Here is a 230,686-nt window from a genome sequence, read left to right on the forward strand (position 1 = left end):
AAGCTCTTTTTTCTGCTTGTTTCGTCTGCCCGACGTTGTCCGTCGCGGCCACAGGTTCAGAGTAACATCCCCCATACCCCTCCGCAACCGGATTCATCGTTAAGATCACTTAATGATTTGCCGCATGGCACGCAACTTGCTGTGAACTCGCTACTTATCCTTCGCCAGGGTCTCTAACCGCATGCTATTCTGATGGGCGAAAAGTGTTCAGCCGTCAGCACCGGAAAACTCGACCGCTATTCATCGTTGCCGATATCTTGTTGATTTGGCTAGCCTTTGAGGCCGCGTATGCAACGCGCGGCCGGCTCCCACTGGAGCGGGCGTTCTATCTTGAGAACTCGGTTAAGACGCTGCTGATTTTCGCCTGCCAGCTCATATGGGTCCTGAGCGGCCTGTGGCTTGGGGTTTACGACACGATTCTTAGAGACCGGCGGCGGATTGCTTTGTGGAATGCCTTCCGGCAGAGCGTCCTGGGGGCAGCCGGAGTGGTCTTCTTTCAGTACGCACAGCGCATCGACCTGAGCCGGCCGTTTATTGGACTACTCTTCCTTTATGCCCTGGCCTTCCTTTGCATCCTGCGACTGCTGACGCGGCTTTCGGCGCCGGCATTCTTTGGAGCCGATTCTTCGCTGCGGCACCTATATGTTGTAGGGACGGGCCAGACGGCGCTCCGGGTGGGCCGGCTGATTGAGCAGAGTGAACCTTACGGCTTGCGGCTGCTGGGATTTCTGGGCGATTCGGATGGGCAGGTGAAGCTGTCGCGGGACTATTCCATTTCACCGTTGACCCGCCTACCCGAGCTGCTGCGGACCCGCGTAGTGGACGAACTGGTCTTCGCTGTGACGGCGGACAAGTTGCCCCTGATGGAAGAGACCTTCCTGCTGTGTGAGGAGGAGGGCGTGAGGACGCGCGTGCACGTCGACTACTTCCCGCACATTCACAGCCGGGTGGGCCTGGAACGGCTGGAAGGCGAGCCGATGCTGACTTTCGCCGGCGCGCCGCATGATGAAGTCCGGCTACTGATAAAGAGAGTCACCGATCTGGCCGGCGCGTCCATTGCCCTGATCCTGCTTTCCCCTCTCCTGGCCGTGGCCGCCCTGCTGGTGAGGCTCACTTCGCCGGGGCCGATTCTATTCCGGCAGGTGCGGTGCGGATTGAACGGGCGAAAGTTCTCGCTTTATAAGTTCAGGACCATGGTGGAGGATGCGGAGCAACAGAAGGCTGCGCTGGAACACCTGAACGTCAAGAAGACCAACTTCAAGATCCCCAATGATCCGCGGCTGACCCCGCTGGGCAAGTGGTTGAGGAAGTTCTCGATCGATGAGCTACCGCAGCTATGGAATGTTCTGCGCGGCGAGATGGCGATCGTGGGGCCGAGGCCGGCGGTACCGGACGAAGTGGACCGGTATGAACGATGGCAGCGCCGCCGGCTTCGCATGAGACCCGGCCTCACCTGCCTGTGGGCCCTGAACGGCCGCGACGAGTTGGATTTCGACGAAGTGATGCGCCAGGACCTGGCTTATATTGACCAGTGGTCGCTCAGCCTGGACTGGAGCATCATTCTGCAAACGATACCGACGGTCGTCCTGGGCAAAGGCGCCAACTAGCCTACCCGCGGCGTGACGGACGGCGCCCCTACAGCCGTTTACAAAGCGGTACATTGGACGATACCTGAAGCAGTTACGGTCCGGAATGTAGGGAGCTTTACATGCCGTCCAATCCCCATGGCGCGAGTGGCAGCATTCGTCTATCCCTGATACTCGGCGGCTTGATCCTGGGCATTGGCGCGACGGGCTACTACTATTACGCCACCAGCAGGGCAGAGATCCGCCGGGAAGTGGCAGGAGACCTGACGTCCATCGCCAAGGAAAAGGCGACGCTGATATCAACGTGGCGCGGGGAACGGATTGCGGATGCCTCTGCGGCGGCGGCGGCGGCCGTGCTGATGCCGGCGGTGCTCAATCTGCTGGACGGGAGAGCGACCACGGCGGACCGCGCCTCCATCACCACGTGGATGGACGCCTTGCGCGGCACCTATGGCTACACGCACCTGGCCGTGGCGGACCTGACCGGACATCCTCTGTTGCAAGTGGGCCAGACGGAGGCGTCCCGCACGCAATTCGCGGCGGCGGCGAACGAGGCGGCTTCGTCGCAGGCTCCGGTGTTCCGGGATTTCGATGCGTCGGAGAAGCTCCAAGCGCCGCATGTCGGAGTGAGTGCGGCACTGCGCCCGGTACCGGGTGGAGAGGCGCGTGGCATTCTGCTGCTGGAAGTGGACCCCGAGACGAGGCTGATTCCGCTGATCCAAATCTGGCCCACGTCGAGCCCGACGGCCGAGGCGGTGCTGCTGCGGCACGAGGGCACGGAAGTAGTGCTGCTGACAGAACTGCGTCACCAACCAGGCAGCAAGATGCTGAGGACGCAGGTGGAGCGGTTCACCGGCCGGAATGTGAGGGCGGTGGCGGGCGTACCGGGAACGGGCGAGATCTTCGACTATCGGGGCGTACCGGTGGTGGCGGCGTGGCGGGTGGTGCCGGGCACGAACTGGATCGTCGGCAGCAAGGTGGATGCGGCGGAGGTATTTGCGCCGCTGAACAACCAGGCACGGCTGCTGGGCCTGATGCTGGCCGCCCTGGTGCTGGCTGTGGCCACGACGGGCATCGTGATCTGGAGAAACCAGCAGGCAGCCCATTACGAGCAGCAGTTGGAGTCGGCCAAGGCGCTGCGGTCAGCAACGGAGCTGCTGCATGCGATTGTGGATTCGGCGCCGACGGCGATCATGACCCTGGACCCGGAGCGTGTGGTCACGAGTTGGAACCGGGCGGCGGAGCGAGTGTTTGGCTGGAGCGCCGAGGAGATCGTGGGCCGTCAAGTTCCCATCGTGCCGGCGGAGTCGGAGGCGGCGTTTCGAGCCCAGTTTCAGCGAGTGATTGACGGGGAGACGATGGAGCGCCGGGAAGTGCGCCGCAGGAGGAAAGACGGAACCGAGATTCCGCTGGAACTGACGGCGGCGCCACTGAGGAGCGCGGATGGTTCGACGAGGGGGGCCGTGGCGCTGCTGTTGGACCTGAGCGCGCAGAAGCAGGCCGAGGGTTCGCTGCAGGAGATCGAAGACCGCTGGCAGTTTGCCGTTGAAGGAGCGGAGGAGGGTGTCTGGGATTGGAACGTCGCGAGCGGGCAGGTGTACTACTCCCGGCGATGGAAGGAGATTCTCGGCTATCTGGACGATGAGATCTCCGATTCCCTGGAGGAGTGGCTCAGCCGCATCCATCCGGATGATGCGGAGCGGAACCTGGAGGCTGTGCAGCGCCATTTCCGGAAGGAGGCGCCGGCCTACCTCTTCGAATACAGGGCCCGGCGGAAGGATGGCCGGTATGTCTGGCTGGTGGGCCGGGGCAAGGTGATTGCGTGGGGTGAGGATGGGCACCCGCGGCGCTTCGTCGGGACGATGGTGGAGGTGACCCAGCGCAAGGAGTTGGAGGAGCGGCTGCGGCAGGCACAGAAGATGGAAAGCGTAGGCCGCCTGGCCGGAGGGGTGGCGCACGACTTCAACAACCATCTGACGGTAATCGAAGGCTACTCGGAGCTGCTGCTGGCGCAACTGCCGCCGGATAGTCCGTATTTCACCCAGGTGAGCGAGATCCGGAATGCGGGGCAGCGCGCGGGCATGCTGACGAGGCAATTGCTGTCGTTCAGCCGTCAACAGTCGCCCGAGACGCGCCCATTGAATCTCAACGAAGTGATCAAGGACCTGGAGAAGATGCTGCGGCGGCTGATCCGGTCGGACATCGAACTGAGCACGGTGCTGGCACCGGACGTGCAGACCGTGCGGGCCGATCCCACACAGATGCAGCAGGTGCTGATGAACCTGGTCGTCAATGCGCGGGACGCCCTGAAGGATGGCGGGAAGCTGATTATTGAATCCAGCAATGTGCACCTGACGGATGCGTATAGCGCGGGGCAGCAACCGGTAAAGCCGGGACCTTACGTACTGCTGACGGTGAGCGACACGGGCTGCGGCATGGACGAGGCGACGGTCCGCCAGATCTTCGAGCCGTTCTTTACGACGAAAGGGAGCGGCGAGGGCACCGGGCTTGGCCTGTGCACGGTGTACAGCATTGTGCAGCAGTTGGGCGGCTGGATCTGGGTGTATAGCGAACCAGGCAAGGGCAGCACGTTCAAGGTCTATCTGCCGGCGGACGGACGCCCCGAGCAGCCGGATGAGCGGGCGGAGCGCCCGGCGGACGCGTTGGGGACAGAGACGATCCTGATTGCGGAGGATCACGACCAGGTGCGGGCGTTCAGTGAGTCTGTGCTGCGCGGGCTGGGGTATGAAGTATTGACGGCGCGCGATGGGGAAGAGGCCCTGCGGGTGGCGGCGGAGCACACGGGTCCGCTGCATCTGTTGTTGACCGATGTGGCGATGCCGCGAATGAACGGGCGGGACTTGGCGCGGAATCTGGCGGCGAAGAAGCCGGGACTGAAAGTGCTGTACATTTCCGGCTACACGGCCAACGTGATCGCACAGCAGGATGTGGTGGACGAGGGGTTGGAGTTTCTGCCGAAGCCATTTACTCCGGATCAACTGGGGGAAAAGGTACGGTCGATTCTCGGGCCGCCGCCGGAGGCGAAATAGACCGGCCAAGGTGCTACCCGCGGCGAGCCAGCGAGTGACACAATAAGGGCGGCGGCTGCGCTGTGTGCCCCCTAACCAGGGCGGGCAGAGGCGCGGCCGAGGCAGAAGGAGCTTCGAGAAAGCTATGCAACTGATTCCTACTGAAGATGAAGTCGTCGCCGTGTTGCGAGAGACGGGCGCCCTCCGTTCGGGCCATTTCCAGTATCCCAACGGACTGCATTCCGACCGGTACCTGCAGGTGGCGCTGGCCATGCGCCACTATGACGTGTCGAAGATGCTGAGTGTGGCATTGACCCGGAAGCTGAGAGCGCATACGGACATTCGGGCGATGATCGGCGAACTGTCCGTGGTGGCGCCGGCGACCGCCGGGCTGCCGGTGGCCTTCGGCGTGTGCGAAGCGCTGCGGGCGAAGCAGGTGTACTGGGCCGAACGCGGAGAAGATGGCGGGCCGATGCGCTTCCGTCCGTACCTGGAACCGGCGCCGGGCGACAAGGTGCTGCTGGTGGATGACGTGCTGCGTAGCGGGCGAAAGCTGACTGAGCTCAAGGCGCTGATCGAATCGAAGGGTGCGAAGGTGGTGGGCCTGGCGGTGGTGGTCTACCAGCCGAATCCGGAGACGCCGAATTTCGGCAACCTGCCTTTTTACTACCTGGCCAAGCTGGACGCGATGTACTACTGGGACTCGGCCGAGGCGGCGGAGAAGACCACGATTTCCGGCACTGTGGAGACGGTCTGGACTTAGGCCGCAGCCGCGCCGCGATTAAAAACTGAGTTTGAGCCCGAACTGGAACTGCCTCGGATCATAGGCCGAGGTGAACGCCAGAGGTGTGGTCGGTGAGGCGCCCTTTATGCCGGTGATGGGCTGGCGGATGGCGCTGAGCGGGACCGCGCCCACGGTGTTGTTCACGGTTTTGAAGTTGGTGTGATTAGCCAGATTGAAGCCTTCGGCGAGGAACTCGAGGGCGGCGCGCTCAGACGAGCCCAGGCGGAAGCGGCGGGAGAGGCGCATATCCACGGAGACATAGGACGGTCCGCGGCCGATGTCGCGGCCGGCGGGGAAGGGGCGGTCGTTCGTGCTGTAGTTGTCGCCATTGACGTCGACACCCGCCAGCAGGTTGAAGGGCCGTCCGGAGTTGGCCTGAAAGATGGGGGCCAGGTTCCAGCCGCCGAGGATGTAGTTGTGCGCGGGCGACTGATAGACGGCGTTGATAACGACACGGTGGGCGTGGTGGAAGGGCGACAGGGCGCGCTCGCAGCGTTTGCAGAGCTGGTCCATGGGCGAGAAGTCGGAGTTGAAGTCGGTGAAGTCGTCGATGGCCTTGGACCATGTGTAGTGCGCGTTGAGGGTGAGATTGTTGACCATGCGGCGCTGCACCTGCAGGATGCCGGCGTGGTAGTTGGAGTTGCCGTCGTAGGTGAAGATGTTTTTCTGCAGCAGCGTGGGATCGATGCGGCCGTAGACGGGCGTGCCGTTGGGGTTGGTGGCTCCGGTGTAGAAGAGGTTGCGGCCGGAGGTGCGGGCGATCTTGAGGGCGTGGTTGAAGAGGTAACCGACGGAGACAGCCCAATCGCCGAACGCGCGCTCCATTTCGAAGCTGCCCTGCTGCGAGTAGCCCTGGCGCAGACGGTCGCTGCCAAACTCGACGCGGAGCGGGAGGCCGGGCCCGACGCGGATGCCGAGCGGCAGCAGATCGGCCGGGGTGATGGTGCGCGAGCCGAGGATCCCCTGCTTGAGCATGGTCTGGTAGATGTCAGCCGAGGTAGTGGGCCGGCCGGTTTGCGGGTTGACGATCTGGGGGATGCCGGTGATGGGCACGAAGACCTGGTTGATGGAGCGGCCGGAGAGGGCGTCGGCGATGTTGGCGACCTGGAGGTTGGTGGGCGTGTAGTAGATGCCGTAGCCGCCACGGATGACGAAGCCGCGGCTGCCGGCCGGATTCCAGGCAAAACCGAAGCGCGGGGCGAAGTTGTTTTTGTCGGTGCCGAGGACCTTCTCGTTCACTTCGATGTCGTAGCGGAGGCCGGCGCTGAGGGTGAGGTCGGGATGGACGCGCCAGCGGTCCTGGAGGAAGAGGCCGTAGCGTTTGGACCAGCCGATCCAGTTGGGATCGCCAAAACCCTGTTGGTAGAAGGTGGGCAGGCCGAGCGAGAGCGACTGGAGCGCGGAGACCGGCTGGCTGAGGACGGGGAGCAGGGCGCTCTGTCCGGCGGCCTGCAGGAACTGCGAGATCTGCTGGACGACGGCGGTGCTGCCGGCCGCTCCGGCGATGACGCTGGAGAGCGGGATGGCTTCGCCGAAGCTGAAGCGGCCGCTGAAGAAGGTCTCGGTATCGGCGGTGTCGCGGACGGGGTTGAGGTCGACGCCGAACTTGATGTCGTGAGCGTTGGAGTGGCGATTCCAGTTCTGGATGATCTGGTAGTGGCGCTCGTAGGTGCGGGAAGGCAGGAAGATCTCGCGGCCGAAGTAGCCGAAGCCGGTGACGTTCTGCTCGGGTCCGGCGCCGTCGGTGGGCGTCACGAAGACGGTGCTGAAGTTGAACATGGCGCGCGTTTCGACCACCCAGTTGCTGTTGATGACGAAGATGTCGCTGAGCATGGTGGTGCCGTCCCAGAGCTGGAAGTTGCGGCCGCGGTTGTAGGCGACGAGAGCACCGAACTGGTCGTTCTGGTTGCGGAGGGTGGAGAGGTTGCCGCGGCCATAGATGCTGTGACGGTCAGAGAAGCGGTGGTCGAGCCGGACGGAGACGGCGTTGTCGCCTTCGCTGAAGGGGAACGTTCCGCTGTTGGCCTGGAAGAGTTTGGCGACGTACGGATTGAGACCGGGCGTGAGGGCAGCGGTGAGGGCGCGGCTGAGTCCGATGAGGGTGGGGCTGCCCGAGGCATTGAGGGCGGCCAGGAGATTCTGCTGGGGGACGGTGGGGGCATTGAAGGCGGAGCGGTCCTGGAGGATGGGGACGAAAGCGGTCTCCTGGCGGGCGAGGCGTTCGTAGGCGGCGAAGAAGAAGGTGCGGTCCTTGCGGATGGCGCCGCCGAGGGTAGCGCCGGCCTGGACGCGGGTGAAGCCGGACTTTTCGGGATCGAAGAAGTTGCGGGCCTGGATGCCGCGGTTGCGGAGAAAGCCGAAGACGTTGCCGTGGAGGCCGTTGCTGCCACCGCGGGTCACGATGTTGACGGTGCCGCCGGCGGCCCAGCCAAACTCAGCAGAAGCGGAGTTGCGGTTGATCTGGAACTCCTGGACGGCTTCCTGGCTGATGGAGGGGCGGACGCCTCCGGAGTTGATGTAGTTCTCGACGCCGTCGATGAAGAAGCCGTTGCCGCGGCCGTTGCCGCCACCGAAGCTGATGCCGGATTGCGGCGTCTGGGCTACGCGGTAGTCCGTGCCGTCGACCATGGCGGAGGTGTCGGCGGTGGCGGGTGCAAGCAGGGCGAAGTCGAGGTAGTTGCGGCGATTGATGGGCAGGTTCTGAATGCGGCCCAGTTCAATGGTGTTGGCCTGCTGGACGCGTTCGCCTTCGACCACGGGCACATCGGCCTGGACGCTGATCTCCTGTTGTACGCCGCCCACCACCATCTGAATGAGAAGCGAAAGGGTGTCGCCGACACGGACGTCAACGCCTTCCAGGATTTTGGTGGTGAAGCCGTCGGCCTCGACCTTGAGCCGGTAGTGACCGGGCGGAACAAGGGCGAAGTAGTAGGCTCCGTCCGTGTTGGTATCGGCGTTTCTGGAGATGCCCCTGGCCGCATCGCTGATGGTAAGCTTGGCATTCGAAATGGCTCCGCCTGACTGATCGAGGACGGAACCTTTCACGCTGCCGGCATTGCTTTGTGCCTGCGGATAGACAACCAGTGGCAACAGGGCTAAGGTCAACAGGGAACGGCAGAGCATCATGAGCGACTCCCAGACTGCCGACTCACACATGAACAGAGGGATTCTAACATCACATTGATATGAAACCTACGCTCTTTCTGATCGCCTTAATCAGTACTTCACCGTATCTGTACGCGGCTTCCGGCACGAAGGCCGGGGTTGCGAAGGTGGAGATCACACCCAGCGGTCCGATTTGGATGGCGGGGTATGCGGCGCGGACGAAGCCTAGCGAGGGGGCGACCCCGATCTGGGCGAAGGCGTTGGCGTTGCAGGATGCAAAGGGTACGACGGCCGTGATTGTGACGACCGATCTGATCGGCCTGCCGAAGTCGATTACGGACGTAGTGTCGGCCAAGGTGATTGAGCAGTACAAGCTGGAGCGCAGCCAGATTGTGTTCAATTCCTCACACACGCACACGGGGCCAGTGGTGCGGAACAACCTGTCGGTGATGGGGGCACAGGAGCCGGCGCAGAAGCGGGTAGTGGAAGAGTATGCGAACACGCTGCGCGACAAGCTGGTCACGGTGATTGCGGCCGCGCTGGGCGATATTCAGCCGGCGGCGCTGGCGTTCGATTACGGCGAGACGGGCTTTGCGACGAACCGGCGGGTGGTGACGGACAAGGGCGTGCTGCTGGGCGTGAATCCAAACGGTCCGGTGGATCACAAGGTGCCGGTGTTGCGAGTGGTTGCGCCGAACGGGCAGGTGCGCGCGGTGCTGTTTGGGTATGCCTGCCACAATACGACGCTGACGGCGGAGTTTTACGAGATTACGGGCGACTACGCGGGCTTTGCGCAGGCTGCCGTGGAGAGGGCCTATCCGGGAGCGACCGCGCTGTTTATGCAGCTGTGCGCGGGGGACCAGAATCCGAATCCGCGGTCGAAACTGGAGTTTGCCCAGCAGCATGGGGCGTCGCTGGGCGGTGAAGTGGCGCGCGTCGTGAAGACTCCGATGAAGCCGGTATCGGGGCGAATCAAGAGCGTATACCAGATGGCGGAGCTGCCCTTCGCTCCGCATTCCAGTGAGCAGTTTACTAACGAACTGAAGGACCAGAACGTCTTCAAATCAAGGCGAGCCGCCATGATGCTGGCCCTTTACCAGGAGGGCCGGGCACCGAGGACGCTGCAGTATCCGGTGCAGGTGATCCGCTTTGACCAGGGCTTCACACTGGTGGCCCTGGGCGGCGAAGTGGTGATCGACTACTCGCTGTGGGTGCAACGGACGTTCCCCGGAGAGCGTCTGATGGTGGCAGGCTATTCGAACGATGTGGCCTGCTACATTCCCAGTGCGCGCGTGTTGCGGGAAGGCGGATATGAAGCGGTGGACAGCATGATCTATTACGGGCACCCGGGGCCTTTCACGGAAGAGGTAGAGCCAAGGATTCAGGATGCGATCACAAAGGCGATGAGCAGAGTGAAGAAATAGTGATTGCACGGGCCGTCGTGTGGGGAGCAGTGTGCGCCGGGATGTGCGGAGCGGCGAGTCCGCCGGAAGATCTGATGCAGCGGGCGGCGCAGGCTCCGCCGGAGATCGCGGCCTGGCTGTTGATGAAGCAGGCCACGCCGGAGCGGATCCCGTCGAAAGAGCGGCGCATGGCGGTGCTGGAAGAGGCGTTCGAGCTGGCGTCGCGGGCGAGTATGCCCTATCCGCTGGTGCGGGCGAGCGAGGCCGTCACCTTTGACTCGGTGGCCGGGAAGAGGCAGGAGGCCAGCCTGCAGAACCTGGATGGCCTGGGCCTGCAGGTGCGGGCCGTGCTGGCGATGATGAACCTGAGTCCGGCCAAGGCACAGGAGATGGCACTTTCGATGCAGGTGCCGGTGCCGCCGAAGACGACTTGCGCGGACCTGCTGGTGGCGCGTGTGGATGAGTATTACGGGCTGGCGCTGGCGATTGCGCGGCGCGGCTTTACGGCAAAGCAGCGCGAAGAGGGCCGGCCGGCGCAGTATCTGGCGCACATCATCGCCATGTCTTCGACCCCGGGGCAATTGCTGGGCGCGGTGCGGCTGGTGTCGCAGTTTGAGGCCGGCGAGAAGGACAGGGCGGCGTTGATGGCGGCGCTGGGGTCCGCGATGCGGACGGCGGGTGCGGATCCGCGGGCGTATGCGGCGGTGCCAGAACTGGACGACGAAGTGGATGTTCTGGCGCAGGGTTCACCGGAAGGCGGGGCGCTGACCGAGGCGTACAAGGCATTCGTAGGGGTCCAAACGTCGAAGCCGTGTCCAGCGGATGAGGCTGCGGCGACGCTGTTGTCCAAGGGACCGGCGAAGGACCTCACCCGTTCGCTGAACGAATTACGGATGACATCGAACTCGACGGAGGACGACCGGCCGGCGCGGTTCAACGTATTGCTGCACCGGGTGGAGAGCTGGCGGCCCGAGCAGGGGCAGGATGCGATGGAGTTCTTCCAAGCCAAATCTGCCGTGTACCGGAGCCTGCTGGATACGGCTCCGGAGGATGCGTCGCTGAACGGGACGATTGCTTCGTTCGTCGGCTTCCTGCGGGACACACCGGTGAAGAGCGAGCATCCGGCGGAGTGGCTGGCGCAGTTCCGAAGGGTGCTGCAGCCCTGGGCTCCCGCGGGGCAGCGGAGTGTAGCGATGGCGCGGGAAGAGATCCGGCGCAGTGGGGACGCGCTGATGAGCCTGCTGGCGGAGTCGGGCGAGTCGTTCTGAGATCGCCGCCCAAGCGGCTGGGGGTCGCGGCATACTGTAGGGATGAGTTTGTACGGAGCCGTGGAAGCGGGCGGGACCAAGTTTGTCGTGGCCGTCGGTGATGATCCGTTGCAGCCGCGGGATGTGCGGCGTTTTTCGACCTCGAACAATCCGTTGGAGACGGTGTCGGAGGTGGTGGAGTACTTCAGGGAGCGGGGTCCGTTGAAGGGCGTCGGGGTGGCGACCTTCGGGCCGATCGACTTCGCGAGCGGCGCGATCACGAATACGCCGAAGCTGGCGTGGCAGAACTTCCCCTTGCGCGATGCGCTGCGGCGCGGATTGAATGTGCCTGTGGGATTCGATACCGATGTGAACGGAGCGGCTCTGGGCGAAGCGCGCTGCGGCGCGGGCAAGGGCCTGGAGAATCTGGTCTACATCACGGTGGGTACGGGGATCGGCGGCGGAGCCCTGGTGGGCGGGCAACTGGTGCACGGGCTGATGCATCCGGAGATGGGCCACCTGCTGGTGCGGCGGGCTCCGGGCGAGATCGCGGAATTCAAGGGCGTGTGTCCCTTCCATGGCGACTGCCTGGAGGGGCTGGCGAGCGGTCCGGCGATGCAGGCGCGGTGGGGCGTGCCGGCCGATGAACTGGCGCCGGAACACGAGGCATGGCGGATCGAGGCTGACTACCTGGCGCAGGCCTGCGTGAATCTGGCGTGTGTCGTGTCGCCGCAGGTGATTGTGCTGGGCGGCGGCGTGATGGGGCAACGGCACCTGTTTCCGCTGGTGCGGACGCGGGCGGAGGAGCTGAGCCAAGGGTATCTGCCGCTGCCGGCGATTGTGCCTCCGGGGCTGGAGTATCCGGGCCTGAGCGGGGCGTTTGTCCTGGCGATGGAATGCGTATGAGCGAACAGAGAATCAACATCTCGTCGGGCGCGAAGTGGGAGCCGGTGGTGGGCTACTCGCGGGCCGTGCGGATCGGCGCCCACGTATGGGTGGCGGGCACGACGGCGGTGGACGAGCAGAGCGAGATCGTGGGTGAGGGCGATGCCTACGAGCAGGCGAAGTATGTCTTCCACAAGATCGGCCGTGCGCTGAAGCAGGCAGGTGCGAGCCTCGACGATGTAGTGCGGACGCGGATGTTCATCACACACCTGGCGCACCAGGATGCGATTGGCCGGGCGCACTTCGAGGCGGTGGGCCATGTGCGGCCGGCAGCGACGATGGTCCAGATCAGCGGCCTGGTGGATTCGAGGTTGCTGGTGGAGATCGAAGTGGACGCCTATATCGCGGGCGACTGAGCAGTCGCGGGCAGCGCCGGACTTTCCATAGAAACCCAGCGAGTCTCCGGAACCGGCGGTGCGGGCGCCGGCTGTGGAAGTGCGCCTGAACACGGCCGGCCGGATTCTCGGGATTGTACTCCATTAAGGAACATCAATCACCAGATCTTTTGGTTAACAGGGGCGCCGGCGCCGGCCGCGGAAGATTAAAACGGAGCGCGAACAGTGTCGCCGCTAAGAGTACCCCAAGAACTCACCCATCTTTTGTACAGAGGATCGCAACTTCAATTAGTGCTTTCTGTTACGCGAGAGGAAAAGCGCGTTATAAGTATTTCAGAAAACCATAAGTCCGATCTTTTGTACACCCGCCTGATCGCGCCAGGAACAGTCTCCCCGCTCGCCTCTCTCCTCCCATCATGCTGATTATACAGTGCTTACACAGACACCGCACTGAACCACTGAGCTACCAGTCGAATTAGCACGATCGAAACACTAGCCCTTTTGAGTTACATAAATCTCTTTGACTGTAGAGATGTAAACGGCAATATTAATTCAGCGTGCTCCAAGTGGATTAATAGCCGCCTGGGGTCCCGAGGGCTTTGGGCGTGCGAATCATCCGCAGGCTACGCCGGATTTTCGCTGGGAGTTGAAATGAATAGGAAGATCTACGGACAGAACATCGTAACCAACGATGGTCCAGGACCATCAAGAGCGGCCGTATTGAGGGCATTGCTCTCACTTTCACTTTTGTCCACGGGCGCAGTCGCGCAGGAAACCATGGGCGGCCTGCAAGGGACCGTCAAGGACCCCAGCGGTGCGGTCATCGTGAACGCCGCCGTGGAAGTCAGAAGCCCGGCACTGATCGGGATCAAGAAGCAGGAGACGGACCAGGGCGGCTACTTCCGGTTCGCCAACCTGCCGCCGGGCTTGTACTCGGTGTCGGTGACGACCTCGGGATTCCGCGGGTACCGGAAAGAGAACATCGCATTGGAGGTGGGGCGCCTGCCTTCGCTCGACATCGTGCTGGAGGTGGGTTCGACCTCAGAGGTGGTGGAGGTGGCCGCCGATGCGGTGACGATCGACGTCAGCCAGAGCAAAGTGCAGACGAATATCGGCAACAACATACTGGCCAATGTGCCGACACAATCGCGGTCGTTCCAGAGCGTGATTCAGTTCGCGCCGGGCGCGCGCAGCGAGCCGCTGCAGGCCGGCTATCAGATCGACGGCGCGAGCAATTCGGAGAACGCCTATCTGGTGGAAGGCATGGAGACCGCGTCGCTGTTCGACGGGCACTCGGCCGCGAACGTCCCGATGGACTTCATCCAGGAAGTGCAGGTGAAGACGAGCGGTTTTGAGGCGGAGTATGGCGGCGCGTTGGGGGGCGTGGTGAATGTGATCTCGAAGCGCGGATCCAACCAGTTCACGGGCAGCCTGTTCACGTATTACTCGGGCTCCGGCCTGGATGTGGGGCCGAACCCGACGCTGATCAAGAATCCGCTGGTGCCGACAAACGCCAATGGCGCGAAGCGACTGGACCAGCCCGCTGAGACCTACCAGCCGGCGCAGGACCACTACCGCACGGTGACACCTGGTTTCACACTGGGCGGATACCTGGTGAAGGACCGCCTGTGGTTCTTCGCGTCGGGCGCGCCGGAGTATCAGGTACTGGGGCGGACGGTGAACTTCGCGGCCGCATCGGGTACCCCGGGCCTGCGGACCTTCAACCGCAATATCGACACGTATTATTCGACGGCTCGGCTGGACTACCTGGCGACGCAGAAGATCCGGCTGTACGGGTCATGGTCGTACTCGTATGCGAAGGGCACCGGCACTTCCCTGCCCCAGGCCGACGACCTGAGCAGCCAGTTCAATTCGAGTTCAACGACGAATCCGGACAACTGGAACAACGGCATCGGGTATGTGGCGCCGAACGTGATCTATAGCTCGGGCGCGGACATCACGCTGACGCCGAACCTGGTGCTGACTTCGCGGTTCGGCTATTTCTACTACGACTATCAGGACCGCGGGCTGGCTAGCGGGTTGAAGTACATCTATCGCGACACGAACTATCCGTATAGCACGGGCAATGCTCCGGCGCTGGCTACGACGACCGCCCTGGACGGCACGGTTCTGCCATCGCAGTATGTGAACGCCACGGGCTGGACGAATATCGGCGCCAACAGCCAGACGGTGTTCGATAAGTGGAAGAAGTACAACTTCAGCCAGGACCTGGCCTGGTTCAAGCGCGGGTTCGGCACGCACAACCTGAAGTTCGGCTACACGTTCAACCACGGCACGAACGATACGATCAGCGGCTACAACACGGCGGACGTGTATGTCGCCTTTGGCGTGCCGTACGGACCGCAAACCACGAACGGCATCGCCCGGTGCCAGGGCATCAACGCCCAGAACCAAAGCCTGTACGGACAATCCGGCGGAGCGGCCGACGGCAGTTCGTGCCAGGGTCTGTGGGGTACGGTGAACCTGCGCGACCTGGGTACGGCGGGCAAGGTGGGCGGCTGGAATCATGCGCTGTACGCGCAGGATGCGTGGACGATCGGTCCGCGGCTGACGGTGAATGTCGGCGTGCGGCTGGACAAGGAGAGCCTGCCCTCGTACAACTCGCTGCCGGGCTTCCAGGGCATCAATTTTGGCTGGGGCCAGAAGGTGGCTCCCCGGCTGGGCGCTGCGTATGACTTGACGGGCAAGGGCAAGCTGAAGGTGTACGCCAGCTTCGGCTACTTCTTCGACATCATGAAGTACCAGTTGCCGCGCGGCAGTTTCGGCGGCGACTACTGGCACGACTGCGTGTATGCGCTGGATACTCCGAACTTCACGCAGATCCTGCCGCAGCGCGATTCACAGGGTCACTACTGCCCGCTGGGCGGCGGCGCCACTCCGGCGGTGGGCAGCTTCCCGGCCAACGGGATGCGGTTCATCGAGAACTTCGACTATCGCGAGCCGGCGAACGATCCGAACCAGGTGGGCTCGCTGGGACCAACGGGCCTGGTGGATCCGAACCTGGACCCGATGAAGCAGCACGAGATGGTGGTTGGAGCAGCTTGGGAGATCACGCCTTCGCTGGTGTTTGAGCCGCGTTATTCGCGCAAGCGGCTGGACCGGACGATTGAAGATGCCGGGACAATCACGCAGAACGGCGAGGTCTACTACATCGTCAATCCGGGCTATGGCGTGAACCAGAGCGTGCAGGACTGCAATGGATGTCCGGTGAATCCGAAGGCCGTCCGCAACTACGACGGGATCGAGTTCCGGCTGACGAAGCGGATGAGCTCGAACTTCACGGGGTCGGTCTCTTACACGTATAGCCGGCTGTACGGCAACTACAGCGGATTGACGGCTACGGATGTGAGCGATGGCGGCGGCGGGCGCAACGGTGCGAACAGCGACCGGGCGTTCGACGAGCCGTTCATGCAGTTCGATGCGCACGGCCACCGGGCCGACGGGCCGCTGGCGACGGACCGGCCGCACACGTTCAAGGGGTATGGCTACTACAACCTGAAGTGGTGGAAGGTGAACGCGATGATCGGCGGGTTCCAGCAGATCTATTCGGGGACGCCGCTGAGCAGCTATATCAGCGTATGGGGCGCTCCGGTATTTGTGGAGGGGCGTGGGAACTTCGTGGATATGGCGCGGGATCCGACGACGGGCAACTGGTCGGCGACCGGGGTGAGTTCAAAGAGGACCCCGATCTTCAGCCAGTCGGACATGAGCTTCTCGCAGGACTTCAGTGTGAGCAAGTCGAACGAGAAGATGAAGGCGCGGGTTGGGGTGGAGATCTTCAACCTGTTCAACCAGAAGAGCGTGACGCTGGTGAACCAGAACCTGATCAGCACCTCGGGGTTGAATCCGGCGCAGTGTGGAACGGCGGGGACGAACTGCACCCCGACGCAGGTAAACCAGTCGGGCTTTGACTACGGCGCCCTGATGTCGAAGGGGTATGACTATGTCGGAGCGGCGAACTCGCAGTCGAGGACGTTGAACAGCCTGTATGGGATGCCGTACGGGTGGCAGAATCCGCGGAGTATGCGGTTGACGTTCCGGCTGACGTTCTAGATGAGGAGTTCGTAAAAGTCAAAGGCGGCGCCGGTGGGCGCCGCCTTTGCTTGAGTTGGTTGTGATTCCTGATCGGTTAGAAGAGGAAGGAAACCTGCAGACGCAACTGGCGAGGAGACTGGAAGCTGCTGGCCAAGCCGTACATCGGGTTGGTGCGCAGATCCTGAGACTTCATGAGTTGCAGGGCGTTGAAGCCCTTGAACACGTCCGCGTAGTTGTCAAAGCTGATCTGGCCGTCATTCTCGTGAAGGAGAGTCTTATTCTTGTCGGTCACGATCGAGCTGTTGAAGAGGTTGAAGACCGCGAGTTCGAAACGGGCCTTCAGCGCTTCATGACTCTTGAACGGAGTGATCTCGTGCATCAGGTTGACGTCAAAGTTGTAGAACACGGGCGTCCGGCCCAGGTCGCCGCGGCCGTAGGGGAACGCCGGGGTGGTGGACACAACGTTGACTTCGGTGGTGAGCGGGGTGCCGGAGTACACCTGAATGTTGGGAGCAAAAGTGGTGGAGCCAAACTTGCTCTTCGCATTGTAGGTGCCGAAGAACTTAAAGGTGTGGGGGCGATCAGTGGCGAGGCGGCCATAGGCGTACTTGCCGGACTGGTCGATACCAACCCAGGGCTGGTCGTAGTAGCGGTTCACGTTCGGGCTGGTGCGGCCGTTTTCGTCGGAGCTTGCCAGACCGCTATAGTTGCCGTACAACCGGCTCCAGGTATAGCTGGCCGTGAAGTTGTAGCTGCGGGCGAAACGCTTGTCGAGGCGGAACTCAACGGCGTCGTAGTCGCGCTGGGCTTTGGGCGAAGTCGGGATGCCGGGGCCCATCCAGCTGAGCCAGTTGGCGGCGCTGGCGGTAACGCCATAGCCGGGGTTGGCGATGAGGTAGGTTTCACCGTCGGCACCGATGTAGCCGGTGTCTTCGATGGTCCGGATGAGGCGGCGGTTGGTGTAACGGACGGCGCCGACGAGCATCGGGTTGAGGCTGTACTCAACGCCGAAGTCCATCATGCGCTGCTTCATCGGCTTCAGGTCGGGGTCGATCAGGTGGGCGCTGGGGTCGTTGGACGGAATGCGCCAATTCACGACTTCGAAGAGCTTGCCGGGCAGCTTGCGCGGATCGGCCGGGATGGCCGTATTGGTTCTGACAACATTCGGATCGTCGAGGGAGTAGTAGTACTCGAGCCACACGTCACCACCGAAGCTGCCGCGAGGCATTTCGTACTTCATGATGTCGTAGAAGTAGCCGAACGAACCGTAGACGCGCATCTTGCCGTCACCCTTGGGATCCCAGGAGGCGCCGACGCGAGGAGAGAACTTCTTGCCCCAGGAGAATTCGATGGGCGGAGCCGCGGTCGTCTGGCCGGCCACCGAGAAGCTCGGGAGGTATTCGCGCTCGGTGCGGATGCCGAGGTTCAGGGACAGGTGCTTGTTTACGCGCCAGTTGTCCTGGAAGAAGATGGCGTGGTTGGTGCTGGAGGCATCACCGTAGGTACCGATCTGGCGATAGCGATAGAAGCCGTAGGTACCGGTCTGGGAGCCCGAGCACTGGCTGGTGATACAGGGCCAGCTAAGACCCCAATAGTAGCGATAGTAGCCGTTGGCCCAGTCGCTGCGATTCACCGAATTGGAAAGGAGATTGGCCTGCCAGCCACCCTTGAGCGTGTGCTGACCACCCCAGTTAAAGGTGTAGGAAGCATCGGCGTTCAGGTTGGTACGCTTGTAGATGTCAAACAGGGTTTTGGACGTCGGGTTCTGAATGTAGCCATTCGGCGCCCGCAGGTCGGCCGGAGGAATGGTGGTCGACTGGCCCGAGTAATAGATGGACGTGAAGCTCGGCAGTCCGTAGGCAGTGTTGTTGTTGTTGTAGTTGTAGCCACCCCGGAAAGAGAGGATGAGCTTGCTATTAACAATGTAGTCAGCCTGACCGGAGATGACGTTGCCCGGGCTATAGTTGCCGAGACCGGAGTAGGGACTGGTAAAAGAGCTCGTGCCATCGGCGTTCGGAAGATTGCCGCGGCCGTAGCTGGGGTTCCAGATCCAGGTCGAGTTGAGCCGCAACTTGCCGAACGGCACTGCGTCCAACTTACCGATCGTGCTCTGATTGAACTCTTTGCGATGGTAGTTGCCCGTATTGCCATCATTGAAGACAACGTAGCGGTCGGTATTTGTGGTCGAGGGGCTGAAGCCGGCGAAGAAGAACAGGCGGTTCCTCAGGATCGGGCCCGCGAGGTTGAACGTCGGGTTCCAGGTGGTGAACTGGTCGACCTGTTTATCGCTGCGATTGAAGTAGCGGTAGGTGTCGTCGCTGCCACTCGTCGGATCGAGCTGAAGGACCGGACGCGGCCGGGCTTGCATGGCCGAGTTGTTGAAGTAGAAGCCAGCGTAGCCGTGAATGTCATTGGAGCCGCTGCGGAGCACGGCGTTCACGACGCCGCCCATGGCGCCACCGTACTGGGCTTCCATCACACCATTCTTGACCTGCACCTGCTGGATCATTTCCATCGGGATCTGATTCCGCTTGTCGAGGGTGCCATTTTGAACATTTCCAACTTCGAGGCCTTCGAGATAGAAGGTGTTCTCAGAACCGGAGGAACCGTCCACCTGATACCCACCGGTTTTGCCCTCGCTGCGGGCGCCGGGAGCAAGAGCCACGAGGCTGTCAAAGCCGCGGCCCTTGGGCAGGGTGTCAAAGAAGGTTCTGTCTACGACGACCGCCGACGAGCTGGAGTTCGTGTCAACAAGGACGGCGTCCGCGCTAACCACGACGCTTTCCGTCACTTGGCCGACTTCCATTTTGAAGTCGAGACGAGTGGAGCGACCGAGGTTCACGGGAACAGAGTTCTTCCTGACCGAGGAAAACCCTTGGGCCGTGCCGGTAACGACATAAATGCCAGCGGGAACCTGGCTGATCTGGAACTGGCCGGTGGAGTCCGAAGTTACGACGATGGGACGCGGAAGAGAGGGGCCGGTAACTTCGACCTTGGCGTTAGGAACTGCGGAGCCGGAGGCATCGATCACCTGACCGGCGATAGTGCCAGTGGTCTCCTGACCGACCGCGATGCCTGCCAGCAAGGTGACTAGAGCCAGGCACACGGTTAAGAGGCCTTTTGAGCCCCTGAAGCATTTGATTAGATTACTTAACACTGAAACCTCCCAAAATTAGGTTGATTGGCTACTCCCGAACGATTTCACCCCGCCGAGTCCAAATACCAACGTGGGCCTGGAACGAGACGGTGAGACTCTGCTGGAAGCGTCCGATCGGGACGGGGAGATTTGCATTGTAGTTGGGGCAGGGTGGCGGTTCGGCGCTCAGAATGGTCGGATCACAGCTAGTGTGAAGGGCCACCTGCAACCTGGTCGCAGGAGTTGCTCCAACTCGATTTCGAGCTCTTCGGACGGCTGGTAGACCCCCCGGAGAAGCTATCATCCAAAGCACTCCTAAACTCCCCAAACAGAGATCACACGTCAATGTGCTGATTGTAACATCACGAGTGCTTATCATGCCAACGAATTGAGCATACGCAGGTCTGATGTTCTTAACCGAGGGGCGCACTGGCCGGGATCTGCCGGGCCAGGGCCGTAACTTTGCAAGTGTAACGAAACAAAAGTAAACGAACTGCGCGGAGATACACTGCGACTTCGCCTTCACTTCGCTCCGATCGAACGATCTAGGCCTGAAAAACGTAGGCGATCTCACCAAAATTCTGATATTCACCTCTGTTTCCCCTGCTAGCAGAGCGCTCCGGGCCGGGCGGAGGCGCATCTGCATCGCGAGGAAGATTTCGCGACTGGACAAGCGCGCAGAGTTTCAACCAAACAACCTATCTTTTGAGCAATACGTAGCAATCTGTACATAATTGCCTCCGAGGGAAAACTTGTAACTTGAGTTCGGCCGCGAGCGGAGGGGGACAGCCAACGGAGTTTTGACGGTTGGCGCAGAGGGAGTGGCCGTGTCCGGCAGGTAACTCAAACACTTCAGGTTACTTACTCGAGTAGCATGCGTATCAACGGGAATTGCTCTAGTGGCAGCCACGGACTGCAGCGAACGAAATATGGTGGTGAAGATCCACACTGAGCAATGTACCTGATGTCGATAGAATTAATGCAATTGCTGCTATTTGTAAATTCTTCATTGACATACAGGGATCGGGTATTTTACGCTTGCAAAATCCTCCTCACCAAGGAGTGGGCTTTGAGGCATCGCGCAGCACCACTTAACCAGGGTGCTTAGCTTAGGAAAGGGAGATCTGTATGCTTAAGCGTAGTTTTGCGAAAGGGAAGGCGTGTGTCTTCCTGCTCGCAGTGCTGTTGGGGTTAACGGGCACCCTCTTCGCTCAGGAAAACTCGGGCCGGATCGACGGCACGGTGCTTGACGAGACGGGAGCCGCAGTGCCTGCCGCGAAACTGGTGGCTTCTTCGCCAATTTTGCCTAGGGACCTGGAAACGACATCGGACGGAGCCGGGAATTTTGCGTTCCCCAGCCTGCCGCCCGGGGTTTACTCGATCACAATCACAAAAACCGGCTTCACTACATCCAAGCAGGTGAACATCCGAGTCACCCTCGGAGCGAAGATCACGCTGAGCCCGAAACTGGGTGTCGGCACTGTTTCCCAGACCGTGGAAGTCACGGAAACGGCGATCTCGCTGGATGTGACCAGCAGCCGTACCTCAACCAACATCACTTCTGACCAAGTCGTTGAGCTGCCCAAGTCGCGCAACTTCAATAGCCTTCTTGCCATGGCTCCGGGCGTGCGCCTGGAATCCAAGTCTGGTTCCGCCGGTGTCGGCGGCATTTCAGTTGACGGCGCCAGCGGCTCCGAGAACGTCTTCATTTTGGACGGCGTCGAAGTCAGCAACACGCTGAACGGTTCCCTGGGCGGTTCCGCCAACATCCCGTTCGAGTTCCTGCGCGAAGTGCAGGTAAAGAGCGGCGGGTTTGAATCCGAGTATGGTGGTGCGACGGGCGGCGTGGTCAACCTGGCCACCAAGAGCGGTAGCAATGCCTACCATGGAGAACTCGACTATCAGTTCACCAGCAACCAGCTCAACCCGCGGCCGCGCGGTGCGTGGCAGAATTCCCCCCTCAATGCCGACGTGGCCGATTTCTTTGCTCCAACCGAAGACACCTATCGCAAACAGTATCCCGGCTTCACCTTTGGTGGCCCGATCCTGAAGGACCGGATCTATTTCTTCGTGGGCTACATGCCGGAGTTCATCCGGAACATGCGAACGAATCACTATGACGCTGCCTCCAACCCTGTGACCGCGAACAAGGCACTCGGCACGCGTCAATACAACCAGGAGCAGATCCAGCACTACTCGATCGCCCGCGTTGACTACTCGGCGACTTCAAAGCTGAACATCAACACCTCCTGGCTGTGGTCGCCCTACCGCCTGTCGGGGACTTTGCCCTCGACCGACATCCGCCGCGCTCCTCCGTCAAACGACCTCACAGTGACGGGCGGCTGGGCCCCGACGCAGGCTTACACGGCTTCGGCGACCTACACGGTCACCCCGAAGTTCCTGATCACCGCCCGCTACGGGTACAAGTACGAGAACGCCAAGTCGTCTAACTACGGTCTGCCCGGCGTTCCGTATTACACCTACCAGACGGCGTCGGCTTCCTCGCCTGTGCCGGTGCCCGCCAGCGTGGCCGGTTCAAACGGCTTCTCGAGTTCGAGTTCGACGCTGGCCACGGCGCGCGACATTACCACTCGCAACAACGTGTATGTCGACGCCACGAAGATCTTTGAAGCCAAGGGCCAGCACTCCGTCAAATTTGGTTTCGCCCTGAACCGCCAGTCGAACGACGTGGCGACCGACTACACCAATGGCCGTTTCAATATCTACTGGGGTGACAAGTACACCCGCGGCAGCATCAATCAGGCGACCGGCACCTACGGCTACTACACCTGGGAAGACGGCGTCCGCCTGAACTCCAACGTGAATGGCCGCAATATGGGCATCTATGTACAGGATGCATGGCGCATTCATTCCCGCGTGACCATCAACCTGGGCGTGCGCATGGAGAACGAGTTCCTGCCTCCGTACAAGAAGGAACAGGCTGGCGTGAAGATTGCCAACCCGATCTCCTTCGGCTGGGGCGACAAAGTGGCGCCCCGCATCGGCGTCGCATGGGACGTGCGCGGCGACGGCAAGTGGAAGCTGAGCGGCGGTTACGCCTCTGTGTTCGACGTGATGAAGTTCAACCTGGCTCGCGGCTCGTTCGGCGGCGAGTATTGGTTCACTTACGTCTACCAGCTGAACGATCCGAATGTGCAGAACCTATCGAAGGCTAATCCTGGTGTGCTCGGCACCAAGATCATCAGCTATGACAACCGCACCTTGCCGATTAACTCCTCCGGCGTCATCGACGGCAACGACCCGAACATGAAGCCGTACCAGACCAAAGAATACTACCTGAACCTCGATCACCAACTCAGTGACAAGGTAGTGGGTGGGATTCGTTACACCCGCAAGCGCCTGATCAATTCGATCGACGACATCGGTGTGCTGGATGCGGAAGACAACGAAGTTTACCTGATCGGCAACCCGGGTCGCGGCCTGACGCGCGACACCAGTTCCGTCTACGGGCAGAAGACCCCGAACGGCAAGGAATTCCTGGTTCCGCAGGCGACTCGAGACTACGACGGTGTGGAGTTCAGCGTGCGCGGCCGAGTGGCGCGCAGCATCCAACTGAATGCTTCCTACACCTTCAGCCGGCTGTACGGCAACTACGCCGGCCTGGCGAACTCGGATGAAAACGGCCGCTCGAACCCGAACAACGACCGCGCGTTCGATCTGCCGTACTATTACTTTGACGCCAGTGGCAGCCAGCAGAATGTCTTCGGACGCCTGGCCACCGACCGTCCGCACACCTTCAAGTTGTTCACCAGCTATGACCTGAAGACCCGCGCGGGCAGCACGATCATCGGCCTGAGCCAGTACGCCTACAGCGGCACGCCGCTGTCGACGTCGGTCATCTACCAGTCGGCTCCGACCTATCCTAACGGCCGCGGCGATCTGGGACGGACCCCGTTCTTCACGCAGACCGATATTCAGGTGTCGCACGAGATCTCGCTGAACGAGCGGGCTCGCTTGCGCCTGGAAGCGAATGCGATCAACTTGTTCAATCAGGCGGCCGTGACCAATACCCAGCAGCAGATCAACCGTTCCGGCGCGATCAGCGCGGCGGAACTGCCGCTGTCGAAGTTCTTCAGCGGCTACAAGCTGAGCGACTACGCCAACCCGCAGAACATCAACAAGCTGACCGGTGCCTCATCCGGCACCCGGTACAGCCCGATCTTCGGCCTGCCTCTCACCTATCAAAGCCCGAGAGAGCTCCGCCTGGGTCTGCGCTTCATCTTCTAGATAAGCGTTTCCAGTCAGCGCGGCTTAGTCCGCAACAAACCGGCTTCCCTCCCAACGGACGGAAGCCGGTTTTGTTTGAGCGGGGCGCGGAGATTTGAGGGAACTCAGCAAGTCTGAAATGGCAGAATAAGCACATGAGACAGCGGGTACGGTTCGGCGCCGGATTGGTGGTGCTCTCCATCCTGATCTACCTCGTCGTCCTGCAGGGATCGTTCACCGTGGGCGACTACGGTCCGTCGACTCCGGAACAGACCTATGTGTTCTGGGGCCTGTCGACCCTCACGTTCCTGCTGACGGTGCTGCTGGCGTTCATGCTGTTCCGCGACGCGGTGAAACTGTACTTCGCGCGGCGGGCCGGAGTGGAAGGTTCCCGCATCCGGACCAAGATGCTGGTGGGGGCACTCAGCCTGACGTTCCTGCCGACGATCTTCCTGGTCCTGTGGAGCGTCTCCGTCCTCAACCGCAATCTCGACAAATGGTTCAGCCGGCCGGCCGAGATCATGAAGCTGAACATGCAGGAGATCAGCGCGGTGGTCGACCGGGAGGCGAACGGGCGGCTGCAGGCTTCAGCGCGCTGGGTGGCGGACAGTGAAGACCTGCGCTCGTTTCTGAAGACCGGGCACGTGCCGGCGGAGTTTTTCACGTCGGTCTGCGACCTGGCGGGCGCCGATCGGGCGTATGTCCATCGCGCGGACGGCGGCCAGATCTCCATCTGCCAGAGCAACCCCGACCCCAAAGCCGGACAACCGGAGAAGGGCGGGCCGGTGAAGGCCACGGCTCCGATCGATGGGGTGGGAGAGGTGGTGATCGAGGCGCGCCTGCCGCTCGACCTCGTGCAACGCAAGAAGGAGATGGACCAGCAGGTGAGCGACTACGACCGGCTGGCGTCGGGCCGCAAAGAGACCCGCCGGTTCTATCTGCAACTTCTGGTACTGATCACGATCTTTATCCTATTTATAGCGGTGTGGGTGGCACTGTTTCTGGCGCGACAGATTTCGTCTCCGGTGGCGGCCTTGCTGGAGGCGGCGCGCGCCGTGCGCGGCGGGAATCTGTCATATCGCGTAAAGGTAGAAGCAACAGACGAACTGGCTTCGCTGGTGCGCGCCTTCAACGAGATGACTCAGGACCTGCAGGCCAACCAGGACGAACTGGAGCGGCGGCGAAGGTTCATTGAGGCGGTGCTGCAGAGCATCCCGACGGGTGTCTTCTCGCTGACGCATGACGGCACCGTGCAACTGGTGAATGGCGCGTTGTCGCGTATCTTTCCGGACGGCCGGGTACAGCCAGGGCGCAAGCTGGTGGATTTGATGCCGCGGGACCGGCAGGAGGAGTTCTCCCGGCTGTTGAAGCGGGCACGCCGCACGGGGACAGCCGACCGGCAGGTGGAGATCCGTACGGAAGACGGAGTCCGCCATTTCTCAGTGACGGCCGCCGCGCTGGAGGCGAGCGTCACCAGCGGCTTTGTTGTGGTGGTCGAGGATACCAGCGAACTGATGCGGGCGCAGCGGGCGGCGGCCTGGCACGAAGTGGCGCGGCGGATCGCGCACGAGTTGAAGAACCCGCTGACCCCGATCGCATTGAGTTCCGAGCGGATCCTGCGGCAGTTGGACAAGACCGCGGCGCCGCCGGAAGTGCGGCGGATCGTCACGGAATGCTGCGCCACCATCGGCCGCGAGGTGGAGAGCGTCAAGACGCTGGTGGATGAGTTTGCGCGGTTTGCCCGATTCCCCGCGGCGCATCCGGCTCCGGCTGACCTGAACGCGGTGGTGGAGGAAGGATTGGCCGTCTTCCACGGCCGGCTGGAGGATATCTCCATCCATGTGTCGCTGTCATCCCTGCTGCCCATGGTGGCGTTGGACCGCGACCAGTTCAAACGCGTGATCGTGAATCTGGTGGACAATGCGGCGGAGGCCATGGCGGAGTCGCCGCTGCGCCACCTGTTCATTGAGACGCATGCGGTCTCGCCGGAACTGGTCGAACTGATGATCGCCGACACCGGTTGCGGCATCACGACGGACGATAAGGAGAAGCTGTTCCTGCCCTACTTCAGCACCAAACAGCGAGGCACCGGGCTGGGACTGGCAATTGTCAGCCACATTGTGGCCGAGCATCATGCGCGGATTCGCGTGGAGGACAACAATCCGGTGGGAGCACGCTTTATCATCGAAATACCGGCCATCGCGTCCGCTGAGTTTGACGCCCGGCCGGTAGAGGTGCGTGCATGAAGCCCACCCAGGTGCTGATTGTCGACGACGAGCCGGGCATCCGCGAGTCGCTCAAGGGTGTTTTGGAGGACGAGGGATTTGAGGTCCAGGCGGTGCCGACTGGAGAGATGGCCGTCGAAGAGATCCTGAATGGCGCCTACGAGGCGGTGCTGCTGGACGTGTGGCTGCCGGGCATGGACGGCCTGGAAGTTTTGAAGCAGGTGAAGGGCGCGGGCCATGCGGCGCTGCCGGCCATCATCATGATCTCCGGCCACGGGAGCATTGAGTCGGCCGTCCGGGCCACGAAGCTGGGCGCCTTCGATTTCCTGGAAAAGCCCCTCACCATCGAGAAGGTGATGGTGGTGCTGAATAACGCGCTGGAGCAGCGGCGTATGCAACTGCAACTGCGCGAGATCAAGGACACCAGCCGCAGCCGCCTGCGCATCTTCGGCGAGAGCGTTCCGATGAAGGCGCTGCGCCAGCAGATCCTACTGATGGCGGCGACGAACGGGCGGGTCCTTATTTATGGGGAAAGCGGGACGGGCAAGGAACTGGTGGCGCATGCGATCCACGCCGAGAGCGCGCGGGCCGATCAGCCGTTTGTCGAGCTGAACTGCGCGGCGATCCCGGAGGAACTGATCGAGAGCGAGCTCTTCGGCCACCGCAAGGGCAGCATCGCCGGGATGGATGGCGACAAGATCGGCAAGCTGGAGAAGGCCGACGGCGGCACGCTGTTCCTGGACGAAGTGGGCGACATGAGCCTGAAGACCCAGGCGAAGGTGATGCGGGTGCTGGACGAGCAGCGCTTTGAGCCGGTTGGTTCGGCCGAGCAGATCCAGGTGGATGTCCGCCTGATCGCCGCCACTAACAAGAACCTGGAAGAAGAGATCGAGCGGGGCAATTTCCGCGAGGATCTGTTTTACCGCCTCAACGTCATTCCGTTTGAGGTCCCGCCGCTGCGGGAGCGGGTGGAGGATATTCCGCTGTTGGCCGAGCATTTTCTGAATGAGTTCACTTCGGCTTATGGCCGCAAGGGGAAAGAACTGACGGTGGAGGCGTACAAGGCGCTGTCGGAGTACTCCTGGCCTGGAAATGTGCGGGAATTGAAGAACCTGATGGAGCGCATCGTGATCATGTATCCGCAGGTACGGATCGATGCACGACACATTCCCCTGCCCGTCGCGCGCCGTGTGGCGCCCAAGCCTTCCGATCGGACCGCGAGCCTGCTGGAAGTCAGGCAGGCGGCCGAGCGGGACTACATCCTCAAGAAGCTGGACGATTCGAGCGGGAACGTCAGCCGGACCGCCGAACTGCTGGGGCTGGAGCGCAGCAACCTATATAAGAAGATGCGGGCCCTGGGTATTGCTCCGCGCGAGTAAGCATCCGATCCGGGTGGAATCGACACCAAACTATCAGTTTTCACTTGAAAGCACCGGCCATTCTGCTTAGCCTTGGATGGGGATCGGAGGAGAGCAACCTCCGAAAGGGAATATCTGTGAGCGGCGGGTCTGCCTTGGGGGGCTTGGCCCGGTGGAGGAACAATTGGTCAAATCCATTCTTATCTGCGCGGCAAGTGTCTTCATTCTTGCGAACCTGGCCGGAGCCCATCCGCTGGTGGCCAGTCCGAATGGTGTGCTGAGCCTGGCGACGACGGATCACCGCGGCGTCCTGGCGCGCGGTTCGGTATTCGTGGTGACGGGCGTCGAATTGGCGAACGGCGCTGCCGTCAGCGCTGAAGTACCTTATCCACAGGAACTTAACGGTGTGTCGGTGGCGATTGTGTCGGCCGATGGAGCCGTGGCTGCCCTGGCCTACATGGTGTCCACAGCGGAGACGCGACTGGTGGCCATTGTGCCGTCTTTCCTGCCCGCGGGCGACTACGTAGTGACGGTGACGAACAACGGAGAGTCCAGCGAGGGCACGGCGGTGAAGGTGGCGGACGCGAGTTTCGGGCTGGTGACGAACACCGGCTCCGCCGGCGGCGGAGTGTCGGGGCGGATTCTGAAGGAGGGCGTGGAACCCTCGGCGCTGACGTTCGTCAACAGCGCGCTGCCGGGCTCCACCCTGGAACTGGATGCGACCGGACTGGGTCCGCTCGAAACGCCGGACAACGAATTTCCCGTGGAGGCGAATTGGCGGGAAGGGGTGGTCGTGGTGTTGGGCGGAGTGGAGATTCCCGTCTCCTACATCGGCCGCAACCCCTTGAAACCAGGCTACGACAAGGTGGTGTTCAGCCTGCCCTCGGATGTCACCCTGGCGGGGTGCCTGACCATGTTCCAGTTGAAACTGGGCGACACGGTGAGTATTCAGTACTCCCTGCCGCTGGCGGCGATACCGGCCGAGGCCGCTCCGGCAGAGTCGGGTGCGGTGTCAGGCGAGGTGGAAGCGCCTCCGGTGGCGCCTTCGGGAGCAGTGTGCCGCGGCCTGGCCGGGGTTTCGCTGAACGGCCTGCAGACCCTGTCACAAGGCGGGACGCTGATCGGCGGCGGCATGACGCTGAACCGGGTGACGTCCACTGTGCGCTCGGGTGCGATCACCTATACGCAGACCAGCGATTTCTTTAGCGGCGGTTTCGTGCAGTGGACGGCGGAGCAGTTTCTGGACAATCTGGCGCGGGGCCAATTCCAACTGGCCGGCCGGGACGCCAACGGCTGCGTGGTTTGGGATGTCCCGGTGACCTCGGGCGGAGTTTATGTTGACGCGGGCGATGGCCTGGCACTCAACGGACCGGCCTGGAATGTGGCTGTGCCCAGGAATGTCGCGGATCCGAACATCTATAACGTGACGCTGAACTCGGTGCTCACCGGGCTGCCCACGCCGGTGATCACGCCGTCGCTGGGTTTGAACCTGGTGGGCGGGCACTACGAGTTGTCGGGACAAGGGGGCTCGGTGGTCGGTCCATTTTCGGTCGGGCTCGACGTCAGCGATGCGTTCACCTGGACCAATCAGGGTGCGTTCACGGACAAGTTGGATCGCACAAAAGACCTTGTATTCACCTGGACCGGCGGGCAACCGGGCGACATGATCGTCGCTAGCGGGTACGCGCATGGGCCAGCGCCGGAGGACTCGGCGAAGCTGGTTACGCGCGCCTTCTCCTGCTACACGACGGCGGATCAAGGCAAGGTGACGCTGGCGGCGAGCCAGTTGCAGAAGCTGCCGGTCATTGCCGCGATCAAGTACACCGATCCCAGCGGCGCGTGGATGGCCAACATCTCGCTGGCGCACTCCAATCCTGACAATACGGGGTTCTTTTCAGCTCCGTTGGTGAACGGCGGAACCACGGAGTCGGCCGGATTCCGCTTTGGGTACTCGTATGCGGTGGGGCCGTTGACGATCCCCTAAATCTGTGGCGTGATGTACACATCCGTTTCACATCAAGTCACTATCTTTCAATTACATACATTCCTCCTTGCGCAACGGGGTTGTTTTCTCTAATCTTGATTGAAGACTTTCGGAGACAGGCCCGGATGGCGTCCCGTTCCGGGTCTGAGTTTGCCCTTCCGTTGTTCGTTTAGGAGGAATATGAACAGAGCAGTATTTTTCGTACTGGCTACCAGTGTGTGCGCCGGTTTGGCCCTGGCCAAGCCGCAAATCAACGCAAAGAATGGGGTTCGCACACTCGCTGCGACTGCCGCCCCGGGTGTGCTGGCGCGTGGATCGGTCTTTGCCATCGTTGGTCAGGCGTTGGCTCCGGTGGATCCCATCACCTTTGACGTGCCCTATCCGCAGGATGCCGGCGGGTTGACCGTCGCCCTGACGACGGCCGATGATGCCGCCACGGTCCAGGCCTACATCCTCTCCGTCGCGCAGGGGAAAATTGTCGCGCTGGTGCCGTCCGCCACGCCTGCCGGCGATTACAAAGTCACGGTCACCTACAACGGGGAGACGAGTGATCCCTATCCGGTCAAGGTGGCCGACCAGAATTTCGGATTGATCACGGCCGCCGGACTGGTCAAGGGCCAGGCTTCCGGCCGAGTGCTGGTGCCCGATACGGGTGCGGTCGCGGTGAGCTACACCAAGCCCATCACGCCGGGCGCGGCGGTTGAGTTCGACGCCACCGGGTGGGGCCCCATCGACACCGCAGACAACGATTATCCGGCTGGCGGCTCCGTCATCGGCGATGCAGTCATCGTCATGGCGGGCCAGGAGATCCCCATCACCTACCTGGGCCGGAATCGGGCGCATCCGGGCTATGATCTCGTGCAGTTCACGCTGCCCACCGAGAACGTACCCACCGGCTGCGATGTCGAGTTCCAGATCAAGTACTGGGGCACAACTTCGTCCAGTTTCACGATGCCCCTGGTCGCCTCGGCTGACGCGGCGTGCACCAACCCGATGGGCGTGTCGCCGGCCTCCCTGGATCAACTGGTGAACGGCGGCTCGATCGTATTCGGAGGCTTCACCCTCACCCGGCAGTCGATTTCCGCAACAGTCCAGGGCATCTCGGTGGATACGACTACTGAGGCGGTGGCCGGCGGGTTTGAGAGTTACAACGCCGAAGCGTTCGCTCTTTACGCCTCGCAGAACTTCATGCAGCAGTATCTGGTGAATCCGGACAACGGCTGCTACCTGTTCACCACCACCGACGCTGACCCCTCGGTTAGTGGTCCGTCCGCAGTCGCGGTGGACGCCGGCGATAAGCTGACCCTGACGGGTCCCGGCCTCACCAAGGATGTACCGCGCGTCGAAGGCAATACCTACATGCTGTCGCTGAGCACCTCGACCAGCTTCGGCGGCGGCGGCATCCCTGGAATCCCCAGCATCCCGGGCCTGCCCAGCATTCCCGGCCTGCCGGGTACGGGCGCGAGTGCGAATATTCTCGTGGCCGGCCAGTATAAGCTCACGGGGACAGGCGGCACGGTGGTGGGGCCGTTCGAAGCCACGACGAGCATGACTTCGCCGATCACCTGGACCAACAAGGACGCGATCACGGCGGTGACTCGCGCGAACAGCCTGAGCATCCTGTGGTCGGGTGGAACCGACACGGATCTTGTTGAAGTGACGGGGCTTTCCCGCGGTCCAGCGCCTGAGGACAGCAGCAAGGTGGTCAACCGGGTGTTCACCTGCTGGGCCAAGGGCTCCGTGCATCAGATCGTGGTGCCCGCCTCGATCCTGCAACAGATGCCGGTGGCAAACGGTGTCGGTATCAGCGGCGATCCTTCGCAGGTGACGCTGGGCTCGCTGTCGGTGCAGCAGGTGAATCAGCCCGTCAACGGACTGTTCACGGCTCCGCTGGTGGCGGGCGGCAACACCGAGCCGGGTGCCTTTGCCTGGCTGGTGGGCTGGACGAAGACGCTCAACTATCAATAACCGTACATCCAGGTCTGAATTCACAACGGGCGGGACTCACCAGGTCCCGCCCTTTCCTTTCAGTGAATTCAGATACAATTCTCCATTTCTGTCCCATCTGGGATAGAATGGCTGCTTGGCCGGACGGTCGCTATGGATCACCTGCTCTCGCTAGTTCTGTGCATCCCCCTGTTGGGACTGATTCCTCTCTTTTTCCTGCCTTCTTCGAACCCGAAGTTGATCAAGCTGTGGGCCAACTTCGTCTTCCTTGTCGGATTTCTCGCCACGTTACCACTCTGGTTCCAGTTCGATTGGCGGGCAGATTACCAGTTTGTCGAGAAGGTTCCGTGGATCAAGTCCATCGGGGCGTATTGGAACCTGGGCGTCGACGGGTACGCGATGCTGCTGGTGATTCTGACAGCGCTTATCGGGTTCCTTTCGGTGCTGTGCTCTTGGAGCGCGATCAACGACCGGCTGAAGGAGTACTACGGCTGGTTTATGATGCTCCAGTTCGGCATGCTGGGCGTCTTTGCGGCGCGCGACTTCCTTTTGTTCTTCGTCTTCTGGGAACTCACCCTGATCCCGATGTACTTCATCATCGCGATCTGGGGCGGGCAGCGGCGCGGCTACGCCAGCATCAAGTTCGTGATTTACACGCTGGCCGGCTCGGTGCTGATGCTGCTGGGCATTCTGGCCTTCTACTGGCAGCAGTATGTTCAGTTCCACCGCCTGACTTTCGACATGTCGGCGCTGCTGGAAACGAAGATGCCGCCGGAGATGGCCTGGTGGGTCTTCTGGGCATTCTTCCTTGGTTTCGCGGTCAAAGTTCCAATGTGGCCGCTGCATACCTGGTTGCCTGACGCGCATACGGAGGCACCGACGGCCGGATCCGTCATCCTGGCGGGCATCCTGCTGAAGATGGGCACGTACGGCTTCATCCGATTCTCCCTCCCGATGCTGCCCGAGACCGCGCGCGATCCGAAGGTGCTGGGCATTGTGGTAGCGCTCTCGATCATCGCCATCATCTACGGCGCGCTGGTAAGCCTGATGCAGAAGGACTGGAAGAAACTGGTGGCGTACTCATCGGTGAGCCACATGGGCTTCTGCACACTGGGTATCTTCGCCCTGAATCCGGCGGGCATCGCCGGTTCGATCATCCAGCAGATCAATCACGGCGTGTCCACCGGCATGCTCTTCCTGATTGTCGGCGTGGTATACGAGCGGCGGCATACGCGCGAGATCGCGGAGTATGGCGGACTGTTCCGGGTGATGCCGATATTCACCTTTATCTTCCTGATTGCGGCGCTGAGCTCCATGGGCCTGCCGCCCATGAACGGCTTTATCGGCGAAATCACGATCATCAAGGGCGCGTTCGAGATGTCGTTCTGGTGGGCCCTGGCTTGCGGCATCGGTATCGCCCTGGGTGCGGCCTACCTGCTGTGGTTGTTCCAGCGGACGATGCTGGGTGAGTTGAAGAACGAGAAGAACAAGCACCTCAAGGATCTGAATTGGCGCGAAATCGCCTACTTCACTCCGCTGCTGATCCTGGTGTTCTGGATCGGCCTGGGACCGCGGCCTTTCTTCCGCGTGATCAGCCGGTCAGTGGCGAACGTGGTGGAGCGGGTCCGGCCGGGCTACTACTTCGACCACAACATGTACAATCCGTTGCTGCCGCAGGAAGTCCAGATCGACAAGCATCCGGACTTCTAAAACATTTTCGAGATTTTTGTCCTCGACGGGCAACTAGCTGAGTATGCACCGTCAAGCCGAAGTCCGGCCCCTGCCTTGCCCGCAGCTCGTCACGCAGGCCGCGTTGGAGCATCGCACTCTTTTCCGTGGCGACCGCGACCGGTTCGTTTACCTGGCGCTGGTCCGGCGGGCGGTTCAGCGGTTCTCGTGGAGCGTGCTGGGCTACTGCCTGCTGCCGGAACGAACCCACCTGGTATTGAGCGCGCCTGATGCCCAGGATCTTCACAGCGGCATCCGATGGCTGCGCCGCAGTTTCTCCAGCTATCTGCGCGAGGACCGCGGCGACCGCCGCAGGCTGTGGCACGGCGGCTATGGAGTGCAGGCACTGGCGGGGCAACTGGTGTGGCCGGCGCTGGCATGTATCGAACTGGAACCACAGAGGACGGGGCTCGCCGAGGATGCGTGTGAGTATGCCTGGTCGAGCGGGCCGGCGCATCTGGCCTCACAGCGGCCGTATGTCGCGCTGGACGACAGCGAGTGGCGTCCCAACTTTGGGCCGCAGCGCTGGCGCGAATACCTGGAGGGGGCCCCGGGCGATTTCGAGTATTGGCGCATGCTGCGTTGGACGGTGACGACGGACTTCATTCCGGCCGGGCGGAGTCAGAAGACTTGCGAGGTTGAGGCGGGCCAATCTGAACCAGCGGTGTGGCAGACGAGTCTGAGCTTTGGCGATTGACCGGCACTGGCTTGGGCGGATTCAACCAGCGGGCCGGTAATTTAGCGAGGTAGACCAGGCGTTCCACCAGCGGCAGCAGCGTGCGGACCGTTCGGCCGTGGAACAGCAGGCTACCGGCCACCAGGAACGGATGCGGGATGGTGGTGCAGCAGCGGGCGCAGATGCCGATCTCGCCGGCGCGGCCGTCCAGATGGAGCCGCCGCATGCGCTGCATCTCGGCTCCGTCGAAGATCTCCTCCAGGGAGGACTGCGTCACGTTGCCGACGGGTGCGCCGTCCAGCATGTAGCTTTGGCAGCACGGGTAGGCATCGCCGTTGTGCTTGATGTACATGGGTCCGCGCCAGAGGTAGTGGCAGGGATGAGTCCATTCGGCTGCGCCGTGGCCGGCATCGGGGCGCATCAGGTTGGTTTCGTCTTCCTTGACGCGAATGAGGTCGACGCCCGGCACGCCGCGCCAGAACTTCGTGAAGTCCTCCACCTCGTGGCGGTTGCCGTCCATGCGGACCATTTGCACCACCACCTGGAGCTTCGACTTGCGCTCGTGCTTCATGCGGCAGAAGTTCAGGAAGTTGTCGCGCACGCGCTCAAACTTGGCGCCCTTGCGGTAGAACTCAAAGGTCCCTTTGCTGTAGCCGTCGAAGCTGAGCGTAATGTGTTCGAGAGGGGTGTCGAGCAGGCGAGCAGCGGCCTTTTCGTCGAGCAGGGTGCCGTTGGTGGAGATGAGCGACGAGACGCCGTGCTGATCGCAGAACTGAATGCGGTCGAAGATCTTGCGGTCGAGGAATGGTTCACCCAGGCCGATGAGCATCATGTGCTCGCCGGTCTTCGACGTCTGGCGGACCAGGGTTTCGAAGACCGCATCGGTCATATCTTCCTTGGGCTGGGGGTGGGTCTCGCGGGGGCACATCGGGCAGTAGATGTTGCACTTCGCCGTGGTTTCGACGATGTACTCCACGGGCAAAGCGCGCAGCCGGGTCCGGCCGCGCGCATAGCCCCACAACAATTTGGCTCGGTTCCAGGCTCTCACCTAGTCCCATTCTAGCGGTTTACTGGAAATTGACGCTCTTCTGGCCGCCATAGGTGTAGCCGATCTGGCCGTACTCGGTCTCGCCTCCGCCCACCAGCGGCGCCTTGAAGCGGCCGTTCGGCGGGGTGTTGCTCTGCAGGACCGAAAGGAGGCCCATGCTGTCCTCAGTCCCGCCGGTGACGGGCATGAGTTGCAGGATATCGGCACCGACGGTGAGCCCGCCGGCATTGGCCGGGGCCTGGCAGGTGAAGAGACGGCCAAGCGCCTTCGGAGCGCCGGGCACGGGTCCAATCGCCAGGCCGGTGACGGTGACGACATCGGCCGCGGGGCCGGGCGTCCAGGAAACCTGCAGCGGATTGCCGCGATCGATGTCGTTGATGGACGCCTTATTGGTCCAGGTGATGGGCGCGCCCAGGTCGATGGTCGCAGTGAAGGCATCGATGGCAACGCCGCCGGTGCCACTCAGGGTGTAGGTGCCCGGGGTGAGTTCCGGCGCGACGACGGGGAAGTTGCCACGGCGCTGGCCGGCCTGCTTGACAGCCGCGGACTTCGCCTGCCGGATCATGTTCTGCGCCTTGGCTTCCAGGCTGAACATGCCGGGGAGCACGGGGATGCTGCTGCCGAGGTCGCCGGTGTAGATGATGGTGGGCTGGCGTTCCAGTTGGAACTGCGCCCCGCCCTGGCCGTCAAACTTGAGGATCTCACCGGCATCGAGGCCGGAGGCTTCGGCGGTTTCGTAGTCGTCCGAGGTGCCTTCGAGGGTCACGACTGAGCAGCCATTCAGGTTCTGGACGGTGCCGTTGAGAAACGCCAGGCCCGACTCGAGTTCGTAGCTGCTGTAGGCGTAGAATGCACCGCTGGCGGCGCGGGTGTGGAATTCGATGGACTCGCCGCCGAAGTCGAACTCCGTGGCGCTGTCGGTGATCTCGAAGCCGGGTACGACCACCTGCCGGCCTTCGTCGATGGCCTGGATCGCTTCCGGGGTCAGGGCACCGCCGGCGTCGCAGATGGACTGGTCGGCGGCGGCGATGGAGAGGAACGCGGCGTTGCTCAGCTGGTCGCCGGCGCGCAGCGAGACGGGCACATAGCAGCCGAGTTTGAGGCCCTCCTCGGGCAGATCGACCAGGATCTGGTCGTAACCGGTCTTGCCGGGATAGCGGCCCGCGTAGCGGACAGGAAGGGCCACTCCGCCGACGATGAGTTCAGCGCCTTCGAGCAAGGGCTGTTCCACGGCCGGATCGCCGTCGGAGGTATTGATGGGACCGAAGCCGGAGGCCAGGATGCTGAGGGTGGCGCCCGGGTGCGCGGGTGCGGTCATCCGGAGGCGCTGCGGGGCGGTATCGGGCCGCAGGATGTCGGTGGCCGCCAGCGCGCCATTCAGACTGGTGGTGGTGACGATTCCGAGGACCTGATCGGCGACATTGACCTCGATCTCAGCGCTGGTTCCGGCGCTGGTTTGCACGCGTACGGTGGAGGCTCCGGCTTCCGTCGCGGAGGGGACGATGCCGTGAATCTCGAAGGCGCCGACCTGCGAGAGGAAGGCCTGGACCTCGGTCCCGCTGGCTTTGTTCTTGAGGATCACCTTGACGCCGTCGATCTCCGCCGGGTAGGGCAGTTCTGCTTTCACTGCGTCGAGGGGACCGAGGTTGTCGCCCACGATGCGGAAAGCGGAACCACGAGCCAGGCCCGCCGCCGAGGCGGTCGGCGCGGCCGGACGGATGCTCTTTTTCCCGATCACCGGTTGACCGAACAAGGTGGATACCCCGATGAGGGCACACCACGCCCATGCTGTTCTACTCATGCTGAATCTCCTTAAGATGGCGCGGGTCTTGTTCTTTCGTCAGTGGCCCGCTGTGAAAAGACGCGCAAGCCCGGCGTGAAAAGGATCTAGCATGGATGTAACAAACACGTTTTTATTCCTGCGCGTGCTTTTTTGTCATCCAGAGAGTGAGTGGCAGTCACGACGAAACTTGAACAGCGGGTGCGGACGCTCAATGCCGCGCCGGTCCGGCCCAGCGCGGAGCATGTCCTCTACTGGTCCCAGATGAACCGGCGCGTGGACTCGAATCACGCCCTGGCCTGGGCCATCCAGCGCGCGAATGAGCTAAAGCTGCCAGTCCTTTGCTATGAGGGACTGACCTGCACCTACAAAATGGCGAACGACCGCCTGCACACCTTCCTGCTCGAAGGGGTGCCGGAGATGGCGCGGCGCCTGGGCCGGCTCGGCATCGGCTATTGCTTCTATCCGCGGCGGCGGCGCGAAGATCCAAACGACGTGCTGTACCGGCTGGCCCGGAAGGCCGCGTGCGTGGTGACGGACGACTACCCGACGTTCATCGCGGCCGGGCACAATGCCACGGTGCCGGCGAAGCTGGACGTTTCGTTCAGCGCGGTGGATTCGAGCTGCGTGGTGCCGATGAATGTGCTGGAGAAGCGCGAGTATGCCGCGTATACCATCCGGCCCAAGATCACCCGGCTGCTGCCGGAGTATCTGGAACCGTGTACGGTCACAAAGCCGCAGCGCGCCTGGACTGGAACTGCTCCGGAATGGCACGTGCCGTTGACCGCGGAAGAGATTCCAGCCCTGGTAGCGTCGTGCGAGATCGATCACTCGGTGGCGCCATCCATTTCCTATATGGGCGGCCGGCTGGCCGCTGAGAAGCTGCTGCAGCACTTCCTTAAGAACAATCTGCGGCGCTATGCGCGGGAGCGGAATGAACCCGCCGCGCATGCCACATCCGACATGAGCCCGTATCTGCACTTTGGGCAGATCTCGTCACTGGAGATTGCGCTGGCGGCGGCGGAGTATGCGCAGGAGCACGATCTCATTGCCTCGGAGTTTCTAGAGGAACTGATCGTGCGGCGCGAACTGGCGTTCAACTACGCCCGGCATGTGGAGAATCCAGGCTCACTCGACAATCTGCCCGACTGGGTGAAGACCACGCTGGGGAAGCATGCGGCGGATCCGCGGTCGCCCTCCTACACGCTGGAAGAGTTTGAGCGCGCCGAGACGCATGACGCGCTGTGGAACGCCTGCCAGACCGAGATGCTGCTGCGGGGGAAGATCCACGGCTACTACCGCATGTACTGGGGCAAGAAGATCATTGAGTGGTCGCCCACCTGCCAGGACGCGCTGGAGACGATGATCCACATCCACGACCGCTATGCGCTGGACGGGCGGGACCCCAATACGTATACGAACATCCTGTGGTGTTTCGGGCTGCACGACCGGCCCTGGCAGGAGCGGCCGATTTTCGGCATGATCCGGTATATGAACCTGGAAGGGATGAAGCGCAAGACGGGTGTCGACGCCTATCTGCGCGAGATCGGCCATTTGCAGCAGACAGGGAAGGACCCGTTCCGGGTTCGATGAGACCGCTATGAAGATGACACTGACTGGGGCAACCGGATTTCTCGGCAGCGCGTTGACGGCGCAGTTGCGGACGGACGGGCACGAACTGCGAATCCTGAGCCGGAATCCACGGGGCCGCCCGGGCTATTTCGCCTGGGATCCGGTGGCCGGCCAGCCTCCGGAAGCGAGCCTGGCGGGCGCCGACGCCGTCATCCACCTGGCGGGTGAACCGGTGGCGCAGCGCTGGAGCCCGGCGGTGAAGGCAGCGATCCGCAGCAGCCGTGTAGACGGAACCCGGCATCTGGTGGAGGCCCTGACAACCCTTTCGCCGCGTCCCCAGGTGCTGGTGTGCGCATCGGCAACGGGGTATTACGGCGATCGTGGAGCGGAGGTGCTGACCGAGCAGTCGAAGCCGGGCCGGGGCTTCCTGCCGGATACGTGCAAAGAGTGGGAGGCGACGGCGGATCTGGCCCGGGCGCTGGGGATTCGGGTGGTCAAACTACGGACGGGCGTGGTGTTGGGCCGCGGCGGAGGAGCGCTGGCAAAAATGCTGCCGCCGTTCCGGATGGGCGTCGGCGGGCCGTTGGCTGGGGGCGGGCAGTGGATGTCGTGGATTCACGTCCAGGACATGGTGCGCCTGATCGGCTGGGCGGTGTCGAACCAGGGCGTGGCCGGTCCGGTGAACTGTGTTACCCCCAATCCTATTACGAATAAAGACTTTACGCGGATCCTGGCGGCGGGACTACACCGGCCGGCGTTCTTCCCGGTGCCCGGATTCGCCCTGAAGCTGCTGTATGGGGAGATGGCGTCGGTGCTGACGGAGAGCCAGAGGGTGATTCCCCAGGCCGCCCTGGACCTCGGATTCCAGTTTCAGAGGCCGGAACTAGGCGAAGCGTTGTCTGATTTGCTATAGTGAAGTGGTCATGTCGATCCCGAATGTCCGCCGTTTTCGCATCACCGGCCCCACGGGCCAGGAAGCAACCCTGATGGCTGTCCTGCCGAAGGGTGCGGACGTAGACCAGTACCTTGCCGATGCCTCCAAGCGCTTCGATTGGAAAGCCTGGGAAGATATGCAGCAGAAGCAGTTCAAGGTCCGCGTCGGTCAGCAGAAACAGAAGAAGGCGAAGTAACTTCCCTCTTCTACAACCGAATTCGCGAGAAGGGCAGGTCCGGCGACCTGCCCTTTTTGTGTTGCCCGCCCGCCTGTCCCGCCTTTCCTTCGCTCCTGTAACAATTCACGGCCTCTTCCACTTTCATTCTTGACCTGCGAGTGGTCTGCCCGCATTCTACAGATAGAATGTCTACAGTAGACGATCCACGGGAACCGCTCGAGTTCCTCCAGGGCACCCTGGAAGTCCTGATCCTGCGCAGCCTCCAGGCAGGCCCCAACCACGCTTACGGCATCTCGCAATTCCTGGAACAGCAGTCGGGCCGTGAGTTTGTCGTCGATAACGGCTCACTCTACCCGGCCTTGCAGCGCCTGCTGCAGCGCGGCTGGCTGGCCGCCGAGTGGAAGGTATCGCCCAACGCGCGGCGGGCACGTTACTACACGCTCACGCCTGGCGGGCGCGAGCAACTGATCCGCGAGAGCTCGAAGTGGCAGCGCTTCGTCGAAGCAATGACCCGCGTATTGAATCCGGAGGCCTGAACTTATGCGCGAATGGTGGTCCCGCCTGAAAGGCTGGCTGACGGGCCGTGGAGCGATCTCCGGTGACCTGGCCGAGGAGATCCAGGCTCACCTGGAGATGGATGCGGCCGACCGCGAGGAACGCGGCTTGAGCCCGGAAGAGGCGCGCCGGGCGGCGCAGCGCCACTTCGGGAATCCGGTCCGGGTAGCCGAGAAGGCGCGCGACACCTGGGGCTTCCCTGCCCTGGAGAGCCTGCTGCAGGACATCCGCTATGCGTTGCGGGCCATGCGGAAGACGCCGGCGCTGACCCTGGTGATCGTTCTGACGCTGGCCCTGGGGATCGGAGCGAATACGGCGATCTTCAGCGTTCTCAATACGGTAGTCCTGAAGCCGCTGCCTTATCCGGCGGGCGAGCGGCTGGTCTGGCTGGGCGAGTCCACCGGCAAGGCAAACGGGATCAGCGTCACCTGGGTGAACTACCAGAACTGGCTGCGCGGGAATCACACGCTGGAGCACATGGCCGCCTTCCGGGGCGACCACATGACCCTCACCGGCGGGCGCGAGGCATTGACGCTGCGCGGCATGGCGGTGACCAGCCACTACTTCACGATGCTGGGGCTGCGGCCGGTGCTGGGGCGGTTCTGGACGGAATCGGACGACCGGCCCGGGGCGAATCCGGTGATCGTCCTGAACCACCGCTTCTGGGCGGAGAAGCTGGGCGGGGATCCGGGCATCGCGGGCAAGGCGCTGACGTTGGACGGGCAGATGTACGAGGTTTCGGGCGTTGCCGCGCCATTCTGGGCTCCAAACACAGCGGACTATTACGTCGCCCTGGGCGCGCGGGAGGGCTCGACCACCGACCGTTCCAAACACGGCTCCATCCGCGCCTTGGCGCGCCTGAAACCGGGAGTCACACTGGCCGAGTCGCGGGCGGACCTGGACGCGATCATGACCCACCTGGCCGAGGCCGAACCAGGTCCTGAGAACGAACACCGCAGTTTTGGCAGGTTCTACGCGGAACAGACCACTGGCGAGATGCGGGGCACGCTGATGATCCTGATGGCCGCGGCGGTGTTGGTGCTGTTGATCGCCTGCGCCAACGTGGCGAGCCTGCTGCTGGCGCGGAATACCGCGCGGAGCGGTGAACTGGCGATCCGGACCGCGATCGGCGCGGGCCGCGGCCGGCTCATCCGGCAGTTGCTGACCGAGAATCTGGTGCTGGCCGTGTGCGGAGGAATGGGTGGAGTGCTGCTGGCGGGCTGGGCGCTACGGCTGTTGATTCTGACTGCGCCGCCCGGCATCCCGCGCATTGCGGAGGTCACGCTGGACCTGCCGGTGCTGCTGTTTGCGTCGGCCATCACACTGGGGACGGGGCTGCTGGCCGGGCTGGCGCCCGTGTTTACGGCCGGTCGCGTGGATCTGACCACTGCGTTAAAGGACTCGGTGCGATCCTCCGGCGGCAAGCGCAGGCAGGCGTTGCGGAGCGCGCTGGTGGTTGCGGAGATTGCGTTGACCCTTGTGCTAGCCTTCGGCTCCGGCCTGCTGCTGAGAAGCCTTTCCGCGGCCCAGGACGCCAATCCCGGCTTCGACGCAGGGCAAATCACGTCCCTGGAGCTACTGCTGCCGCCGGCGACGTACGCGGACAGCCAAGCTCGCGAGAACTTTTACGCGGCGCTGATGGAACGGTTGCGGACGATCCCGGGCGTGACCGGGGTGAGCGCGGTTCATTGTCCGCCCGGCGCGGGCGATTGCGGCGACTGGTTTTACTCGATCCCGGGGCGGCCGGCGCCGGCGCGCAACGAGGTTCCGATTGCACTGTTCAATACGGCGATGCCAGGGTACTTCGAGACGATGCGTGTGCCGCTCCGGCAGGGCCGGGCGTTTACCGCCAACGACACCCGCACGGGTCCGAAGGTGGCCATCGTGAACGAGACATTCGCCCGGACGTGGTGGCCCGGCGAATCCGCCGTCGGGCGCCAGATCAAGGTAGGGGGGCCGTACATGGAGGGCCCGCTGTTCGAGATCGTAGGGGTGGTGGGCGACATCCGCCAGAGCGGCCTGGACAGCCAGCCGCAGCCGGAGATCTTCCAGCCCTTTGCGCAGCAGACAGATGGCGCCATGGCGGTGATGGTGCGCGCCGGCGGGGATCCGGCTCTCGTTGCACCGGCGATCCGCGCGCGAGTGGCCGAATTGGACCGCAATTTGCCGGTGCAGCGCCTGGCGCCCCTGACGGAGACTTTGCGGGACGGGCTCGTCCGCCGCCGGTTCATCACGGTACTGCTGGGTCTTTTCGCGGCCCTGGCGCTCACGCTGGCGGCGGTGGGGATCTATGGACTGCTGAACTACTGGGTGAATGTGCGGGAGCCGGAGATCGCCATCCGCCTGGCGCTGGGCGCGACACCGTCACGGATCCTGGGCTGGACCGGCGCCCACGCGCTCCGCCTGGCACTGGCGGGCATCGGCTTGGGCTGTGCGGCGAGTTGGATGGCTGCGCGAGGCCTGGAGGATCTGGTCTTCGGGATCACGGCACAGAATCCGGTCACCCTGCTGGCAGCGGGGGTGGCCGTCACCGGGACAGCCATTGCCGCGACGGCGCTGCCGGCCTGGAGGGCATCGAGAGTGGACGCCGCCAAGCGCCTGCACTCGGTATGACGCAGCCCACTTCAATCGCGCGGGGAGAGCATGTTAGAGTCCAGATAGTTGGCCGCTCTCATCCATGCTCAACCGGAGAACATTCTTAGCCGGGGCCCTGGCGGGCGCACCGGTAGTTGCAGACAAGTTGCAGGCACAGAACGGCGTGCAGCCCAAGGACGACGGGTACCGCGGGATCTGGTACTTCAACCAGCCGTCTGACGACGAATACGTCTACAAGTACAGCGGGGGCTTCGCGACTTACCCCCAGCAGCACGAGCCGATCGCGATCTACTCGAAGGCGGCCCAGAAGACCTTCTTCTGCTACGGGGGTACGGTCAAGGGCAAGACGGAACTGCTGCACATGGTCTCGTACTTCGACCACAAGACCGGCATGGTGCCCAGGCCGACCATCCTGCTGAACAAACAGACCGACGACGCGCACGACAACCCCACGATCTCCATCGACGACGTTGGCTATATCTGGATCTTTTCCGGTTCCCATGGGACGACGCGCCCCTCATACATCCACCGCAGCCGCCGGCCCTATTCAGTGGACAGCTTCCAGCGGGTGCTGGAAACGAACTTCTCTTACACGCAGCCCTGGTATCTGCCGGGACACGGATTCCTGCTGCTGCATACGCGCTATCGCCCGGTGGGCGACGAGAAGCAGACCACGGGGCGAGCGCTCTACTCCATGAGCAGCCTGGATGGCTTCGCTTGGAGCAAGCCCCGGGAGATTGCGTTTGCGGGGCAGGGCCACTATCAGTTGAGCTGGCCCAACCAGACCGGCAGCCGCCTGGGTACCGCCTTCGATTTCCACCCCAACCCGGGCGGTTTGAACCAGCGCACGAATCTCTACTTCATGCAGACCGCCAATGCGGGTCTTTCGTGGGAGAGCGCCGACGGCCAGGGGATCCTGCTGCCGATCGCCGCCGAGAACGGCCCGGCCCTGGTCCGCAACTATCACAAGGAGGGACTGCTGGTCTACCTGAAAGACCTGCAGTACGACGCGCAGAACCGTCCGGTGCTGCTGTATCTGACGAGCAAGGGCTACGAACCGGGTCCGCGGAATGGACCGCGGCAGTTGTGCCTGGCGCGCTGGACGGGGTCGGAGTGGAGGTTCTCCACGATTGCGGAGACAGACCACAACTACGACCACGGGTCGTTGTACCTGGAAGAGGGCGCCTGGCGGTTCATCGGGCCCACGGGCGCCGGCCCGCAGGCCTGGAGCACGGGCGGCGAGATCGAGAATTGGGAGAGCCGGGACGATGGCCTGACCTGGAAGAAGACCCAGGCCCTCACGAAAAACAGCCCGCGCAACCACACCTACGTGCGGCGGCCGCTGAACGCGCATCCCGACTTCTATGCCCTGTGGGCCGACGGGAACGCGTTGAAACCCTCGGAATCGTACCTCTATTTCGCCAACCAGCAGGGCCAGGTGTTCCGCCTGCCGGCCGTCATGAAAGGCCGCGCCGAGAAGCCGGAACCGGTAAGTTCCTAGACTGCCGCCGGCGCGGGCTTCCGGAACGGCAGCGACATCAGCGCGAATAGCACCAGTGCGGCAGCCTCGCCGCCAAGCACGTACCAGGGCCACGGGCCCATGGCATCCAGCGCGGATGCGCTGACTGGCTTGCGGCACAGAAACATGTAGTTGGTGTGGAAGATGGCGTTGAAGGTCCCGACAAATGCCGCCCAGGCATTCAAGACCAGGAAGCCGCGCCACATGGCGTGAGGCCTGGGCCGTGCCTGGCCGGACCAAACCAGGAACAGCATGGCCGCGATAATGCCGCCGTGGGCCACGAAGAAATACGCTGTTGGATACGACCAGGCGGGCGCCCAGAGCTCCGGTGTCACCACGGCCATGCTGGCGCCGGCGATGCCCACGAAGAAACCGGGCTCGAACGTCCAGGGGTGCAGGGCCAGCAGCGTGATCACCGTGAGCCAGAGCGACAGGTCGCAAAGCTGAAACGGCAGACCCTCGGGAAACCGGCTCCCTTCCTGGGTCAGTTTGTAGCCGTACCACACCAACTCGTTCACCAACAGGAACAGGCCGAAGCCGAGGCGGGTGCGCCGGGCGGCCTCCGGCTTGCCGCGGACGGCCCACGCCAGCAGGGCTCCGAAGCAGGGGATGGCCGCCATGATGGCGAAATGAGCCGGCCCGAAGAGGACGAAATCCGTTCTCATATGGGATTGATTGGGTTAGCGGAGCTTCGTTGGAGTGCCGCCCGAGTCCTTGCTGCGCTGCGCGGCATCCATGAACGCGAACATCTCCAGGGTCTCCTGCTCGTCGATGGGCGACTTGCCGGTCTGGAAGAACTGGATGATCTCCTTCACCAGGTTCTGATAGCCGGTGTAAAGATCCTTCTCATTGGTCTTGATGGCCTTGGAGGAGAAGGCCGTGACGCCGAAGGCGGAGTAGGGCCGGATCACGCGGATTGTACCGATGCGCCCGTCGCGCCACTTGCCGGTCACCACATCGGCGTCATCCGACGACGTGAACGTCACCTCTTCGCAGCCCCGGCCCAGCATCGTATACAGGGTCTCCACGGTATGCACGCCATACCAGGAGAGGCCCAACTGGTGGTGTTCTTCGAGAGGCCCGGGCCCCCAGGCGTAGACGCCGTTCAGGCCGTCCAGTTTCAGGGTGGGCAGCACGTCGCTGAAGCGCAGCACGGAGGCCGAGAACCACTTCACGTTGTTCTCCTGCGCCAACTTGGCGATTTCGCGCGCATCGAACAAAGTGGACGCCAGCGGCTTGTCGATGAAGACCGGCTTGCCTGCCTTGACGATCTGGCGGAACTGCTCCAGGTGCTTGCGGCCGTCGACGCTTTCCAGCAGGACAGCATCCACCTTGGTGAGCAGCGTGGGGATATCGGGCGTCAGCTCGACGCCGTACTTCGTGCTCAGCTCCTCAGCATACTTCTCGAGCCGGCCTGAGCTTTCCTTGATGTCGGGGCTGCCGCCCTTGTAGGCGGCAACGACCCGCGCGCCGGCCAGGTGATTCTTGTTCGCCGGATCGTTCAGGAGCGCGGTGAAGGCGACGGAGTGGGAAGTGTCGGTACCGACTATGCCGAGCCGCAGGTCAGCCGCGGGCAATGCCGTCGCGGCCAATAGAAAAAGGAAAACCCTCATAGGGGACATTGTACGTTTCTAGCGGCGCGCAAAACAGAGTCCCGACCAGGTGGCGTCGATGGCGCAGATTTTGTAGTCGACAAAACCCTGTGCCAGGCCGTACTCGCGGACGAACGGCTCGGTCAGGTCGGACTGTATGCCGGATGACTTCTTGGGCCACGCCAGCCAGAGACGGCCCTTCTTCACGAGAGCATTGGCAGCACTGTGAAATTGGGATTCCAGGTCGTGGCGCGAGAGACAGAAGAGCAGGATTACACCGGCCTGGACGCTGAGGCGTGTCATGAAGCGTACATTCGCCGGCAGCGGCGCGAGCTTCTCCTCGATGTCGTCCGGAGCGTCGATGAGGGCCACCACATCGTTCTCACGAATGATGAGCTTCCTGGCCAGCGGAGTGCCCGAGTAGCCGGCCATGGCGTCCGGGACGGCGGGCTTGGCGGGCACGGGCTTCAAGGCCAGTTTCACCGCGGCGCGCAGGTGGGCCCAGTCACCGTAGGACGCGTCCGGCAGCACGCTGCGCACGCGCTCCACTTTGTCCTGCACGCCGTCGAGGAACAAGAGCGGGATGTGGCGGGTGGCCTTGCCGCGCCGCAGGGCCGAGCCGACATCGCGGCCGCGGGAAGGCACTCGGGTGAGATCGATGACAACCAGGTCAGTGGGGTCGAGAGCCTTGAGGTCGTTGCCGGAGGTAGGCGCCCAGTGGACGGGCGCGTGGCCGGCCGCGCGCAGTTGCGCCAACCGCCGGGCCGCCTCTTCCGCATTCCAATGAACCAGCGTGACACGCGCCATGCGTCTTCGATTTTAGCCGGAATGAAAACACGAAGGGCGGAGGCCCCGCTCCCTTGAGGAGCATGGTCTCCGCCCTGATTTCGCGACCCGGCAGGGAACGGACTAACCGCTCATCGAAGCCAGGAACTCCGAGTTGGAGCGCGTCTTGGCCAGCTTGTCCAGCAGCAGCTCGATGCTCTCCACCGGCGACAGCGGAGCCAGCACCTTGCGCAGCACCCAAATGCGGTTGAGTTCTTCGCGCGGGATCAGCAGTTCGTCCTTGCGCGTACCGCTCTTGTTGATGTCGATGGCGGGGAAGATGCGCTTGTCCACCAGCTTGCGGTCGAGGTGGATTTCCATGTTGCCCGTGCCCTTGAACTCTTCAAAGATCACGTCGTCCATACGGCTGCCGGTATCGATGAGCGCCGTCGCCATGATGGTGAGCGAGCCGCCCTCTTCGATGTTGCGAGCCGCGCCGAAGAAGCGCTTGGGGCGCTGCAGCGCATTGGAATCGACACCGCCCGAGAGCACTTTGCCGCTGGGCGGCACAACCGTGTTGTAGGCGCGCGCCAGGCGGGTGATGGAGTCCAGCAGGATGACGACATCGCGCTTGTGCTCAACCAGGCGCTTGGCCTTTTCGATGACCATTTCCGCCACCTGGACGTGGCGCTGGGCGGGTTCGTCGAAGGTCGAGCTGATGACTTCGCCCTTCACCGAACGCTGCATGTCGGTGACTTCTTCCGGACGTTCGTCGATGAGCAGGACGATGAGGACGACCTCCGGATGGTTGGCCGTGATGGAGTGCGCGATCGACTGCAGCAGCATCGTCTTGCCGGTGCGCGGCGGAGCGACGATGAGGCCGCGCTGGCCCTTGCCGATGGGCGTGAGCATATCCATGACGCGCCCGGTGAAGCTGTCCTTCACGGTCTCGAGCTTGATCCGCTCCTGCGGATACAGCGGCGTCAGGTTGTCGAAGAAGATCTTGTTGCGCGACTGCTCCGGCGGTTCGAAGTTGATCGCGTCCACTTTGATGAGCGCGAAATAACGTTCGCCTTCCTTCGGCGGCCGGATCTGGCCGCTCACCGTGTCGCCGGTGCGCAGGTCGAAACGGCGGATTTGCGAAGGCGAAACGTAGACGTCGTCCGGGCCGGGCAGGTAGTTGTATTCCGGAGCGCGCAGGAAGCCGAAGCCGTCCGGCAGGCATTCGATGACGCCTTCGGAGAAGATGAGGCCGGCCTTCTCGGCCTGCGCCTGGAGGATCTTGAAGATCAACTCCTGCTTGCGCATGCCGGCCACGCCGCTGATATCGAGATCGCGAGCGATCTGATTCAGCCGCGAGATGGACATTTCCTTCAGCTCACCCAAGTCGAGATTGCCTCGCTTGTTGAGCGCACCCTGGCGGCGTTCTTCCGCTGTCAGGGGTGGCAGCGCGCCTTCAGCCGGCGCGGGAGTGGTGGCAGCTGCCGGAGGGGCAGCCGCCGGTGGGGCGGTCGGCGCCACGACCGGCGTGGCGGCTTTGGGTTCTTCCTGTTTCACGGGCGGCTCCACTTTGGGCTTATCTGCACCGTTCTCGGACTTGATCTTCGCTTCTCCGTTATCACCCTTGGCGCGCGACTCCGTCCTTCTGCGGGACGGTTGGGTTTCTTTGGAGGGGGCTTCGGACGGCCTGGTTTCCGGCGTCGCTTCAGTAGGCACGGACTCGGGGTTTACCGAACCGTTCTTTTCCAGATCGTTTGCCAAATCTCTTTTACTCCTTGGCCGGAAAGGCCCGAGAACCAGATGATTTCTCCGGAAGGGTAATGTTCCCGGATCGCCTTCTGGCTCGCATTCTTTTCTTTCTGGTTGAGCTTATCCACCTTCGTCGCCACTACCACGTAGGGCCGCTGATGGAACTCCAGCCATTCCTTCAGCTGGAGATCCGTTTCCATCCAGCCGCGGCGTGAGTCCAACAGCACACAGCACAAAGCCAATTTCTCCCGCTGCAGAAGGTAAGCGTCCACTACCTCCTGCCAGGCCCTCGAGACAGACTTCGGGGCTTTCGCGTATCCATACCCGGGTAGATCGACAAAGATCATTCGATCCTCCACCCGGAAGAAATTCACCGACTGCGTCCGGCCGGGGGTACTCGACGTAAACGCCAGTTTCTGGCCCAGCAACCGGTTCAGCAGCGTGGACTTGCCCACGTTGCTTCGCCCTAGAAACGCCACTTCCGGCATTCCCTCTGGGGGGAAGTGCCCGGCATTCGACGCGCTTAGTAGAAACTCCGCGGATGTTACCACGGCCGGCTTATTTCAATTCTCTTCCTGTCGGACGATCAACTAGTGGGCCCGGTTCTCTTCCGCCGGCAGTTCAGGCACAACCTCGAGAGGATGCACCGGCGTCTGTGAGGCGAGAGAGTCCAGATCCCCGGCCAGAGCGATTCTCAACACTTCGTCCATCCATTCGACGAGGTGGATCTTCATCTCTTTCCGGATGTTCTCGGGAACGTCCGCAAGGTCTTTTTCATTATCGCGCGGAAGCAGTGCCTCGAAAATGCCGTGACGGTGTGCCGCCATCAGCTTCTCCTTGACTCCGCCGATGGGTAGAACCCGCCCGCGCAGCGTGATCTCTCCGGTCATCGCCACATCGCCGCGCACCGGGAACTTCGTCAGTGCGGAGGCGACCGTGGTCGCGATCGTAATGCCCGCGGAAGGTCCATCCTTCGGGATGGCGCCCTCGGGGACATGGATGTGAATGTCCAGGTGACGGTAGAAGTCCCTGGGCAGACCCAGCATACTGGCGCGCGACCGCACGAAACTCATAGCGGCCTGCGCCGACTCCTGCATCACATCGCCCAACTTGCCGGTAATCATCAACCGGCCCCGGCCTTCCATGATGCTTGCTTCCGTCGTCAGCACCTGGCCGCCCACTTCCGTCCAAGCCAAACCTGTTGCAATCCCGACTTCGGGTTTCTTCTCCGTCGTCAGATCCCGGTAACGGGCCGGTCCCAGCAGTTCGCCCACCTTGGCCGCATCCACCTCGACCTTGGGATAGACGCTGGTCGGCGCCATCACCGCTTCGCTCGAAGCCTTCGGGCCGCCTTCCGCCTCAGCCTTCGCTTCCGCGGCCGACTGCGCCACAACAATCTGACGTGCGATCTTGCGGCATACGTTCCCGATTTCGCGTTCCAGATTGCGAACACCGGCTTCCCGCGTGTAACCCTGCACCAGCGCCAGCAGGCCCGAATCGTCGAAAGCAACGTTGTCGGCTTCCATGCCGGTCGCCTTCATCTGCTTGGGCACCAGGAACCGGCGGGCGATCTCCATCTTCTCGATCTCGGTATAGCCGGAGAGACGGATGACTTCCATGCGGTCCTGCAAGGCCGGCGGGATCGTGTGCATCACGTTCGCCGTTGCAATGAAGAACACTTCACTCAAATCGTATTCGACGTCCAGGTAGTGATCCTGGAACATGAAGTTCTGCTCGGGGTCGAGCACTTCCAGCAGCGCCGCCGATGGGTCGCCGCGGAAATCGGTCGACATCTTGTCGATCTCGTCGAGCATGAACACCGGATTGCGCGTCCCGGCCTTCTTCATCATCTGAAGAATCTGGCCCGGCAGGGCGCCAATGTAGGTGCGGCGGTGGCCGCGCACTTCGGCTTCATCCCGCACGCCGCCCAGGGACAGGCGCACGAAATTGCGGCCGGTCGCCTTGGCCACGGACATGCCGAGCGAGGTCTTGCCCACGCCGGGCGGTCCGACGAAACAGAGGATGGAGCCCTTCGGATTCTTCACCAGCCGGCGAACGGCCAGGAACTCCAGAATGCGTTCCTTGATCTTCTCCAGGCCGTAGTGGTCGGAGTTCAACACGTCCTCGGCAAAGCGCAGGTCGCGGATCTCCTTCGACTTCTTCTTCCACGGCACGGCCAGCATCCAGTCGAGGTAGTTGCGGGAAACCGTAGACTCGGCCGACATCGGCGGCATCTGCTCCAGGCGGCGCAGTTCGGCCATGGCCTTTTCCTTCGCGTCGCCGGTCATGCCTGCTGATTCGATCTTCTTGCGGAGCTCGTCGAACTCAGACTTTTCGCCGCGGCCCAGTTCCTTCTGGATCGCTTTGATCTTCTCGTTGAGGTAGTACTCTTTTTGCGCCTTTTCCATCTGGCGTTTCACACGGCCCTGGATGGTGCGGTCGACGTTCAGCTTCTCGATCTCGATGTCGAGCATGTCGGCCACGCGCGTCAACCGGTCCAGCGGGTCAAAGATCTCAAGCAGTTCCTGCTTCTCTTCAATCGTCAACTGGAGATTGGCGCCGACCGTATCGGCCAGTTTGCCGGGATCGTCGACGCGGATCGCCGCGATCATCGTCTCGTAGTTGACGTTCTGGCTCAGCTTTACGTACTGCTCGAACAGGGAAGTGACCCGGGCAGTGAGCGCCTCCAGCACGGGGCCGGGCTCAACTTTGGCGGGGAAACTGCGTACCGTGGCGCGGAAGAAGCCTTCTTCCTCGATCACGGCGAGGATCTTCGCCCGCTCCACGCCTTCCACTAGAACTTTGATGTTGCCGTCCGGCATGCGCACGGACTGTACGATGTTGGCGACCGTCCCGACCTGGTAGATATCCTCGGCGCGGGGTTCGTCCACGCTCGCATCATGCTGCGTGGCCAGGAAAATCTTCTTCTCACCGGCAAGCGCGTCTTCAAGCGCGCGAACACTCGACTCACGGCCCACCACGAACGGCGTCATCATATGCGGGAAGATGACGACGTCCCGAATAGGCATCATCGGGTAGCGCCGGTTGTCGGACTTCTCTTTAGCTGTGCTCATCGTTATGTCGGGGGGAATGTCTGGTTAGATAATAGCGAGTCCCGGCGCGCCGCGCCGGACTACCCCGCCTACATTGAGGGGGTACTCACGTACCCCATGTCCCTTAGGATCAACCCGCTTTTTCGAGCAGCGCCCAGTTGATCTTCTGCGAAAGTACCATCTCCTTGGTCACCATGAACTCGCGAACTTTCTTATATGAGGGGAGATAGTACATCAGGTCGAGCATCAATTCCTCCAGGATCATCCGGAGGCCCCGGGCCCCGACCTTACGCTGGAGGGCGAGTTCTGCAATCGCCTCCATCGCGTCGTCGCTGAACTTCAGTCTAACATTTTCGAATTCAAACAATTTCTGGTACTGCTTGATGATCGCGTTCTTCGGCCGCGTCAGGATCTGCACCAGGGCACTGCGGTCCAGATCTTCCAGCACCCCGGCCACCGGCATGCGCCCGATGAACTCCGGGATAAAGCCATAACGGATCAGGTCTTCCGGCTGCAGCTGCTCCAGCAGGGTCATGTCCCGCTGCATGGCGGCCCGCCGCGGATCCACCTTCTCTTCTTCACCCTTGAAGCCGAGAGTCTTCTTACCAGTGCGCCGGGAGATGATCTTTTCCAGACCCACAAAAGCGCCACCGCAGATGAACAGGATGTTCGTGGTGTCCACGGGCGTGAACTCCTGATGCGGGTGCTTCCGGCCGCCCTGCGGCGGAACATTCGCTACTGTCCCTTCAAGAATCTTCAGCAATGCCTGCTGAACACCCTCGCCGGAGACATCTCGAGTGATTGAGGGGTTTTCATCTTTGCGGGAAATCTTATCGATTTCATCGATATAAATAATCCCGGTTTGGCACCGCTGTACATCCCAATCAGAGTTCTGCAACAGCCGCAGAATGATGTTCTCGACATCTTCGCCCACATAGCCGGCTTCCGTCAGGGTCGTCGCGTCCACGATGGCGAACGGAACGTCCAGGATGCGGGCTAAGGTCTGGGCCAGCAAGGTCTTACCCGTGCCAGTGGGCCCAATCAGCAGAATGTTCGACTTCGCGAGCTCAACTTCACCGACACGCTGGCGGTTCATCTGAATCCGCTTGTAGTGGTTGTAAACCGCTACCGCCAACTTCTTCTTCACCGCCTCTTGCCCAATCACGTAGGCGTCGAGGTACTCCTTCAGTTCCAATGGCTTAGGAAGCTTGTGCGGCGCCCCGTAGGGCTTCTCGGGACGGTCGTCTTCCAGGATGGAGTTGCAAACAGCGATGCACTCGTCGCAGATGTAGGCCCGGGGATAGTCACTGGGAGAGGAAATCAGCTTCCCAACAACATCCTGGCTTTTGTGGCAAAAAGAACACCGGAGAGTTTCGTCGTTCGCGGAACGCTTCACAGATAATGACTCCTCGCGGCAGGGGTGGAAAGGCAGAGCGCCCCTTCGCCACGCGACCCGTACTCTCATTATCCACCGAAACGCACGAGTGTGGCAATCGAGTAATGCTGGAGGAAGGGGCTGTTTATCCGATGCTTGTACTGGACGGAAGGTTTCCTCCCATCCGGCCGCTCAAGTCTGGCGCCTGCCGGGTCCCCTCAACCCCTGCCGGAACTCGCCCGTTCAGGAACTGGGTCTCCTACGACAGGCTGGGCCAATCTCCGGTAACGAACTGCGGAATCCCGACGCCGTTGTTTTGTGATGGGTGTCTCGCCCTTCCGCTCGCGTCCGGAACCACATCTTATGAAAAAGCTACTCCGTCTCGTTGTGTGCGCCTCTGCCCTGGCGGCACTCGCCTTCGCACAGGACAAGGTCGACCTCGATACTATCTACAAGATCAAGCAGGAGGCCTTCCAGAACTCCAAGGTCATGGATCACCTCTGGTATCTCACCGAAGTCCACGGACCGCGCCTGGCCGGCTCCCCCCACTACAAAGCCGCCGCCGATTGGGCCGTCAAAACCCTGAAGGACTGGGGCCTCGACAACGCCCGCCTGGAAGAATGGGGAAAGTTCGGCCGCGGCTGGGAGAACAAGAAGTTCACCGCAGCCATGACCGAACCCTCTTACATGCCGCTCATCGGCGCGCCGCAGGCATGGACCGCTTCGACGGAAGGAGTCATCTCCGGGGAACCCATCATCGCCCTGTTGCGCACGGACGAGGACCTCGCCAAGTGGAAGGGCAAGCTGACCGGCAAGATCGTCCTCACCGAATCGCCGCGCGAGATCGCCCTGCACGACAAGGCCGACGATTCGCGCTACACCGATGCCGAACTCGCTGAGCTCGCCACGGGCCAGATCTCTTCCGGCATGCTCCGCCGCCCCCCGGCCGGCGGCCCGCCGCAGAACTTCATGCAGATGATGGCGTTCCGCCGCAAGATGAACGACTTCCTGCGCGATGAGAAGGTCGGCGTGGTCCTCAGCGGCACGCGCGGCGACTTCGGAACCTACTTCACCTCCAACGGCGGCTCCCGCGACCCCAAGGATCCGCAGGCTCCTCCGATGGTGGTGCTCACGCCCGAGCACTACAACCGCATCTACCGCCTCGCCGAAAAGAGCATCGCCACCAAGCTCGAAATCGAAGTCCAGAACCAGTGGTACGAGCCCGACCAGAACAACTTCAACGTCATCGCCGAACTGCCCGGCACCGGCAAGCACAAGGATGAGATCGTCATGATCGGCGGCCACCTCGACAGCTGGCACTCCGCCACCGGCGCCACCGACAACGGCACCGGCAGCGCCGTCATGCTCGAAGTGATGCGCATCCTGAAGAAGCTCGACCTCAAGCTCGACCGCACCGTCCGCATCGGACTTTGGGATGCCGAGGAAGAGGGCCTGCTCGGCTCGCGCGGCTACGTCACCAAGACCTTCGCCGACCGCTCGAATATGAAGACCCTGCCCGCCTGGGATAAGCTCTCCGCCTACTACAACGTCGACAACGGCGCCGGCAAAATCCGTGGCGTCTACCTGCAGGGCAACGAAGCCGCCCGCCCTGTCCTGGAAGCCTTCCTGGCTCCCTTTAAGGATCTCGGCGTCACCACCGTGACCAGCCGCAACACCGGCGGCACCGACCATCAGAGCTTTGATGCCGTCGGCCTGCCCGGCTTCCAGTTCATTCAGGATCCGCTCGAGTACAGCACCCGCACGCATCACTCGAACATGGACTCCTACGATCGCGTCCCCCGCGAGGACATGATGCAGATGGCCGCCATCGTCGCATCGCTCGTGGTCGACACCGCCAACCGCGATCACATGATGCCTCGCAAGCCGAAGCCGGAGCCCCGCGCCGAAGGCCGTGGCCCGATGGGCTTCTAACCCTCCATTCCACTAGCGGCGCGGGCCCCTCGCTCGCGCCGCCCTCTCTCCGTCCAGCAACGCCCGCTTTCTGTCCAAACCCCACCGGTACCCGCCCAACTCCCCCGTCCCCCGAATCACCCGATGGCAGGGAATGACGATCGCCACGCGATTCGTCGCACAAGCCCGCGCCACCGCCCGCGCCGCCTTCGGCTGCCCAATGCCCTCCGCCACTTCGGAATACGATTGAACCTCCGCATACGGAATGCCCTGCAGATACCGCCAGACCTTCCATTGGAAAGCGGTCGCCCGCAGGTCCAGAGGCAGGCTCAGGCTCGGCTGCCCGCCTGCCAGATGCGCGCCCAACGCCTGCATCCAGGCCTGGAACTGCTCCGGATAGGGCTCCGCCATCGCAGTCAACAGCGCCTTCGGATACTCTGAGCGCAGCATCGCCAACAACTCCGCTTCTCTCTCTCCGAACTGGACGAAACACAGGCCGCGATCCGTCGCGCCCATCATCATCAGGCCCACCGCGGTCTGTTCCGTCACGTAGGAGATCGACACCCGCTCACCACCCGTGCGGTACTCCTTCGGCGTCATACCCAGCCGCGTATCCACCTTCTCGTACACCCGGCTGCTCGACCCGAACCCGGCTTCGTAAATCGCATCCGTCACCGATCCGCCGCCGCGCAGATGCCCCTTCAGCGCGTCCAGCCGGCAGCCATCCAGGAATTGCTTGGGCGTCAAACCGGTGAACGCCTTGAACCGGCGCAGGAAGTGGAACGGGCTCAGGCCGGCCTGCCGGCTCATGTCCTCCAGCGACAGCGGCTCCTCGCTGTGGGACCGGATATAGTCGCAGGCGGCCTGCATCCGTGCATCTTCGTGCGTCATAGTCACCAGCCTACGCGCCGCCGGCGTTAGGGAATATCCGCTTCTTGCGGCGTCATCCACAAAAGCATCGCCGCATACGCCCGGAACGGCCGCCAGCGCTCGGCCGCCCGCAGCAACTCCTTCGGATCCCGGGTGCCAAACGCGTGCAGCAGCCCCAGGTCCGACTGCGGAAACGAATCCGGATCCCGCCCCACCCGCATCCCCAGATAACTCACCGTCCACGGGCCAATGCCGCGAATCGACAGCAACTGCCCCGCCACCTCCGCCCATTCGCCCGTGAAGTCGATGCCGCTCTCCGCCAGCGCGCGGATCGTCGCCGTCCGGCTGTTCGTCAACCCGATGGACCGCAGGTCGCACTCCGCCACCTGCGCCGGTGTGAATTCCGGACACCGCTCATTCAGGCGCCGCATCAGGGTATGCGCCCCGCGGACGCTCACCTGCTGCCCCAGAATCGCCCGCACTGCCAGTTCAAACGGATCCCAGCAGCCCGGCACACGCACGCCCGGCAGCCGCTTCAGCCTCGCCTTCAACAGCGGATCCCGCCCCAGAACGCGCTTCACCTCGTTCACCGGACACGCGCAGTCAAACAAGCGCGCCACGGGGGCATGCTCCCCCTCCACCGCCAACCCTTCTTCCGCCAGCCGCACCACCGCCCGCCCGTGCCGCTGATACTCACCGCCTTCCACCCCCTCCAGGCAGGGCGTGCACCGCACCGCCAGATAGTCGAGCATCGTTGCCCACGGGAAGGGCTGCGTCACCGGGATCACGCGCATATCCCTCCAGCTTCCCTGCCCCGGCCGAATCTGTCCATCCGATTCCTGCTTTTGGACCCGGCCACGGGCGTAAACTGACGGCATGAACCCAGTTGTTCGCGCACCCCGCGGCACGCAGATGACCGCCCGGGGCTGGCGCCAGGAAGCGGCCCTCCGCATGTTGATGAACAACCTCGACCCCGAGGTGGCGGAGCGGCCCCAGGACCTCGTCGTCTACGGCGGCAGCGGCAAGGCCGCCCGCAACTGGAACTGTTTCCACGCCATCGTGCGCGAGCTCGAACGCCTGGGCGACGACGAGACGCTGCTCGTCCAGTCCGGCAAACCGGTGGCCGTCTTCCGCACCCACGACGAAGCGCCACGTGTCCTCATCGCCAACTCCAACCTCGTGGGCCATTGGTCCAACTGGCAGCACTTCCGCGAACTCGAGCGCGCCGGCCTCATCATGTACGGCCAGATGACCGCCGGCAGTTGGATCTACATCGGCAGCCAGGGCATCCTGCAAGGCACCTATGAGACCTTTGCCGCCGCCGGCCGCCGCCACTTCTCGGGCGACCTCAGCGGCAAGTTCGTGCTCACCGGCGGCATGGGCGGCATGGGCGGGGCCCAACCCCTCGCCGCCACCATGAACGGCGCGGCGATCCTGTGCGTCGAAGCCGATCCCGCCCGCATTCAGAAGCGCCTCGACACCGGCTACTGCGACCGCATGACCACCTCGCTCGACCAGGCGCTTGGCTGGATCGAAGAGGCCCGCGCCCATCGCGAGCCACTGTCCGTGGGCCTCGCCGGCAACTGCGCCGAGGTGCTGCCTGAGCTCGTGCGCCGCGGCATCACCCCCGACATCGTCACGGATCAGACCAGCGCGCACGACCCCCTGAACGGCTACATCCCGGCGGGTCTCACCATCCAGCAGGCGGCCGAGTTGCGCGTCTCAGACCCGCAGGCCTACATCGCCCGCGCCATGGACTCCATCGCCGTTCACGTCGAGGCCATGCTCGCCCTGCAGCGCGCCGGAGCCATCACCTTCGACTACGGCAACAACATCCGCCGCATGGCCGCCGACCACGGCGTGAAGGACGCCTTCCGGATCCCCGGCTTCGTGCCCGAATACATCCGACCGCTCTTCTGTGAAGGCAAGGGCCCCTTCCGCTGGGTCGCCCTCTCCGGCGATCCCGCCGACATCGCAGCCACAGACCAGCTCGCCTGCGAGATGTTCCCGCAAAACGAGAGCCTGCTGCGCTGGATCCGCCTGGCCCGCCAGCACGTTCATTTCCAGGGCCTGCCGGCGCGCATCTGCTGGCTCGGTTACGGCGAACGCGCTGAATTCGCGGTCGGACTCAACCGTCTCGTCCAACAGGGCAAGGTCCAAGCCCCCATCGTCATCGGCCGCGACCACCTGGACTGCGGCTCCGTCGCCTCGCCCTATCGCGAGACTGAAGGCATGCTCGACGGCAGCGACGCCATCGCGGACTGGCCCATCCTCAACGCCCTGCTGAACACCGCCGCCGGCGCCAGTTGGGTCTCCGTCCATAACGGCGGCGGAGTCGGCATCGGCTATTCCCAGCACGCCGGCCAAGTCACCGTCGTCGAAGGGACCCTGGCCAGCGAACGCCGCGCTGAACGCGTCATGACCTGCGACCCGGGCCTCGGTGTCATACGCCACGTCGACGCCGGCTACTCCGAGGCCCGTGCCTTCGCCCTCTCCGCCGGCATTCGCGTGCCCTGAGCCGGCATGACATCATGGTTGTTTTGAATGAATAAACGCCTCCTGGTCCGCGGCGCCCGGCAGATGTTGACTCTGCGCGGCGCCTCTGCCCCCCGGCGTGGGGCGCAGTTGTCAGACGTTTCCCTGCTCGAGTCCGGCGCCATGCTCATCGAGGACGGCGTCATCACTCACATCGGACCGTCCCGCCGGATCGAGAACCTGGCCGCTGCTCGCGACGCACAGGAGCTCGACGCCACAGGCCGCGTCGTCATGCCTGGCTTTGTCGACAGCCATACCCACCTCATCCACGGGCCGGCCCGCCTCAACGATTACGAAGCGCGCATCCTCGGCCGTACCTACGCGCAGATCGCCGCCGCCGGAGGGGGGATCCGGCAGACCATGCGCGCTGTCCGCGCGTCCTCCGCCAAACGCCTCGCATCGGACGCCAAGGCCCGCATCGCCACCATCGCCTGCTACGGCACGACGACAATCGAGGCCAAATCCGGCTATGGTCTGGACGAAGCCACTGAACTGCGCCTGCTTCGCATCGCCCGGGCGCTGGACGAGGACCCGCTCACCGTCGTCCCCACTTTCCTGGGCGCGCACGCCACTCCGCCCGAATTCGAAGGCAACCCCGACGGCTTCATCCAGCACCTCATCGACGTCATCCTGCCCCGCGTGGCCCTGGCTAGAGTTGCCCGCTTCGCCGATGCCTACTGCGATTCCGGCGCCTTCAGCGTGGCGCAGGCCCATCGCTACCTCTCCGCCGCTGCCGCGCTCGGCCTCGAAGTCAAAATGCACGCCAGCCAGTTCGCGGAGATCGGAGCCGTCGCCCTCGCCCTCGAACTGCAGGCCATCAGCGCCGATCATCTCGAAGCCATCGGCGCGCACGAGGTCGAAAGCCTGGCCCGCTCCAACACGATCGCTACGCTGCTCCCCGGCTCGGTCTTCCACCTGGGCCTCTCCCGCTACGCGCCGGCCCGCGCCCTCATCGACGCCGGCGCGGCCGTCGCCCTCGCCACCGACTACAATCCAGGCACCAGCCCCTCCTGCAGCATGCAGATGACCCTCAGCCTCGCCTGCACTCAAATGCGAATGACCCCCGCCGAGGCCATCGCCGCGGCCACCATCAACGGCGCGCACGCCCTGGGCCTCGCCGCCCAATGCGGCTCCCTCGAAGCCGCCAAATACGGAGACTTCCTCGTGCTCAACGTCTCCGACTACCGCGAACTGCCCTACTCCTTCGGCATCAACCACGTCGCAATGACCGTCAAACGCGGCGAAGTGATCTACTGCGATAAGGACTATCCGACCAAATGACCCGCAAACTCGTCGAATGCATCCCCAACTTCAGTGAAGGCCGCGACCGCGCCAAAGTGGACGCCATCGCCTCCGCCATCGCCGCGCTGCCTGGCGCCCTGGTCCTCGACCTCGAACTCGACGCCGACCACAACCGCAGCGTCATCACCTTCGTGGCCCCGCCGGAAACCGTGATGGAAGCCGCGCTCGCCGGAGCCGCCAAGGCCGTCGAAACCATCGATCTCACGGTCCACTCCGGAGTTCATCCCCGCATCGGCGCCGTCGACGTCATGCCCTTCGTCCCGCTGGAAGGCATGACCCTGGCCGAGTGTGTCCAGATCGCGGAACGCGCCGCCGCCGAGATGTGGAAACGCTTCCGCGTGCCTGCTTATCTCTATGAGGCGGCCGCCCGCCGGCCCGACCGGACGAATCTCGAGAACATCCGCCGCGGCCAGTTTGAAGGCCTGCGGGCTGAGGTCCTCACCAACCCCGACCGTGCGCCCGACTTCGGAGATCCTCAACTCCACCCCACAGCCGGAGCCACCGTCGTCGGCGCCCGCAAATTCCTGATCGCCTACAACATCAACCTCGGCACTCCGGATATCGAGATTGCGAAGCGCATCGCCAAGGGCATCCGCCATTCCAGCGGCGGCTTCCGCTACGTCAAGTCGATGGGCGTCCCCCTCGCCTCGCGCAACCTCGCCCAGGTCTCGATGAACCTCACCGACTTCGAGCAGACCCCCATCCACCGCGTCTTCGAGTGCGTCCGCAGCGAGGCCGCGCGCTATGGCGTCCCGGTGCTGGGCAGCGAGATCGTGGGCCTCATCCCCAAGAAGGCGCTGGAAGCCACGGCCGACTTCTATCTCCGTTTCGAGAACTTCCAACCCGGGCTGGTGCTGGAAAACCGCGTAGCCGAAGCCACGGCCCAGCGTGCTCCGATGGCCGATTTCCTCGACGCCCTGGCCGCCGCAACGCCCACCCCGGGGGGAGGCAGCGCCGCCGCCGCGTCGGGCGCCATGTCCGCGGCCCTGGGCGCCATGGTGGCCCGCCTGTCGAAACAGGATCCGGCGCCGTTTGAAGCGGACCGCGCGTTCCTCACAGAGGCCGTGCAGCGCGATGCCGACGCCTACAGCGCGGTGGTGGCGGCCTACAAACGGCCGAAGGATGAGCGCGCCCCGTTCGTCAATGCGGCGATGGAAGGCGCGACGACGGTCCCGCTCGAAGTCCTGGAGCATACCGCCGCGCTCAGCGCGCGCCTGGCCGCCCTGGCCGAATCGTCTCCATCGAAGTTCGCCAGCGATGTGATCACGGCCCGGGCTCTGGCGCAGGCGGCCATGACGGGCGCCCGCGCCAATGTGGATATCAACCTGGCCTACTTGCCGGAGGGAGAGTTCCGCGTCAGCGTGGAAGCCCGCCTCGCCAGCCTTTAGCAGATGCTCAAACGCGCAGCGGGGCACAATTTGCAAATCCACCCCGCCCCGCCCGTTATCTTGGAAGGGATGCGCTACCTGACCCTCACATTCCTTCTTGCCGCCGTGACCGGCATCCTCCAGGCCCAGACCGAGTTCCCCAAAGCCGCCGGAGTCGCACCCGCCGCCGGCTACAGCCACGTCGTCGTCACCAGCCCCGGCAAACTCGTCTTCCTGGCCGGGCAGATCGCTAACAACGCATCCGGGCAACTGGTGGGCAAAGACGACATCAAGGCGCAGACGGAACAGGTCTTCGAGAACATCAAAGCCAACCTCGCGGCCGCCGGTGCCACCTTCCAGGATGTCGTCAAACTGAACTGGTACATCCGCGACCTCAAGCCCGAGTATCTGCCCGTCGTTCGAGAAGTCCGCGACCGCTACGTCAACAAAGAGCACCCGCCGGCCAGCACTCTGGTCGGAGTGTCCGCCTTGTTCCGTGAGGGCTACATGCTGGAAGTGGAAGCCGTGGCATCGATTCCGGCCGGCAAGGGCGCGAAGTAATCGGAACCAGACCGCGCGTCTACTCTTTCAGCACGCTGTCGTCGTACCACGGGCTGTGCAGATCCCGGTCGCCCTCTTCCAACTGGAAACCGGCATGTTCTTTGAGATCCAGGTAGAACATCACGCGCCGCTTCGCGCTGTCGGAATAGATCCGTCCTTCCAGCTCTTTCCCAATCAGGCCCACCAGGTTCGCAAAGAACACCACGGGGAAGACAAAGGTCGGCCTCCGCTGCTGCTCGGCGTCGGCGGCGGTCACCACATCGTGGGACCGGCAATAGCATTTGACCACTTGGGCCATCCGGTCTTCCTCACCCACCGTCCGCGCCTCCGAGCGCCGGATCTTATGCAGCCGGCCGGTGCGCAGTTCCACGGTGTCGTAATCGGAAGCGGGTAGACTTGGCGAATTCATGGCAATCGCCCAGCAGTATATCCGAAGCAACCCCCGCCCGGAATGGCCTGAGAAGCAGCCTCACCGCGGCTGCTGGCGCGTCCCCATCGTTCGGCTACTGCCGCTCGGATTGGGGGAACACCGGCGCCCACGTCCTCGTAACATATGCTGTGAGGGAGTGACAGAGAAATGGTCAAATTCCTACTGTTTTGTATTCTTGCCGTCCTCTGCTGGCCGCTGGCCCTGATCGCGCTGGTCGTCTATCCGATCATCTGGGTCCTCATGCTGCCCTTCCGCGTGGTCGGCATCGTATTGACAGGCGTCTTCGCCTTCGTCGGAGCCATCTTCATGCTCCCCGCCAAGATCATCAAGTCAATCGTCTGACCTGTCTGGACAAGCCTGAAAAGCAGAAGGACCCACGCCGCCGCGCCTGCGGCTCAGTGGGTCCAATCCAGCTCTAACTGAATTCTCGAATTACGCGTAGCTCGAGATCGCGCCCATGTTGCGCGGTCCGCGTTCCTTCTCGGCGCGCTCCATGTAGCCGCTCGCCCGGAACGCCTCCATCGGATTCTCGGCGATCCCCTTCGACTTCCGCCATTCGCGCAGCAACGGCCGTACATCGGTGAAGAACGCCTCGCGCAGGCACTCTTCCGAATCGATCAGGTCGGCCTTCTGCTGATGCGCGGCCAGCTTGCCGAAGTCGATCAGCGCGGCCTTCAGGAACAGTTCCTGCGCCGTGCACGCCGTCTGGATCGTCTCTTCGATCTTGTTCTTCAGGTTGTGGCTCTGGTCGACCATGTAAGCCAAGTCAGGAGCCGCGCCGCGCTCCCATGTGAAGTAGCAGATCTCGTAGAAGATCCGGAACACCTGGTAGGGATCGATGGAGCCCAGCGTCAGGTCGTCGTCCGCATAGCGGCGGTCATTGAAGTGGAAGCCGCCCAGCATGTCTTCGCTCAGCAGCCACGCCACAATCTGTTCGATGTTCACCGCCTGGTAGTGATGCCCCGTGTCTACCAGCACCTTGGCGCGCGGCCCGCAATGCTTCGACAGGATATAGGACATGCCCCAGTCGGCGATATCGGTGTGATAGAAAGCCGGCTCAAACGGCTTGTACTCCACCAGCATGCGCTGGTTACCACTTAACGCGGAGTGCACTGTTTTCAGGCCTTCGGTGAACCAGTCCTTGCGCGCGCGAATCGAGCCCGTACCGGGGAAATTCGTGCCGTCCGCGAACCACAGCGAGAGGTCGCGTGACCCGCTCGCGCTCTGGATCTCGACCGAATCCAGGATGTGCGAAAGTGCGGTCTTGCGGACTTCCGCATCCGGGTTGCCCAGCGACCCATTCTTATAGCACTGGTCCTGGAATACGTTCGGATTGATGGCGCCGATTCGGACGCCATGTTCCGCGGCCACCTTCATGACGGCAGGCACGTCGGCCTTGCCATTCGGGAAATCCCACAGGACATGGACCGCCACACTCGGACAGCACCCGGTCACCTGGTGCACGATGCCCGCATCGGAGATCTTCTCGGCAGTGCTCGTGGCTGCTCCTGCCTGGATGAACTTGCCGAAGCGAGTGCCGGTGTTGGCAAAGCCCCACGACGGCAGTTCGATCGCAAAGGACTCTAGCGCCTTGAAAGCAAGGTCGGTTTGCACGGAAGAGAGCGGCATATGATGGTACCCGCGCGTATTATATCAACGAGAACTTTGGCTCTGAAGGTCCACTACTAGGTTGCGAGGCCGGTACAACCGTGAACCCAAGATCCAATCCAGACTCCAGGCCAGTTGACCTGCGGCAGTTTGACTCCGCTTTCGGACGTCCCGAGAAACAGGAACCCGCCGCCCGGACCAGTTACGAGGAAGTGCCCGACGGCTTCTATGAGGCACGGGTGGAAGATGCCACCCTCAGCCGCACACACACAACAGGCAATCCCATGATGGTGTGGCGCCTGCGCATCCTGGGCCCAACCTGCCAGGGGCGCTGCGTCACCAAGATGCGAGTGATCACGCAGAAGACGCTGCCGTTCCTGAAGGGGGACCTGGAGCGGTTGGGCCTGCACCTGACCCGGCTCTCTGAGGTGCAGGAACGCATGGACGAGATGATCGATCGCGAGATCCGGATCCAGAAGAAGACAGACCCGGCCCGAAAGTGGGCCGACATCAACTTCGTCCGCGAACGCAAGAACCCCGGCAGTGAACCGGCCGACTCGGAGTCAGCCTGGCATGCCGGGATCGACGACGACATTCCGTTCTAACTGGCCAGTTCGGTCCGGAATCGGCGGTGCTCAATCAGGAGACATCGATCCTGTACGACCAGGAGCCCGGCGTCCCTCGCTTTTTGGGCCGCTTCCTCGTGGATCACGTCGAGTTGCATCCAGACGGCCTTCGCGCCGATACGGATGGCGGCATCGACGGCTTCCGGCACGGCTTCTGGACGCCGAAAAAGGTTGACTAAGTCAACTACTTCCTGGATTTCGTCAAGTATCGGGTAGGCCTTCTCGCCGAGGACTTCCGTCTCGTTCGGATTGATAGGAATAATCCGATACCCGGCCTTCTGCATGTAGGCCGCGACTTCGTAGCTCGGACGGAATTTGTTCGACGATAATCCGACTACGGCGATCGTCTTACAGGTCTTGAGGATTTCGAGTTCGGGTGGCAAGTTCAGTCGTTGAGATGCAGGACCTTGCGGAAACGCTCCACCTCATCGTGATCGAGGTGCCGGAACTCGCCCACCTTGACTGAGCCCAGCTTCAGGAAGCCGATCTGGACACGCTTCAGTTTCTCGACCAGGCGCCCTAAGCTCTTGAACATGATACGGATCTGGTTCTGCCGGCCCTCGGTGAGCCGCACCTCGTACCAGGGGTTCACGTTGTGCTTGATCATCTTGAGCTTGGCCGGGGCTGTACGGCGCCCATGAATCGGGATGCCGTTGCGGAACTGCTCTTCCTGCTCTGCTGAGAGGATCCCGTTTGTTTTCACCAGATAGATCTTCTCGACGTGGCTCGCGGGCGAGGTCAGCTTGTTGGCGAACTCGCCGTCCGTGGTCAGCAGCAGCAGGCCTTCGCTCAGGTAGTCGAGCCGCCCAACCGGGAAAACCCTTTCCTTGACACCCTTTAGCAGGTGCTTGACGGTGCGTCGGCCTTCCGGATCGCTCAGCGTAGTCACCACTTCGCGCGGCTTATTCAGGGCGATGTAGACGTCGTGCTTCGGCTTGCGCAGCAGCGTTCCATCGACCTTGACATGGTCCTTTTCGAGGTCGGCTTTGGAGCCTAACTCCGTGATTGTCTTGCCGTTAACCGTGACCCGGCCTTCGACGATAATCTGCTCGGCTTTGCGGCGGCTGGCAATCCCTGCCTGCGCCAGAATCTTTTGAAGACGTTCTTCAGCCATTGTCTGTCTGAGGCGCCTCTTCGTCGCCTGCGGGCTTTTCGCCCTCGGGAGGCCCTGGTTCGACCGGAGACGCCTCCAGTTCTTCCGGCTGTTCGGGCAGCCGCGGCTGGTCCGGGCTGCCAATCTCTTCGTCCGCCAACGACTGGCGGCGGATGTCTTCGAATTCCTTCAAGCTCGGTAACTCATTCAAATCCTTGAGTCCGAACTGGGTGAGGAACTCTTTCGTGGTCTTGTACAGGATCGGTTTGCCGATGACGTTCTTGCGGCCGGCCGTGGTGATGATCTTGCGATCGAGCAGCGTTTTGATGACACCGCCGCCCTGCACGCCGCGGATCTCGAGGATCTCGGGCATCGTGATGGGCTGTTTGTAGGCGATGACGGCCAGGGTTTCCAGGGCGGCCTGGGAGAGCTTCAGGGGCTGCTTCAGGTTCTTGACGAAGCTACGAAGAACTTCGTGGTGCTCCGGCTTGGTGGCCATCTGGTAGCCGCCGGCCACTTCGCGGATAAAGATGCCGCGTTCGGCGCGGCTCGTCTCTTCGGCCAGAAGTCTAAGCACCGGCTCGACTTCCTCGAGCGGACGGTCGAGCGCGGCGGCAATCTGGACGGCCGGCATGGGCTCATTCAGGACGTAAACGATCGCTTCGAGCACGGCCTTGAGCTCGGCCGCCTGGCTGTCGGAGACGGGCTGGGGCTGCTGCTGGTCGCCCAGAAGTTGTTCAGCCGAAAAGCTCTCCGGCACCGGCTGGTCGTCGTCCGACTGCGCGACGGGCTCAAACTCGTCGCCCGGCTGGATCTCGGCCGCAACCTCTTCCGGTTCAGCAGGTTCGGGCTGAACCTCGGGTTCCGGTTCGGGTTGTTGTGCAGGCTCCTGCTGCTGTTCCGCCAACTCGGCGGAGGGGAGGTCTTTCTCTTCCATGGGGCTTAACTCTTGTACTCTTCCTCGATGCGCAGGATCGACTCTTCCGTCACCTGCATCTCATCGAAGCCCGTGTCGCGCTTGACGTGAATCTCGCCAAAGCTCTCAGATTGCGTGAGCTTGATGGCCTGCTGCTTCACCATCTCCAGCACGGCCAGGAACAGACAGATCATAGCGCGGCGCGAGCGTTGCTGCTCAAATAGCGGCACCAGCGCCATGGTCTTGCCGGAAGGCAGGGCGCGCAAGCTGTTCTTGAGGAAGAGGATCATGTCGGGCACCGACACTTCCTCTTTGTTTACTTCATAAAGCGGCCGGTGCTTGGCCCGCTCCAGCACCTGCTCGAAGGTCTTCACCAGGTCGAACAGGGTGACCGCCAGGCCCGGGCCTTCGTCCTCGTTGACGAAGTTCTGAATCTGCGGATTCGACCAGATGGCCTCCTCGATCATGCGCTTTTCCTGCAACATAGCGGCGGCGGAGCGGAAGCGCTCGTACTCCAGCAGGCGGTCGACCAGTTCCTTGCGGGGGTCTTCCTGCGGGTCGATCTTGTCCAGTTCCGGATCCCGCGGCAGGAGCATCTTCGACTTGATGTGGATGAGCGTGGCGGCCATGTAGACGAAGTCGGCGCTGAGCTCGATGTCGAGGGCCACGGCCTTCTGGACGTAGTCGAGATACTGCTGTGTAATCTGCGCGATGGGGATGTCGTAGATGTTGATCTGCTGCCTGCGGATGAGGTCCAGCAGCAGGTCCAGGGGCCCGTCGTAGTGCTCCAGATGTATGTTGAGCGGGGAAGACACCTCCTTTCAGGATAGCAGGATCGCGGCTGGCGGCTAGCCCATAGTGCACAAGCGCCTGATTCTAAACAGATTCTCGCCAGAACCAGGAGTTTACCCGGCGCGCGTTGAATTATCAGTATTCCTGTTGTTCCGAGGCCTCGTAATTTAAGAAAATAGAAAGAGATCTGGTAACGTGGAGAACTGCTCGAATGGAATCCGCCTGGTTTGAAAGTGTAAGCCGGCGCGCTGGCCGCAAGTCTCTTGCCACCATCGCAGCGCACCGGCCGGCGCTGGCTGAGGCGTGCACCGCGACGCTGCTGCGCGCCCAAGGTGCGTTGTTGGACCTGCAGAAGCCGGAGGGGTATTGGTGCGGCGACCTGCTGGCCGACACAACGCTGGAATCTGACTATATTCTGCTGCAATTGTGGCTGCATCCCCCTGACGAGAATGGCTGGAAGCCGCCAAACCGGGAGACCATCTCGAAGGCTGCGCAATCCATTCTGGAGCGGCAGCTTCCCAACGGCGGGTTCAACATCTACCCCAGCGGCCCGGCAGACGTCAGCGCGAGCGTCAAGGCGTACACAGCGTTGAAGTTGGCGGGCACCCCGGCCGAGAGCGAAGCAATGGTGAACGCCCGCAACTGCATCCTGCGATTGGGCGGTATCCAGAGCGCGAACAGCTACGTCAAGATCAACCTGAGCCTGTTCGGGCTGTTCCCGCGCCAGCATGTCCCCTCGATCCCGCCCGAGCTGGTGCTGCTCCCCGGTGGGGTGCTGTACGAAATGTCGTCCTGGACGCGGGCCATCGTGGTGCCGTTGTCGATCGTGCAGGCGCGGGGTGGTACGCGGCCGGTGCCTCCTGGCTTTGACCTGGTGGAACTGGAAGCGCCGGGCAAGAGCTACAAGCTGCCTCGCAAAGACAAGCTGTCACTGCTGTTTTCCGGCATCGACCGGGGCCTGAAGATCTGGCAGGACCGGGGCAACACCAAGGTCAAGAACGCGGCAATCCGCGCGGCGGAGAAGTGGATGCTCGACCATACGCGGTATTGCGATGGCCTGGGCGCAATCTACCCGTCGATGATGTACCTGATCATGGCTCTGGATGCGCTGGGCTATCCCACCGACCATCCGGATTTGAAGGACGCGCTGGCGCAGTTTGACGCGCTGATGACGCAGCGGGGGAGCCAGTTCTATTTCCAGCCGTGCTTCTCTCCGGTGTGGGACACGGCCATTGCTACGTTTGCGCTGGGCGAGATGGGCGAGACGCCTCCGGACCGCATGAGCAAGGCGGCCGACTGGCTGATTGCGCGCGAAGTGCGGCGGAAGGGCGACTGGTCGGTCAAGCGGCCAGACCTGGAGCCTTCCGGCTGGGCGTTTGAGTTTGCGAACGAACAGTATCCGGACATCGACGATACGGCGATGGTGCTGCTGGCCTTGATGCACGCGCGGGGCACGAACCCGGAGGCGCAGGAAAGGTGCGCGCGGCGGGCGGTGAACTGGCTGTTCGGCATGCAGTCAAGGGATGGCGGCTGGGCTGCCTTCGATGTCGACAACGACTGGCAGTTGCTGAACCGGGTGCCCTTTGCGGACCACAACGCGATGCTGGATCCGACCTGCCCCGACATTACGGGGCGCGTGCTGGAAGCGTTGACCCGGCGAGGCTACAGCAGCGACAATCCGGCGATCCACCGCGGAGTGGAGTACCTGCTGAAGACGCAGGAGCGGAATGGCAGCTGGTATGGGCGTTGGGGTGTCGACTACATCTACGGGGCCTTCCTGGCCATCCGCGGGTTACGGAACGCTCATGCGGAAGGCACCGCGGACGCCATCAAGAAAGCAGCCCGCTGGCTGGCCGCCGTGCAGAATCCGGACGGCGGCTGGGGTGAAAGCTGTGCCAGCTATGTGGAAGATCACTTTGTGGCCGCGCCTAGTACGCCATCACAGACCGCCTGGGCGGTGATTGGCCTGCTGGCCGCAGGTGAAGGGCATTTCGAGCAGGTCCGCAAGGGCCTGGAATACCTGATCCAAACGCAGAAGGCGGACGGCACTTGGGATGAGCAATTGGCCACGGGCACCGGCTTCCCCAACGTGTTCTACCTGCAGTACACGCTGTACCGGAATTACTTTCCGGTGCTGGCGCTGAGCCTGGCGCGCAAGGCCCTGGCCGGCCAGGCGGCGGCTGAAAAGCGATTGCTGACGATGTAGTGACCGCGCCGGGCTGTCTCCGTTGGAGATGTGGGGGCAATGGGGCGCGATTCGGCTTGAATGCAGGCTTTCGGTGACTATCCGCTCCCTTACGGTCGCGGCTCAATTTGCGGCTTCCTGCGCTTTGGCGGCCTGCGGGGCCAAGGGGACTCGCTAGCGGTACCTGGCGATGCGGCCTTTGGGGCCTACCGCCCAGCCTGTGACGCCGTTTCTGGTGAAACTGATGGCGTTGTAGGAGCCATTGTCGATGTGTGTCCAGTTGCGGCCGTCGTCCCGGGAAACGTCCGAGCCAGAGGTGCCGGTGGCGATCCAGAGGCCCGGTTTGGGCAGGTATTTCACGGCAGAGCGAAACCCGGCCGGTGGTGTGAGCGGGGTCTTCCAGGTTTTGCCACCGTCGGAGGAGTAGGCGGCTGTCTGACGGCCTTCCTTGTCCTTGGAGTAATCCCCGCCCACTACGACGCCATGATCGTCGTCGCGGAAGGCTACGGAGAAGATGCCCGCGGCCTGGCCATCATTGCGGACGGGAGTGGTGGCGGGTTTCCAGGTCCGTCCAGCGTCGCGGGAGCGGATGACGCGCGCGGCTCCGGGCCCTCCGGTGACGTACCAGGCATCGCGGCTGCCGTGAACAAAAACGCAGGTATTGCTGGCCGCGAAGGCGCCTTCTCCAGGCAGGGCCGGGGGCGTTTTGAGGCGCGACCAGTGGGCGCCGCCATCGGCTGTAAACAGCAGTTCAGCGCTGCCATCGAGCGGGTCGCCTAAGACAAGGCCCGTGTGTCCATCCCAGAACGCGATGCTGTCGAAGAAGCCCTTAGCGTTGGGTTGCGTGTATTGGAGGGTCCAATGGGCTCCGGCGTCCTCCGTTTTGTAGATGCGCGAGAGGTCGCCGGGTCCTGCGCTCATGAGGTAGGCGATGCGATCGTCGACGGGCCAGATGCCGCGGAAATCGAGGTGCTCGGCGCCGGGGACCTGGGCCGCGATCCAGTGCTCGCCTCCGTCGACGGTGCGCAGGAAGGTGCCATGGGAGCCGCTGGCCCAGACGACGCGATCGCTGACGGCGCGCACTCCGCGTAGGGAGGCTGTGGTGGGGCTGTTCTGTGGGGTCCAGGATTGGGCGTGTACAGCGGCACAACAGAGCATCCAACCGGCCACAAGCGTTGCTAATCTCATTGGTTCTTCCTCGTAGTGTAACGGGCCGCATTCCTTCCGCGCCGTGCAATGAGAGAGAATGGCTGAAATCGCAATGAATACCCTGTTGTCCCGCCTCCTGCTGCCGACCCTGTTGTTCGCCGGCACCGCCCTGGCCGAGAAACCGTTTGTTGAGAAGGACGATGTCTTCCCGCTGGACGTGAAACACAACCACGCGTCGAGCATCCTGTATCTGCCGAACGGGGATCTGTTTGTCTGCTGGTATCGCGGCTCGGGCGAGCGGCAGGCGGATGACGTGCAGGTGATGGGCGCCCGGAAGAAGAAGGGCGCAAAGAGCTGGTCGGCTCCGTTCGTGCTGGCCGATGTAGCCGGCTTCCCGGACACGAATCCGACGCTGTTCCTGGACCGCGATAAGCGGCTGTGGCTGTTCTGGCAGACGATTGTGGCGAACACCTGGGAATCGGCGATCACGAGCTACCGGGTGTCGTCGAACTACAACGGGGACGGGGTGCCCAAGTGGGACCGGGCCGACATCATGCTGCTGAAGCCGAACCACCTGGTGGAGCGCGTGCAGGAGTTTGGTTCGCGGTACACCTCGGGCCGGGAGGGCGACTATTGGAAGCGCGAACTGGAGAAGGCCAAGGACAAGTACTTCTCGCGGATGGGCTGGATGAACCGGCCGCACCCCGTACAACTGGCGTCGGGCCGGATTGTGGTGGGGCTGTATTCCGACGGCTACAGCATCAGCCTGGCGGCGATCAGCGACGACAACGGGCTGACCTGGCACGCGTCCGACCCGATTGTGGGCAACGGCAACATCCAACCGTCGTTCGCGATCAAGAAGGACGGCGGGTTGGTGGCCTACATGCGGGACAACGGTCCGCCGCCGAAGCGGCTCATGAAGAGCGAATCGAAGGACAACGGCGAGACGTGGACGTTCGCGGAGGATACCGATATTCCGAACTCCGGCACAGGCGTGGAAGTGTTGACGCTGAAGGACGGCCGCTGGCTGATGATCAACAACGACACGGAGCGCGGGCGGAATTCTCTGTGCCTGTCGATCTCGAACGATGAGGGCAAGACCTGGAAGTGGAACCGGCATATTGAACTGGACAAGCGGGCGGAGAAGCCGGGGTCGTTTCATTATCCGGCGATTGTGCAGGCTGCGGACGGGACGATCCACGCGAGCTACAGCGTGTTCCTGAATCACCTGCCGCAGACGGAGCCGCACAAGACGATCCGGCATGCGCACTTCAACCTGGAGTGGGTGATGGAGGGGGATCCGGCGGAGGCAGCCCATTGACACCACGGATGCCGGCGCTATATTGAAGGCGCAGTGAAGCCGCGACCGGCAGGAAGCGGGCGATCCGGTTCCTCCGGGACGGCTGGGAGGTAACCGTGAACAATTCCGTGGTCGTGATTTCCTACCTGATCTCGATGGCTGTTGCCCTATTCCTGTTGTGGAGGTTCAGCCACATTCGCTGGTATTGGCATGCATTGGCCGTGGCGGTCGCACTGGGCTTGGGCTTGATGCCACCGCTGGCGCAGGAGGCCGGGCGCAACTATGACGTCGCGCTGGGCAGCGCGTTCCTGTTCCTGTTGGTGTGGGGCGCGGGTGAGCCCCTGTTCAAGGTGCTGCATTTGCCGCGGCATTTTTAGCGACGGGGAGAGTCTTCCCGTCTGAAGCCTGGGGGCTTGCGGTGGCTCCTCCGCTCCCTTACGGTCGCGGCTCAATGTGACTCAATGCGGCGCAGTTCGCGCGGTTGCGGTTGCGGGCCGGTCAGGCGTAGCAGCGGATCTCGAAGAGACGCGCCAGTTCGCTGCCGTTCGTGGCCGAAATCTGCACTCTTATGCGGTCTGTCGTCACCGCCTCGAATTGGTGGCGGCGCAGCCTCTGGTGATTCCCTGTCACCGTGGCGAGTTCTTTGCCTCCGGCCAGGATGCGGTAGTCCCTCACCGTCTCCGGTTGCGGGGCCCGGACGATTCCCTTCGTCACGCCATCTGACGAAGAGAGCGTCAACTCGCGCTGGAAGCCGGTGTCGAACGTCAACTGGATGCTCGAGAGCTTCACCGGGCGCGGCCATTGGAGTTCAATCCAGGCGCCATCCGAGGAGAGCCTTCCGGCCCACTGATGGACCTCTTTGCCCGGGATGTCGCGGACCCAGCCGTCGAGGATGTTCTGGGCGGGATAGTGCTCCTCGCTGCCGGACGCCTGCACTTTCGCCTGTTTGGCAAGGTCGAGCAGATCTTCGTTCTTCACTCCGCGTAACGACTGATCCTGGCGCAGCAGTGTCTGCTGGAGCGACTGGACGCGCGGGCGGTCCTGCGCCAGTTGGCGCGGGAGGATTCCGGCGGAGACACATTGAGCCGCAGCGGTACCGGCCGCCTGCCCGACGCAGGCGCAGGTGGCCATGACGCGGCTAGAGGTGAAGGCCGCGTGGGTGGCGCTGATGTTGCGGCCCGCCATCATCAGGTTCGGGACGTTTTTACTGTAGAGCGAACGGAGAGGAATGTTGTAGACCTCGGGCGTCTTCAGCACGGTGTTGGGCGGCAGTTCGGAGCGGTCGAAGCCTCCCGGCGGGTGGTCGTCCATGGGCCAGCCGCCAATGGCGACCGCGTCGTCGAACTCGCCTTTGAGCAGATCGTGCTGCGTGAGGAGATGATCGCCCACCATGCGGCGGCTGCCGCGCTTGCCGGGCATCATGCCAAGCCAGTCGAGAGCCCAGTTGGCGGAATCGGGGTGGTTGTCGCTGTTCTTGATGTAGTCCCAGACGCCGAGGGCGATGGCGAGCAGCTCGTAGCGGATGCGCTCGTTGTCCCAGATGGTGTTCAGGTTGCCGCCCCACTCGATCCACCAGTAGCCGTATTCCCAGGTCTTGGTGGGGCGGAAGCGGAGCTGCTCCCTGGTCACCTTGCGAGCCCAACTGGGCGGGGTGAACGGCATGGGGCGGCCGTAGTCTCGGGACGTAAAGAGGATGCTGGAGCCGAGGGTCTCCTCGTCCGGCTTCTCGGGCGCGAGCGATTCATTGAACTCGGAGCGGGCTTCGCGGCCGGTGCGCATGAGGGCTCCGGATTCCAGTCCGAGGCGGGAGTCGCCGGTGCAGTCGAGATAGAGCGGCGCGTGGACGCGGTAGAGGTGCTCGCTCTTGTCGCAGCGGGCCATGACGTGGTCGATGGCTTCGCCCTTTTTGACCACGCTGTACAGGGTGGTCTCCAGCAGGACTGTGATGTTCTTTTCGCGGACCACCTTGTCGTAGAGCAGGAGGTCCCACATCTCCCAACTGCGCTGCGGGTTGCCGGCGGCGTCGTCGAGGCGGAGTTCCTCGATGAGGCCGCCTTCGCGCCAGCCGGGCCGGCCGCGGTGGGAATTGGCTCCGACGACGTGCATCTTTACTTCGCTGGAGGAGTTGCCGCCGAGGCGGGAGCGGTCCTGGACGAGGACGACCTTGGCTCCATTGCGGGCGGCACTGAGGGCGGCGCAGACTCCGGCGAGGCCGCCACCGGCGATGAAGACGTCGGTCTTGAGCTCGACCAGCGTCATGTTGGGTTCGTGCTGGATGGTCTTGGGGCGATTTTTGGGCGGCGCGACGATGTCGAAGTCGGGCTTGGCCGGCGGCAGGGATTGGGCGTGGAGGTCCTGCGCGAGCACGGCCAGGGAGTAACCCGAGAAGGGAAAGGCGGTAAGGAGGTCGCGGCGCTTCATACAGTTAACTATATAAAATTTCAGATGTCAGACAGATGGCAGGTGCCGAAGGGGCTAGGGGACGAGGATGCAGAGGTCTTTGAGATTGCGGTAGCGCTGGTCGAAGTCGAGGCCGTAGCCGATGACGAACTTATCTTCAATGGTGAAGCCGATATAGTCGCCTTCGACGGCGATGCGGCGGCGGGAGGGTTTGTCGAGGAACGAGGCGATCTTGAGGGAGCGCGGGGCACGCTGGGACATGACGTGCTGGAGGTAGTTGAGGGTGAGACCTGTGTCGATGATGTCCTCGACCAGGAGCACGTCCTCCTCCTGAATTGGCTTATCGAGGTCCTTGGTGAGCTGCACCTGGCCGGAGGTGGTGGTGCCTTCATAGCTCTTGGTGCCGATGAATTCGATGCGGACGGGGAGATCGATATGGCGCACCAGGTCTGCCAGAAAAATGAAGGAGCCCTTCAGAACGCCCACGAGAACGATGGAGCGGCCCTGGTAGTCGGCGGTGATCTGGGCGCCGAGGGCGGCGATGCGGGCTTGGATTTCGTCGTGTGGGATGAGGACTTCGATTTTAGGAGACGCCATGCGATCAGTCTGGCATAACGGGGTGTTCGAAGGAGAGGGCTTGTGCGCCGGAGATCCGGGCCAGGCTTAGTCGGCGGCGCGCAGGCGATTGCTGGGCGGGCCGATGTGGATGTGGGCGGCCGTGGCGCGGCCGGGGATGGCGGTGCGGAAGGCGTAGTAGGGAATCTTCTTCGATTCGAGGTATTGGCGGAGCCAGACGCCTTCGGGCGTATCGGGGCTGAGGCCGACGTCGATGCGGCCGCGGTGGTCGTAACCCATTGCCTTGTGGATGGCTGTTTCGCCGTTGGCGCTGATGGGCAGGGCCTTGGCGAACTGCTTCTCGTAGGAGAGCACGACGTCGCGCATCAGGCTGGGGGTGAAGAGGCCGTTGCCGTCGTAGCGTTCCTGCAGGGGCTTGGGACCCAGGTCTTCGTCGTGGTTGGACTCCATCGCCTGTTCTGCCTTGGCCATGTCGGCGATCTCGCGCAGGAAGCGGGCACGGGACTCGGCGAGGGTGAGCGTTCGGCGGCGGTAGTCGAGCTCCTCAAGGATGGGCGTGAGTTCGTTGCGGGCGTAGATCCCCTGTTCAATGAGGGGTTTGACCTGCTCGACGAGGTCCTTGATGCGGTCGAAGCGGCGTTGGGAGGCGGCGACCATCTCGTCGGCCTGTTCGATGTTGATCTCGTCGGGACGGAGGGTGCCGTAGAGCGTGCGCTTGAGGATCATATCGTCACCGATATCGGCTGCGCTGCTGAGAGCGCGGTCGAGTAGCTGATGACGCGAGTACATGGTCTGCGCCTGCAAGCTTCCTATGAGAAGGAACGCCAAACTAACAAAACACTTGCGCACTGTTCTTATTGTAGTACGATACGGCATAAGGAGAAGTTCCACTCAGAACGCTTGCGGAAACCTAAAGAAAACGGGGCAGTAGCTACTGCAGTCGTCACGGAAAGCCCCACGTGGCAGCTTGCATTGCGGGCAGCCGAAGCCAAAAAGGCAGATGGCATCCGCATTTTGGACCTCCGCGAAATCACCTCCTTCGCCGACTATTTCCTCATCTGCACGGGCACGAACCAGCGCCAGAACCAGGCGATCTGGGACGAAATTGCCGTGCGCATGAAGAAAGAGGCCGGCGAGATGCCCATCAACGTGGAAGGCTTCGAGAATGGCGAATGGATTCTCGGGGACTTCGGCGACCTGATTGTGCACATCTTCTCGGAAGAGAAGCGGGAGTACTACCAACTCGAGCGTCTCTGGCGCGATGCCAAAGACGTGCCGATTCCTCCGGAAGCCGCCGCCTAAGCAGGCGGATCAACGGCAGACGGCGCCGACGGTTGTCGCCACGCCGCCCTGAGCGGCGAGGTCGCGAAGCATTTGCGCCGCGGCATCCTCATTCAGGCTCTTCACCGCATCGGTGACGAGTTCCACGTACCTGCCTGTCCTCAACAGGCCGAAGACTGCGTGTTTGACGCAGATTTCGGTGACAACGCCGTAGACGACGCAGCGCTCCGCGCCCAGTTCGTCGAGCAGCGCGGGCAGGCCAGGTATCGTAAAACAATCCACAGACTGCTTGGTTAAAACGATCTGGCCGACCAGTGTGGTCTCCGGCTTGCGCTGGCCCAGGGTGCCGGCGACGCAGTGGTGCGGCCAATTGGCGAATTCGGGGTCGGTTTCGGTGTGCGCGTCGGCGGTGGAGATCAGCGGGATGCCGTTGGCGGCGGCGTACTGGTTGAGGCGCGCGACGTTGGGGAGGATGAGCTCGGCGCCGGGGACGTAGAGGGCTCCGGCGGGATTGACGAAGTCGAACTGCGTATCGATGTCGAAGAAGACGGTCTTCATCGTTCGCTCCGGCGGAACTCCTCAGTGAGTTGGATGAGTTCGGCGCTGTGTTCGATGCGGTAGGGCGGGTCGCATTCAAAGAGGCTGCGATACTTCTTCGGCAGGCGGTCGAGGCTTTCGCGGGCGTACTGGCGGGCCTCGGAGGCGGTGGGCCGGTGTCCGACGATTTCGCCGCCCAGCATGACGGGGCGCAGCATGGCTTCGCAGCCCTGCAGGAAGCACTCCGACGCGCGTCCGACGATGTCGTGGCCGGGGTAGCGGAAGATCTGCTTGGCTCCGGGTACGGTGGATTTGTCGGGACTGATCTTGGCGGTGAAGCGGCGCGAGCCGTTGGCGTCGAGTTCCACCAGTTTGTAGACGGCGCCATGACTGGGGGCGTCTGAGGACGTCGCGAGTTCGGTGCCGACGCCGTAGGAGTCGATGGGGGCTCCGGTGGCCACGAGCTCGAGGATCTTGTACTCGTTCAGGTCGCCCGTGGCCATGATTTTGGCATCCGTGAGGCCTGCTTCGTCGAGGATGGTGCGAACAGCGCGGGCGAGCTCGACTAGGTTGCCGCTGTCGAGGCGGACGCCCCACATGGGCCGGCCCAGCGAAGCGGCGCGGCGCGCGCCTTCCAGGGTGTCGTAGGTATCGATGAGATAGGTGGTGGCGGGGCCCAGCAGGTCCTGGAGCCGTTGGTAGGCTTCCAGTTCGGTGGGGAAGCTCTGGACCCAGGAGTGCGCGGCGGTGCCGAAGACGGGAATGCCGTAGCGCATGCCGGTGAGGGTGTTCGATGTGCCGGTGCAGCCTCCGATGTAGGCGGCGCGGCCGGCGTAGACTCCGGCGTCGGGCGAGTGGGCGCGGCGGGTGCCGAATTCGACGACGGAGCGGCCTCCGGCAGCCTCGACGATGCGCGCGGCCTTGGTCGCGATGAGGGTCTGGAAGCCGATGGTGGCGAGCAGGAAGGTCTCGGGAATCTGGGCTTCGAGCAGTGGTGCGCGCAGGGTGAGAATGGGCTCACCGGGGAATAACGGCGTGCCTTCGCGAGCGGCGAAGACATCGCCGGTGAAGCGGAAGGCGCGGAGGGCATCGAAGAAGCCCTCCGGTACACGGTGGAACTGTGGGAGTCCCTTCAGGTAGAGGATCTCTTCCTCAGTGAAGCGGACGTTGAGGAGGTATTCGAGCGCCTGGTCGAGGCCGGCGGCCAGGATGAAGTTGCGGTTCGGCGGCAGGCGCCGCACAAAGAGTTCGAAGGTGGCCACCTCACCGGTCTTGCCGGCGCACCAGTAGCCGGCGGCCATGGTGAGCTGGTAAAGGTCGGTGAGTAGCGCGCTCACTTTCCGGCGCCCTTCGCCGGTGGCTGCTCCTTCACGTCGCTGGCTGCTTTTTGTAGATCGGACACGGCTTTGGCCTCCAACTCATAGAGTGACGGTTCTCCCTCGCGGCGCGCAATGTAACGATCGCCGGCCTTGGAGATAGACACCTTCTCGGTGACCTTGCCGTCCTGCGAAGTGACGCCGATTTCGATCTCCGGCGTGGTGAAACCGGAGTCCGGGAATTTGGTGGCGGAGAGGTCGCGCAGGCGGTCGATGAGCGACTGGATGCCGACGGAGTCCATGGTCTTGTTGTTGGCCACCCAGCGGTCGCCGGCCTTGCTGGCGTTGAGCTGTTTGGCTGAGTCCTTGTAGTCGACGCGGGTGGGGTCGTTGAAGCCGAAGGAGAAGAGCTTCTTGTTTCGAAAGTCCTCAGGCGACTTGTCGAGATCCTTGCCGATCTCGTCGGTGATGAGATGGAAGCCGTCCACCACGCTGGACTTCGCGTAGAACTTGTTCTCCTTGTTCTTGCGCACTTCCAGTTTCTGGGTGGTGGCCGCGTCGGTGATGGCTACGGTGGCGAGCGGGGCGGAAGCGGCGAACTGCTTGGCGAGGTCGGCCTGCTGATCGGAGGTGAGGAGCGGATCGAGCTTGGCGTCAGTGAGTTTGCGCGCGAGTTCCTCCACCTGCCAGCCGTCGGCCCGCATAGGCTTGGGGCTGACGATGGTCCACTCGTTCTGGCCGTTCTTGGAGAATTCGAGGTTCACGCCTTTGACGGTGAGCTGCAGGCGGGCCAGCTTGGTGACGTCGAACTTGAGCAGGCGTTTGTCGCGGAAGTCGACGCCGAGCTTGTCGAGCGTGGCGCGGGTGCTGGAGGCGATGGTGAAGACGCGGGCGTCCCCATCCACTTGCGCGAAGGTCGCGCCGCCGACGGGCGCTTCGTCGCCGAGGCTGACGGTGCGGGTCTTGCCGTTCTTCAGAGAAATGACGAACTGAACTGGAGGCGTCTTGAGGCCGAAGCCGGCGAGGTCAGTGGGCTTCTCCTCGATCACCTTCTCCGAGCTGAGGGAGGTGAGCGCGGTGAGGAGGTTGTTGATGGCTTCTCGGTCGGTGTCGTAGGCCTGCGGTGCCGTGACGGCCCAGACGTTGGAGGCGCTGCGTTTGAGGGAGGTGTTCTCGCCCTCGCGGCGTTTGATGTCAACGGCCGTGATGTCGGCTTCGTTGAGGGTCAGGATCTTGGGAGGAGTGCCGGCCGGCGGCTTGGCGGCATCTTCCTTCTGCTGCTTATTGGACCAGTAGACAGCTCCGCCGAGGGCCGCCAGCAGGACGACGGCGACGAGTAATCCTCTCGCTTTCATGTGCCGGTTACCTCCTGCGCCACCAGACCATGATCCCGAAGATGATGACGAAGATCGGGATGAGGAACTGGCTGACCATGCGGACCATCAGCATCTGCGAGCCGGTGAGCTGGATGCGGCGGTCTTCCGGATCCTTGGGACGGATGGAGATGAGGTCCTCGTCGTTGGTGAGCCAGTTGAGCATGTTCATGACGAGATCGCGATTGCCGCCGAAGCCGAGGGCGTAGTTCGAGATCCAGTCGGAAGAGCCGACCACGATGAAGCGGCCTTCCACGTTGTTGTTGTTGTTCTGCTTGCCGGTGCGATAGGTGCCGGCGGCGGCGACGGTGTAGGACTGGGTGTCGCCCTTGGGCATGGTGATCGCTCCACCGGCCGCGTTGAGGTTGGTGGCGGCGATGGAGTTCTTGGAAGTGGAGGCCAGCTTCTCAGCCGTGGTCTTGTCGGTTGGCTTCACGTCGAGCGACCGTACGAGGGGGAAGGCCGTGGCGGTGCGCTTCATTTCGCGCACGATGGGATGCGTCTCGTAGCGCGTGGCCAGGGCGACTTCGGGTCCCATGCCATAGAGGCCGCCGAGTCCGGAGGTGTCGAGGATCAGGTTGGCCTGCAGAGTGACGCCCCAGCCGTTGAGAACATCGAGCAGGGCTTTGTTTTCGGCCACGGTTTCCTTGCCGGTCTTGAGCGGGGGATCAGAGAGGAACAGGCCGCGGCCGCCATCCTCGATGTACTTCTTGAGCGCATCGACGACGGGCTGAGGATAGTCGACCTTGGGGCCGGCAACCACGACCAGGGAGCACCCGGCGGGCACTTCGGGTTTCTCGATCAGGTTGATGACCTGGGTCTTGTAGTTGTTCTTCTCGACGAGTTCCTTCACGCCGGCATAGGAGCTATTGGTGGTGTCCTCGAGCGAGTGCTCGCCGGCGCCGGTAGTGAAGCAGGCTGTGCGATCGCCGGTCTTCTGCAGGCGGATGATGGCGGAGGTGAGTTCCTCCTCGCTGACAGAGCGCGCTTCCTGGCGCTTGTCACCGGACTGCAGGACGATGGTGCCGGTCTGGGTGATGCCGAACTGCTTGGCGAGCTGCGGCTTCTTGAAGGGATCGATGTAGACGACGCTGAGCTTGGTGGAGAGGTTGTCGTAGCGGTCGAGAAGGTCCTTGGCTTTGGCGAAACCGGTGGTCTCGTCAAAGTAGGAGATGGTGACATCCTGCTTCAGTCCGGAGACGAGCTTGATGGTCTGGTCGGACAGGGAGTAGCGCTTGTTGGAGGTCGCGTCGAAGGACTTGTTGTAGCGGTTGGCCAGGAAGTTGACGGTGGCAAGGACCGCGATGATGACGACGATATAGACGCCGGCGTAGGCGGTGTACTTGGTCTGGCGGCTTTTCATCCAGGTGTTGCTCATTGTGGTGTCTCCTCGCGTTTACGCTCTCCAGCGGAGCGATTCCAGGCTCCGCGCCGTGAGGAACAGTCCCAGGAAGATCATGGACGCGAAGTAGACCGCGTCGCGTGTATCCAATACGCCCTTGGAGAAGGGCTCGAAGTGGCGGACCACCGACATGTAGCCCATGACGGCAGCCCAGGTGGAGGTCTCGTAGCCGGCCACCCATTCAAAGACCCACAGCAGCAGGCAGACCGAGAAGGTGACGGCGCCGGCGATGATCTGATTGCGGGTGAGGGTGGAGACGAAGGCCCCGATGGCGAGCAGCGCGCCGGCCTGCAGGATGAGGCCGAGGTAGCCGATGACCAGCGGCTTCCAGTCGGGCTTGCCGTAGGCGAACAGGAAGAAGAAGTTGAGGCCGCTGATGAGCAGGATGCAGCCGTAGAGCGCGACGGCGGCCAGCCACTTGCCGATGATGATCTCGGCGTCGTGGATGGGCGAGGTGAGCAGCAGTTCGATGGTGCCGGAGCGTTTCTCTTCCGAGAACAGGCGCATGGAGATGAGCGGGATCAGGAACAGGCCGATCACCGAAACGTTCATCAGCAGCGGGCGGATGATCATCTCATTCACATCCATGGGGAAGCTGCGGCCCATGGCCTGCGACTGGAAGCTGACGTTGACGAAGTAGCCGACGGCATTCCAGAAGAAGAAGCCGAAGACGATGGCAAACATCGCCATGAGCAGGTAAGCGATGGGCGAGGAGAAGTAGCTCTTGAGTTCCTTCTGGCAGATGGTGATGACGTTGGTCATTGCTTGTCTCCTTCACCGGGCTTCTCGGTGGCGGTGAGTTCCAGGAAGACGTCTTCCAGGCTCAGGGCCACGGCGCGCAGTTCGCTCAGGTTCCAGCCGGATTCGACCACGGCGCGGGCGACTTCGGCGCGCACGTTCTTGCCGGGCAGGGATTCGACCTCGAAGGAGTAGACGCCGTTGTGGGTGTCGCGGGCGACGACGCGGCTGACGCCGGCCACCTGCTCCAGTCGCTGGCGGATGACGGGTTCCTCGCCGCCCGAGACCTGAACGGCTACCGCTTCCTGGCCGCGCAGGCGGGAGGTCAGGTTTTGCACGGAGTCGGTGGCGACGATGCGGCCCTTGGTGATGATCACCACGTGGTCGCAGGTCTGTTCGACTTCGGGCAGGATGTGGGTGGACAGAATGATGGTGTGCTCTCCGGCGAGGGAGCGAATGAGGTCGCGCGTCTCGTGGATCTGCTTGGGATCGAGACCGGCGGTGGGTTCGTCGAGAATCAGCACGTCGGGGTTGTGAATAATGGCCTGGGCCAGGCCGACGCGCTGCCGGTAACCTTTGGAAAGCTTGGCGATGAGTTTCTTGCGGACATCGGCGACGGCGCAGCGCTCGGCCACTTCGTCCACGCGCTTGGCCAGTTCGGCGCTGGGGATCCCCTTCAACCGTCCGACGAAGGCGAGATACTCCTCGACTTCCATTTCGGGGTAAACGGGTGGATTTTCAGGCAGATAGCCGATCCGCTTCTTGACTTGCATGGGCTCTTCGAGCACGTCGAAGCCCGCTACATGAGCTGTGCCTTGGGTGGGCGGCATGAAGCAGGTAAGGATCCGCATTGTCGTGGTTTTGCCGGCGCCGTTCGGCCCCAGGAAGCCAACAATCTGACCCTTTTCCACTTCGAAGCTGATGCCCTGCACGGCGACATTGCGGCCGTAACGCTTGGTCAGTCCTTCGACCTTGATCATTTAATCATCCTTAACGGGGATGTGGGACGAGTTCCGTCCCAGGAGAAATAGACGGTCTTCGTCCTCATCTCGTGAGCTTGACGAATATGAGGATAGAAAAGAGATTAAGGTACTGTCAATGCTGCGGGTAGGGGATTGACGCCCCTCGAAAAGCGTGATTCTCACGCCAGTTGGGTGCGCAGATTGTGCACCAGCGAGCGGGCCGCGTTGTTCAAAAGCACGGCGTCCGAGCCGGAAGCGATGAAGCGGAAACCCAGCGAGCGGTAGTGCTCCATGTCGTCGGGCTTGGGTAGCAGGATGCCCAGGGCCTTGCCGTGGCGGCGCGCGGCCTCAACGGTTTTGGCAATGGCGGCGGAGAATTCGGGGTGGTCGAACTGGCCCAGGACCCCGTAGGAGTGCGAGAGATCCGAGGGTCCGATGAAGAGGACATCGACGCCGTCGACAGAGGCGATCGCATCGACATTGTCGACGGCGGTGCGGGTTTCAATCTGGACGATGGTGAGCAGGGCGGTGGCGGAGGCTTCCAGGTAAGGCCGGAAGTTCGCTCCATACTCGCAGACACGGTTGGAGAAGGCCACGCCGCGGACTCCCAGTGGGGGGTAACGCATGGCAGCAGCGGCCGCGCGGGCGTCCTCTTCCGTATCGATGCGCGGGAACATGACGCCGTGGGCGCCGCAATCCAGCACGCGGTGGGCGCGCTGGCGGGCGTTCGATTCGACACGGACGATGGCTGCGGATGATGTAGCCGAAAGCGCCTGCATCTGGGCCAGCGCCTCCACTTCCCCGCCCGCCCCGTGCTCCAGGTCGATGAGCGACCAGTCGTAGCCGGCGAGTCCCATCAATTCAGCGGTCAAAGGCGAGCCGAGGCTCAGAAAACAGCCCAACACGGTCTCACCGGCCAGCAGGCGTTCCTTGAGCTGAGCGGCCTTGGTTTGCGTGTTCATGCGGACCTTGATTGTATCAAGCGGCCAATGGGGAACCTGGAGCGGGTGCGCGAACCAGCCGGCATCTTCACCCGCGCCGCCTCGGAACTAGCGGGGCGAAGGAATGGGCCGGAAGGCGAGCAGATGTGTGCGAGGCTCGGTATCGCCCTCCGTTTCGGCTTCGACCAGGGCTTCAAAGTCCGGCGGGCGGCCGGCCTGCTGCCAGGCTTGTTCGAGTTCGTCCAGATTGACGGTTGTGGTGAGGAACCCCACCAGGACGTCGGTGTCCACCCCCGCCAGGGCAAGTTGACGGGTGACGGGAGAGGTTGTGCGCTGCAGAATGGTGCCGTAGCGGACAGAGTGCCGCGGGCTGATGCGGCGTGTGCGGTATTCGGCCTTCTCGCCCGGCCTGGGCGACAGATTCCGGATGACGTCGCTATCTTCAACAGAAACCTGGAAGTTGGCGCCCGCGGTAGCGGCACTGACGCCGGAGCTATTCCAGGCGGCCCCCGGGAGCACGACGTTCCGGTCTGCCGGAGCAACGGTTGACATGGAGGCCGTGCCCGCAAGCTGCACCTGCACGCCGCGCTTCTCCAGGAACTGCATGAGTTTCACCGCGGCGAAGGTGTCCTGCCCGACCGCGTAACTTTGAGTCAACTGAGGCGGGCCCAGGCGTTTCGCCAGCGCCGCAATCTCACTGGATTCGAGCATGCGCCGCGGGTCGTTGATACGCACGTCGCGCATTCTCACCGGGCTATCGGCCCACGAGACGAAAACCGGAGTGGGCACATAGACAGAGATCGGTTTGCCGCCCTTCAGGAAGGCAGTCCAGAAGGGAGCCAGGGTGGGACGCGCCTCGCCCGAACGCGGAATCAGCAAGCCGATCAGCAGCCCTCCGACAGCCGCCGACAGGCCCAAAGCCAGGGGCATCCAGGGGTAAGGACGGCGATGCGGGACAGGCGCGGGTTCCAGCTCGACCGGCTCCGGAGGGGGTTCCGGCGCTTTGAACTGAACGGAAAGCTGGTGTCCGCCCAGGGGGATGCTGAGCCGCAGGAAGCAGTTCGAGCCCTCGCCTTCGTAGTACTCTTTCAGCCTTTGGCGGAGCCGCGCGACGACGACGCGCACGGTGGCGTCGAGGCGAGGGTCGAAGGCGGAGGAGCGGCCCAGAGCCTTCGTGGCGAGGGCATATTCGCTGATGGGGCAGTTCCGATGTTCCCAAAGGAAGGTGAGCAACTGGCGGAGGGAAGGCGCCTTGGCGAACGAGGGGCTCCGCAGGATGCCTGCAAATGCTTCATCAGCGGTCGCTTCGTGCGTGGAAGCGACATTTGGCTCCGGAGCCACCACTGGGGGGATTGTATTACAGGCCTCAAGCATCCGGCAACGTGGCGTCGCGGAGGGTAGCGCGGCTCTAGCGCTATAGTGCTAGGGAGAGACCCATCCGATATGCCTGATCGCCGCTCCTTCCTCCTATCGCTTCCCGCCGCCGCGGGACTCACTTCCATCCTGCGGGCAGCCCCTGCCGCCCCCGCTCCCTTTGGCGTGCTGCCGTCCTCCCGGCAACTGCTGTGGCACGAGATGGAGGTTTACAGCTTCCTGCACTTCACGACGAACACGTTCACCGACAAGGAGTGGGGCTTCGGCGATGAGAGTCCGTCGATCTTCAACCCAACCGCCTTCGACGCCGACGCCATCGTCGCGGCGCTCAAGACCGGCGGCATGAAGGGCGTGATTCTCACCTGCAAACACCACGATGGATTTTGCCTGTGGCCGACCAGGACGACCGAGCATTCAGTGAAGGCCAGTCCCTGGCGTGGCGGCAATGGCGATGTCGTGAAGGAGATCTCACAGGCGGCCGCGAAGCACGGCCTGAAGTTCGGAGTCTATCTGTCGCCCTGGGACCGGAATACGCCGAAGTACGCGTCGCCGGAGTACGTCACGATGTACCGGGCTCAATTGACCGAACTGCTGACGCAGTATGGACCCATCTACGAGGTCTGGCACGACGGCGCCAACGGCGGCGACGGATTCTATGGCGGTGCGAAGGAAAAGCGACGCATCGACAAAAAGACCTACTACGACTGGCCCACGACCTGGGCGCTGGTCAGGAAGCTGCAGCCGAACGCGGTGATCTTCAGCGATGTGGGCCCCGATATCCGCTGGGTGGGCAACGAGAAGGGCTACGCTGCCGAGACAAGTTGGGCGACGTTTGAGCCCGTGGGCGAGGACGGCGGACCGGCGTCACCCGGCGACGTGAAGACGAAGGACTCGATGGGCGGCACGCGCGGCGGCTCAAAGTGGCTGCCGGCGGAGTGCGATGTATCCATCCGGCCGGGCTGGTTCTGGCATGAAAAGGAAAACGCGAAGGTGAAGTCCTCGCGCGAGCTGATGGATCTCTACTACAAGTCAGTGGGTCGCGGCGGGAGCTTTCTGCTGAACATCCCGCCGGATCGGCGCGGGCTGCTGCACGAAACCGACGTAGCCTCGATCAAAGGCTTCGGCGACATGGTGCGGGGCACCTTCGCCACGAACCTGGCGGCCAAGGCCAAGGTCACGGCGTCGAACGTGCGCGGGAAGAGCAAGACGTTTGGGCCTGAGCGCCTGTTGGATGGCGACCGCTACAGCTTCTGGAGTACGGATGATGCGGTGACCACGGCGGAGGTGGTGCTCGATCTGGGCCGGGAGACCGCATTCAACGTGATCCGCATCCGCGAGAACCTCAAACTGGGCCAGCGGGTGGAAGGTATTGCGGTGGATCAGTGGAAAGACGGCAACTGGGTGACCGTGGGTGAGGCCGGCAGCGTCGGGTCGTGCCGCCTGTTCAGGACAGCGGAAAAGGTGACTACGGCGAAGGTGCGCCTGCGGGTGACGAAATCGCCGGTCTGCCCGGCTTTGTCGGAGTTCGGGCTGTTCCTGGAAGCGGGCGCTTAGGGAAATACATCGGCACGGAGCAGGTCGCTGTTGGAGGGGTCCAGCCGGACCGTCAAGAGCGACTTGCCGTCCCTGGAGAGCGAGAACGGGCCGATGCCGATGGGCAGAATCGGCTCCGGGTAATCGGCAACCAACCGTGCCGTATGGGTTTTGAAGTCCAGGAAGTAGATGGACTGCAGGCTCGAGTTGTTGGTCCGCACGCCCAGGTAATAGACTCCGTTCGTGTCCACCGCCCAGCAACTGGTGCAGTAAGGGACCAGCCCCTCCAGCACCCGGCTCACCTTGCCCGACTGAAGATCGCCGGTCCACAACTGGGTGTCGGCAGGCTCCCTCACAAAATAGAGCGCTTTTCCGTCGGGCGCGATGTCGAGCGACAGCCCGCGGGTCTGCAGAACGGTCTGGCCTTTGCCGCCGGCCGCGGGGAACTTGACCATCGAATCGTCCAGGCCGGCGTAAATCCACTGGCCATCGGGCGAATAGACGGGATGCACCCCGATCTCCCCGAAGGGTTTCACCTGCCAGGAGCCGTTCTCCTCGCGGGCAACGAACAGCTCCTTCGTCTTGGAGTTATTGAAAATTAACGACTTCCCATCAGGAGCCCAACGTGCCACGGAGGGACGCAGTTTGCCCTGGGTGACCTGGACGGGTCCGCTGCCATCGGCCAGGGAAACCCAGATCTGCTCTTCGCCCGTCCGGTCTGTGCGGAAAGCAACGCGGGCACCGTCAGGGGAATACTGTGGCGATGCATCCTGCCCGGTGGATGCGATCAACCGGGTCCAGGTATGCGGCGCATTGACGCTCAAGCGCCAGATATTCGGGTCGGACTGAACTACGGTGTAAATGAGTGAATGCGTCTTCAGCGAGAAGGAGAACTGGATGGGGAACTCGGCATAGACGCCGGTGGGCACAGGGGCATGGCCCGGCTCCAGGCGCCAGATGCGGAATTCTCCCCCGCGATTGGAGGCGAAGAAGATCGTCCGGTTGTCGGAAGACCAGCCCTGCGCCGAGATCTCGCGGATATCGGAGGTGAGTTTGCGGGGCTCGCCGCCAGTGGTTGGCACGGAGAAGAGTTCCTGATAGGCGCGATGGTAGGCGCGGACGAAGGAAACATTGGAGCCATCCGGCGAGAAGCGCGGATCGATGTCCCCGATGATCAGGTCCTCTGGCTGAGTCAGGCGTGATTTCTGCCCGGTGCCGACGCTGACCAGGAAGATGCCCAAAGGCTGGCTTTGGTTGACAGCGTCATCCATGGCGATGGTGTCACCGCGCGGTGACCAGGCGAGATGAGGATTCGATAGGCCGTAGCGAGTCGCCAGGACAGGCGTAATCACCCGCTCCGCGCCGCCGTTCACCGGCAGCACCACCAGCTCACCAGCCGACTCGCGGAATCGAAGGCACGCGATGGAGCGACCGTCCGGCGCCCAGGTTGGACTGGAATACGAACCCGGAGCAGCGCTGAGGAGCCTGGGTGCTCCGCCGGCAGGCTGGATCCAGATCTGGGCCGGTTTTCCGACCCCCTGCTCCCACAGGTAAGCCACTGTGGTGCCATCGGGAGAAATGGAGGGCTGGTATTCCTTACCGCCCAGCCGCGTCACGGGGGTGATGTGCGGAGGGACAGGAGCCGGCTGCGGCCAGAGCAGGAAAACGGCCAATATCAGAACTCCAGCCAGTGCCGGCCCCAGGGTCCACCAGAAGACACGGCGATCTTTCGATGGGCGCTGACCCGGTGTCGTGGGCACGGCCAACTCCGGCTCGGTGAGGACTGGCGGGTGAAGCTCGGAGGAGCGGGCCGGCTCTTCGTGGCAGGTAACCGGACCCAGAATGCGGTAACCTCGGCCCGCAAAGGTCTCGATATACCCGGCGGCGCCCTTCTCCACATTCAGGGCTTTTCTGACAACCGCTATGTTTTGGGCTAGATTCGCCTCATCAACAACCCGATCGGGCCAGATTGCAGCAATTAACTCCTCCTTGGTAACAACCTGAGGAGACTGCTCTACCAAAATCAGTAGGGTTTCGGCGGCTTTTCTGGTGAGATGGAGCGGCTCGCCTTCGCGGAGAAGAATCTTCGCCGAGGCGTCCAGACCGAATGCGCCGAACTTGTAAATCCGCCGTCTCTCCAACACGTTACCGTTCAAATTCAAGATCTTCTTAGAATCTTCTTAGCCTCGAACCGTTGTACCCGCACTGTCAATAGCTGAACCTAATCACGAACAGTAGTGTAGCGCAACCGTTTTGGGCGTGGAATCGACTGATATATCTGTAGGCCACTCTAAAACCACGTCAGCTTCCACCGTCCGTTCAGGGGACATTGAATGCACCATCGCCGCCTGGGCCAAGCAGCCCGTCTCATCGCCCTGGCCGTGTCGGCCGGTGTCGCGTCGTCCGCCTCGTCCATTGATGCAATTCGAGCTTCATTCGCCGCGCCGCCGCCTGATAGCAGGATCATGATGCGGTGGTGGTGGTTCGGTCCGGCGGTCACGCAGCACGAGTTGCAGCGCGAGTTGGAGGTCATGAAAGCGGGCGGCATCGGGGGCGTCGAGATACAGCCGGTCTACCCCTTGGCCCTGGACAACCCGGAACAGAAGATCCGCAATCTGCCATTCCTGTCGGCAGAGTTCCTGGATTCCGTGAAGTTCGCGGCGGAAACCGGGCGAAGGTTGGGTCTGCGGGTCGACATGACCTTGGGCAGTGGTTGGCCTTATGGTGGTCCGCACATCCCCCTGCCCCTAGCGGCTGGCAGGCTACGGGTGGAGCGAGGAGCGACGGCTCCCGTGCTCAAGGAAGGCGAATCACTGGTCGCAGCGTTCGCCGACCAGAACCTTTTCTTTATAGCTGGCCACACGGGCATGAAGGTGAAGCGGGCCTCAGCAGGTGCGGAGGGGTTGGTTCTCGACCACTACAACCGGGCGGCCCTCGACAAACACTTGCAGGCGGTGGGGGAACCACTGCTGAAAGCCTTTGGCGGAAACCCGCCGTACGCCGTCTTCAATGACAGCCTCGAAGTTTTTGGCTCGGATTGGACCACTGACCTGCTGGCGGAGTTCCAGAAGAGACGCGGCTACGATCTCAAGCCGAACCTGCCGGCCCTGGTCGGTGAGCTCACGGTGGAGAAGGGCGCCATTCGAAACGACTGGGCCCTGACGCTTACTGAACTGGTGGAAGAGCGATTCCTTGCGCCGGCCCGGGAGTGGGCCCATGCGCACGGAACGCTCTTCCGGTCGCAGACTTACGGCACTCCGCCCGTTACTCTTTCCAGCCAGCGGTTTGTCGACCTGGCCGACGGCGAGCAACCGCACTGGCGGCAGTTCAGCGCCACCAGATGGGCCTCGTCGGCCAACCACATTCTGGGAAAGCCTGTCACGGCGACCGAGACGTGGACGTGGCTGCATTCGCCTACTTTCGCGGCCACGCCGCTGGACATCAAGGCGGAAGCCGACCGGCATTTCCTGCAGGGCGTGAACCAACTTATCGGTCATGGCTGGCCCTATTCGCCTGAGAGCGCAGGCAAGCCCGGCTGGGGCTTCTACGCCGCCGCATCGTTTAACGACAACAACCCGTGGTGGATCGTGATGCCCGATGTATCCGCCTATCTGCAGCGCCTCAGTTGGCTGCTGCGGCAGGGCAAACCGGCCAACGACGTGGCGTTGTATGTGCCCGTCGGCGATACGCGCGCGCGGTTTACGGCTGGTTCGGGCCGGGTCTCCATCGACCGCCAGATGGGCGAAGTGACCGGGCCCGAGGTGATTCCGCAGATCCTGGACGCCGGCTTTGGCTTCGACGGCGTCGACGACGGCCTGTTGGAGCAGGCCCTGGCTAGCGGCGGCTACCGCATCGTGGTGCTGCCGAATGTGGAACGGATCCCCCTGTCAAGCTACCGCTGGTTGGAACGGTTTGCGGCTGGTGGCGGACTTCTAGTGGCAGTGAGGCGTAAGCCTTCGCTGGGCCCGGGGTTGCTGGATGCGGAGAATGAGGCCAGGCAGATTCGGGAGATCTCAGCCAGGCTGTTCGACGCCGCCGGCGCCCCGGGCCGTTTTGTCGCCGATGACAAGAACCTCGGGGCGGCACTCACCGCATCGAGGACTCCGGATTTGACGTGGGCTCCGGCCAATCCCCAACTGGGATTCGCACACCGGAAACTGGCGGACAGCGAAATCTATTTCGTCGCCAATACGAGCAATCAGGCTTATACGGGCAAAGTACGATTCCGGGTGGAGGGTCTCAAGCCTGAGTGGTTGGATCCGCTTTCGGGCAGGACCCTCGCGCTCGGAGATGAGATCACACTGCCTCCCTACTCGTCATTAGTGGCGATTCTCTCCACCGGCGCAAAGCCAGCCGTACCCGCGAAGTCCGCCACGAGCGGGGGCATGGATCTCAGCACTGACTGGAAGGTCAGCTTTGAAGGGCTGGACAAGTCTGTTTCGATGGACCGGTTGAGGTCGTGGACGGAGGACGCGGCGACGCGCCATTTCTCCGGCACGGCGGTGTACGAGAAGGCGGTTACGGTTTCGAAGCAGCTGAGCGGCGACCGCGTGGTGCTGGACTTCGGTGAAGCCACGCCGATTCCGGAATCGCGCAGCGCGAACGGCATGCGGGCCTGGCTGCAGGCGCCGGTGCGGGATGCCGCTGTGGTTTATGTGAATGGACAACGGGCCGGGTCGGTGTGGGCGCCACCCTATCGGGTGGAGCTCACGGGCCTGTTGAAGGAAGGCCGGAATGAGTTGCGGGTGGTCGTGGCCAATACGTCGATCAACCGCCTGGCCAGCCAGGGTGAGCCGGACTACAAAGCAGTCGCGGCCAAGTACGGCGAACGGTTCCAAATGCAGGATATGCGCAACCTGAAGCCGGAGCTTTCCGGGCTTTTGGGCCGTATCAGGCTGGTGGCGGAATGAGGAGTCTCCCCTCAGTTGTGTCGGCCGCCTCCGCAGAGTTGGGTATTCAGGCATCGCGCGCCTGTCAACGCGCGATGAGTTGGGTTAGTTTCAGCGGGTCCGGATCACACGGCTGGGAACCGTGTCTGACCGGGCCGGCGCAGCGAATTAGAAAGGAATGGAAATGAAGAGTCGCATTTTCTCGCTTATTGCGATATTCGTCCTGCTGACGGGCCTACCGGCCTGGGCGCAGGATGCCAGAGGCACCATACTCGGAAAGATCACTGATCCGAGCGGAGCCGTATTGCCTGGCGCCACGGTCGTGGTAGCCAACTCGGCCATGGGCTATAAATTGACGTTGACGACGAATTCAGACGGCCTGTACACAGCGCCGCTGCTTTCGCCTGGTGTGTATCAGGTGGAGGTCACCGCGGCTGGCTTTAAAAAGGCCACTCGCAGCGGAATCGAAGTCCGCATCGCGGACCGCCTCGACATCAGCATTGCGCTCGAGATCGGTACGCAGGACCAGTCGGTCACCATCACGTCGGACCTGCCGCTGTTGAACGCGGAATCCGCCTCCACCGGCACTGTCATCGACTCCAAGCGGGTCGCCAACCTGCCGCTGTCTTACGGCAACCCGTTCCTGCTCATCGGCCTGACCGCCGGCGTCACCTTCAACGGCAGCGTCCGCCTGGACCGTCCGTTCGAGCCCACGCACATCGTCAACTACTCGATGGGCGGCACGCGCGGCAACCTGAACGACCTAACCATCGACGGCGCGCCTTCCACGGCCACGGCCAACGCCAACGAAGTGACGGCTTCCTACGTTCCTCCGACGGACATCGTGCAGGAATTCAAGGTGCAGACGGCCACGTTCGATGCCCAGTTCGGCCAGACCCAGGGCGGCGTAACCAACATCAGCATCAAGTCCGGCACAAACGACCTCCACGGCAGCGCCGGGTATTCGTTCTACCGGCCCAACATGCTGGCCAACGATTTCTTCAACAACAAGTCGGGCCTGCCCACGCCGAACTTCGAGTTCAATCGCTGGGGCGGCTCGATCAGCGGCCCGGTCGTGCTCCCGAAGATCTACAACGGCCACAACAAGACATTCTTCCTGTGGGGCTATGAAGGCATCAGGGACTCTCGGCCCCGCCATGACGACACATCGAATACGGTGCCCACGGCGGCCATGCACGACGGCGATTTCTCCGCCCTTCTGGCCAGCGGCTCCACCTATGCCATCTACGATCCAGCCACCCGCGTGAAGCTCGCCAACGGCCGCTATCAGCAGACCCCGTTCGCCGGCAACATCGTTCCGAAAGCGCGTTTCGACGCCGTCGGAAAGGCGATCCTCGACTGGTATCCCACCACGCCGAAGTCAGCCGGTGATGCGGTCGGAATCGGGAACTTCCGCGACGCCAGCCTGGCGGAAACGGCCGACTACTACAACAACACGGTGCGCGTCGACCAGAACCTCGGCGACCGCCAGCGCTTGTTCGTCCGCATCAGCCAGTACCGCCGCGATTCGCTCTACAACGACTACTTCGGTAACGCATTCACCGGCACGCAGTTCCTGTTTGACTCCAAGGCAGGCATGATCGACCACGTCATCACGCTGTCGCCGACCATGGTGCTGAACACCCGCTACAGCTACAACCGGTTCATCCGCGGCTCCGACGGCCCGGCGTCGGGCGAAGGTTTTGATGTCACCAAGCTCGGCTTCTCCCAGCAGTTTGCCAAGCAGGTGCCCACCGACATCGCGCGCTTCCCGCGCGTCAACCTGACTGGCTACATCAGCAACGGCTTCACCGGCGAACTACGCCCCGTGAACAACCACACGGCGTCGGCCACACTGACCAAGTCCGCCGGCAAGCACAACATCCGCACGGGCTTTGAGTTCCGCGTCTACCAGGAAGCGGACAAGTTCTTCAGCAATGCCCAGAGCGGCCAGTTCACGTTCGACTCCACGTGGACCAAGGGCCCGCTGGACAACGCGTCGGCGTCGCCCAGCAGCATCGGGCAGTCAGTCGCCGCACTGCTCCTCGGCCTGCCTGGCTCGGGCAGCATCGCCCGGTCGGCGGACTATATTGAAGCCTCCAAGAGCTGGGGCTTCTTCATCCAGGACGACTTCAAGCTGAGCCGCAAGCTTACCTTGAACATCGGCGTCCGCTATGAGTTCGAAACGCCGCTGAAGGAGCGCTACAACCGCAGCGCCCTGGGCTTCGACCCGAACTACACCCAGAGCATCTCGGCCGCCGCGCAGGCCAACTATGCGAGCATCTACCCGAATATCTCGGGCGGGTTCGCGCAGCTTCCGCCCAGCGCCTTCGCGCTTAGGGGCGGCATGACCTTTGCGGGCGTGAACGGCAACGACGGCGGTCTTTACAACACGCCGAAGAACGTCTTTCTGCCGCGCATCGGTTTCGCCTACCAACTGGACAGCAAGACCGTTATCCGTTCGGGCTTCGGTATGTTCGCCGGCTTCCTCGGCGAGCGCCGCGGCGACGTCATTCAGAACGGCTTCAGCCAGAACACCAACATGGTGCTGACGCGGGATAGCGGCCTCACCTGGGCCACCACCCTTGCCAATCCCTTCCCGGACGGAGTCTCCGAGCCGAGAGGCGCCGCCGACGGCTACGCCACCTACCTGGGCCAGAGCTTCTCGTTCTTCAACCAGAATCCGAAGCTCCCCATGACCAACCGCTGGGAGTTCAGCGTCCAGCGCGAGCTCAAGGGCTACAGCCTGGAGGCCAGCTATATCGGCAGCAAGACCAATCACATCGAGGTCTCCACGGCCAGCGGAACTTCCTCGAGTCTGGGACGCAACATCAATGCGCTGCCGCTGCAGTATTGGAGCACCTCGCGCGTGCGCGACGACGTAAACAACAATTACCTCAGCGCCAATATCTCCAACCCGCTGGTGGGCTTGGTCCCCGGCAATACGCAAGGCACCTACACCAGCGCGCAAATCTCGCGGCAGACCCTGCTGTCGCCCTATCCCGCGTTTGGCTCCAACAGCATCACGACCAGCGACAACTCCGGCTACTCCTGGTACCACAGCATGCAGATCTCGCTCCAGAAGCGATTCAGCAAGGGCTACACGGTCATGGGGAGCTACACCCTGTCCAAGTGGATGCAGGCAACAAACCTGCTGAACGCGGCCGACCCGCTGCCCATTCGGGAAATCTCCGACGCCGACGCCCCGCACCGCATCAACATCAGCGGAATCTGGGAACTCCCGTTCGGCAAGGGCAAGCCCATGCTGTCGAACTCCAACGGCTTCGTCTCCCGCCTGGTCGGCGGATGGCAGGCCTCCGGCATCTGGTCGCTGCAGAGCGGCTTCCCGCTGGCCTGGGCCAACAGCATCTATTACGGCAACCCGGCCGATATCCTGCTGCCGCAGGATCAGCGCACACCTGACCATTGGTTCAATGTGAGCGGCTTTGAAACCGTCAGCACCAAGCAGTTGCTCAGCAACCAGCTCCGCTGGTGGCCGCTGCGCTTCGCGCAACTCCGCCGTCAGCGCCAGAACAATGTTGATCTGGCCCTGATCAAGGACACGCGCATTCGGGAAGGCATGAACTTCCAGTTCCGCGCGGAAGCGCTCAACGCCTTCAACCACCCGTATTTCCCCGCTCCGAACATGACGGTGACCACGGCCCAGAGCGCGGGCGCCACCGGCTTCGGCCAGATCAACGCCTCCACCCAGGACAATTACGCACGGCGCCTGCAGCTCACTGCACGCTTCACGTTCTAGTTCCGGGTCCAACCCAAAGGGCGGCCTCGCTATCGCAGCGGGGCCGCCCTTTTCCTGTTTGTGAAACTGAATCGTGCTTTTGGGCTCGGGCTAAATGCCCATTATCTGATAGCCGGAGTCGACGTACATGATGTTGCCCGTCACGCCGCGGCCCAATTCGGACGCCAGGAAGACAGCCGCGTCGGCCACTTCCGCCGGATCGGTCGTGCGCCGGAGGGGAGCGGTCTCCGTCACATGATCCAGAATCTTCGAAAAATCCTTAATGCCGCGAGCCGAAGCGGTCTTGATAGGACCGGCTGAAATTGCGTTCACACGAATGTTCCGCGGACCCAGTTCACTCGCCAGGTACCGCACGCTGGCTTCCAGAGCGGCTTTGGCCACGCCCATCACGTTGTAGTTGGTCATGACACGCTGGCTGCCCAGGTAGGACAGTGTCATGATCGACCCGCCTTCCGTCATGACGGGCGCAACGGCCCGGGAGATCGCCACCAGAGAGTAACAGGAGACTTCCTGTGCCAGCAGGAACCCGTCCCGCGAGGTCTCGTAGAACGGCCGCGCCAGGTCTTCCTTGTTGGCAAAGGCAATGGAATGAACAACGGCATCGAGCCGGATGCCTTCCGACTTCAACATCTCCGTCAAATGCTGGATGTCATCCTCGCGGGTCACATCGCAGCAGACCAGTTTCTGAGCATCAAGGTCGCGGGCCAGCTCTTCCACTACGTCCTTTTGCCTTTCCCCCTGGTAAGTGAGGATCAGTCCGGCGCCTTCCCGGCGGTAGGCGCGGGCGATCGCGTAGGCGATGGACCAGCGGTTTGCCAGCCCCAGGACGAGCGTTGTCTTGTCTTTCAGCAACTGAGACATGAATTTCTTATTGTAGCCTGCGGTTTCGGCTTTCCGCGCAGCACTCCAAGCTGGCCGGACGAATCCTGTATCCACTCACCGGGCCTGAAACGTCAGCACTTATGGTTGTAGTCTAAGAACGAGAGGATTTTGTTATGCGGCCTCGGTCATTGTGTCTATTGGTCTTCTTGTGTCTACTCATGCTCCCGGTCCAGGCCGCCACGCAGTGCGCGCTGACCGCGACGCCCTTGCTTGTGGCGTCAGAAGGTTTAACTGAACCGATTGGGGACATTCTGCTCAGCTGTTATGGCGGCGCTCCGATGGGCCTCATCAAGGGCTCGCTCCAGATTTCCGTGAGCCGGCGCATCTCGAATGCGATTGACGATTCGGGTTTCGTCCAGGGCGTTACGTTCGCCCTGCAGACGCCCGTCGGGTATACGAATCTGCCGGTTACGGTGCGCCCGCTGGATACTTCGATCCTGATCGAGAACTTCCAGTTCAATATGACGTCACAGGGTACGTTCCTCGTCAAAGTGAGCGGCATCCGGACGGAAGCCGGTGGAACCACGCAGGCCTATGTGCAGTGGCTCACCAATGAGCAGTTGCCCATCCCTTCGCCCATCACCACGGTGGGCACGTCGCAGACATCGCTCTATGCGACCACCCTGGCGGCCTCAGTATACGGCACCGGACCGCCGCTGCCGCAGTACCTGGACTTCGACAACATGATCGCCAGCGGCGCCGGCATGGCGACCACGCGTGTCACTGAAGGGTTTGGTTCGGCCTTTGTACGCCGGGTCACGGCGGACACGACAAACGGCATGCGCGTCATGATCCGCCTGGCGGGTGTACCCACCGGAGCGAAGATCGTCGCCCCCGACGCCATCGCCGGCAGCGACGCGGCCATCCCCACCTCCAGCGGCCAATTCGGCACCAATCCTACGGGCGGCCTGTACAATCCGCTCGCCGGCAACACGCTGCTGCTGGTGAGGGTGCGCGGGGCCCAACCCGACGGCAGCGGCGGGTTCGTCGTGTGGACGCCCAGCACCGGCCCGCAGGCCCTGTTTGGCGTGGGAGAGATCGACTACCAGGGTTCGTCTCCCTATGTCGTGTATGAAGTGCTGGACGCCAGTTCCACCACGCTGGAATCGGCGCAGATCCCGCTCTGGCTGTTCCTGCCCACCGATCAGTTCGTCACCGAAGGCGTGGTCACCCAGACGGTGAGCCTGGGACCGCTCTCCACCCTCACGGGCTCGGTCGCGGGGGCGCCCATTCCGCGCTACAAAGCCGCCACCGTCACCAACGACTGCCAGTTGCTGGGCGACTGCAACGCGAACTACTTCCCCAAGATGGAGATCACGCCCACCCGCTCGCCCGAGGACTTCAGCGCGCCCTCCGGCTCTGCCGCGCAATCGGGTTACGTTTTGGTCCACAACATCGGCGGCGGCCTGTTGCAATGGCGGGTCCTGACCCGATACGTCAACGGTGCGGGCTGGTTGACCGTCGCCAACCCCAGCGGCGCCAACAACGCCACGGTGCGCTTCGACGTCCTGCCGAAGTCTCTGCCCGAGGGGCTGTATGAAGCTGACCTGGTCTTCCAGAACGTCAATCCCTACTCCGGCAGCGTGGAAGAGCAGTTCGTTCACGTCAAGCTGACCGTCACGGCTCCGCTGCCCGAACAGCCTCCGCCCGCTCCGGCCCCCACCATCACCAACGTCGTGACGCCGGGCTCCCGCTGGGGCATGCCGTTCGCCCCAGGCGCGCTCGTTGTCCTGCTCGGCACCAACTTCACAGACCAGACCACGGTGACGATGCGGGGCCGTCCGGCCTCCATTGTCCTGGTCTCCGCAACGGAACTCACAGTGCAGGTCCCGGTGGACCTGACACCGGGCCCGGCTCCGGTGGTCGCCACCAACTCCGGCAGCGCCAGCGTGGCCTATGGCGTCGACATCGTGGCCATCTCGCCCGACCTGCTGTTCATTCTCAACAGCGATGACGAGACGAACAGCGCCGACCGGCCCGCCGAAACAGGCAAGACGCTGCAACTCTTCATCACTGGTTTGGCCAGTGCTATTCATCCGGTGAAAGTGCGAATTCACGACCGCTGGATGGACGCAACACCGGAACCCACGCTGCAATTGGGGGTTGATCTCCTGAAAGTGACCATCCCGGCGGATCTGCCCACCATGCAATCCGACACCATGGTCTGCGCCCAAGTCTCGGAAACCTTGGACGGGGTTTGTAGTGTGGCGAGGAACATCTGGTTGAAGGAGACCGCCCAATAGTCCTTGTCACCGGCGGTACCGGCTATCTCGGGCGTGCGCTCTGCGAAGTATTGCTTGCTCGGGGCGCGTCAGTCCGAGTGCTGGTACGGCCGGGTGGCGAGCCGCGCGCTCCGCGAGGGGCGGTTCTCCATTTGGGCGACGCCCTGAACCCTGACAGCGTGACTGTAGCGGCCCAAGGCTGTGACACGCTGGTCCATCTGGTAGGCACGCCGCATCCGGCATCGTGGAAACAGGCGGAGTTTGAGAGGGTGGACCGCACTTCTCTCTTTGCCAGCGTGGACGCCGCCCGGCGGGCTGGCATCCGCCACTTCGTTTATGTGAGCGTGGCTCATCCCGCGCCCGCCATGCAGGGCTATATCGCCATCCGCACGCAGTGTGAACAGCGCATCCTGGAAGCCGGGCTGAACGCCACCATCCTGCGTCCCTGGTACGTCCTGGGGGCTGGCCATCGCTGGCCCTTGATCCTGGTGCCCTTCTACTGGCTGGCTGAGCGTCTGGGGCCCACGCGGGCCGCCGCGCTTCGGTTGGGTTTGGTCACTCACGCGCAAATGCTGTTGGCGCTGCGATGGGCAGTGGAAACGCCTCACGCAGAGGCAGGCCCGAGGATTGTGGACGTGGCTGGAATCCGGGCTATTGCTGCGGCGGGTGCTGAGGCATAGGCTGGCGGCCGCCGCCCGGGCCGTTCTGACGAGGCCCATTCTGGTTCCGCTTCTGCAGTTCCCGCATTAGATTGCCCGGCTGCATGTTCGGCCGGCGGCGCATCAGCTCGTGGTATTGGTCAGGCGTGAGGATGGCACGCAACCGCAGGCTCATCTGGGAGAAGCTGCGAGTGATGTCGCCGCGGGCGGCGATCAGGCGCTCAATCGCCTCGTTGCCGCGCCGCTGGTCAAAGTTGTCTTCGTTGAAGATATCCTGCAGTTCGACTTCGGCCTTCTCGACGGAGGCCCGTTGATCGATCATCTTCGTACGGTACTCTTTCACGATGTCGCGGATCTGCCGGTTCTGGTCGTCAGTCAGATTGAGATCCTTGGCCACCGGCGAATCCCACCACGGATAGAAACCGCGGGGCATCTGCGCCAGCAGGGGTAGCCCCAGGCAAAACACCAGTAAAATCAACCGCAGCATAATCTACTGCGCCTCAACCGCGGCCGGCGCCGCATTGCTGTCAAACAGACCTTGCAGGGGATCGGCCGCGCGCGGCGTCTCCTGATTCACCACACTCGCGATCTCGTTGAAAAACTGGGCGTCAGACACCGCTGAAGCGGTCTGGACCGGGATCACGGGCGGCTTCGCCTGATGCATCGCCACACCGGCGAAAATCATCAGCGCCGTCGCGGTGGCCGGGATCATCCGCCAGAGCAAGGGGCGCCGCGGGCGCTCGATCCGTGCCCAGACGGCCTGGCGTTGTGCGCGCAGCCGCTCCTCCAGACCCTCGCTGGATGCCGGCGCGTCCTCCACAACGGAACGGCGGCGAGCCTGTACGGCCTGCCAATGGTCACTGCAGTCCCTGCATTCGGTCAGATGGGCCGGAGAGCGTCCCTCCGCCGGATCCAAGCCGTACAACCGGCTGATGAGATCGCTTTCCGTCCAGTGGGGCGAGTTGTATTTGTCCGAGTTCATAATCCTCACTCCCATTCCCTACTTCCTGCGGCCCTCATAGAGATCCTGAAGCTCCAGCCTGAGTTTCGCCAGCGCCCGGGCCATGTGCGCCTTCACTGTCCCTACGTCCAGGTCAAGAATCTCCGCTATCTCGTCGAGGCCTCTATCTTCATAGTGCCGCAAGGTGAAGACGGCCCGCTGCCGGTCAGACAGGTTACCGAGAGCGGTCTGCAATCGAACCCCTATTTCCCCGGCAAACATCTGAGCCTCGGCATCGGGCGACGCCGAGGAGGCCATATTAAGAATCAGCTCTTCGTCTTCCTGCTTCGGGCGTTTCCGCCAGAACTGCCAGCGCCTGGACCTCAACTTATCCAGGCAGGTGTTCACCGCAATCCGTGTCAGCCACTTGGCCGAATCGTCGATGGGAACTTCCTGTTTCTGCAGCGCTTTATATGCCTTGAAGAAGACATCCTGAGTGGCCGAATCCGCCTCATCCGCCTCGCCCAGCATGCGCTGGCACAGCAGGAATACCCGGCGTTGCTCGGACAGCATCCATCCGGCAAAGTCGGAGCCTGCTTCCGCGGCACCAGCCGAGGCGACGAGTTGGTCTGCCATCGTGCCCATCCTAACCCGAATGACGCGGGTTTCCGCCGGAAGGTTTACATCTTCAACGAATTCCGCCAGTTTCGTCCACATCGCCCCGGGAATGGTCCAGGGCAGCCTGGTTTTGCTAGACTCCTGATCGATGAACTACTTGCTGCTTTTGGCCATTGGGCTGGTAGCCGGGGTCCTGGGCGGGATGTTCGGCATTGGCGGGGGCCTGGTGATCATCCCAGGCCTGATCTTTCTGTTGAAAATGGAGCAGTTCGACGCGCTTGGCACGTGCCTGGCAGCGCTCATTCCGCCAGTAGGCTTCCTGGGCGCCTACGAGTATCACCGCATGGGCCACATGAACATGAAGTATGCCGCGCTGATCGCGCTCGGGCTCTTCATCGGGTTCTACTTCGGAGCGCGCATTACGCTGGGCCTGCCACCGGTGGTTGCCCGCCGCGGTTATGCCGTCTTCCTCGTCCTGGTTGCTGCCCAGATGTTATTGACGGATAAGTAGTTCTACGCGGTTCGCGCTTCTTTTGACTTCAACAGCCGCGAATTCTGCGAACGTTCGTCACCGGAGATCGACCGCGTACTGAAGATCGAGCACTGTTTGGCCAGGCTCTTCATGTCGCTGCCCTCCTCGACCACCATCTCGTGCTCCACCCAGTTTGAGAGCGGGATATTGCGGAAGAACAGCCGCTCCTGCAGCACCAGCGCCTTGCGGTTGACGAACATCGACTTGTTCTCACGCATGTAGTGGCGCTCTTCCACCCGGAAGTCGGCCAGGAACTGGTCGAAGGCTTTGCGCATGGTGGACTCTTCCGCCGTTTTCACCTTTTCTTCAATCAGCTTTTCCTGATTCTTAATCACCGCGCGGGCCTCGGCAAGGCTCTCCCGTTCCTTCGAGACGGCTACCTCGAGCTTGGCCTGCATGATGTAGAAGCTCAACAGCGCGCTTCCAGCGGCAATGAAGAGCGGAAGTAGGATCCAAAGCATGGCGGTCATAGTGACTCTCTTGCAATGTATCGGACGGGCCGCGCCAAGGCTTTATAGCCGCAATCTAAGTTATTTGCCTTACTGTGTCGGGTCGAGCTTGGCGCCGGAGAGAATGGAGAAGGCCAGGCCCACCTTCAATGACCCCAGTGCCGAGAAGAAGCACTTCAGTTTGAATGAGATGCCCGCGCCAAAACCCAGATGCTTGGAGATAAAGGCGGCGGCTCCGGAGACCCGGTCGGCGGTGTAGAGATCAGCATCCATCGCAATCTCAGTGAACGGATTCAGCACGACGAAGGTCTGTTCGGAAACCAGAATCTGCTTCCCGGCATTCCTGATCTGCCAGCAGACTTCCAACAGGCTCCAGTGCTCCGAAAACCGTTTCTCGTCCAGGTAGTTCATTCCAGCCAGGAATGACTTGCGGACCATCATCGCCTCTTCGTCAACCGCTTCGGCCAGGCCGCTCTGGGGCGCCACTCGCGGCAGGGGCACTCCGCGCAGGCTGGCCTCCGCCAAGGCTTCCGGAGACGGCAACCGGAACGAGTTCGGCACGACCGCGCCGGAAGCGTCCTGGATCTGTGGCGCACTGGCGGTCACAGCGTCGCTGGCTTCGAGGACGGCGGCCAGCGTACTGACCGTATCCGGCTGCACTTCGACGTGCGGATCCAGAAAGAAAATCAGGTCCGATTGTGCGGTCCGCATCCCAATGTTGCGTGCCCGCGACCGCCCGAAATTGCGAGGCAAACGCAGCATCTGAATGCCGGGAAAGTCCGCATCCACCCGTGGACAGCCATCCCGGCTGCCGGCATCGACGACGAGAACTTCAATCGCTGCACGATCTTGCGATGCATCCAGCGCGGTCAGGCAACGGCGCAGGGCTGCCTCGCATTCGTAAGCAACGATCACGACGGAGACTCTCGGCCGGGCGGGCGCTTCTTGCTGTGGAACTTCCTGGGACACCAGTGGAGATCATAGCGCAAGCGGGGGTCTCAACGGACCACCGCGGGCGTCAAACTAGTCGATCAGCCCCTTGCGAACAGCGAACCGCACCAGTTCGCCCGTGGAATGAAGGTTCAACTTCTCCATGATGCGGCCGCGGTGCGCGTCCACGGTGTAGACACTCAACTTGAGATCCGAAGCGATTTCCTTGTTCGTCTTTCCTTCGGCAATCAACTGGAGCACTTCCCGCTCCCGCGAGGTGAGCAGGTCAATCGGATCCGTGACATGTTGCCGGTAGTCGGTGAGCACCGCGTCGGCAATGGCCGGAGACAGGTAGCCTTCCCCGCGAGCGATCGCCCGCACAGCCGCCAGCAGATCGGCATCGATCGCGTCTTTGAGGAGATAGCCACGCGCGCCGGCCCGCAGGATCTCCCTGACATAAACAGCATCCTTGTGCATGGATAAAGCCAAGACCCGAGTCCTGGGGGAGCTTTCCATCAGACGCCGGGTCGCTTCGATCCCGTTCAGTTCCGGCATGGCTACATCCATGACGACGACGTCCGGCGAAAGGGTGGTCGCGCGCTCAATAGCCTCCCGGCCGTTGGAAGCCTCGCCGACGATCTCCATGTCCGCCTGGGACTCCAGGATGCGGCGAAAGCCTTGCCTGACAACGCTGTGGTCGTCGGCCAGCAGAATACTGATTTTTTTCGAACTCATAGGTGCACGCTGAAGCGCCGCCCGCTATTCCAGCCGCTCAGCGAACGGGAAGCTGGCCAGAATGGCGACGCCCTGGTTGGGCGCGGTGTCCACCTTCAATTCTCCCCCAGCGCTGCGTGCCCGCGCTCGCATTCCGACCAAGCCCAATCCGCGGCGATTCTGTTCCTCTTCCGGAACCACGCCGCGGCCGTTGTCCGCAATCCGCAGTTCAATCTGACCGCCGGGATTTGCGAGCGAGACCTCCACCTTGGTCGCCTTGGAGTGCCGGGCCACGTTGGTCAGGGCCTCCTGGGCGATTCGGAAGATGTGAGTCTCCGTCTCATCCGCGACACGTCCGTCGAACGTCGACGTATACTCCACGTTGATGCCGGTGCGCTGCTGGAACCGGTCGCACAGCCAGCGCAGGCCCGCATCCAGCCCGAAATCGTCCAGGATCGTCGGTCGCAGCAACTGCGAGAGCTCGCGGACGTTGACGATTGCGGCATCGACAAGATGCAGACAGTCGTCGACCTGCGCCCGGCCTCCGTTCGCATGATCCAGAATTGTGACAAGGTTCGCTTTCACCGCCGTAAGCGACTGCCCCAATTCGTCGTGAAGCTCATGCGAGAAGCGCCTGGCGGTGGTCTCCTGTTTCTCCAGCAGGTTCCACGACACGCGGCTCAACTCACCGGTCTGCCACTCCAACTGCCGGATCAGACTGACCGTCAGCTTGACGGTGTACACAGCGCAACCCAAGGCAAGCAAAAGGCCGGCCCCCAGGAGGATAGACGACTCCCGCAGCAACCTCTCAGAGATCCCTTCCAGCTGCTGCTTCAGCTCAACCGAACGTCTCGACTGAACCTCGACCAACTTATCCACCAGCGCCAGCACATTCTGATGGGCCGACATCATCTGGCGCAGCGGCCGCGCTTTGCCCGATTCGTCACTGAGAATGCCACGCGCTTCGGTGGAGTAGTGCGTGACCGCTTTGTAAAGGTCCTGCCACAGTGCCTGGGCGGGCTCGTCGGCCGCATCGGCGGCAATGCTCTCGATATCGCGGTCAGAGGCTTCTAACTGGCTCAGCAGCTGTTGGCGGTCCAGGTTTTCCGGTTGCTTGGCAAAGCCCGCGAAGATGGCATTGATCGCCCGCTGCTCCCGCAGCACGGCATCCAGAAGATCCTGGATGCGAACCTGCTCTTCCAGAAGCTCCGCCGTTGTCGACCGTATGTTGCTGATACTGCGGACACCCAACAGGCCCGCCGCCAGCAGCAGGAGGATCACCAGGGCAAATCCGGCGAGCACGACCCGGCTGATGGCCTTCTGGGTGACTGGCCGCACGAGGGCAGACGAAATGTTGCCCGGCTCCGCTGCGCGCACCACGGTTGTAGTTGCCCCCTCACTGTTTAGGATGCGCGATTCCGCGCTGGGGATATATCCCCCTTGTGGGCTATATCTCACCACGGATCGACGGGGCACGTCGAATCACGCTTAGATGCAGTTCGGGCCGGCGTGTTACCTATATCTTCCGATCACGCTTGGATTTGGAGCAAAATATCCCGAGACTTCGGGATAGGAGTCGGTATGGCTGTCACGGGATACTGGAGAAAAGTGAAAGCAACCATAGGCATTGTGTGCTGCAGCGCCTTTCTGGGTTTGACCGCGCTGGCACAGGGACAGGCTCTTCCTGCGCCCGGCCAGCCGGCGCCAGCGGCGCTAACCATTGATCAGGCAGTCGACGAGGCCCTGCGTAACAACCTGGACCTCATGGCCGAGAAGCAGAACGTACCCGTCGCCAAGGCCCGCGAGATCACCGCGGCCCTTCGCCCGAATCCAACGCTGATCTTCAATTGGGACTATCTCGACTGGCTGCGGCGCGGACTGACTCCGCAGAACAGCGCCGGGCCATCGGAGTTCTCCCCGCAATTCAACTACACGTGGGAGCGAGGCGGCAAGCGCGAGCGCCGGATCGACCTCGCCACGGCAGTCACGTCTGTGGCCGAACTTCGCCTGCTCGACACCATGCGGCAGTTGGGCCTGGCCGTCCGACTGGCCTGCGTCGATTTCCTTCTGGCGCGTGAGAACGTCGACCTGGCGCAACAGAATCTCAAAGTTTTCAATGACATAGTGCGCGTGAACGAAGCCAAGGTCAACGCTGGAGACCTGGCCGGCGTGGAACTCATCCGGACGCGCGTCGCCCAGCAGCAACTGCAAAACGCCGTCGCCCAGGCGAACCTCAAGCTACAGACCGCTCGCAACACCATCCAACAGCTGCTGGGCCGCAACTCCAAGATGGCCGACTTTGAAGTCACCGGCTCTCTCCGCAGCGACGACATGGTCATGGTGCTGGAAGAGATGAAGAAGCAGGCGCTGGCTCAACGGCCCGACCTTATGGCGACACGCAAGGACACCGACAGGGCCAAAGCGGACGCCAACCTGCAGCAGGCCATAGGCAAGCCCGATGTCACCACCGGACTGCTGTACCACAACCAATATGGCTACTCGAACGGCCGCACGTTCGGAGTCATGGTGAGCATGCCCCTGCCGGTGTACGACCGCAACCAGGGCGAAATCGCCAGGGCCCAACGGGAAATGACGCAGACGCAGTACCGCGCGAAGGCCTTGGAGAACGCCATCTCCACGGAAGTGGAAAACTCCTGGCAGCAGTACAGCACCGCCAAGGGACTGCTCGATCGCATCCGCGGCGAGTTGCTGAACCAGGCCAGACAGGTTCGCGACATCACGGAGTTTAGCTATCGCCGGGGCGAAGCCTCGCTGCTGGAGTTCCTCGATGCGGAGCGAACCTATAACGACACAATGCAGAGCTACAACGACGCAAGGGCGGACTACACACGCAGTCTATTCCTCATCGACGCTGTGACCGGGAAGTCGGTAAATCCATGAGAATCATCGCAGTCATATTGATGGCCGGCGCATTGGCCGCCTGCTCCAGGAAGCAGGAAGAAGCCCAGGCCGCGGCGCCGCCGCCCCAGACCAGACCAGGTGAAGTGACCCTGCCCGCGGACTCCCCCAAGCTGAGGCAGATCAAAGTCGAAGCTGTCCAGACGGCCCAGATCCCGATCGACGAGGTGGATGCACCCGGCAAGCTGGAGGTCAACCCGAATCGTGTCTCGAGGGTCGTCACCCCGGTAGCAGGCCGCATTACCCAGGTCTTCGTGAAGTTGGGGGATGCCGTGAAGGAAGGCCAACCCGTCGCCACCATCGAAAGCCCCGACGCCGACGTCGCCATCTCCGCCTACCTCCAGGCGGACTCAAGCCTCGGCCAGATGAAAGCGAACCTCCTGAAGGCGCAGTCCGACTTTGAGCGCAACCGGGACCTACTGGAACACCAGGCGGTCGCCCGCAAGGAACTCATGAATGCCGAGAATGCCCTGGCGCAAGCCAAGGCGCAGGTGGAGCAGGCTGTGGCTGCCCGCGAGCAGGCCCTGCGCCGCCTGGGACTCCTGGGCCTGAAGGCCGGCGAATTCGGGCAGAAGATCACGCTGCGCGCCCCCGTCTCCGGCAAGGTGCTGGAAATGAATGTCGTGCAAGGCGAATTCCGCAACGATACGAATCAGGCCCTGCTGACCGTGGCCGACCTCAGTACCGTCTGGGTGGCCTCGGATGTCCCGGAAACGGCGATTCGTTTCATCAAGCTCGGCGAGATGCTGGATATCGAGCTGAGTGCGTATCCCAACGAGCACTTCCGGGCCGGAGTGCGCCGCATCGCCGATAGCGTGGACCCGACTACGCGCACAGTGAAGGTCCGCGCGGAACTGCAGAATCCGTCCGGCCGCCTGCTGCCTGAGATGTTTGGCCGAGTCCGCCATGTGGAGACCATGTCCTCCATGGCGGCGATTCCCGCGCCCGCCATTCTGCAGGGCCAGAGCGGAAGTTATGTCTATCGGGAAACGGCACCGGGACGCTTCATGCAGACTCCAATCCAGACCGGCAACCGGGCCGGTGACCTCGTCGGCGTATCCACGGGCCTCAAGGTTGGCGACCGCATTGTCACTGACGGTGTGATGCTGCTCAAGGGCAACTAGAGGAGACGTCACATTGATTGCAAAACTTCTCCGTTTCGCCTTGAAGCAACGCTTCATCACCCTCATTTTGGGTCTTATCCTGGTGGCCGCCGGCATCTGGGCCTACCAACAGCTCAAGATCGAAGCTTACCCGGATATCTCCGACACCCAGGTGGTAGTCATCTCCCTCTATCCCGGCCGCGCGGCCGAGGAAGTGGAACAACAGGTCACGGTTCCCCTGGAGCGCGCGCTCAACAGCGTGCCCAATGTCATTGCCCGGCGGTCCCGCACCATCTTCGGCCTGTCTGTGGTCGAACTTACCTTCGCCTATGGCGTGAACGACTACTTCGCACGCCAGGTCGTGCTCGAAAAGCTGCGCGACGCCAATCTTCCGCCCAACGTGTCGCCCTCGCTCGGCCCCCTCTCCACACCCATCGGTGAACTCTACCGCTACACGCTGGAAGGTACCGGCTACAACGCGATGCAACTGCGCGAACTTCAGGATTGGGTGATTACACCCCGCTTCCTGCAGGTTCAGGGTGTGGCCGACGTCACTCCTTTCGGCGGGCTGATTCGGCAGTATCAGGTCGAAATCGATCCCTTGGCCCTCGCCAAGTACGGCCTCACCGTCGCCCAGGTGGCGCAGGCCATCGACGCCAACAACCAGAACGCCGGTGGTGCGCTTCTCGACAACCACCAGCAGGCCATGGTGATTCGCGGAGTGGGCCAGGTGAAGGCGCTGTCCGACGTCGAGAGTATCGTGGTCAGCGCGTCGAAAGGCGTGCCGATCTTCATCCGCGACGTGGGCCATGTGAAGTTTGGCGCTCCTTTGCCCACCGGCATCTTCGGCGTCAATGAAAAGACCAACGGCGTGGAAGGCATCGTCCTCATGCGCCGCGGTGAGAATCCCAGCGACGTGCTGAAGGGGATCGGTGATGCCGTGGAAGAGCTGAACTCCACACGCCTGCCGCAGGGCGTCACCGTCAAGCCCATTTACGACCGCACGGATCTCGTCAACAACACCCTGGGCACCGTCACCCATACGCTGCTCGAAGGGTTGGTCATCGTCGTCGCCGTACTGTTCCTATTCCTGGGCAGTGTCCGTGCGGCTCTTCTGACCGCCATCACCATCCCGCTGTCGCTGCTCTTCGCGTTTCTCTGCATGCAGTTCTCCGGCATCCCCGCCAACCTGCTGTCCCTCGGTGCACTCGACTTCGGCATCATCGTCGACGGCACGCTGGTCATGGTGGAGCACGTTGTCCACATGCTGGGCGAACGCAAGCGGGCCGGACTACTGGGAGAGCGGGATGGCGTTGTCGGCGCCATTCGCGACGCGGCCCTGGAGATGGAGCGGCCCATCTTCTTCTCGCTGCTCATCATCATCGCCGCCTACATTCCGCTATTCACGCTGGAGCGCGTCGAGCGCCGCCTGTTCACGCCCATGGCGTTCACCATCTGCTACGCCCTGTTCGGCTCCATGCTGATTGCACTGACGCTCATCCCGGTGCTGGCTACCTACCTGTTCAAAAACGGAGCGAAGGACTGGGAGAACCCGGTGCTCCACTGGCTGGGCAAGCTCTACCGCCGGGCCCTGGAAACCACGATGGCCCGCCCCAAGGCCACTGTCGGCCTTTCGGTCCTTGTGGTGGTGGCTGCCTTTGTCCTTTCCCTGGCCCTGGGCTCGGAATTCCTGCCACAACTGGACGAAGGCGTCATCTGGGTCCGCGCGACGCTGGCGCCCGGCATCTCCATCGACAAATCGGCCCAAGTGGCCAGCCAACTGCGCGGAATCCTCCGCAGCTTCCCCGAGGTCAAGATGGCCAGCTCGCAAAGCGGGCGCAACGACTCGGGCACTGACCCCTACGGCGCAAACCGCAACGAAATCTTCGTCGCCCTGCAGCCCTACGAATCCTGGACCACCGGACGCAACAAGGCCACGCTCATCGACGCCATGTCGCAGCGCCTGCGCAACGAGGTACCGGGTGCATCCTTCAGCTTCACGCAGCCCATCATCGACAACGTGACCGAGGCCGTCACCGGCTCAGCCGCCGACCTCGCGGTCATCTTCACCGGTACCGACCTGGCCGAACTTCGCATGCTCGCCGGCGAGACCCTTGAGGTGATCCGGAAAGTGCCAGGTGCGGCCGATTCCGCAATTGAGCAGGAAGAAGACCAGCCGCAGTTGCGGATTCAGATCGACCGCCAGGCCGTGGCCCGCTACGGCATCAATGTCCGCGACATCCAGGACATGATCGAGATGGCCATCGGAGGCCGCGCCGTCAGCACCGTGTTTGAAGGTGAACGCGTCTTTGACGTGACCGTCCGTTTCATTCCGGAGGCGCGCAAGGACGCGCATGTCATCGGCGAGATCCTCATACCGACCCGCGATGGCGGGCGCGTACCGCTCGCCCAGTTGGCGCGCATCGACGTGGTCAACGGCGCCAGTATTATCGCCCGCCGCGAGAACCGCCGCCAGATTACGGTCCGCACCAACATTCGCGGCCGCGACCAGGGCAGCTTCGTGGCCGACGCGCAGACTCGCTTCAGTAAGGCGATTCATCTGCCCCCGGGCTACGACGTCGACTGGGGCGGCCAGTTCGAAAATCTCACCCGCGCCAAGCGCAGGCTGACGTTCATCATGCCGGTCACGGTGGCCGTGATCTTCGCCCTGCTGTTCTGGACCTTCGGATCTCCGGTCTATGCCGGACTGGTCCTGATGAATGTACCCTTCTCGCTGGTGGGCGGCATCATCTTTCTGTATATGCGCGGCATCAACCTCAGCGTCTCCAGCGCCGTCGGCTTCATCAGCCTATTCGGCGTGGCGGTGATGAGCGGCGTGCTCGTGGTTGCTGAGATCAACCGCCGGCGCCGGTCCGATCCTGAGCTTGGTGTGCGCGATGCTGTCGTCCAGGGCGCCCTCGCACAGATGCGCCCCGTACTCATGATGATCGTGGTAGCCTTGCTGGGCATGGTCCCAGCCGCCCGCGCCACAGGCATCGGTAGTGATATACAAAGGCCGTTGGCCACGGTTGTTGTGGGCGGTTTGCTGTCTACCCTGTTGCTCACGTTGCTGGCCCTGCCCAGCCTGTATCTACTCGTGTCGGGATCCGACAAACCCAAGGAAGTCGTGGAGGCTGAATGAAGCTAATGGTTATCTTCCTCGCGGAGACCGAGACGCACGGCGACATCCCGCTGTACGAGGCGCTGGTGCGCAAGCTCAACCAGAAAGGCGTCCAGGGCGCCAGTGTGATGCGCGGCGTGATGGGCTTCGGCAAAGACCATCACGTTCACCGCGGCCGTCTCTTCGGTGTCTCCGACGACCGGCCGGTCATGATCGTCGCCGCCGATTCGGAAGAAAACCTGCGCAACGTCGTGCCCAGCCTCCGCAAACTGGCACCCTCGGCGCCCATCCTCCTGATGGACGCCGAGCAACTCTAGCGGGTCCGGCGTCACTGCGCCAGGATATTAATCTCGCCAATCCCGCCTTTCACGCTGAGGCGGATGGTCGCCTTCGACTGCCCGTTTGACTCGCTTACCCAACGATCGCCGTCTTTCTTGAGGCCTCGCACGTTGATGGAGCCGATGCCCCCGTTCGCCTCGGCCACCACACCTACATCCGGCGGCAGATGCACTGTCGCCTCGCCGACACCGCCTTCGATCCGGACTTCATAGTCCCGCTGCGGTTTGCCGCGCAGGTCCATATCGACGGAACCGGCGCCCATCTGGACCTCCACGCTGCGCAGCGTGAGGTCTCCCAGGTTGAGCTTGTTCTCTCCAGCTCCGCAGTGGATCCGCAGGTCCAGGGGAACGTCGTTGGCCAGCTTCAGATCCCAGATGTTCTTGATGTTGCCGAAATTGCCTTTGCCGCCGCCCTGCCGGACCGTCAGCCGGCCGCGAAAGCCTGAGTCGTCATAGCGGACTTCCGGCTTCCAGTCGGGCACGTTGTAGGTAAACTCACCATCAAACAACTCTTTCGAGCCGCCGCTCACGTTGAGCTCTCCCGCGCCAATGTTGAGATCGGCCACCACAATCTCGGCCTTCGCCGCGCGGGACCGTTCGATGATCTTCGTATCCCTTACCGTCTCACCGGTGGGCTTACTGTTAATGTCTATGGAACAGCCTGCCGACGCCAGGATAGCGGCGAACAGGCCTACCCGGTATGCGGGCAATGTCATGGATTCCCTCCACTGCCATTCGGATACGAAAATCAACTTATGGGAGTTCCGTTTTTCACTGCGCCGGATGCAGCACCAGCCGCTCCAGGTTAATCGTGCCGCCGGATTTCGTATCCAGCCGCACACGAACTTCCGTGGCGCCCTGTTTCAGTTCCAGCTCACCCAGGGGCTGCGACTTGAACACCCAATCGCCGCCTGAGTTGATCGACGAGCCTGTCAACTTGGCCGGCCCGGCTTCCACGGTGAACGGCGTTCCGGCCTTTCTCGACGAATAGAAGGCCTCCACGCGGTAGCGGCCGGCCTTGGGCGCTTCCACCTTCCAATAAGGCACGTCCTTGTCGCGTGTCCAGCGTGTCAGAAACACATGGCCCAGCGCGTTCTCTTTCTTCGCCCGCTGCTCGAACTCGGTCTCGATTTCGCACGACTCCACACCCAGGCTGATCAGCCCCTTCGCATCCGGCCGGTTGGCGAACGGCACCGTCACGGGAGCCCCGTCCAGCGTCAGCTCCAACACGCTCGCAATCTCATCCGGAGCAGCGCCGGGCAGCGTCAGCAGAATGTCGTCGCCATCGCGCTTGGAGACAATTCTGCGAGACGGATCGGCTAGCAGCTGCGCCGAGTGCACCAGATTCCGCAAGCCCGCGACGCGCAGCACGCCGTCCTTGGGCCAGTCGAAGATGTGCAGGTACAGCTTATTGCCCTTGGTGGTCGCGCGTCCGAAGAAGGACATGCGCTCGAACGGGCTCGCCGTGGTGTCGTAGATCGACTCCTGGTTCACTTTCATCCAGCGGCCCATGGCGTTCAACCGCGTCACAAACTCGTCCTGAATCGTGCCGTCCGGCTTTGGCCCTACATTCAGCAGCAGATTGCCGCCCTTGCTCACCACCTCCACCAGCATCCGGATCAGGTCCCGGTCCGTCTTGAACTCGGTTTCATACTTGTTGTAGCCCCACGAGTCGTTGTTGATCGTGACGCACGCCTCCCACAGGATCGGCTTGCCGCTGGGATCCTTGAAGCCAGTGGCCGGGACGTACTGTTCCGGCGTGCCGAAGTCGGCCTTATTGCCCGGCTTGCGCTCATACAAACGGTCGTTGATCAAGGTGTTCGGCTGCAGGCCGCGGATGAAGTCGTAGACCTCGTCGTCGCGTTTCGCCTCCGCCAGGGTGTGCTCCCACTCGCCGTCGAACCAGATCATCGCCACGTCGCCATAACCCGTCAGGAGCTCCTTCAACTGGGCCTTCATGAAGTCGATATACCGGTTGTTGTTGCCGCCTTCCTTGTAGTTCTTCGGATACTCCCACGAACGGCGCGGCCGGTAGTCAGGATGGTGCCAGTCCATGATCGAGTGGTAGAAGCCCAGGCGCATGTCCTTCTTCTTCGCCGCGGCCGCCAGTTGCTTCAGCGGGTCGCCCTGGTAGGGCGTCGTCTCCACGTCGTAGTCGCTCACCTGGCTGCGGTAGATGCTGAAGCCGTCGTGGTGCTTCGACGTGATCACCATGTACTTTGCCCCGGCGTTCTTGGCCAGATCCACCCAGGCATCGGCGTTGAACTTCACTGGATTGAACTGTTTGGCGTACACGTCGTAGTCGGCCTGCGGGATCTGGGCCATGGTCCGGATCCACTCGTGGCGCCCGATCACCGAGTAGGCACCCCAGTGAATGAACATCCCGAACTTGGCTTCGCGGAACCAGCGGGTGCGTTCTTCCGCGGAAAGCGGCGGCTGGGAAGGTTGGGCGAACGACACTGACGTAGCGGCCAGCAGGGCCAGGGCGGCGAAGGAGGCGATCTTCATGCTGCAAGGTATTCTATCGCCCACTGCGATAGCATGGGATTTCCAGGTACATTGCATGCGGAACGTTATCATCATCGGCTCAGGCTGCGCGGGGAATACCGCGGCTATCTATACCGCCCGGGCGGGCCTGGCCCCCCTCGTGATTGCCGGCCACGAGCCCGGCGGCCAGCTTTCCATCACCACCGAAGTTGAGAACTTCCCGGGGTTTCCGGAAGGCATCATGGGGCCGCAACTTGTTGAAAACATGAAGCAGCAGGCCATCCGCTTCGGTGCCGAATACGTCTCCGGCAAGGTCGAGGAGGCCGACCTCTCAAAGCGTCCCTTCAGCCTGAAGATCGACGACGAATGGCACGAGTGCCGCACCCTCATCGTCGCCTCCGGCGCCTCCGCCCGCTGGCTGGGCCTGCCCAACGAGCAGAAACTCATCGGCCACGGTGTCAGCTCCTGCGCCACGTGCGACGGCTTCTTCTATAGAGGCAAGAAAATCATCGTGATCGGCGGCGGCGACTCCGCCATGGAGGAAGCCAACTTCCTCACTCGTTTCGGCGACGAGGTCACCCTGGTCCACCGCCGCGAGGAGTTCCGTGCCTCCAAAATAATGCTCGACCGCTGCAAGGCGAACCCGAAGATCAAGTGGCTCACCAACACCGTGGTCGAGGACGTGCTCGACATCGAGAAGGGCTACGTCGAAGCCGTTAAGCTGAAGAACACCAAGACCGGCGAAGCCTGGACCCAGGCGGTCGACGGCTTTTTCCTTGCAATCGGGCACATTCCGAACACACAACCCTTCGTCGGCCAGCTCGACCTTGACGAAGACGGCTACATCATCAGCCATGGGGGCGCCCGCACTAATATCACCGGCGTCTTCCATGCCGGAGACGTGGAAGACCGCATCTACCGCCAGGCCATCACCGCCTCGGGCGCCGGCTGCAAGGCGGCCATCGAAGCCGAAAGATTCCTGGAAGCCGAAGGCCACTAGTCGCCTGAGCAGTACGAAAGCGGTTCGTTCATGACGCGGTTGTCACACCTGCGCTGGTTGGAAGCCGAGAGTATACACATCCTGAGGGAGACGGCCGCTGAGTTCCAGCGGCCCGTCCTGCTTTACTCCATCGGCAAGGACTCTTCCGTACTCGTCCGCCTGGCCCAGAAGGCCTTTCATCCCGCGGCTGTCCCGTTCCCCCTGCTCCACGTCGATACCGGCTACAAATTCGGTGAGATGATCGAATTCCGCGACCGGTTCTGCCGCGAACAGGGCCTGGACCTCCGCGTCCATAGTTCCCAGGAGTACATCGACGCTCCTGTTGATCCGTTCCGCCTCGGCACGTCCCGCTGCTGTGCCCAGCTCAAGACCCGGGCTTTGCTCGAAGCCCTGCGAGCGCTCGACGCCGATGCCGCCATCGGCGGTGCCCGCCGCGAAGAGGAGAAATCCCGCGCCAAGGAGCGCATCTTCTCCCACCGCGACGCGGCCGGCCAGTGGGATCCTCGCAACCAGCGCCCCGAACTCTGGAATCTCTTCAACAGCCGCCTCGACAAGGGCCAGAGCATGCGCGTCTTCCCGCTCTCCAACTGGACCGAAATCGATGTCTGGGAGTACATCGAGGCCGAGCGGATTCCCGTCGTCCCGCTCTACTTCGCCAAACCCCGGCCCGTCGTCGTGCGCGGCGGCGCGCTCATCCCCCTGGAGCACGACCTCGAACTGCTCGCGGGCGAGCACGTGGAAGAGCGCGTGTGCCGCATGCGCTCCCTCGGTTGCACCTACTGCACCGGCGCCGTCGAATCCACGGCCACAACCGTGCCCGAAATCATCGCCGAGTTGCAGGCCACGCGCCACTCCGAACGCCAGAACCGCGCCATCGACCACGACCAGGAAGGCTCTATGGAGTTAAAGAAGCGCGAGGGCTACTTCTAGCCATGGAATCCACCCTCCTCCGTTTCACCGCCATCGGCAGCGTCGACGACGGCAAATCCACGCTCATCGGCCGCCTGCTCCACGACCAGAGCGCCGTCTACGACGACCAACTCGATTCCATCCGGCGCGTCTCCCGCGAAGGGCTGGACCTCGCCCTGATCACCGACGGCCTGCGCGCCGAACGCGAGCAGGGCATCACGATCGACGTCGCCTACCGCTACTTCTCCACGCCGCGGCGCCGCTTCATCATCGCCGACACTCCGGGCCATGAGCAGTACACCCGGAACATGGTGACGGGTTCCAGCACGGCCGATGTCGCGGTTGTCCTGATCGACGCCCGCCTCGGTGTCCTGCCTCAGACCCTGCGCCACACCTATCTCTCCTGGCTGCTCGGCATCCGCCGCATCTGCGTGGCAGTCAACAAAATGGACGCAGTCGGGTTCAACCAGTCCATCTTTGAATCCATTCGAGCCGCGCTGCTCCAGAAGACCTCCGGCCTGCCTGCCCTCGAACTCGCCTTCCTGCCGGTCTCCGCGCTTCAGGGCGACAACGTCGTCCACCGCGGCGCCAGCATGCCCTGGTTCGATGGCCCCACCCTGCTCGAATACCTCGAGACCGTTCAGCCCCCTCCGGCCCATCATTCCGGACTCCGCCTGCCGGTGCAGGCCGTCCTGCGCGGCGCAAATAGCGACCGCTTCTATGCCGGTCAGCTCTCCGGCGGCTCAGTCCAGCCCGGCGACCAGGTGTTGTTGCTGCCATCCGGCAAGTTCCAGCGCGTCGCTTCGGTCCGGCTGCGCGACGAGGCCCTCTCCTCCGCCGCCACGCCCATGTCAATCTCCGTCTCGCTCGACGGACATGTCGACCTCTCGCGCGGCGACATGATCGTCGACCCGCTCCATCCTCCGGCGTCCACGCGCCATCTCAAGGCAATCCTCTTCTGGATGAGTTCGGACCCGCTCAGCAGCAGCAAGGCCTACCTGCTCAAACACACCACCCAGACCGTCTGCGCCGAGATCACATCCGTCGACGCCGCCCTTGATGTCGCCACCCTCCGCTTCGAGCCCAGTTCAGCGCTCGGCCTCAACGACATCGCACGGGTCACCCTCGAAACCCAGCGGCCCATCTACTGCGATCCCTACACCGCCAACCGCGCTACCGGCAGCTTCATTCTGGTGGACCCGGTATCCAACGGCACTATTGCCGCCGGCATCATCGAATCAGCGGAACAGCCGGCCGGCCCTTCGACACTCAGCCGTCCTGGCGACCATGCGGGCGGGGTCCTCTGGCTCACGGGCCTTAGCTCCTCCGGGAAGAGCACCCTCGCCGTCGTCATTCACCAGCGCCTCAAGGACCTGGGTTACCGCGTCGAGATGCTCGACGGCGACATCGTCCGAAAACACCTCTCCAAGGGCCTCGGCTTCAGCAAGGAAGATCGTGACGAGAACATCCGCCGCATTGGCTTTGTCGCCGAACTGCTGGCCCGCAACGGAGTGGTTGCCATCGTCTCCGCCATCTCGCCTTATCGCGCCATCCGCGGCGAAGTGCGCGCGCGCATCGCCAACTTCATAGAGATCTATGTAAATGCGCCGCTTGCTATCTGTGAGCAGCGAGATGTCAAAGGGCTCTACCGCAGGGCCCGCACCGGGGAACTCAAAGGCATGACCGGCATCGACGATCCCTATGAGCCGCCTGTCGAACCCGAAGTGGAATGCCGCACGGACCTCAACGCCGTCGAAGCCTGCGTGGGCCAGGTGCTGCGCTACGCAGTCGACCGCCTGGACGGCCGCTCCGCCTGATCTCGCCTTACTGCACGTAGCCCAGCGACTTCAGCCGGTCCACCGCTTCCTGGCCCATCCCTAGCTCCTGGTCGCCCGGTTTGATGTAGTTCTGCTGCCACGTCCTCAGCAGCCGTTCCAATTGCGCCGCCTGCTCCGGCTTGCTGCCCTGCACGTCCCGCGTCTCATTGGGATCCGCCGCCAGGTCGTACAACTCCCGCCGGCCCTTCGTCGTCAGCACCATTTTCAGCCCGCCCAGGTAGACGGCCCGCTCCACATCGATGAACCGCTCCTCCACGCCCCACTTCTGCCACAGCGCATACGACTCCGCATACACCGGCCGCGCCGCAAGCTTGTCGGCTTTGCGCAATGTGATCCCCGCCAGCCGCCGCGGCACCGGCGCGCCCAGCACGTCCAGCACGGTTGGAAACAGGTCCACCAGGCTCACCGTCACCGCTACGTCCTGCCTCGCCTTCTGCCCCGGATACTTCACAATCAGTGGCACATGCACCTGATCCTGGTACACCGATACCCCATGCTCCATCAGCGACCGCTCGCCAAAGACCTCGCCGTGGTCCGCCGAGACGATAATCAGCGAGTTGTCGAACAGCCCATTCGCCCGCAACATCTGGAACAGCCGGCCCAACTCGTGATCCACATACGCGATCCCGGAGTCGTAGGCAGCCACCAGTTCTTCCCGCTCCTGGGGCGTCACCACCCGCTTCTCCTGGTCCACAAGCTTCACGATTTCGTAGAACTCCGCGCTGGTCCGGTCCTTGGTGGGTGTCATGAACCGGTTCTTGAAGGGCGGTGGCGGGTTGTAGGGCCAATGCGCGTCCATCAGGTTCAGGAAGAGGAATTCCGGCCGGCCACGCTTCCACTTGGGCAGCAACTTACCCACCTCGTCGGCGATCTTAGCGCCCGGCACATAGGGCGTGTCCGCACCACTGATCCCCATCAGGTGGAGCCGCGTCGAACGCAACACGGAAGGCATCCGGCTGGTCTCCAGCGATACCGGAGTCGTTGGAACCCGGTACAGGTCGAACCCGCGCCCGAACCCGATCTCGGGAGCCAGGTAGGCTTTGTTCGCCACTATGGCGGCCGTCCGGTAGCCATAGTGCTGCAGGGTCTCGGCCAGCGTCGGCGCCGATTGAGGAATGTGCCCCAGCCGCACGTCCGGATAGTCATACCGCACACCGTGCCGCAGTGCGTAGAGGCCCGTCATCATCGTCGCGTGGCTGGGCGCGGTCCAATCCGCCGCCGAAATCGCGCCGCTGTATACCGTCGCCTGCCGTGCAAATTCCTCCAATTGCGGGGTCGTCTGCCTTGGATACCCGTACAGGTGCAGATGGTCCGCCCGCACCGTATCCAGGGTGATGAGAATGACATTCGGACGCCCGGCCTGTGCGCCTTCCGCCGGCGGTCCCGGCAGCGACACCCGGGCCCTCAGCCCAAACCCCAGCACCACCGCAGCCGCCACAATCCACACCGATGCAGTCACCGCGAATCGCGAACCCCAGCCCGCCGGCTTGCCCCGGAATAGCAGCCACGACAGGGCCAGCACGGCCAGAAACGCGAGCGACGAAAACGAAATCTGGACCAGCGCATTGCCCTTCGGCAGGACGTAGAAGTACATCCAGGGCCGCAGCAATACAGCGACCGTCAGCGTCACCGGATTCATCAGGAACCAGGTCCAGCGCGACCACCGTGCGCTCCACCCGGCCACCAACCCCGCGGCAATCAGCCCCGCCGGCACCGCCAGCGCCAGCACTGTCGGCACCAGCCCTTGCGACCGCCGCGCCAGCACATACCCGAACACCAGCAGCACCGTGAGGCCGGCGCTGCGCGTCATGCGTGCTTCCGCCTCTTCCGCGTTCCTGGGCTGCCCGGCCAGAAACCAGATCCCTGCGCCCGCCGCCGACAACAGCGGACCGCAGACCAACCAGACCAACAGAGCCTCGACGCCCGCCAGCCAGTACTCCGGGTAGGGCACCGTGCCCTCCGGCCGCAGCCACTCCGAAACCGCATCCGCCAGCGCATACTCCACCGCACCGTAGAAGGCCCAATACACCAGGCCCCACCACAATGCCCTGCGCCAGTAGAAAACCGCCGGATTCATCGCCTGTCCCACCTCAGAACACCACACCGAAGCGCCGTTTCAACAACAGCGCCACCGGCATCGAAATCAGCATCAGCGCCCAGAGCCAGTGCATCGACAGACCGAACAGCGGCACTTCAGCGGACGGGTACTCAATCTCGGCCCATTCCACCCGGCCATCCGGCAGCCGGCTCTCGCCCGGATGCAACCAGAGACTCATCGCGGCAGCCACCCGCCGCGCATCCACCGGACGCCGCCGCCCGCCAGTCTCAATCCGTTTCTCCACCTGGCCCCAGGAAAACTCCGCCCGCAGGATTCCGGCGCTCTCGCCAGTGGCCCGGATCCGCCACACTACGCTCTGCTCAGCTTCCACCCGGACCGCCGGCGTCTCTACTTCGATCCCCGCGGGCGCAACCAACCGGGGCGTACTGCCGCCCGTATCCACGGGCCGGTCCAGATGGACCGTAAACAGCGCCGTCTCCCCGATCTTCAGCGGACTCTGCCCGTAATACCGTTCCATCTGCGCCAGCAGCGGCCACAGCGCGACGCTCGCGCAAGCAATCGGGACAGCCATCCAGAACAGATACCCGGCATTGGCCAGTAAAAGCCTTCCCTGCGCTCCAAACACCAACGCGGGCTCGTCCGAGAACAGCCGCATCTCCATCAGGTACGCGCGCAGCAGACTCTTTGAACGCTCAATCCGCTTCGGGCTCGACGTATGCCGGAATACGAACAGCATCACCAGCGCGGCCGACACGGCCAGCGGAGTCATACTCACCCAAGGCGGCAGCCCGCCCGTCAACGCCGCATAGGCGTCGAACAGGCGGCTCAAGCCGAGATTGATCCACTCCACCAGCATGAATCCGCGCTAATCCAGGTAACCCAGGCCCTTCAACTTCTTCGCGATCTCCTCGTCGGAATCAGAGGTCTCGATGCGGGCCAGTTCGCGCTCCAGCACGTGCTCCACAAACTCCTGCACCGACGAATACCCGCCCGCCTCCGCGCATCGCTTGACCCGCTCCGCGAGCTCTTTCTTCAGCTTGATCGAGGTTGAAAACATAACAATTTCCCCAGTCTCTCAGAACATCGGATGGCCCGTCATCGCCGCGGGCACCGCCACTCCGAACTGTTTCAGGATCGTCACCGGCACGTCGCGCAGATGTGGTTTCTCCAGCGCCGGCTTCCGGTTTGTGAACAGTACGCCCGGCACAAACTCCGGATCGATGCAGTGATCCGCCAGCCACGCCTCTTCATTTGGAACGATGATCCGTTCCGGCACCGCGCCCAACGCGGTCTGCCAGCTCGCCCGGTAGCCCGGCTCGTACCCCACCACCAGATCCGGCGCGTAGCCCGGCAGCTTGCCCGTCGCCACCTGCGCCGCCGTGTAGACCGCCTTCACGACAGCCTTCCCTGTCTGCGGATCCCTCAGCGCCAGCAGGCGCTCGCTGATCTTCCGCAACACCGCCTGGCTATCCTCACCCGGAGCGACCGCCCCATTCGGCTCCCGGCCCGCCAGGTTCAGGTAGATCTCGTTGAGCCCCAGGGCGTAAGCCTGTGTCCGCGACCAGTCGACATTCGCGAACAACTCCTCATCCCCGCGCTTGCTGCCGTCGATCAGCTTCAGCAGTCCTTCCTGTTCCAGCCAGGAATTCAGGTGCACCGCCCGGTCGAACGTCGAGAAGCCGTGATCCGACATCACCACCAGCGTCCCATCCGAACCCAGTTTCGCCATCGCCAGCCCCACCGCTTCGTCGACCCGCTGATAGATCCGGGCCAACTCCTCGTCATAGCGGCCCCACAGCACGTGCGCGTGCTGGTCGATGCTCGAAAAGTAGTAGAACATCAGCCCATCTTCATACCGGTCCAACTCATGACGAAACAAAGCCATGTTGTCGTCCAGCACCTGCCCGGCCTGCTGCAGGAACTCCGCATGGCTCAGCGAGTGCGCGCGCAGCGCCGACGTATCCTCGGCGATCCCCTGCGTGTAGAAAGGACCCACCGCACCAGCCAGCGTCCCGCTGAACTCCTTGGGCGTGGAGATGGGCAGGGCCGGTTCCCGTGGATCCATATTCACGGGGCTCAGGTAAACTTCCAGCGAAGGCGTCACCCGGCGCAGCAGAACCCTCGCGATGCCGCGCGCCTTGGCCGCCGGACCCAGCAGCGAAAACTCCAGCCGGAACCAGGGTGACCACTCCCCGGCGCGGAGCGCAAACCGTTGCCCGCCGGCGGAAATCAAGGCCGTACCTGTACCCTCGTCCACATCCACGGTCAGTTCGGCCGTCGAGAGTGGATGGCTGCGCCGGAATCCGTTCACCGGCCCCTCCACCGTCAACACCGCGCGCCGCCCCTGCATCTTCACCGGAACAATCCGGCCGCCTGGTACCGTCCGCTCTACCGCCCCTAGCTCAGACGTGAACGTCGTGAATGTCCCGTAGCCGCCCTGCAGGTCCGGCGTACCCATGCCCGCCAGGCTCTCCCCCGGAAACTCGACCGGAGGGAAGTTCACCGGCATGCGCAGGATCCGCGCCGGCACCCCGTGCGCGCCCAGCAGAGTCCAGAACGCCGCCCCCTGCCGCAGGTTGCGCACCTGGCCGGATTCCAGCGGCAGGATCCACGGCCCCAGCGCGAACGTGCGCCGGGCCTCCAGCACTTCCGCCATCGAAGAGTAAGGCGTAATCGTCGCCGCGTCCCTGTGTACGAAGTCGAAGATCCCGTGCCCGCCCGGATCCAGGCCCGTAATCACGGCCGACCAGGCCACCGGGCTCTGCGGGGGATTTGTCGTCGCCAGGCGCTGGAATCCACCCTGCCGCCGCAACCGGTCCAGGTTCGGCAGCAGCGCCCAATGCTTCTCGACAAAGACCGGATCCATGCCGTCCACGCCCAGCACAATCATCCGCGGATGCTTCGCTCTTTCTTTGGGCGCACTGCAACCCCAACAGCCCAGGACCACCGCCAACAACAGCCAGCCCGGTCTCATCCCTGCGCCTCGGGCACCACACCGAATACAGCCGTCCCTTCCATCCACGCCGGCTTCGCCACGCCAAACAGGTGCAGCGCCGTCGGAGCCATGTCCTCAATCCCCGGATCCATCGCGTCCACCGCACGGTTCGAGAACAGCACACCCGGCACCAGCACCGGATCGATACAGTGATCGCCGCTCCACGCCTTCGTGTTATCCGAGAAGATCTCTTCGCTGGTCTTGCCCAGCGCCGCGTCCCACGAACTGCGGTAGCCGTCGCTGAAGCCCACAATCAGATCCGGAGCCGCATTCAAATAGGGCCCTTTGTAGATCTTCCCCGCCGTGTACACCTGCTGGATCGCCACCGCGCCATCCGCCGGATCGCACAGCCCGCGCAGCTTCTCAGTCAGCTCCCGGCACAACTCCGCCGTCTCCGCGCCGCGCTCGACAACGCCGTTCGATTCCCGGCCCTTCTGGTTCACATACACGCCGGCCAGCCCGAAGGTGTAAGCCCGCGTCCTGCTCCAGTCGATCCCTCGCAGATACGCGCCGTCGCCTTCATAGCCCGGCTGCATCGCCAGGTAGCCGTTGTCGCGCAGCCAGGCGTTCAGGTTCACCCCGCGCCGGAATGCCCGGAACCCGTGATCCGACAACACGAAAATGGCGGTTTTGTCATCCACATAGCGCATCGCCCGGCCCACCAGGGCATCCATCCGCTGGTACAACTGTTCGATCACCGCCGTATGCCGGCCCGCCGGCAGGCGCCCGTCGAGGTGACGAAAGAACATGTGTTGCACCCGGTCGCTGGTATCAAATACACACGCCACCACGCCGCGCTTGGTGCGGTCCAGCGCATTGAAGAACATCGCCTCCCGTTCTTCCTGGATCGAATACGCCTGCGACAGGAACGCGTCCTCGTCAATCACGCCTTCGTTCAACGCCCAGGTATCTTCGGCCATGCCGACTGTCGCATAGCTGCCCAGCAGCTTCGCCAGATACGTCGCGTAGTACGACGGGTGCGAGATGGGCAACGCCGGATTCTCGGGATCAATATTGATCGGCGTCACATACAGGCTGAACTCGGGCGTCGTTTCCGTGATCATCACCCGGGCAATGCCGCGCACCTTCACGCCCAGCGCCGCTGGAAACGCCAATTGCAGCCAGGGCGAATACTCATCCGGCTTCAGCGCGTGCTTCTGCCCGTCGATCTCCAACTCATACGCGCCACCGCGGGGCCGCAGTTCAAAGGGCAACTGCATCGCCGCCCCGCCCTCCACCAGTGAGTTCGCGGGCCCCCGCAGCACGCCGCGCAATCCCTCACCCGAGCGCTCCAGCGGATACCTGCTTCCGCTCTCATACGTAGCCTCGGCCACGCGCGTCGTGAACTGCGTAAAGCTCCCCTGTGTGCCCAGCAGGTCCGGCGTGCACATCGCCGACAGCAACCGGCCATTGAACTCTTCCGGCGGAAACGTGATCGGCACCCGCAGGATCGTCGACCCGATGCCGTGTTCGCCCAGAATCTTCCAGAACGTCTGGCTCTTGCGCCGCATCTCCACCATCGGGTTCGACAGCGGAATCCGGAAGCGGCCCAGCTTCAGGACCTTCGCCGGACCGGATACGCGCGAACTCGACAGCTCCGGCAGATACGACTTCAAATTGCGGTTCAGGAAATCGAAGATGTTGTGGCGCGCCGGATTCACACCCGTCGCAAACGTCGACCACGCGACGGGCGAAAGCGAGGGGAAAGTTGTTCGCAGGCGGCGGTAGCTGCCCTTGTCGCGCAACGCCGCCAGGTTCGGCAACTTGCCCTCGGCCATGAACCGTTCGGTCAGCACCGGGTCCAACCCATCCAGGCCCAGGAAGATCAGCTTGCGGACCCGCGCTTTGCGATATCCTTGCCGCCGGCGAACCAGGCTCCAGACCAGCCGCACCGGCCAGGCCACCAGGGACAGCAAGGTGAGGAAAAACGCCGAGATCATCGCCAGCAGCGAGCCCATGAACGCGAAGCCCGCGCCCGGCCCGACATAGGCGAACCCCCACCCGGCGCCCGGCATGGGCGGCGGCGCACACACCGCGGCCACAGCCAGGGCCAACAGGATCCAGGTTGCGGTCGAACTGCTGAGCCTGCGGGCCGGCGCCGGGATCAACCCGCGCCGCCTCATCATCTCAGCTTGCCCTCGACAAACGGCACTTCGAACACCTTCTCATGGAATATCGGACCGTGGCCGAAATAGCCATCTTCCCCGAACAACTCGCCATGATCCGCCGTGATCGTGACATAGGTGTTCTTCGGCAGCAGGTCGAACATCTCTTCCACGACATTGTCGATATACTTCACAGCCTTGATCTGCCGCGCCTGCAATTCCGCCAGCTTCTTGTCATCGAAGAACTTGTCCTTCTTCTTCAGCAACTTGCCGCCCACCACCTCGTCATCCAGGTGTTTGAACACACCGTGCACACCGGAGATGCGCGGCCATTGGTCTGGCGGCTCCTGCGGCAGCGCGTACGGGTAATGGGTCTCCCCGACGTTCAGGATGTAGAAAGTGGGCTGCTCTTCGTGGAACCGCAACTCATGCACCATGGCCCGCATGTCATTGTGCTTGTCCATCAGGCGGTAGCTGTCGAAGCCTGTATTCAGCGGAGTCTTCGGATTCAACACCGGCAGCGACACCATCGCGTGCGTCTTGTAGCCCAGGGAGTCCTTCAGAAACGTTGGCAGGTTCAGCCGGGGCACCAGCGACCGGAACGAGATGTCTTCCGCGCCCAACCGCTCGTTATAGCGGAGAATGTCGTGTTTGTAGTACTCCGAAGCGTACACATGCTTCGGGCTCGTGTGGGGCAGCAACCCCATCAGCAGGTTGTAGTGCGAGGGCGAGGTCCACGAGGCATACGACCATCGCTTCTCCACCTTGCCCAGACTGCGCATCACTTTCGGACGCGCTCTCACGAACGAGTCATACCGGCAGCTGTCCAGGATGATCAGCAGGTAGTTGTTCTGGGCTTTCCGGGCCGTGGGGGACTGCGCCATCTCAGGCAATCATAGCATCCGCACCCTTTGGCCCCGCCTCGCCGCCGCCCCCTCAAAACCAACCACACAGCCGCGAATCGGACTTCCCTGTCTGATTGTGATATACCCAATCCAGTTCAGTTTTGTGTCTCATGTCGTCCGGAGGTACTCCGACATGTCAGGAACGATCAAAGCGCTCGCCCCCCTCCTCCTCTGCCTCGTCGCCGGAAGTTCAGCACAGGGTCCCGCAACCAACACCGCCGATCCGCTTGAACGCGGCTTCCAAACCCCGCCCGATTCGGCCAAACCGCGCGTCTGGTGGCATTGGATGAACGGAAACATCACCAAGCCCGGCATTCAGGCCGACCTGGAATGGATGAAGCGCATCGGCATCGGGGGCTTCCAGAACTTCGATGCCGCCCTGGCCACGCCCCAAATCGTGGACAAGCGACTGGTCTATATGACCCCGGAATGGAAGGATGCCTTTCGCTTCACCGTCACCCAGGCTGACCGGCTGGGCCTCGAAATGGCCATCGCCGGCTCGCCCGGATGGAGCGAAAGCGGAGGCCCCTGGGTTCCACCGGCCCAGGCCATGAAGAAGTTCGTCTGGAGCGAGACGATCCTCGAAGGCGGCCGGCCCTTCGTCGGCAAACTGCCCGCACCCCCCTCCGTCTCCGGACCCTACCAGAACATTCCGCGCGCGACGGGTGGCGGCATGATGGGCTCCGCCGCGCCCCAGCGCCCGCCCGACTTCTATGCCGACAGCAGCGTCGTCGCCTACCGCCTGGCCACCTCGGACGTCTCGCTCGCCGAACTCCAGCCTGCCGTGACGTCCAGCGGCGGCGACTTCACCCTGCTCGGCCTCACCGACGGGGATCTCGCCAAGGGAACCGAACTCCCCATGGCCCCGGTAGGGGAACAGGCGTGGATCCAGTTCGAATTCGCCCAGCCGCAAACCGTTCGCGCTCTCACCCTGGTCCTGCTCTCCGCCGCCCGCAACCCCTTCGGCGAGATGGCTTCGGATACGGGCCTCAACCTGGAATCCAGCAACGACGGCAAACAGTTCACCCGCGCCGCGTCCATTCCCGTCAGCCGTTCTGTCGCCAACACCATCTCGTTCGCGCCCGTGACCGCTAAGTACTTCCGCGTCACCTTCCGCACCCCGCAGCCGTCGTCGCGCGGCAGCGCCAGCATGAACTTCGGTGGTGGACGGCCCCCGGCCGCGCCCACCGCCCATCGCATCGCGGAACTGGTCCTCCACCCGGGAGCGCGCGTAAACCGTTTCCAGGAAAAGGCCGCCTTCTCCACCGTACCCACGCTCTACCAGTTCGCCACTCCAGCTGTCGCCCCGGCAGACGCTGTCGCCAAGGCCAACGTCGTCGACCTCACCTCCAAGATGCGTCCCGACGGCACACTCGAGTGGACCCCGCCCGCCGGTCGCTGGACGATCCTCCGCATCGGTTACTCCCTGTTGGGCATTACCAACCACCCCGCCTCGCCGGAAGCCACCGGGCTCGAAGTCGACAAACTCAATCGCAGCTTCGTCAAAGCTTACGCCGACAACTACCTCGATCAGTACAAGGACGCCGCCGGCGGGCTCATGGGCAAGCGGGGCCTGCAGTATGTCGTCATCGACAGCTACGAAGCAGGCGCCCAGAACTGGACCGGCGAGATCCTGTCCGAATTCGCGAAACGGCGCGGCTATGATCCGCATCCCTGGCTGCCTGTCCTCACCGGGCGAGTCGTAGAGAGCGCCGAGGCTTCCGACAGCTTCCTCTGGGACTTCCGCAAAACCATCGGCGACCTCATGGCCGAATACCACTACGACCAGTTCGGCGCCTCGCTCAAGGCCCGCGGCATGGGCCGCTACACCGAGGCCCATGAGTCCGGCCGCGCTTTCATCGGCGACGGCATGGACATGAAACGCCACGCCGACGTGCCCATGAGCGCCATGTGGACCCCGCGGCCCGGCCAGACCGGCGAATCGTTCGGCTACAACGCCGACATCCGCGAGTCCGCCTCAGTCGCCCACATCTATGGCCAGAACATCGCAGCCGCCGAGTCCCTTACCGCCATCGGCTCCGCCTGGGCCTGGTCGCCCGAAAAGCTCAAGCCCACCGCCGATAAGGAACTCGCCAACGGCCTCAACCGTTTCGTCATCCATACGTCGGTTCACCAGCCGGTCGACGACAAAATCCCCGGTCTCGGCCTCGGGCCTTTCGGCCAGTGGTTCACCCGCCACGAAACCTGGGCGGAGATGGCCAAACCCTGGACCACCTACCTCGCCCGCAGCTCCTACATGCTGCAGCAAGGCAAGTTCGCCGCCGACGTGGCCTATTTTTACGGAGAGGACTCCAACATCACCGCCCTCTTCAGCAACAAGGCCCCCGACATCCCCGCGGGCTACAACTTCGACTACTTCAGCGTCGATGCGCTACTCACCCAGCTTCACTGCACGGCCGGCCACCTCACCACGCCCAGCGGCATGAACTACCGCGTCCTCGCGCTCGACCCCAACAGCACGCACATGTCGCTGCCGGTCCTGCGCAAGATTCGCGACCTTGTCCACGCCGGCGCCAGCGTCGTGGGCCCCAAGCCCGTCTCCACCCCCAGCCTCAGCGGCAACGCCGCCGAGTTCCAGAACATCGTCGACCAACTCTGGGGCTCCGGCACGGGCGAACGCGCGGCAGGCAAAGGCAAAGTGTACGCAGGCCAATCCGTCGCCGCCGCGCTCGAAGCCCTGAAAGTCACGCCTGACTTCGAATCCGCCAAGCCCCAGTCAGATACCAACCTGCTTTTCGTCCACCGCAAACTGGCCGACGGCGAAGTCTACTGGGTGAACAACCGCAACAACCGCGTCGAAACCCTGGACGCCACTTTCCGTGTGGAAGGCAAGGCCGCCGAAATCTGGCACCCGGTCACCGGAGCAATCACTCCGGCTTCGTACAGCATCGCCGCCGGACACACCACCGTTCCGCTCCGCCTCGAACCCAACGACGCCGTCTTCGTTGTCTTCCGCAAAGCCGCCTCCACGCCCGCCCGCACCATCCCCAAACTGGTGGAGACCAACCTGACCGCCATCGACGGCCCCTGGTCCATCGCCTTCCAGCCCGGCCGCGGCGCGCCGGAGAAGGCCACCCTCGACCGTCTGGCCTCCTGGACCGAGAACTCCGATCCCGGAGTGAAGTACTTCTCAGGAACCGGAACATATACCCAGTCCATCCAGGCCCAAGCCGCCTGGTTCCAGAAGGGCGCGAGGCTCTGGCTCGACCTCGGCAACGTGCAGAACCTGGCCGAGGTTCTCGTCAACGGCAAATCACTGGGCATCGTGTGGAAGACCCCGTTCCGGGTCGATGTCACCACCGCCCTCAAGCCCGGCGCCAACACCCTCGAAGTGAGGGTCGCCAACCTGTGGGTCAACCGCCTGATCGGCGACCAGCAGGCCGGCGCGAAGAAGATCACTTATACGACACAGGTCTTCTATCCAGCCGACTCGCCCTTGTTGCCGTCCGGCCTGCTCGGCCCCGTCACCATCGTGCGGCAGTCGCCGGAATAGCCGGCCCCGGGCCGGCGACTGTGACACAGCCCGCCCCTCATGCCCGATAATACGTAGAATGGAGTACCGCACAGACCGGCGTCTTACACCCGACGAGTACATCGAACTGCTCAACGCCTCTACTCTTGGGGAACGGCGGCCCGTCGCCCATCGAGAGACAATCCAGCAGATGTTGGACCACGCCAACCTCCTCGTCACCGCGTGGGAAGGCGACACCCTCGCCGGCGCCGCCCGCTGCTTCACTGACTTCGCCTACGTCACCTACTGCAGCGACCTTTGCGTCCGCGAGTCCATCCAGCGCCAGGGCATCGGCAAGGAACTCCTTCTCAAGGTCCACGAAGCGGCCCCCTGCCGCATCGTCCTCCTCGCCGCTCCCAAGGCGGTCGACTACTACCCCCACATCGGCTTCACGCAGCACAATTCCGCCTGGCTGCTCGATCCCGGAGGCCTCCGCTAACATGGGTTTCGCGCTCTGGATTGAGGAAAATCAGGCCGTTGCCCAGGGCACACACGAGTACCGGCCGATGGGTGCCGCGGTCATTGCGGCAGGCTGTGTCTTCACTGCCCGCGATTTCAACCGCCGCCGCCGTGCCCCCAATCGCTACGACCCGCGCTTTGCCGGCCTCTTCGCATCTCTTGGCGAAATGAACGACTGGATGAAGAAACGGGCCCGCCGCCAGGGCCGGTCCCAACACTTCAAAGTCAACGTAAAGCCGTCCGCCGCCCTTTCGATCCCGCCGTTCTAGCGAACCCCGGCGCGACGGCCCGGCGCTGGTCACTCCAGCTCAAAATCGATGGCCTGCGAGACGACGCTCCGGTCTCCCTTCGCCAGCTTGTCCCACACCACCAACTGCAGGGCGTAGTCTCCAGACTGGAACTGCGGGCCCAACTGCAGCACCCCGCCCACCATTAATCTCGACTTGTCCTTCGCACCGGCCACCCCTAGTGGACGCGGATCGCTGTGAAATACCTCCTGGCCGTCCCGGTAGAGGCGGACCGACGTTACCAATTGGGGCTCGCCCGTCTTCGAATCCAGCGCTGCATTCAGCACCTTGTAGCCATACGTGACCTTTTGGCCCCTGCGAAAATGCCGGATGGCCGCTGTTCCCTGCGAAGACTGGGCTGGATCCTCGTCGCCGCTTTCCTTCCCCGTCAGCTTCTGCACCGCTTCGCTGGAGGCAGCCATCAGCATGATGCCGGAGAGCGCCAGGTGGCCGTCCTTCAAGTTCGGAATCTCAATAAACTGCGTGGCCGACCCCAGTTTCTCTCCGGCAGGGTCGCTCACCACCGCCCGCAACTGGAAAGGTCCTGTCTCCTTCAAAGGCTGCATGATGGTGAAGATGACGCCATTCTCCATCAGCCGCTGATACCGCGCCTCATTCGCCCTCAGCGTGAACGAGCCCGTCCGGCTCTCGGCCAACTTTCCATCCTCGCCAAAGGTCGCAGTCACCACGTCGATCGCCGCCTTGTGCCGGCCATCCGGTTCGACCTCAAAGCGCAGGTTCCGCGCGTCAATGTGCAGCATGGAAAAGACCGACGGTCCGTTCGCCGGATCCATATCGAAAAGGGAAGTTAACCGGACACCGATCTCGTTCGAGGCAAATGGCGAGACCAGGGCGTTCACCACCCGTTCGCCATGTGTCTTCGGACCAGCCGCCGCTGCGCTCTCCGGCATACTGTAGAAACCGTTTCTCGACCGCGCCTGCAGCCCGGGCCGCTTTACCCGTACTTTGATGTCGTGATACTTGACCTTCTCGTTGCCAGTGCGAAAGGTACCTGCCTCGGGGTGGTAGCCAATCAGATAATAGCCGGCCTGGTCATCGGTGGCCCGCCGCAGAAGCCCCGGAAGGTCATTCGATCCATCAAGATACAATCCGCCCGTTTCCACCGCCAGGAAACTCAAACCAACTCGCGAATCCTGGTAGGCCTGCTGCCTTGCCTCAAGTGGAGATTGCCGTCCGCGCGGGTTCGGAACGTCAAAAGCCGCCCCTGTTTGATCTTCTGCGCGGAGTCCCAAGGGCATTTGTCCGCGTGGATCCAGGGAATAAAACACCACACCAGCCCGGTTCGCCAAATCGGTTAGGGATCGAATCCGATCTTGGACGCCGCTGTTGTTGAGGTCATTCTGCCGCAACGCAAGATTCTCGGAAAAAATGAGCACGGATTTCCGCCCCGGCATCTGCCGCATCCCCTGCACCAGATAACGCAACACCCCGAGCGTCCCTGAGGCGATGTGGTCGCGCTCGCGGTTGTCGGCCTGCTCCTGCATATCCTTGGTGTGATCATCGTTCCTTCCAGGCGGAGGTTGCCTGGTTGCGGCCGCGCCGCGGCCGCCGCTGCCGCCGCCCAACTCTCGGCCCGACCTCTCGTCGTAAATGCGAGCCAAGGAATCCATGCCCACCCGAGTCTGGAAGTTGAATTTGATCTGCTGGATCGCTGCCTTCAGCACTCGCTTATCGGTCGTAAACCGCTGCAGTGTGCCCGCACTCTGGCCGGTTCGTAGCACCGCCACCAGGTCGCCGGGCTGCATCTGCTCGTCCACGAACTTGAGCATTGCCTCCTTCGCCCGCAGTACGCTCTCGAAGGCCAGCCCAAGATCGTCGACGACCAGCGCCATCGTCCGATGTACCTCACCGGCACTGAGTTCCTTCGATTTCACGGAAGGCGGCGCCACAGTCCCCTTCTCCCGCTTCACCGTGGGCGCCGGTAGCACCTGGCCCGGTTCCGCCACGTAGGAGAAGTTCGTAATCTTCTGGACCTTCCCGTCCTGCTTTACCTCGAAATCTTCCGCCGTCAGATTGGTCACAGGCTGTCCCTTGCCATCGTGGACGACTGCGTCCACTTGAACCAATTCGACGTTCATCCGGATGATCGGCGTATCCGGGGCCTGCTGCGGAACAGCCAGGGTCACCGCCAGCGCGGCGGTCAATCCCAATTTTGAGAAAACCAAAGCGTGAACCCTCCCAATGATCCTAATAGTAAATGGTTCTTATCGCAGTCTGGTTACAAAAATCAATCTGCCTTTATCCGGCGGCATTGCCGGGGCATTCGCGCCTATGCCCCGATTTGAACGTTCGAACCCAATTCCCGAGGAACCAGTTTCCTGCCGCTGAGCAGGCCGGCCCTCGACCTCTGAATCTGCGTGCTCGCCGGCCGAACGCACACGCATTCTGAACGTTCGAACCCAATTTGTGCCGGCGGCGCTATCCTGAACTCATGGGGCAAAGCGCCGCGGCGCCTGGGATCCAGCCGGATCAGCCCACCGGCAGCCAACTGGGCAGTGCGAGCGGAGTCTGGAGCAATGCCGCTCACAACTCCCTGTTCGTCGCACTACTGCTGGCGGCATCGGGCGGATTCCTCGACGCATTCACCTATTTTGGTCATGGCCATGTTTTTGCGAATGCCATGACCGGGAACGTCGTCCTTCTCGGCATCAATGCCGCGGCGGGCGAAACCCGGCAAGCGCTCAGCCACCTGTGGCCGATTCTGGCATTTTTGCTCGGGGTGGCTGTTGCCAAGGCGTTGCGGGTCCCACGCGTCAGCCGCTTCGTGCAGGATCCTTCCCTGCCCGCCCTCAGCCTGGAAATTCTGTTTCTCTGCGCAGCCGGGTGGCTTCCGGGCAGTTTCCCCAGCCAACCGCTGGTGCTGGCCATCTCTTTCCTGGCCGCGCTGCAAAGCTCGACGTTTCCACGCGTGGAGAAATGGGCCTACAACTCGACCATGACCACGGGGAACCTGCGCCAGTTCGGCGAGGCGGCTTTCGCGGCCCTCGTCAACCGGCCCGATCCGGAAAACGGCCGAAAGGCGAAACTACTGGCCGCGGTATGCCTCGCCTTTAGCGCGGGAGCCGTGGCGGGTGCAAGCGCGACCTCCGCGCTGCACAACCGCGCCCTGGTCGTTTGTGCCTTGCTGTTGTTCTGCGCCTGGCTTCCGCTGGTCATCGCCGACCGTCGCCAGCGCGGCCCGGGCGCCGCCGGAAACTAGTTCGTGTCTTTCCGCGTGTAGGGATTCTGGCGGTACTTGGCCGCCTCTTCCTGCGCGCCCTGCGTATTGTCCTTGGTGCGGATGGCCAACGTGTACTCGTTGACCGCGCGTTCCCGCTGCTGGGTCACGTCGAAGATCTTACCCATATTGATGTGGCTCCAGACCTCGGTCCATTTGGGTTCGTTGTCGCCGTTCAGCGCCTCGCGGAACTCGTTCACGGCCGATTGGTAGTTGCCCTGCAAGAAGAACACCTCACCCACCCGGTAGTGAGCCAATGAACTGGTCTTCATCACCTCCAGCGCCTTCTGGTACTCGCGGAGCGCCTCGTTGTACTCCGAGATCTCGACGAACTGCTCGCCGCGCCGGATCGCCACCGCCACCCGCATCGCCGGGCTCAGCCGCAGCATGCGGCCATTCGGGTCGATCGTTACCTTGCGCGGTTTGCCGAAAGTGTCCACCGAGAAATCGGTCGTCGGCCCCACCACGTCCACACGCTTGTCTTCCGGGTTCCCTTCCGTCTCAATGCGGAGTTCCACCGGCATTCGGAATGTGTCGAGATCCTGCGTGATCTTCCCCATCACCCGGAAGCCCTTCTGGGTCCGATAGATGGTGTAGTCCATCTTAAATTCGGGTGCGCCGGTCGACTCGAGCCATTGGATGAAGAAACCCTGCAGGTTCTGACCGCCGGCCGCCTCGGCCACCTTCCGGAAATCGTCGGTCGAGATCGGCTTGTTGGTGTACTGGTCCATCACCGACTTCAGCGTCTTCTGGAAGGCCGCGTCGCCGATGATCCAGCGCAGCATATTGTATGTGGCCGCGCCTTTGCTGCCCGTCACCGCGAAGAACTCCGGCGAATAGTCGTCGTAGCGCGCCGCCTGGCGCACCGGAGCGTCGGTCACGGTCAACGCATCCACATACAGATCGTGGATCTCCGACTCCAACGCCGAAGGACCATTCAGGTGCTCCTGGTACATGATCTCCGCATACCGGGCCATCCCGTTCACGATCCAGATGTGGTTCCGGTTCACCGGCGAGATCAGGTTACCGAACCATTGCCGCGTGATCTGGTTGCTCAGCAGCCGCTGGGAGGGCTGCTTGCCGATGCCGGCCGGCGACAGGAAGAGGATGCCGGGCGCCGAGTAACCATTCGGAGCGCCCTCCCCGCTCTCCACCAGCGTCAGGTTCTTCTGCGGCGGGACGCCATAGATGCCGGTGAAAAAGTTCATCTGCTTGGCGGTCTCTTCGCCAATCGCCTGGGCCACGCCCTGCTTGTCGGCCTCGAACCAGATATCGGTTGTCACACCTTCCGCACTGATTCGTTTGGCCGTGCCTTTTACGAGAGCCAGGCTGCCGTAGAAGCCGGGCTGCGTCGATTTGAACAGCGTTCCGCCCTGCCCTGGCAATTCCAGGCCGCTGCTCAACACCTTAAAGCCGGCCGGGGCTGAAACCGTCAGCTCCATCTGGTACCGGTCCGTCGTGTAGCCGCTGATGGGGAACCAGCGTGCGGGGTACATCAGGTAGGCATGGTCGGCCTTGATCGCCGCGAAGTTGATGCCGTAGACCGGCGATTCCTCGGTCCCGCTGAGCCGTCCGCTGTAGTCGAAGGCCAGCGTCGCCGGAGTTCCCTTCGCCAGGGGTTGAGGAAAGTTCACACGCACGGAATAGTCCTGGTTGCCCCTGGTGGTCTGTAGCGTCTGGCCTGTCCCGTCGGTCACGCTATTCAGGTTCAGTGCGTTATTCAGCTCAAAGGTGACCGTGCTGACGCGGTCCTCCTGCGGGGTAAACGTCACCAGCGCCTTCGCGGACACCGTCTGCTGCACGGGATCCAAGGTGGCCTGAATCTTGTAGGAGTCCACGTCAATCGCGGCCCGGCGATCCGGCTGCGCGGACGCAGTCGCGGCCAGGACCACCAGCACGGCGGTCAGTTTATTCACTAGTAGTGCGGGGGACTTCATCGTACTTCCTCTTTGATGGACGCCAGGACCCGCCGGGCGGATTCTTCCATCGGGTCATGGCCGGTCTGGAGCGCCGAACGCACCGCCGCCAGTTCCTCTTTCATCTTCGCCACGGACTCCGGCGAGTCCAGCAACCGAAGCGTCTCCGTGGCCAGACCTTGGCCCGTCATATCCTGTTGAATCAATTCGGCCACCACCTTGCGGCCCGCCACCAGGTTCACCATGGAAAAGTAAGGCACTTTCACCAGCAGCTTGCCGAGCACCCAGGAGACCGGGGTCACTTTGTAGAAGGTTACCATCGGCGCCCCCAGCAGCGCGGCTTCCATGGTCACCGTCCCGCTGGCCGCCAGGGTTACGGTTGAGTGGGCCATGGCATCCCAGGTTTCCCCTTCCGTCATCTTCACGGTTCCATCGCCGGTAAGCGCGTCGAAGAACCCGGAGCCGAAGCGCTCCGCCGTGCCGGCTGGTGCGGCCAGTAGGAAAGTGCACGCGCGCCGGGCCGCGATCCGGCCCACCGCGTCGCGCAATGTGGGCAAATGCCGCGCGATCTCTCCTCGCCGGCTGCCGGGACAAAGTGTGATCAATGGACGATCCCCAGGAATCCGATGCTTGCGGAAGAAATCCTCCCGGCTGAACCGCGGCCCGATAATCCGGGCCAGCGGATGACCAATGTAATACGCGTCCACGCCGCACTGCCGGAAGAAATTCTCCTCGAAGGGAAAGATGCAGTGCAGTTCTCTCACGTTTCGTTGGAGTTGCCTGACCCGTCCTTCCCGCCACGCCCAAGCCTGGGGCGCCACCAGGTAGTAGACAGGAATCCCGCGCCGGTGGAGTTGCCGGGCCAGGCGAAGGTGAAAGTCAGGGCTATCGGTGAGAATCGCCAGGTCAGGACGCTCGCGTTCCGCGGCCGCGATCAACTTGCGGTATTCCCCGTAAATCCTTGGTATGTGGTGCAATACCTCGACCAACCCCACGACGGACAGGCTGGCGGCGTCCACCACGGTGCGCACTCCGGCGGCGCGCATCTCCAGCCCGGTGCAGCCGAAAAAGTCGGCATCCGGCCGCTGCCGGCGCAAGGCGGCGACCACGCCGGCCGCGTAGCGGTCGCCCGATGCCTCCCCCGCCGACACCAGAATCTTTAAGGACACAAGACATAGTCTAACGTCAGGTCTTCTTGAATCTCTCTGGTAGACTGGAGTTGCCAGTGAAAATGCCAGCGCAGAATCCCCTGCAAAGCCTTAATTTGGGGCAGTTCGCCGATCGCTTCCGGAACGAGATGATCCCGCTCGGAAGCCGGTTCTGCTATTTCTGCGCCTCCGTAGCCCTCAGCGAAGAGGACTTGCGGGAGTACCTTGACGAGCCGGTGGCCGCCCTGCCGCCCGTCATTGCCGCGCGTCTGCCTGAGATCCGGATCCTGCTTGTTCCCTATCTGGAAAGGGGCGAAACCGCCAGGACCACGCAGGCTGACGGCCCCATGGTCTCGACCGAGAAACCCCAGGATTCACGCGCCGTCGCCTTCGGATCGCTGCTCACCGGGGCCGGCGCCGTCTTCGCCTTCGCGGTGAAAGACACTGAAGTGGCCGACTACCACTACCGCTTCTACCGCGGAATCGCCGAGCTACTCGCCGGTAAGACAGGCAAGGACATCCCGCCCGGGTACGCTCAACTGCTCGCAGAGGAGTTGGCCAAGGGCGCCCACGGCGAAGTCGACGAAGACTCCTGGCAGCGCAAGTTGGAACTCGAGGACAAGGACAAGAAAGCACTCCGTCCGACGAAAGCGATGAAGGCCTACATTCGCCAGAGCTTCGTCGATACGCTCACCTTGTATATGCACGGCGTCTGCTGTGATATCGATGTCGAGACCGGTCCGCGCCAGTTGCCGTCCAATCTGCTGCGCCGCCGCCTGAAGCTGTTCAAGGATCTTTACCCGCCACCGGTGGGGTACGCCGTGTTCCCAGAGGACCTGTAGTTAGCAGACCAGATTCTTTGCGTCACAAAGTACTTGACGATCCTGACGCCCTGTGATCCAATGGATCCGTGGGACAAGTAGAACCAATCCCCATTCACGATCACGCGCTGGAAAACCTGCGCTACATCCGTTCCGCCATGGAACGCGCCGGCTCGTTTACCGCGGTGCCTGGACTGGGCGGAATGGTCATGGGTGCATCCGCGCTGCCCGCCGCCTGGTACGCGCACCGCCAGACTGGCCCTGAAGGCTGGATCACCGTCTGGCTCACTGAGATGGTACTGGCCGTGGCGATCGGGTCGCTGGCGATGGTGCACAAGGCGCGCCGCTCGGGCGCCCCGCTGTGGTGCGACGCCGGACGCAAGTTTGCGCTCGGATTTGCCCCGCCCATCCTGGCCGGCGCGCTGCTGACCTGGCCGCTTTACCAGGCCGGCCTGCTGCACATTGTCGCGGCTGCCTGGCTGATGCTTTATGGCGCAGCCGTGGTGGCCGGCGGAGCATTCTCCGTCCGCATCATCCCGGCCATGGGCGCCGCTTACTTTGCGCTGGGGCTCATTGCCATGCTTGCCCCGCCCGACTTGAAAGACTTACCCTTGGCCGCCGGCTTCGGCGGTCTCCACCTGGTGTTCGGATTCTGGATTTATAGGAGGTACGGTGGCTAAAGCGGCACGCAAGCTCGACCCCTCCGGTGACGACGTTCGCCTGGCGTCGGTACAGCAGGATATCCCGCAGCTCGACCGGCTCATCCACGAGAAGCTGCGCCTCGGCATCGTCAGCGCCCTCGCGGCGGCGCCCACGCTCACATTCTCAAACTTAAAGAAATTGCTCGATACCACCGATGGCAACCTCAGCGTCCACGCCCGGAAGCTGGAAGAGGCCGGCTATATCGTGTGTGAAAAGTCGTTTGAAGGTCGGGTACCCAAGTCGGAATACAAGCTAACCGCCGACGGCAAGAAAGCGCTGGAACGCTACCTCGACCACATGGAAGCCCTGGTACGGGCCATGCGGGGCCCGCGTGTCTGATTTTCCCGGCAATGCGATGAACGATAACTCTTCGCGGCTGCACGTCGCACTCATCATGGATGGCAATGGACGCTGGGCCCAGGCCCGCGGCTGGCCGCGAACGGCCGGCCATCGCGCGGGTGCGGAAACCGTCCGCCGGGTGGTAGAAGCCGCCCCGGATCTCGGCATCGGCACCATCACGCTCTACGCCTTCTCCGCGGACAACTGGAAGCGCCCACAGTCCGAGGTGTCCACTCTCTTCCGCCTGTTCGCACGCTATATGCGGCAGGAAGCGGAGAAGCTCCGCAAGGAGGGTGTCCGCTTCGAGGTCATCGGCCGCCGCGACCGGCTGGCCGGGCCACTGGTCTCGCTGATTGAAGAGACCGAAGCCCATACCAGCGCCTGCACGCGCCTACATCTACGGGTGGCTATTGATTACTCCTCCCGGGATGCCATCCTGCGCGCGGTCGAAGCCGGGGCGCGGGACAAACAAAGCCTGTCGGCGGCCCTGGGCCCCGACGTGGACCTGCTGATCCGCACCAGCGGTGAGCAGCGCCTGAGCGACTTCCTGCTGTGGGAGTGCGCCTATGCCGAGTTCCATTTCACCGAAGTCGCCTGGCCGGAACTGACCGCCGCGGACCTGCGCCTCGCGCTGGACGACTTCCGTTCCCGCCAACGCCGCTTTGGCGCCGTCACTCCACTACAAGCCGTGCGATAGAATCGCGTCATCATGCAACGCCGCAGTTTCGTGGCCGGCGCCGCCGGCGCATCTTTTATGACATCCGCACAGGCTCAATCGAAATCACCCTCCATACTCGAGTTGCGCTATTTCCGCCTGCGCAACACGATGGACAACCAGAAGGGCAGGGTCTCCGACTTCCTCAGCAACGCCGTCGTGGCCGCCCTGCAGCGCGCCGGATCCGGCCCGGTGGGCCTGTTCAGCAGTTCCATCGGCCCGGACACGCCCTACATTCTCTTGATGGTCCAGCACCCGAATATCGCCGCATTTGAAACCTGCTGGGACAAGATGAACGCCGATGAGGCGATACTTGCAGCCGCCCGGCCCCTGAACCTGAATCCCGCGCTGCCGTTCGAGCGCATGGACGTCCAGCTTCTGCGCGGCTTCAAGGGATTCCCTGCCGTGGAACTGCCGCCCGGCGATGCCAAGCGCCCCGGCCGGATCTTTGAACTGCGCACCTACGAATCGAATACGCCTGCCTCGCTCGCCAAGAAGATCGGCATGTTCGAGAACGGTGAGATCGAAATCTTCCGCAAGTATGGCCTGCTGCCGGTGTTCTTCGGCGAGACGCTGGTTGGACCCAAGATGCCGAACCTCACCTACATGGTGGCGTTCGACAACCTCGCTGCCCGCGAAGCCAACTGGAAGGCTTTTGCCACGAGCCCCGAGTGGGGCAAGCTGCGCGTCACTCCGGGCCTCAGCGACGGTGAGACCGTCTCGAATATCTCGAACGTCCTGCTGACGCCCATGCCCGGTTCGCAGATCCGCTAGCCGTTCTCCGCGGCGGCGCCGTCCAGGGTGCCGCCGCACTCCCTCAGCTTTCTCTTCAGGAATCGCCGTTCGGGCTCGCAGCAGCGGCGCTCCAAGGCCGCCTGGAAACACCGCGCGGCAGCAGCATTCTCTCCCAGTTCCAGCAACAGGTGTCCGCGGACCGCGAGATACAGGTAGTAGCTCTGCATCTTGACGTCCTGCGACAACGGCTCCAGCGCAGCGAATCCTTCCGCCGCGCCATGCACTTTGGCAGTCGCCACAGCCCGGTTCAGCGCCACCACAGGAGACGAGTTCAATTTGAAAAGCTGGCCGTAGAGCTCCAGGATCAGCGGCCAGTCGATGGCATGCATTCCGGTGGCCCGGGCGTGCGTGGCCGCGATCGCCGCCTGCACGTGGAACTCGGTGACTTCGTCGCCCGCCATCGACAGGTCGAACTCGCGGAAGCCCATGGCGATCAGGTGCTGATCCCAACGGCCGCGGTCCTGCTCTTCCAGCAGGATCAGGTCGCCGGCTTCGTCCGTGCGGGCAGACAGGCGCGCCGCCTGGAGAGCCATCATCGCCACCAGCGCATGCACGCGCGGATTCGCGATGGACGACCGCGCCATCAACCAGCCCAGCCGCAGTGCTTCCGTGCAGAGATCCTGGCGGATCAGGTCTTCCCCTTCGTGCGCGGCGTAGCCCTCATTGAACAGGAAGTAGACGACGTCCGTGGCGGCGACAAGACGCTCAGCCAGCTCCCTGCCGCTGGGGATCTCGAGGGTCAGACCCTTATCACGGATCTGCTTCTTGGCGCGGACCAGGCGTTGGGCGATGGCCGCTTCGTCGGCCAGGAACGCCCGGGCGATCTCGCGGACACTGAAGCCACCGGCGATCTTGAGACTCAGCGCGATGCTTGCATCACGGCCGATCTCGGGATGGCAGCACATGAAGATCAAGCGCAGCTCGTCGTCGCGGAGCTGCTCCTCGAAATCCGGATCGGTCTCGTTGAGCTGCACGGGACGATCGAGCTCGGCCGTAAGAATTTCAGCTTTGCCTCCGGCCATGCGGCGGTGGCGGACGGCGTCCAGGGCGGCGTTGCGCGCTACGCGAAACAGCCAGGCTTCGGGGTTCTCGGGCAGGCCTTTGTAAGGCCACGACTGAAGTGCCTTCAGCATGGCCTCCTGCACCATCTCCTCGGCGAGGTCCAGGTGGGCCGGACCGAGCAGGCGCACAAGATGCGCCACGATCCGGCCTGCCTGGTGCCGGAACAGGTGTTCCAGCAGGACTCTGGTCTCCGGGGCGCCGCTCACATCTCGAAGATCTGGCGCACTTCAATGGTGCCGTGCTCGAGATGGGGGTGATCCATGCTCAACTGCACCGCCTCTTCGTAGCTGGCGGCCTCGATGGTGTAGAAGCCGCCCATCATTTCCTTGGTCTCGCTGTAGGGGCCATCGGTCACACGCGGACCTTCGGGCGTGTGGCGGATGACCTTGCCCGGCTCCTCCGTCAGGCGTTTGCCGCCGCGATTGATGGGCTTCTTGGCCCAGGCCATGTATTTCTCGATGGCCGTCTGCATCTCTTCCGGGCTGAGCTTGGCCCAGCCGGTGGGATCTTCGTGAAGCAACAGCATGTACTGAGGCATATGGTTCTCTCCTGCTTGTACTCGTGAATCTGAAACCGCGGCGGCCGTTCAGCCGGTGGCGGGATGCCCGCCGCGTCCGCAGTAATAACGAGCCAGCTTTCCGGGAATCGACATACCGGCGGAAGAAATCTTCAGCCCAGTTTCTTCCGCGCCAGGGGCACGGCATAAGCGGCGGGCGGATTGTGCGCCCGCGTACCGGCGGCCTTCCTGTAGTACTCCATGGCCTTGTCCTTATCTCCCAGCTTTTCGTAGGCCTGGGCGATGAGGCACTGAATAAACGCGTCGTTCTGGTTCGCCTTCTGGAGGTCGGCCAGCGCCTTCTGGTAGTCGCCCTGGTAAAGGGCCACATAGCCGGTGAGATAAGGTAAGAAGGCTTCCTGCTGGCGCTTCAGGTCGGTCATGCGGTCCAGTGCCGCGCGGGCGGCGGCGATCGCTTTTTCCGCATCGGCTTTCTTATTGCGGCGAGCAGCGACGCGCCCTTCCGCGTGGGCGAGGCGGAAGTCCCAGAGGGCCTTGCGGTCGGCGGAGATTTCGGGCTCCTTCAGGCCCAACTCCGTGCCGAGCTTGTAGAGCCTGGCCGCGGCATCGATGTCGCCGGAGTCGATGCAAACGCGGGCTGCTTCATTGGCCATTTCGCCCTGTTGGTAGAACGCGTTCTTCGGCTCTTCGGATTCGCGCGTCTTCCAGTAGGCCATGACCATCTGCTCGTACTCAGTGGTCTTTTTGCAGTTGCCTTCAAAGGCGTACGACATAGCCATGGCGCGCTGGGCGTTGGCTTTCGCGCGTGGATCGGCGGCAGAGTCGATCTCTTTCTGGATGAACTGGCGCGCCTCGGTGTAGTTGCCGTCGAGATCGAGGGCCGTCGCCTTTCTCAGGCCTTCGGACATGGAGCCGGGGCCGGGTCCGCGAGCTCCTGCTGGGGGCTGGGCGGAGACGGTAAAGCATAGCAGCAACGCTGCGGCAGTCAGGGGCGGGGCGATGCGCATGCCCGCGATTATCGCATGGCCCCCTGGATTCTAGCCCCGCAAATGCTGATTGAAGAAGTCGAGCGTACGCTGCCACGCCAGCTTCGCCGAAGCTTCGTCATAGCGGGGCGTGGTGTCGTTGTGAAAACCGTGGTTCACACCCTCGTAGATGTAAGCCTTATAGTCCGCTTTGTTCGCCTTGAGCGCCTCCTCGTAAGCAGGCCATCCGGCGTTGACACGCGTGTCGAGGCCCGCGTACTGCAGCAGCAGCGGAGCCTTGATCTTCGACACCTCGGCAGCGGGTGGCTGGCCGCCGTAAAACGGAACCGCCGCCGAAAGATCCGAGCCCAGGCGCACGGCCAACTGGTTGGAAATGCCTCCACCGAAGCAGAAGCCGACGACGCCGATCTTGCCTGTGCAGTCTGGCCGCGCCTTCAGCCATTTGGCGGCGGCAACGAAGTCGTCCGCCATCTTCGCCCGGTCGACCTGTGCAAACGCTTTGCCGCCCGCTTCGTCGTTACCGGGATAGCCGCCGACACTGGTCAAGCCGTCAGGGGCGAAAGCGATGAAGTTGGAGGTGCCCAACCGGCGCGCCACATCTTCGATATAGGGATTCAGGCCGCGGTTCTCGTGCACCACCAGCACACCGGGCAGCTTGCCTTTGGCGCCGGCGGGTTTGACGAGGTAGCCCTTGATGCTGCCGTTGCCCTGCGGGGACTCCACTGTCGCGTATTCGGTGGCGATGCGCTTGTCGTCCTTGGGCACCTGCTGCGCCCAGGCGTAGTTCGGCTTCAGGCTCTCCCAAAGCGCTGTAGCCGTGATGCCCCCCACGGCGTACTTCTTGGCCCCTTCCAGGAATTCCCGGCGCTCGATGTCGCCGTGGACGTAGCGGTCGAACAGGTTCAACAGCTCCTGCGGATAGTCGGAGGCTTTCTTACGTTCCATCCCGGTAGTCCCTTTCGTGGAGAAAGAATAACATACGGGTCATGAAGAGCCTGGACGGTGGATGCCCCGGGCTTCCATGCGTGAAGCAGCAACCCCGCTGCGAGAGGCGAACCGCTGACGTAGTGCACGGACCGCCTCCCTGCGCCGGTTCGAACCGGCTAGGGCTGCATCCGCTTTAGGAGTTGGATCTGCCCGGCGTGGTACAGGTAGTGGGCAGCAACTCCGCGAATGAGGTGGATTCGCTTCTTGTCGAGCATCGTGAGCCTGGCCACCGCGGCACGCCAGTCCTGGTGCTGGGCGGCAAGGAGCCCAACGGCTTGCTTCCACGCCGCCTCAGTGGCCTCCTCCGGCACAGGAAAGAAATTCGAGCCCTTCAGGGGGAAGGGTGTCTGTCGATCCCCGGTGAGGCGGCGGCGGCCCACATAAGTCCAATAGGCGCAGTGCAGGGTGAGTTCCCAGATGCTGTGGCGGCCCGGCGCGGGACGCCAAACTGCCTGTGCGGCGGTGACACCGCGCAGTGCGCCTTTGAGATTTGGCCCATGCCAGGACTTGCGGTCGAATGCCTCGTCAACGACGTCCAAAAGGAGGGTGAGCTCAGGGGTCAAGTAGTGGGTTCCTTGAGGGGGGAGTGGGTCAGATGCTGCGATTATGCCTCAGATCTTTCCGGAATGGGGACGGACGGGGAAGCATACACTGGGTGTGGAGGAAAATCCATGGGACGCGGTTTGATCCTGGCCCTCATCCTGGTTGTGCTGTTGGGCGGCCGGTGGGCGGCGGGGTTTGCGATCGAGTATGAATGGTGGCACGAAATGGGCCAGGTGGAGACCTGGATCCAGATGCTGAGCTACGGGTCTGTGCCCGTGATTGGCGCGGGCCTGCTGGCGTTTCTGACGTTCTGGGTGGCCCACGCGCGCGGAATGAAACACGCCGGCACCGGAATGCGGGAACACCCCGTGTACGCCAAGCTAGCGACGTTGGCCGCATTGCTGCTGGGCACGCTGGTAGCCGTCTCGACCGTGGATTCGTGGACCGTGGTGCGCTGGTTTGGCGGGCATGGGCTGAATTCCGGCGCATGGCGCGATCCGGTCTTCGGTCATCCGCTCTCATTCTATTTCTTCGACCTGCCGTTCCTCGGCGTGATTCTCCACTATTTGCTGACCGTGACCGTCGTGGCGGCGCTGGCGCACTGGCTGACGGCACGCGGCTGGAGCTTGAAGGACCAACTGCCGGAATGGAATCCGCAGGAGGGTATCAAAGTGGACCTGGCCGGGTTCAGCCTGAGGGGCGCGCTGGATTCGGGGTTCCTGCGAGGCCTGGGGGTCTTCTTTCTGCTGGCGTGGGCGGGCAAGTTCTACCTGGATCGCTACGACCTGCTGTTGGATGACCACGGGTCCCTGGTTGGTGTGGACTGGGTGGCGGAGAACCTGACGTTGCCCCTCTTGTGGCTCAACATCGGCGGGGCGCTGATCGCCGCGGCAGGCATTCTGATGCGGAAGCCGAAGACGCTGTTCCTGCTGGTGGCGACATACATCGTACTGGCAGTGGCGCCCATGGCGGTGACAGCCGTATATGTCCGGCCCAGTGAGATCACGATCCAGAAGCCCTATATCAAGCGGCATATCGAAGCGACGAGGTCCGCCTACGGGCTGGGCGCGCATGTCAAAGAGATCGACTTTGCTGCGAAGCTGGAGGCGCCGATCGACATCTCCAAGCACCGGCAACTGCTGGATAACGTGCGGCTTTGGGACTGGCGGGCATTTCATGACACCGTGACCCAGATTCAGGCGCTGCGGCCGTACTATGTCTTCCACGACAGCGATGTGGACCGGTACCAGATCGACGGCCAGCTCCGGCAGGTACTGGTGACTCCGCGCGAAATTGACGTGACCCAACTGCCGGGCGATGCGCGAGCGCGGTGGATCAATCCACACTTCATTTACACGCATGGCTACGGCATGGTGGTCGCGGAGGCCGCGAGGATCACAAAAGAAGGATTGCCGCTATTGCTGGTGCAGGATGCGCCGGCGGTGGTGAAGACACCGTCCCTGAAGTTGACGCGGCCCGAGTTGTACTACGGCGAGGTGTCGCACGAACCGGTGTTCGTCCACACGAAACAACCAGAGTTCAACTACCCATCCGGCGCGGGCAACGTGGAGACACGCTATGAGGGCAAAGGCGGGTTCCCGATCTCGTCGATCCCCATGCGTCTGGCCGCGGCCCTGTCGACTGGCGACTGGAATATCCTGCTGACGTCGTACCTGGCACCGGAAAGCCGCATGATGATTCGGCGGAAGGTGCGCGAACGGCTGGAGGCGATGGCCGGCTTCGTGGTGTGGGATGCCGATCCTTACCTGGTGATCACAAAGGAAGGGCGTCTGACCTGGATGGTGGACGGGTACACGACCAGCGACGCGCACCCTTATTCCAAGATCTTCGACCTGGGTGATGTCGGCCGGATCAACTACATCAGAAACTCCGTCAAGGCGACCGTGGACGCGTATGACGGCAGCGTCAACCTGTATGCGTTTGGAGACAGCGATCCGCTGCTACAGGCGTACGAGCATTTGTTCCCCAAGCTCTTCAAACCCTGGTCGGCGATGCCGGAGGAGTTAAAGGCCCATGCACGGTATCCGGAGCTGATCTTCCGCTTGCAGGCGGAGGTGTACCGGACCTACCACATGACGAATCCGGAGGCCTTCTTCAATAAGGAAGACCAATGGGATATCGCCCGCAATCTGAATGGACCGTCGGGCAAGCCCGAGCCGGTTTCTCCTACCTACGTCGTGGCGACATTGCCAGGCAGTGACGAACCCGAGTTCATGCTGATGACGACGTTCACACCGCGGAATAAAGACAATCTGATTGGCGTGATGGTGGCGCGGTGCGATGGCGGAGCTTTAGGCGAGCTTCAGTTCCTACAGCTGTCAAAGCAAGAACTGATCTTTGGCCCCATGCAGATTGAAGCGCGGATCAGCCAGGACCAGAACATTTCAAAGGACCTTACGCTTTGGAACCAGCAGGGCTCCCAGGTGTTGAGAGGACAGATGTTAGTGCTGCCGGTGGAAAACACGCTGCTCTACATCGAGCCGATCTACATTCAGGCGTCAGAGGCTCGCATGCCGCAGCTGAAGAAAGTGGTTGTGGCGATGGGCAACCGGCTAATCTACACGGACACTTATGAACAGGCGCTGAGCGAGCTGACAGGCTCAGCGGTCCAGCCCGCCCAGGGCAAGGGTCAGGCGACTACTACAGAAAGCGGGAAGCCTCCAGCCCAGGGCGCGGCCACACAGGATGCTGCGAGCCGCCTGAAGGACGAAATCCAGGCGCACCTAAAGCGGTATAAAGAATTGATGGCACAGGGTCAGTTTGCGGAGGCAGGCAAGGAAATTGAAGCGCTGGACAGGTTGGCGAGGCAGCGCTAGCTATTGATAATCATTCATATTGGGACAATGGCATCTCGAATTGTGCGCTCATAAGATGTACACTTGAAAGCGATGGAAACCGCGATCCCGGGTCCGGCAAAAATCCTCGTCGTCGACGATGACGCGGCTGTCCGCGAAGTCGTGGCCACCATGCTGCGCACCGCCGGCTACGCAGTGTCGTTGGCTGCGAACGGGCGGGAAGCGTTGCTGTCGCTGCAACGGGAACAGTTCCGGGTGATTATCACGGATCTTGTAATGCCCGAGCAGGAGGGCATTGAAACCATCAAAGTAATCAGGCGGGATTATCCTGAGGTGCGCGTGATTGCGATGTCGGGCGCTTTTGGGGGCGACTATCTGCGGATAGCAGGCTATTTAGGAGCGCACGGGACATTGGCAAAACCCCTGCAATTGAGCACGGTGTTGAAAGCCGTGTCGGATGCGCTAGCCGCGACCAACTGAACATCAGATCTAAATGAATCAGGCCCGCTACCCAGTAACAGGGCAGCGGGCCTGAGTTGTGTTGAGAGCAGCTTTAGCTATTGGCGGCCTGGCGGCCAAAGCGGCGCGAGACACCAGTCAGGTTGCGCCGGTTGCGGCGGGTTTCCAGCATCTGTTCGCGAGCGTTCTCGACCGCGTGGACGATGGGCTGGAGCTGCGATTCGGAAGCACCCCAGCTGAAGATGATCGAAACCGAGCCGAGCGAGCGCAACTGGTAGTCCCAGAGGCGTTCTGACACCAACTGGATGCGGCGTTTGGCGGAAGCACCGGATTCGCGTCCGAAGATCAGGATGAACTCGTCTTCAGCGATGCGGCATGCGAAGTCCTGCTCACGGGTGAGCGACATCACTAGCCTGGTGACGGAAGCCATGATCTGCTCGATGGCGGGCTTGCCCTGATCGGCCATGAGGCGGACATAGTCGACCACGCTCACGGCGATGACCAGGCCCGAGAAGGGAGCCTCGTCTTCCAGGAGGCGGGCCAGAGCAGTGGGCTCGTGGAATCCGCCCGGCAGCACGAGGGTAGGCACGGCCGGAGGTTCCTGCTCGGCGCGGACTTGAGCCGCGGAGCGCATCTCCACGACCTTGGGACGGATCTCGGTCTGGGGAACTGCGGGTGCAGGCGCCTGCGCCATCGGATCTGGGATGGCCGGCTTGTAAGAGAACGGATCGTCGGAGGCGTCCTCGCTGAATGCAGCCGCTTCGGCGAACATCGGCTCAGGTGCAGTGAAGCTGGCTTCCGTGAAAACCGGCTCCGGCTTGGCAGAGTCCAGGTTCCAGGTGGACGGCTCGGCACCGGTCAGCCAGATGGAGGGCTCGTAGGGCGCTTCGACGGTCTCTGTGCTTTCGGCCATCAAGCCGGTGGAGACAGGCTCCGGTTCAGCTAGTGGCTCGAACCAACTCGCAGCCGTCATCTCGGCAGCAACAGGCTCGGGTTCGGCGACCGGCTCAGGCCAGGTCGCAGCTGCCAGCTCGGCAACAACAGGCTCGGGTTCGGCGACCGGCTCAGGCCAGGTCGCAGCTGCCAGCTCGGCAACAACAGGCTCGGGTTCGGCGACCGGCTCAGGCCAGGTAGCAGCTGCCAGTTCGGCAACAACAGGCTCGGGTTCGGCGACCGGCTCAGGCCAGGTGGCAGCCGTCAGCTCGGCAAGAACAGGTTCGCGGTCGGCGACAGGTTCAGACCAAACGGCGGCGGTCAATTCGGCGGTGGGTTCAGATACGGCCGGCGGTTCAGGCAGTGATTCGGCGACCATCGGAGCAACGAGCGGCTCAGGCTCGGCCGCGAATTGCGTGTAGGCGGAACTATTGAGATCGTCCAGGGAGATCAGGGTGTCCGAGAACTCCGACACCGGCATGACATCGTCGTCACTAAGAACACGGATCCGCACAACCTGGATTTCTTCATCGGCGCCCGATTCGAACATGGTGGGTTCGAAGATCGCGGCCGGTTCGGACTCGGCTACGGCTTGGACGGCAGGCGCCGTCTCGGGTTCGACGCGGGGCAGGGTGGGGATCTCAGCGTAGACTGGCGTATCCTCGATCAGGGAATAGTCAGCCGTGAAGGCAGGCGCTTCAACGTGAGCAGCGAACGCGGCCTGCGGCACAAGGGCTTCGACCGACTCCAGAACCGGCGACTCCACCACTTCGGTGGCTTCGACCGTCTCCGGAACTTCTTCGATCGCGGCAGCGGCGACGGTTTCCGGCACCAGGGCCTCGACCGACTCCAGAACCGGCGACTCCACCACTTCGGCGGCTTCGACCGTCGATTCGACGAGGGGCGATTCTAAGGTAACGGCTTCCAGCGGCATTTCTTCCGCGGCGGCAACCAAGAGAGGCTGAGACTCGGCGCTGGGCACCTCTGAGGTGGCCAAGGGCTCGACCGTCTGAGCAAGCTGCTCAATGGAGGGCGGAACGATCTCAAACTCCGGCACTTCTGTGTGTAGTTGGAGGGCTGGGAGGACAGACTCAGCCTCGGCTGCAAGCGTATCCGGGGTAAGGCCGACCATACTGCCCGCAAGGGCGGCTGGGCCGGACGTTGCCAGGGAAAGTTCCGAGGCCGAAGACAATTGGAAGACCGCAGCGGGCTGCTGAACGGACGGCAGCACGGACTCGGAGGCCACCTCGGCAGGCTGGAGCAAACCAGCCATGGTTGCGGCCGGGAGAGCGACAGGTGCCGCGGTGAGCGACTGTTGCGCGTCGACCAAGGCCGGCGCGGGAAGTGCATCCTGCTTCGATTGCGCCTGAGCCGCGAACATCTCACGGACATCCGGCGATTCGAGATTGGAAATGGCGGGCACCGCCTGAGCGGCCGGCGCCGCAACAGGAGTTTGCTCGAGTGGCTGGGCCAGGGCCATGGGCACCCGGGCTTCGGCTTGTGTCAGAACCGGGGCGACGGACGGGATGCCCGCCACATCAGGCTGGGCGGCAAATTCGTGTGTCTTCGAGTGCGCGGCGGGCACCGCGATGGGCATCGGCGCCGGAGCTACGGAAACCTGGGCTGCGGCAGCGGGGGCAATTTCGGCGGCCGGCGCGGCTTCGACCGGGCGAACCGGCTCGACGGCGGCCTGTTTGGCGGGTTCGACTTCCTGGTGCTTACGGATGACGATATCCTGCGCCCAGCTTGCGACGGATTCTTCGCGGGGCGGAGGGGCGGATCTTTCTTCGGAGCGGCGGCCACCGCGGCGGCCGCGGGCGGAGCGTTCCGACTGGGCCCGCTCGAAGAGCTCCCGTGCGTCGGTGACCGGTGTAGCGAGGGGGGCAGGCGCGGCGGCAGGAGGTTGCTGCGCCCGGGCCGTGGTTTGGGCCACAGGCACCGGAGCGGCGGCCGGGCGGCCGACCAGAGCCCCTTGCACCTTGGCAACGACCTCAATCGTCTGCTGTTGAACCTTCTCGACAAGGTCGTCACGCTTGTCGCGCTCATCCTCGCGAACACGCATGACGATGTTGGCTTCCCGAAGTTGCTCATTACTGCCCTTCAGGAAATCACAGATCAGCGCGACGAAGGCGGCCCCGAGAATTACTACCAGGCTAACGAAAACCTGGATTTCAATTGCGCCCATGGAAATACCCTAAGCATGATTGTAGGGGTTGGCAGTAGGCGGGCAAATAGGACTAGGGACTCAAAAGGAGCTGGTACCTTAGCTCGGCTTAGGGGGAGCTTTCGTACTAGCTAGGTGGGTCGAAACACCTACATGCTCTAGGGCTTATCACCTAGAACCTCAAGCTTTCCCGATCTATTCACCAGCGAATTCCCTGCCCCGCAGGAGCAAGTCAATTCGCAGGATACGGGCGCCGGGACAAGCCGCCCGTGGAGGAAGAAGAGGGCCGTGCGGGCGGCGGAGTGACCTGAGGTCCACCTACCCGAGGCGGGGCGATACCCGCCAGTTCTTCATCCGAGAACTTGAGGCTGCGGTCGATGACCATCTCGATGGTTGAGCCGCGTTCGATGATCGCGTCCGGACCGCGCGTCATAAGGATACCGGCCAATCCGGCCGCTGCTCCGGCGGCCGCGCCGATGCCGGCGCCGGTACCCGTGCGGGTGGCGACTCCACCGATCATGGTGCCCCAACCGGCGGCTTCACCCACCTTGGTCGCGTCGGCGGCCTTTGAGCCATCGCCTTCCACTTTGCCTTCCGTACGGTCTACCTTACCCGGGTTCGAGCCATCCACGGTTCCGAGGGAGGCCCGGAAGTCTCGCGTGACTCCGTTCGGCAGGGTGAGCGAATCGAACCGTACATAAAGTTCGGCCCGGCCTTTCACCTTACCTGCCCGTTTCACCTGAGTGACAGTACCAGTGACATAGGAGCCGGGAGGGATGACGATACGCCCATCCGAGAGGATGGGGAAATTGGTCTGCAGGTAGACACGGTCGCCGACAGCGGCGGATTTAGTACTGATGCTATTGATCAACTGGAGCGGAATCTTGCTGCCGGCCGCGACGGTATAGACCTTCTGATCGCCCGCTGGCTGAGCGGTTTGCGCAGCCGGCCAGCCGGATTGCGCCGCCTGTTGGGCGAATAGGGCCAAGGCACAAAGGGGTAATGCAGACAGCTCGGATGTGCACGATGTGCTCCCTACTCATAGACTAACCCCAAGGCTGAGGTTTGGAATGTGTTTTTCCACACTGAAACCGCCTGAATCGATACGATCGACCAGCGCGCTCCAGCAAAGCGCCCGTGGACGCCGGGCTCACTTGATTGAACGTAAAGGTGGGACATCCGGTTGCGGCGGTGTGGGTTGCAGGCGCAAGCGGATTCCGGGCTCCGTGCCGGCTCCCGGAAGCTCAATTGATACCTCCGGATCGGGTCCAGATATAGCCGGCAGCACGACATTGACTTCATAAACACCTGGAAATCCAGGAGTTAATCCGACATACCCTAACCGCTCGACCGGCATCTCCAAGCCTCCGATCAGAAGGCGAAACCGGTCGAGACGTGCCAACGGAACCTCTTCGCGGGGCACCTGGCGGTAAGGCAGCACGGGCTCGGAATCGCCCAGGCCGGCAGCATAGAGAACCACGCGCTCGCCGGGGCGGGCCGGATGGGCGTCGTCAATCCACTGCATGGAATCCAGATGGCGCCCGAGCACGTAACCCGTCTCCATCAGGAACCAGGCGGGCGCGGCTGGCAGCAACTGGACCCGGATGGTGGGGCCGCTTAGGAAGTTGTAGGTGAGAACGATGCTGGCGGGTCCGGCCCGTAGTTCCGAAGGGACCAGGAATGTCACGACTTCGGGGGAGATGTATTCCACTGGGGCAAGCAAGCTGCCAACTCTCACCGTCACTCCCGTGCCCGAAAGCTGGTAGGGGAGGACGTTGCCCTGCAGGTCGCCGGCATCGCGAGCCCGGCTGTAGGGGGCCAGGTTTTTGCCGTAAATGGCAGCCAGCGTGTTGGGCGCGAGGCGGCCGCGTTCGCCGCTAGCCAGGTTAACGATGCTGTCCGCTGAGTAGGACGGCGCCTGCCTCTGCGTCTGATTCCAGGCTGTGGTGGCACACGCCAGGAAGGCCAGCGCCAGCCGTGTAAGGCGCATGGGCAATCGCCCCGGATTTTACGCCCATACTGATCACGCTGTCTATACCACCAGATTCCGGGCGGGGTATATATCTCAGACCAACGCCAAGGCCTTGCGGGTCATCGTAGCCACGGGCACGTTCTCAAGCTCCTCCATCTGGAACCAGCGGAAGCCCTTGGGCGCTTTGGCGGCGGAGGCACGATACACCTCGATGGTGTAGTCGTGGTGGGTTATGGAGTGCTTGAAGGAGCCAAGGCATTCGCCGCGCTCGGCCGCAGGCATATCGCGGGCGACCGGTAACTCCCAGAAACCGGCCAGTTTAGACTCAGTCGTCCCGCGCTGGCGCAGCAGGATGCTGCCGTTCTTCTCCACCAGGAAGAGCTCCATGGCGAGCTTGACCGGATCGCGCTTCTTCAGCTTGATGGGCAACTCGCCCTGGACGCCGGCGGCCCGCGCCTGGCACATTTCACGCCACGGGCAGAGCAGGCATTGCGGGCTGCGGGGCAGGCAGACGGTGGCGCCAAGCTCCATGATGGCCTGGTTGAAGTCGGCGGGCCGCTTGGGATCCAGCAGCCGCTGGGCGTGCTCCTTGAGCCGGACGCGAACCGACGAGTTCGAGATATCGCCCTTCTCCAGCGTCATGCGGGAGATCACTCGCATCACATTGCCGTCGAGAACCGCGTATGGCAGGGAAAAGCAGATGGAAGCGATGGCGGCCGCGGTGTAGTCTCCAACTCCGGGCAAGGTTCGGATCTCTTCGTAGGTCTCGGGAAAGCCGCCGGCCTCAGTGATCTGAATGGCGGCGCGCTGGAGATTGCGGGCGCGGGAGTAGTAACCCAACCCAGACCAGATGGCGAGGAATTCCTGCTCGGGCGCCTGCGCCAGGTCCTTCGGCTCCGGGTAACGCTCGAGGAAGCGCTGGTAGTAGGGGATGACTGCCGCGACGCGCGTCTGCTGCAGCATGATCTCGGAGACCATGATCTTCCACGGGTCGCGGGTGCGCCGCCACGGTAAATCGCGGCCGGCGGCGGTATACCAGTCGAGCAGAAGCTGATTGGCTTTGCGGGGCGGGGGAATGAGCATCCGATTGATACAATGGTAAGTCAGTGGACGAATTCCTGAGGATCCGCGGCGCGCGGGTTCACAATCTCAAAAACCTGAGCGTCGACCTGCCGCACAACAAGTTGACCGTGGTGACAGGTGTGTCCGGCTCCGGCAAGTCGTCGCTGGTGTTCGACACGATCTATGCGGAAGGCCAACGGCGCTACGTCGAAAGCCTGTCGGCATACGCCCGGCAGTTCCTCGACCGCATGGAGAAGCCGGATGTCGACGAGATCCAAGGCATCGCCCCACCCATTGCGATCCGCCAGAAGAACACGACGAGGAATCCGCGCTCGACGGTAGCGACCTCGACGGAAATCTACGACTTTGTGCGCCTGCTGTATGCGCGGACGGGCCTCACCTACTGCCCGACGTGCGGCCAACTGGTGGAGCGGGACACCGTGGATCCGGTGGCGCGTAAAATGCTCGCCCAGCCGGACGGCTCGCGCTGGTATGCCCTGTTCCCCGTCGTCATGTTTAAGCCGGGCGACGCGGCAGCGTTGCGCGACCACCTGTTCGACTTGAGGAAGCGCGGCTTCAACCGGCTGTTCCAGAACTCGACGGTTTATGAATTCTCGACGCCTGAATCCCTGCTGGACGTCGATTTCTCGAAGCCGGTGTGGGTCCTGGCCGACCGGTTGGTGGTGCGTCCGGACCAGAAGCAGCGCATCGTGGATACGGTGGAGATCTGCTACCGCGAGGCCGGTGAAGTCGTGTTCGAACAGGCCGGAGAGCCGGAACCGAAGCAGATTCGATTCAGCGAACGCTTCTCCTGCAAGACCTGCAACGTCGAGTTCCTCACGCCTGAGCCCTCGCTGTTCAGCTTCAACAACCCCTATGGCGCGTGTCCCAAGTGCCAGGGTTTCGGCAATACGATCGACTACGACCTGGACCTGGTGATTCCCGATCCTTCCCTGTCGATCGCCGACGGCGCCATCGATCCGTGGAACAAACCCCAGTATCAGTGGATGCGCGAGGAGTTCATCGGCAAGTCGCGCAACAAGGTGCGGGCCACGGTGCCCTATGTGGACCTGAAGCCGGCGGAGAAGAGCGTGGTGCTGGACGCAATCCGGCGCTTCTTCCTCGAGGTCGAGACCAAGAAGTACAAGGTCCATGTGCGCGTGTTTCTGAGCCGGTACCGGGGATACACACAATGTCCGGCGTGTGGTGGTTCGCGGCTGCGGCCCGAAGCGCTGAACGTGCGCGTGGGCGGCAAGACGATCGCGGAGATCGTGCGGTTGAATATCGCCGAGGCGAAGGACTTCTTCGACAATCTGGAGCAGGCTCCGGAACAGGCTGCGATTGCAGAGAAGGTGATGGTGGAGATCCGCCAGCGCCTGAAGTTCCTGAACGATGTCGGCCTGCAGTACCTGACGCTCGACCGGCTCTCGGCCACACTGTCCGGCGGCGAGGCACAGCGGATTCAATTGGCCACCTGCCTGGGTTCCCGGCTGGTGGGCGCGACCTATGTACTGGATGAGCCGTCGATCGGCCTGCACTCGCGGGATACGGAACGGCTGATCAGGATCCTGGAAGAGCTGCGGGACCTGGGCAATACCATCCTGGTGGTGGAGCACGACGCCGACGTGATGCGGGCAGCGGACCACGTTGTCGATATGGGTCCGGGCGCCGGAGAACTGGGCGGGCTGGTGACCTTCGAGGGCACCCTGGCCAAGATGCTCTCAGGCAGTAGCAAGAAAAGCGCGTCGCTGACGGCGAAGTACCTGAAGGGCGACCTGAGCACTTCGCTCAAGACCGAGCGCCGCCCCGTGGATCCCAAGCGGGTGCTGAAGTTCTACGGCTGCCGCGCAAACAATCTGCAGAACATCGACGTGGAAGTGCCCCTGGGCATGATGGCCGTGGTCACGGGCGTCTCGGGCTCCGGCAAATCGTCGCTGGTCCACGACGTGATCCACCGCACGCTGGAAACACGCTACCGGCGCGACCTGTCCAAAGAGGGCGCCAAGCAAGAAGACGAAGTACTGGCGCAGAAGGCGGAGAAGCAGACCTGCCGCAAGGTGGAGAATGCCGAACTGATCCGCGAGATGGTGCTGGTCGACCAGTCCCCCATCGGACGGACTCCGCGCTCAAATCCGGTGACCTACTGCAAGGCATTTGATGTGATCCGCGAGTTATTCGCGTCGACGCCCGAGGCGGACAGGCGCGGGTACACGGCTGGGCATTTCTCGTTCAACATTGCAGGCGGACGCTGCGAGACCTGCCAGGGCGACGGCACGGTCACCGTGGAGATGCAGTTCCTGGCGGACGTCGAGCTGATCTGCGAGGACTGCAAGGGCACACGCTACAAGTCGTCGGTATTGGATGTCCGGTACCGCGGCATGAACATCCACGAAGTATTGGGCATGACGATCCGCGAGGCGCTCGCGTTCTTTGCGGATCAGCCGAAGCTGGTGTCGCGCCTGAAGCCGCTGTCCGACGTGGGCTTGGGTTATCTGCGGCTGGGCCAGTCAGCAACCACTCTTTCGGGCGGCGAGGCGCAGCGCGTGAAACTGGCCTCCCACCTCACGCAGGCCGATTCGAAGGGCATGTTGTACCTCTTCGACGAACCGACCACCGGACTGCATTTCGACGACATCGCGAAGCTGTTGGATGCGTTCGAACGGCTGATCCACAACGGTGCGAGCCTGCTGATCATTGAACACAACCTGGAAGTGATCCGCCACGCGGACTGGGTGATCGATCTCGGACCCGAGGGCGGCTCCGGCGGCGGACGTATAGTGACGGCCGGGACGCCGGAGCAGGTGGCGCAGTGCGCGGAGTCCTACACGGGGCAGTTCCTGAAGACGCTGAAGTAGCAGGGGCCGGCCCGGCTGCGATTACTCGTTGCGCAGCGCGGTGGAGGGATCTGCACGAGCCGCTCCCAAAGCGGGCGTAAAGCTGGCCACCAAAGCCGCACAGATCACGAAGGCCAGGGCCCAGAACAAGGACAAGGGGTCGCCGAAGCTGACTCCATACAGCAGGCTGGCCATCGAACGGGCGGCAACCGGCGCACACAGCGCTCCAATCACGCCTCCGGCGAGAGCCTGCGCGAGCCCACCTTTCAGCACCAGCCAGAGAATGTCGCGGCGGGTGGCGCCCATGGCGACACGGATCCCAAACTCCCGGTGGCGCTGTTCGACGACGTAGGCGAGCAGCCCGTAGATACCGAAGACGGCGAGCATCACAGCAAGCAGGGCGAAGGCCTGCAGGAGCCAGTTGGCGAGATTGCGCTCAGCCAGGGCAGCGCGGGTGATGGTGGTCATCGCGCGCGGCTCGGCAACGGGCAGTTCGCGGTCGGACTCGTGCAGCGCCGCAACGGCCGGAGCCAGCAGCGACATGGGATCACCGGCGGTGCGGAGGACGCCATTCACTTCACCCATGGGCACCTGAGATAGCGGCAGCCAGAAACCGGGCTCGGCTTTCAGATCGGCCGGGTGGTCGAAATTGTCGGCCACGACGCCGACGAGAAGGCGGGGCTTGCCCCAGATCTCCAGGGTGCGGCCGACCGGATCCAAGCCGGGCATGTAGCGCCGCACCAGCGCCTCGTTCACGATGGTGACCAGCGGCCCGGCCGCGCTGTCCCGCTGATCGAAATAGCGTCCCGCGCGAAGCGGGATACGCAAAGCCTCGAAGTAGCCCGGAGAAGCCATCTGGTAGCGGCCCTGCGTGGAATCGCCAGGATGCTCCGCCACGCCCTGGATGGAGAAGCCGCTATTCTCGTCGTACCCGGACCAGGGAATGTTGGTCGCGAGCGCGGCAGCCTGGACACCGGGCAGCGTCCGCCAGCGGGCAAGGACTTCCTCGTAGAGCCGGGCTGCCTGCTCAGGCTTCTCGTATCCTGCGCGCGGCAGTTCCAACTGGAACGTGAGGACGCCATTGGGGTCGAAGCCGTTTTCACGAGCACTCAAGCGGAGGGAGCTCTGGACGAGCAGCGCCGCCGAGACACAGAGCACCGTGGCGAAGGCCACTTCGCCGGCGACGAGCACGGCTCGCAGGCGATGCGCGTCGCGGCCGGCGGAAGCTCCGCGGGACTCCTGCGTGAGACTGGCGGCGGGATCCACGCGCGACTGCCGCAGGGCCGGAGCCAGGCCTGCGAGCAGGCTGGTGAGCAAGGCACAACCGAGTGCGAAAAACCCGGCGGTCCAGGTGAGCTGGACTTCGTGGGCACGGGGAAAATCGGCTGGAATCAGGGCACGCCAACCGGGCGCAAGCGCCGCCGCAAGAGCGAGTCCCAAGGCTCCGCCCGCGAGCCCGAGGACCAGATTCTCGCAGAGGACTGAACGCACGATCCGCCAGGTTCCGGCACCGAGTGCGCGGCAGACCGCAATCTCCTTGCGTCGCGCCAGGCTGCGCGCGATGCAGAGCCCGGCTACATTCGCGCCGGCGATGAGCAGCACCAGGCCGCCGGCCGCGGCGATCAGCCAGACAGTCTGGCGAGACTGGCCGACGAGTTCGGTGGTGAGTGGCTCGACACGCAGGACGAGGTCCCGGTTGGGCCCGGGAAAATTGCGCGTCAGTTCACGCGCCATACCCAGAGCATCCTGGCGTGCCTGTTCGATGCTGACCCCAGCCTTCATGCGCCCGATGAGATTCGTGTAGTGGGAGCCCCGGTTACCGGGCCCGACGGGCAGCGGCCACCAGAGATCCACGGTCTCGCCCTGCAGCGGCGAGCGGTAGCTTCCGCCGACATGCTGGAAGCCCGGCGGCAGCACCCCAACCACAGTCCACGCCTCGCGGTTCAGTCGGATGGTTTTGCCGACGATGGCCGGATCCGACTGGAACCGCGTCTTCCAGAGCCGGTTGCCGAGAATGACAACGCGAGCCTTGTCCGCCCTGGAGTCGGCCGGTTCGAAGTTGCGGCCCATGGCCGGCAGGATGCCCGCGGTGGTGAAGAAGTCATGCGAAACACGCATGGACTTGAGGCGTTCGGGTACGTCCCCATGCATCAACTGCAGGTCGTCCTCGGTGTACAACGCAACCGAATCGAACGACTGATTGAGGCGGCGGATGTCGTAGAAGTTGCCGATGGACACGGGCCACTTGGGATTGCGCGGGGTCGACTCAAAGACGCGAACCAGCCGGTCAGGCTGCGGGTAAGGCAGCGGCCGCAAAAGTACGCCATCCAGCATCGTGAAGATGAGGGTATTGAGTCCAACCGACAACGCCAGCGCGGCCAAGGCTATGGCGGTGAAGCCGCGGTGCCGGCGCAAAGCCACGACCGCCTGGCGCAGGTCAGCGAACGTGCCGTCGAGCCAGCCCAGCAGGCGCTGGTCACGGATCTCCTCCGAGGCCACGCTCTCGTAGCCGCATTTGAGCCGGGCCTGGCGGCGGGCTTCGTTGAGTTCCAGGCCGCGCCGGAGTCCGGCCTCGGTCTCCATCTGGAGGTGGAACTCGATCTCGTCCTCAAGGTGTTGATCCAGCTTTTCCTTGCCGAAGACCGACCGTAGCTTCGAAAAGAACTGCAGCACTGCGCGCATGGGTGCCTCCTTGCGTGGGTTCGATCAGATGGTGTCGTCCAGCAGGCGCTGCATGATACCGGTCATGCGCGACCACTCCTGGCGTTCCACTTCCAAACGGCGACGGCCAGCAGGGGTAAGGCTATAGAAGCGGGCACGGCGATTCGACTCGGTCTGATCCCATGCGGCCCGCAGCAGGCCACGCTGTTCCAGGCGCACGAGACCGGGGTACAGGGTGCCCATGTTCAACTGCAGCGCACCCTCGGAGACCTGCGCCAGGCGTTCCGCGATGGCGTAGCCGTGCACGGGTCCGAGACTGGCGACCACCTTGAGGATCATGAGGTCGAGGGTGCCTTGCAGCACTCCGGCCTTGGGAGGAGCGGGTTCTCTATTTGGCAATCTAATACAACCTACCGTCGTTCCATTTGGCTGTCAAATGGAGTACAGCGGCTTCCGGAGGAAGTTACAAGCAAATCGAAGTTGCCGGGAAAAATCTGCCTCAAACGCGCCAGAAGGAGATCACGCACCCGCCGGCGACGATGAGTACCCCGCCCAGGCAGACCGGCAGCGAGGGCCGCTGGTCGAACCGGAGCCACGCAAGAAGTTGGGCACAGAGAAAGAAGAAGACCACGTAAATGCCAAGCAGGCGGCCGAAGTCCCATCGGGGCAGGTTCACTGTGAATCCATACGCAGCCAGCGCCAGGACCCCGAACCCGGCCGCAAGGAATCGGGCCGGCCCGGTGGAGCGGTAGAGGGCGGACTGGAAACACGAATCGCCGAAGGCTTCGAGGAAAGCGGCGGCCGCCAACACCAGATAAGTCAGGACCGGCCCAGGTTCACGCGAGAGCAGCGGGAAGGACATGCCTCCACTATCCCGCGAGTTGGATGGCTGTCATTGGAGGGGCAATTTTTCCTTAGGCGGCGCGGGGAGGGTAGGGTAAGCTCCTTGCAAGGAGGACTCATGGGTACAGGATCAATAAGGCTGGATTTCGCGACCGTCGGAGGAACAAAGCTCCAGGACCAGATCCATCTGGATGTGGTGGCACGCGACGGCACGACGCACTACGAGAGCTCAGTGCAGGTGAACGGCACGATACAGATCGGGGGTATCGACGCCTCACCGGTGAAAGACTATCAGGTGACGGTGTGGCCCATGCGGTACCGTCCGTCTTCGTTCTTCGTGAGGGTGCAGGACGGCAAAGTGGCTCGCCAGCCGGTGACGCTGCCGGTGAATCCAGACAAGGTATCGGCCATCGACGCGCCGGTCTACGCCAAACTGCCCGCCCAGTTGAAAGCGATCCTGGAGACCTCGTCAATCGACACGCAGCCCACTCAGCAAGGGGAGGCGCTGTATACCGCACTGGACGCACAGCGCCAGGCATGCCTGCTCAACATTGCCATCAAGGCCTCGGCCACAATCCTGGGGGATGGCACAAGCTGCTTCAGCCACATGGGCGGTCTGCTCAAGCTGCGCAGGGACCGGTTCTTTGTCAGGACCACGGCCGCCCTGTTTGAGGAGACCCAGAACGCTTCACGGCTGTTCCACGAGGTCTCGGAAGCGCTGCACCATCCGCCGGACGGCTACCAGCCGGCCAAAAGCTTCAAGACGTTCGACAAGTACGGCAACCTGCAGCTCTCGTTCTTCCGGCAGGGGGAGACGGGCGACCACTACCTGGTGGATGTCGACATCGACGAGGCGCAGTATTTGGAGCACGCGTTCGAGGTGATTCGCAACGCCGTACTGGACCACACCACCAACCCCTATGACGTTCACGAAGTGCTGGTAGGAGAACAGAAGCTGAATCCCGGCTACGACTTCGTGTTCCCGCAGGCGGCGCAGATCACGGTCAGCGCAAAGGCCTAGGCCGGCTCACACCGCCTCGATCGCGGCCAGCACCTTGGACCAGAGGGTCTTTGGCGCATGCATGGCGATCACAAACTCGGGCTGCAGTTTCTCGCGCGCGGCGGCATCGCGCACTTCGCTGAGGTACTGCGGCATGAAGAAGCCGCCGTCCGGCATCGGGCCCTGCACCAGGTCGCTGGCGTACAGCAGCCGGTGTTCGGGGAACCAAACCATCAGCATCCGCTCGCCGGTCTCGGTGCGGATGGGGATGAGTTCCACACGATTGGCGCCGCCGCCCAGCGACGTCCGCTGAGAGACCGGACGCAGTTCCGCCTCCCGGCGGCGGGTCGCAAGGGCATCGGGACGCAGAGTCCGGGGTGAGGCCAGCAACCGGCGGACAATGGGCTCGTTGCGGTCGAGCAGGTAGACCGGAATGCCCCGCGCGACATACTCCCGCACACCCGAGAAGTGCGGCCAGGCATCGGACGTCGTGATTACCGCCTTGATTGGCGTGCCTGGAAACCGCCGGGCGGCCTCCTCCAGAACCCGTTGGGAGTATCCGGCCGAGATCGGCGCCTCCAGGATCAGCAACCCGTCGTCCTGGCGGATGAAGGCAATGTCCCAATTGCCGGGCACTTTGACGAGCCCCGGAGCAAGCTCGACAGCCGGTCGGTCCGGCCGCCCCAACGGCCAGGCTTCGACCTCTGGCTGCGGCCTCTGGGCGAGCTTCTGCGCATCTGCGGGCAGTTCCAGCCGCTCGGCCGGAATCGCGGCATTGATCGTCATCTCGTCGATGCTGAACGAGCGATAGGGGTAGCCGGCTTTCTCGATGTCGACCTGCCGCGGATAGTGCAGCCCGCCATGCTCCAGATACCAGTAAGAGTAGATCCAGCGCGTGGTGACATCGCCCCAGACGTTCCAGAACGTATCGCGCGGATAGGTCCGGACAAGCTCCACAACGGTGGGCAGCGCGGTATCCGCATTGAACAGGATCCGCACCGGAAAGCCCTTCCAGGTGAACGTCACCGCATGGTGCATTACGTCCTGGTAGAGAGTCGAGCCGTCGGAACGCAGATCAGAGGCGGCTAGGGCAGTGAAAAGAACCCTCTCCGGACTGAAGTCGAGCCACTCGGGATCGGCTGGCGTCACACGCGGCGGGAATTCCCTGCCCTGCACCGTCATCCTTGTGGCTTCGAACTCCCCCGACGAGATGGTGGTCTGCCGGTCGACTTGGCCAGGCCGCTCGATCTTTTCCATGCGCCGGCGGCCGGTGGCCAGATCGCGCCACTCCTCGGTCTGCTCGTAGCGCACGATCCAGGGTCCGGCCGGCCGTTCGGATTGTTCAATCAGGTAATAGTGGCCGTAGCCTTTCAGATGCAGGGACTGGATGGACTCCAGTTGGGAGCGTCCGCCCATGGCAGCCAGGGCTTGTTCGACGAGGGAAGGCATAGAGAAAAGTAGATGAGTGGCGATGCTGTCAGGTGCGCAGATTATGTTGACGCATGTTACGGGTACAGCGGTAGACACTTGTTACAATTCGCGGCAGGCGGCATCTCTCCTTGACAGCTTAGGAGTCGGCGGTTATCCTTCTCCTAGATCAATTAGGAGAGCGAGATGTGGCGTAAGTGGGGCGAAGCCCTCGGCATAATGCGGCGGCGGCAATCCTGGGAGACCAGCCTGTCGGAGGAACTGGAGTCCCACATCGAACATCGCGCCGACCACCTGATGGCCGGCGGAACGCCCGCTGAGGAGGCCCGCCGGCAGGCTCGCCTTGAGCTCGGCCAGCACGAGACCTACAAGGAGCAGTGCCGTGAGGCTAAGGGACTGCGTTGGCCCGACGAACTGGCCCAGGACCTGCGCTTCGCCTTCCGCAGCGCGCGGCACCATCGTGGATTCACCACCGTGGCAATTGTCTCCCTTGCGTTGGGCATCGGCGCGAACACCGCCGTCTTCAGCGTCCTGAATTCACTGGTGCTGCAGCCACTGCCGATGGCCGAGCCGGAACGCGTCTTCTTCGTCCAGCACGACAAGGAACCTACCCATTCCTTCCCGCTCTATCGGGATCTGCGTGATCGCAACGCCACGTTTTCGGCTTTGGCCGCTTACCGGATTGCGCCCATGGGGCGGGAGACGGCGCAAGGCGCGGAACGCGTTTGGGGCTACCTGGCGACCGGCAACTATTTCGATCTACTGGGGACAAAGCCCATCCTGGGCCGGTTCTTCCACCCCGGGGACGAGAAGGGACCGGGTGCCAGTCCCTACGCCGTATTGAGCTACGCCTGTTGGAGGCAGCGCTTCGCAGGCGATCCCGGGATGGCCGGACGCACGGTGCGCATCAACGGCCGGCCGTACACGGTTCTGGGTGTGGCACCCCGTGAGTTTCACGGCACGGAGCATTTCTACTGGCCCGAGATCTGGGTCCCCATGATGATGGAACCTCAGATTGAAATGCGCGACTGGCTGGAGGATCGCAACACCTGGAACGCCTTCGTCATCGGCCGCCTGAGGCCGGGCATCACCCAGCAGCAGGCAGAGGCCAACCTGGATTCAGTCGGGCTGGCCGTCAATCAGGAACACCCGTCCGGCGGGTACGTGCCGCGCACCCGCCTGGCCAGGCCCGGCATGATCGGCGACACCGGCGGCGCGCCCGTTCGCGGATTCCTGATCGGCGTGATGGCGCTGGCGGGACTCGTCTTACTGGCGGCCTGCGCGAACCTGGCCGGACTGCTCTCGGCCCGGTCGGCCGACCGGCGCCGCGAGTTTGCGATTCGGATCTCGATCGGCGCGGGCCGGGCGCGGCTGATGCGGCAGCTCCTGACGGAATCCATGCTGCTGGCCCTGGCCGGAGGCGCTGCGGGTTGCGGGCTGGCCTACGGCCTGCTGAGCCTGCTCAGCGAATACCGGCCTCCGTTTGATTTTCCGGCTCAATTCGCGGTGAAGCCGGATCCGCGGGTGATGGCCTTTGCCGTTCTGATCACGGCAGTCACCGGGCTGCTGTTCGGCCTCGCGCCAGTGCGCCAGGCTTGGGCAACCGAGACGAATCGAGCCCTGCGCGGCGCCGGTTCGGGCCGCCGTTGGGCCTTTCGCGACCTGCTGCTGGCCGGTCAGGTGTGCCTCTGCTGCCTGCTGGTCACCGCGTGTTTCGTGTCTCTCCGCGGCCTGTCCAATGCTCTGCGGATGCCGGCCGGTTTCCGGTCCGAAGGGGTCACGGTGGCCGGCTTTGACCTAGGGATCGCCCGCTATTCAGCGGACCGAGGCCGGCAGTTCCAGCAGGAGGTTCTCGAGAAAGCAAAGGCGGTACCCGGGGTAGTTTCGGCTGCCTTCGCCAGCGCGGTGCCATTGACCGTCGATCAGTCCTCCACCACCCTGTATGCACCCGGCGCGATGGACGACAAGCGGAGGGACGGTGTTGGCGCAAGTTACTTCGTCGTCTCGCCGGACTATTTTTCCGTAATGTCGACCCGTCTGCTCGCCGGGCGGGACTTCCGCTGGGATGATCCGCCAGGAATGGCCATCGTCAACGAGACCCTGGCCCGCAAGGTGCTGGGACGGACAGACGCGGTGGGCCGCCGGATCGTGCACGGGTTTCGGGGTGAGCAGGTGCTGATCATCGGGGTTGTCGAAGACGGCAAGTACGAATCGTTGACCGAGCAACCTCGCGCCGCGATCTTCTGGCCGGCCGCGCGCCGCTACGAATCCAGCGGCCTGCTGTTGGTTCGTTCCAACCGTCCGGAGAGCGAGATGGCCGGGCTCCTGCGTCAATGCATCGCGGAGCTCGACGCCCGCTTGCCCGCCCAGAACGTCGGCGGACTGCGCCAGCAACTGAGCTACGCCTTCTTCCCCGCCCGCGCGGCCAGCTTTGCTCTGAGCGCGTTCGGACTGCTGGCGATGATGTTGGCCGTGACAGGCATTCACGGCCTGGCCGCCTACTCCGTGAGCCGGCGGGTGCGCGAAATTGGAATCCGCACGGCCGTTGGGGCGAGACCCGGCCAAGTCCTGAGCTTCGTCCTGGGGCGTACCGGTGCCCTGATTGCGGCCGGCTGCCTGGGCGGCCTGGCACTCGGCTTCGTGGCCAGCCAGGGCATGAGCCGAATCGTCTATCAGGCCTCTGCGCGCGATCCTGTTGTGTTGGCTGGAGTGGTTGTCACGATGGCCGTGATCTCCTTGGCCTCGGTCTATGTCCCGGCACGGCGCGCCCTCTCCATCGATCCGTTGCAAGCATTGCGACAGGAGTAGAGGCGACAATAGAAGCCGCAATGGCTTTATCGCAGGAGCAACTCGACGCGGTCCGGCGTAGTGGCCAGGACGCCTGCTGTGTGGCCGGTCCTGGTTCGGGCAAGACCACCGTCCTGGTCGAACGCTTTGCATGGCTGGTGGAACAGGGCATGGATCCAGGACGGATTCTCGCCATCACGTTCACCGAAAAGGCCGCCACCCAAATCAAGGCGCGGCTGGTGAAGCGCTTCAGCGGCGACATGGAGCGGCGGCGCGGAGTCGAGCGCGCGCAGGTTTCCACGATCCACGCTTTCTGCATGGGGCTGCTGCAGGAGCACGCGATTCGAGCTGGTCTCGATCCTGAGTTCGCAGTGCTCGACGAGCGGGAGGCCGACACCGAGCAGGCAGCCGCCATGGAAGCGGTGCTCGACCGCCTGGCCGAGGAGCGCCGGGAGGAGTTCGTCGCGGTCGCAGACGCCTGGCCCGCAAACGACATGGCGTCGTCACTACGCGGCGTTTATGAGGACCTGCGCATGGGCGGCGGAGCCCGGACCGCCCTCCAGCGCCTGCCGGAGTTCCATCCGGAGGTCGAAATCGAGGAACTTCGGCGCTCAGTCCGCCAGATGCTGGACGATTCGCCGGCTCCCACCACCGATCCGCAGCGGCGGCGCATGGAAGAAGGCCGCGCCTGGCTGAGCCAGGAGCCGTCCCTGCCCTGGCTGGCCGAGTTCAAGATGGACAAGCGCGGCCTGAAACCCGGCCATCCCATCTACGACAGCCTCGATCGCGTCAAGATGCTGCGCGACCAGGCGCGGCGCTGTGTCCTGGGCGCGGCTCATGTGAAGGAACGGGCCGTCCTGCGCGATGCCCTGGTCGAGTTTGAGCAGGAGTTCCAGCGGCGCAAGCGGGCACGGGCGGCCCTCGATTTCGAGGACCTGCAGGAGCAGACGCTGCGCCTGCTGCAGGGCGATTCCGAGATCCGCAGCGAGACGCAGGATCGTTTCGATGCGATTCTCATGGATGAACTGCAGGACACGAATCCGGTCCAGTGGCAGATCCTGGATCTGGTACGCCGTCCGGGCCGGTTCTTCGCGGTAGGCGACATCAACCAGTCCATCTATGGCTTCCGCCACGCGGTGCCCGAGCAGTTCGCGGCCTACCAGGAGACCGTGCGCGCGGCCGGCGGCGTGGTCGACCGTCTCGAGAGCAATTTCCGCAGCCGCCCCGAAATCCTGGCTGCCGTCACGGCCTCGCTGGTGACGACGCCCAGCGTCGGAGTGACGAGACACGAACTGATCGGACGCCGGGAGTACCCGTCCTACCGCGCCCCCTTCGTCGAAGTCCAGCGCATGGAGGAGGGCGAGGCGGAGGGGGAAGCCCTGTGGATCGCCCGGCGCTTGCGGGAACTGCACGGTGAATTGATGGTGGGGGATCCGCCGCATCCGGCCCGCTTCCGCGACATGGCCGTGCTGGCCCGCACCAAGGCTCCGTTCGATGCCCTGGAATCCGCCTTCGAGCAGTTCGGCATCCCCTGCCAGATCGACCGTGGCAAGAACTTCTTCGAGGAGCAGGAGATCCTGGATCTCACGAACTGGCTGCGCGTCCTGGAGAATCCGGCCAACGAGATCCCGCTCTTCGCCCTGCTGCGTTCGCCCTTCTTCGGATCGAGTGATGAGTCGATCCTGCTGGCGCGCGCTGGCGGGGGCCTGGCGCCCCAGGAAGCACTGGAGAGGATTGGATGGGCCCGGGCGTTTCGGGAGGAAATCCCGGCGGACCGGCTGCTGTCGCGGCTGATGGACGAGACCGGCTACCGCGACGGGCTCTCGCGCCGGGGCCGGGCCAATGCCGACAAATTCCTGCGGCTGCTGCGCGATCTGGACTCAGCCGCGCCCGGAGATCTCGCCGGACGCCTGGAGCACATCGACGACCTGCGCAAACGCGGCAAGGAGCCGAACGCACCCGAGGTCGAGTTCTCCGACGCCGTCCAGGTGATGTCGATCCACTCAGCCAAGGGACTGGAGTTTCCGGTGGTCGTCCTGGCCTCAATGCAGAAGGGAACCCAGAACTTCAGCGAACCGCTGGCGTGGACGCCCCAGGCCGGCCTGGGCCTGCGCTGGCGTATGCCGGACGGCAAGACGTCTGAGCCGGATCCCGCCCTCGCGGCGTGCGTCAGCCTGACTTCCGAACGCGAACGGGCCGAGGCCGACCGTCTGCTGTACGTAGCCATGACCCGGGCAGAAGAGCGGCTCATCCTTTCCTGGACGCAGCCCGCACGCAGCACTCCACCGTGGGTCCTGCAGGTGGAAACAGGACTCCAGATCGAGTGGCCAGCGGAGATCAACGTTGTCCGCGAAACAGAGTCGCTGCGGCTGACCAGGCGCAGCGGGCAACCGGAGGCCATGCCGGCGCCAGTGCTGGAGGGGGGGACGGCCGAACCCGTCGAAGCCACCCCGCTGCCTGAGTCGCACCAGTCCAGCGCCCAACTGCCGGTGACAGCCTTGGCGGTGTTTGCGGACTGCCCCCGGCGCTACTTCCTGCAAGCCCTGGTGGGCTGGCCCCAACCCGTTCGGCAGGGTGGATCGGGCGGCGGCGCAGCGCTGGGCACGGAGGTTCACGAGTTTCTGGGCGGAGTCTCCGAAGAGGTTTCGCCGGAGGCGGAGGCGCTGGCGGGCGTATTCCTGCAGAGCGACCTGGCAGGCCGCGTACAGCAGGCCAGCCGTGTGGAACGGGAATTCGACTTTTTAGTGGAGATTGAAGGCGTCCTGCTGCGCGGCCAGATCGACCTTTGGTTCGAGCACGACGGCCGTTTGGTCGTCGTCGACTACAAGACCGACCGCAATCTGGACGAATCCAGAATGGAAGCCTATTCGGTCCAGCTTCGCCTCTATGCCGAGGCCCTGGAGCGGATGCTGGGTCAGCCTGTCGACGAGGCATGGCTGTTTTCGCTGAGACTGGGCACGCCTCACCCTGTCGAGATAGGAAGTCAGGAAGAACGCCTCGCAGGATTGCGGGCGCTGGTGGAAGCGGAGAAGGCAGGAGACTTCCCGTTGCGGGAAGCACCCCGTTGCCGGTGGTGCCCCTACTCCGCGGGCGCCTGCCCTTCGGTCGGCGGCTCCTGGGCGGAGTGACTCTCTGAACCGCAGCCACAGCGCTTCTGGATCAGGCCCAGGATCTTCTGATGGATGGCCGGCGGTATGGGCTGGGGTTCCATCCCCTTGTAAACACTGATGGTTTTGCGGGTAGTGTCACAGATCACCCAGCAGTTGGGACACTCCGTGATGTGCTTCTCCAGCTCGGCCCGAAGCGCGGGATCGGTGGTCTCGTCGAGGAAGTCGTTAAGTTCCTTCAAAAAGTCGTGACAGGTGACCATCTCTTTTCGAAGCGCTTGCGTGTGCGCTGCCTCATTTTGCGTAGCCAAGGATCTGATCCCCTTTGCGTTTGAAAATCCGGGTGAGTTTCTCGCGCAACTGCAGGCGCGCGCGCAGCAAGCGGCTTTTCACAGCTGCTATTGATAGACCGAGTACTTCAGCGGTCTCCTCCGTGCTGAGTTCTTCGACGTCGCGAAGAATAAAAACCGTCCGGAAGATCGGTTTGAGGCTGTCGATTGCTTTGTCCAGGATTTCGCGCATCTCTTCCTGGCTGTATTTCTGCTCGGGAGTGTCATCCCAAACCGCGATCTCGCGCACGATCGGTTCCTCTTCCGTTTCGATGTTTTCATCGAGCGAAACGGTTCGATCACTTTTGCGCTTTCTGAGCTTCATCAAGCTCTCGTTCACCGCGATTCTGGTCAACCAGGTATAGAATTTGGACTGACCCTGGAAGGAATCGAGATGCTCGAAGGCCTTGAGAAACGTCTCCTGGAGGACATCTTCTGCGTCCTCATCGTTCTGGGTAATCTGCCGCGCCATGCGGTAGACGCGCCGTTCGTATTTCGAAATCAGCTCGCCGAATGCCGCGGCATCGCCGCGTCGAGCCCGATCCACCAAGGGCTGTTCGGCGGATATGGCATCACTTACTACAGCGGACTGGGTAGGTTCGCCTTCCATAGTGTGGGCTCCGAATCTTAAAGGATAGCAGTGAACCGGACCTGATGCTGTGTCATGATAGGCTGGAATTTACCCCTTTAGGACAATGAGCAGCACCATTACGATCACGTTGCCGGATGGCAGCCAAAAGGCGGTGCCCCAGGGCACGACGCCGTTGGATGTGGCGCGTTCGATCGGCCAGCGTTTGGCCGACGACGCGGTGGTGGCTCGCGTGGACGGGACCCTCTGGGACCTGACGCGGCCACTCGAAGGAGACACTACCCTCGAGATTCTCACTTCGAAGAACGAAGAAGCCCTCGAGGTCTACCGCCACTCCACTGCCCACCTGCTGGCCGCGGCGGTTCTGGAACTGTACCCCGAGACCAAGCTTGGCATCGGACCGCCCATCAAGGACGGCTTCTACTACGACTTCGACCGGCCTTCGCCCTTCACTCCAGACGATCTGGAAAAGATCGAGGCGAAGATGCGGGAGATCCGCGATCGCGGCCTGCCGTACGAACGCCAGCTTGTCCCTAAGGCCGAAGGCCTGGCCAAGTACAAGGAACTCGGCGAGCCGATGAAGTGTGAGCTGATCGAGGAACGCGCCGGGGACATCTTCAGCGAGTACACCCTGGGTCCGCAGTTCATCGACTTCTGCCGCGGCCCGCACGTCCCCACCACCAAGCGCATTAAGGCCTTTAAACTTTTGTCGATCGCCGGTGCCTATTGGAAGGGCGACGAGAAGCGGCAGCAGCTCCAGCGCATCTACGGCACGGCCTGGTTCTCCCAGAAGGATCTGGACGACCACCTGCACAAGCTGGAAGAGGCGAAGAAGCGCGACCACCGCCTGCTGGGCAAGCAGCTCGACCTCATCTCCATCCAGGAACTGGCCGGCCCCGGCCTGATCTTCTTCCACCCCAAGGGCGCACTCGTGCGCAAGCTGCTGGAAGACTGGATGCGCGACCAATACTTGAAGCGCGGCTACTCCATCGTCAACACGCCGCACGTCATGCGCGAACAGCTCTGGGCCACGTCGGGCCACCTCGGGCACTACGTGGACAACATGTACGCGGCCATGGAGCTGGACGACGCCCGTTACCGGCTGAAGCCGATGAACTGCCCGGGCCACATCCTCATCTACCGCGACCGGCAGCGCAGCTACCGCGACCTGCCTATCCGGCTGGGTGAACTGGGCACGGTGTACCGCTACGAACGCTCGGGCACGCTGCACGGCCTGTTCCGTGTACGCGGCTTCACGCAGGACGATGCCCACATCTTCTGCCGGCCCGACCAGATCGAAGACGAGATCGTGAACTGCCTGGAATTCGCCTTCGACGTGCTGAAGACCTACGGGTTCGACCGCTACCAGGCGGAGATCTCCACCTGGGATGGAGGCGCCAGCGGAAAGTACGTCGGCACCCCGGACCAGTGGGCATTGGCGGAGAACGCCCTGAAGGTCGCCGTGGAACGCGTGGGCCTGAAGGCCAGCGTGATTCCCGACGAAGCGGCATTCTATGGCCCGAAGATCGACGTGAAGCTTCTGGACGCGCTCGACCGGCCCTGGCAGCTTTCCACCGTACAGTTCGACTTCACGCTGCCAGAGCGGTTTGAGCTCGAATATGTCGGCGAAGACGGCGGCAAGCACCAGCCGCTGATGGTGCATCGCGCCCTCTATGGCAGCGTCGAGCGGTTCTTCGGCATCCTGCTGGAGCACTATGCCGGCGCCTTCCCCATCTGGCTGTCGCCGGTGCAGGTGGTTGTCCTGCCCATCGCCGACCGCCACGCCGAATATGCGAAACAGGTGGAAGCCAAACTCCAGGCCGCCGGCCTGCGAGTGGAAGTGGACGCGCGCAGCGAGAAGGTGAACTACAAGATCCGCGAAGCCCAACTTCAGAAGATCCCGTTCATGCTCGTCGTGGGCGATCGCGAAGCCGCCGACGGCAAGGTGGCTGTGCGCACCCGCAAGGGTGGCGACCTCGGCGCCAAGCTGGTGGATGAAGTGGTGGCCGAGATCGCTCAGCTTGTAGAGTCGAAGGCCGTGACAGAGTAGGCGGCCGCCCGCCGGTGTCTTGATGTCCTGGATACCCACGATCCTCCTCGGCTGTTTGCTGGCGGGGTCGTGGGTTTTCTGCGTACTGACCGTCATTGCCGCCGTCCGGTACCGCCGGGTGCGCCCACCCGCACTCCTCAGCTGCGAACCGATCTCCATCCTCAAACCGCTGCACGGCCTCGACGAGGGGCTGGAGGAGAACCTGCGCACCTTCTTCTCGCAGGATTATCCCGACTACGAAATACTCTTTGCGGCACGCGAGGCGTCCGATCCGGCCCTGGCCCTGGTGGAGCGGCTACGGTTGGATTACCCGGATATCCCGGTGCGCGTGTTCGTCACCGGCGAACCACCTTACCCCAATGCGAAGGTCTTCAGCCTCCAGTTGATGATGGCCGAGGCCGCGCATGACCTGCTGGTGATGAGCGACAGTGACATCCGCGTCTCGCCGTTGATGCTGCGCACGCTGGCCGCGGAGTTCCAGGATCCGAACCTCGGTGTCGCAACCTGCCCCTACCGGGCCGTACCCGGCGGAAGCTTGTGGTCGGTGCTGGAAGCGATCGGCATGAACACCGAGTTTTGGGGTGGGGCCATCACCGCGCGCATGGTGGAAGGCGGCGTGAAGTTCGCTGTCGGCCCGACGATCGCAGCGCGCCGCTCGGTAATTCAAGCTGTCGGCGGGTGGGAGCGCCTGAGCCAATATCTGGCGGAAGACTTCGTCCTTGGGCAGTTCGCAGCCGCGGCCGGGTATGGCGTAATTCTCTCTTCCTTCGTGATCGAGCACCGCATCGGCACCCAGGAACTGCGCGCCAACTTCGCGCACAGGTTGCGCTGGAACCGGTCGACGCGGAGGTCGCGGCCGGCCGGCTATGTGGGCCAGGTCTTCACCAACCCGCTGCCGATCGCCCTGCTCCTCCTGCTGCTATACCCGGAAAGCTGGCCCGCGGCGGTGCTCACCTGCCTATTGCGCGCTGCAGCCGCGTTCATCGTGTCTGAAGGTGTTTTGAGGGATCCGCTATGCCGAACCTGGTGGCCCCTTATCTTCTGGCAGGACCTGCTGAGCAGCGTGTTCTGGGTCGCCGGCTTCTTCGGCAACACCATCCTCTGGCGCAACCGGCGGTATCGTTTGCTGCCCGACGGGCGGTTCGAACTAATCGGCTATCCTGCGACGGACCCCTCTCGACGCTAAGCGTGCACGGACATCCCTTATCACGGGTATTGTCAATGAGATATAAATGAGACAAGATCGGCAAGGGTGTAACTCGTAATGAGCAGGGAAACCCGGATTCAGACTGAAGATCCGCTGCAGGAGGAGGTAGGAAACTCCTCATTCAGCCTCGCGCGCGTCTTTGAAGCGCCGAGGCGGACGATTGTCGTCTGGACTCTGGCCATTTCGCTGTTCATCATCCTGCTGGACGGCTGGATCGACACCAACGTTTCCATCGGCATCCTGTACCTGATTCCGATGCTGCTGGTGTCGTTTATCCTCAGCCGGTTTCAGATTCTGTGCCTGGCCTTGGTCTACTCCCTGCTGAAGGAGCACTTGTCTCCATTCGGCTGGGAATTGGAATCCATCGCGCGCATCGGGTACGCCTTCATCGGCTTCGCCGGGGCCGGGTTGTTCGCCAATGAAGTGGTGCGGAGCAGGCGCATGGCCCTGCAGTACTCCCGCGAACTGCAGGAGCAGATCCAGCGCCGCAAGGAAGCCGAAAACCAGATGCTGACGCTGATCGAGTCGAGTCCGGCTGCGATCATCACGCTGGATGCGGAAGGCCGCGTCGACCTGGCCAACCAGGCGGCCCATGAGCTGCTGGTGGTCCCGATGGGCTCGCTCTACGGCGAACGTATCCGCAAGTACCTGCCAGTGATGGCGGACCTGCTGCAGGCGACGGACGGCGACCTGCCTTACCGGACGGCCACCAATGCGCGGGGACGGCGCGCGAACGGCGAATCGTTCCTGGCCTGCGTGTGGTTCGCCACTTACCCGACACGGGCCGGCAAGCGGCTGGCCGCGATTATTACGGACGCCTCGGACGATCTCCGCGACTGGCAGGAGACCAGCCTTCAGAACCTGCTGCGCAGCACCCGTGTCCTGGTAGGCTCCGTCTCGCACGAAATCCGCAACGTTTGCGCCGCGATTTCCGTCGTGCACGCCAATCTGGGACGCATTCCCGGCGTCGACAAAAGCGAGGATTACACGGCCCTGGGCACGCTGGCCCAGGGTCTGGCCCGCCTGGCGACTGTGGAATTGCACTCCGCCGGCGACCAGGAGTTGAGCACCTCCAGCCTGGAGACCCTGCTCGAGGAGTTTCGCATCGTCGTCGAACCCACCCTGGACGCTGAGGAGATTGAACTGGAACTGGAAATCCCGGAGAACCTCCCTCCGGTGGTGGGCGACCATCATGGACTGCTGCAGGTCTTTCTCAACCTCTCGCGCAACAGCGTGCGGGCGATGGAACACTCAGACCAGCGCCGGATGAGGATCGACGTCCAGGTGAGCGGGCACACGGTGGAAGTCCGATTCAGGGATTCCGGACCGGGCGTCAAAAATCCAGACAGATTATTTCAGGCCTTCCAGCAAGGTGCGGACGCAGTGGGCCTGGGACTCTTCGTTTCGCGGGCCATTGTCCGGGCCAACGAGGGAGAGTTGTACCATGAACCATCCGAGTCGGGTTGCACCATGTGTGTGCGTTTGAAACCGCACCTCACACCTGACCAGGCTGGTGACTTGCAGAACACGGAGATCACGGCATGACCAATATTTTGTTAGTCGACGACCATGCGCTGTTTCGCGAGAGTCTCGCGAGGCTGCTGTCCGCTGAATCGGAAGTCCGTGTGGCGGCCCAATGCGCCACCGTCGAGGAGGCGCTGCAGATTCTGGAGTCGAATTCATACGACCTGATTCTGCTCGACTACGAATTGGGGGACCGGCGGGGCAACGAAGTCGTCGCCGCCATCCGGCAGAAGAACTACTCCGGAAAGGTCCTGGTGGTCACCGTCGGTGTTACCCGGGCGGAACTGCGCCAATTGATGAATCATGGCGTCAGCGGCGTGTTCCTGAAGAACAACTCTCCAGATCTGCTGATGCAGGCCATCCAGACCGTGATGCGCGGGGAAACCTGGATGGACCCCAAGTACACCAGCAATGTCGGAGAGACCGCAACCGGCGAAGCCGCCCGCCGGGCACGCTTCACCGAACGCGACCGCATGGTGCTGCGCGGCGTGTTCGAAGGCCTCGCGAACAAAGAGATAGCGGACCGTCTCCACGTGAGTGAGAGCGCCATCAAGGCTTCACTGCAACAACTGTTCAGCAAGACCGGCGTCCGCACCCGCAGCCAATTGGTCCGGGTAGCGCTGGAGCACTACCGGCGCGAACTGCTCTAACGCCCAAACGTCCTCCTGACTCCGCGACGCCGCACGAATCCCACGATTCGCGCGGCGTCTGTCATTGGATGTAAGGCTTCGGGGCAACCAGCGAGTTTCGAATCTGCACCGCCCGCCGGTTCGCTTTGGCCGCTTCCTGCTTGAAGCGCAGGCGCCGCAGGACGGAGGAATAGGACGTCAGTGTTTCCGCCAGCTTGGGGTGGCTGGGGCCCAGGTATTTCTCCTGCATGGCGATTGCTTGGCGGAACAGCTCCAGTGACTGATCATTGTGCCCGCCGGCGAACTCCGACGTCGCCAGATTGGCCATGACGGACGCTTCCAGTTCGGGCTGGGTCGAGGGCAGCTTCCGCGCGGCGTCCAGGGCTCGTTGGAACCAGCGGGTGGCGCCCTCCACATCCTGCAGCCGTATGTGCAGCGCTCCGTAAGTGTTGCAGGCGGTGGCGTACACCTGGTAGTCCGGCGGGACAATCTGCTCACTCAAGGTAATGGCTTCGCGTACCAAAGGGTCGGCGTCGTATGGCTTATCCATTGCCCGATAGGTATTGGCCAATTCGATGAGGGTGTTGGCGCTGGCGCGTATTGCGTTCTGCTTCCTGCTGATGGCTAAGCTTTGGTTGAGCAGATCCAGCGATTGGACGAAGTCACCTCGCTTACGCGCAATCACTCCCAGGTTGTGCAGTTCGGCCATGATGTAGCTCTGGTTGCCCTCCGCCAGCAAGCGATGCGCGGCCAAGGCGCGCTGGAAGACCGGTTCCGCTTCCAGGAATCGTCCCGCGTCGCACAGGCTGGTGGCATCCCTATAAGCCTCGGAGGCCTGCTGGAGAAGTGTTTTGGGAGCCGGCTCCTGAGCGAAGACGGCCGCGGAGAGGAGGATGAGACAAGTTGCCCAGTGCATGTCAGCCAATACGCTTCTATTGCGTTTGAGATTTGCGTCACAAAACGCCGTCGTGTCATGACATGGTATGTCGCCATCCGTCTAGCTGATCAGTAACGGAGGTCAGGTGACGCAACAACGCATGGAGGGATGGAAAGAGATGGCCGCCCATCTGGGCCGCTCGGTGCGGACCATCCAGAGATGGGAGCGCGAGGCGGGACTACCCGTCCGGCGTCTGGTCGTCGGGGGCAAAGCCCAGGTCTTTGCCTACAGGCAGGAACTGGACGGCTGGCGCGTGTCCAAAGAGGCTGAGCCGGAACGCCCGCCAGCCGGCATCATCCAACGGATCCGGGCCGGCTGGAATCAACTGTTCATCCGGAAGTAGCATCATCCTTCGAAACAGGCGGCTCCACCGGCCCCAGGAATCGCCGCCGGTCGCGCATCGCCTTGCGCAGCAGGAATTCGATCTGCCCGTTGAGCGAGCGCAAGTCATCGTCTGCCCACTTGCGCAAGGCCTCGAGAACCTCGCCATCAATCCGGAGAAGAAACGACTTGCGCTCCGCCATGGCTCTATCAGTGGCTCAGCGTGCCTGTGTTCAACACAGGCTGAGCCGCCGCCTCGGAACAGAGGACCACCAGCAGGTTCTGCACCATGGCCGCCCGCTGCTCCCCGTCCAGTTGCACCACGTTCTTGGTCGCCAGCGCGTCCAGCGCCATTTCGACCATGCCCACCGCGCCTTCCACGATTTTCTGCCGGGCAGCAATGACCGCGGAGGCCTGCTGGCGCCTCAGCATCGCGGCGGCGATCTCCTGGGCGTAGGAGAGATAGGACAACCGGGCCTCGATCACCTCCACTCCGGCTACGGCTAGCCGGTCGTGGATCTCCGTCTTCAGGCGGCCCGCCACTTCCGCCGTGTGCCCTCGCAGGGACACCGTGTGTTCTTCGTGCGAATCGTAGGGGAAGGCCGTGGCCAGGTTGCGCACAGCTGCTTCGCTCTGCACGTGGACGTAGTTCTCATAGTTGTCGACCTGGAAGCTCGCCTCGGCGGTGTCCACCACTTTCCAGACCACCACGGCCGCAATCTCGATCGGATTGCCATCCTGATCGTTCACTTTCAGCTTGGACGTCTCGAAGTTCCTCACACGGCAGGAGATGGGCTTCTTCGAGTAGAAGGGGTTGGCGAACTTCAGGCCCGCGTCCGACACCGTACCCACATAGTTGCCGAACAATGTGAGGACTACACGCTGGTTGGGCTGCACACTGAAGAACCCCGCCAGGCAGATGAGGTCTACCACCCAGATCACCACCCACGCGAGGATTGCGCCAACCGGCTTCTCCATCCCATGCGACCCTCGAACGGAGAGTACGATTCCGGCAATCGGAATGACCAGGAACGCCAAGGCAAGCAACAGCGCCGGAACGCCGGATCTGGCTGAAACTACTTTCTCTTTAAACATGGTTTCCTCCACGAGGAACTAACGTACTGAAATCTATCAGCTACCAAAGTGATATCACATCGCTAGCTTGGCTTCAAGAGAAATCGATTCCTGACTCCTTTTGTGACTTTGGTCATATCAAGTAGCTGCCCCTTAAACCATACTTGCAGCGTAAGTATCGGATTCACCAAGGAGTTGGGTCAATGAAGAGGCTGTGGATAGCATTCGGCGCGGTGCTGGTGCTCTCGTTTTCGGTATTGGGGTGGATTGGGACAAGGATCTACCAGGAAGCTCCGCCGATTCCGGCGCGAGTTGTAACGACGGAGGGGCAGGCCGTGTTTGGCCAGGGAGATATCCCGGCCGGCCAGAATGTCTGGCAGTCGATGGGCGGCATGGAGGTCGGTTCGGTCTGGGGGCACGGCAGCTACGTCGCGCCTGACTGGACGGCGGACTGGCTGCATCGCGAACTGATGTTCGTCCTCAACGAATGGGCGCAAACCCAGTGCAGCAAGAGCTACGGCGAACTCAGCGCCGAGCAGCAGGCCGGGCTCCGCGGCCGCCTGGAAGAGATGTACCGGAAGAACACGTTCGATCCGGCGACAGAGACGATCGTCGTTGACCCGATACGGGCACGCGCCATTCAGGCCAACGTAGCCTACTACACCGCCCTCTTCGCCAGTGGGCAGACCGCCTATGCGATCCCGAAGGGCGCTGTCTCCGACCCGGAACGCGCTCGCAAGATGGCAGCCTTCTTCTGGTGGTCGTCCTGGTCGGCGTCGACGAATCGCAAGAACGACAACATCACCTACACGCACAACTGGCCGCACGAGCCGCTGGTGGGCAACCGCCCCACAGGCGAGAGCGTCATGTGGACCGGCGTCAGCATCCTCATGCTGCTGGCCGGCATCTGCGCCATGGTCTGGTGGTACGCCTCGCAAAAGGAAGAGCCGATGGGGGAGACGCCCAGGACGGATCCGCTGGCGGGCTGGCGCTCCACCCTCTCCCAGGTGGCCACGCTCAAGTACTTCTGGGTAGTGGCGGCGCTGATCCTGGTGCAGATGATCATGGGTATGATCACGGCCCACTACGGCGTGGAAGGCGACGGCTTCTACGGCATCCCCTTGTCGAAATGGCTGCCCTATAGCGTGTCGCGGACCTGGCACGTCCAGGTGGGGATCTTCTGGATCGCCACCGCCTGGCTGGCCGCCGGCCTCTACATCGGACCGTTGGTGAGCGGCGTCGAGCCGAAGTACCAGCGCCTGGGTGTCAACGTCCTCTTCGGAGCCTTGCTGGTCATCGTGGCCGGTTCGCTGGCCGGCGAATGGATGAGCGTGCAGAACCGGCTGACCGACGCGCAATCGTTCCTGTGGGGCCACCAGGGCTACGAGTATGTGGACCTCGGGCGAGGCTGGCAGATTCTGCTCTTCGCGGGCCTGCTGATCTGGCTCACCCTGGTGGTACGGAGCGTCTGGCCGGCCCTCAAAGTCGCCGGCGACCAGCGGCATCTGCTGTCGCTGTTCCTGGTCTCGAGCGCAGCCATCGGTCTCTTTTACGGCGCCGGCCTGACCTGGGGCCAGCACACGAATCTGTCCATCGTCGAGTATTGGCGCTGGTGGGTGGTCCACCTGTGGGTGGAAGGTTTCTTCGAAGTCTTCGCCACCACAATCATTGCGTTCTTCTTCACAAGATTGGGGCTGGTCCGCCCGGGCCTGGCCGCCAGGAGCGCACTGCTCTCGGCCACCATCTACCTGGCCGGCGGCATCATCGGCACCTGCCACCACCTCTACTTCTCGGGCACACCAACCGTGGCGATTGCCTGGGGCTCAGTCTTCAGCGCCCTGGAAGTGGTTCCGCTGGTGCTGGTCGCTTACGCGGCCCTGGACGATCTGCGGCGCGGCCGCGCCACGGAATGGGCTCTGCGCTACAAGTGGCCGGTCTACTACTTCGTCGCCGTGGCCTTCTGGAACATGGTCGGCGCGGGCCTGTTCGGCTTCATGATCAATCCGCCCATCGCCCTCTATTACATGCAGGGGCTGAACACCACCCCGCTGCACGGTCATGCGGCGCTGTTCGGAGTCTACGGCATGCTCGGCATCGGCCTGATGCTGGTGTGCCTGCGCGCCATGGGCCAGGAAGGCGAATGGAACGAACGCTGGATGAAGTTCGCGTTCTGGTCGATGAACTGCGGCTTATTCGCCATGTGTGTCGGCAGCCTGCTGCCGGTAGGCCTGATGCAGACCTGGGCCTCAGTGGATCATGGCTACTGGTACGCCAGGAGCCAGGAATTCCTGCAGACGCCGACCATGCAAACCCTGCGCTGGCTGCGGGCGCCGGGCGATACGCTGTTCGCGCTCGGCGCGGCGGCACTGGTCGTTTTTGTCCTGAAGACACGGGCGAAGAGCCCGGCCGCGTAGGGCAAGACCATCCTCACGAAAGGCAGCGGCCCGGGGCTATTCCCGGGCCGTTCCTTTTGGAAAACGCTCAGTGAGCGGCAGCCTCCATGCCTTCCCGCAGGAGGCGCTCCAGTGTGAACCGCGGGCAGACGTGGTTCTCGACGTAGTTCAGCAGGTTCGTCGCGGACCGGCGCATCAGGGCCTCCGCCGCGGGATCGACCACGTGGCCGTCGGCGTCGAAGAGGGTTTGAACGTTAGCGATCGAGATGGGCATCGGCAGAGGCAGCGCCCCGACGTGAGAGACGATCCCTCGCAGCGACTCGAGAGACTTGATCGCACCGATCGCACCCGCTGCCACGCCCAGCAAACCTACGGGCTTTCCGGCTAGAGCGGACGGGAACCCCATGTTCTCGATCGCCAGCTTGATCACGCTGGAAAACGACCCGTGGTACTCCGGGGTCGCCAGGATCACCGCCGCCGCGTCGTGGATGCGCCGCTGCAATTCCTTCGTTCCTGGCGCGTTCGGATCCAAGCCCGGTAAGGGTAGATTCAGGTCCACCGGGTGGATGATATCGACGTCCACCTTAGGGTGCTTCCGCAGCTCATCCGCGACAATCGCGACCGTCTTCGAAGTGAAATTGCCGGGCCGCACACTACCGACGACAATGGCAATCTTAATCGGGCGCTCAGTATTGCTCATACAGCCCGATTGGATGCCCCAGCCGTCATTTCAGAGTCAACTAGTTACGGTCTCCACCTGTAGAGCAGACTGCACACGGCAGGCATCCAGGAAGTTGCAGTACCGGCAGGCTGCTTCGTCGGCCGGTTGCACAGAAATCCGGCCCGCCGCGATCTGCAGGATACTCTGGCCGGCAGCCTGCACCGCCTGGCCCATCAACGCTTCCACCTGCTCACGCTGGGTGAACTCCTCGTAGATCGTATCTCCCCGCAAACCGACGTACACGAAAGCCAGCGGCTCCAGACCCTCCACCTTCAACGCAGCCAGATAGAGCCCGCCCTGTACGGTCAACCCGGCTTCCAACTGGTCCAGGCGCCGCTTGATGCCGGATTGCCCCGAATACTTAAAGTCGTAGACGATCGACTCGCCGGCCTCGGAGGTATCCACTCGATCTGCACGGCCCGTTACCGGCACGCCCTCAATCTGCAGCCGCAGCGGACGCTCCGTCTCCACCTTCCAGCCGGGCAGGACCCGCGCGTTCTGCTCATAGAATCGCAGGCTGCGCTCGATCAGCAGCCGGGCCAATTCCACGCGATGCGACGCGGGGATGCGGCGCTGCGCCAGCATGGCCGCCCAGTGCCGCTCAAACAGCCCTTCCAGGGAACCCAGGCCGCGGTGCCAGTCCGAAATCACAGCATGGATGACGATCCCCTGCGCGACGAAGTCCAACCGCTCGTGCGGCAATTGAGGCAGGGGCTGAAGCTCCAGCGTCTTGCCGGCGAAAAACTGAAACGGACACTGCAGATAGCTTTCAATCGCCGTGGGACGATGCTGCCTGTGCTTCGCCCGCACAAAAGCCAGGGCCGGGTCGGACTGCAGGGCGGGCCGCGGCGGCAGCGGCACAACTCGTTGGGGTGTCACCCGCAGTCCACGCGCGGCGTCCGGCTCCTGATTGATGAAATCCAAGGCGAACGATCGCAGCGTGGGACGGCCGTCGGGATCCTTCGTCGGCCAGGAGAGCACCAGCGACTGGGAGGCTCGGGTGAGCGCGAACTGGAACAGAAATGCTTCTTCCGCCTGCTTGTCTGCCCGGTTCGACACAGGGACCCCATTGGTCCGCAGCTTGAAGCGCGTCTCTTCCGAGAGCACCGGATCCGGAGCCACCTTGCGGGGAAAATCGCCTTCCAGCAAACCGCAGAGGAACACCACCGGCAACTCCCACTGCCGCGCCTCGTGCACATCCAGCAGGTGGACGGCCTCCCGGCGCGGATCGGCCACACGCAGGGACGTCTCCTTGAGAACTTCCTGCGCCTGTCGCCAGAATCCTTCCAGCAGCATGGGTTCGGGCCCCAGCAAGCCGGCCAACTGGGTCAAGGCGGCCTGCATCGACCGCAGCGCCGCGGCCCGGGTACGCCAGACCTGCAGCGTCGACGGATCTCCTCCCGGCTCGGGCGGTGCGACCAGCGAAGCCAGGCCCGCGATACGCTGGGCCCACTCAGCCGCGGGGGCGGGCACGCTGCTCCAGGAGGTCATGCCCCCCCAAGCGGCCAGCCAATGCGCGGGTAGCGAAACCCGGGCCGCCAACTCCGCCAGCCCGGAGCCAGGCAAGGCCTCCCGGACTTCGAGCTCCAGCAAATCCGCGGAAGGCTCCTGCCCCGCCAGCGTCACAGCCGAGCGTAGCGCCTGGGCCGTCCGCCGCCACTCCCACCCGCTCTGCAGCGCGTCAATCAGGAGAGTGATGAACCGGCACACCGGATGCCCTGCGAGGGGGCTGACGAAGTAGGAGCGGGCCGGCACGCCCAACCGCGCAAAAGTCGTCTCGAACAGCGGCAGATACGGGTGGGCGGACCGCAGCACCACACCCATCTCGCGCCAGGGACGCCCATCGGCATGCAACGCCAGCATGCGCAGCGCAATCTCCTCCACCTCCCGCTCCCGGCTGGACGCCGAAACCAGCGTGGTCTGCGGGGTCGTCCTGACCGGCGAGAGCCGCTGCTCGCGCAAACCCATCTGCCGCAGCGCATCCCGGGAGGCCGCCACGCCCGTCCATTCCGGCAGTGCGACGGTCAGATCCGCATGCAGCTTCAAAGACCGCATCAGCTCGATTTCAGAGCGGGTAAATGAAAAGAACCCGTCGAAGTACAGTGACTGCAGGCCGCCCAAGCCCCGTTCACGGACATCTCGCGCGACGGAGGCCAACTGCTGGGCGCGGAACACCATCGACTGCCCGGCCAGCCGCGCTTCCAACTGTTCGTAAACCTGCTGCAAGCCGGCGGCAAACGGGCCGGAGTGCACCCCCAGCCCGCGCAACGCAGCCCACTGCAGGGAATCGCAGCCAGCATTGGCCAGATCCTCCAGCGCACGGGCCAGGGCAGCGGCAAACCCCGGACTTCCGGCCAGCGCGGCGAACGCGCGCGATTGCCCATCGGCCAGAATCTGCCGCAGGAACAGCGTCAGCGCGGTGGACGGCGCCAGGCTCTGGGACGGCTTCAGGCTCTCGACGAATCCGGCGATCGTAGTGATCGTCGAACTGCGCACCACCAACCCTTCGCGCGCCAGGGAATTCCGCAGATGCTCAGCCATCGTGGCCGTCGGCACGATCAGCCGGAAGGCCGCGCTGGAGGCGCGCAGGTGTCGCCGCACCTCGCGAAGGATGGCCGTTGTTTTTCCCGAGCCCGGTTCGCCGAGCAGAAGCCGCATGGTCACAGCGTAGCGCGCCGCCGGCCCCGGACGGGTTCAGGTCTTCCTGAGCTCCATGCGGAACGTCCGGAACTGCCCGGCCGTCTCCTCCGCTGAAACGATTTGGAACCCCGCCCCTTCAGCCAGTGAACGGTAGTAGGGCAGATCCATCCGAACCTGCGGCCACAGCGTGCCGTACCCAGTCTTCACCACTTCCCCAGGCAAGTGGAACTCGAAGTAGAACAGCGGCCCCTTGGTGCCCTGCTCCATCCCAGGATCCGTCAGCATCGGGATCACGGCATCCCAGATGAGCCACCGTCCGCCGGATTTCAGCACACGCGCCGCCTCCACGAAAACCTTCCGCTGCACCTCCGGCTGCATGTACATCAGCGAAAAGAATGCAGTCGCCGTGGAAAACTGTCCGTCCAGGAACTTCATCTCCGTCGCGTCCATGACGATCTTCAACGGTCCGGCGGGCGATTCCATCAGCTCATTCTTATAGAGATCGATGGCGACCACCTGGCTGGGCTTCATCCGGCCGATGATGCCTTCCCCACCGCCGCCGATGTCGAGCACGTAGCCCTCCGCGTCGAAGTTCGCAACCGTCAATGGCTGGCGTTCGAACCGGTGCATCTTTGGCCGTGCCGGTGGCTGCGCGGCGGCCTCATTCAACCCTGCGAGGCTCATCAGGAATCCTGTGCGTGTCAGTTGCATGATTCGAGATACGTAGATCCGAAATCATGAGTTCCGCGAGAATCGGTACCCAGGCTAAGTCTTCATGCGGGTCATCAGGTAGATACCGGCCAGCGCGAAGCCCGCATCGGGCGACCAGGCCGCAATCTCCGGCGGCAACTGCCCAACATTGCCCAGTTGCTCAAAGAAGTACGACATCGCGAAATAGGCAATGGCAACACCAATGGAGATGCCGACCCCGGTCATCGCCCCGCGATTGCCGGTCAGGAACGCGAACGGTACACTCAACAGCGCCATCACCAGCGCGAACAGCGGTACGCTGAACTTCTTGTGATACTGCACCTGCAAGGGCGTCGTGTTGAACCCCGACTGCTGAAGCTCCTTGATATAGCCGGACAGCTGCCGGTAGTTCATCTGCTTGTAGGTCTTGACTTCTTTCAGGAACCACGACGGCGACTCGTCCAGCTCAGTAAACGTTGCCGTGCTGCCCTGAAAGTCGCGATAGCTGTCTTCCCTCGGCCGCACATCGCGCACCCACCCGTTCTGGAAGATCCACGTATTCAGCGAAGGCTCCCACAACGCCCGCTCCGCGTAAATGTGGCGCCGCAGGCGGAAAGAAACCGGGTCCAACTCGTAGACGCTCACGCCGCCCAGCACATGCTCGTTCTCGTTCAAATACTTGTAGTAGTAGATCCGTGAAGCGTGCCCAAAGATCCACTTCCGGTTCGGGCTCAGGTACGTCTGTACCGGCTTGCCCTTGATGTGATTGCGCAGCATGTCCTGGATCAGGTTCGCGTTCGTCACGACGTAATGATCGAAGGCGAACAGCACACCGGACAGCGACAGGCAGGCCACCAGCACCGGAGCCGCCAGGCGGTATAGGCTGACGCCGCACGCCTTCAAGGCAATAATCTCGTTCGCCTTCGCCATGACGCCAAAGGTCACCAGCACGGCGAACAACACGCTCACCGGAGCCGCGTCGTACAGCAACTTAGGCGCCAGGAAGAACAGGTAGCGGAACAGCTCGGAAATCGCGATGTTGTTCTTGAAGACATCGCCCAGCAGCTCAAAGAAGTTGAAGATCTCCGTGAGCATCACGAAGCAGAACAGCAGCATCGAGAAATAGAACAGGAAGTTGCTGACGACGTAGGTGTCGATCACCTGGGGCAGCAGGAACAACCGCGTCGTCGAGCGCGGGCGCGTCCGCGCGGTCCCCTTCGCAGAACCTTCCCGCAGGGAGGCCAGTGCCTGGAAACGATCGACGATGTAACCTCGGATCGACTCGAAGATGTCCTTGTCGCCCGGCCGCTCCAGCCGCATCAGCAGTACGAACGCCGTCACGGCAAATAGAGCATTCGGAGTCCACACGGCGATCTCGGCCGGCATCTTCCCTTCACGCGCCAGGCTAATCAGCGACACCAGCATCGTGAAGTAGAAGAACGCGAACACTACCGTGATCACGAAGGCCGCCGACTTGCCGCCTTTGCGCGACGACACGCCCAACGGGATGCCCGTCAGCGCCAGTAGCAGGCAGGCCAGGGGCAAAGCCAGCCGCTGGTGGAACTCGATGCGCGCCTCCAGCGACTTCTTCGTCTCGCCCATTAGTTCGAGCGTGGGCGTGGCCGTGTAGTTCTTCGCCTTCACCTCGCCGCGTTCTCGCGCCTCCAAGGCCTGTTCGCCCGTGGGGAACCCGACCTTGTAGTAATCCTGTGGATCCTTGGCAGCTTCATACGTAGACCCGTTCCGCAGCGAAAGCTGCAGCCGGTTGCCCACGGTATCCGGCACCACCAGCGCCTCGGACGCGATCGTAAGCACCGGGCCCTCGCCGCGCTCCTGCCCGCTGTTGTTCTTCCGCTCGGAAGGCGGCGTGAGATCCGCCATGAACAGGTTGCGCCAATGCACCGGTTGCCCGGTCAGCACATCGCCGACATACAGAATTTTGTTCGGGAACGACTCATCGAAAACGCGAGGCTGGATCTCGGCCGTCAACTGGGCCGCGCCCATCTGGTTGATCACCCGGATCATCTCCCCCTGGCACCACGGGGTCAGTTGCAGCGAGCAGTACCCGGTGAAGCTCATCGCCAGCAGGGCAAACGCGGTAACCGGCAGCGTCACCCGCCGGGCCGGGACACCCGCCGCGCGCAGCGCCGTGATCTCGCCATCGCTCGACATCCGCGAAAGCCCAATCAGCGTGCCCACCAGCACGCCCAGCGGGATGGTCAACGGCATGGTGGCCGGCAGCAGCAGCAGGAAAAGATAGCCAACCGTCTCCGGCGACGTGGTCGACGAGACCAGGATCGTGAAGAGCTGCCCGGCTTTCTGCAGGAACAGCACGAATATAAACATCAAGGCACCCAAAAGGGCGCTGGACGCTATTTCGCGGAAGATCGTACGTGAGAGAATGCCCATGCCAGACGAAGGCGCTTACCCTTTGAGCTTAGCTGGAACCGCGGCCGGACTGGAAGCGCCGCAACCGCCGCCCCCTTGCGGAACGCATACTAAAGTCAGGACAGGACTCAAACATGCAATACAACAGACTCGGCAAAACCGGACTCAAAGTCTCCCGCATCTGCCTCGGCTGCATGAGCTTTGGCGACGCCAGCAAAGGCTGGCACCCCTGGGTTGTCAATGAGGAGGAGGGACGCGCGCTCATCCGGCAGTCGCTCGACGCCGGTATCAATTTCTTCGACACCGCCAACATCTACGCCGGCGGCAGCAGTGAAGAGTTCCTCGGCCGCGCGGTGAAGGACTTCGCCCGCCGCGACGAACTCGTCATCGCCACCAAGGTCCACGGGAAAGTGCGGAACGACGCGAATGGCCAGGGCCTCTCCCGCAAAGCCATCCTCGGCGAGATCGACGCCAGCCTGAGGCGCCTCGGCATGGATTACGTCGACCTCTACCAGATCCACCGCTGGGACGACACGACACCCATCGAAGAGACCATGGAAGCCCTCCATGACGTCGTCAAGTCCGGCAAGGCCCGTTACATCGGAGCCTCCACCATGCGCACCTGGCAGTTCGCCAAGGCGCTCCACGCCGCCGACCTGCATGGTTGGACCCGCTTCGTCAGCATGCAGCCGCAGGTCAACCTCGTCTACCGTGAGGAAGAACGGGAACTCCTCCCGCTCTGCGCCGCCGACGGCATTGGCGTGATCCCCTGGAGCCCGCTCGCTCGCGGCCGCCTGGCCCGCCCCTGGACGCAACGCGGCGAGACCAAACGCGGCCAGTCGGATCCCATCTCGCAGCGTCTCTACAGCCGAACCGAGGCCGCCGATCAGGCCGTAGTCGAGCGCCTCACCGAACTCTCCACCACCAAGGGTCTCCCCCAGGCCCAAGTCGCACTCGCCTGGCTGCTGCAAAAGCCCGTAGTCTCCTCCGTCATCGTGGGCGCCACCAAACCGCACCATCTCACCGACGCCATCGCCGCCCTCGACGTAGCTTTGACCCCGGAAGACATCACCGCACTGGAAGAACCCTACCAGCCCCACGACTGGGTTTTGTAGAGCCACACAATCCAGGGCCACCTACAGCCCGCGCCCGCGCAACTGGTAAAACAGCACCGGCGTCACCAGCAACGACAGCACCATCGATACGGTGACGCCGCCGATCACTGCAATCGCCAGCGGCTGCAGCATCTGTGCACCCAACCCAACTCCCAGAGCCAGCGGCAGCATGCCGAAGATCGTCGCCAGGGCTGTCATCAGAATCGGCCGCAACCGCCGCCGGCCCGCATGGAAGATGGCGTCCTTCAACGCGAAGCCGCGCGCCGTGAACTCCTGCTCCGCATCGAGCATCAGGATGCCGTTCTTGTGCACGATGCCCACCACCATGATGGCCCCCATGAACGAGCTGATGTTCAGGGTCGTCTTCGTCATAAACAAAGCCAGCATGGCGCCAAAGCCGCACAGAATCGTCGCGGCCAGAATTGCGATGGGATGCGAGAACGACCGGAACTCGAACACCAGGATGATGAAGATCAGCAGGATCGACGCCATCAGCACCTGCGTCAGCCCCAGGAACGATTCCTGCTGGATCTTGTACAACCCGCCATACTCGATGTCCGTTCCGGCCGGCAAGGCGATCTCTTTCGGCAGCCGCCGCTGGATCTCGTCCATGGCCGACCCCAGATCCCGACCTTCCAATCGCGCCGTCACCGCCGACAGGTTGCGCAGGTTCTCGCGCAGAATCTCATACGTCGCCTCTTCGGTCTCGATATGTGCAATGGAAGACAGCGGCACCGTCTGGCCCGTCGGCGACGTCAACAGCAGCGCCTCCAGTTTCTCCGTCGACGAGCGGTCCTTTAGCGGATACCGCACGCGAATCCCGATCAGCCGGTCGCCGCGGATCATGTTCGACGCCAGCGCTCCGTCGAGAATCGCTTCCTCCAGGTCCGCCACATCCTGTACCTTGAAACCTGCCCGCTGCGCCTTCTCCAGGTCGACGCGGAAGTTCACCGCCGGCCCGATCGGCACCGTACGGTTCACAATATCGACAACACCCTTCACCTTCGGCAGCCACTCCTCCACACGCTTGGCGATGTCCTTGTAGACCTTATCGTCGTCGTGATGGATCTTGATCTCGATAGGCTGCGGCGACCACGCCAGATCGCCCACCAGGTCCTCCAGGATGTGCGGGAACTCGACCTCGATCACAGGCTCCGCCTTCGTGATCTTGCGCCGCAGTTCACTGGTGACCTCCTCCAGAGACCGCTTCCGGTCCTTCTTCAACCGGATCAGGAAGTCGCCGGTATTCGGCTCCGCAATCGCCAGCGCCAACCGCGCGCCGGTGCGCCGCGAGTAACTCTCCACCTCCGGCGTCTCCCGCAGAAACTTCTCGATGTGGAGCAGCATCCGGTCGCTTTCCTGCAGTGACGTGCCGGGCGGCGTGATGTAGTCCAGCACGAACGCGCCCTCGTCCATCTCCGGCAGGAAGCCCGAACCCAGTTGGTAGTACAGCCCCACGGTCCCCGCAAAGATGACCACCGCGCCCAGCATCACCATGACGCCGTGCTCCAGCGCCCAGTGCAGCGAGGCTTCATACCGCACCGTCAGCCAGCGCAGCCATCGACCCTCACCCGCCTGCTCGGCCTGCTCCTGATCCGCAACCGCCTCGCCTTCCCGCTTCTTCAACAACCATGTCGCCAGCACGGGCGTGAAGAAGATCGCAATGAACAGGGAAGCCAGCAGGGCCGTCACCATGGTCATCGCCAGCGCCCGGAAGAACACCGCCGTAATCCCACCCAGAAACACGAGCGGCAGGAACACCATGATCGGCGTCAGCGTCGAACCGATCAGCGCCGGGGTCAGCTCCTCAATCGCGCTGCGCGCCGCCGCCGCGGGCGTCAGGCCCATGGACAGGTGCACGATGATGTTCTCCACCATCACGATCGCATCGTCGATCACGACACCGATGCACGCCGCCAGCCCGCCCAGCGTCATCAGGTTGAAGCTCATGTGGAACAGGCGCATGCAGACGATAGCGATTAGCACCGCGATGGGAATCACAATCGACGCCACCAGCGTCGTCCGCCAGCTCTTCAGGAACCCCACCAGCACCGCGACCGACAGGGCGAGGCCGATCAGAATGCTCTCCACCACGCCGCTGATCGAATCGCGCACCAGCAGCGACTGGTCGTAGAACGTATTCACCTGGATATCCGGCGGCAGCGTCTTGCGGATGCTCGCAAACTCGCGCTTCACAGCATCCGCGATCTCCACCGCGTTCCCGTCCGGCTGCTGCAGCACGTTGATCAGCACGGCAGGCCGCCCATCCGCGGTCACAATGTTATAGACCGGACGCTCGCTCAGCACGACCTCCGCGATGTTCTTCACAGTCACAGGAGTGCCGCGCACCATGTCCACCACCGTGTCCTCGATCTGCTCCTTTGACCGCAGCAGGCCCGTGACCGTCGTCAGATAAAGGTGGTAGTTCTCCTGCAGCATGCCGGCCGCTGTGATGATGTTCGACGAGCGGATCGCCTCGGTCACCTTCGTCAGCGGCATGTTGTAGCTGTTCAGCTTCTGCGGATCCACCAGGATGTGGTACTCCGGCGGCCGTCCGCCGACGATGCGCGTCTCCGCCACGCCCGGCAGGTTGTAAAGCCTCGGCGCCAGATTGTAATACGCGAGATCCCACAGCTCCGACTGCGACCGCGAAGGCGAAGTGATGCTGTAGCCCAGCATCGGGAACACCGAGAACGTCAGCCTATTGATATAAAACCGGCACCCGGGCGGCAGCGACGGCGTGATCTGCGCGATGCGCCCCTGCACCAGGTGCAGCGCGTTCAGGATGTCCACATCCCAGCGGAAGAACACACTAATCTCAGTGGACCCGCGGGCCGTCGTGGATCGGATCGTCGAAATGCCCGGTACAATCCGCACGGCCTCCTCAATGGGCCGGGTCACCGTTAGCATCTGCACGTCCACCGGAGAGATCCCGTTGTCGACCAGAATCACGATGCGCGGGAAATCGGTCTGCGGAAAGATCGCGATGGGCAGCTGAAACGCAAAAAACACACCGGCCACGGCGAAGCTCAGCACGATCAGAAGCATCGCCCGGCCGTGTGCTTCCACAAAGCTGGCCAGCGCTTTGGTCATGGTTTTTCGGCCTTCGGCGCCGCGATCTCCACGGCCGTATCGTCGGCGAGCCCGTAGCCGCCGTCCACGATCACCGTCTCTCCGCCCTTCAGCCCGGAGAGGATGGGAACCTTGCCATCAATGGTCGGCCCGGCTTCTACCTCACGCCGCTTGGCCTTCTTCTGCTCCACCACGAGGACAGTCCCCTTCCGGGTCCCTTCCTCGAATTGCAGCGCCTTCAACGGCACCCAAACCGCCTGCTTGAGCTGGCCTGTCACGATTATCAGCTCACCGAACTCTCCGGCCTTCAGCGCGCGTTTTCCGTTGGCAATCTCGCACCACGACTCCACTGTGCGCCGGGCCGGATCCACCGCCTGGTTCACCACCGTGATCCGCCCTTCCAACTGCTCGTCATGCCGGTCTGAAGCCGTAAACACACACCGCTGCCCCACCTTCAAACCGGCGGCGCCGCTGGCCGGAACCTGCGCGCGAGCCACCGCCGTCGACAGATCGGCCACCGTGAACATCGGCGTGTCCGGCTTGGCCATGTCGCCGGGAAACACGAACTGCTCCACCACTGTTCCGGCGAACGGCGACCGGATCTCGGCAAACTGCAGCTGCGTCTCCAACAAATTTAGATGCGACTTCGCCTGCGCCAGGCGGCTCTGGGCGATGGTGATGTCGCGCTGCTTGGACTGCCCCTCCAACAGGGCCTGCGACCTTTGGGCGACTTCATACGCCGTCTTCGCCTGCGCCAAGTCCGTCTCCGCCATCACCAGGTCCCGTTGGGGAATGGCTCCCTGATCGTACAACTGCTTCCGCCGGTCGTAGAACTTCTGCGCCTGGTTCAGCGCTGTCTGCGCCGTCGCCACCTGCCCGCGTCCGCGCTCGATGTCCGTCGGCAGCGTCGACGCGGTGGTCTTCTCCAGCGTCGCCTGGGCGTCCGTCACCGCCGCCGCCGCTTCATCCCGCTGCGCCCGCAGGTCGCGGTCGTCCAACCGCGCCAGCACCTGCCCGGCCGCCACCGTATCGCCCTTATGCACCTTCAGCTCTCGAATAGGAGCCGTCAGGCGCGCGGCCAGGTTCGCCTGTTCCCGCGCGAATACCGAGGCGGGCGCTTGCACGCTCACCTCGAGATCGCCTCGCTCCGCTCGCACCACGCCCACCTGCACCAGCGGTTTGGCCGCCTCTTCCTCTTCGTGCCTGGCACACGCCGCCGAGCTGACCACCAGCGCAATGACGAGCATCGCGGCCCGGCCTCGTCGATTATTCACGCGTCTCATCGCCCGGCTGCGACCTCCAGTTCCAAGCGCGCCGTCAAATACGCCGCAATCGCCGAATAGTAGTTCGTCCGACCCTGCGCCAGCTGGTTCTGTGCCGTCACCACATCCAGCGCCGCGCCTTCGCCGCCCTCATACCGAACCCGGCTCAGCTTCAAATCCTCTTCCGAAAGCGTCACCTGGTTGCGGGTCATCTCCACCTGCCCGTACATCTGTTTCACCCGCAGCAGCGCGGCTTCGTATTCGGCCGAGAACGCCCGCTGCGCCTGGCTGCGGCTGTCCTTGACCTGCGCGGCCCTCACCTGAAACTGTCGCGCCAGGCTCAACGACCGGAACCAGTCGAACACCGGAATCGTCAACGTCCCGCCAGCCAGATAGCCGCGGTCCTGCCACGCCGGACTGACCGAATCCACGCCAAACTGAAACAGCCCGCTCAACTTGGGATACAGGTTCGACTTTGCGATCCGCGACTCCGCCTGGAAGCCGTGCACCTGCGCGTCGTACAGCTGGAACTCCGGCCGCCGCATGTAAGCCGCATCCGGCGGCCCGCCGTTCTCCGGCACCGGCAGCGGATCGTCCAGCACATCCGCCAGCGGCAGCGGCGTCGCCACATCCTCGGTCCAGAACGATGCCAGTTCCTGGTTCGCCAGCCGCGCCGCGAGTTGCGCCGTATCCGCCGCCTGCCGCAGGAACGCCGCCTGCGCGGACGCCTTCACCACATCCGCCCGCGCGGCTTCCCCGCCCTTCCACAGCAGGTTCACCCTCTGTTCGAAGGCTTCGCTCTCTGCCAGTGATGTCTTCAGCGCCGCTTCGATATGCCGCGCCAGCAGGGTCCGGTAGTAGGCGTCCGAGACCGCTTTCCGCAGATCCCGCTCCGCCACGGCCGCCGAGGCGGAAGCTGCATCCTGCGTCGCTCTCGCACGGGCCAGGTCGGCCCTCAGCCGGCCAGACGTGTCGATCTCCTGGATTACGTTGACCAGGGCCGTGAACTCCCGCACCCCGTTCATCGCAACGAAACTCATCGTCGAGCGGTCCAGCCGGCTGGGGCTGTTATACATGTAGCTCGACGTGATCTCGGATTGAGGCAGGAAACCCGCGCGAGCCTGGCGCACTTCCAGCGAAGCGATGTCGCGCTCTTTTCGAGCCACGCTCGCCGCCGACGGCACCGCCAGTGCCTTATGGATGCAGTCTGCCAGCGTGAGGGGCGTCGAGGGGGCGGCCGGAGACTGCGCGAATGACATCAGGCAGCCGGCTGTGAACAGTGCAAGCCTCGCCGGGAAATAGGGTAGGTCGCTCACCTTGATCCAATAGCAACTACACCATATCGTGCCCGGTCGCACCGGGGCAAAGTGAGCCGGAGGATCAAGCCGAAAGACGGGTCAATTGCTGGTCAGAGGCGGCGGCGGAACGATTGGCGGTTTCGGCAGGTCGTCCGTGTTGGGCTCCAGCTCCAGCTCTTCAAACAGTACCGGCGGCGCGACGACGGAAGCCCCGACGACGAAATTCCCCGCTCCCATCAATGCCATGGGAGCCCCATTCTCGAGCCAGTCGAACTGATACTCCTCACTGCCGGCGGCCACGATGTCGCGGAACGCCCTTGTACCCAGCGAACGGAAGCGCATGCCACGCACCAGTTCCTCACGCCCATCCGGGAAGACCTTAAAGACCATCACCGGAGAGGACACCGGACGCCCGCCGGCGCCCGAACGGCTGGCCCGCATGATCGTCCGTCTCAATTCATCAGTCGAACCAGCGGAGGGAAAGTCCATTTTCTTGACCAGCATGCCGTAGGGCTTGCTCTGGGTCTTGATCATCTCAATCAGACGCGCCTTCAGCGCACTTTCACTCTCACTCTTCGACACCCGCACGAACAGATTCGAGGTCCGCGCCATCTTGGCCCCAAATCCGCCGGGAAGCCGGGCGTGGCCAGTGGTTTTCGTCAGGCCGCGAACCGGCGTCCGGGTGGTCAGCAGGGTCTTCAAAACACCCTTCTCCACGACGGTTACGGGCTCAGGAGCGACCCCTTCCAGATCGGCAGCGTAATGCCCCACCAACGGCCTCTTCTTATATTCCTGCAGGGTGGCGTCGTCCACCATGTCCATCCATTCGGGCAGGACCCGCGAACCCAAACGGCTCTCCAGCTCGGTCGCAGCCATCGGATAGGACCGGCCCGGCTCCGTCACCGGCCGCCGTTGTGGACACAACTGATAACTGAAGACTTCCGCGAACACTTGAGCCGCTGCCTGGCCGGAAAACAACACCGGCCCCGTATAGGATTCGCCTACCGGAGCAGCCGCAACCGTACTCAGGTTCTTTGCAACCTCTTCCACCGTCGCGCGCAGTTCCGGCTCCGTGGGGAGCTTGCTTGGATCCAGGGACGTTACGCACGCCCCGTCATAGACCGCCATTCCATCCGGACACTGTTGGGAGCCTCTCGCCCGCACGTACGCAATCCGGTCATTCACCCGCACGGCCGTGGCTTCGGTATTGACGAGGTAGGTATTCCCCTGCGACGTCTCGAAATCGACACTGGAAGAGGTGATCCCGGGGTACTTGAGGAAAACGGCCGACAAGGCCTTCACCCGGCTGCTCCAGGCGTCATCATCCACTTTGATTCGCCTGGGTTCCTCGAACAGGGCCCGCCGCGGCGCCGGCCAGAAATCGTTCAACGGTTCCGCCACGGTCACGCCGCGCAGGGCAGCCTGCTTCCGGCCGATCGCCTCGGCCGCGGTCTTGTACATGCGGTCCAGCGCCAGCCAGATCTGCGTCCTCAATGCGACCAGATCGTTATCCAACGGCAGCGAGCCATCGTCATACCGTGTACCGGAGTAGTAATCCGTGAAGATGGAGTTTGAGTTATCCATCTGCGGAGAACCCACGCGCACCTGGACCCGCATCGGCCGCATCTTCGTCCGATTCGGCTCGAACAGCGCACCCAGCATCGCCGACACACTAAACGACTCAGCATCATCCAACGCCACATCCGCGTAGTACACGGCCTCGCCCATGGTCCGGAGCGTCTTCACCCGGGATAGTTCCTGCAGCATAGCCCGCAGAATCGGGTCCGCCGCCATGGCCGCATTCAATTTCGCCTGATGGGCGGCCCAGGCCGGGTCGGGCTCCGCGCCCGCCGGTTTGTCCTGCGCCCACGCCTTCGATACCAGCAGCCGGGAGGATGCCGCTAACCCAGTCCACAGCCAACCTCTACGTGAAATCACTGAATCACCTCCGGCCCGGCCTGGTTCAAGTCGGGACGGGGCCGCGGCAACAAGGGGGGTAGATCCTTGCCCCCGGCTTTGCGTTGAATCTCAATCTCGGAAACCAGCAAGGCCGGCGAAACGGCCGCCACCGGAACACTGCCCGACTCGGCGCCGCAGTAGCCGTTGAACACTTCGCTGCGGTTGGAAGTCGCCATGATCTTCGCAAAACTGGCCAGCGGCGTACCTACAATGTCCGCGCCGCGGACCATCTCGTCCGGCCGCCCATCGGCATAAACCCGATAGACCACCAGCGGAATCACCGTGAAGGCTTGCAGCCCCTGGCGCCTCGTCGTTGTGTAGCCGCCCGTCACCTGCTCGAAGTACAGGCCATACGGTTTCTTCTGCTTCACCAACTCGGCAATCAGCATCTTCTTGAGCTCGGCATCGGAGACTTGGTTCGTCGAATCAACGAACAGGTTCGACTGCCGCGATACCACTTCGAGCCCCGGTTGCCTGCGCCCGTGACCGTTCGACTTCGCAAACCCGGGAATCGGCGTCCGCGACATGAGAAAGGTCTTGAGAATCCCCTTCTCCACCAACTGGACCGGCTGCGCCGCCACACCTTCATCATCGAAGGCATACCAGCCGTTCAGGTCGGTCCTGTCCAGGGAACTCTTGGTCGCGTCAAAACGCACCGACAGGAACTCAGGCAGCACCGGCTTCCCCACCGAACTGGAGAAAGTCTGCCCTTCAGTCTCATCGCGCTGCCGGTGACCTTCCACACGGTGGCCGAAGATCTCGTGGAAGAAGACGCCGGCCGCACGCCCGGACAGGATCGCCGGGCCGACGTAAGGATCCGCGGGCGCCGCTCTCAGCAGCTTCGCCAGGTCGTCGGCCATCTTGCGCACGGAAGCCAGCAATACGTCGTCCTTGGGCAGATGCGTTGGGTCATCCGCTTCAAAACTGTCGGTCGTGACCAGGTCATTGCCGTCATAGGACTTGGCTCGCGCCGTGATGAAAATCCGATAGAAGTTGCGTCCATGCTGAATCCGGCTGCCCTCTGACGACACAAACGTGCGGACCTCGCGCCGGAAGGCCAGGCTGACTTCCGACCGGAGCACTCCGCTGAACTGCCCGAACTCGTTCGAAATCCTCTTGATACGAGGCGTCCACTCCTCCACCGAGAACTTGTAGCGCGGCACCGCCTGTACCGCCGTCACTGCCTGCTCCGTCGAGAAGTCGGGCGCTGCTTTTTCCTGGCCGGATTTCACCTGGGAAGAGCTGCGCACCCGCAGATACCGCTCCGCCGCCGCCCGCCACGCCCGGTCCGTCTCCCGCCAGGCCGTGCGGGCAATCGCATCGGGTTTGTCTTCCACTGGAATGCTGGCGGCTGCCGCGAAACGCGGGCGGTCACCTTCCAGCAAATGGTAGTTGTCCAGCTCCGCTGAACCTACCCTGACGGAACAGTCCAGGAATCGCCGGCGATAGACGCCCTTTGTCTGGATGGCTCCCAGTGACGCGGTCAAGCCGCTGCTCTCTTCGTCCGTCACACTGTACGAAATGAAGTACGGAGCAGGATCGGCCTTTGACTTCAGGGCCTGAAAATTCCGGTCCAACTCCTTGGCCAGGATGTCTAGCAGCGCGGATTCAGCCGCCGGCTTGCCCGCGTTCGGCTTCGCCGCCGGTGGCGCCGCGCCCACCAGAGCCAAGCTGAATGCAACGGCCGCCAGTTGGAAAATAAGCCCCTTGAAACGCACGTCTGTCAGGATATCACGCGCCTTTCCAGCACTATCCGCCGAAGCCTAGGCCAGCGGCGAGTACCCCACGGCCGGCTGGACCGGAATCACGCCACGGATCCGCATCCCATTCAGCGCCAGCCCGTAACGGCCATGGACCCCCGTCTTTTCAAAGATGTGCTTCAGGTGGATCTTCACCGTACCCGGCCGGATGCCCAACTCCAGCGCGATCTCCTTGTTCTTCATGCCCTGCTCCACCAGCCCGAGCACCTGCTGCTCCCGCATCGTCAGGTCGTTCCGGCTCGGCCGTTCGTGCCGCGTCGTATCCCGGAATACGCAGTCTTCCATCCAGGTGGCCCCATCGGAAACGGCCCGGATGCACGTCAGGATCGTGGCCAAGTCCGCCGTCTTCCGCAGCAGCCCGCGAGCACCCGCCTGCAGAAGCCGCAGCGCTTCCGCTTCGTTCATCGAATTGCCCCAGACGATGGTGCCGACATCCGGCATCGACTCCCGCAGTTCCGTTAGCGCGGAAATCACCGCCTGCTGCCCGAAGCCCTTGTCCAGCACGAGGGTTTGCACGGGTTGCTGCCGTGCCAGTTGCAGGCCAACCAGTAGATTCGGCACCGCCCACCGGCAGGTCAGATCCTCACTGCCGCCCAATAGTGCCCTGATCCCCTCGGCCGTGGCAGGCTGGGTCTCGCACAATCCAACACTACTTTTGTAGTTACCTTGAGTCATAGGAACAACTTGCGAATCGAACTCCGCTCCTCAACCAGTCAGCCGGCCTACATCCGCTGCGCCAGCTTTGTTTGCTGGACCGGTCTTCTGGGAACTTAGTCCCATGAGGGGGGCAACCCTCTCAAGTTTTCCGTTTCAATTACCGATAGGTCCTATGTAAGGTCTAGCCTCAGAAGGGATCTTGATGTCCGCCTCCTCGACCAGTCACAATTTCGGCCAATGGAAAATCCTGGTCATCTGCCCCAACCCGAAACTGAGTGGGGAACTCACTCCTTTGTTGGCGGAGCACGTCCCGTTCTCGCCCGCGATTGAACTCAAGGAATATCCCACCCGGGCCCTGCTGGGCGACGCTTTACAGGAACAGGGGATCAACCTCTGCTTTGTCGATGTCGAGACCAATCGGGAGTGGGCGCTCGCGCTGCTCAGCGACCTCTCCATGCTCGATTCCAAATTGCCCATCGTGGCCTTGCATGCCGGCAACGACTCCGAGTTTATCCTGCGCACACTTCGCCAGGGCGCCACGGAATTCCTGTTCCAGCCCCTCACCGCCGAGCATTTCATCTCCGCAATGGAGCGGCTCTCCGCCCAGCATCGCGGCAAGGGCCTGGCAAACGCCAAGGTCTACTGCGTCATGCCGGCCAAAGGCGCTTGCGGCGCCTCCACCATTGCCTGCAATCTCGCTCATTACTACCGCAAGCTCGGCACTAAAAAGGTCCTGCTCGCCGACCTCGACCCACTCACCGGCACCATCTCCTTCCAACTGAAGCTGAAGCAGACGTACAGTTTCATGGAGGCCCTCACTCGAGGCGGCCAACTGGACGAAGACATCTGGAAAGGCATGGTCCAGTCCGCCGGAGGCGTGGATGTCGCGCTCGCCCCAGATCAGCCCGTCCATGGCATCGACGAGAACTACAATGCCGCCGCCATCATCGACTTCGCCCGCTCCATGTACGAAGTCGTCATTCTTGACTGCAATGGCGCGTATGGGCAGTGGAGCCTCACCCTGGCCCGGCTCTGCGACGAACTGCTCCTCGTCACCACCAACGAACTCCCGGCTTTGCAGGCCACCCAACGCTCTCTCGCTTACCTCGACCGCAATCGCGTCGACCGTTCCAAGATCCGCATCCTCGTGAATCGCTACCACAAGGACATCGGCCTCAGCCGCGACGTCATCGAGGCCGCACTCCATTGCGATGTCTACCACCTCATCCCCAGCGACTATGAGGATGTGCAAAAGGCTCTCGTGGAAGGCAAGCCCATCCCGCCCGGAGCCGCTGTCGGACGCAGCCTCATGGCCCTGGCCGAAAAGCTCTCCGGCAAGGAAGCCACCAGCGTGGCGCCCAAGACGTCCTCGCTGTCCAGCCTGTTCAGCTTCCTGCGGAAGTAACTCGCGCCAGCGGGTTCCGGTACAATCGTCGAAGCTTGCTGGAACTCGATTCACCCCTGGCCAAGAGCTGGATCGCCGCCAGACTGTCGCTCGATCCCGACCACCTCCACGTGGAATCACTGGGCGGTGGTGTCTCCAATCACGTGCTGCTCGTGCGCGCACCCGGCCTCCACTGCGTCTTCAAACAATCCCTCGAGCGGCTGCGGGTCGAACAGGAATGGCTCTGCCGCCGCGACCGCATCTTCCGCGAATCTCAAATCATGCGCGATTTGGCAGGATTGCTCCCGCCCGGCAGCGTCCCCGCCATCCTGTTGGAGGATCGGGAGAACTTCCTCTTCGCCATGGAAGCCGCTCCGGAAGAAGCCCAGCCCTGGAAGACGCCGCTGCTCCAAGGCGAAGTCAACCTTGACCTCGCCGCCCGAGCCGGCAACTTACTCGGGACCTGGATCCGCGAAAGTGGACGGCATCCGCAGTGGCGCTCCGATTATGGCGACCAGACGGTCTTTCACGAGCTGCGAGTGGACCCGTATTACCGCAGCACCGCCGCCAGGCATCCCCACCTCGCCGATCATTTCGCCGCGCTAATCCAGGAATCCGCCCAGCGCAACGTTTCTCTCGTGCACGGCGACTTCAGCCCAAAGAACCTGCTGGTGACCGGTCAATCGATGATGACGATCGACTGGGAGGTGGTCCATTGGGGCGATCCCTCTTTCGACGCCGCCTTCCTCACCAACCATCTCCTCCTGAAAGCCTTCCACCGACGCGAAAGCCGGAGCGCCTACGCCGCCGCCGCGTCCGCTTTCTGGAGCGCACTGCTCGAAACCACCGGCCCGGAACACCCCTGGCTCGAATCCGCCGCCATGCGCCATCTCGGCTGTCTCCTCCTGGCCCGGGTCGACGGCAAATCCCCGGCCGAATACCTGACCACCGAGTCCGTCCGCGACCAGGTCCGCGACGCCGCCCGGCAGTTGATCCTCACCCCTCCGGCCTCCGCCGCCGGCGCCTTCGAAAGAGTGTTTTCATGAGCTTAACCATCGCCAGGCTGCGCGCCCTGCAGATCCTCGACTCCCGCGGCGTCCCCACCCTCGAGGTCGAGGCCACCTTGAGCAACGGCGTCGCCGCCACCGCCCAGGTCCCTTCCGGCGCCTCCACCGGCCGCCACGAGGCCGTTGAACTCCGCGACGGCGACCCGCAACGCTATGCAGGCAAAGGGGTAACCCGAGCCTGCCGGAACGTCGAAACGGAGTTAGCCGCGGCCGTCACCGGCATGGATGCCACCAACCAGGCCGCCCTCGACCGCCGCATGATCGAACTCGACGGCACCGCCTCCAAAGCCCGGCTGGGCGCCAACGCCATCCTAGGCATCAGCTGCGCCGTAGCCCGCGCCGTCAGCCTGACCAATCACGAGCCGCTCTGGCAAACCCTTTCACGTCAACACGGTACAAAGCCGTCGATGCCGCTGCCGATGGTCAACATCCTCTCCGGAGGCCTGCATGCCGGCCGGCAGGTGGAATTCCAGGATTTCCTGGCCGTCGCCCACGGCCTGCCCACCTACTCCGAGTCTCTTCACGCCATCGTCTCCATCCACCGGGAAACACGCAAGATCCTCGACGATCGCGGCTATCTCGTCACCGGCGTCGCCGACGAGGGCGGCTGGGGCCCGCAGCTTCCGTCCAACGAGGCAGCCCTCATCATCCTTACCCAGGCGATTGAAAATGCAGGCTTTAAACCGGGCGACGAAGTCTCCATCGCCATCGACGCCGCCTCATCACATTTCTACGAGGACGGCCGCTATGTCCTGCGCTCAGAGGGTCGCACGCTGGAAGTCGATGAGTTGATTGACCTTTATGAAAACTGGGCGGGCCAATATCCCATCCGGTCCCTGGAAGACGGCCTCGATCAGGACGACTGGGCCGGCTGGGCCCGGCTCACGCAGCGGCTGGCTGGCCGTATGCAATTGATTGGAGACGACTTCTTCACAACAAACCCCATCCGTCTCCGACAGGGCATCGCCAACCATTCGGCCAACGCCGTCCTGGTGAAGATGAACCAGATCGGCACCATCACCGAGACCTTCGAGGTACTCCAACTCGCCGCCCAGGCCGGGTGGCGCGCCGTTGTCTCCGCCCGCAGCGGCGAGACTGAGGACAACTTCCTGGCGGACCTCGCCTGTGCCTCCGGCGCAGGCCAGATCAAGGTGGGATCGATTACCCGTTCATCCAGGTTGTCGAAGTACAACCGGCTGCTTGCGCTGGAACGGGACGGCCAGCTTACCTGGACCGCTTCTTCGCCGTGGTTTTGACGCTCTTCGCCGTCTTCTTCACGGTCTTCTTCTTCGCCGTCCGCGCCGCCTTCTTGCGGACCTTCGGTTCCTTCTTCAGGTTGATCGTGCCGCGGCAGCCTGGTGCTCCGCAGGCGCAGGGCACAGCCGCGACGTCGTGGTCGAACCGGTAGTCGATGGTGAGCTCTTCGCCGGTCTGGATATCCCGGGCCGACATATAGAGGATGTGGCCTTTGTGGATCCAGGCGTAGCAGTTGGGCGTGCAACAGTGGTTGATGTACTGTGCTCCGCTGCCGCCGACGCTGCCGTCGATCGTCCAGTAACTGGTCAGCGTGAACAGGTAGTTCAGCGGACCATCGGCACGGCGGTTCGTCTCTTTCCGGTTGATCTTCTCACCCGTGTATTCGATGATCTTGCGGCCTTTCGGGATCGGCTCCTTGGCGTAGATTCCCCAACGGTGAATGGGGGACGGACGCACTTCGAGCGCGAAGCAGGCCTTCTTCTGATCGATCTGGGGAGCGGGTTCCTTCTTGGAAGGGGCTGGAGGCATGGAGAGTCTGGTCGGCTGTCTGGTTTCTCGCAAGGGCAGCGCTACGCCGGCTGCCAGGCGGCTAACGGCTCAAACTGTTCTTAGAAGTCGTCTTTCTGGTCGCGTTGTTGTTTCGCTCGGCGGCGCAGAATGATGATTACGACGCAAGCAACGGCGAGAACACCGCTGACAATGCGCAACATATGTTCATCCAAGGCGGAACCTCCGAACAACTGTCCGTATGGACAATGTATTCTATACGATCGGCTTGCCGGAGGGGAACCCTTAGCTCCGCATCTGCCGGCAGGCCCGCCCACACCTGCTCTCCGGCAGGATTGCGGACGGGCCTGTCATCCAGCAACTTACATGCCGGCTTTCTGCTTCAGGACCTCGATGAGCTCCTTCACAGCGGCCGCGCTCTTGTCGAGCTGGGCCTTCTCGGCCTCTTCCAGCTTTACTTCGTAGACCTTCTCGATACCATTCGAACCCAGCTTGCAGGGCACGCCGACATAGAGACCGTCGTAGCCATACTCGCCCTCGAGCAGCGCCGCGCAGGGCAGCACCTTCTTCTTGTCCTTCAGGATCGACTCGGCCATCTCAACCGCCGCGGCCGACGGAGCGTAGTACGCGCTGCCCGTCTTCAGGTACTTTACGATCTCGGCGCCGCCGTCGCGCGTCCGCTGCACCAGCGCGTCGATCCGCTCCTGCGGCAGCAGTTCGGTGATCGGGATGCCGCCCACCGTGGTCAGCCTGACGATCGGAACCATCGTGTCGCCATGGCCGCCCAGCACCAGCGCGGTGATGTTCTCCACCGACACACCCAGCTCCATCGCGATGAACGTGCGGTAGCGGGCCGTATCCAGGACACCGGCCATGCCGATGACACGGTTCCGGCTGAACTTCGAAACCTGCTGGGCCACCCAGCACATAGCATCCAGCGGATTCGTCACCAGAATCAGGATGGCGTTCGGCGAATACTTGACCACCTGCTCCGTGGCGCTCTTCACGATCTCGTAGTTGGCCAGCAGAAGGTCGTCGCGGCTCATGCCGGGCTTGCGCGGGAAGCCGGCCGTGATGATCACGATGTCGGAATCGGCCGTCGGCTCATAGCTGTTGGCGCCGGTGACCATGACGTCATAGCCTTCCACCGGTCCGGATTCCAGGATGTCCAGGCCTTTGCCTTGGGGGACGCCTTCGACCACATCGACGAGGACGACATCGGCGAGCTCCTTGCCCGCAATGCGCAACGCGCAATTTGCGCCAACGTTGCCAGCGCCTACGACCGTAACTTTCTTACGCATGGAAATTCCCTTCTCGAATGATTAGAAGTACGCGGCGATCCGAAGTGGAAAGCGGACGGCCTCATCTGATTGTACCGGCTTCGCACCCATGCGAGCACCACGGCCCGGCAAGGATAGAATAGATGGTTCATGCAGGTTCCGGATTCCGCACAAGAGTACTTCGGCCGGCAGACCGAGAAGCTCCGCCGCCAGCTCAAGAAGAAACGCATCGTCTTTCCTGAGGGCGAGGACCCGCGCGTCATCGAGGCCGCCTCCCGCCTCTGCCGGGAAGAGCTGGTCATTCCCATCCTCATGGGCCGGCCCAAGGGCAACATCGCGTCGTGCGTTGTGGTCGAGCAGCCGGAGAACAATCCGAAGCTGAAAGAGTACGCCGCCATCCTGCACGACCGCCGCAAGTCGCGCGGCATCACCATGGCCGAGTGCGAGAAGATTGCGCTCAACCCGCTGGTCTTCGCAGGGCTCATGGTCCATTCCGGTGACGGCGACGGCTTCGTCGGCGGAGCCGCCACCACCACCGCCGACACCTTCCGCGCCGCCCACATGACCATCGGCATGCGCCACGACATCAAAACCGCCTCCGGCGTCATGATCGTCTGCACCCATGCCAAGGAGTGCGGCGAAAACGGCGTCCTCGCCATGGCCGACCCGGCCCTCATGATCGACCCGACGCCTACCCAGCTCGCAGACATCGCCATCGCCACGGCCGAAACCACCCGCAACGTCATCGGCGTCGAACCCATCGTCGCCCTGCTCTCCTTCTCCACCAAGGGCAGCGCCAAACACCCCCTGGCCGAGAAGGTCAAGGAAGCCCGCCGCATCGTCGAAGCGCGCCGGCCCGATCTCCACATCGACGGCGAACTCCAGGCGGACGCCGCCCTCATCCTGAGCATTGGCCAGTCCAAGGCTCCTGGCTCCACCGTAGCCGGCAAGGCGAATACGCTCATTTTCCCCGACGTCGGCTCCGCCAACATCAGCGTCAAACTCGTGGAACGCCTGGGCGGCGCCATCTGTACCGGCCCCCTCTTCCAGGGCTTCCTCAAACCCGCCAACGACCTCTCGCGCGGCTGCACCGGCGAGGATATTTATCGATTGGGGATTCTCACCGCGCTGCAAGCCGGCGCCTGACCATGCTGCCGTTCCCCCTGGTTTATCACGACGGCTACGATCTCAAGTTCGGCGCACACGTCTTCCCTTCCCAGAAGTACCGCCTGATCCGCGCCTGCCTCATTGATGAGTACATCGCCGGACCGGAAGACTTCCTCACGCCCGAACAGGCCACGGTCGAGCAGCTCCAACTCGTCCACACGCCCGACTGGGTGGCCAAACTCCAAAGCGGCAAACTCACTTACCACGAGATCCTCAAGCTGGAGGTGCCTTACTCCCGCAAGATGGTCGAGGCCTTCTTCCTCGCCGCCGGAGGCACGCTGCTCGCCGCGCGCCAGGCCCTGATCCACGGCATCGGTTTCAACATCGGCGGCGGCTTCCACCACGCCTTCGCGGGACACGGGGAAGGCTTCTGCGCGATCAACGACATGGCCGTGGCGGTCCGCGTCCTGCAGCAGGAACACCTCATCAAGACAGCCCTGGTGATCGACTGCGACGTCCACCACGGCAACGGCACCGCCTCCGTCTTTGCGCACGACCCCTCGGTCTTCACCATCTCCATCCACCACTTCAACAACTACCCCACTGAGAAGCCGCCCTCCACGGTGGATATCCATCTCGGCGACGGGGTCGGCGATCAGGAGTACCTGGAGAAACTACGATCTGCCTACGACACCGCCGTCTGCGGCTTCCGGCCCGACCTGGTGGTCTACGTGGCGGGGTCGGACCCGTACTATGATGACAAGCTGGGTGGGCTCTCCCTCACCAGGGAAGGCCTCTACCTGCGCGATCGCGTGGTGTTCGACGCCGCGCTCCGCCAGCATGTGCCGGTGGCCGTCACCCTGGCCGGCGGCTACGCCCGCAAACTGGAAGATACGGTGACGCTCCATATGCGCACGGTGAAAGCCGCGCTGGCGTCTTACCAGGAATTCGGCTGGAAGTCTGACGCGGACTAAGACCGTCCGCCAAGCGAGGTGGGTATGCGGAATCTGACGAGACGCGGCTTCATCGCCGCCGGCAGCGCGCTGTCCTATGCGCGGATCCTGGGCGCCAACGATCGCCTGCGCGTGGGCCTGGTCGGCGCCGGAGGCCGCGGCACCTACGTGGCCCGCTATGCCAAGGAGTTCGGCAACGCCGACATCGCCGCGTTCGCCGACATCTATCAGCCGCGCATCGACAAGGCGAAACAGGAACTCAACGCCAACGGCGACGCCCACCGCGACTTTCGCGAACTGCTCAACCGCAAGGATATCGACGCCGTCATCATCGGCTCGCCCGACCACTGGCACGTCCCCATGACGGTCGCGGCCGTGGCCGCCGGCAAGGACGTCTATGTCGAGAAGCCGCTCACCCACTCCGTGGAAGAGGGCCGCACCGTCATCGACGCCGTCCGCAAATCCGGCCGCATCGTCCAGGTCGGCTACCAGCAGCGCAGCTATCCGCACATGGCGCAGGCCCGCGACCTGATCCAGGACGGCCGCATCGGCACCATCACCCAGGTGCTCACCTGGTGGAACCAGAACTACATGAATCGCGAGGAGCCGCGCATCGACGTCTCCAAGCTGGAGTGGCAGCAGTTCCTCGGCAACGCCTGCCCGCGCGAGTTCGATCCCTGGCGCTACAGCCAGTGGCGCTGGTTCTGGGACTACGGCAACGGCACCCTGACAGACCTCTTCTCCCACTGGATCGACACGGTCCACTGGATCATGGGTGACAGCGTACCCACGGAGGCCCGCGGCCAGGGCTCCCGCTTCCTCATCCCTTGGTACGAATGCCCCGACACCGTCAGCGTCGAACTGATCTACCCCAAGAACTTCCAGGTCTCCTACGTCAGCACCATGGTCACTGGCATGGAAGATGGCGGCATCCTCTTCCGAGGTACGGAGGGCACCCTCCGCCTCACCCGCCCCTTCATCGAGGTCTATCCGGAGAAGGGTGTCGACGACAAACGAACCCACGTCCGCCAGCCCACCCTCACCGTCGACGCGAAACGAGAGGGCACGATCGATCACGTCCTGAACTGGATGGACTGCATCAAGACGCGCAAGCAGCCCAATGCGCCAGTGGAGTCCTCGGTCGACGCGGCCAACGCCGCCCACTGGGGCAACGAGGCAATTCGCAGTGGACACGCCATCACCACTCCGCCGGCCGACGGCGCCTGGCTTCCGCTGTTCAACGGCCGCGACCTCGACGGCTGGATCCAGGACACGCCCGGCCTGTGGAGCGTCCGCGACGGCATGATCGTGGGCAAACACACGGGTCTCAAGTGGAACGACTTCCTGCGAACCAAGGACACCTACGAGGATTTCGAACTAGCGCTCGAGTTCCGTCTATTAAACGGCGAAGGCAACAGCGGAGTGCAGTTCCGGAGTGTGAACGACCTGCAGCCGCACGAGCTCTTCGGCTACCAGGCCGACATCGGCCAGCAGTATTGGGGCTGTCTCTACGACGAATCGCGCCGCCGCAAAATCCTGGCGCAAGCCCCCGCCCCGGCCATCGAGAGGCTCGACAAGAACGGCTGGCACACCTACGTGGTCAAGGCCCTGGGCAACCACATCACCATCACCCTGGACGGCATGCGAACAGTGGACTATACCGAAACCGAGCGAGGCATCCTCAATCGAGGCCTGATCGCGTTACAGGTGCACGCCGGCCCCGGCATCGAAGTCTGGTTCCGCAATATCCGAATCAAGGAACTGGTCTGAGGGGACGTTCTCGTCTGTCCTAGACGATTACGTCTCCAACCCAAACGAAGCTACCCGAGTGGACAGACCAGAACGTCCCCACCCCCGCGTGCACCCACGTTCCAGCAGCGGCCACCAGGGGTCCGAAACCCGACGTGTCACTCGTACCGCAGCGCCGTCATCGGATCCACCTTAGCCGCCCTTCGCGCCGGAATCCAGCTCGCCAGCAGTGCGACGCTCGCGAGGAATACCGGCACGGCGACGAACGTCGTCAAATCGTGCGGCTCCACACCATACAGAATCCCGGCCGCCAGCTTCGCGCTCGCCAGCGCCGCGGCCAACCCCACCACCGTCGCGATCGCCGTCATCACCAGACCCTGCTTCACGATCATGCCCTGCACGTTGCCCGCCTGCGCGCCCAGCGCCATGCGGATCCCGATCTCCCGCCGCCGCCGGCTCACTGAGTAGCTCATCACCCCATACAACCCCACCGCCGCCAGCAGCAGCCCCACCCCACCGAACACCCCAAACAGCGTCCCGGCCAGCCTGGGCAGGAACAGCGCATTGCGCAGATGCTCCTCCATGCTCTCGGCATTGAAAATCGCCATATTCGGATCCAGCGTCTGGATCTCCCGCCGCAGCGCGGGCGCCAGCGCCGCCGCATTGCCATTCGTCCGCACCATCACCGAGTACCCCATGAACGACACATCCGTCCCGGCCTCCTGCGACACCGCGCGGTACATCATCGCCCTCGGATCTTCACCCAGCGTCCGCGACTTCGAGTTCTTCACCACGCCGATGATCTCGTAAGGTCCGCCGCCGCCACCCACGATCCGTTGCCCCACCGGATTCTCACCAGCGAACAATTTCTTCACCAGCGTCTCGTTCACGATAGCCACCTTGGGCGCGGTGGGCGACTCGTTCGCGAAGTCGCGGCCCGCCACCCGGGCGATGCCCATCGTCTCGAAATATCCGGCTGAGGCCATATACACATCGACGCTGGTGTTGGATTCGCCTTCCTTCTCCGGACGCCCCTCCGGGCGCATGCCATTCGTCGTACCGCCAATCGACAACGGCACAATATCCGTCACTGCCGCCGAGGTCACCCCAGGCAGCCCCAGGGCTCGCTGTCGGATCTGCTCCAGAAACTGGCTGGTTCGTTCCGGCGAATAACCGTGCAGGCGCGGATCCACCGCCATCATGAGGATCCCCTTCGACCGGAATCCGATCTCGATATTCGACGCGCTCTGCAGGCTGCGCAGGAACAGCCCCGTCGCGCACAGCAGCGTCAGCGACATCGCCACCTGCCCCACCACCAGCACATTCCGCATCGTCCACCGCCGGCCCGGCCGGGCGAGCACGTCTTCTCCCTTCAACGCGCTCGCCAGAATCGGCCGCGACGCAGCCAGCGCCGGAGCCAGGCCGAACAGCAAACCCGTCCCCACGCTCAGCAGGAACGTATACAACAGAACCTGGGCATCCACCCCCACCCGCAAATCCACCGGCAACGGAATCGGCAGTTTAAAAGACGACAGCGCCTGCGTCGACCACAACGACAGCGCCACCCCGAACAGCCCGCCGCCCAGCGCCAGCATCGTACTTTCCGCCAGCATCTGCCGGATCAACTGTCCGCGCGTCGCGCCCAGCGCCAGCCGCACCGCCATCTCCTTCTGCCGCGCCGACGCCTGGGCCAGCAGCAGGTTCGCCACGTTCGCGCACGCAATGCACAGCACCAGCAGCACCACCACGCTCAGCGCCCCCAGGAACAGCGTCACGCCCTTCTTGAGATTCGGCATCATCGTGCCGGCCTGCTCGACATGGAACCCCAGCCCCTCATCGTTCTTCGGATACAACTGGGCAATGCGAGCGCCCAAGCCTGTCAACTCGGCCTGCGCGGACTCGCGGCTCACCCCAGCTTTGACCCGCGCCATCACCATCAGCCAGGAAGAATGCCGGCTGTTCCGCTCCGGCAGCTTCGGCATCAACTGATCCACCGTCCCCAGCGGAACCCACAGTTCCGTATTCAACCCCAGGTCCAACCCTCGAAAACCGGCCGGTGTGATGCCCACCACCGTGAACGGCTTGCCCGACAGGTTCACCCCCGCGCCGAGAATGGAGGGATCCCCTCCGAACCGCCGTTGCCACAATCCGTAGCTCAACACCACGACCTGGGCCTTCTCTTCGCCTTTCAGGAACCCTCGCCCCATCGGCATCCGCAGCCGCGCCAGCTCGAAATAGTTCGCCGACGCAGCCTGTCCCCACACCCGGGTCGGCTCGCCCTTCCCGCCAATCGACGCCGGCATCAGCGGGAAATACGCCGCCACGCCCTCAAACGACTTCGTCTGGTCGCGCACGTCCTCAAACAGCGGATGCGAGAACTCACTGCAGCAATCGCCCTTGTGCTGCGTATACAGACTCAGCAGCGTCGCTGGATCCCCCACCGGAGCCGGCTTCAGCACAAACGCGCTCACCATCGAGAAGATGGTCGAGTTCGCCGCGATGCCCAGTCCAATCGACAGCACCGCCGCCGCCGCGAATCCCGGTGACTTCCGCAATCTCCGAAACGCATAAGTGATGTCCTGCCGCCAGGTAGCCATAATGGGTGAGTCCTCCTTTCCCTCAACGAAGCAAACACCCCGTTTGTTATCGCGCTTGTCGTAAATTCCCTCGACACCCCCACGCAATCCCGGATAAAATCCGCTGACGGCTCAATCCATTCGCGTCGTTCCCGTCAATTGCTGCATCTGACAAGTGCGAAAAAATTCTTGCCGGGGTAGAATGGTCCCCAAGGGATCCTGTCTCCAGGACCCCACTGGGTTTCCACAGTAAACATATGTCCGGTTCGTGGTTGCACCGAATTCTCGTCCTGCTGTCGGCGTGCGCGCTGGCTGCCATTGTCTATGGCGTACCGCCGGTAGGCTCCCTGGCTGCGCCTGAAGTCGAAGCGGTCACCGCGTGGCTGGCTCATATGTTGTTCGCCGGCTTGGCTTTAGCCGCCTGGCGAACCTCACCCGCGGCCTCCTCGACAGCCGTTGTACCCGATTCCGGCTGGCCCTCGCTGCGCTCCATGGCAGTCGCCGCTCCGGCGGTCGTCGTTCTGCAAGTGGCCCTCGGTGCCGCCTATCGGCACAAAGTCATGGGCGCCGTCCCGCACGTGGTCTGGGCCTTCATCGCCGCCATCGTTGTCATGATGGTCGCCGTTTCGGTAATGACTCACGCACAGGCCTTGGCGGGCATGAAACGCACCTGCGTCTGGCTGCTGAGCCTCATCGGGATCCAGGTCGTGCTGGGAGTCGCCGCGCTGGTCGCCCGCATGATGGGCGCCGAAGCAGGTTTGGCGATCCGCGCCGCCCTAATGACCCACGCCGGCACCGGCGCGCTGGTCCTCGCCTTGACTGTAGTTCTGTCGGCGCAAATCCTGCGCCATGTGGAGCAAGCTCCGGAGACGGGCTCATCGCGCCACGAGTTGGCTTCCCCGGGGCATCATTCATGAGAAGTTATCTCGATCTCACCAAGCCCAGAATCACCTGGCTCATCCTGATGAGTACAGGCATCGGCTATTTCTTCGGCCATCAGGGTTCGGTGGATTTCCTCCTGCTGTTCAACTGCCTGCTGGGCACGGCGCTCATCGCCTCCGGCACGGCCACCCTGAACCAGTGGTACGAACACGACGCCGACGCCAAGATGAATCGCACCAGCCAGCGGCCTATTCCCGCCGGCAAGGTCACCCCCCGCAACGCGCTGCTGTTCGGCATCGCCCTGCTGGTCGCCGGAGAACTCCAGCTCGGCTGGGGCGTCAACCCCCTCACCGCCTGGCTCGGCCTCTTCACCGTCGCCAGCTACCTCTGCCTCTACACCCCGATGAAGCAGCGCACCTGGTGGTCCACCACCGTCGGCGCCTTCCCCGGAGCCATGCCTCCGCTGCTGGGCTTCGCCGCCGCGCGCGGCGTCCTCACCATCGACGCCTGGATCCTCTTCGCCATCATCTTCCTCTGGCAGTTCCCCCACTTCTACGCCATCGCCTGGATGTATCGTGACGATTACGCCAAGGCCGGCATCCAGATGCTGCCCGTGGTCGAGCCCGACGGCGCTTCCACCTCCCGCCAGATCCTCGGCTTTGCCCTAGCCCTGATCCCCATCAGCCTGCTGCCTAGTTTCTTCAACATGACCGGCAATCTGTACCTCGCCGCAGCCCTGGTCCTGGGTGGATTCTTCCTGAATTCGGCCGCCCGCCTCAGCCGCGACCGCACGTCCCTCAACGCCCGCGGCGTCCTCAAGGCGAGCGTAATGTACCTGCCGCTCCTCTACCTGGCCCTGATTATCGACAGCTACAAGCTATTCTAATAGTTGGCAATGAAGATCCTTTCCTCCGCCGCACTGGGTGCGGCCTGTCTCTGTCTGGCCGCTTGCCTGAATTCCGGCCTCCCCACCCTAGGGGAAGTGCCCCACTTCACCCTGACCAACCAGGACGGGCAGAAGTATGAAAGCACCGCCGCCCTCGCCAACAAAGTCTGGGTGGCCGACTTCATCTTTACCACCTGCCACGGCCCCTGCCCGCGCATGAGCGCCCAGATGCACAAACTGCAGGAGGACACGAAGGACCTCTCTGACGTCGAACTCGTCTCCTTCACCGTCGACCCCAAAACCGACACCCCCGAAGTCCTCACCGCCTACGCCAAGCAGTTCAAAGCCGACCCCGAGCGTTGGACCTTCCTCACCGGCCCGGCGGAGGCCCTCAATAAACTCAGCTTCGACACCTTCCGCCTCGGCAATGTCGGCGACGGCAAGCTGGAGCATTCCACCCGTTTCGTCCTGATCGACCGCAAGGGCCGCATCCGCGGCTACTACGACACCACCGACGCCACCGCCCTGCCCCAACTGGTGGAAGACATCGGCAAGGTCCGGAAAGAGGTCTTGTGACATGGAAGTGCGTGATCTACCCACGCTGAACGCCTGCCTGAACAGCCTGTCCGCCATACTCCTGGTCATCGGCTACGTTCTCATCCGCCGCCGCAATTTCGACGCCCATAAGAAGGTGATGCTGGCCGCCTTCACCACCTCCACCCTATTCCTGACCAGCTATCTCATCTACCACTACCAGGTGGGCTCCGTTCGCTTTCAGCACCCCGGCGCCATCCGGATCGTCTACCTCACCATCCTGTTGACCCATACGATCCTCGCTGTGGCAGTTGCCCCCTTGGCGATTACAACCCTCTACCGCGCCTGGACCGGCCAACTCGCCCGCCACCGCAAACTGGCCCGCATCACCCTGCCCATCTGGCTCTATGTCAGCGTCACGGGCGTGGTCGTTTACCTGATGCTGTACCATCTTTGATGGGAATCTCTGACACCGTGGAATGGAACGCCGCCCTCTATGATCAGCGCCACTCGTTTGTCTGGAAGAGTGCTGAAGACCTGATCGCCCTGCTCGCCCCCGCCGCCGGAGAGCACATCCTCGACGTCGGCTGCGGCACCGGCCAACTCACCGCCAAACTCGGCGCTACGGGCGCCATCGTCACCGGGCTCGACAGCTCCGAAACCATGCTCGAACAGGCCCGCGCCGCCTACCCCGCCGGCTCCTGGATCCACGCCAGCCTGCCCGACTACGTCGCACACGAGCAGTTCGACGCCATCTTCTCCAACGCCGCCCTCCACTGGATCCGTCCGCCCCAGCAGGCCGCTGACCGCATGTTCGCCGCCCTCAAACCCGGCGGCCGGCTTGTCGCCGAGTTCGGCGGCGCCGGAAACGTCGCCTCACTCCTCAATGCGGCCAGGGAGATCTTCGGCGAGCGCGGCGAAACCGTCGATTTGCCCTGGTACTTCCCCGGCATCGGCGAATACGCCACAGTCCTCGAAAACGCGGGCTTCGAAGTAGTGTATGCCCTCCTGTTCGACCGCCTGACCCCGCTGGACGGCGGCGACGCCGGTCTCGCCAACTGGATGGAAATGTTCGCCCCGCAGTGGCGCGCCTCTGTCCTGAATCGCTACGAAGAAATGGCCCGTCCAACTTTGTATGATGCGGAGTCCGGCCAGTGGCGCATGGACTACCGCCGCCTACGCATCGCGGCGCGCAAACGCGCCTGAACCATGTTTCCCAAACTCATCTCCATTGGATCGTTCTTCCTGCCCACCTACGGGCTGCTGGTCGCGCTCGGCTTCCTGGCCGGCATCTGGCTCACCACCAGGCTCGCCCGCCGCGCCGGAATCGATCCCGAGAAGGTGAACAATCTCGCCATCTACTGCGCTCTCACCGGCTTAGCCGGAGCGAAGCTCCTCATGTTCGTGATGGACTTCGACTACTACGCCAAGAATCCAGGCCGCATCTTCTCCTTCGACACCCTGCTCTCGGCCGGTGTCTACTACGGCGGCTTCCTGGGCGCCTTCGTCTTCGCCTGGGCTTACATCAAGCGCCAGAAGTTGCCCTGGTTGAAGACCGCCGACGTCTTCGCCCCCGGAGTCGCGCTCGGCCATGCCATCGGCCGCCTTGGCTGCTTCGCCGCCGGCTGCTGCTGGGGCTCTCTCTGCGACCGTCCCTGGGCCGTCACCTTTGAAAACCCCGCCGCCCACGACCTCACCGGCGTCCCGCTGGGCATCCCCCTCCACCCGGCCCAACTCTATGAGGCAGCAGTGGTTGCCCTGCTGGCCGCATTCCTCTACCGGCAAAGCGGCAAGCTCCATCGCGACGGCCAGATCCTCGGACTCTATCTCCTTCTTTATGCCGTCGCCCGCGTGACCGTGGAGTTCTTTCGCTTCCACGAGCAGGCCCTCCCCTGGGGTGGCCCCTTCACCTGGACCCAGTGGATTGCCCTTGGCCTCGGAGCCGGAGGCGCCGCCCTGCTGCTGCGGCCCAACCGCTCCACCCCTGTGGCTGTGCCCGCCCGCTAGTACCCATCCCATTGAAATACCAGCGGCTTTCGGGCCGGAGCCTTACCTGAAACCGCCCCACGCCGCCCCGCCTTCTTTTTGGTAATCGTTCCTGCCTCGAAAACTGTAGGGCGTCCGCCCAATCAAGTCCTTTCGCACTTCCGCCGATAGACTCAGTGACGGCATAGACAGGGAACTGGTCCGGAAGCCCCGGCCAGTCCTCAGCCTCGAGGCACTGGAGTGAAATTGGGGATTAAATCAAGGACGCCGGTTCCAAACGCGGAGACGTGGCCGCTGCCTGTGCACCGGCCCCATCCAGCCGTTCCGGGCCGGGCCGTCAGTAGTTTATGCCCCTTGTTCTCCAGTAGAACCCTGATACGTACGTCGCAACTCAGCGTTTCCCTACCCGGAAAGTACCGGCCGTCTAGTACCGGCCCACCCATGGTAAGGTATCCACCCAATCGTTATTTGACCGGCACCACTCGATACTTATTTCAGGTCGAACTTTCTCATGGCTACTGAGGCGAACCATATGTCTTCGCGACCATCCAGGCGTCGCCAGCGCGGTAACGCGATGGTTGAGGCTACGCTCGTCATTCTGCCGTTCTTCGCCATCGTCCTGAGCATTATCGACTTCGGCCGGGCATTCTATGCCCGCACCGCGATTCAGTACGCTGTCCAGGCCGGCACCCGTTACGCAGTCACCTTTCAGACGATGACCGGCATGTGCCAGGACGCCTCCATTAAGGAAGTCGTCCGCCGCAGTTCGGTCGGGTTTCTCACCGCCACCGACATCTCAACCAAGACTTTTATTCGCTACTACAAGCCGGACACGCTGGCCGCAACTGCCTCCAACATGCCGGGCAACATCGTGGAAGTCTCGGTCGAGGGTTACCAGTTTAGATGGATCGCGCCATTGTGGCGCACGGCAACACCCATGACCATCCTCGCCCGATCGAGCGATCGCATGGAAGGACTGCCCGGCGGCTCGTCAGGACCGCCCTGCCGTTGAGAAAGCTGAGATGCGCATGAGACTCGCACGCCAATCCAAGAAGAAAACCCAGGGAGGTCACTCCCTGGTCGACTTTGCTCTGGTCAGCATGTTCCTGATCCCCATCATGATGGCGACCATCTCAGTCGGCTTCAACACCAGCCGGGCTATCCAGGTCACCACGGTCACCCGCGACGCCGCCAACATGTACGCCCGTTGGGTCGACTTCAGTCTCGCCTCCAACCAAAACCTTCTCGTCCGCCTGGCCGCCGGCCTGGATATGACAGCCACCTCGGGCAACGGGGTCATCATCCTTTCCAAGGTCACCTACATCGCCTCCTCAGACTGCACGGGCGCCGGACTAACGACTGGCCAGTGCACGAACATGAACCAGTACGTAATCATCAACCGGATTGTCGTCGGCAACGCCAGCTTCAAAACCAGTGCGTTCGGCACACCGGGCAGCCTCGCAGCCAACGGCGACGTGCAAGGCTATCTGACCGATGCCTCGGCACGCGCCACCAACTTCGGAAATGTTCTCACTCTGACATCCGGTCAGTTTGCGTTCATGGCCGAAGGCTTCTTCAAAGGATTGAGCTGGAGCGTTCCCGGCTCGAACGTCGGCAATCTGATCTCGCGCCGGTACATTTTCTGACAGGTTCAGCCTGGCGCATTGTTGTTTGTCTCCCCAGAGGTGAGTGATGCCATCCACGAATTCAGCCATTGTCCAAGGTAAACGCTCCCGGCGTTGGACAGCACGGCAAAAGGGTATTTTCCTTCCGCTCACGGCCGTCCTCATCGCCGTGCTGATCCCCATCGTGGGCTTGGCTGTCGATGCGGGCGTGCTGTTCGTGCTGAAAACCATGATCTCGGCCTCGGCGGACGCCGCGGCCATCGCCGCCGCGCGCAACCTCAGCGTCGGCCTGACCATCGCGGACCAGACAGCCGCGGCGCAGGCTCGCGCCGTCGACTTCTTCAACGCAAACCTGAAGGCTGGCAGCTTCGGCACGAAGAATCAGGCCATCACGGTTAACGTCGCGGAGTCCGCCTACCGCACCCGCACGGTCACCGTCACGGCTTCGGTGGATGCGCCGCAGTACTTCATGCGCTATCTGGGCTTCACCACCACTCACGTGGTCGCCACCGGTAAGGCCTCGCGCCGCGACGTCAACCTGCTGCTCGTGCTCGACCGCTCCGGCTCCATGGCGGACACCGGCACCAACGGCAAGCCTTGCACCACCATGCGCAATGCCGCCACCACCTTTGTAAACATGTTCGCCGAGCAGCGCGATCGCCTCGGCCTCGTCACCTTCGGCGGCGCCTGGTACCTGAACTTCGCGCCCTCCATGACCTTCAAGACCGGCTCCCCGTCCATGCTCACCAGGATTGCGGCCATCACATGCAGCGGCGGCACCGGCACCGGTTCAGCCCTGGACGCGGCCTACGATCAACTCGTCGCCATTAACGAGCCGGGCACCTTGAATATGATCGTCCTCTTCACCGACGGTTACGCCAACCTCTTCCATGCCAGCTTCCCTGTGAAGACAAGGTCCGACACACGCTACGGTTATTCCGGCGGCCCCACCGGATGCACAAGTGAGTCGTCTACGTGCACCATGCTCCCCAGCACCTGCACCGACGCCAACGGCGACAAGTACGACCGCAATTCGGGCCAGAGTTCCGCCAATTACAGCGCGCCCAACTGGAATCCCAACTGGACCCCAACCAATCTGGTGGGAGGCTTGACCCAGGCCGCCGGTGACACCTACAGCCTGTCCACTGGCGCGACTTACGGACTGATCAAGGAGGCTGCGTCTTCGGCCACGGATGTCAGTGACCCGCTCATCGCAGGCTCCGGGTGCGCCTTCACCAGCAGCGCAACCAATGTCCGGCGAGACGTTGCCTATATCCCCGACACCGAAATCCACGGCTACAGCACAACCGGGTACAAGGCGATCGCCACCTTCACCTCCGGCACCTACAATGGCCAAAAGCGTCCTGATGTGCCAATGGCCGTCACCGGTGCCGGCATGAACGTCGCCGACAACATCGCCACCACCGCGCGCAGCAACTCCACTCTGAAGCCGGCACTCTACACCATCGGCTTGGGCAGCAACGGCGGTGTCGACCACGAACTGCTACGCCGCATCGCCAACGATCCGGCCAGCCCCATCTACACCGACACCCAGAACACGGGCATGTACGCCTACGCGCCGACACCCACTGACCTGAACTACGCGTTCGTCCGCATCGCCAGTGAAATCCTCCGCATCGCCCAGTAAGCCCTCCGGCTACCGGGCCCTCGCGGCTTCCAGTCAAACACAGAAAAGGGGCGCTCCCGGGCGCCCCTTTTCTTTTCCAGCCATGCTCGTCCGGCTACTTGAGCTTCACTGCCCGGCCCGTCCTGATCGACTCCTTCGCCGCCTCGATCAGCTCCACCACCTGCGCGTTCAGGTCGATGCCGGTCATCCCGGACGGAGCCGTCTTCGACTCAATCGCATGCACCATGGCCGCAATCGGCTCGGCCGCCTCCGGAGCCAGCGGTTTGATCGGAACCTCTTCCACCGCCCCCCGGCCCTTCCGCAGCTCCACCTTCTGGCTCGTCATATACACGCTGCCCTGCCGCCCGAACAGTTCCAGATCCTGGAAGCTGCGCGGCAGGTCCCAGCTGCCTTCCAGCACCGCTACGCCCTGTGCGTAGTGCAGCACGATCGTCGCGTTGTCTTCCACCTTGGGGAACTCCTCCGGCCGCAGATGATTCACCTGCGCGAACACCGTCTCGGGCCGCCCCAGGTACATCAGGCTCCACAACGCGTTGTAGCACCCGAAATCCACCAGCGCGCCCGCGCCGTTCTTCACCGGATCCGTCAGCCAGTTGAAAAAATACTTGTTCAAACCCGTCGGACCGCCTGGACCGCCGTGCCCCACCACGCCGCGAATCCGCCAGACTTTGCCCAATTGGCCCGAATCGGCGATCTCCTTGGCCACATAGTTCGACGGCCACCACGCCATCTGGTAGTTCGTCAGGATGTAGATGCCGTGCTTCGCCGCCAGATCCTTGATCGCCAGCGCGTCCTTATACGTCGACGCCAGCGGCTTCTCGAACATCACGTGGATCTTGCGCGGCGCGCAATACTCCACAATCTCCCGGTGCCGGTTGTTCTCGACAAACGACCACACGATCTCCGGCTTCTTCTCATCGATCATCTTCTTCCAGTCGGAGAAGATCAGGTCATCGGGCACCTTGCGGCGTTTCGCCTCCGCCACCAGCTCCGGCTCGCTCTCGGCGACCCCCACCAGCCGGGCCGACTGCCCCTGCACCATCTTGTTCAAATGGCCCCAAACGTGGGAATGGACCAGGCCAACCACTGCAATTGTATGTTCCGCCGCCACCAGCGGAAGGCTCATAAGACCCATGAGCAAAACTGCGAAAAGACGCATTCTGAGTACCGACCTCCGCATTCAGAATACGCCGCGGTCCCAGGTACCCCGCAACCCGCGTCCTTTCAAGGGTCTTGCATCCATTCGCGAACTAGTGCATCCATTTCAGATAACCGTTTGTGGCCGGCGCCGGAAATCTGTTCATCCGCCGCCTGCGTACACACGGACAGCAAGCTGTGATACATTCGATCACCACAGCGTGAGACTGGTTGGGATCGGGAGGGGATGATGAAGCTCAAGCAGAGCGCTCGTTTCGCCCTATTGGGGACGGTCTGTTCCTTCACCTTGGCTTGGTCGGCGGACGACCTGGCCGATCGCGTGCGCCAAATGGAGCTGCGCGGACAAGGCCGCACCGCCAGGCAGACTCTCGAAGATGCGGCGAAATCCGCGCCTCGCGACGCAGCCGCACTCGCGGCCTACGCCGGGTTCCTGGACCTGCGGCGCGATCCCGGCACCCGCGCCGCCTATGAGAAACTCCTTACCGTGTCCGGCCCCGCCACGCCCGCCGGAAAGCATGCGCTCCGCCGCCTGGTCGAACTCAACCTCATCGCCGGCGACCGTGCCGCCGCCAGCCGCCATCTCGCCGCCTGGCACCAGGCTGGTGGCAGCGGGCTGACACTCGCTGAGCAGGCGCCCACCATCGCCGCCCTGCCCACCGGCATCGTCGAAATTCCCGGCCCCATCCGCAGCTTCTCGCGCATGGCCGCCCTCTCGCCTGACCTGCCGGCCCGCGACATCCTGCTCGCCCTCGCCCGCAACGTCGTCACCAACGGCTACCAGGCCGTCAGCGGCAGCGATTCCCTCGAGCCCACGGAATACCTCAAGCTCGTCATCCGCTACCTCGGCCAGGCCCGCGAACTCGACAAACTCGCCGGCGAATCCAAGGCCATCCATATCGAAAACTGCGACTCCGCCCAGACCGGCGAGCTACTCCGGATCCTCGGCTTCCGCATGCGCGGCGGCTGCGGCAGCGACGTTGTCCTCGAGACCGTCAATGCCACACGCGCCTTCCTCGCCATGGATTCCGGCTTCCCCCTGGCCGATCTCGAACAGGCCCTGCGCACCAACCGGCCCTTCCACTACGACTTCAAGCCCACCCGAGTCACCGTCCTGTACGCGCCCGAATACTGGCTCTCGAACAAAGAGCGCCAGAGCGGCGAATTCATCGATGCGTTCCTGAACGACCCGTCCCTCTGCCGCCTCTATCTCGGCATGGCGAAGCTCGACCCCGAAACCGCCGAGGAACTCCGCAAGTCGCTGCCCGTCACTCGCATCCGCGCCTTCGCCCACGTCTTCGACTTCTTCGGCGGCATGTTCCGCATCCGCAACGGCAAGGTCAGCGTACCCGGGGGAGACCGCTCCGCCAGCGGTTGGGCCGAACTCGCCGGCGCCAACCCCAATGAAGGCGTCAAGTTCATCGAGAAACTGGTCACCAAGGATGACGGCTGGCTCGCCAGCTACTTCGATGCCCTCCTCCGCATCCACGGCCCCACGCTGGACTATCTCTCCGAACCGGCTCACCTGAAGCGCTTCTACACCGCCCTCCGCGGCCGTGTCACCAGCCCGGGTCCGGCCCGCCCTGTCTTCCGCGCCAATACCGACCTCATGCTGCTCTCTACCCGCTTGCGTGTCGAGAACGGCAAGCCGCAGGTCCCCGGCGGCATCGAAATCTGGCGCAAGCTCTTCGTCGAACACCCCAACGGCAAGTACGACGGCAAGCTCACCAAGTCAGCCGCCGGCTGGAAGGAACCCGAGGAACTGCTCGAGGCTCTCTTCGGCCTCTCCCGCAAGGCCGTCGAGAACGAGCCGCTGAAGATCTTCATGTCGCTCAGCGACCTGGATCGCAACCGGCGACAGCCCCTCGAACCGGCGACCGTCAGCCAGTTGGCCATCAAGTGGCGCGCCTACGGAGCCCAGTATTCGCTGTTCTCCGAATCGCCCAACATCAGCGATCGCACCATCAAGCTCTACCTCGATACCGCCGAAGCCATCTCGGACATCCGCGATATGGGCGTCCGTTCGGATGTGGCCGGCAGCATGCAGGCGCTGGCCGGGTTCTGGCAGATCCTTGTCCGCCAGAAACTGATTCCCGCTGACCAGACCGACACGGTCCTCGCCTCCCTCATCGAGCCCTTCGCCAAAATCAAGAATGAGCGCGACCTCTTCGACGGCGCCCGCGGCGGCATCCAGACCATCCTCAAAGCCACCGGCGCCGCCCCCGGAGTCAATCCGCAGGACCGCCTCCTCGACCTCCTCGCCGGCGCCGTCAACCCCGCCGACGACGAAACCCACCAGCTCATGCTCACCGACATGATGAAGGGCTTCGAGGCCCAGAAGCTCGTCTCGGTGAAGACCCTCTTCGATCTGGCCGACCATCTCGACGCCCTCGCCAAGGGAGAGAAAGGCAACGCCGCCCTCCTCAACCGTCTCGCGGCCCGCGTCTCCGACCTCAACCTGCCCAAGGGCACGCTCTCGTCCCAGGAACGCAACTCCTTCTCCTTCGGCTTCTGGACCGAGAAGCACATCGACGCCCAGCGCAAGCTCAACTTCCGCTCCATCATCGAAAAGGCCGCCGGCAATCCCGAGAAGCTCAAGGACGCCCGCGGCATGCTCACCCCGCTGCTGCGCGACTCGATGGTCGGGCTGCTGTACCTCCACTACGCACCACCCGGGGCGCAGATCCTCTACACCAACCCTCTGTTCGCCCGCAGCCACGACTTCATCGGAGTCCAGGGCAATAACCAGACCTGGCGCACCACCGAAGTCCTCGGCACCGGCTGGCCCTCCAGCGCCGGCGGCCGCCTCGTCGGCTCGCTCGCCAACCTGCCTTACGCCCTCGCCGAGGCTGAACAGAACTTCCTCATCCCCACCCGCGAACAGGCCCTCATCTGGGGCGACCTCGTGCCGCAGATGCTCGTCTCCAGCAAGCTCCCCCGCTTCTGGAATGTCGATCCGGCCCAGCTCCACTACGTCGACCTCCACATGCGGCTGGGCGAAACCGTCGTCGCCGACTCCGCACTTTCGCCCGAGGTGCGCGTCAAAGCCCTCGACATCCTCGACCGCCTCGCCCCGCCCGCCCGCGTCCGGCATGTCGACGACCTGCTCGCCGCCGGCGACGTCATCGCCGCCCTCGAACAGATCACCCCGGCCGAGCTCTATCAAATCGGCACCCTGGCCGTCAGCCAGCGCATGGACTCCGGCGCCTTCGTCGCCGACGAGATCCGCCACCTCACCGCCGCCTGCCCCGACCGCTGCAACCAGGCCGCCATCTCCGAGGCTTTCGGGACACCCAAGCCCACGCTCACCAACTCCCAACACCCCGAGCTGTTGAATCTGCGGACCTTCCCCACCCTCATGGGGTACTCCAGCCGCATCCTCGCCGAAAGCTGGGAGTCCAACAATCTCTTCTTCGCCGCCCTGGCCGACGAGCTCTACCTGCCGCCTTCCCGTTTGAACGTCCTGCTCCCCGAATGGACCCAACGCACCGTGGAACAGATCTTCGCTACCCACCTCGAAGACTGGCCCGCCCTGCTTCGCTCCATGCGCACGGTAGCCGATAGCGTCCGCGTTCAGACCCGCAAGCTCCAGGCGCTGGAAACCAAGGCCGCACTCGAAGACTAGGATCAACGGAGGGATGATGAAGTTCACACGCCGACACTTTTTCGCTACCAGTACGGGAGCCCTGATCCCGGCCGCCGCGCCGGCTCTCCTCCTCGGGCAGGAGCCGGGACGCCCCACCTTCCGGGTTAAGGTCGACATGGTGGTGCTCAGCTTCACCGTGACCGACTCCAAGGGCCGCTATGTCAACGGCCTCAAGCCGTCTGATTTCCGCATCCTGGAAGACGGCATCTCTCAGAAAGTGAATACCTTCGCCGAGGGCAATAAACCGCCGCTCCAATTGCTGGACGACGGCAGCACCAAGCCCATGGTCACGGCCCAGGCTGACCCCGAAAAGGGAGGCATCGCCACCGACGCCTTCGTCGGCACCAATGTCTTCGTGCTGTTCGATACGTCCAATTACATGTACCGCGGCTTCGTCTACGCCTCGGACGCCATCGCCGACTTCGTCCGCGGCCTCGATCGGGCCGACTCCGTCGCCGTCTACACCTTCTCCCGCAACCTCACCCGCGCCGCTTCCCTGTCCCGCGACCGCAATGACGTCCTGCAGGGTCTGCGCACCGCCGTCGCCGGCGATGACGCGGCTCTTTACAATGCGCTCCTGCTCTCCCTGCGCGACGCCGCCAAGGTTCCCGGACGCAAGGTGGTCATCGTCTTCTCCAATGGACCCGACTCCGCCTCCATGGTCGCCCCGGACGACGTCCGGGCCGTGGCCGAGGACGAGGGCATCCCCATCTACGTCATCTCCACCAGTGACGTCAGCCGCGATCCCATCTCCACCGGCGTCTTCCGCCGCCTCGCTTCGCGCACCGGAGGCAAGAGCTTCTTCGCGAAGACCTGGCAAAAACAGGTGGAAGCCTTCGAAGCCATCCGCGAAGACCTGGGGAACTCCTATACCGTCACTTACTATCCGGCGCCCAACCCGAATGACGGCTTCCGCAAGATTACCGTTGAGATCAAGAGCGACGTGGCTCGCAAACTCCGGGTCAGTGCTCGTCCCGGCTACCGCCCGAGAACTGGCATCTAGGGGTCCGGAAACCGAAGTTTCGACAACGAGTTCCGCCTCTGTGCTAGATTCAGAATTTGATTGTGGCCTGAGGCAGTCTTCGTGCAGATTTTCCTTCAAGGCAAGCTCCTAGGCATTGAGCCTTTTATTCGCGACTCGGAAGGCGGCCTCGCGTCGCTGGCCGGACGTTGCCTTCACGTGTCCCTTTTGTCCGAGGCAATCCCCCGGGCCCTGCTCAAACACCTCGGCCTCGCGCCCGAACTCCTCGGCGCCAGCGGAGGCGGCCACTTCCTCGCCGTCCTCACCGACCAAAGCCTGCCCGAAGCCAACGCCTTCCTTGTCAACGTCACCCGCCGCCTGGCCGAATTCAGCGGCCACCGCCTGCGCCTCGCCTGGTCCGCCACCGAGAATCTCGGAGCCTGGACCGACGTTCGCAAACGCCTCGACGACCAGATGGCCCGTTGGCGCGGCCCCGACGCCCTGGAACCCGAAGGCATCTTTGAGCCCTTCGCCGACGATTCGCGCCTGAACCGCTTCTTCTCTGACCTCTATCGGGGACTCCCGGCGACCTCCGCCGCCGTCTGGGACGCCGACGCGCCCGGCCTGCTCAAGGCCGAAGGCGAACAGCATTGGCTGGCCACCCACTATGCGCCGGCCGATTCCGGCCCCCAGCCCGCCTCGCGCCTCGAACTCGCCGCCCGCGCCAACGGCCGCAAGACCTGGGGCATTCTTCGCGGCGACGCCGACCAGTTCTCCACCCGCCTGCGCAAGGCCCAGAGCATCGAGGAGTACCTCCAGCTCTCCGTTTTCTTCCGGCAGTTCTTCGCCGGAGAAGTACAAGTCCTTTGTTCCCAGCCCGATTTCCAGAATCGCGTCTCCGTTCTGCACACCGGCGGCGATGAGTTCTCCGTCATCGGCAGCTGGGACGCCCTCATCCCCTTCGCCCGTGAGATCGAGCGCCTGTTCCAGCGCTCGGCCACGGAACTCCTCCGCGAGTTCCCCGGCGCCGAAGGCAAGACTCTGTCCATGGCCCTCGCCCTGGCGCCCTCCGCTGATGTCGATCCCGCCAGCGTCTACGCCGAGGCCGGTCACCAGCTCGAAATCGCCAAAAGCGTGGGCCGCGATTCCATCTCCCTGCTCGGCCGCGTGCTCGACTGGAAACAGGTGGGTGAAGCGGCCGACCTCAAAACCTCCATGCTCCGCCTGGTGGAGGAGTTCGGCTGCCCTCCGCAGTTCCTCGGCGAGTTGGGTTCGTTTTACAGGGAGACCGATCGCACCCTCCCGGCCCGCTCCACCCGCCGCGCGGCGGAGGCCCAGCAGCGCCCCTGGCGGCTCCACCGCCGCCTGCATCGCGTCCTGGATGGCCCGGAACGCAACAAAGAGTTTCAGAAGACCCGTAACACGGTGCTGGCCGCATTTCTCACCCGCGGCCAGGCTCAGTTGAAGCTGAGACCGGCGGGCCGCGTCGCCCTCGAATGGGCGCGATTCTTGGAAGAGGCTGAGTAATATGAGCGAACTCGAACCGCAGCAGACCCAACCGGAAGAGACGCAACCGGCTGCGCCCGCGCCCCAGTCTGAACCGGCCGCGGAAACGCGCCAGGAAACCCCAGCCCCGGCCGAGGCCTCGGCGACGGCTGCAGCTGATCCGGCACCCGCTCCGGCCCCCACGCCCAAGCCGGAGAACAAACCCGAATCCAAACCCAACAACCGGCCCCCGCAGGAACGCCGCGAACGGCCCGCGGGTGGCGGCGGCCGGCCGGAGCGCCAGCCGCGCGGCGAACGCCCGCCCCAGGGCGACAAGCCCGCCGGTGACCGCCCGCCCCGCGCCGATCGTCCGGAACGTGGACCCGGCGGCGGCGGCGGCGGCGGCGGCGAACGCCGGCCCGAACGCGAAGGCGACCGCCGCGGCGGTCCGCGCGAACACGGCAAAGGCCCCGATCGCGGCGGCCGTCCCATGGAGCCGCCGTCCGACATCGATCTCGACAAACTGGTCGCCGATAGCCTTTACCTCGACAACGCCGCCCACGCCATCGTCGCCCGCATGCGCGACATGGACTCCGGCACCCGCAGCCAGTTGCGCCGCCTCTTCAGTGCGGTGCGCCGCGCCTGCCGCGCCGCCGAGGGCGAGCGTCAGCACCACTTTGTGATGCTCCGTGCGCGCCTGGCCTACACCATCGCGCGCCACCAGTTGCGCAGCCTCGATCCGCTCGAGCGGCTTCTGCTCCAGGTCACCCGTAAGAACGACGCCCGCGGCTACGAACGGTTCCGCGACCTCTTCGAGGCCATCGTCGCCTACAACGAATAGCATCCGTCAGGAAGAAAGATTTCCGGAGTTTCACATGAGCTCTCACACCGCCGATACCAAGCTCGGATTGATTGGCAAGTTGCTGCTGGATGGCGAGATGATCTGCGAGACCGGCCTCCACATCGGAGCCGGCAAGGGTTCCCTGGACCTCGGCGGCGCCGATAACCCGGTGGTCAAGGACGCCTTCGGGCGCCCCTACGTCCCGGGCAGCTCCCTGCGCGGCAAGCTCCGCAGCCTGCTCGAGCAGTCCTCGGGTCTGGTCTCCCCGGCCGACCTGATCTACCTCTCCCGCCGCCGCGGCCAGGAAGTCCGCATCCACCAGACCGACGATCCGGCTGACGAGGTCGGCGTCCTCTTCGGCCGCAACCCCGGCCGCATGGAGCGGGTCTCCGGCGACGCCCTGGAGCCGAAATCGGCCACCCCGGCCCGCCTCACCGCCTACGACGCCCCCCTCGACATGGAGTCCATCACCGCCCAGATGCGCGAAAATCTGGACGACGAACTCACTGAGGTCAAGAGCGAGAACGCCATCGACCGCATCACCGCCCAGGCCAACGCCCGCACCCTCGAGCGCGTTCCGGCCGGCGCCCGCTTCCGCGTCCGCTTCGTCGTCGACATCCTTTGCCCGGCTGACCGCGAACTCGTGCCCACCCTGGTGCAGGGTCTTCGCCTCCTCGAAGACGATGCCCTCGGCGGCGGCGGCTCGCGTGGCAGCGGCCGCGTGCGCTTCGCCAACTGGAAGCTCACCTGGCGCAATAAGGCGTACTACTCCGCCGGTGAGGCCGAACAGGCCCTGCTCGACGCCGCGGAAACGGCGGCACTCCAGGCCGGTGTCCGCGATCCCGAGTTCTCCGGCAAACTCTCCTGAACGGCGGATTCCCGATGAACCCCGCGCTGCTCATTCGACTACGGCCCACCACGCCCTGGCGCATCGGTCCCGATACCGGCGCCCGCGATCAGGCCGTGTCCATCTTCCACAGCGACGCCCTCTATTCGGCGCTGTGCTCCAGCTTCGAACAGTTGGGCCTGCTGGAAGAGTGGTTCAACGCCACCGCGCAGCCGCACACCGAACCCGCGGTCCGCTTCAGTTCCTGCTTCCCCTGGCAGCGCGGCCATCTTTACGCCCCGCCCCCCGCCGGTCTGTGGCCTCCCCCCGCCGCCAACCCCACCGCCGCCTCCAAAGTGCGGTGGAAGGGCGCCACCCTTGTCCCGACCTCGGTCATCGCCGGCCTTGTGAAGGGCGAACAGCCCTCCGAGGAACAGTGGACCGTCGACGGCCACAGCAGTTGCCTCATCCCCGGCAACAGCCGCTCGTCTACAGGACCTTTCCGCTTCGTTCAACGCTCCAGCGCCGCCGTCGACCGCGTCACCGGCGGCCAGATCGAGCCCCACCGCGTGACCTGCGTTCAATACGCGCCAGCCTCCGGCCTGTGGTGCGCCGCCCAGTTTTCGAACCCCATTACCTACGCCGTCTGGGCTCCTAAGTTGCAGGCAGCGTTCCGCTTACTGGCCGACACCGGCCTCGGCGGCCTGCGCTCGCGCGGCTTCGGCCGCTTCCGCAATCCCGACTTCCAGCCCGGCCTGCTGCCCGAGTTGCTGTTCGGTTCCGCCTTGCCCCCGGCAGGCAACGCCTACTGGCTGCTTTCGCTGTTCTCCCCCGCCGATACCGACACCGTCGAGTGGACCGCCGGCGACTACCTGCTCACCCGCCGCACCGGCCGCGTCGGGGCATCGCAGGGCGGCGGCCAGCAGAAACTCGCTTCCCGCATGGTCGCCGAAGGCTCGGTGCTGCTCGCCGGACAACCGCCCCTGGGCGCCGTCCGCGATGTCGCACCGCCCGGCTGCCCGCATCCCGTCTACCGCTCCGGCTACGCCGTGGCGCTGCCCATCCCTTGGCCGGTGACTGCATGAAGAACTACCGCCTCACCGTCTTGACCCCGCTGCTGGTCGGCGACGGCCAGAAGCTCGCGCCCATTGACTATATGGTCTGGAAAGATCAGGTCAATGTCCTCGACCAGCGCCGCATTTTCCGGCTCCTGGCCAAGGGCCCGCGCCTCGACACTTATCTGAATCAGATCCGCAAGGCGGAACGGCTCGACTTCGCCAGCTGGGGCGGCTATGCCCAGAACTACGCCAGCCGCCGCATCCCCTTCGAGCACCCGTCCTGCGCGCTGTATTACGCCCGTACCTCGCCGGAGCATCTCTTCATTCCGACCTTCGCCGCCACCCCCACCGGCGGTGTCTACGTACCGGCCAGTGCCGTAAAGGGTCCGTTGCGCACCGCGCTCCTCATCGATCGCGCCAGCGAAGGCCAGTGGAAGGACTTCGCCGGCCGGCTCGCCGCGCTGGAGCGCATGCCAACTTCGCCCGCCGAAGGTCTCGAGACGTCCACCCTGGGCGCTTCCGGCGTCAGCCGCACCCGGTCCATGATGCTCGCCGACAGCGACAGCCTCTCCTCCGGCGGCACGACCCGGGTCTACCTCATCCGGACCTCCACCATCCTGCAGCGAGGCACAAAACTGGAACTCGGCTGGAAGATGAGCCCGCGCGGAGCCGTCGAAGCCCGCCGCCCCACCGATTCCACCCCGATGTTCGCCGAAATGGCCGTGCCCGGCACGGTCTTCGAGGGCAAATACCAGGACACCCCCGCCATGGCTAGCGCCGAAATGTTGCGCGCCTTACGTTGGAAGGAACCCGCCGGAGCCCGCCGCTTCGCCCAGGCCGCCAACGCCGCAGCCGCCAAGTTACTGGAAGTGCAGCGAAAGTACGCCGAATCGACCGGTTTGACGGGTGTCGTCGAGTCCATCGACCAACTCTCCGCCCGGCTCGCCGCCGTCCGCGAATCGGCCGCTTCCTGCCTCGTCTGCCTCGGCTGGGGCACGGGCATCCTCTCGAAAAGTGCCTCCATCGACATGGCGGCCGACCCGTTCCGTCAGATTCTCAGGAGCCTGCCTGTTTACAGCCAGCCGCTCCGCTCCGGGCTTCCCTTTCCGAAGACCCGCCGCGTCGTCTTTATGAACGACCAACCCGCGGCCCTGCCCGGGTGGGCCGAACTGGCGTTCGATGCCACCGGGCACCTCGCCTGAAACTCAATACATCGTCTCACCGCTTTCCTCCGTATTTGGGCTAAGGAGGAAGTCCGGTCATGCCGATGGAGCATGTTAGAATGAGGGATCTCATCTACAAGAGTCAAACGAGAAGCTGATCGGGGGCTGTGATCGGAGCTTATGTATAACGCGTTCTTCGGATTTCGGGAAAACCCATTCAATCTCAGCCCGGATCCCGCGTTCCTCTATCGGAGCCCACAGCACGAAGAAGCGCTCGCCAATCTCATCTACGGGGTTCATAGCCGTAAGGGATTCATCGTACTCACCGGCGAGGTCGGCACAGGCAAAACCACCATGCTCGAATGCATGCGGGACTACCTGGAGTCGCAGTACATCGAGTTCGCCTTCCTCTTCAACTCCCGCATCAACACGGAACAGTTTTTCGAGATGATCGCCTACGATCTCGACCTTCGCTGCGCGCATAAGTCGAAGACCGAGGTCCTTTTCGCCCTGAATCAGCTCCTCATCCAGCAAGCCAACGAGGGTCGTACTACAGTACTGATCGTTGACGAGGCCCACAATCTGGAATGGGACGTACTGGAAGAGATCCGCCTGCTCGGGAACCTCGAAAACCCCCGCCTCGGCAAGCTCCTCCAAATCGTCCTGGCCGGTCAGCCCGAACTCGACCGCAAACTGGATGCCCCCAACCTCCGTCAGCTGAAACAACGCATCGTCCTCCGCTGCACTCTCGCCCCCTTCGGGCTGGCGGAAGCAACCGAGTACGTCAACTCCCGTTTGCGCAAGGCCGGCATGCCCGATCAGCAGGTCTTCTCTGAGGAAGTAATCAAGGAAGTCCACCTGCGCAGCCAGGGCATCCCTCGTCTTATCAACGCGATCTGCGACAACCTCCTGCTCACTGCGTTCGCCCTCGAGAAGAAGACAACCACCATCGAAATGCTCGACGAAGTCTGCCAGGACATGCGCCTGGAATGGCCCGGCAAGCGTCTCCGCGGCAGGTCGTCGTTCCCCGGGCCCAACGACCCCGCCGAACCTCCGTCCTTCCTCAGCTCCCGCGAACAATACTAATAAGGCCAGTAGTACTGGCGGACAATCTTCGCCTCTCTCCCATTGGTACTTCACGTTGAGAAATCGCCCTAAGGCCCTCTAGAAAAACCACTTAGTCAACATTAGGGATTAGTCTATCCTAGTACCTAGGATAAATCCTATCCATTGGCACCTTCGTCCTCCCATAAGCTCAGGTAGAACCCTTAGTAATGGGGACCAAAAATTTGGATGCCGGCGCAAACCGGTCTCTATTTGTGCACTGCGAAGGTAGCCACCAAATGTGCAAGAAAATTAGCCTGAGCGTCGTCTGTGCTACACTTTTCGTGTTCTCAGCCGCATCATTCGCGGCTGTTGTACCCGTCAGCACAGGTCTGAATGCCCCGTCTATCAGTCCTTTACCGCCCCCCGATCCCTGGGGTGACGGGCTGTCCATCAGCCCGCTGCCGCCTCCCGATCCCTGGGGTGATGGCCTCTCCATCAGCCCACTACCCCCACCCGATCCGTGGGGCGACGGCCTCTCCATCAGCCCTCTGCCTCCGCCTGATCCCTGGGGCGACGGTCTCTCCATCAGCCCCCTGCCTCCGCCTGATCCCTGGGGCGACGGTCTATTCATCAGCCCTCTGCCTCCGCCTGATCCTTGGGGCGACGGTCTGTCCATCAGCCCGCTCCCTCCGCCCGATCCGTGGGGCGACGGTCTCTCGATCAGCCCGCTCCCTCCCCCTGATCCCTGGGGCGACGGCCTCAGCATCCGTTAGGCTTAGTCAGTCCGACATTCTCGGGGCCCGGCGGCCTTTGCATTTCGCCGCTGGGTCCCTATGAACTCCGACACCTTCTATTTCGCGCTCGCCTGCTTCGCCCTCCTCTGCTACGCTTACCTCCTCCATCTCATCCTCAAGGGCCCCATCCGTCCCTACGTCGCTTTGTTCATTGATTTGATCGTATTGTTTCTGACAAATGTCGCCGAACTCGCGCTCTACGGCGCCGACATTTACCCCAAAGTATTCTATATAGATGACATGTTCCGCCAGGCGATCGTCTTCATCCTGGTGATCTCGCTCGTCTACTACGCCCTCACCAGCAAGGGGGACAAGCGTTCGCTGGGCCGCTGGCTCATCATCGGAGCCACCCTCCTGGCCGCCATCTTCATCAGCTATGCGCTGCTCCATTCCACGAACGGGTTTATCCGCCCCATGACGAATGCCGTCCGCAACCTGAGCGTGACGGCCATGGTCATGAACCTCATCCTGTGGATGCTGCTACTGAGTTCACGCACCCTTGATCGCCGCCTGCTCACCGTAACCAGCGGGCTGGGCGTTCAGATGGCAGGCGAAGCCATCGGCCAATCCCTGAGGCTGATGGCCAAGTCGTTGATCCCCTTCAGCAACTTCGTCCTGATCGCCTCCCACTTCCTCTGCCTCGCCATCTGGATCAGCGCCTTCCGCCAGAAACCCCGCCCCGCCGCACCGTCCGCTCCCAGCCGCCCCTAGCAGTCTGTGGCGGCTAGGGCGTCACCGTGAACGAACCCAGCAACGGCGATCCGCTCGTCAGGCCCTCCTGATCCGTGGCATTCATCCAGATACTCTTTGCGCCCGCAAAGGCCGATTTGAATCCCAAATCCACGGAAACTGTCAGAGAGTTTCCAGATACCGACGACGCCGACGCGGCCCCATAAAGCACACATTGACTATTCTGTGCGGTCTCACTGACCCCTAGCCGGACCTGCGCCCACGCCGTACCCGAGTCGTCCGCCAGCGAAAGCACCCCGCTCGACCGCGTCAACTGGAAGTAACACCCATGCTCCGCCGTCTGCTGCGAATGGATCAGGACGCGCGGCGTCTCCACATCCGAGCCTCCATCGCCATCGCTGTAGGTGAACGTAAACACCTTCCTCGAACCGCTGGCGCTGGACGGCGTCACGGAAACAGGGGCCGGCGCCTGGTGGCCTCCCTCCACCGCGACCGTGAACGTCCCGATCTGAGGCGAGGCGCTGGTCGACCCCGCCCCATCGGTCGCATTCGCCCAGACACTCTTCGCCCCATTGAAGGCCGCCGCAAACGAGACGTTCAGCACCACCGTCGCCCGGCTGCCGCTCAGGCTCATCGACGAACCCGTCCCACTCACCGTACACTGGCTGTTTTTCGCCGTCGCGCTGCTCCCCATCGCCGCCTGCACCCAGTTGGCACCCGGGTCATCGGCCAGATAGATGAGCCCAGTCGACCGTTCCACCGCGAGATAGCACGCCTGGGCAGCCGTCTGCTGCGAATGGATCAGCACCCGCATCCACGCCAGGTCCGACGCCCCCTTGGGATCGCCAAACACGAAACTGAATGCCTGCGATCCTCCGCTGCCGCTGCCGGGCGTCATGGAAACAGCCCCCAACGCCGCCGCCCCCGCGGCGTCCACAGTGAAAGCCCCCAATTGCGGAGACCCGCTCGTGAAACCCGTCCGGTCGCTCGCATTCGCCCAGATGGACTTCACGCCCGCGAAGCCCGCCTGGAAACTCAAGTCCAGTTTCAGCGTCGCCTGCGCTCCGGACAATGCGACGCTGCTGCCCGCACCTGAAATCTTACATTGACTGTTTTGTACCGCATCGCTGGCGCCCAACCGCGCCGCCGAGTAACCGGCCCCCGCATCGTCATACAGATACGCGACCAGCCCCACCGGATCGACCTCGAGATAGCAGCCGCCCACGGCCGTCTGTTGCGAATGGACCAGCACACGCAGCCAGGTCAGGTCCCCCGCGCCGCGCGGATCGGTGAACGTAAACGTGAACACCTGGCTCGACCCGCTACCCGCCGCCGGAGCCACCGTCAGCGGCCCTGTCGGCTGCGTACTCACCGCCGCCACCGTGTACGACCCCAACTGAGGCGACGCGCTGGTCAGCCCGGCCGCGTCCGTCGCATTCGCGTACACGCTCTTCACCCCGTTAAAGCCCGGGAAGAAGCTCACGCTCACCGCCATGCTCAAACCCGTACCGCTCGCCGCAATCGACGAGCCCGTCGCGTTCACCTTGCACTGGCTGTTACTGGCCGACTCCGCCGTACCCGCCCTCGCTGAAGCCGACCACACCGCCCCGCTATCGTCCGCCAGCCAGATCACACCCGCGCTCCGGTCCCATACGAAGTAGCACCCCGCCACGGCCGTCTGCTGGCCGTTGATCAACACCCGCAGCAGCGCCAGGTCCGCCGCTCCATTCGCATCCGTGAATTGGAACGTGAACACCTGCGCCGCGCCGCTGCCGCTGGATGGACTCACCGACGCCGGCACCGGCGCGGTATTCACCACCGGCGCGGTCACTGTCCATCCCCCGAGCTGCTTCCAGCTACCCGACGCCCCCGACGCATCCGTAGCCATCCCGTACACATTGCGCGCCCCCGCAAACGCCGCCTGGAAGACGAGATCCAGCGCCACCGTCAGCGTACTGCCGGATACGGCGATCGACGAATTCACCAGCTTCACCTGGCACTGGCTGTTCTGCAGCGTACCCGAGCTGCCGGCCGCACCCGAGCTCCACGTCGACCCTGAATCCGCTGCCAGTTCGATCGTGCCCGCCGCCCTCTGCACCCGGATCGAACAGGAGTTCACATCCACGGCCGACGAATGCACAATCACCTTCGCGGTCGAGATATCCGCCCCGCCATCCGTATCGGAGAAGACCACGCTGAACTTCACTGCGAGCCCGCTGCCGCTGGCCGGAGCCACCAGACTGGCCGTGGGCGTCTGGTTCGAAGCCGAGACCACCGTCCACGAGCCCGCCGCGGCAAACCCGGTCTCTTCCCCACTCAGCGCCGCGGCGTTTAGGTACAACTGCCGCGTGCCCGCGAAGCCCACCGCGAAGCTCAACCCCGCCGTCACCGTCAAGGTGTTTCCGGCGCTCACCGCCGTCGCGCCGCTACCCGACAACGTACACTGGCTGTTCGACACGGAACTGCTTGCCCCCAGCGCCACGCTGCTCCAGCTCAACCCCGAATCCGCCGCCAGTCCCAGCAACCCCGTCGCCCGGTCATACCGGATCCGGCACACCTGCGCCGACGCCGCCGAAGGCCCCACCAACAGCTCCAGCACCCCGATTTGCGCCGCGCCCGAAGCGTGGGTGGCCGAGAACGAGAAGGTCCGAGCCGCGCCGGAGCCCGCATTCGGCGACACGGTCTGCAAAACAGGCAGCACGCCCACCGCCATCCGCGTCACGAACATCCGCAGCGCCGCGCCGGACACGGCCTGCGCCGGATTCTTCTGCGGATAGTCCGCCGACCCGCTCTGCCCCGCCACATACACCGTCCCACCGGCGCCCAGCGCCAGAGCCGCCACTCCATCCGCCGCGCTCCCGCCCGTGTAGGTCGAGAACGCCACCGACGCGCCATTCGCGGCCATCCGCAGGA

Annotated in this window: 176 protein-coding genes and 1 pseudogene (1 of these 177 running past the window's edge); 93 read left to right on the forward strand and 84 right to left on the reverse strand. The window is 63.2% G+C overall.

Features of this window, described 5'->3' with window-relative positions; translation table 11 throughout:
* The first annotated feature begins 257 nt into the window (after positions 1 to 257).
* From IRI77_RS18775 to IRI77_RS18785, 3 genes are all read left to right on the forward strand, one after another.
* A complete protein-coding gene (locus IRI77_RS18775; protein ID WP_267239317.1) occupies positions 258 to 1,607 on the forward strand; it encodes a sugar transferase in 1,350 nt (449 codons plus the stop codon).
* A gap of 101 nt (positions 1,608 to 1,708) precedes the next feature.
* Positions 1,709 to 4,636, forward strand: a complete 2,928-nt coding sequence (locus IRI77_RS18780; RefSeq protein ID WP_194446574.1) for a PAS domain S-box protein — start codon at positions 1,709 to 1,711, stop codon at positions 4,634 to 4,636.
* Between the two features lie 124 nt (positions 4,637 to 4,760).
* Complete coding sequence (locus IRI77_RS18785) at positions 4,761 to 5,378, forward strand: orotate phosphoribosyltransferase (RefSeq protein WP_194446575.1); 618 nt, start codon at positions 4,761 to 4,763, stop codon at positions 5,376 to 5,378.
* Positions 5,379 to 5,396: 18 nt separating this feature from the next.
* Here the strand turns inward: IRI77_RS18785 and IRI77_RS18790 are convergent, their stop codons facing one another.
* Positions 5,397 to 8,525: a TonB-dependent receptor gene (locus IRI77_RS18790; RefSeq protein WP_194446576.1), complete on the reverse strand. Its 3,129-nt coding sequence runs from the start codon at positions 8,523 to 8,525 to the stop codon at positions 5,397 to 5,399.
* A gap of 59 nt (positions 8,526 to 8,584) precedes the next feature.
* Between IRI77_RS18790 and IRI77_RS18795 the strand changes: the two genes are divergently transcribed.
* From IRI77_RS18795 to IRI77_RS18815, 5 genes are all read left to right on the forward strand, one after another.
* Positions 8,585 to 9,928 carry a neutral/alkaline non-lysosomal ceramidase N-terminal domain-containing protein gene (locus IRI77_RS18795; protein ID WP_194446577.1) on the forward strand — a complete coding sequence of 448 codons (1,344 nt, stop codon included), beginning with the start codon at positions 8,585 to 8,587 and terminating at the stop codon, positions 9,926 to 9,928.
* Positions 9,928 to 11,175 (forward strand): hypothetical protein, encoded by a 1,248-nt coding sequence (locus IRI77_RS18800; protein ID WP_194446578.1) that lies wholly within the window; start codon positions 9,928 to 9,930, stop codon positions 11,173 to 11,175. Before IRI77_RS18795 ends, IRI77_RS18800 begins: the two co-directional genes overlap by 1 nt.
* Before the next feature lie 42 nt (positions 11,176 to 11,217).
* Positions 11,218 to 12,060: an ROK family protein gene (locus IRI77_RS18805; RefSeq protein ID WP_194446579.1), complete on the forward strand. Its 843-nt coding sequence runs from the start codon at positions 11,218 to 11,220 to the stop codon at positions 12,058 to 12,060.
* Positions 12,057 to 12,455 (forward strand): RidA family protein, encoded by a 399-nt coding sequence (locus IRI77_RS18810; RefSeq protein ID WP_194446580.1) that lies wholly within the window; start codon positions 12,057 to 12,059, stop codon positions 12,453 to 12,455. Before IRI77_RS18805 ends, IRI77_RS18810 begins: the two co-directional genes overlap by 4 nt.
* 756 nt (positions 12,456 to 13,211) lie before the next feature.
* A complete protein-coding gene (locus IRI77_RS18815; protein WP_194446581.1) occupies positions 13,212 to 16,508 on the forward strand; it encodes a TonB-dependent receptor in 3,297 nt (1,098 codons plus the stop codon).
* Positions 16,509 to 16,584: 76 nt separating this feature from the next.
* On the opposite strand, the gene IRI77_RS18820 is transcribed toward IRI77_RS18815, so the two are convergent.
* Positions 16,585 to 19,596: a TonB-dependent receptor gene (locus IRI77_RS18820; RefSeq protein ID WP_194446582.1), complete on the reverse strand. Its 3,012-nt coding sequence runs from the start codon at positions 19,594 to 19,596 to the stop codon at positions 16,585 to 16,587.
* 1,158 nt (positions 19,597 to 20,754) lie between these two features.
* On the opposite strand from IRI77_RS18820, the gene IRI77_RS18825 reads away from it, so the two are divergent.
* From IRI77_RS18825 to IRI77_RS18855, 7 genes are all read left to right on the forward strand, one after another.
* Positions 20,755 to 23,874, forward strand: coding sequence for a TonB-dependent receptor (locus tag IRI77_RS18825; RefSeq protein WP_194446583.1), 3,120 nt, complete (start codon positions 20,755 to 20,757; stop codon positions 23,872 to 23,874).
* A 134-nt stretch (positions 23,875 to 24,008) separates the two neighbouring features.
* Positions 24,009 to 26,099, forward strand: a complete 2,091-nt coding sequence (locus IRI77_RS18830) for a sensor histidine kinase (protein ID WP_194446584.1) — start codon at positions 24,009 to 24,011, stop codon at positions 26,097 to 26,099.
* Complete coding sequence (locus IRI77_RS18835; protein WP_194446585.1) at positions 26,096 to 27,457, forward strand: sigma-54-dependent transcriptional regulator; 1,362 nt, start codon at positions 26,096 to 26,098, stop codon at positions 27,455 to 27,457. The genes IRI77_RS18830 and IRI77_RS18835 overlap by 4 nt, the downstream gene beginning before the upstream one ends.
* Before the next feature lie 163 nt (positions 27,458 to 27,620).
* Complete coding sequence (locus IRI77_RS18840; protein ID WP_194446586.1) at positions 27,621 to 29,420, forward strand: hypothetical protein; 1,800 nt, start codon at positions 27,621 to 27,623, stop codon at positions 29,418 to 29,420.
* Between the two features lie 180 nt (positions 29,421 to 29,600).
* Positions 29,601 to 31,388 (forward strand): hypothetical protein, encoded by a 1,788-nt coding sequence (locus IRI77_RS18845; protein ID WP_194446587.1) that lies wholly within the window; start codon positions 29,601 to 29,603, stop codon positions 31,386 to 31,388.
* A gap of 132 nt (positions 31,389 to 31,520) precedes the next feature.
* Entirely contained in the window at positions 31,521 to 33,077 is a 1,557-nt protein-coding gene (locus tag IRI77_RS18850) for a complex I subunit 4 family protein (protein ID WP_194446588.1), read from the forward strand.
* A 43-nt stretch (positions 33,078 to 33,120) separates the two neighbouring features.
* Complete coding sequence (locus IRI77_RS18855; protein ID WP_194446589.1) at positions 33,121 to 33,792, forward strand: transposase; 672 nt, start codon at positions 33,121 to 33,123, stop codon at positions 33,790 to 33,792.
* On the opposite strand, the gene IRI77_RS18860 is transcribed toward IRI77_RS18855, so the two are convergent.
* Together IRI77_RS18860 and IRI77_RS18865 are read right to left on the reverse strand one after the other, a co-directional pair.
* The gene (locus IRI77_RS18860) at positions 33,698 to 34,819 is read right to left on the reverse strand and encodes a radical SAM/SPASM domain-containing protein (protein WP_194446590.1); all 1,122 of its coding nucleotides are present in this window, start codon (positions 34,817 to 34,819) and stop codon (positions 33,698 to 33,700) included. The genes IRI77_RS18855 and IRI77_RS18860 overlap by 95 nt on opposite strands.
* 19 nt (positions 34,820 to 34,838) lie before the next feature.
* On the reverse strand, positions 34,839 to 36,620 hold the full coding sequence (locus tag IRI77_RS18865) for a hypothetical protein (RefSeq protein ID WP_194446591.1): 1,782 nt from the start codon (positions 36,618 to 36,620) through the stop codon (positions 34,839 to 34,841).
* Positions 36,621 to 36,770: 150 nt separating this feature from the next.
* Here IRI77_RS18865 and IRI77_RS18870 point away from each other — a divergent pair, with 150 nt between their 5' ends.
* The 6 genes from IRI77_RS18870 to IRI77_RS18895 all read left to right on the forward strand — a co-directional run bounded on the left by IRI77_RS18870 (position 36,771) and on the right by IRI77_RS18895 (position 43,934).
* Positions 36,771 to 38,192: a deoxyribodipyrimidine photo-lyase gene (locus tag IRI77_RS18870; RefSeq protein WP_194446592.1), complete on the forward strand. Its 1,422-nt coding sequence runs from the start codon at positions 36,771 to 36,773 to the stop codon at positions 38,190 to 38,192.
* 7 nt (positions 38,193 to 38,199) lie between these two features.
* A complete protein-coding gene (locus tag IRI77_RS18875) occupies positions 38,200 to 39,084 on the forward strand; it encodes a TIGR01777 family oxidoreductase (RefSeq protein ID WP_194446593.1) in 885 nt (294 codons plus the stop codon).
* 10 nt (positions 39,085 to 39,094) lie between these two features.
* The gene (locus IRI77_RS18880) at positions 39,095 to 39,301 is read left to right on the forward strand and encodes a hypothetical protein (RefSeq protein WP_194446594.1); all 207 of its coding nucleotides are present in this window, start codon (positions 39,095 to 39,097) and stop codon (positions 39,299 to 39,301) included.
* A 167-nt stretch (positions 39,302 to 39,468) separates the two neighbouring features.
* Complete coding sequence (locus IRI77_RS18885) at positions 39,469 to 39,819, forward strand: PadR family transcriptional regulator (RefSeq protein WP_194446595.1); 351 nt, start codon at positions 39,469 to 39,471, stop codon at positions 39,817 to 39,819.
* A 4-nt stretch (positions 39,820 to 39,823) separates the two neighbouring features.
* Positions 39,824 to 42,451 carry an ABC transporter permease gene (locus IRI77_RS18890; protein ID WP_194446596.1) on the forward strand — a complete coding sequence of 876 codons (2,628 nt, stop codon included), beginning with the start codon at positions 39,824 to 39,826 and terminating at the stop codon, positions 42,449 to 42,451.
* Between the two features lie 127 nt (positions 42,452 to 42,578).
* A complete protein-coding gene (locus tag IRI77_RS18895) occupies positions 42,579 to 43,934 on the forward strand; it encodes a BNR-4 repeat-containing protein (protein ID WP_228486200.1) in 1,356 nt (451 codons plus the stop codon).
* Here the strand turns inward: IRI77_RS18895 and IRI77_RS18900 are convergent.
* The 7 genes from IRI77_RS18900 to clpX all read right to left on the reverse strand — a co-directional run bounded on the left by IRI77_RS18900 (position 43,931) and on the right by clpX (position 52,507).
* On the reverse strand, positions 43,931 to 44,617 hold the full coding sequence (locus IRI77_RS18900) for a YwaF family protein (protein ID WP_194446598.1): 687 nt from the start codon (positions 44,615 to 44,617) through the stop codon (positions 43,931 to 43,933). The two genes, IRI77_RS18895 and IRI77_RS18900, sit on opposite strands and share 4 nt — an antisense overlap.
* Before the next feature lie 15 nt (positions 44,618 to 44,632).
* Positions 44,633 to 45,565 carry a Gfo/Idh/MocA family protein gene (locus IRI77_RS18905; RefSeq protein ID WP_194446599.1) on the reverse strand — a complete coding sequence of 311 codons (933 nt, stop codon included), beginning with the start codon at positions 45,563 to 45,565 and terminating at the stop codon, positions 44,633 to 44,635.
* A gap of 18 nt (positions 45,566 to 45,583) precedes the next feature.
* The gene (locus IRI77_RS18910) at positions 45,584 to 46,351 is read right to left on the reverse strand and encodes a hypothetical protein (protein WP_194446600.1); all 768 of its coding nucleotides are present in this window, start codon (positions 46,349 to 46,351) and stop codon (positions 45,584 to 45,586) included.
* Positions 46,352 to 46,453: 102 nt separating this feature from the next.
* Positions 46,454 to 47,749, reverse strand: a complete 1,296-nt coding sequence (rho, locus tag IRI77_RS18915) for a transcription termination factor Rho (RefSeq protein ID WP_267239399.1) — start codon at positions 47,747 to 47,749, stop codon at positions 46,454 to 46,456.
* 287 nt (positions 47,750 to 48,036) lie between these two features.
* On the reverse strand, positions 48,037 to 48,609 hold the full coding sequence (gene yihA / locus IRI77_RS18920; protein WP_194446601.1) for a ribosome biogenesis GTP-binding protein YihA/YsxC: 573 nt from the start codon (positions 48,607 to 48,609) through the stop codon (positions 48,037 to 48,039).
* Between the two features lie 39 nt (positions 48,610 to 48,648).
* Positions 48,649 to 51,132, reverse strand: coding sequence for an endopeptidase La (gene lon / locus IRI77_RS18925; protein WP_194446602.1), 2,484 nt, complete (start codon positions 51,130 to 51,132; stop codon positions 48,649 to 48,651).
* A 109-nt stretch (positions 51,133 to 51,241) separates the two neighbouring features.
* Positions 51,242 to 52,507, reverse strand: coding sequence for an ATP-dependent Clp protease ATP-binding subunit ClpX (gene clpX, locus IRI77_RS18930; RefSeq protein ID WP_228486202.1), 1,266 nt, complete (start codon positions 52,505 to 52,507; stop codon positions 51,242 to 51,244).
* A gap of 342 nt (positions 52,508 to 52,849) precedes the next feature.
* On the opposite strand from clpX, the gene IRI77_RS18935 reads away from it, so the two are divergent.
* Positions 52,850 to 54,418, forward strand: a complete 1,569-nt coding sequence (locus IRI77_RS18935; RefSeq protein ID WP_194446604.1) for a M20/M25/M40 family metallo-hydrolase — start codon at positions 52,850 to 52,852, stop codon at positions 54,416 to 54,418.
* Positions 54,419 to 54,430: 12 nt separating this feature from the next.
* On the opposite strand, the gene IRI77_RS18940 is transcribed toward IRI77_RS18935, so the two are convergent.
* Both IRI77_RS18940 and IRI77_RS18945 read right to left on the reverse strand, forming a co-directional pair.
* Positions 54,431 to 55,288, reverse strand: a complete 858-nt coding sequence (locus IRI77_RS18940) for a methylated-DNA--[protein]-cysteine S-methyltransferase (protein WP_194446605.1) — start codon at positions 55,286 to 55,288, stop codon at positions 54,431 to 54,433.
* Between the two features lie 26 nt (positions 55,289 to 55,314).
* Positions 55,315 to 56,061: a DNA-3-methyladenine glycosylase family protein gene (locus IRI77_RS18945; RefSeq protein WP_194446606.1), complete on the reverse strand. Its 747-nt coding sequence runs from the start codon at positions 56,059 to 56,061 to the stop codon at positions 55,315 to 55,317.
* Between the two features lie 82 nt (positions 56,062 to 56,143).
* On the opposite strand from IRI77_RS18945, the gene hutU reads away from it, so the two are divergent.
* From hutU to IRI77_RS18965, 5 genes and pseudogenes are all read left to right on the forward strand, one after another.
* Positions 56,144 to 57,784, forward strand: a complete 1,641-nt coding sequence (hutU, locus tag IRI77_RS18950) for a urocanate hydratase (protein ID WP_194446607.1) — start codon at positions 56,144 to 56,146, stop codon at positions 57,782 to 57,784.
* Positions 57,785 to 57,811: 27 nt separating this feature from the next.
* On the forward strand, positions 57,812 to 59,083 hold the full coding sequence (gene hutI, locus IRI77_RS18955) for an imidazolonepropionase (RefSeq protein WP_194446608.1): 1,272 nt from the start codon (positions 57,812 to 57,814) through the stop codon (positions 59,081 to 59,083).
* Positions 59,080 to 59,979 (forward strand): annotated as a pseudogene (gene ftcD / locus IRI77_RS38670) (glutamate formimidoyltransferase); the annotation flags it as partial. The gene hutI and the pseudogene ftcD, both read left to right, overlap by 4 nt.
* Before the next feature lie 21 nt (positions 59,980 to 60,000).
* Positions 60,001 to 60,492, forward strand: coding sequence for a cyclodeaminase/cyclohydrolase family protein (locus tag IRI77_RS38675; RefSeq protein ID WP_407674119.1), 492 nt, complete (start codon positions 60,001 to 60,003; stop codon positions 60,490 to 60,492).
* A gap of 69 nt (positions 60,493 to 60,561) precedes the next feature.
* The gene (locus tag IRI77_RS18965; protein ID WP_194446610.1) at positions 60,562 to 61,032 is read left to right on the forward strand and encodes a RidA family protein; all 471 of its coding nucleotides are present in this window, start codon (positions 60,562 to 60,564) and stop codon (positions 61,030 to 61,032) included.
* 19 nt (positions 61,033 to 61,051) lie between these two features.
* Here the strand turns inward: IRI77_RS18965 and IRI77_RS18970 are convergent, their stop codons facing one another.
* On the reverse strand, positions 61,052 to 61,441 hold the full coding sequence (locus IRI77_RS18970; protein ID WP_194446611.1) for a hypothetical protein: 390 nt from the start codon (positions 61,439 to 61,441) through the stop codon (positions 61,052 to 61,054).
* A gap of 168 nt (positions 61,442 to 61,609) precedes the next feature.
* On the opposite strand from IRI77_RS18970, the gene IRI77_RS18975 reads away from it, so the two are divergent.
* A complete protein-coding gene (locus IRI77_RS18975; protein WP_194446612.1) occupies positions 61,610 to 61,804 on the forward strand; it encodes a hypothetical protein in 195 nt (64 codons plus the stop codon).
* A 90-nt stretch (positions 61,805 to 61,894) separates the two neighbouring features.
* Here the strand turns inward: IRI77_RS18975 and IRI77_RS18980 are convergent, their stop codons facing one another.
* Positions 61,895 to 63,091 (reverse strand): TIM barrel protein, encoded by a 1,197-nt coding sequence (locus IRI77_RS18980; protein WP_194446613.1) that lies wholly within the window; start codon positions 63,089 to 63,091, stop codon positions 61,895 to 61,897.
* Between the two features lie 80 nt (positions 63,092 to 63,171).
* Here IRI77_RS18980 and IRI77_RS18985 point away from each other — a divergent pair, with 80 nt between their 5' ends.
* A complete protein-coding gene (locus IRI77_RS18985) occupies positions 63,172 to 63,675 on the forward strand; it encodes a DUF669 domain-containing protein (RefSeq protein ID WP_194446614.1) in 504 nt (167 codons plus the stop codon).
* Here the strand turns inward: IRI77_RS18985 and IRI77_RS18990 are convergent.
* The 4 genes from IRI77_RS18990 to IRI77_RS19005 are packed head-to-tail and all read right to left on the reverse strand — an operon-like array spanning position 63,672 to position 66,520.
* Positions 63,672 to 64,079: a CoA-binding protein gene (locus IRI77_RS18990; RefSeq protein WP_228486203.1), complete on the reverse strand. Its 408-nt coding sequence runs from the start codon at positions 64,077 to 64,079 to the stop codon at positions 63,672 to 63,674. The two genes, IRI77_RS18985 and IRI77_RS18990, sit on opposite strands and share 4 nt — an antisense overlap.
* 2 nt (positions 64,080 to 64,081) lie before the next feature.
* Complete coding sequence (locus tag IRI77_RS18995) at positions 64,082 to 64,810, reverse strand: pseudouridine synthase (RefSeq protein ID WP_194446615.1); 729 nt, start codon at positions 64,808 to 64,810, stop codon at positions 64,082 to 64,084.
* A complete protein-coding gene (scpB, locus tag IRI77_RS19000) occupies positions 64,803 to 65,726 on the reverse strand; it encodes an SMC-Scp complex subunit ScpB (RefSeq protein WP_194446616.1) in 924 nt (307 codons plus the stop codon). Before scpB ends, IRI77_RS18995 begins: the two co-directional genes overlap by 8 nt.
* A 5-nt stretch (positions 65,727 to 65,731) precedes the next feature.
* The gene (locus IRI77_RS19005; RefSeq protein WP_194446617.1) at positions 65,732 to 66,520 is read right to left on the reverse strand and encodes a segregation and condensation protein A; all 789 of its coding nucleotides are present in this window, start codon (positions 66,518 to 66,520) and stop codon (positions 65,732 to 65,734) included.
* A 188-nt stretch (positions 66,521 to 66,708) separates the two neighbouring features.
* On the opposite strand from IRI77_RS19005, the gene shc reads away from it, so the two are divergent.
* Positions 66,709 to 68,703 (forward strand): squalene--hopene cyclase, encoded by a 1,995-nt coding sequence (shc, locus tag IRI77_RS19010; RefSeq protein WP_194446618.1) that lies wholly within the window; start codon positions 66,709 to 66,711, stop codon positions 68,701 to 68,703.
* A 153-nt stretch (positions 68,704 to 68,856) separates the two neighbouring features.
* Here shc and IRI77_RS19015 read toward each other — a convergent pair whose 3' ends face one another.
* Positions 68,857 to 69,870 carry a WD40/YVTN/BNR-like repeat-containing protein gene (locus IRI77_RS19015; protein WP_194446619.1) on the reverse strand — a complete coding sequence of 338 codons (1,014 nt, stop codon included), beginning with the start codon at positions 69,868 to 69,870 and terminating at the stop codon, positions 68,857 to 68,859.
* A 58-nt stretch (positions 69,871 to 69,928) separates the two neighbouring features.
* Here IRI77_RS19015 and IRI77_RS19020 point away from each other — a divergent pair, with 58 nt between their 5' ends.
* Positions 69,929 to 71,152, forward strand: a complete 1,224-nt coding sequence (locus IRI77_RS19020) for a sialidase family protein (protein WP_194446620.1) — start codon at positions 69,929 to 69,931, stop codon at positions 71,150 to 71,152.
* 95 nt (positions 71,153 to 71,247) lie between these two features.
* Entirely contained in the window at positions 71,248 to 71,508 is a 261-nt protein-coding gene (locus IRI77_RS19025; protein ID WP_194446621.1) for a hypothetical protein, read from the forward strand.
* Positions 71,509 to 71,629: 121 nt separating this feature from the next.
* Here IRI77_RS19025 and IRI77_RS19030 read toward each other — a convergent pair whose 3' ends face one another.
* The 3 genes from IRI77_RS19030 to IRI77_RS19040 form a co-directional block, all read right to left on the reverse strand.
* A complete protein-coding gene (locus IRI77_RS19030; protein WP_194446622.1) occupies positions 71,630 to 73,552 on the reverse strand; it encodes an FAD-dependent oxidoreductase in 1,923 nt (640 codons plus the stop codon).
* A gap of 54 nt (positions 73,553 to 73,606) precedes the next feature.
* Positions 73,607 to 74,128 (reverse strand): hypoxanthine phosphoribosyltransferase, encoded by a 522-nt coding sequence (hpt, locus tag IRI77_RS19035; protein WP_194446623.1) that lies wholly within the window; start codon positions 74,126 to 74,128, stop codon positions 73,607 to 73,609.
* Between the two features lie 66 nt (positions 74,129 to 74,194).
* On the reverse strand, positions 74,195 to 74,896 hold the full coding sequence (locus IRI77_RS19040; RefSeq protein ID WP_194446624.1) for a hypothetical protein: 702 nt from the start codon (positions 74,894 to 74,896) through the stop codon (positions 74,195 to 74,197).
* Between the two features lie 111 nt (positions 74,897 to 75,007).
* Here IRI77_RS19040 and rsfS point away from each other — a divergent pair, with 111 nt between their 5' ends.
* Complete coding sequence (gene rsfS / locus IRI77_RS19045) at positions 75,008 to 75,409, forward strand: ribosome silencing factor (protein WP_228486204.1); 402 nt, start codon at positions 75,008 to 75,010, stop codon at positions 75,407 to 75,409.
* A gap of 9 nt (positions 75,410 to 75,418) precedes the next feature.
* Here the strand turns inward: rsfS and IRI77_RS19050 are convergent, their stop codons facing one another.
* The 8 genes from IRI77_RS19050 to IRI77_RS19085 all read right to left on the reverse strand — a co-directional run bounded on the left by IRI77_RS19050 (position 75,419) and on the right by IRI77_RS19085 (position 83,998).
* On the reverse strand, positions 75,419 to 75,946 hold the full coding sequence (locus tag IRI77_RS19050) for a cysteine hydrolase family protein (RefSeq protein WP_194446626.1): 528 nt from the start codon (positions 75,944 to 75,946) through the stop codon (positions 75,419 to 75,421).
* Complete coding sequence (locus IRI77_RS19055; RefSeq protein ID WP_194446627.1) at positions 75,943 to 77,262, reverse strand: nicotinate phosphoribosyltransferase; 1,320 nt, start codon at positions 77,260 to 77,262, stop codon at positions 75,943 to 75,945. Before IRI77_RS19055 ends, IRI77_RS19050 begins: the two co-directional genes overlap by 4 nt.
* Positions 77,259 to 78,596 (reverse strand): DUF4340 domain-containing protein, encoded by a 1,338-nt coding sequence (locus IRI77_RS19060; protein ID WP_194446628.1) that lies wholly within the window; start codon positions 78,594 to 78,596, stop codon positions 77,259 to 77,261. Before IRI77_RS19060 ends, IRI77_RS19055 begins: the two co-directional genes overlap by 4 nt.
* A 7-nt stretch (positions 78,597 to 78,603) precedes the next feature.
* The gene (locus IRI77_RS19065; RefSeq protein WP_194446629.1) at positions 78,604 to 79,992 is read right to left on the reverse strand and encodes a GldG family protein; all 1,389 of its coding nucleotides are present in this window, start codon (positions 79,990 to 79,992) and stop codon (positions 78,604 to 78,606) included.
* Between the two features lie 18 nt (positions 79,993 to 80,010).
* The gene (locus IRI77_RS19070) at positions 80,011 to 80,778 is read right to left on the reverse strand and encodes an ABC transporter permease (protein WP_194446630.1); all 768 of its coding nucleotides are present in this window, start codon (positions 80,776 to 80,778) and stop codon (positions 80,011 to 80,013) included.
* Positions 80,775 to 81,734 (reverse strand): ABC transporter ATP-binding protein, encoded by a 960-nt coding sequence (locus IRI77_RS19075; RefSeq protein ID WP_194446631.1) that lies wholly within the window; start codon positions 81,732 to 81,734, stop codon positions 80,775 to 80,777. The genes IRI77_RS19070 and IRI77_RS19075 overlap by 4 nt, the downstream gene beginning before the upstream one ends.
* A gap of 161 nt (positions 81,735 to 81,895) precedes the next feature.
* A complete protein-coding gene (locus IRI77_RS19080) occupies positions 81,896 to 82,678 on the reverse strand; it encodes an HpcH/HpaI aldolase family protein (protein ID WP_194446632.1) in 783 nt (260 codons plus the stop codon).
* A gap of 87 nt (positions 82,679 to 82,765) precedes the next feature.
* Complete coding sequence (locus IRI77_RS19085) at positions 82,766 to 83,998, reverse strand: hypothetical protein (RefSeq protein ID WP_194446633.1); 1,233 nt, start codon at positions 83,996 to 83,998, stop codon at positions 82,766 to 82,768.
* A 102-nt stretch (positions 83,999 to 84,100) separates the two neighbouring features.
* Here IRI77_RS19085 and IRI77_RS19090 point away from each other — a divergent pair, with 102 nt between their 5' ends.
* Positions 84,101 to 85,585: an alpha-L-fucosidase gene (locus IRI77_RS19090; RefSeq protein WP_194446634.1), complete on the forward strand. Its 1,485-nt coding sequence runs from the start codon at positions 84,101 to 84,103 to the stop codon at positions 85,583 to 85,585.
* On the opposite strand, the gene IRI77_RS19095 is transcribed toward IRI77_RS19090, so the two are convergent.
* Complete coding sequence (locus IRI77_RS19095; protein WP_194446635.1) at positions 85,582 to 87,726, reverse strand: winged helix-turn-helix domain-containing protein; 2,145 nt, start codon at positions 87,724 to 87,726, stop codon at positions 85,582 to 85,584. The genes IRI77_RS19090 and IRI77_RS19095 overlap by 4 nt on opposite strands.
* Before the next feature lie 171 nt (positions 87,727 to 87,897).
* On the opposite strand from IRI77_RS19095, the gene IRI77_RS19100 reads away from it, so the two are divergent.
* Positions 87,898 to 90,474 (forward strand): glycosyl hydrolase, encoded by a 2,577-nt coding sequence (locus tag IRI77_RS19100; protein WP_194446636.1) that lies wholly within the window; start codon positions 87,898 to 87,900, stop codon positions 90,472 to 90,474.
* Between the two features lie 163 nt (positions 90,475 to 90,637).
* Positions 90,638 to 94,213 carry a carboxypeptidase-like regulatory domain-containing protein gene (locus IRI77_RS19105; protein ID WP_194446637.1) on the forward strand — a complete coding sequence of 1,192 codons (3,576 nt, stop codon included), beginning with the start codon at positions 90,638 to 90,640 and terminating at the stop codon, positions 94,211 to 94,213.
* Between the two features lie 90 nt (positions 94,214 to 94,303).
* Here the strand turns inward: IRI77_RS19105 and IRI77_RS19110 are convergent, their stop codons facing one another.
* Positions 94,304 to 95,074 (reverse strand): enoyl-ACP reductase FabI, encoded by a 771-nt coding sequence (locus IRI77_RS19110; protein ID WP_194446638.1) that lies wholly within the window; start codon positions 95,072 to 95,074, stop codon positions 94,304 to 94,306.
* Between the two features lie 299 nt (positions 95,075 to 95,373).
* Here IRI77_RS19110 and IRI77_RS19115 point away from each other — a divergent pair, with 299 nt between their 5' ends.
* Together IRI77_RS19115 and IRI77_RS19120 are read left to right on the forward strand one after the other, a co-directional pair.
* Positions 95,374 to 97,338, forward strand: coding sequence for an IPT/TIG domain-containing protein (locus IRI77_RS19115; RefSeq protein ID WP_194446639.1), 1,965 nt, complete (start codon positions 95,374 to 95,376; stop codon positions 97,336 to 97,338).
* The gene (locus IRI77_RS19120) at positions 97,335 to 97,997 is read left to right on the forward strand and encodes an SDR family oxidoreductase (RefSeq protein ID WP_228486842.1); all 663 of its coding nucleotides are present in this window, start codon (positions 97,335 to 97,337) and stop codon (positions 97,995 to 97,997) included. The genes IRI77_RS19115 and IRI77_RS19120 overlap by 4 nt, the downstream gene beginning before the upstream one ends.
* Here the strand turns inward: IRI77_RS19120 and IRI77_RS19125 are convergent.
* From IRI77_RS19125 to IRI77_RS19135, 3 genes are read right to left on the reverse strand one after another with little or no spacing between them, the layout of a single operon-like run.
* On the reverse strand, positions 97,969 to 98,463 hold the full coding sequence (locus tag IRI77_RS19125) for a Spy/CpxP family protein refolding chaperone (protein WP_194446640.1): 495 nt from the start codon (positions 98,461 to 98,463) through the stop codon (positions 97,969 to 97,971). The genes IRI77_RS19120 and IRI77_RS19125 overlap by 29 nt on opposite strands.
* A gap of 3 nt (positions 98,464 to 98,466) precedes the next feature.
* Positions 98,467 to 98,958: a hypothetical protein gene (locus IRI77_RS19130; protein ID WP_194446641.1), complete on the reverse strand. Its 492-nt coding sequence runs from the start codon at positions 98,956 to 98,958 to the stop codon at positions 98,467 to 98,469.
* A gap of 18 nt (positions 98,959 to 98,976) precedes the next feature.
* Positions 98,977 to 99,552 carry an RNA polymerase sigma factor gene (locus tag IRI77_RS19135; RefSeq protein WP_194446642.1) on the reverse strand — a complete coding sequence of 192 codons (576 nt, stop codon included), beginning with the start codon at positions 99,550 to 99,552 and terminating at the stop codon, positions 98,977 to 98,979.
* Positions 99,553 to 99,682: 130 nt separating this feature from the next.
* Between IRI77_RS19135 and IRI77_RS19140 the strand changes: the two genes are divergently transcribed.
* Positions 99,683 to 100,045, forward strand: a complete 363-nt coding sequence (locus IRI77_RS19140; RefSeq protein ID WP_194446643.1) for a sulfite exporter TauE/SafE family protein — start codon at positions 99,683 to 99,685, stop codon at positions 100,043 to 100,045.
* 2 nt (positions 100,046 to 100,047) lie between these two features.
* On the opposite strand, the gene IRI77_RS19145 is transcribed toward IRI77_RS19140, so the two are convergent.
* The 4 genes from IRI77_RS19145 to IRI77_RS19160 all read right to left on the reverse strand — a co-directional run bounded on the left by IRI77_RS19145 (position 100,048) and on the right by IRI77_RS19160 (position 103,539).
* Entirely contained in the window at positions 100,048 to 100,536 is a 489-nt protein-coding gene (locus IRI77_RS19145) for a hypothetical protein (protein WP_194446644.1), read from the reverse strand.
* 69 nt (positions 100,537 to 100,605) lie between these two features.
* Complete coding sequence (locus IRI77_RS19150; protein WP_228486205.1) at positions 100,606 to 101,484, reverse strand: glycosyltransferase family 2 protein; 879 nt, start codon at positions 101,482 to 101,484, stop codon at positions 100,606 to 100,608.
* Positions 101,485 to 101,538: 54 nt separating this feature from the next.
* Positions 101,539 to 102,180, reverse strand: a complete 642-nt coding sequence (locus IRI77_RS19155) for a response regulator (protein ID WP_194446646.1) — start codon at positions 102,178 to 102,180, stop codon at positions 101,539 to 101,541.
* 24 nt (positions 102,181 to 102,204) lie between these two features.
* Complete coding sequence (locus IRI77_RS19160; protein WP_194446647.1) at positions 102,205 to 103,539, reverse strand: sensor histidine kinase; 1,335 nt, start codon at positions 103,537 to 103,539, stop codon at positions 102,205 to 102,207.
* A gap of 228 nt (positions 103,540 to 103,767) precedes the next feature.
* Between IRI77_RS19160 and IRI77_RS19165 the strand changes: the two genes are divergently transcribed.
* From IRI77_RS19165 to IRI77_RS19180, 4 genes are read left to right on the forward strand one after another with little or no spacing between them, the layout of a single operon-like run.
* Entirely contained in the window at positions 103,768 to 105,060 is a 1,293-nt protein-coding gene (locus tag IRI77_RS19165) for a TolC family protein (RefSeq protein WP_194446648.1), read from the forward strand.
* Positions 105,057 to 106,202 (forward strand): efflux RND transporter periplasmic adaptor subunit, encoded by a 1,146-nt coding sequence (locus tag IRI77_RS19170; protein ID WP_194446649.1) that lies wholly within the window; start codon positions 105,057 to 105,059, stop codon positions 106,200 to 106,202. Before IRI77_RS19165 ends, IRI77_RS19170 begins: the two co-directional genes overlap by 4 nt.
* Before the next feature lie 13 nt (positions 106,203 to 106,215).
* Positions 106,216 to 109,323 carry an efflux RND transporter permease subunit gene (locus IRI77_RS19175; RefSeq protein WP_194446650.1) on the forward strand — a complete coding sequence of 1,036 codons (3,108 nt, stop codon included), beginning with the start codon at positions 106,216 to 106,218 and terminating at the stop codon, positions 109,321 to 109,323.
* Positions 109,320 to 109,619, forward strand: a complete 300-nt coding sequence (locus IRI77_RS19180) for a DUF190 domain-containing protein (RefSeq protein WP_194446651.1) — start codon at positions 109,320 to 109,322, stop codon at positions 109,617 to 109,619. The genes IRI77_RS19175 and IRI77_RS19180 overlap by 4 nt, the downstream gene beginning before the upstream one ends.
* A gap of 11 nt (positions 109,620 to 109,630) precedes the next feature.
* On the opposite strand, the gene IRI77_RS19185 is transcribed toward IRI77_RS19180, so the two are convergent.
* Positions 109,631 to 110,356, reverse strand: a complete 726-nt coding sequence (locus IRI77_RS19185) for a toast rack family protein (protein WP_194446652.1) — start codon at positions 110,354 to 110,356, stop codon at positions 109,631 to 109,633.
* 55 nt (positions 110,357 to 110,411) lie between these two features.
* On the reverse strand, positions 110,412 to 112,148 hold the full coding sequence (locus IRI77_RS19190; protein ID WP_194446653.1) for an alpha-L-fucosidase: 1,737 nt from the start codon (positions 112,146 to 112,148) through the stop codon (positions 110,412 to 110,414).
* Between the two features lie 55 nt (positions 112,149 to 112,203).
* Between IRI77_RS19190 and trxB the strand changes: the two genes are divergently transcribed.
* From trxB to cysC, 3 genes are read left to right on the forward strand one after another with little or no spacing between them, the layout of a single operon-like run.
* On the forward strand, positions 112,204 to 113,127 hold the full coding sequence (gene trxB, locus IRI77_RS19195) for a thioredoxin-disulfide reductase (protein WP_194446654.1): 924 nt from the start codon (positions 112,204 to 112,206) through the stop codon (positions 113,125 to 113,127).
* A 30-nt stretch (positions 113,128 to 113,157) separates the two neighbouring features.
* Positions 113,158 to 114,057 (forward strand): sulfate adenylyltransferase subunit CysD, encoded by a 900-nt coding sequence (cysD, locus tag IRI77_RS19200; protein WP_194446655.1) that lies wholly within the window; start codon positions 113,158 to 113,160, stop codon positions 114,055 to 114,057.
* 2 nt (positions 114,058 to 114,059) lie between these two features.
* Positions 114,060 to 115,853, forward strand: coding sequence for an adenylyl-sulfate kinase (gene cysC, locus IRI77_RS19205; RefSeq protein ID WP_194446656.1), 1,794 nt, complete (start codon positions 114,060 to 114,062; stop codon positions 115,851 to 115,853).
* 7 nt (positions 115,854 to 115,860) lie between these two features.
* Here cysC and IRI77_RS19210 read toward each other — a convergent pair whose 3' ends face one another.
* Genes IRI77_RS19210 through IRI77_RS19235 form a run of 6 tightly spaced genes read right to left on the reverse strand, consistent with a single transcriptional unit; the run spans position 115,861 to position 123,917 of the window.
* On the reverse strand, positions 115,861 to 117,951 hold the full coding sequence (locus IRI77_RS19210) for a sulfatase (RefSeq protein WP_194446657.1): 2,091 nt from the start codon (positions 117,949 to 117,951) through the stop codon (positions 115,861 to 115,863).
* 13 nt (positions 117,952 to 117,964) lie between these two features.
* The gene (locus IRI77_RS19215) at positions 117,965 to 118,789 is read right to left on the reverse strand and encodes a hypothetical protein (protein WP_194446658.1); all 825 of its coding nucleotides are present in this window, start codon (positions 118,787 to 118,789) and stop codon (positions 117,965 to 117,967) included.
* 9 nt (positions 118,790 to 118,798) lie between these two features.
* Positions 118,799 to 118,990, reverse strand: coding sequence for a ribbon-helix-helix protein, CopG family (locus IRI77_RS19220; protein ID WP_194446659.1), 192 nt, complete (start codon positions 118,988 to 118,990; stop codon positions 118,799 to 118,801).
* Positions 118,991 to 119,008: 18 nt separating this feature from the next.
* Entirely contained in the window at positions 119,009 to 120,907 is a 1,899-nt protein-coding gene (locus IRI77_RS19225) for an alkaline phosphatase family protein (protein ID WP_228486206.1), read from the reverse strand.
* Entirely contained in the window at positions 120,904 to 123,054 is a 2,151-nt protein-coding gene (locus IRI77_RS19230; protein WP_228486207.1) for an alkaline phosphatase family protein, read from the reverse strand. The genes IRI77_RS19225 and IRI77_RS19230 overlap by 4 nt, the downstream gene beginning before the upstream one ends.
* Positions 123,051 to 123,917 (reverse strand): sulfatase-like hydrolase/transferase, encoded by an 867-nt coding sequence (locus IRI77_RS19235; protein WP_194446660.1) that lies wholly within the window; start codon positions 123,915 to 123,917, stop codon positions 123,051 to 123,053. The genes IRI77_RS19230 and IRI77_RS19235 overlap by 4 nt, the downstream gene beginning before the upstream one ends.
* A 154-nt stretch (positions 123,918 to 124,071) precedes the next feature.
* On the opposite strand from IRI77_RS19235, the gene IRI77_RS19240 reads away from it, so the two are divergent.
* Genes IRI77_RS19240 through IRI77_RS19250 form a run of 3 tightly spaced genes read left to right on the forward strand, consistent with a single transcriptional unit; the run spans position 124,072 to position 128,198 of the window.
* Complete coding sequence (locus IRI77_RS19240; RefSeq protein WP_194446661.1) at positions 124,072 to 127,452, forward strand: glycosyl hydrolase; 3,381 nt, start codon at positions 124,072 to 124,074, stop codon at positions 127,450 to 127,452.
* Between the two features lie 58 nt (positions 127,453 to 127,510).
* A complete protein-coding gene (locus tag IRI77_RS19245) occupies positions 127,511 to 127,909 on the forward strand; it encodes a GNAT family N-acetyltransferase (protein WP_194446662.1) in 399 nt (132 codons plus the stop codon).
* Between the two features lies 1 nt (position 127,910).
* Positions 127,911 to 128,198 (forward strand): hypothetical protein, encoded by a 288-nt coding sequence (locus IRI77_RS19250; RefSeq protein ID WP_194446663.1) that lies wholly within the window; start codon positions 127,911 to 127,913, stop codon positions 128,196 to 128,198.
* Positions 128,199 to 128,227: 29 nt separating this feature from the next.
* Here IRI77_RS19250 and IRI77_RS19255 read toward each other — a convergent pair whose 3' ends face one another.
* Entirely contained in the window at positions 128,228 to 130,402 is a 2,175-nt protein-coding gene (locus tag IRI77_RS19255) for a VWA domain-containing protein (protein ID WP_194446664.1), read from the reverse strand.
* Between the two features lie 266 nt (positions 130,403 to 130,668).
* Between IRI77_RS19255 and IRI77_RS19260 the strand changes: the two genes are divergently transcribed.
* Positions 130,669 to 131,436: a YoaK family protein gene (locus tag IRI77_RS19260; RefSeq protein ID WP_194446665.1), complete on the forward strand. Its 768-nt coding sequence runs from the start codon at positions 130,669 to 130,671 to the stop codon at positions 131,434 to 131,436.
* Here the strand turns inward: IRI77_RS19260 and IRI77_RS19265 are convergent.
* Both IRI77_RS19265 and lpxB read right to left on the reverse strand, forming a co-directional pair.
* Positions 131,433 to 133,370 carry a M1 family aminopeptidase gene (locus IRI77_RS19265; RefSeq protein WP_228486208.1) on the reverse strand — a complete coding sequence of 646 codons (1,938 nt, stop codon included), beginning with the start codon at positions 133,368 to 133,370 and terminating at the stop codon, positions 131,433 to 131,435. The genes IRI77_RS19260 and IRI77_RS19265 overlap by 4 nt on opposite strands.
* Before the next feature lie 17 nt (positions 133,371 to 133,387).
* A complete protein-coding gene (lpxB, locus tag IRI77_RS19270; protein ID WP_194446667.1) occupies positions 133,388 to 134,539 on the reverse strand; it encodes a lipid-A-disaccharide synthase in 1,152 nt (383 codons plus the stop codon).
* A gap of 62 nt (positions 134,540 to 134,601) precedes the next feature.
* Here lpxB and IRI77_RS19275 point away from each other — a divergent pair, with 62 nt between their 5' ends.
* From IRI77_RS19275 to IRI77_RS19295, 5 genes are all read left to right on the forward strand, one after another.
* Complete coding sequence (locus IRI77_RS19275; RefSeq protein ID WP_194453718.1) at positions 134,602 to 135,360, forward strand: hypothetical protein; 759 nt, start codon at positions 134,602 to 134,604, stop codon at positions 135,358 to 135,360.
* 68 nt (positions 135,361 to 135,428) lie between these two features.
* Positions 135,429 to 136,019 carry a hypothetical protein gene (locus IRI77_RS19280; protein ID WP_194446668.1) on the forward strand — a complete coding sequence of 197 codons (591 nt, stop codon included), beginning with the start codon at positions 135,429 to 135,431 and terminating at the stop codon, positions 136,017 to 136,019.
* Positions 136,012 to 136,380, forward strand: coding sequence for a winged helix-turn-helix domain-containing protein (locus tag IRI77_RS19285; protein ID WP_228486209.1), 369 nt, complete (start codon positions 136,012 to 136,014; stop codon positions 136,378 to 136,380). The genes IRI77_RS19280 and IRI77_RS19285 overlap by 8 nt, the downstream gene beginning before the upstream one ends.
* Positions 136,381 to 136,396: 16 nt before the next feature.
* Positions 136,397 to 137,077: a polyprenyl diphosphate synthase gene (uppS, locus tag IRI77_RS19290; RefSeq protein WP_407674120.1), complete on the forward strand. Its 681-nt coding sequence runs from the start codon at positions 136,397 to 136,399 to the stop codon at positions 137,075 to 137,077.
* Between the two features lie 12 nt (positions 137,078 to 137,089).
* The gene (locus IRI77_RS19295) at positions 137,090 to 137,869 is read left to right on the forward strand and encodes an NIPSNAP family protein (protein ID WP_194446669.1); all 780 of its coding nucleotides are present in this window, start codon (positions 137,090 to 137,092) and stop codon (positions 137,867 to 137,869) included.
* Here IRI77_RS19295 and IRI77_RS19300 read toward each other — a convergent pair.
* From IRI77_RS19300 to IRI77_RS19320, 5 genes are all read right to left on the reverse strand, one after another.
* The gene (locus tag IRI77_RS19300) at positions 137,866 to 139,158 is read right to left on the reverse strand and encodes an RNA polymerase sigma factor (protein WP_228486211.1); all 1,293 of its coding nucleotides are present in this window, start codon (positions 139,156 to 139,158) and stop codon (positions 137,866 to 137,868) included. The two genes, IRI77_RS19295 and IRI77_RS19300, sit on opposite strands and share 4 nt — an antisense overlap.
* Positions 139,155 to 139,490 carry a YciI family protein gene (locus IRI77_RS19305; protein WP_194446670.1) on the reverse strand — a complete coding sequence of 112 codons (336 nt, stop codon included), beginning with the start codon at positions 139,488 to 139,490 and terminating at the stop codon, positions 139,155 to 139,157. Before IRI77_RS19305 ends, IRI77_RS19300 begins: the two co-directional genes overlap by 4 nt.
* Positions 139,491 to 139,621: 131 nt before the next feature.
* A complete protein-coding gene (locus tag IRI77_RS19310; RefSeq protein WP_194446671.1) occupies positions 139,622 to 140,476 on the reverse strand; it encodes a tetratricopeptide repeat protein in 855 nt (284 codons plus the stop codon).
* Between the two features lie 30 nt (positions 140,477 to 140,506).
* Positions 140,507 to 141,400: a dienelactone hydrolase family protein gene (locus tag IRI77_RS19315; protein WP_194446672.1), complete on the reverse strand. Its 894-nt coding sequence runs from the start codon at positions 141,398 to 141,400 to the stop codon at positions 140,507 to 140,509.
* A 158-nt stretch (positions 141,401 to 141,558) separates the two neighbouring features.
* Positions 141,559 to 142,005 carry a DinB family protein gene (locus IRI77_RS19320; RefSeq protein ID WP_194446673.1) on the reverse strand — a complete coding sequence of 149 codons (447 nt, stop codon included), beginning with the start codon at positions 142,003 to 142,005 and terminating at the stop codon, positions 141,559 to 141,561.
* A 108-nt stretch (positions 142,006 to 142,113) separates the two neighbouring features.
* On the opposite strand from IRI77_RS19320, the gene IRI77_RS19325 reads away from it, so the two are divergent.
* Positions 142,114 to 144,822 (forward strand): UPF0182 family protein, encoded by a 2,709-nt coding sequence (locus tag IRI77_RS19325; RefSeq protein WP_194446674.1) that lies wholly within the window; start codon positions 142,114 to 142,116, stop codon positions 144,820 to 144,822.
* A 72-nt stretch (positions 144,823 to 144,894) separates the two neighbouring features.
* A complete protein-coding gene (locus IRI77_RS19330; RefSeq protein ID WP_194453722.1) occupies positions 144,895 to 145,281 on the forward strand; it encodes a response regulator in 387 nt (128 codons plus the stop codon).
* A gap of 73 nt (positions 145,282 to 145,354) precedes the next feature.
* Here the strand turns inward: IRI77_RS19330 and IRI77_RS19335 are convergent, their stop codons facing one another.
* From IRI77_RS19335 to mutY, 4 genes are all read right to left on the reverse strand, one after another.
* Positions 145,355 to 148,378 carry a GGDEF domain-containing protein gene (locus IRI77_RS19335; RefSeq protein ID WP_194446675.1) on the reverse strand — a complete coding sequence of 1,008 codons (3,024 nt, stop codon included), beginning with the start codon at positions 148,376 to 148,378 and terminating at the stop codon, positions 145,355 to 145,357.
* A gap of 211 nt (positions 148,379 to 148,589) precedes the next feature.
* Complete coding sequence (locus IRI77_RS19340) at positions 148,590 to 149,345, reverse strand: hypothetical protein (protein WP_194446676.1); 756 nt, start codon at positions 149,343 to 149,345, stop codon at positions 148,590 to 148,592.
* Positions 149,346 to 149,507: 162 nt separating this feature from the next.
* A complete protein-coding gene (locus IRI77_RS19345) occupies positions 149,508 to 150,347 on the reverse strand; it encodes a hypothetical protein (protein ID WP_194446677.1) in 840 nt (279 codons plus the stop codon).
* 75 nt (positions 150,348 to 150,422) lie between these two features.
* A complete protein-coding gene (gene mutY, locus IRI77_RS19350; protein WP_194446678.1) occupies positions 150,423 to 151,412 on the reverse strand; it encodes an A/G-specific adenine glycosylase in 990 nt (329 codons plus the stop codon).
* Between the two features lie 23 nt (positions 151,413 to 151,435).
* On the opposite strand from mutY, the gene uvrA reads away from it, so the two are divergent.
* Positions 151,436 to 154,246, forward strand: coding sequence for an excinuclease ABC subunit UvrA (gene uvrA / locus IRI77_RS19355; protein WP_194446679.1), 2,811 nt, complete (start codon positions 151,436 to 151,438; stop codon positions 154,244 to 154,246).
* Positions 154,247 to 154,267: 21 nt separating this feature from the next.
* Here uvrA and IRI77_RS19360 read toward each other — a convergent pair whose 3' ends face one another.
* From IRI77_RS19360 to IRI77_RS19370, 3 genes are all read right to left on the reverse strand, one after another.
* Positions 154,268 to 156,907 carry an ABC transporter permease gene (locus IRI77_RS19360; protein WP_194446680.1) on the reverse strand — a complete coding sequence of 880 codons (2,640 nt, stop codon included), beginning with the start codon at positions 156,905 to 156,907 and terminating at the stop codon, positions 154,268 to 154,270.
* 24 nt (positions 156,908 to 156,931) lie between these two features.
* On the reverse strand, positions 156,932 to 157,285 hold the full coding sequence (locus IRI77_RS19365; protein WP_228486212.1) for a PadR family transcriptional regulator: 354 nt from the start codon (positions 157,283 to 157,285) through the stop codon (positions 156,932 to 156,934).
* A gap of 100 nt (positions 157,286 to 157,385) precedes the next feature.
* Positions 157,386 to 157,748: a hypothetical protein gene (locus IRI77_RS19370; RefSeq protein WP_194446681.1), complete on the reverse strand. Its 363-nt coding sequence runs from the start codon at positions 157,746 to 157,748 to the stop codon at positions 157,386 to 157,388.
* A 99-nt stretch (positions 157,749 to 157,847) separates the two neighbouring features.
* Between IRI77_RS19370 and IRI77_RS19375 the strand changes: the two genes are divergently transcribed.
* Entirely contained in the window at positions 157,848 to 158,750 is a 903-nt protein-coding gene (locus IRI77_RS19375) for a hypothetical protein (RefSeq protein WP_194446682.1), read from the forward strand.
* Between the two features lie 6 nt (positions 158,751 to 158,756).
* On the opposite strand, the gene IRI77_RS19380 is transcribed toward IRI77_RS19375, so the two are convergent.
* Positions 158,757 to 160,178 (reverse strand): MBL fold metallo-hydrolase, encoded by a 1,422-nt coding sequence (locus IRI77_RS19380; RefSeq protein WP_194446683.1) that lies wholly within the window; start codon positions 160,176 to 160,178, stop codon positions 158,757 to 158,759.
* A gap of 165 nt (positions 160,179 to 160,343) precedes the next feature.
* Between IRI77_RS19380 and IRI77_RS19385 the strand changes: the two genes are divergently transcribed.
* Both IRI77_RS19385 and IRI77_RS19390 read left to right on the forward strand, forming a co-directional pair.
* Positions 160,344 to 162,965: an ABC transporter permease gene (locus IRI77_RS19385; RefSeq protein ID WP_194446684.1), complete on the forward strand. Its 2,622-nt coding sequence runs from the start codon at positions 160,344 to 160,346 to the stop codon at positions 162,963 to 162,965.
* 20 nt (positions 162,966 to 162,985) lie between these two features.
* Positions 162,986 to 166,072, forward strand: coding sequence for a UvrD-helicase domain-containing protein (locus IRI77_RS19390; RefSeq protein ID WP_194446685.1), 3,087 nt, complete (start codon positions 162,986 to 162,988; stop codon positions 166,070 to 166,072).
* Here IRI77_RS19390 and IRI77_RS19395 read toward each other — a convergent pair.
* Together IRI77_RS19395 and IRI77_RS19400 are read right to left on the reverse strand one after the other, a co-directional pair.
* Positions 166,024 to 166,362, reverse strand: coding sequence for an anti-sigma factor family protein (locus IRI77_RS19395; RefSeq protein ID WP_228486213.1), 339 nt, complete (start codon positions 166,360 to 166,362; stop codon positions 166,024 to 166,026). The genes IRI77_RS19390 and IRI77_RS19395 overlap by 49 nt on opposite strands.
* Positions 166,346 to 166,990, reverse strand: a complete 645-nt coding sequence (locus tag IRI77_RS19400; RefSeq protein WP_194446686.1) for an RNA polymerase sigma factor — start codon at positions 166,988 to 166,990, stop codon at positions 166,346 to 166,348. Before IRI77_RS19400 ends, IRI77_RS19395 begins: the two co-directional genes overlap by 17 nt.
* An 85-nt stretch (positions 166,991 to 167,075) precedes the next feature.
* On the opposite strand from IRI77_RS19400, the gene thrS reads away from it, so the two are divergent.
* The 4 genes from thrS to IRI77_RS19420 all read left to right on the forward strand — a co-directional run bounded on the left by thrS (position 167,076) and on the right by IRI77_RS19420 (position 172,400).
* Complete coding sequence (gene thrS / locus IRI77_RS19405) at positions 167,076 to 169,019, forward strand: threonine--tRNA ligase (RefSeq protein WP_194446687.1); 1,944 nt, start codon at positions 167,076 to 167,078, stop codon at positions 169,017 to 169,019.
* 22 nt (positions 169,020 to 169,041) lie between these two features.
* Positions 169,042 to 170,205, forward strand: coding sequence for a bacteriohopanetetrol glucosamine biosynthesis glycosyltransferase HpnI (gene hpnI / locus IRI77_RS19410; RefSeq protein ID WP_228486214.1), 1,164 nt, complete (start codon positions 169,042 to 169,044; stop codon positions 170,203 to 170,205).
* 78 nt (positions 170,206 to 170,283) lie between these two features.
* Positions 170,284 to 171,771: an ATP-binding protein gene (locus IRI77_RS19415; protein ID WP_194446689.1), complete on the forward strand. Its 1,488-nt coding sequence runs from the start codon at positions 170,284 to 170,286 to the stop codon at positions 171,769 to 171,771.
* Complete coding sequence (locus IRI77_RS19420) at positions 171,768 to 172,400, forward strand: response regulator transcription factor (RefSeq protein ID WP_194446690.1); 633 nt, start codon at positions 171,768 to 171,770, stop codon at positions 172,398 to 172,400. The genes IRI77_RS19415 and IRI77_RS19420 overlap by 4 nt, the downstream gene beginning before the upstream one ends.
* A 61-nt stretch (positions 172,401 to 172,461) precedes the next feature.
* Here the strand turns inward: IRI77_RS19420 and IRI77_RS19425 are convergent, their stop codons facing one another.
* The gene (locus tag IRI77_RS19425; protein ID WP_194446691.1) at positions 172,462 to 173,295 is read right to left on the reverse strand and encodes a tetratricopeptide repeat protein; all 834 of its coding nucleotides are present in this window, start codon (positions 173,293 to 173,295) and stop codon (positions 172,462 to 172,464) included.
* A gap of 106 nt (positions 173,296 to 173,401) precedes the next feature.
* Between IRI77_RS19425 and IRI77_RS19430 the strand changes: the two genes are divergently transcribed.
* Positions 173,402 to 173,659 carry a hypothetical protein gene (locus IRI77_RS19430; RefSeq protein ID WP_194446692.1) on the forward strand — a complete coding sequence of 86 codons (258 nt, stop codon included), beginning with the start codon at positions 173,402 to 173,404 and terminating at the stop codon, positions 173,657 to 173,659.
* Here the strand turns inward: IRI77_RS19430 and IRI77_RS19435 are convergent.
* Entirely contained in the window at positions 173,646 to 173,840 is a 195-nt protein-coding gene (locus IRI77_RS19435; protein ID WP_194446693.1) for a hypothetical protein, read from the reverse strand. The two genes, IRI77_RS19430 and IRI77_RS19435, sit on opposite strands and share 14 nt — an antisense overlap.
* A gap of 7 nt (positions 173,841 to 173,847) precedes the next feature.
* A complete protein-coding gene (locus IRI77_RS19440) occupies positions 173,848 to 174,732 on the reverse strand; it encodes an SPFH domain-containing protein (RefSeq protein WP_194446694.1) in 885 nt (294 codons plus the stop codon).
* Positions 174,733 to 174,914: 182 nt separating this feature from the next.
* Between IRI77_RS19440 and IRI77_RS19445 the strand changes: the two genes are divergently transcribed.
* Positions 174,915 to 177,125 carry a nitric-oxide reductase large subunit gene (locus IRI77_RS19445; protein ID WP_194446695.1) on the forward strand — a complete coding sequence of 737 codons (2,211 nt, stop codon included), beginning with the start codon at positions 174,915 to 174,917 and terminating at the stop codon, positions 177,123 to 177,125.
* A gap of 67 nt (positions 177,126 to 177,192) precedes the next feature.
* On the opposite strand, the gene IRI77_RS19450 is transcribed toward IRI77_RS19445, so the two are convergent.
* The 4 genes from IRI77_RS19450 to IRI77_RS19465 are packed head-to-tail and all read right to left on the reverse strand — an operon-like array spanning position 177,193 to position 183,564.
* Positions 177,193 to 177,804: an NADPH-dependent FMN reductase gene (locus IRI77_RS19450; RefSeq protein WP_194446696.1), complete on the reverse strand. Its 612-nt coding sequence runs from the start codon at positions 177,802 to 177,804 to the stop codon at positions 177,193 to 177,195.
* Between the two features lie 36 nt (positions 177,805 to 177,840).
* Positions 177,841 to 180,483 (reverse strand): PD-(D/E)XK nuclease family protein, encoded by a 2,643-nt coding sequence (locus IRI77_RS19455; RefSeq protein ID WP_194446697.1) that lies wholly within the window; start codon positions 180,481 to 180,483, stop codon positions 177,841 to 177,843.
* Between the two features lie 36 nt (positions 180,484 to 180,519).
* Positions 180,520 to 181,176, reverse strand: a complete 657-nt coding sequence (locus tag IRI77_RS19460; RefSeq protein ID WP_194446698.1) for a class I SAM-dependent methyltransferase — start codon at positions 181,174 to 181,176, stop codon at positions 180,520 to 180,522.
* Positions 181,177 to 181,230: 54 nt separating this feature from the next.
* On the reverse strand, positions 181,231 to 183,564 hold the full coding sequence (locus tag IRI77_RS19465) for an LptF/LptG family permease (RefSeq protein WP_194446699.1): 2,334 nt from the start codon (positions 183,562 to 183,564) through the stop codon (positions 181,231 to 181,233).
* A gap of 113 nt (positions 183,565 to 183,677) precedes the next feature.
* Between IRI77_RS19465 and IRI77_RS19470 the strand changes: the two genes are divergently transcribed.
* On the forward strand, positions 183,678 to 184,658 hold the full coding sequence (locus IRI77_RS19470) for an aldo/keto reductase (RefSeq protein WP_194446700.1): 981 nt from the start codon (positions 183,678 to 183,680) through the stop codon (positions 184,656 to 184,658).
* Positions 184,659 to 184,679: 21 nt separating this feature from the next.
* Here the strand turns inward: IRI77_RS19470 and IRI77_RS19475 are convergent, their stop codons facing one another.
* From IRI77_RS19475 to IRI77_RS19500, 6 genes are all read right to left on the reverse strand, one after another.
* Complete coding sequence (locus tag IRI77_RS19475) at positions 184,680 to 187,751, reverse strand: efflux RND transporter permease subunit (RefSeq protein WP_194446701.1); 3,072 nt, start codon at positions 187,749 to 187,751, stop codon at positions 184,680 to 184,682.
* Entirely contained in the window at positions 187,748 to 189,004 is a 1,257-nt protein-coding gene (locus IRI77_RS19480; RefSeq protein WP_194446702.1) for an efflux RND transporter periplasmic adaptor subunit, read from the reverse strand. The genes IRI77_RS19475 and IRI77_RS19480 overlap by 4 nt, the downstream gene beginning before the upstream one ends.
* Before the next feature lie 5 nt (positions 189,005 to 189,009).
* Positions 189,010 to 190,308, reverse strand: coding sequence for a TolC family protein (locus tag IRI77_RS19485; RefSeq protein WP_194446703.1), 1,299 nt, complete (start codon positions 190,306 to 190,308; stop codon positions 189,010 to 189,012).
* 81 nt (positions 190,309 to 190,389) lie between these two features.
* Positions 190,390 to 192,228, reverse strand: a complete 1,839-nt coding sequence (locus IRI77_RS19490) for a metallopeptidase TldD-related protein (protein WP_194446704.1) — start codon at positions 192,226 to 192,228, stop codon at positions 190,390 to 190,392.
* Positions 192,225 to 193,967, reverse strand: a complete 1,743-nt coding sequence (locus IRI77_RS19495; protein ID WP_194446705.1) for a TldD/PmbA family protein — start codon at positions 193,965 to 193,967, stop codon at positions 192,225 to 192,227. The genes IRI77_RS19490 and IRI77_RS19495 overlap by 4 nt, the downstream gene beginning before the upstream one ends.
* A 45-nt stretch (positions 193,968 to 194,012) precedes the next feature.
* Positions 194,013 to 194,684, reverse strand: a complete 672-nt coding sequence (locus IRI77_RS19500) for a response regulator transcription factor (RefSeq protein WP_194446706.1) — start codon at positions 194,682 to 194,684, stop codon at positions 194,013 to 194,015.
* 184 nt (positions 194,685 to 194,868) lie between these two features.
* On the opposite strand from IRI77_RS19500, the gene IRI77_RS19505 reads away from it, so the two are divergent.
* From IRI77_RS19505 to eno, 3 genes are read left to right on the forward strand one after another with little or no spacing between them, the layout of a single operon-like run.
* Positions 194,869 to 196,071, forward strand: coding sequence for an AAA family ATPase (locus IRI77_RS19505; RefSeq protein WP_194446707.1), 1,203 nt, complete (start codon positions 194,869 to 194,871; stop codon positions 196,069 to 196,071).
* A gap of 35 nt (positions 196,072 to 196,106) precedes the next feature.
* Positions 196,107 to 197,096 (forward strand): phosphotransferase family protein, encoded by a 990-nt coding sequence (locus IRI77_RS19510; RefSeq protein ID WP_194446708.1) that lies wholly within the window; start codon positions 196,107 to 196,109, stop codon positions 197,094 to 197,096.
* Positions 197,093 to 198,373 carry a phosphopyruvate hydratase gene (gene eno, locus IRI77_RS19515; protein WP_194446709.1) on the forward strand — a complete coding sequence of 427 codons (1,281 nt, stop codon included), beginning with the start codon at positions 197,093 to 197,095 and terminating at the stop codon, positions 198,371 to 198,373. The genes IRI77_RS19510 and eno overlap by 4 nt, the downstream gene beginning before the upstream one ends.
* Here the strand turns inward: eno and IRI77_RS19520 are convergent.
* Together IRI77_RS19520 and mdh are read right to left on the reverse strand one after the other, a co-directional pair.
* Positions 198,342 to 198,902 carry an SET domain-containing protein gene (locus tag IRI77_RS19520; protein WP_194446710.1) on the reverse strand — a complete coding sequence of 187 codons (561 nt, stop codon included), beginning with the start codon at positions 198,900 to 198,902 and terminating at the stop codon, positions 198,342 to 198,344. The genes eno and IRI77_RS19520 overlap by 32 nt on opposite strands.
* Positions 198,903 to 199,243: 341 nt before the next feature.
* Complete coding sequence (mdh, locus tag IRI77_RS19525) at positions 199,244 to 200,182, reverse strand: malate dehydrogenase (protein WP_194446711.1); 939 nt, start codon at positions 200,180 to 200,182, stop codon at positions 199,244 to 199,246.
* Positions 200,183 to 200,311: 129 nt separating this feature from the next.
* On the opposite strand from mdh, the gene IRI77_RS19530 reads away from it, so the two are divergent.
* Genes IRI77_RS19530 through IRI77_RS19540 form a run of 3 tightly spaced genes read left to right on the forward strand, consistent with a single transcriptional unit; the run spans position 200,312 to position 203,991 of the window.
* Positions 200,312 to 201,307 (forward strand): phosphate acyltransferase, encoded by a 996-nt coding sequence (locus tag IRI77_RS19530; RefSeq protein WP_194446712.1) that lies wholly within the window; start codon positions 200,312 to 200,314, stop codon positions 201,305 to 201,307.
* Positions 201,308 to 201,309: 2 nt separating this feature from the next.
* Complete coding sequence (locus IRI77_RS19535; protein WP_194446713.1) at positions 201,310 to 202,242, forward strand: histone deacetylase family protein; 933 nt, start codon at positions 201,310 to 201,312, stop codon at positions 202,240 to 202,242.
* A 24-nt stretch (positions 202,243 to 202,266) separates the two neighbouring features.
* A complete protein-coding gene (locus IRI77_RS19540; RefSeq protein ID WP_194446714.1) occupies positions 202,267 to 203,991 on the forward strand; it encodes a family 16 glycoside hydrolase in 1,725 nt (574 codons plus the stop codon).
* Between the two features lie 137 nt (positions 203,992 to 204,128).
* Here IRI77_RS19540 and IRI77_RS19545 read toward each other — a convergent pair whose 3' ends face one another.
* Complete coding sequence (locus tag IRI77_RS19545) at positions 204,129 to 206,567, reverse strand: ABC transporter permease (protein WP_194446715.1); 2,439 nt, start codon at positions 206,565 to 206,567, stop codon at positions 204,129 to 204,131.
* A 236-nt stretch (positions 206,568 to 206,803) separates the two neighbouring features.
* Between IRI77_RS19545 and IRI77_RS19550 the strand changes: the two genes are divergently transcribed.
* The 9 genes from IRI77_RS19550 to IRI77_RS19590 all read left to right on the forward strand — a co-directional run bounded on the left by IRI77_RS19550 (position 206,804) and on the right by IRI77_RS19590 (position 214,107).
* Positions 206,804 to 207,463, forward strand: coding sequence for a hypothetical protein (locus IRI77_RS19550; RefSeq protein ID WP_194446716.1), 660 nt, complete (start codon positions 206,804 to 206,806; stop codon positions 207,461 to 207,463).
* Positions 207,460 to 208,314, forward strand: a complete 855-nt coding sequence (cyoE, locus tag IRI77_RS19555; RefSeq protein WP_194446717.1) for a heme o synthase — start codon at positions 207,460 to 207,462, stop codon at positions 208,312 to 208,314. The genes IRI77_RS19550 and cyoE overlap by 4 nt, the downstream gene beginning before the upstream one ends.
* A 9-nt stretch (positions 208,315 to 208,323) precedes the next feature.
* Complete coding sequence (locus IRI77_RS19560) at positions 208,324 to 208,890, forward strand: SCO family protein (RefSeq protein ID WP_194446718.1); 567 nt, start codon at positions 208,324 to 208,326, stop codon at positions 208,888 to 208,890.
* Between the two features lies 1 nt (position 208,891).
* The gene (locus IRI77_RS19565; protein ID WP_194446719.1) at positions 208,892 to 209,305 is read left to right on the forward strand and encodes a DUF420 domain-containing protein; all 414 of its coding nucleotides are present in this window, start codon (positions 208,892 to 208,894) and stop codon (positions 209,303 to 209,305) included.
* Entirely contained in the window at positions 209,305 to 210,054 is a 750-nt protein-coding gene (locus IRI77_RS19570) for a class I SAM-dependent methyltransferase (protein ID WP_194446720.1), read from the forward strand. The genes IRI77_RS19565 and IRI77_RS19570 overlap by 1 nt, the downstream gene beginning before the upstream one ends.
* Positions 210,055 to 210,057: 3 nt before the next feature.
* Positions 210,058 to 210,855 (forward strand): prolipoprotein diacylglyceryl transferase, encoded by a 798-nt coding sequence (gene lgt / locus IRI77_RS19575; RefSeq protein WP_194446721.1) that lies wholly within the window; start codon positions 210,058 to 210,060, stop codon positions 210,853 to 210,855.
* A gap of 511 nt (positions 210,856 to 211,366) precedes the next feature.
* A complete protein-coding gene (locus tag IRI77_RS19580; RefSeq protein WP_194446722.1) occupies positions 211,367 to 211,846 on the forward strand; it encodes a TadE/TadG family type IV pilus assembly protein in 480 nt (159 codons plus the stop codon).
* Between the two features lie 16 nt (positions 211,847 to 211,862).
* Positions 211,863 to 212,480 (forward strand): hypothetical protein, encoded by a 618-nt coding sequence (locus tag IRI77_RS19585; RefSeq protein ID WP_194446723.1) that lies wholly within the window; start codon positions 211,863 to 211,865, stop codon positions 212,478 to 212,480.
* Positions 212,481 to 212,526: 46 nt separating this feature from the next.
* The gene (locus IRI77_RS19590) at positions 212,527 to 214,107 is read left to right on the forward strand and encodes a vWA domain-containing protein (RefSeq protein WP_194446724.1); all 1,581 of its coding nucleotides are present in this window, start codon (positions 212,527 to 212,529) and stop codon (positions 214,105 to 214,107) included.
* 94 nt (positions 214,108 to 214,201) lie between these two features.
* Here the strand turns inward: IRI77_RS19590 and IRI77_RS19595 are convergent, their stop codons facing one another.
* On the reverse strand, positions 214,202 to 215,233 hold the full coding sequence (locus IRI77_RS19595; RefSeq protein ID WP_194446725.1) for a Gfo/Idh/MocA family protein: 1,032 nt from the start codon (positions 215,231 to 215,233) through the stop codon (positions 214,202 to 214,204).
* A 258-nt stretch (positions 215,234 to 215,491) separates the two neighbouring features.
* On the opposite strand from IRI77_RS19595, the gene IRI77_RS19600 reads away from it, so the two are divergent.
* The 10 genes from IRI77_RS19600 to IRI77_RS19645 all read left to right on the forward strand — a co-directional run bounded on the left by IRI77_RS19600 (position 215,492) and on the right by IRI77_RS19645 (position 227,794).
* The gene (locus tag IRI77_RS19600) at positions 215,492 to 218,887 is read left to right on the forward strand and encodes a hypothetical protein (RefSeq protein ID WP_228486215.1); all 3,396 of its coding nucleotides are present in this window, start codon (positions 215,492 to 215,494) and stop codon (positions 218,885 to 218,887) included.
* Positions 218,888 to 218,900: 13 nt separating this feature from the next.
* Complete coding sequence (locus IRI77_RS19605) at positions 218,901 to 219,911, forward strand: VWA domain-containing protein (RefSeq protein ID WP_228486216.1); 1,011 nt, start codon at positions 218,901 to 218,903, stop codon at positions 219,909 to 219,911.
* An 81-nt stretch (positions 219,912 to 219,992) separates the two neighbouring features.
* On the forward strand, positions 219,993 to 221,396 hold the full coding sequence (locus IRI77_RS19610) for a Cas10/Cmr2 second palm domain-containing protein (RefSeq protein WP_194446726.1): 1,404 nt from the start codon (positions 219,993 to 219,995) through the stop codon (positions 221,394 to 221,396).
* A gap of 1 nt (position 221,397) precedes the next feature.
* Positions 221,398 to 222,195, forward strand: a complete 798-nt coding sequence (gene csm2, locus IRI77_RS38090; protein WP_228486217.1) for a type III-A CRISPR-associated protein Csm2 — start codon at positions 221,398 to 221,400, stop codon at positions 222,193 to 222,195.
* A 34-nt stretch (positions 222,196 to 222,229) separates the two neighbouring features.
* Entirely contained in the window at positions 222,230 to 223,063 is an 834-nt protein-coding gene (gene csm3, locus IRI77_RS19620; protein ID WP_194446727.1) for a type III-A CRISPR-associated RAMP protein Csm3, read from the forward strand.
* Between the two features lie 14 nt (positions 223,064 to 223,077).
* Positions 223,078 to 224,106 (forward strand): type III-A CRISPR-associated RAMP protein Csm4, encoded by a 1,029-nt coding sequence (csm4, locus tag IRI77_RS19625; RefSeq protein WP_194446728.1) that lies wholly within the window; start codon positions 223,078 to 223,080, stop codon positions 224,104 to 224,106.
* A complete protein-coding gene (locus IRI77_RS19630) occupies positions 224,103 to 225,281 on the forward strand; it encodes an RAMP superfamily CRISPR-associated protein (protein WP_194446729.1) in 1,179 nt (392 codons plus the stop codon). Before csm4 ends, IRI77_RS19630 begins: the two co-directional genes overlap by 4 nt.
* Before the next feature lie 141 nt (positions 225,282 to 225,422).
* A complete protein-coding gene (locus IRI77_RS19635; RefSeq protein WP_194446730.1) occupies positions 225,423 to 226,328 on the forward strand; it encodes an ExeA family protein in 906 nt (301 codons plus the stop codon).
* A gap of 257 nt (positions 226,329 to 226,585) precedes the next feature.
* Positions 226,586 to 227,062 carry a hypothetical protein gene (locus tag IRI77_RS19640; RefSeq protein WP_194446731.1) on the forward strand — a complete coding sequence of 159 codons (477 nt, stop codon included), beginning with the start codon at positions 226,586 to 226,588 and terminating at the stop codon, positions 227,060 to 227,062.
* Between the two features lie 60 nt (positions 227,063 to 227,122).
* The gene (locus IRI77_RS19645; RefSeq protein WP_194446732.1) at positions 227,123 to 227,794 is read left to right on the forward strand and encodes a hypothetical protein; all 672 of its coding nucleotides are present in this window, start codon (positions 227,123 to 227,125) and stop codon (positions 227,792 to 227,794) included.
* Between the two features lie 13 nt (positions 227,795 to 227,807).
* Here the strand turns inward: IRI77_RS19645 and IRI77_RS19650 are convergent, their stop codons facing one another.
* A protein-coding gene (locus IRI77_RS19650; RefSeq protein WP_228486843.1) for a beta strand repeat-containing protein crosses the window boundary here: on the reverse strand, positions 227,808 to 230,686 show its 3' portion. Its footprint extends 1,783 nt past the window's final position; only the last 2,879 of its 4,662 coding nucleotides appear in the window; the start codon falls outside the window, past its right edge — the gene reads right to left on this strand; its stop codon occupies positions 227,808 to 227,810.

Source organism: Paludibaculum fermentans, from assembly GCF_015277775.1.
In the GTDB taxonomy this organism is placed as follows: Bacteria; Acidobacteriota; Terriglobia; order Bryobacterales; family Bryobacteraceae; genus Paludibaculum; species Paludibaculum fermentans.

Bases quoted from the DNA above. Each gene is read 5' to 3' on its own strand.
- IRI77_RS18825 (WP_194446583.1), top strand. From the start codon at position 20,755: ATGCTTAAGCGTAGTTTTGCGAAAGGGAAGGCGTGTGTCTTCCTGCTC.
- IRI77_RS19075 (WP_194446631.1), bottom strand. From the start codon at position 81,734: ATGATCAAGGTCGAAGGACTGACCAAGCGTTACGGCCGCAATGTCGCC.
- IRI77_RS19020 (WP_194446620.1), top strand. From the start codon at position 69,929: ATGGCTGAAATCGCAATGAATACCCTGTTGTCCCGCCTCCTGCTGCCG.
- uppS (WP_407674120.1), top strand. From the start codon at position 136,397: ATGAACGATAACTCTTCGCGGCTGCACGTCGCACTCATCATGGATGGC.
- hpt (WP_194446623.1), bottom strand. From the start codon at position 74,128: ATGGCGTCTCCTAAAATCGAAGTCCTCATCCCACACGACGAAATCCAA.
- IRI77_RS19475 (WP_194446701.1), bottom strand. From the start codon at position 187,751: ATGACCAAAGCGCTGGCCAGCTTTGTGGAAGCACACGGCCGGGCGATG.
- IRI77_RS18905 (WP_194446599.1), bottom strand. From the start codon at position 45,565: ATGAGGGTTTTCCTTTTTCTATTGGCCGCGACGGCATTGCCCGCGGCT.
- mdh (WP_194446711.1), bottom strand. From the start codon at position 200,182: ATGCGTAAGAAAGTTACGGTCGTAGGCGCTGGCAACGTTGGCGCAAAT.
- hpnI (WP_228486214.1), top strand. From the start codon at position 169,042: ATGTCCTGGATACCCACGATCCTCCTCGGCTGTTTGCTGGCGGGGTCG.
- IRI77_RS19325 (WP_194446674.1), top strand. From the start codon at position 142,114: ATGGGACGCGGTTTGATCCTGGCCCTCATCCTGGTTGTGCTGTTGGGC.
- IRI77_RS18785 (WP_194446575.1), top strand. From the start codon at position 4,761: ATGCAACTGATTCCTACTGAAGATGAAGTCGTCGCCGTGTTGCGAGAG.
- IRI77_RS19305 (WP_194446670.1), bottom strand. From the start codon at position 139,490: ATGCCTCAGTACATGCTGTTGCTTCACGAAGATCCCACCGGCTGGGCC.
- IRI77_RS19100 (WP_194446636.1), top strand. From the start codon at position 87,898: ATGCACCATCGCCGCCTGGGCCAAGCAGCCCGTCTCATCGCCCTGGCC.
- IRI77_RS19225 (WP_228486206.1), bottom strand. From the start codon at position 120,907: ATGAGACCGGGCTGGCTGTTGTTGGCGGTGGTCCTGGGCTGTTGGGGT.
- IRI77_RS18945 (WP_194446606.1), bottom strand. From the start codon at position 56,061: ATGCGCGTGATCCCGGTGACGCAGCCCTTCCCGTGGGCAACGATGCTC.
- IRI77_RS19345 (WP_194446677.1), bottom strand. From the start codon at position 150,347: ATGCGCCTTACACGGCTGGCGCTGGCCTTCCTGGCGTGTGCCACCACA.
- trxB (WP_194446654.1), top strand. From the start codon at position 112,204: ATGCGGAACGTTATCATCATCGGCTCAGGCTGCGCGGGGAATACCGCG.
- mutY (WP_194446678.1), bottom strand. From the start codon at position 151,412: ATGCTCATTCCCCCGCCCCGCAAAGCCAATCAGCTTCTGCTCGACTGG.
- cysC (WP_194446656.1), top strand. From the start codon at position 114,060: ATGGAATCCACCCTCCTCCGTTTCACCGCCATCGGCAGCGTCGACGAC.
- IRI77_RS19135 (WP_194446642.1), bottom strand. From the start codon at position 99,552: ATGGCAGACCAACTCGTCGCCTCGGCTGGTGCCGCGGAAGCAGGCTCC.
- IRI77_RS19050 (WP_194446626.1), bottom strand. From the start codon at position 75,946: ATGAAGACCGTCTTCTTCGACATCGATACGCAGTTCGACTTCGTCAAT.
- IRI77_RS19060 (WP_194446628.1), bottom strand. From the start codon at position 78,596: ATGAAAGCGAGAGGATTACTCGTCGCCGTCGTCCTGCTGGCGGCCCTC.
- IRI77_RS19260 (WP_194446665.1), top strand. From the start codon at position 130,669: ATGGGGCAAAGCGCCGCGGCGCCTGGGATCCAGCCGGATCAGCCCACC.
- IRI77_RS19590 (WP_194446724.1), top strand. From the start codon at position 212,527: ATGCCATCCACGAATTCAGCCATTGTCCAAGGTAAACGCTCCCGGCGT.
- IRI77_RS19250 (WP_194446663.1), top strand. From the start codon at position 127,911: ATGGGTTTCGCGCTCTGGATTGAGGAAAATCAGGCCGTTGCCCAGGGC.
- IRI77_RS19115 (WP_194446639.1), top strand. From the start codon at position 95,374: ATGGGCCTCATCAAGGGCTCGCTCCAGATTTCCGTGAGCCGGCGCATC.
- IRI77_RS18850 (WP_194446588.1), top strand. From the start codon at position 31,521: ATGGATCACCTGCTCTCGCTAGTTCTGTGCATCCCCCTGTTGGGACTG.
- IRI77_RS19170 (WP_194446649.1), top strand. From the start codon at position 105,057: ATGAGAATCATCGCAGTCATATTGATGGCCGGCGCATTGGCCGCCTGC.
- IRI77_RS19585 (WP_194446723.1), top strand. From the start codon at position 211,863: ATGAGACTCGCACGCCAATCCAAGAAGAAAACCCAGGGAGGTCACTCC.
- IRI77_RS18890 (WP_194446596.1), top strand. From the start codon at position 39,824: ATGCGCGAATGGTGGTCCCGCCTGAAAGGCTGGCTGACGGGCCGTGGA.
- IRI77_RS18865 (WP_194446591.1), bottom strand. From the start codon at position 36,620: ATGAGTAGAACAGCATGGGCGTGGTGTGCCCTCATCGGGGTATCCACC.
- IRI77_RS18815 (WP_194446581.1), top strand. From the start codon at position 13,212: ATGGGCGGCCTGCAAGGGACCGTCAAGGACCCCAGCGGTGCGGTCATC.
- IRI77_RS19500 (WP_194446706.1), bottom strand. From the start codon at position 194,684: ATGACTCAAGGTAACTACAAAAGTAGTGTTGGATTGTGCGAGACCCAG.
- IRI77_RS18855 (WP_194446589.1), top strand. From the start codon at position 33,121: ATGCACCGTCAAGCCGAAGTCCGGCCCCTGCCTTGCCCGCAGCTCGTC.
- IRI77_RS19595 (WP_194446725.1), bottom strand. From the start codon at position 215,233: ATGAGCCTTCCGCTGGTGGCGGCGGAACATACAATTGCAGTGGTTGGC.
- cyoE (WP_194446717.1), top strand. From the start codon at position 207,460: ATGAGAAGTTATCTCGATCTCACCAAGCCCAGAATCACCTGGCTCATC.
- IRI77_RS19440 (WP_194446694.1), bottom strand. From the start codon at position 174,732: ATGTTTAAAGAGAAAGTAGTTTCAGCCAGATCCGGCGTTCCGGCGCTG.
- IRI77_RS19070 (WP_194446630.1), bottom strand. From the start codon at position 80,778: ATGACCAACGTCATCACCATCTGCCAGAAGGAACTCAAGAGCTACTTC.
- IRI77_RS18845 (WP_194446587.1), top strand. From the start codon at position 29,601: ATGAACAGAGCAGTATTTTTCGTACTGGCTACCAGTGTGTGCGCCGGT.
- IRI77_RS19235 (WP_194446660.1), bottom strand. From the start codon at position 123,917: ATGGCGCAGTCCCCCACGGCCCGGAAAGCCCAGAACAACTACCTGCTG.
- shc (WP_194446618.1), top strand. From the start codon at position 66,709: ATGGAATCCGCCTGGTTTGAAAGTGTAAGCCGGCGCGCTGGCCGCAAG.
- IRI77_RS18995 (WP_194446615.1), bottom strand. From the start codon at position 64,810: ATGGCTGAAGAACGTCTTCAAAAGATTCTGGCGCAGGCAGGGATTGCC.
- IRI77_RS18935 (WP_194446604.1), top strand. From the start codon at position 52,850: ATGAAAAAGCTACTCCGTCTCGTTGTGTGCGCCTCTGCCCTGGCGGCA.
- IRI77_RS19370 (WP_194446681.1), bottom strand. From the start codon at position 157,748: ATGTCCTTCCCGCTGCTCTCGCGTGAACCTGGGCCGGTCCTGACTTAT.
- IRI77_RS19380 (WP_194446683.1), bottom strand. From the start codon at position 160,178: ATGCCTTCCCTCGTCGAACAAGCCCTGGCTGCCATGGGCGGACGCTCC.
- IRI77_RS18805 (WP_194446579.1), top strand. From the start codon at position 11,218: ATGAGTTTGTACGGAGCCGTGGAAGCGGGCGGGACCAAGTTTGTCGTG.
- IRI77_RS19560 (WP_194446718.1), top strand. From the start codon at position 208,324: ATGAAGATCCTTTCCTCCGCCGCACTGGGTGCGGCCTGTCTCTGTCTG.
- csm4 (WP_194446728.1), top strand. From the start codon at position 223,078: ATGAACCCCGCGCTGCTCATTCGACTACGGCCCACCACGCCCTGGCGC.
- csm3 (WP_194446727.1), top strand. From the start codon at position 222,230: ATGAGCTCTCACACCGCCGATACCAAGCTCGGATTGATTGGCAAGTTG.
- IRI77_RS19220 (WP_194446659.1), bottom strand. From the start codon at position 118,990: ATGTTTTCAACCTCGATCAAGCTGAAGAAAGAGCTCGCGGAGCGGGTC.
- IRI77_RS19445 (WP_194446695.1), top strand. From the start codon at position 174,915: ATGAAGAGGCTGTGGATAGCATTCGGCGCGGTGCTGGTGCTCTCGTTT.
- IRI77_RS19545 (WP_194446715.1), bottom strand. From the start codon at position 206,567: ATGGCTACCTGGCGGCAGGACATCACTTATGCGTTTCGGAGATTGCGG.
- IRI77_RS19040 (WP_194446624.1), bottom strand. From the start codon at position 74,896: ATGTACTCGCGTCATCAGCTACTCGACCGCGCTCTCAGCAGCGCAGCC.
- IRI77_RS19565 (WP_194446719.1), top strand. From the start codon at position 208,892: ATGGAAGTGCGTGATCTACCCACGCTGAACGCCTGCCTGAACAGCCTG.
- IRI77_RS19110 (WP_194446638.1), bottom strand. From the start codon at position 95,074: ATGTCTCAGTTGCTGAAAGACAAGACAACGCTCGTCCTGGGGCTGGCA.
- IRI77_RS19015 (WP_194446619.1), bottom strand. From the start codon at position 69,870: ATGAGATTAGCAACGCTTGTGGCCGGTTGGATGCTCTGTTGTGCCGCT.
- IRI77_RS19245 (WP_194446662.1), top strand. From the start codon at position 127,511: ATGGAGTACCGCACAGACCGGCGTCTTACACCCGACGAGTACATCGAA.
- csm2 (WP_228486217.1), top strand. From the start codon at position 221,398: ATGAGCGAACTCGAACCGCAGCAGACCCAACCGGAAGAGACGCAACCG.
- hutU (WP_194446607.1), top strand. From the start codon at position 56,144: ATGAACCCAGTTGTTCGCGCACCCCGCGGCACGCAGATGACCGCCCGG.
- IRI77_RS19360 (WP_194446680.1), bottom strand. From the start codon at position 156,907: ATGCGCGCAGTGCTGCAGTTCTTTTCGAAGCTACGGTCGGTCTTCGGC.
- IRI77_RS19240 (WP_194446661.1), top strand. From the start codon at position 124,072: ATGTCAGGAACGATCAAAGCGCTCGCCCCCCTCCTCCTCTGCCTCGTC.
- IRI77_RS18875 (WP_194446593.1), top strand. From the start codon at position 38,200: ATGAAGATGACACTGACTGGGGCAACCGGATTTCTCGGCAGCGCGTTG.
- IRI77_RS19310 (WP_194446671.1), bottom strand. From the start codon at position 140,476: ATGCGCATCGCCCCGCCCCTGACTGCCGCAGCGTTGCTGCTATGCTTT.
- IRI77_RS19275 (WP_194453718.1), top strand. From the start codon at position 134,602: ATGCCAGCGCAGAATCCCCTGCAAAGCCTTAATTTGGGGCAGTTCGCC.
- IRI77_RS19330 (WP_194453722.1), top strand. From the start codon at position 144,895: ATGGAAACCGCGATCCCGGGTCCGGCAAAAATCCTCGTCGTCGACGAT.
- IRI77_RS19190 (WP_194446653.1), bottom strand. From the start codon at position 112,148: ATGAAGATCGCCTCCTTCGCCGCCCTGGCCCTGCTGGCCGCTACGTCA.
- IRI77_RS19530 (WP_194446712.1), top strand. From the start codon at position 200,312: ATGCAGGTTCCGGATTCCGCACAAGAGTACTTCGGCCGGCAGACCGAG.
- IRI77_RS19630 (WP_194446729.1), top strand. From the start codon at position 224,103: ATGAAGAACTACCGCCTCACCGTCTTGACCCCGCTGCTGGTCGGCGAC.
- IRI77_RS19540 (WP_194446714.1), top strand. From the start codon at position 202,267: ATGCGGAATCTGACGAGACGCGGCTTCATCGCCGCCGGCAGCGCGCTG.
- IRI77_RS18830 (WP_194446584.1), top strand. From the start codon at position 24,009: ATGAGACAGCGGGTACGGTTCGGCGCCGGATTGGTGGTGCTCTCCATC.
- IRI77_RS18975 (WP_194446612.1), top strand. From the start codon at position 61,610: ATGGTCAAATTCCTACTGTTTTGTATTCTTGCCGTCCTCTGCTGGCCG.
- IRI77_RS19215 (WP_194446658.1), bottom strand. From the start codon at position 118,789: ATGCTGGTGGAGTGGATCAATCTCGGCTTGAGCCGCCTGTTCGACGCC.
- IRI77_RS19635 (WP_194446730.1), top strand. From the start codon at position 225,423: ATGTATAACGCGTTCTTCGGATTTCGGGAAAACCCATTCAATCTCAGC.
- IRI77_RS18780 (WP_194446574.1), top strand. From the start codon at position 1,709: ATGCCGTCCAATCCCCATGGCGCGAGTGGCAGCATTCGTCTATCCCTG.
- IRI77_RS19295 (WP_194446669.1), top strand. From the start codon at position 137,090: ATGCAACGCCGCAGTTTCGTGGCCGGCGCCGCCGGCGCATCTTTTATG.
- IRI77_RS38675 (WP_407674119.1), top strand. From the start codon at position 60,001: ATGGCCGATTTCCTCGACGCCCTGGCCGCCGCAACGCCCACCCCGGGG.
- IRI77_RS18940 (WP_194446605.1), bottom strand. From the start codon at position 55,288: ATGACGCACGAAGATGCACGGATGCAGGCCGCCTGCGACTATATCCGG.
- IRI77_RS19400 (WP_194446686.1), bottom strand. From the start codon at position 166,990: ATGGAAGGCGAACCTACCCAGTCCGCTGTAGTAAGTGATGCCATATCC.
- IRI77_RS19460 (WP_194446698.1), bottom strand. From the start codon at position 181,176: ATGCAACTGACACGCACAGGATTCCTGATGAGCCTCGCAGGGTTGAAT.
- IRI77_RS19145 (WP_194446644.1), bottom strand. From the start codon at position 100,536: ATGACCGCCATGCTTTGGATCCTACTTCCGCTCTTCATTGCCGCTGGA.
- IRI77_RS18880 (WP_194446594.1), top strand. From the start codon at position 39,095: ATGTCGATCCCGAATGTCCGCCGTTTTCGCATCACCGGCCCCACGGGC.
- IRI77_RS19455 (WP_194446697.1), bottom strand. From the start codon at position 180,483: ATGCGGCTTCTGCTCGGCGAACCGGGCTCGGGAAAAACAACGGCCATC.
- IRI77_RS18835 (WP_194446585.1), top strand. From the start codon at position 26,096: ATGAAGCCCACCCAGGTGCTGATTGTCGACGACGAGCCGGGCATCCGC.
- IRI77_RS19645 (WP_194446732.1), top strand. From the start codon at position 227,123: ATGAACTCCGACACCTTCTATTTCGCGCTCGCCTGCTTCGCCCTCCTC.
- IRI77_RS19640 (WP_194446731.1), top strand. From the start codon at position 226,586: ATGTGCAAGAAAATTAGCCTGAGCGTCGTCTGTGCTACACTTTTCGTG.
- IRI77_RS19470 (WP_194446700.1), top strand. From the start codon at position 183,678: ATGCAATACAACAGACTCGGCAAAACCGGACTCAAAGTCTCCCGCATC.
- hutI (WP_194446608.1), top strand. From the start codon at position 57,812: ATGAATAAACGCCTCCTGGTCCGCGGCGCCCGGCAGATGTTGACTCTG.
- IRI77_RS19375 (WP_194446682.1), top strand. From the start codon at position 157,848: ATGGGTACAGGATCAATAAGGCTGGATTTCGCGACCGTCGGAGGAACA.
- IRI77_RS18885 (WP_194446595.1), top strand. From the start codon at position 39,469: ATGTCTACAGTAGACGATCCACGGGAACCGCTCGAGTTCCTCCAGGGC.
- IRI77_RS19570 (WP_194446720.1), top strand. From the start codon at position 209,305: ATGGGAATCTCTGACACCGTGGAATGGAACGCCGCCCTCTATGATCAG.
- IRI77_RS19390 (WP_194446685.1), top strand. From the start codon at position 162,986: ATGGCTTTATCGCAGGAGCAACTCGACGCGGTCCGGCGTAGTGGCCAG.
- lgt (WP_194446721.1), top strand. From the start codon at position 210,058: ATGTTTCCCAAACTCATCTCCATTGGATCGTTCTTCCTGCCCACCTAC.
- thrS (WP_194446687.1), top strand. From the start codon at position 167,076: ATGAGCAGCACCATTACGATCACGTTGCCGGATGGCAGCCAAAAGGCG.
- scpB (WP_194446616.1), bottom strand. From the start codon at position 65,726: ATGGAAGAGAAAGACCTCCCCTCCGCCGAGTTGGCGGAACAGCAGCAG.
- IRI77_RS19520 (WP_194446710.1), bottom strand. From the start codon at position 198,902: ATGCCTCCAGCCCCTTCCAAGAAGGAACCCGCTCCCCAGATCGATCAG.
- IRI77_RS19210 (WP_194446657.1), bottom strand. From the start codon at position 117,951: ATGAATCCGGCGGTTTTCTACTGGCGCAGGGCATTGTGGTGGGGCCTG.
- IRI77_RS19550 (WP_194446716.1), top strand. From the start codon at position 206,804: ATGTCCGGTTCGTGGTTGCACCGAATTCTCGTCCTGCTGTCGGCGTGC.
- IRI77_RS19450 (WP_194446696.1), bottom strand. From the start codon at position 177,804: ATGAGCAATACTGAGCGCCCGATTAAGATTGCCATTGTCGTCGGTAGT.
- IRI77_RS19425 (WP_194446691.1), bottom strand. From the start codon at position 173,295: ATGCACTGGGCAACTTGTCTCATCCTCCTCTCCGCGGCCGTCTTCGCT.
- IRI77_RS19080 (WP_194446632.1), bottom strand. From the start codon at position 82,678: ATGAACACGCAAACCAAGGCCGCTCAGCTCAAGGAACGCCTGCTGGCC.
- IRI77_RS19030 (WP_194446622.1), bottom strand. From the start codon at position 73,552: ATGAAGCGCCGCGACCTCCTTACCGCCTTTCCCTTCTCGGGTTACTCC.
- IRI77_RS19505 (WP_194446707.1), top strand. From the start codon at position 194,869: ATGTCCGCCTCCTCGACCAGTCACAATTTCGGCCAATGGAAAATCCTG.
- IRI77_RS19465 (WP_194446699.1), bottom strand. From the start codon at position 183,564: ATGGGCATTCTCTCACGTACGATCTTCCGCGAAATAGCGTCCAGCGCC.
- IRI77_RS18910 (WP_194446600.1), bottom strand. From the start codon at position 46,351: ATGGCGCGTGTCACGCTGGTTCATTGGAATGCGGAAGAGGCGGCCCGG.
- IRI77_RS19315 (WP_194446672.1), bottom strand. From the start codon at position 141,400: ATGGAACGTAAGAAAGCCTCCGACTATCCGCAGGAGCTGTTGAACCTG.
- IRI77_RS18970 (WP_194446611.1), bottom strand. From the start codon at position 61,441: ATGAATTCGCCAAGTCTACCCGCTTCCGATTACGACACCGTGGAACTG.
- IRI77_RS19420 (WP_194446690.1), top strand. From the start codon at position 171,768: ATGACCAATATTTTGTTAGTCGACGACCATGCGCTGTTTCGCGAGAGT.
- IRI77_RS19230 (WP_228486207.1), bottom strand. From the start codon at position 123,054: ATGATGAGGCGGCGCGGGTTGATCCCGGCGCCGGCCCGCAGGCTCAGC.
- IRI77_RS19125 (WP_194446640.1), bottom strand. From the start codon at position 98,463: ATGCTGCGGTTGATTTTACTGGTGTTTTGCCTGGGGCTACCCCTGCTG.
- IRI77_RS19090 (WP_194446634.1), top strand. From the start codon at position 84,101: ATGCCTGATCGCCGCTCCTTCCTCCTATCGCTTCCCGCCGCCGCGGGA.
- lon (WP_194446602.1), bottom strand. From the start codon at position 51,132: ATGAGCACAGCTAAAGAGAAGTCCGACAACCGGCGCTACCCGATGATG.
- IRI77_RS19605 (WP_228486216.1), top strand. From the start codon at position 218,901: ATGATGAAGTTCACACGCCGACACTTTTTCGCTACCAGTACGGGAGCC.
- IRI77_RS18810 (WP_194446580.1), top strand. From the start codon at position 12,057: ATGAGCGAACAGAGAATCAACATCTCGTCGGGCGCGAAGTGGGAGCCG.
- IRI77_RS18965 (WP_194446610.1), top strand. From the start codon at position 60,562: ATGCGCTACCTGACCCTCACATTCCTTCTTGCCGCCGTGACCGGCATC.
- IRI77_RS19535 (WP_194446713.1), top strand. From the start codon at position 201,310: ATGCTGCCGTTCCCCCTGGTTTATCACGACGGCTACGATCTCAAGTTC.
- IRI77_RS19385 (WP_194446684.1), top strand. From the start codon at position 160,344: ATGTGGCGTAAGTGGGGCGAAGCCCTCGGCATAATGCGGCGGCGGCAA.
- IRI77_RS19140 (WP_194446643.1), top strand. From the start codon at position 99,683: ATGAACTACTTGCTGCTTTTGGCCATTGGGCTGGTAGCCGGGGTCCTG.
- IRI77_RS19185 (WP_194446652.1), bottom strand. From the start codon at position 110,356: ATGACATTGCCCGCATACCGGGTAGGCCTGTTCGCCGCTATCCTGGCG.
- IRI77_RS19580 (WP_194446722.1), top strand. From the start codon at position 211,367: ATGTCTTCGCGACCATCCAGGCGTCGCCAGCGCGGTAACGCGATGGTT.
- IRI77_RS19105 (WP_194446637.1), top strand. From the start codon at position 90,638: ATGAAGAGTCGCATTTTCTCGCTTATTGCGATATTCGTCCTGCTGACG.
- IRI77_RS19155 (WP_194446646.1), bottom strand. From the start codon at position 102,180: ATGAGTTCGAAAAAAATCAGTATTCTGCTGGCCGACGACCACAGCGTT.
- eno (WP_194446709.1), top strand. From the start codon at position 197,093: ATGAGCTTAACCATCGCCAGGCTGCGCGCCCTGCAGATCCTCGACTCC.
- IRI77_RS19335 (WP_194446675.1), bottom strand. From the start codon at position 148,378: ATGGGCGCAATTGAAATCCAGGTTTTCGTTAGCCTGGTAGTAATTCTC.
- IRI77_RS18900 (WP_194446598.1), bottom strand. From the start codon at position 44,617: ATGAGAACGGATTTCGTCCTCTTCGGGCCGGCTCATTTCGCCATCATG.
- IRI77_RS19130 (WP_194446641.1), bottom strand. From the start codon at position 98,958: ATGAACTCGGACAAATACAACTCGCCCCACTGGACGGAAAGCGATCTC.
- IRI77_RS19435 (WP_194446693.1), bottom strand. From the start codon at position 173,840: ATGGCGGAGCGCAAGTCGTTTCTTCTCCGGATTGATGGCGAGGTTCTC.
- cysD (WP_194446655.1), top strand. From the start codon at position 113,158: ATGACGCGGTTGTCACACCTGCGCTGGTTGGAAGCCGAGAGTATACAC.
- IRI77_RS18980 (WP_194446613.1), bottom strand. From the start codon at position 63,091: ATGCCGCTCTCTTCCGTGCAAACCGACCTTGCTTTCAAGGCGCTAGAG.
- IRI77_RS18795 (WP_194446577.1), top strand. From the start codon at position 8,585: ATGAAACCTACGCTCTTTCTGATCGCCTTAATCAGTACTTCACCGTAT.
- IRI77_RS18790 (WP_194446576.1), bottom strand. From the start codon at position 8,525: ATGATGCTCTGCCGTTCCCTGTTGACCTTAGCCCTGTTGCCACTGGTT.
- IRI77_RS19180 (WP_194446651.1), top strand. From the start codon at position 109,320: ATGAAGCTAATGGTTATCTTCCTCGCGGAGACCGAGACGCACGGCGAC.
- IRI77_RS19600 (WP_228486215.1), top strand. From the start codon at position 215,492: ATGATGAAGCTCAAGCAGAGCGCTCGTTTCGCCCTATTGGGGACGGTC.
- IRI77_RS19415 (WP_194446689.1), top strand. From the start codon at position 170,284: ATGAGCAGGGAAACCCGGATTCAGACTGAAGATCCGCTGCAGGAGGAG.
- IRI77_RS19065 (WP_194446629.1), bottom strand. From the start codon at position 79,992: ATGAGCAACACCTGGATGAAAAGCCGCCAGACCAAGTACACCGCCTAC.